The sequence below is a fragment of the Paenibacillus sp. J22R98 genome (genome assembly GCF_059383835.1).
The window spans coordinates 1-230686 of record NZ_JBXENW010000005.1; the positions used below are offsets into that span (position 1 = coordinate 1).

The following is a 230686-nucleotide window of genomic DNA, read 5'->3' on the forward strand; positions in this document are numbered from 1 at the left end:
GCAGGTTAACGTGGTTGGGCATATCGTCACTATTGGTATGTTATGTCACAGTTAGAGGAAATCGGAGCATTAAGTAACCGTGTATGAAGCAATAATTAAGAGTTTAATAAAAGGGTGAAAGTATTGCTTAAATGGATAAAATCACTTTGGATATTGTCCGCTTTAATAAATTTATCTGGAATTATTTGGTTTATTCTTGGATCAACAGCCAATTTTCAGCGCGGGATTGATCTAATTGCTACAGTAATTATGATTGGTCTTGGGACACCTTCCTTGTTACTAATTGTTTTGTCAGTCATTTTACTTGTTAGAAGGTGGTCTCCACAAAGAGGTGGAATTGTAGGGATTTTTGCTTTAATTGTCAGCATGCTTTTGTTCACTCCTCTATTTTATAAGAGTGTAGATACGAGTGGTTGGTTAACAGAGAGAGTTATGACAGATTCAATTCAAATAACAACAGACGGTCATTACGAATACAACATAGAAGTTATCAATATATTTCAAAGAAACAGCTATGCCCGTCTATATCTAAAAAACGTTTCTACATCAGAAGAAAAACTCATGCGTTTAGCACTGCCAATATATGAGATCCATGGGATAGGGGTTGAGAAAGTTAACTATTGGGTTAAGCTGGAGCCGACTTCGGAAGCAGACACATACATATTACACACGACGAAGGATTTCCCTTTATCAGGTGAACAGTTTGAAGTAGATGTAATTAATGGTCAGGCAATAAGAATTGAGTAATACATATTTATGGTCTGTTTTAATACATGATGCGGAGTTGTATAAACACAGAGAAGCTCCCATCAGCGACTTCAGGACGATTACCGTCGGTAGCCCTTCATTGTGTTAACGGGCAGATACGTCTTGTTCAGCGTAAAGTAACGTCCAGCATCGAACTTACCTGTATTTGAAAATGGGTATACATGATAAATTGAAAGGATTGAACGAGTATGGAGGAGTGTAGAATTGAAACGCTTTTATTTATCCAGTCATCGTATTTTTACTACTGGCGCTGTATGTTGGACAATTATTCTTACAGCACATCGAGATGAAAAGCCAAGAGTCGAAGATATACGCATCGGTTAAACGCACTGTGGAAGGAGCCCATGATGTGCTGCTTAATGCACCTCGCGAATGCCCTTATAGTTTTGCCAACGAAACCATCGGAAATCGACTCAAGAGCGGTTGAACAACAGGTAGCTCAACTTCATTCTGACTTTAGGAAAGTACATGAGCAAAAAATATAATTATTATAAGTAAGTCGATTTTGGATGATAGCGAAACGAAAGCCCCTGCGTAAATTGCAGTTTTTTTTGTTGTTAGTGCGGCAACTGCGGCGACGTTCGCTATAATGGCAGCATAATTCAATCACTTCGCGAATAAATCAAACATGGACAATCTGCGAAGTTCGCAGATCAGATGTTATACGACAATTCTGAAAAGTAGGTGAGGAGCTGACATAGATCTTCGATAATAATCGATGTTGAGGGAGGTACTACTCTATTGAAACAGCTGCTCAAGAGTCTTGCCGGCGGTTCGCACCACTTGTTTAAAGAAATCAAAAGTGCGTTAAGCCGCTTCATTACACTGCTTTATCCGCTTCGACAGGGCGGGAAGCGTATTCTCTATGCCGGGATTATTCTAGCTGTCGTATGGTACGGATTCATATATTTGACAGAATCGCCTACGAATGCCTCTTCAGCGCTCATCATGGTGTGGGCTTCCGCGGTAATATTGGTATTCGCATTCTTTCCGAATATTATTGATAAAATCAAGAGATTCAAATTCAAAGACGTCGAGATCGAGTTAAACGTTTCGGTAAGCAGGTCCTATTATGAATATTTGATTAAATTCGATATGGCGAGTCAAATCACTGGATATAAAGAGGGTTTCGAAACACTGATGAACCTCGTTGCTCAATCTCGTAGGGGCACTCACAAATCCGTGCTGCTCATCGTGAATGTGATTGATGATGAGCATATTTCGATACCTTTTATGTTCGTTTACTTGCATTATTTGATGAAGAATGGACCAGTTACCCTGGTATTCGTAAAAAGCATGGGGAGAATACCTGCGGATGCCATCCTTGGCATAGTTTCCGGCGCGAAATTCTATTCCAGGATCAAAGACAAATGGGACCATCTCAAAATCAAAGAAAGCATGGATCCGGATGTCAACGATACACATATCTATGCGGATAAATATTATTCGCTTCTTCAAGGGGTAGGAGATATTTTCCTTAAGAGAAAGATGCTAGAAGGCGATTTTGCCAACATCAACTCTTACTCCTTGGTCAACGAAACGGAAGGCAATCTGGATTTAATCCAACTGCACCGTTCCTTTCTCGATAATGAAGATTTTATTGGCGTGATGAAGCAGGGAGCCCTTGCCGGCGTCGTAGCTGCTAGCGAGTTTGCGATCAACATTACCAACAACATGCTTGCAGAATGGAAAAAAAACCAGACCTAGACGTCATCAACATGCTTGCAGAATGGAAAAAAAACCAGACCTAGACGTCATCAACATGCTTGCAGAATGGAAAAAATACCAGATCTAGACGTCATCAACATGCACTTACTTAAAAATTATTATAGTAGGAATTACTCCTTATTCTGACAAAATATCAAGCGATAACAAACCTAAAAATAGGCATTTAAGCATATTGGTAAAAATATACATTTAGTTGAATAATAGAGATGAGTTGAGCACTTTTCTCGTATAGATGCCCTGTGCCGTTTAGGTCTCTAACAGGATATTACCTCGTACAATTTGATACGAATTGTATCATGCGATGGGAGAGATCACGCATCGACAATGTTTTTCTAAACGTGCATGCTGGTTGACAAAATAGTGGCTAAGAAACTGTAACCTAACGTTTCTGAATGCATGATTGAGAATGCACGTATCGGAGGTTGAACACATTGTCTAAGTCGGAAAGTACAACAACTCCCAGCAAGGAAGACCAAATATTGAAAGCTCCAACCATCTCACTACCTAAGGGAGGGGGAGCGATCCGCGGAATGGGCGAAAAATTCGCCGCAAATCCCGTAACAGGAACAGGATCTATGAGTGTCCCAATTGCTACGAGCCCTGGGAGATCCGGATTTGGTCCGCAGCTTTCTTTATCGTATGACTCGGGCGCAGGCAATGGGCCTTTCGGTTTGGGATGGAATCTTTCTCTGCCCGCGATTACGCGAAAAACGGATAAAGGTCTGCCGCGCTATCTGGATGCTCAAGATTCAGATGTCTTTATCCTCTCAGGCGCCGAAGATCTGGTACCCATGCTCACGCAGGATGCGTCGGAAAACTGGATTCCCGAGGAACTACCGCCACGGACTGTAAGTGGTACGGAATATGATATTCGCCGGTATCGTCCTCGCGTTGAAGGTTTGTTTGCTCGCATCGAGCGATGGACGAACGTCTCTGATCCTAAAGAAATCTTTTGGCGTTCCATCTCGAAAGACAACATCACTACCTGGTACGGGAAAAGCGAAGATTCGAGAATCGCCTATCCTGAGCATCCCGAGCGTCCTGAGCGCATCTTCAGCTGGCTAATCTGCCAGAGCCACGACGACAAGGGCAATGTAATCAATTATCAATACAAAGCTGAGAATGCGATTAAGGTTGACTTCTCGAAAGCTCACGAAATGAACCGCGGGGATGGAGATGACAAACGGCGTACCGTCAACAAGTACCTCAAGCGTATTTTGTACGGTAATCATAAGCCTTACCTACCTGAAATAATGGAAAATGAGCCATGGCCGGAACCGCCTGGGGATTGGTATTTCGAAGCCGTACTCGATTATGGTGAACATGATGAAGCTATTCCTACTCCTGAGGAGACTGGCGAATGGAATCTTCGGAACGACCCGTTTTCTTCGTACCGTTCCACATTTGAAATTCGTACATATCGATTGTGCCAGCGTGTGTTGATGTTCCATCATATCCCAGACGATGACCCGCATAAACCGGACGCACAGAAAGGATATGACGGCCTTGTTCGCTCAACCGACTTCACCTACGAGTATGAGAAAGACGCTGCAAATTCACGTGCTCCCATCTATTCCAAACTAGTTGAGGTAGCGCAGCGCAGCTACAATCTAAGAGAAGACGGAAGCTATCTCACCGCACAGATGCCTCCATTGGCGTTCTTGTACAAAGATGCTGAAATTCAGTCCGAACTGAAGGAGCTGCAGGGTGAGAGCTTGGACAATATGCCAATCGGCATTGACTGCATCACCTATCAGTGGATCGATCTCGACGGTGACGGGTTGTCTGGCTTATTGACCGAGCATGCGAATGCATGGTATTACAAACGAAACCTGAGTCCGATGACCTTGGCGGCTGGACCGATTGAGGCGAAGTTCGGTCGGGCAGAACTTGTATCATTCAAGCCTGCGGTAGCATTGGCTGATCGATTCCAATTTCTCGATTTGGCAGGGGACGGTCGTCCGGATGTCGTACAATTTGACGGTCCGACCCCGGGATTTTATGAACGAACCCTGGACGGTCACTGGGATCCGTTCGTACCGTTCGCCTCTTTGCCTCATGTGAATTGGAACGATCCCAATCTCAAGTTCATCGACATCAACGGTGACGGTCACGCCGATATCCTGATCAGCGAACATGACGCATTTGTGTGGTATCCTTCACTGGGCGAAGATGGCTTTGATGCCGCGCAGCGGGTTAGCAAATCATGGGACGAGGAGAAGGGGCCGCATATCGTTTTTGCCGATGGGGAACAGTCGATCTATCTCTCGGATATGTCCGGCGATGGACTCAGCGATATCGTCCGTATTCGCAACAGCGAGATCTGCTATTGGCCGAATCTCGGTTATGGCCGATTCGGCGCGAAAGTCACGATGGATTACGATTCGGAAGATCTCGAATTCGTGTTCGACCACGTCGATCAATTCGATCCCCGCCGCATTCGACTGGCCGACATAGACGGTACGGGCACGACGGATTTGATCTATCTTCATCGCGATGGCGTACGCGTGTATTTTAACCAATCAGGCAATAGCTGGAGCGTTCCGACCATAATCCAAAGCTTCCCTGTGCTCGATAACGTCGCCTCCGTGCAAACCTTGGATCTTCTCGGCAACGGCACCGCCTGCTTGGTTTGGTCATCTCCGTTGCCCGGGGAAGCTCACCGTCCGCTTCGATATGTGGACCTGATGGGTGGGCGCAAGCCGCACCTGTTGGAGACGACGATCAACAACCTGGGCGCAGAGACTACGGTTAAGTATGCGCCTTCAACCAAGTTTTATCTGCAGGATCAACTAGACGGCAAACCGTGGATTACGAAGCTGCCGTTCCCGGTGCATTGCGTGGAGCGTGTCGAAACCTTCGATCACATCAGCCGCAACCGTTTCGTCACCCGTTATGCCTATCACCATGGCTACTTCGACGGCGAGGAGCGCGAGTTCCGTGGATTCGGCATGGTGGAGCAGTGGGACACGGAACAGTTCGCAACCCTTGCAGACGGGGAGACGCCGGCGGCCAACATCGACGGTGTCTCGCATGTGCCGCCGGTGCTGACCAGAACCTGGTTCCACACCGGGATCTACTGCAAGGCTGATCGTGTATCCAACTACTTTGCCGGCATGTTGGATCACTCGGACCGAGGTGAGTATTACCGCGAGCCAGCCTGGCTTGACAACGACGACGAGGCGAACAAGCATCTACTGCCCGATACGATGTTTCCGATGGAGCTTAGTTCGGAAGAGGAGCGTGAAGCGGTGCGCTCCCTCAAAGGCATGATGCTGCGTCAGGAGGTTTATGCGCTCGACGGCCACGGTGCGGACGACGCCTACCCCCATGGCCACCCCTACACCGTCGCCCAGCAGAACTTCACCATCCGCCAAGTGCAGCCGCGTGGCTTGAACCGCCATGCCGTCTTTTTTACCCATGCACGAGAGGCGATCAACTGCCACTACGAGCGCAATCTGGCCGATCCGCGCGTACAGCACGCACTGACGCTGGAGGTGGACGCTTTTGGCAATGTGCTCCGGTCACTGGCCGTAGGTTATGGGCGGCGCCAATCGACGCTGAACGACGTGTGGGACCGCGCAAGGCAGACCAGCACCCTGCTCAGTTACACCGAAAACGCTGTCACCTATCCGATCGGCGCGACGGGTGACCTTGAACTCGAGAAACATAACGATGTCTATCGTGCTCCCTTACCGGCTGAGTCGCTCACCTATGAGCTCCACGGCTTCAAACCGCCCGACGATCCCGGCCGCTTCACCTTCAAATATTGGGAGGAAGACGGCTTCCAAAAGCTGACTGACTTGCAGGAGATTCAATATGAAGACGCAGCACCGGACGGCGATAAGTACAAACGCCTGATCGAGCGCTTGCGCACGTTGTATCGGCCCGATGACTGCGGGGCTAGCAAGGGCGATGCCGGTGCGCTGCTTGCACTAAATAAGCTTGAGCCGCTTGCCCTATCCGGCGAAAGCTACAAGCTCGCCTTCACCCCTGGGCTGCTGGATCAGGTGTTCAAGCGCCCGCGCCAAGCGCAACCCGACGAATCCCTGCTGCCGCTGGCGGCCCAGGCAACGATTCTCGGCGGTAAGGCTGGCAATCAGGGCGGTTATGTCGACCTGGACGGCGACGGCCGCTGGTGGATCCCTTCGGGCCGTTCGTTCTGTAGCCCGGACGATGTGGCAGCCTCTGTTGAACTGGCCGAAGCACGCGGCCATTTCTTCCTACCGCGCCGCTACCGCGATCCTTTCGGCCAGAGTGCCGTGGTTGCCTTTGACGCCCACGACCTGCTGATGGCCGCAACCCGCGACGCGCTCGGCAACTGCGTCACGGTGGAAGCCAACGACTACCGCGTGCTCCAGCCGCGCTTGGTTAGCGACCCGAATCACAACCAGACCGAAGTGGCCTTCGACACGCTGGGCATGGTGGTAGGCACCGCTGTGATGGGCAAGCCCACGGACAATCCGCGCCAGGGCGACCTGCTCGATGGCCGGTTCTTGCCCGAGCCGCCGCAGGCATTGCTAGATGCCTTTATCGACAAGCCGGTTGAGGCATCGCCCGACCCGAAGGTCAGCGTTGCAACCCAGGCTGCGCACGAGTTGCTTGCCAACGCGACGACGCGCATCGTCTATGACTTGACTCGCTACATGCGGATGGGCGAGCCGCCATTCGCGGCCACCATCGGGCGCGAAACCCACGTTAGCGATCTTGGCCAGGGGGCCAAGAGCAAGCTGCAGATCAGCTTTAGCTACTCCGACGGCTTCGGTCGCGAAATCCAGAAGAAGATCCAGGCCGAACCCGGCTCGTTCGATGACAACGCCCCAGCTTCGCCCATCGTCAACCCGCGCTGGGTCGGCAGCGGCTGGACCATCTTCAACAACAAGGGCAAGCCGGTCCGCCAGTACGAGCCCTTCTTCAGCAAGCGGCAACGGCCGGATGGCAGTTTCTACAGCGATCACCGCTTCGAGTTCGGCGTGCAGGTCGGCGTCAGTCCGGTGCTGTTCTACGACCCGGCCGAGCGGGTCGTCGCCACGTTGCATCCCAACCACACCTGGGAGAAGGTGGTCTTCGATCCGTGGCAGCAAACGACCTATGACGTCAACGACACGTTGCTCTTGCCTGTGCGTGCCGACAACCCACTGCGCGATGCTGACATCGCCGGCTACTTCGGCCGCCTGCCGGATGCCGACTACCTACCCACTTGGCACGAGCTGAGAACTCTGCCTGCACACGCCGCAGCCTTTACGGAACGCTACCCGTCTGCCGAGGATCGCCGAAACGAAACCAAGGCCGCTGAGCGCGCCGCTGGCCACGCCGACACACCGACCATCGTCCATCTTGACGTCCTGGGTCGTCCTTTCCTGACCGTGGCGCGCAACCGGGTGATCTGCGAAGGCCATCTGCTTCATGATGAACAAGGCGAAGACTTCTGCACTCGTGTCGAACTGGACATCGAAGGCAACCAGCGCAAGGTGTTCGACGAGCGCAAGCTGCCCGACGCAGACAACTTACCCCTGGGGGCGCTGGAGCAGCGCATCGTCATGGAGTACGCCTACGACATGCTTGGCAATCGCGTCCACCAGTTCAGCATGGAAGCCGGAGAGCGCTGGATGCTCAACGACGTGGCCGGAAAGCCCATCCGCGCCTGGGACAGCCGGGGCCACAACTTCAAGACAAACTACGACTCGCTGCGCCGCCCGATCGAGCAGTACGTGCACGGCACCTTCAGCGATCCCGATCCGCTGAAGCCAAGCTCCGACCCGCACACACTGAATCCACCGAACGAGGCTGGTTTGCTGGTGGACCGGATCGAATACGGCGAACCGGCACCGGGTGCCACGCCGGCACAGGAAGAGGAGGCGCAGCGCCTCAACCTGCGAACCCGAATCTATCGGCATTCCGATTCCGCCGGCGTCGCCAGTAACGCAAGGCTCGACGCCGCGGGCAGGCCGATCGGGGCCTACGACTTCAAAGGCAACCTGCTGCACAGCACGCGGCAATTAGTCAGCGACTACAAAACCATCCCGGACTGGTCACGGAATCCCCAGCCGAATCTTGACGCCGAGAACTTCGAAGGCAGCACCCGCTACGATGCGCTTAATCGGCCCATCCAGTCCGTCGCGCCGCACAGCAGCCTTGGGCGCGGCAAATTCAACATCATCCAACCGGTGTTCAACGAAGCCAATTTGCTAGAACGGGTGAATGTGTGGCTGGAACGCCAGACGGAACCTGACATGCTGCTTGACCCTGGTATCGAGGCCTCGTCGCGGGTCGGCATCGCCAACATCGACTACGACGCCAAGGGTCAGCGCCAGCGCATCGACTACAAGAACGGAACCAGCACCTTCTACAGCTATGACCCTCATACATACCGCCTCACTCAACTGCTGACCAAACGCAAACCAGCGGACTTCCCCGGCGACGAGCCGCAGGCCGCTGACCCCAACTGGCCAGGCAAGCAGGTGCAGAACCTGTACTACACCTACGACCCTGCAGGCAACATTACGCACATCCGCGACGACGCGCAGCAGACCGTCTATTTCGCGAACCAGCGCGTCGAGCCAAGCAACGATTATACGTACGATGCACTCTATCGTCTGATTCAAGCCGCCGGCCGCGAGCACCTCGGCCAGGTCGGTGCGCCAATCTCGCACGCCTATAACGATGCCGGGCGCGTCGGTATCCTCAGCGCCAATCCAGCCGGCCGCTTCGCGCCCAACGACCGGAATGCGATGGGGCGTTACACCGAGCGCTACGTCTACGACGCGGTCGGCAACTTCCTGCAGATGCAGCATGCGCGAGACGACGCTGCCGTGCCGGGCTGGACGCGGGCCTACGCCTATGGCGAAGCCAGCCTGATCGAGCCTGCCAAGCAAAGCAACCGGCTGAGCAGCACCGCCGTCGGCAACGATGCGCAGCAACGGTACAGCCACGATGTCCACGGCAATATGCTTGGCATGCCGCAACTGCAGACGATGAGATGGGACTACCTAGACCAACTGCAGATGACACAGCGGCAGAAGGTAAATGACGAGGACGCGGATGGCGTCGAGCGGCACGGCGAGCGCACCTGGTACGTCTATGACGCCTCAGGGCAGCGCGTACGCAAAGTGACGGAGCTTGCCAACAACGGCGGCATCAAGGAAGAGCGCATCTACCTCGGTGGATTCGAAGTGTTCCGAAGTTACGAAGGCGCGGCCCAAGCACGAAGCTTGAAACTGGAGCGCGAGACTCTGCATGTGATGGACGACAAGCAACGCATCGCGCTGGTGGAGATGCGCACACTCGGCAACGAGCAGGACGTACTGCAGCGACTGATTCGCTACCAATTCGGCAACCACCTCGGATCAGCGAGTCTGGAGTTGGATGAGCAAGCGCAGATTATTTCCTACGAGGAGTACGCGCCTTACGGCAGTTCGACCTATCAGGCGGTGCGCAGCCAGACGGAGACGGCGAAGCGGTATCGGTATACGGGGAAGGAGCGGGATGAGGAGAGTGGGTTGAACTACCACGGGGCTAGGTACTTCACACAGTGGCTCGGTAGGTGGGTTAGCTGCGACCCGCTGTTCATCGTCGAGGGGAACAATCTGTATTGTTACTGCCGCTGTACTCCGACCCAGCGTGTAGATCCCCACGGCACCAATTCGAGCGGCTCGGCGTCGGAGGGCTCAGTGCTCACGGGCACGATAGATCCGATGCTCGATAAGAAGGGCTTCGGCTACAACACCGAGGCCAAGCTCGAGATCACGCTCACGGACGGAAGCAAGGTTATCCGGCGCGTCGATCGCTTTTTTCAAGACTCCAGAGGCGACTGGATAGCCATCGAAGCCAAAGGAGAAAAGCCGGACAACCTCACCGTCAACGAGCGGCTCGCCGACAAAAGGATCCAGGAAGAGGGGGCGCGCTTTCGAGTGCTCATCAGCGCTGGCACGCCACCACCTGGCCATGGTCAGTTCCGGATGGACATTCCATTCACCGAGGATTTCAACGGCGAGATCAAGAGAGGCAATTTCCAATACGTCCATGGGAACGCGAGCCACCAGGCCACAGATACCGACCCGGCGATGGCCTCGGCCGGTCTGTGGAAGAGCTTCATGGAGTCGACTTACAAGGACGCGCCTGGTCATGAAGGCATGATCCGCAAGATCAATCCGAACGCGGCACCGACCTGGATTACCTTCGAGCAGTTCCGGACGGAGTACAAGAAAAACACCGGTCGCGAATTTCCCACCAGCGCTTCGAACGCGACCGGGTACATGACGGTTGCTCCGAAGGCTGGCTTCCTTTCACAGAGCCAATTTCATCCGTCGTTGTGGAAGCAGATTGCAGTTGGAACCACCCTCGCAGGTGTGGTGATTACGTCACCGCTTTGGGGTCCGCCGCTGGCTCGTGTTGCGCCGGCAGCAGTACGCGCAAATTCGGTGCGCATCGCCATCGAAGAAGTCGGCGGCGAAAGTGTTCGTATCATCGAGGAACAAGCGCTCGAGTACGTCAACGAGATCGGTACAGAAGGCGCTGAGCAGGTTAGGCGAGCGGTTCTTGACCCCTACTAGCACGTGTAGATTGTGGTGACGAAGGACCCCAGCACACAAGGGCACGGGAACGGCGGAAACCGTTGGGGTTCGCAGGCTCACCCCAGCTTGCATCGGCTTGGACGAGGCTTGATGCGATGAACGACGGAAACGACGAACGATGCGGTATCGGCGGGCTGGACGTATCTCTTCGCCATCAACCTCGCCGTCCTGCTGGATCGCGGCGCGATCCTTCAGAACGACGAGGGCACCAAGCGGGAACTGTCCGCCGTTTTGGAGAGCGAACAATCCACCTAGACCTATGCCGAGCGACTCGTAAGCATATTCACCTCATTCAACCGAAGTCGGGCAACCCACATGCGGTGTTTCATGTCATCGAGAGCGAAGCAATTACCTTTTTCCTTAGGAAGTCATTAAAAAACGCCCCGCCACTAGAAGAATTTATTCGAGATATGAATTGACTGGCGCAAAACAAGCAAATTTGCCTTTAAATCATTCAGAAAATGAACGGAGGAATCTCCATGATTCCAATTATCTCCCCCCTAAATCGAGGGATGACAGGTTCAGAAGTAACCAATCTACAAGATGCGTTGTTATTCCTTTTTGAACGAGGAGACTTCTTGCTAGTTGGCTTTGAAGAACGGCTCAATGATATAATTATGAATTTCAAAGATGAACGCGAGAGGAAAAAATTTAGTGACTTTACTGCCATATTTGTTTCGCAGTTTCAAAAAAAGCATGAGCTTCCCCAGGATGAAGGCGTCGTAGATGAGAAAACCGCCGATGTATTAAATAAAATGCTTCGCCAGTGGGGTGTACTTTCTACGGAGAGTAACTCTGTTAGGCCTATGGATTCTCCTTATTTCATAATCTGCCAGGTTGTAGATACACGTGGTGTACCAATTGATGGATTGAAGCTCCACGCGTTCCACCGCAATGGGATATCGCCTCCTATTCCAATAAGTGTTGCAACGACGACCGATTCACTGGGAAAATCGACTTTCCAGTTTCGACGATCCGACTTCAGCGCGAACGGGGATGAATTACAGCCAAACTTGTGTTTCAATGTGTTCAGAGGTGATACACTGCTGGATTACGTGTTGCCGAGCAGCACTAGCGATCAAGATGTTATAGAAGGATTTAAGCCTCAGCAAGATCCAGTCGTAATCCGTGTGGAAAAGCACTATGTGATTAATGGCATTGTTGTTCAAGAGAACGGATTGCGTGCCCAAAACCTAACGATGTTCTTATATCAATTAGGGTTCGGCGGCAATAGCGTACTTTTAGACACTTCTTTGACGGATAACAGCGGAGGATACAAATTTCGCTATGATCCTGGCGCTAGCAAAGTCACGTTGGAAATTCGGATCACGGACCCTCAGAACCAGGAGAAAGAGCTTCCGTTATGTAAACCTAAATTCGATGCTGGTGCCATTGAAGAATGGAATCTAGCTGCGCCGTCAGTTTCTCTCTCCTCGGAATACGAGCGATTGACGGCAGATCTCGTTCCTCATGTCGGTGAAATGGCTAGACTTGCTAATGCGATCGAAAGCGATGATCGCCAAGACTTGACCATTCTAAATCGTACAACAGGTTGGGACCCACGCTTGATCGCCCGGGCGGTCATTACCGAACGGTTAAATGCTGATCAGGATGTTACTTTGCCCCAGGAGGTCATCTATGGCTTACTTCGTGCCGGACTTCCTTCAGAAAAATTATTGTTGGCGCAAGTGCCACCTGATGTAGCGGAGCAAGCGCTCAAGATAGTGCGTGAAGCAGGTATTATTAGCATTCAAGATGACCTGATGGGTCAGTTCAAGGAGCAATTCAGTAAATTTGCTAACAAAATCCGTCTGTCTATTCCAGCCCCAGGCTCAATAGTGACCTATAGTGAACTACTTCAATCTACAGGACTGGACGATGAGGCGATTGACAAATTTACACCTGTCTTCCTCAATCATGAGGGAGATGCGGATCAATTATGGCGCAATGTGCGGGCTGCCGGTTTGGACAGTATTCAAGTTAATAAGCTCCAGCTTCATGGTAAATTGGCTTTCCTAACTGGTAACAGCAGCTCCATGATATCCATGCTAATGAGACAGCAGGTCAGCGGTAGTCCTATTTACGATCCTGTAGACCTCGTTGACCTCGATTTTCATATTTCAGAAACATGGAAGGTTGAGGTCAACAAGTTGGCAGGGGAGACTGGACAGAACCTATCTAATTTGATCCCAGCCGCTTACCTTAATGAGAACATGGAAGACCGTTTGAACGATTATGCCGAAGATCTAGCGCGCAAAATTCGTTTTAGTTATCCAACGCATGTCATCGCTAGAATGCTTGAGAAGGACGATGAGGATTTATTCAAACTCGGCGATGCCCGAACGAATACAGCGAAACTTCTGAAGAATTCTGCTCGTCAGGGCTTCCGGTTAGGTAAAACACCGATAACTTCATTTCTCACTACTCATACCGGTGTCACCAAAGGGTTGCTAGATCATGAAATCCAAGTGGCGGGACAACACCTGAAAACAGTGCAGCGCTTATATCAGATTACCACTGGTAATGAAGGGATTCCTGTGCTTCGCAAGATGGGCATTAATTCTGCATCGGATGTAACCGCATATTCTGAAGCGGACTTTCTCTTCTCCTATAATGCTGAATATAAAGCTTTATTTAAGAGGGAGCCTGCGAAATTGGAGGGTCAGGCAGTCCATCGCAAAGCGAAGCAAGTTGACAGTGTGTTGTACAACATATTCACTGTAGCTCGAAAGTTCGATAGCGAGGTGCAACTTGCAGGCATGTCAACGACGGTTGATGTTCGCGAGAATGTCCGTAATGAGCTGATTAAGCAATTTCCAACGATGAATTCTCTCTTCGGTTCAATGGACTACTGTGATTGCGAGCATTGCCGATCAGTGCTTAGCCCAGCTGCTTATCTAGTAGATCTACTACAATTTATAGACGCTGAGCCTCCTGTATGGCAGTCATTCCTGAATAAATGGGGTGAAAGGCACGACAAGCCTTACTTGGATACGTTTATGAAACCATATGACGCACTCATCGAGCGCCGGCCCGATTTACCCTATTTGCCACTTTCATGCGAGAACACACTTACTGTACTTCCCTATATTGACATCGTGAACGAAATTTTAGAGTTCTACGTTGCAAATGGAGTCTTATCGGAAAATGCAGCACACGATACAGGTGATACGACATCAGCTGAACTACTTGCCGAGCCACAGAACGTGATTCACGATGCATACGACATTCTGCGCGAAAGCCATTACCCGCTAGACTTACCTTTCGATCTGTGGACGAATACCGTTCGCCAATTCTGTAATTATTTCGACACACCGCTGCATCAATTGCTGCAAGTTTTCCGTCCGACCAATGACCTTATAGCGAAAACACAATCCTATGACTATTCCGCGATCTTTATGGAATCACTGGGGTTATCGCCTTCGGAAACTTCTATTTTCATCGACCCGGTTCCTCTAGTCGACAATAAGTGGCACCAACTCTATGGATATCTTTCGGTCGAACCTGCCTCTGCAATGCTGAAATCCGCTAAGCTTCTATCGGACCGCCTAGGCGTATCCTATAAAGAGATGGTGGACATTTTAAAAGCCAAGTTTATCAATCCGAATTTGACGAGTTTAGGTATGTTGTTCCGACTTGGGGTCAGTATTCACGATGCTAGAGATTACTTACTTTACAAAGGACTGCTGCTAGAGGAGCTGAATACACTTGAGCCTGATAAGCAGCAGCGTCGCTTAGAAGTGGAAGCATTCGATAACCGCATGAAGGAGCTTGCCACCTCACTCCAAGTACCGATAGAGCATCTACAAAACGAACTGGATGCGATAGATTTCTCTAGCGTGCTCGTACTGGCAGATCCCTTTGCTGGGTGCAGCTTCGACTATACAACTTTGCAATATGCTAATGGAGATGAAGCGAACGACATAGACTTTTTGCGAATCAACCTGTTCGTACGATTGTGGCGCAAACTGGGCTGGTCAATCGAGGAGACCGACCGCGCCTTGAGTACGTTCATCCCTAGCCAAACCCCATTTGATTCGGATCATTTAGATCAGCAACCACTTTTCTCTGCACTCATTTACTTGTCACATTTCAAAGTGATGGATGGAATGCTTCACCTTGGTAAGGGGAGTCGATTAAAGTTGATTACATTGTGGTCAGATATTGCCACAATGGGCAGCAAATCTTTGTATTCAGAGCTATTCCTTGCATCCAGCATGTTGAAAAGTGAACCGGTATTTGATGATCCGCTCGGACACTACTTATCTGAACAGCGGATCGCAAACATGGCCATGTTGAGTACTTTTCAAGTTCGTTTGCCGCAAGTAACGCCTGCCAAACAGATCGATTCGGCTTTGTTTGCCGCTGAACCAAGGATTACAATGACATATGATCATTTGGAGGAAGTTCAGTATCTTACTTTCCAAGGTGTAATGAGTGATATGGAGAAGGCAGTCCTAGCGGACCTGTCCCCTTCACCCGAACTAGATGCGCTGTTGGAGAAGGTACAGACCAAGGCGAATGAGTTCTCGCTCATCAAAGGGCATTTGATTTCATTGCAAGGTATACTCGGTCTGACCAGCGACGACATCGAACGAATTCTGGTGGATGCCGACACATCGCTGAGTAAGGCAAGCCTGTCAATGCCTAATGTATCACTGCTCTATCGTTACGGTTTATTGGCTAAAGCATTGCACCTTTCCATTGCTGATTTCATCACCATCAAGCAACTGGCAGGACTTGATCCGTTTAAACCATTAGAATCTGATGGTTTACGCTTAATGGAAAATGATCATCCGTTCGAACAAACGCTCGGGTTTATAGAGGTTGTCAATGAAATTAAAGAGTGCGGCATATCGATTGCAGAACTGGATTATTTGCTGCGCCATAGAGACAATGTAGGAAATTATGCTCCAAACCGTGCGGAGGTTACGACCTTGATACGGGGATTAGTTGAGGGAATTCGCGGCATTCGTGCCGAGCATGCCATACCTAAAGATCCCGGTGTACTGACAGACGAGATGCTACGGCAAAAGTTAGGTCTTGTGCTGCCCAATGATGTAGCCCAGCAGTTCCTGTCGATGATGAACGGGACTGTCGAGTACACTGCTTTAATTAATGAGGTTGAAATTGAAAAGCGATTTGATAAAAAATATTTTGTCAAAGAAGCTACAATCCGCGAAGTTCGTTATAACGAGACACGTAAGGAGCAACGGCTTTCCTATCGCGGAGTGTTATTTGATGCTGATCAGCAAGCTATATTAGCTAGAATGCCTCAAAAGTATTCGATACTTTTGACAAGTTTATTAAATAACGTTCGCGAGCAAGCCCAAACTTTTTTTGCCATCAATCTTTTGAAGCAAGCACCAGATTACCATCCAGCGACTGGCTTTCTCGATGCAGCGGATTTCGAACTCTTGTTTGACCGCTATCGTCCGCTTGATGATGCAGAAGAAGAAGAGGTCCAACTCCGCAATAAGGAGGCGAGGGACTTAAACAGACGTAAGCGTCTTGCCGTTAGCTTCCTGCCATTCTTGCAAGAAAGACTTATCCAACAATTTATCAGCCAGACAATGAAAGCGTACATTAGTGGTGACTCGCTGCTTATAGAAAGCTTGCTTTCGGATGAGAAGCTGCTGGCAGCGCCTCACTCTCTTCTAGCAGCGTTAACTACTGTTTATGAGAACGGGATGACGGCTTCTTTCTACATGTCTGACAATTGTTCAGGTGATCGATTGCAGCCAGCAGCGTCTATATCGATAAACCCTATCCATATTCCGACAGGGGTGAATAGTGCTTTATTGGAAGGATACTTGGAGGTCCCACAATCAGGGGCATATCGCTTCACAGTTGAGCTGGATAAGAAAGACGCAGAGGCAGAACTTCGATTCAAACATCTCCCGGAGCCGCAGCTCTGGAACGAAGTCGCCAAGCAGGATCTCAGCATTCTTGGTGAAGGCTCTAAGCAATATTTGGAACTGAAGGCAGGACAGTTGTATCCGTTCACCTTGGTGCTGCGCAAGTTGAATGGTGGAGGGGCTCGATTGTTCGTCCAAGGAGAAACTTTACCTAAGGGCAGTCTAGATCAGCTTGTGCATTATCCACTGGGCAAGATCGATGAATCAGAACGGTCAATTATTCTGTTAACGAAGTCCAATATGCTCCTTCAACGGCTTGGACTAGGCGAGAGGGAAGCACGATACTTGCTTACGCATGACAAAGATTTCGATGGGCTGAACCTTGGATTGATGCCGACTGAAAGTGAGGGCAATTCATTAAAAGAAGCTCAAGCAATTTTCCGTTCATTCAGGCGACTAATGAGTTACACGCGGTTGAAACGAGACCTATCCATGACCAACGATCAAATTATCGATGTTTTTGAAGCGAATGATGCGGTCAAATCTAAAGGTGCTGTTGTCAACCTCTATCAAAATATTGCAAAGTTATTCCGCCGCAATCAGGATGTGATTATAGCTTGTGCGAATTCAATTTTCACTAAGCCTGAATTCTCCAACGAAAAGCCCTTGCAGCGGCTATGGGAAGCGATGAAAGTGTTGGAGCGGTTCGGAGTGACAACGTCGTCGCTTGTTGAATGGACACATATCGTCAGTCCGGCTACCTCACCCGAGCAACGTTACACGATCGCTCGCAATTTGAAAGAAACGATCAAAGCCCGGTTTGATATTGAGACATGGCAGCGGGTAGCTCAGCCTATATTCGACAAGCTACGCCAACTCCAGCGTGATGCCTTGGTCTCCTATATCAAGCATCGGCATGGCTTTGACAGTATGGAACAACTGTATGAATACTTCCTTATCGATCCCGGCATGGAACCGGTGGTTCAGACATCTCGAATACGTTTGGCCATTAGCTCTCTGCAGCTTTTCATTCAGCGTAGTCTGCTTAATTTGGAGCGCAAGGTGCATCCGTCCGTCATTAATTCCATGCAATGGGAATGGATGAAGCATTACCGAGTATGGGAGGCTAATCGAAAAATTTTCCTCTTCCCGGAAAACTGGTTGGAGCCTGAATTCCGTGATGATAAAACGCACTTGTTCAACGAATTGGAAGGCGCATTGTTGCAGGGTGATGTATCTGCCGATTTAGTCGAGGACGCCTTCTTTCAGTATCTTACGAAGTTGGACGAATTGGCTCGACTAGAGATCGTGGCGATGCATTTGGAAGAAAGCGATAACGATCCTTCTATACGTATCCTTCATGTCATCGGTCGATCATTTAATCAACCGAAGTACTTTTATCGTCGTCTCGATCAATCATGGACACCATGGGAGCCAATAAGTGCTGAAGTTGATAGCGATCACCTAGCTCCCGTCATATGGCGAGGACGATTATATTTGTTCTGGATCACGCTCGAGAATATGTCTACCAAGGAACCGAACGTTACTGGTAATGGAGTAGGTGGTTCGACAGATGTTTTTGGCCTGACCATGGATAAGCTACAAGCTATTTTAGGGGATAAGCAGGTGGTTATCCAATTGCATTGGAGTGAATATTTACGAGGCGAATGGAGCAGTAGGCAGACCAGTTCAACGAAGTTAACGGCGACATTCTCCTATTCCGCCGACCCGAAGAACATGGGCATCCATGTTTCCAAGGCTTATGAGAATGGTGTAGAGCAAGGGGTCTTTATTCATTTGTCAGGTTCGTTCACTAACACGGAATTTACCTCCTTTTACTTAGCAGGGAGGAATAGTACGCCTCAAATTGTAATTAAAAGTGAACGTCCACGTAATCCATACAGTGCAACCAACCTATCCGCCACTCGTTTTTTTGGAAAAGACAAGTTCTCCGTCAAGTTTAAGCACCGAATCACCAAGAACTTTCTCGTAGCCTCAGGGACAGAGGCAGAGACGTCTGAGGACATTCTACATCAAGGTACCACATTCACCGTACTACCTTGCAATAATGACATGGATACAGTATCGCCCGAAATTTCGTCACTCATGAAGCCGATCTTTTATCAGGACGACAATCGGATGAACACGTTCTTCATTACACCATATGTCGTTGAACAGACTATTGCAGAGTGGGGACCATGGGTCACACCTCCATCAAAGACGGTGCCGAGCGCTAAACTTCCCGATTGGTGGAAACATCAAGTTATCATTCCACAGAAACCTTACATTGGCCCTATCGATATATCGAGGATTGAGCTCGATCCGGAATCGCGCTTGAGTTTGAAGTCTGAAACCGATTGGCTTATTAACCAACACACGGGCCTGTTGTTTGATGATAGAATCATAGGTCCGCAGGATTCGAATGTCGTCGGAGAAGCGGGTCTTCATGCAGTGCTATCTCGGAATATTGCAGATCGAATCCTTTCCGCTCAAGAAACAGGCCGTATCGCCATTAGAGAAGGAGGGATCAACGCATGAATCCCAAGTATCAGACTATGAACTTCCACGGACATTTGGATATTGAACGCTTAATCAAACCGGAAGATCTGAAGTTGGTGGTGAAGTCGACCACTATTCAAGAGCGAGATGTTAGTTATCGATTCTATCTACACCAGCATCCCTATGTGCAGTCGCTCACTGAGCGGTTGCTCCGCAATGGCATATCTGGATTACAAGACGCAGACACGCAATACGACGAGAGTGGTACTACGCTTCCGGGTAGTATGCTAATTACTCTGGATGCGAACACAGTAGTGCAAGTACAAGCCGGTTCCCAAATTGCCGTCATTCAAACGGTACAGGCTGTGACTGAGAATGGTTCAATCGATCTTGAGCCAAACCTGACTTATAGGCTTGACGATGATGGTGGCCTTCTTCTAGTTGAGCTATCTAGCGAAACAAGAGCTACATTAATTGATGGCATGTCCGCGGCACCGTCCATCGGATCAGTTTTTACACTGTCAGATGAACGCAAGGCAATGACTATCAACGGGGTCAGAATCAAGTTCATAGTAGAAATGGCAATTCAACTTCACGATGGTAAGGTAGCAAAGATTCCCGCTAATACCGTTGTGTTACTTACAAGCGATACGCGGATCCTGCTGCCTCAAGGGACAGTTGCGACTCTGCTGAAGAGCAGTCCGACTCCCAAGTTGTACGAGGATTTTTTTGATAATTTGTATAAGCCGAACTCGGAACTGGTTCAATGGCCTTACCCAGTTAAAGATTTAGATTTTACCGCCAGCGGAGCATATTCGGTCTATAACTGGGAATTATTTTTTCATATACCAATGACAATAGCTAATCATCTTAGCAAAAATCAACATTATGCCGAGGCGCAGCGATGGCTTCATTATATATTTAACCCGACGGATGATAGCGAAGGCCATACACCTGACCGCTACTGGAAAGTGAAACCTTTCCAGTACTCTGACGTCAAGAAAATCGAGGAAATTCTTGGGTCAGATGAGGGATTGAGTGAAGAAACCATTCAAAGCATAAAGAAATGGGAAGAGAATCCCTTTAGGCCACATGTGATCGCACGGTATCGACAGCAGGCTTATATGTATAAAACAGTAATGACCTATCTGGATAATCTTATTGCCTGGGGTGACTCTTTGTTTATACAAGATACGGGCGAATCGATTAATGAAGCTGTGCTGTACTATATACTTGCAGCAGATATTCTAGGTCCTCGACCTCAAGCTGTGCCGAAGAAAGGGACGGTTCGTACCCAGACTTATGCAAGCCTAAGACAGGAGATCAAGAAGTTTGGCGTTGTAATGAGTGATTTAGCGGCAGATATGCCATTCGACTTAATGCCAATTCCATCAACAAGCAAGGGCAAAGATGATCGGATGGTAACCATTCGCAGCATGGGAAAGGCACTTTATTTCGCCGTTCCTCGCAACGAGAAACTGCTCAGCTACTGGGATACAATCGCTGACCGATTGTTTAAGATCCGAAATAGCCTCAACTTTCAAGGTACTTTCCGTCAGCTTGCATTATTTGAGCCTCCCATCGATCCGGCTCTGCTGGCGAAGGCCACCGCAGAGGGCCTAGACATCGCTACCATCGTAAACGGGTTAAATCAACCTCTGCCGATCGTGCGTTTTCAATATCTTTTACAGAAGGCGTTTGAAGTTATCCAGGAGGTGAAATCTCTGGGTAGTAACTTGCTTTCGGCTATTGAGAAGGAGGATGGTGAGGCACTGGCCATCAAGCGTAGCCAGCATGAAAAGACCATCTTGCAAATGATTGAACTTGTACGTCAGGGGCAGCTCCAAGAAGCGATCAAATCGAAGGAAGCCATCGGCATGTCTCTTGCATTGGCCGTGCAGCGGTACACTTTCTACGAGAAGCAATTGGGAAGGAAGCCAGAAGAAATCGAAAATGCGACCGCTACAGCAATGAGCAATTTCGGAGAGCTTCCTGGTAACTTTTGGAGTGCGACAACAAAGGAGGAGCTACTTGAGATGCGATCGATTGAGGTTGATATCGCATCAGATGTCTTTGCCCAAGCGGCGCAGTTCCTGAATGGAGGCAAGCTGCTCAGTTCACATGAGGTACGCGAGACGCTTCTGCTCGAAGGCGCCCAATTAGCGAGCGACGTAGCAGGTATTTTAAACCTCACCAGTTCAGCAGCTACAATAATGCCGGACTTCCATTTAATTGCTGCCCCATGGGGAGTTGGCACCGGCTATACTTATGGAGGTCAGCACATTTCCTCAGGAATCGAAAAGCTAGCAAATGCTTCGCGATCGCTGGCCGATCGACTGAATTTTGAAGCTAGACGTGCAAATCGTATTGATACGTTTGCCCGCCGCGAGAGAGAATGGGCATTCCAGAGTAATCTGGCTGCTGGTGAGATGAACCAGATTTTCAAGCAATTGCGGGCTGCACAAATTCGGACTGCTATTGCCGAGCAAGAATTGAATTCACATCGTAAGCAGATCGACCAAGCGAAAGATATTGAACTATTTTTGAATGAGGAAGGTACTTCAAAGGAAGGCAAAAAGTCTAATAAAGCACTCTATATCTGGTTGAAACGCGAGGTCAAGGGGTTATATTCGCAGTGTTTTCAATTTGCCTTTGATCTCGCTAAGAAAGCGGAGCGCGCCTTGCAGCACGAATTAGGAAATCAGAATTTGAACTATTTACAGTCAGGCTACCTGTCCGGCAAGGAAGGCCTGATGGCGGGGGAGAAACTCTACCTCGACGTTAAAAGGATGGAACTGGCCTATCACGAGCTTAATCAGCGAGAGTATGAACTTACGAAGCACGTTAGCTTACTCCAGATAGATCCACTGGCGCTAATTCAACTTCGAATGAACGGCCGTTGCACTGTACAACTGCCTGAAGCATTATTCGACATGGACGGTCCAGGACATTACTTCAGGCGAATCAAGACGGTGGCAGTAAGCATCCCATGTGTGGTTGGTCCTTATGTAAGTGTGAACTGCACTTTAACACTGCTGAAGAGTAGTATTCGCAAAACACAAATTATGAATGATCGCACCTATCCACGTGAAGGTGCGGAAGATGATCGATTCAGCGATTATTATGGAAGTTTGCAATCGATTGTCACCAGCTCCTCCCAGAATGACAGCGGATTGTTCGAAACCAATCTCCGAGACGAGCGCTATTTGCCTTTCGAGAATGCCGGTGCAATCAGCGAGTGGCAGTTGGAACTTCCAGGCGACCCGAGTAATAACGATCCGTGTACGTTCGACTACAACACGATCAGCGATGTGCTGCTGCATATGCGTTATACGGCACGTGAGGGTGGAGGCTTACTTCGCAAGGGAGCTATGAGTCATATGAAATCCTTGTTCAAAGAAGCGCAGGCACCGGGCACTGTACGTCTGTTCTCGGTACGCCATGAGTTCCCGACGGCATGGGCTAATTTTTTGAAAAGCGAATTAGTAGAAGACCGCCGGTTCGAATTGACACTCGATTTCCGTCCCGAGCATTATCCTATATGGAGCAAGGATCGTCTGAATGCCATTGATGGAGTAGAGGTACTGGCTAGATACTCGAAAAGGGAGATAGTTCCTAGCCTAGTTATTTTCGAAAATGTGAATACAGCTGATGTCGAGAACAAAATGGGGACATTAATAAAGCAAAATATGCTTTTACGTGGCGTACTAACGAAAGGGTTGCCCGCAAAGCCGGATGAAAAACTTACTCTCTATTTTGAGGATAGGAACTTATCCGATGTATGGATTGCATTGAAGTGGCGCGAGTAGGAATACTTTTACGTTATAATGAAGTCATTGAGCATTTCTTAAGGCATTAATCGAATCATAGGAAAAAAGCTCAGCCAAAAGGAGGCTGAGCTTTTTTATGAGCGACATACATGGTTGCTCACTCAAGAGTGCACATCCCGAATGGAGAAGGCAGTAGCACCCGGCAGCCTTCACACTAGTCGGCAGTTTTTTATTTTGTGTAGTATGCTTAGGATACAATATGATACAATATGTATCATATTGTATCGGAGGTCGTGAATTGTATAAATATTTTATAAGTTTAAATCCTTCTGTGCAGACTGCAATTGTGTCAGCTATCGTAGCCCTGATTACCACCATTTTAGGAAATTTTTTTAGTATTTCTTTGAAATCTTTCTTCGACAACAGATCCCTTACCTACAAACTAAAAAAAGAGTATAGCTATGAGCAAAAGAAGAAATTACGTGAATTAATCGGTAGTTATCATGGAAGGATTTTAGAAGCAGCTACTGATCTGCATAATCGTTTACTAAATTTATATATTAATGATGAAAAAGGTTGGTTGGTTAATGAAGGTTACTATCATAAGTCAACAATGTACCGCTTTCTTCGTGTTTTGACAATTGTTCGAATGTTTGAAAACGATGCGATATACATCGATTCACAGATCGGAAACAGAAAAGACATTGAGTTCTTAATGTTTCTAAAAGCCTTGCATTGGATTTGCACGGATGTCAGTTTATTTGACGGAGTACCCTACAATAGTGAGTATTATCAGTATGATCATTTTTTTAGTGATCATTTACGTAGTATGTGTGATAGATTCGTAGAAGATGGGAAAGTTATTACGATGAAAGATTTTGATGCCAGGTTGAAAGACTTCCAGTACCTTTCCGAATTTTTCAACGGCATGAATCGACTTGAAGACAGATTGCGGTGGGATCGTATTGTAGTACTTCATTTGATTTTAATGGCATTCATTAACACAATAGGGTATGATTTTCAGAAATGTGGATCGAGAAAGATATTGGAAGTGATTCAAAATATGCGTCATATTCGAATTTTAGAAAACTTACCTGAAGTGATCAAAACATTAGTGAAACAGAAGGAGACCAAGAAAATTATTCGATTAACTGTAAAAGTTTTAAAGAAAAATTCTATACCTCTAAACTCTAATGCTCCTCTTTCACGCTAGGTATAATAGAATTCCCGCTTAATCATCAGGAGCAAAGTAGCAACCTCTTGCCATGCAGAATTGATGTAAACTAATTAAAATAAAGCTGCCGACACATTTGCCGGCAGCTTTATTTTAATTGAAGAGAAGAAAACCAATCATGTTCTTGTCTTTTATCGATATTTATTCTTGTCCTCCGACAATAGAGAAGGCAAATGTAAGAGGACAAGAACATATATCCATTAGATGCCGCGTAAACAGCGGTTTTTTTATTTTATGGATACAACTTCTTGTCCTTTTCAAAAGACAAGAAGTTGTATTGTTTTCCAATCTTGGTCAGTAAGATGATACCTTCTCCGCAGTTACTAAACGATACAGATTGTTGGTCTATTTAACATTATTCAATGCATTTTCATGTCCCCAAATTCGGCTTTCGTTACATGTTAATATTCAATGAAAGAGAAGCAAAAAAAAGGCTCAAAATGACACCAAATTAAATATCCATAGATCGGCTGATTTTGTTCAACTAACGGGCGGCCAGGATAGTTAAAACACTTTGAGAATTGAGACTGGAAGGAGAAAGTTCAAAATAAACATAAAGCTAATGTGTGGATAGCAGCCTGTTGAGCTAACGAGGCAGTTGAGTTGAGTGATTAAATGTATAAATTAATACGCGTGATGAGTTATTATGTAAGTATTCTTAGCTATATAGATTGGTTAGCAACCGGTCGTGATGATAATGTTAATCATAATTGATGGCTATTTTCAACGAGTTCTCATTTCTGGCGCTAAGTGCAATAAACGGGAATTAAAGCAAAAGTATCTGCAAGCAAAGAGGTTGACTTCTGATATTAGAGATTTACCTGATGTCTTTCAAAGACTCCATAATTTTGATCATATACCTCTTGATAATAAAGTGGAAGTTGATTTCGTAATTGATACTGATACGGATAAAATATACAAACCGATTTTTTGAATTACCAGCGAACGTTATATTATACAAACCAAGGAGCAGTTTGCCGATCAAGCAGATGCTCCATTTTTCATTAAAGTAACGGGCAGGATAGTTCAATAACTTCGCGAATACCTTAGGCAAGGCGAATTTACGAAGTTCGCGAATAAGATGTTATCCGAAAGATCCGAAGACTTTTTGAAATACGAAAGTCGAAATGAGGAACATTATGGCGAACTTAGATTTCTATTCGACAAGAACTGATCAACTTAAACTATTAGATTTTATTTTTTCAGAACTCAACTTTCGAGTGTTTCAGTCATATTCAGATTTTGATTCTGAACTTGAAGAATATAAATCAACCATAGAAATTGATGATAAATATTGTGTTGGAATTGATAAACATGGCAACGGAACTCATTGCCTTTTTCAATTGTGGTCACCCACAATTATGGACAAACTTGAGATTAAAAAAATTAACTTAGATGAAAAAACTGGGCACACATATAGATACAATATTGAAGGGTTTGCTTTGGTGCAATTATATTTAGGTGGTATACATAATAACTATATTTCAAAATCTCATATAGGTTCTAATTCAGAAGCAAGAGCTAAAAGCTGGGGTTATATTAGTGGAGTCAATTGGGAAAATCATAAGAAAGAAATTAATAAATTGTTCAATTACATTAGAAGAGATTCAAAAGTGAAAATTAAAGGCAGAGTTGTAATGCAAGAAGCGCTTGACTTTACAAGAAATAACTATTTATTAAAGGATTATAAATCAGCACCTTGGCATTATAGGTTGAATAATGACCAAAACTTTGAATATGAAAGTGAAAGAGTCCAGAAATAATCGCGTATTCACAAGTGATAATTCATAGCATATTCGAGGATGTCGGATCCTTCGAATAACACCATATTCACGCATCGGGCTATTCGGCAAGATTCATTAAGCTAACGGTACCAAAGCTCATTAAACATCAAGAAACGGCAGCCGGCATAGGGCTGCCGTTTTCTACTAACAGGTACGATAGCACAATAAAAGAACATGCTGCCACTCAATCGGCGGTTGCACCAACGATTCAACTATGGAGGTCAAAAAATTGACGGAATCCTGGCCATTTGATGATACCGAAAATGTAGCTGTGATTACAACTCTTAAAATTAGTGAGAGAGTAAGCCCTATTTTATATGTATCCCATGACGAGGATGATGGGATGTGGCAGTTTCTTGATGGTGGAGAAGTCAGTAAAGAATATGCGTGTCTACTTGGGTTAAAGGAGATAATTGATTTTGACCCAAGTTTGGTTCAATTAGCTGACCTGCCTATTGGTTGGGTTGAATGGAGGGAAACAAAAGACAACCAATGGAATAGAGCTAAAAGGTATTCAAACACATCTTTAAGCTAAACGGGACACGATAGCGCGGTGCAACTTTACTTATTACTTGGTCGACGGAGGATTTAATGAAATTATTGCAATGGAGATTTGATGATGACCCAAAAGGTCCCTCAGAAGAGTGGAATTGGGTTGAGGTTACTATGACTTTTGAAGATGGAAGCAAACGATGGAGTATTTTATATACACCAGAACGGCTTAATAACAATCTCTCTCGAAATGATGTAAATCCACCGGGCTTGTTTATCCAACACATGATAATTGTGAGAAGCTACGATGAAGAAGATGTTGAGAGAACATTACGATATTTGGAAAGCGAAAATGAGTTGTTATCGGCATCAAAGCCATTGGACTAACGGCACCATAGCTCATTAAACATCAAGAAACGGCAACCGGCATAACGTTGCCGTTTTCGCAGATTACACTAACCGTTTTAAAGAATGAGCAATTCCTAAGAAACATCATTCTGTAACATGCTGTTTACTTTTTTTAATACATAAAGGAAGGGAGCAATTGCTCACTATGACTGTAAATAAGAAGACACCAGAAATAGCCGGCAAAAAATCAATTACGCTGACCGGTCATCAACAAGTGCTTGAATTTCTAAATCATCTAAAGCATCCCTTAAAAGAGGAAATCGAAGAAGTCCGGAACATCATATTGAGCGCCAATGATTCCATTACCGAACATATTAAGTGGAATGCACCGAGTTTTTGTTTCAACAATGAAGATCGAGTGACATTTAATTTACAAGGAAAAGGTTTTTTTCGTCTTATTTTTCATCATGGAGTCAAGGTAAAGAATCATTCAGGAAATACACCTCTGTTTGAAGACACTACAGGTTTATTGAATTGGGTAAGTACCGATCGGGCCATCATAAAGTTCACAGGAAAGAGCGACGTCGAGGCAAAAAAAGAAAAAGTCACTGAAATAGTTATTAAATGGATTGAAGCGACGAGCTCAAAGTAAGGCAGTTGTGTTTGAGCTAACGGAGAACAAACGTACGTACTCCTAGTGTGAAATTATTTTTTAGATTAAGGGGGGCGATAAAATGACTCAGATTATATTTATTAGACATGGTATCACCGATTGGAATTATCAGAGAAGAGCCCAAGGTCAAAGTGACATTCCCTTAAACGAAGAAGGGAGAAACCAAGCTCGCCAACTGGAATCCCGTCTGAGGGAAGATATGTGGGATCTAATCTTTTCTAGTGATCTTTCAAGAGCAAGCGAAACTGCGAGTATTGTTGCGAAATCAATAGGTTTAGTTGTCCAGACTGACAAGCGCTTAAGAGAGATGCAAAAAGGTGTAACGGAAGGTACTTCACTTGAGGAGCGCATTAGTAAATGGGGAGAACAATGGGAGAGCCTTTCTCTAGGGATAGAAGAAGACGAATCAATAATTCAAAGAGGGTCATCATTTGTTTTGGAATTACTAAGATATTATAGTGATAAAAGAATTTTAGTTGTAAGTCATGGGGCTCTGATTGGACTAACTATAAAGTATTTCATTCCTGATATTAATATTGATATTCATTTTGGAAATACCTCAATTACAGAACTAAATTACATAAACGATGAATGGGAGTGCAATCTTATAAATTGCACAAGTCACTTAGAAGATTAAGCTAACGGGGCACTATAGCTCAATACACACCTATGACGAAGCTGCCGGTACGAACGGCGGCTTCATTAAGTTAACGGGCAGGAGAACGGAGAAGTTTTTATGAATAAATAATCAGTAAGTATACAAGTATTCATCAACAGTATTCGGAGGTGATTATTATGGCAATTTGGGATTATCAATTTTATCTATTTCCAATTGGGAATACACCAATCTTGAGTGAAGATGGTATGGAGTTTGTAGGGCAAAACAATTTTGATTTTATCCGAGCAGTAGAAATACTCGAAAACTCAACTTATATAAAGAATGATCCCTCATTAAAATCATGACCTTCATTCAGTGATGAGTGTTACTTTCTCTATAATGATGGAGAGTACAAAATTGAAATTGAACTAAATACAGGTAGTAAGGCTGATAAGGCTGAAGAAATTTCTGTTCGAACTAATATTAATAAAGAAGAGGGTAGTGTAATTGAAGCATTACGTATATGTAAGCTGTTATGCGATTCCTTAAGTTTATGTTGTTGGAGCATGAAACGTCGAAAAATAATTGATCTGAATAATGTTCTAGATGTGCAATCTACAATAAATCATTTCAATGAATTGCGAAATGGGAATTAAATTTTGTTCAATTTGATTCTCTGAGAGATTGATAATGAATTCTAACTTTCGCATGTATTCAATAATCTATCTTTGCGTTGCTTTCGTTAGAAGGCCTGGTTAATGGGAAGTACATTTAAATACGGTCTAATAATTCTTCCCACTCCCATACCTGAAACAGTGTACAATAAGCAAGCTCAAGACGCTTTTTATTAAAGCGCTTGTTTCAACATGATTTCGACTCTTCAAACGAATCATTCCATGCTACAATAGTCTTATTAGGGATATTTTGGATGAATTGCCACTGGGGGATGATGGCATTTGAGTCAATATGAGATGATAACGTGCGTAAATTGCGGTAAAGAAAATCGCGTATTTAGTGCAAAACGATTCATATCCAGATGTGGAATATGCAAGGATTTGCTTGTGTCTGGTACGTTATATGACACTCTTGAACTCAGTCAAGATGCGACCCAGGAGCAAATTAAACAGGCGTATAGAAGATTAGCCATGAAATGGCATCCGGATAAAAATCAGGACCAGGTTCAAATGGCAACCGCACGGTTTAAACGAATCAGTTATGCGTATGAAGTATTATCGAATCCTTCTGCAAGAAGAGATTATAATTATACTTTACGGAAAAACGAAACAAATCAAGAGGAGAAACAAACGAAAACGGAGCATCAGGAGAGACATGACTATCAAGAAACGCGTTCGGAGGGTACCAGAAAACCAGAACCCGAAATGAATGAGGCTGAGGCGGCTAATTTATTTATCGATGAAATGCTTGTTTATGCTTACGAGCTGGCCTTCCAAAACAACAATTGGAACAAGATTTCGCCAATGCTCATTGAAAAAGGCTGTCCAAGGCACATTGCAGAAGCCATCGCCCGTGCTAGCGTCAACCGCCGGAAACAGCTCATCCGCTCGTCCGCGATGAAGCCTTTCTTGATTGGTTTAGCCGCCTGTGCTATTGGCGGCATCGTTACGGCCGTGACCTATAATGAAGCGTCGTCAGGAGGGACGTACATCGTTGCTTATGGTCCAATCTTGTACGGTGGGTATAAAATGCTTGTTGCACTAAGTTATTTGATATCTGGAAAAGTACCACAGTAACCATACCTATTTCCGGAGGCGTCCATGACAGCAGCCAATTATTATACCTTATTAGGCATTACTGAAAAAGCGACGACCGAAGAAATCCATGCTGCCTACAACAACAAAGCTAATGAATTGCGCAGCACATTTGGTGCGAAGTCCTTTGAAATGATAAAACTGGATTTGGCTTACGACATCTTATCGAATTCAAAGTCCCGCAAAGAGTACGATAAAATGATTGGCTTTAAGGAGTCGGCAGAAGCAAATAAAACGAAAACGTCAAACAAGACCGACAACGCTTCATCAGGAACAGTTCCCCAAAAGAGTGCTTCGGCCTCTGCTAATGAAGATAAAGAGCCAGGGGAATCTAATAAGCTTTTTCGAAATCCGTTTTTAAATGTTTTGTATGGTATTCTTGCAGGTGTCGTCTTGGTACTTCTCATAAGTGCGATAAAAGAACAGTACAATGCATCTTCGACAACTGGTGTGGTGGCAACTGCTTCTACGGGCTCTACGGAAACTGTAGTTACGTCTCAGGCCCAAAATAATGTTGAGACGAACGCAGGTGAAACTGAGAAAGATACTTCTTCAACCATAGGAAATGGGGCCGATGAGGAAAGTGGTTCAAAAACTGCTGCCAAACAGGAGCAGCTTAATAATACAACTCCCACAACCACAGACAGTACATCCGTAGCTCCTCCAGATGAGTCCGCGCTTGCAAATAGTATTAATCAAACGTTTGTAAATCAGTTTCCAGCGCTTGAGTTAGATTATAAACGTGTTTTTCCGAGTTTTTTTACTTACATATCGAAGGAAAACGGAGAAGACAATCTTATAGTAATTTGCATGGTAGGGAAGGATGATTTTGAATATCTCGTAAAGTCTGGACAACGTGAGTACGAGACCCGTATGGTCATGAATCAATTGAAGGAGACACTGGATGGAGTGGTGTATAGTGGTCATAAATATGTGATGCTCGCACTTTATGCCATTTTCGATACAACGCCCCATGAAGATTGGTTCGCAGACACGGAACTTGTGGTTGAAAATAATCAAAACGTTGGAAAACGTCTTTTAGCCGTTTGGGATAGCGAAGCAGCAGAGCCGGATTACTATTGGGTTGGATTGCCAAAGCCAACTTGGCCCTCTGTCGACCCAAAATTGATGGAGCCCCTAGCATTGCGAGATAAATCCACAAAAGAAATCGAAGCTGCTCTTAATAAAATAGCTGCCTCTCATGATGCTAAACCGCCACAAGTTTCGAAAACGAAAACAACTTCCGAACCGCCTAGTTCTTCATCCGAAGTATCAAAACCTATTTCTGATGATTCAAATGTAACAACGACTCCTACGTCAACAAAAGCTTCTTCTAAAGCAGTGCCTACTACCTCGACGACATTTACTCTTGGTTCATCTAAGGATGAAGTTAGAGCAGCGGCCGGTAAACCGAATGCTATTCATGAATATTCCGCGCTAGGTGACGAGTGGGATTATGGGTTTTCAAGTGTTCATTTCGCCACTAACGACACTGTTGATGGATGGACCAACAACCCTAATGGGAAAGCGTTTCTGGGTAATGCTAAACCGCACACGTCCTTTTCATTAGGTTCCTCTAAACAACAGGTTGTGAACGCTCTAGGAACACCAGAAAGTGTTCACGCATATTCCGCATTGGGTGATGAGTGGGAGTATGAGGGCTTATCAAGTGTTCATTTTTCAACCAATGACACCGTTGATGGATGGACGAACAATCCAAAAGGAAAAGCGAACTTAGGTTCGAAAAAAAATGGTGCGAAAGCGATTGACATAGGAGTCACCAAGCAAGACGTTATTAATTATCTAGGCACCCCTACTTCCGTTCATGCTTATTCTGCTTTAGGCGATGAATGGGAGTACGGTTTCTCTACGATCAGATTCGATTTAAGCGGGAAAGTATCCGATTTCTCTGGTTTTTAAATTTGACTTTGGAACTATTTTGAAAAGGATTGGCCAGGACCAGCTGGTTAATCGCAGATCATTCTTTCTTGATAACTCTAAATCACATATTGTCGGGAGATTTATGCCATCAGAATATAAGTTTCGTGGTGTAACAAATATGGAGGAGATGGGGCACGTATTACAGAGTTATGACGAAGCGGAATATCCGTTAGATAGTGGCTGGTACTATACCCGGTTCTACTTTCCGAAAACATTTGATACTGGCGGTAGGCTTGCCCATTTTGCCAGCAACTTGTTTCAATTGTTTCTAAAAAATAAAGTATTAGACTGCGGGTGGTAGAAGTGAGTCATAACAAAATTTGAAGGTAGGGAAACCTTTGCATTTGATCTTGACGATCTGGCATATACCCATTGACGCAAGTGGGCCACTCATTCGAGTGGTCTTTTTTGTTGTCCCTAGTAAACGCAATGCCCCAAAAGTCCTATTGTCTGGTATACTAGAATTATCCAATTTTTATTAAGGTGGTCCTCGATATGTCCGAAGATGAGTCGAAACTAGTCAAAATCGAAAACCAAAAGGCTCGAATGTTGAGTCAACTGGAGGAAAACGACTTTAGAACGCTCATCGCAAGGGTTGCGTTCATTTTAAATCATTATCCAGAAACAAGAGACTCCGACAGGAAACTGTCTCTTAAATACTGGGAGACATTCCAAAACGGTCTGTACAACAGCGGAAATATCACGGGCTTAGCATTCATGAAGCTGGAGCAACAAAGCGACATCACTCGTGCGAGAGCAAAGATTCAGAACGATTTCGGTTCCTTTCAGGCCAGCGATAAGATTCAGCATCGTCGCAGAGAAAGAGAAGAGGTCTATAGGGGGTCCCATGTCGAACTAAGCGAAGACGCATCTTCAACCACATACGTATACTGCGATGAATCCGGTAAAAGCGAAACATATGCTCTGATGGGTGGGCTTTGGATCAGCAAAATCGGGTCGGAGGTAAGGAGCGCTGTTACGAATTTTAAGGAGAGCAATGGATTGGATAAAAAGTACGAATTCCATTTCTCTGCAATAAATAAGGATAAAGTGCAAGCCTACCTTGATCTGATAGATCTGATAGCCGATTTTTCAGCAAATATCGGCTTTAAAGCACTTTGCACAAAGCGTGTCGGTTCGACGTTAAAGATAGACGATCTTTTCACCAAACTCTATACAGTGGGCATTTGCGACGGCTTAGATCATGAGATCGGCACAGGCCGAGCCGGACTGCCAGTGACCGTCAACGTGATCAAGGATCAGGAGGACGGGAAGGACAAGCTCGTCATGGCCTCTCAAACCCTGGAACTCGAAACGCATATCAAGGCCAGATTCGACGACAAGGTTCGTTTAGGAACATTTCAATCGGTCCCGTCAATCATTAGTCCCATGGTCCAGATTGCGGACGTTTTTACTGGATGTTTGAGTCGACTACTTAATTTTCCGGGTCAGAATGGAGTCAAGGACCAAGTCGCTCACTATTTCTTTGACAAATTCAATATCAACAAAGAAACTTTTAAGACGCCTGATTACGACTTTATCAATATTCAAATCTTAGAATAATGCCAAGTCCGATTTCATTAGCGAACAAAATCGGGTCGGATTTGTCGGGTGACAAGAACTTGATCTCATTCCCACGTTAAGCTTGGAGATCGCATAAATGAAGCTCCAAGCCAGAAATGTAAGACTGCACTTCGTTGAACGGGCACGATAGTTCAACTGACCAGGGAGCTTGAAAAGGAGTTGCGAAATGTCAGCAGAGAAGCCCATCGCTATAAACTCGGAAATGTATATGCAATTCCATTGCCGAATGGAAAGTTTGGTTTCGGGCTCCATATGAACGCAGAACCAAAAGAGCCATGCAACATGTGCTAAATTATTTTGAGGAAGCCGAAAAAGTGGATAGAAACCAAGCTGCTCCTGACTATTGGGTACATATGGAAACCAAGTCTGGGAATACATTTGACAAAGTTGTGTGGCTTAACGAAGGTACGACGGCTACCTTCGTTAACAGTCCCCTCGGAAAACCATTGACTATGCCGCAAGCCTACTCAATGCCTGACTACGAAAGAGATAATTTGCGTGAACTACTTGGTCGTTAAGCTAACCGGGAACTTTCGCTCAATATAACACGACGGCAGCTGGTTAATCCTCAGCTGCCGTTTTTCATTAAAAAACGGTTAGGATTGTTTAATTTATCGACGAAATACTTTCAAGTAAAAGATGGAGGGTATATTAATTGCAATACAACTTAATTCTTGCTGCCATTATTAGCCTAAACAAACGAAGTTTAAGAAGAGCCTCACCTTGTTTAAAGTGGAAGCGGCTCCGGGATGCGAGGACGCATGCTGCAAAAACGACTCCCAGCACGCTATTATCTCTTAATAAGAGCGTGGTTTTTAATACTCTTCAATAGGCTTAGTCTTATAGAAAAAATCTAAACCTAACCTAAAGAAATTACTTCTATGTAGTACTTCAGATCTACATTGAAAAGGAAAATCTAGGAATGTATAATTAGTAAAATGTAATGATTATCTAATATAGTAGTAAGAGAGGGGAAAGCAATGTCTGTTTCGTATATCCCATTGCCCGTAAAACAAAGATTATGGGGGAAGGCTGCCGGCCGTTGCCAATATGACGGTTGTAACCAACCTCTTTGGTACGACGCACTAACCAAGGCAGAATTCAATTCTTCTTATATCGCCCACATCGTAGCAGATAGACCAGATGGTCCTCGTGGAGATGCTATGAGATCAGAAGAATTAAAGCAGGACATAAGAAACTTGATGCTCATGTGCGATGTGCATCATAGAAGAATTGATATAGCGGATGTGGATGGTCATCCCGAAGCGTTGTTGCTCGAAATGAAAAAAAAGCATGAGGATAAAATGGAGTTACTTACCTCCTTAACCGATGACAAACAATCTCACGTCATTTTATACGGAGCGAACATCGGACAGCATCATGCGATGGTTAGTATTCAACAAGCAGTCCATGCAATGCTTCCCGACAATTACCCAGCAGAAAGAGATGGCATCCAGCTAAGTTTAGGCAATAGCGTTTTTAAAGATCATGAGCCACTTTATTGGGTGATGGAACGAGAGAATTTAAGACGATTGTTTAGTGATAGAGTTCAACCACGTTTGCAAACAGCGGTCAATCATTTTTCAATCTTCGCCGTTGCTCCTATGCCACTCCTGATTGAGCTAGGTAGATTAATATCCGACATCAGAGCTATAGAGGTTTATCAACTACATAGAGAGCCTGCCGATTGGGTATGGCAGGCCAACCCTGAAGGTTTTACATATAAAATTTCCCCACCCGATCATTTCACAGAGACCATCGCACTAAACCTTTCGCTGAGCGCCACGATTGACAATAGTAGAATTCGTGACGTTCTTGGCAACGATGTCTCTATCTGGACGATCACAATTGATACGCCATATAACGACTTCCTAAAAAGTAAGGAACAACTTAGTCAGTTTAGACAAGAGTTTAGAATGTTACTAGATATGATTAAAGCTACTCACGGTGAAAATAATACTATTCATCTTTTCCAAGCGGTACCCGTATCTATTGCTGTAGAAATCGGCAGATGCTGGATGCACAAAGCAGATTTGCCTCTCAAAATATACGATCAAAATAAAAATACAAATGGCTTCGCGTATATCTACGACATTGAATAACGCCGCCTGAAAGGGGAAAACAACATGGATACTAACCAACAAAAAGAACTCATTTTGTCCACACTTGCAGAAAATCTTGATTTGCCATCATCCGCTTACGAGAGAGCAAAGAAAAGATATGAGGATCTTGGAGAGTGGTTTAATCGTGACGAATGTTCACTCAAGGATAACGATGTGCATATATTTCCGCAAGGTTCTTTCATGCTTGGAACGTCGATTAGACCATTAGCTGAGGAAGAGGAGTACGATTTAGATTTAGCATGTAAATTGCGTGTTGGAATCAACAAATACTCGCATACGCAACAAGACGTTAAGGATCTTATTGGCCAAGAACTTGAATTGTATAGAAGAGCAAGGGGCATAAAAGAAGAACTCATGAGTAAACATCGTTGCTGGCGATTGGAATATCAAGATGATATCAGTTTTCATTTGGATATAGTCCCTGCAATTCCAGTCGATGATGTAAAGAAAGCGATGTTATTTGAATCGATGTATAAGACAGGAGCTGAAGAATTTGTAGCGAAAGGTGCATCCGATACTGCGATGTCTATTACCGACGACCGGGATCCTAATTTCAACCGACTGTCTGATAATTGGAATATCAGTAATCCTGAAGGATACAAGTTATGGTTCTTTAATAGGATGAAGACAACAGAAAGTCGTATCTTACTAGAGAAAGCCCAGGTAGATAGCGTTCCGGTGTTTAAAGAAAAAAAGCCCCTACAGAAAGTTGTTCAGTTGCTGAAGCGTCACAGAGATATGATGTTCGGTGATGATGAATCGAAACCGATTTCCATAATCATCACAACACTAGCGGCTCGAGCTTATAGCGGGGAGGGGGATGTTGTTAAAGCACTAAGCAACATTTTAGAAAGAATGTCCAATGAGCTAAAACCATCAACTCCACGTGTTCCGAATCCGGTTAACCCAGAGGAAGATTTTGCTGATCGTTGGGCAATGCTGGAATATGCCGACTTGCAGCTCGAGGAGAATTTCTTGATTTGGTTACAACAAGCAAAAATAGACTTTGAACACGTTACAACTTCAAACGATCCTGTTCTCCTTAGCGAAAGTTTTAATACTATGTTTTCCGTTAAAATGAACGCTGATGTTCTTGAGAAGAAATTAAACATAAGCCGGTTAGACACGAAACTATCACATCCTACGAAAGAACATCAGATAAATGATCCAATCAAACCTTGGGGAAGCTTATAATAGATGCCGAGTATGAAATTCTATGGTGCAGAGGACTTTTTACGGGATTATCCAGGAATGTCATTTGCTCCAATGAGAGCGTCGGGATTCACGCTTAGAGGAACCTTCTCCTTCACAGCGATTTACAACGGAGCCCCTAGCATCACCGACAGCTATTTATTGAAGATATTTATTCCTGAAAAATTCCCGTACGATCTGCCTCAAGTTACAGAGTTGAACAACAAAATCCCGAGGGACTATAAGCATCACATCAATCCCGATGACACGCTCTGTGTGGGGTCGCCATTCAGGGTACTGACGAAGATACACAAACAACCAACCTTAAATACGTACGCTGAGGAATGCCTGGTTCCGTACTTATATGCGATATCCCACAAGTTGCGGTACGGCGGAAAATTCATTTTCGGTGAATTAAGGCATGGAGACGAAGGAATTCTAGATGACTACTTAGACTTACTTGGCTTAGTTGAACCTAAGCAAGTCTTGTACGCACTAGAACTATTAGCGAAGAAGAAACGTGTGGCTAACAAAAAGTTGTGTCCCTGTAATTGTGGGAGAAGATTAGGAGTTTGTTCGCTTCATAACAAAATTAACGAACTGCGACGAGTATCACACAGATCATTCTTCAAGAATCAATTCGTTAGCTTGAAAAAACTAAAAATGTAGCCTTACAATTACCCGACCGCCAGCGAAGAAGACTTCGAGTAGGAGCGTGTGTTATTTTGTTGGTTCTTCTCTTTCAATCGAGATATATACCTGTCGGGTGACAAGAACATAATCTCATGAAATGTCGCGTATATCGCGGCATTCTTTTGTTATGGGACAGGCATTATTGGAACCTAATGTAATATTAGATGAACTTCCAAAATCATTAACTCAAGAAGAGATTGCACTTGCAGTTAATCAAGAAAGTTTGAAGGAACTGACGAAGACAGCTGTCGGTTGACAAGAACATTATCCGAATGAAATCCGCGTAAATCGCGGTTTTTTTAGTTATCGGATCAAGTTCTTGTCATTTGGCGATGACAAGAACATTGTCCGATTCCCGATAAGCAGCCGGATGGCCGGTAACTTGTTGAACAAAAGAGCAGGATTGCTGAATATAGGAAATCAAGAATTGGAATAGAAAACTCTAATAATCAGAAAAATGGAGTGCAATAATGAAACAATACGAAGTCGTTAGGATAACTAAAGATGACCTCATAATACAAACGGGCAGTATAGCGCAACTTAATGTTAGTTAGTTGCGTCAAAGACATGGGGATATTTGTAAAGTGTGGAGGTGACAAACTTGAAAAGGTACATCTCATTCGTGTTTCTTTGCATCGTATTGCTAATTCAATCTTCATGTACTTCCAATGATCGAGAGAAGATTTCTATGAATGATGTAGAACATATTAACTGGAACGATGTATTGCAGAAGATATCTCAGAAGTTTGATACTAATGCAGATAATCTCGTTTTACTCCAATTTCTAATTAGTTGGAATAGTTCTCTAGTAGAGAACATGAATATGTATTTAATTGATATGTCGAGTCATATTGGTTACACAATTAATTATCAAGTAAGATCAGACGAATACACTCATTTCATGGACCAAGGCAAGATTGATAATATAAACAACATCGATGCAGTTCTTTTTAAGGACATTGTCAATATTTTTGAAGTGAACAATATCAGCTCATTCAAAAAATACAGTAATGCAGATAAAGGTTTTATGATGTTTAGCATCGTACATGGAAACATTTCTTACAGTAGTAAATATAGTGCCAAACTATTCAAAGTGAATAAAGATTCAATTGTGCCTTTCCAGAAAAATGAAACACTTGAGCTACCTAATAAGACAGTATCATTTACAATTGGGAACAATGTATTTTTATTAACTGATCTATCAAACTGAGGATCATTAACATATCGAGGTATGAAAGCTCAATAAACCGCCTTTAATATTTTTATTAACGGGGGTAGGGTATGGGAATTATGATACGGGAAATTGCAGTACATGATTATAGCAAATTTGTTTATTTATGGAACGACGTACTTGGAGTACGTACGGTTACGCATGAGAACTTTCGCGTTATTTACTCATATATTTTTGTCCTATGTGTTGGTTTATTTATGTTCGGTCTTACAATTGCTGGATTTGATCAGGGTTACTTATTTAAGAGAGGAAAAAAATCACTAACTGCGGGGATAATCTTTATAGGTGATTCATGGACTCACGATGTCGCGGACATATGTATAAAATACGGGTTTTGTGAAGTAGTAGTACAGTCGAATACTGAACCATTCTGGCCTTGACCAATCAATTCGGCAATGATGTTTCCTTCTTTACTTTCCATAAATGAAGCTAAATTAGTCGCGTGGATCATAATATCTTCCATAACCGATCCGGTATCCGGTATAGGCATCTGACTTGCTGCAGCTTCGAAGAAACCGTCCGCAACGACAGCTGCTTTGTTCGGCCACCATTTATAGATGGTCGCTTTGCTTACGCCCGCCTTCTCAGCGATTTTCTCTATAGTCACGGCTTCATACCCGTTTTCGAACAATAGCTCATAGGAAACGGATAAGATTAAATGCTGCAGCTTTACATCTCGGGGGCGTCCTTTTTGAGCCATTTCAATCCCTCTTTCAGTCCTTTGACTTCAGTATATCGGAATTCAACGCATTTACAAAACGCTCCGTTCATTATATATTGATAACCACACATTAAGTAGACGATACGTTCACTTAATATAAATGATCATCTTGTAGAAGGGAACTTCAATTATCATGAGTAATAGCAAGGCTGCTTCAAAGCAACAAAACAATATCTCCACGGCCATGATGATCATTCTGGCTGTCGCATGTGGTCTAGTCGTAGCTAATCTATACTATTCCCAAACACTAGTTGGCCCCATTAGCAAGGCACTTGGACTACCTCCAGGTGTAGCCGGCTTAATCGTAACTTTAACGCAAATCGGCTATGTGGCAGGCCTGCTCTTCGTTGTACCGCTAAGCGATAAGCTCGAGAATCGACGGCTCATCGTGAGTACGCTTCTCGTTGTCGTCTTGGCATTGATTCTGGCTGCTGTTTCGCCCGGAGCTGTCCTATTCCTCACTGCAGCCTTATTAATCGGATCAGGTTCAGTTGTTGCGCAAATCCTAGTCCCGTTAGCCGCATCGATGTCAAGCGAACAACAGCGCGGCCGAGTGGTTGGAAATGTCATGAGCGGACTTCTACTTGGTATCATGCTGGCTAGGCCGATTTCCAGTCTTGTCGCCGGCCTTTGGGGATGGCGGACAATATTCGTCCTATCCGCGATTTTCATGGCATTATTGGCACTTATGCTGACACGCGTTTTACCAACGAGATACCCGGAAAGCAAATTAAGCTATAAACAACTCGTTGCTTCCTTAATTGGCTTATTGAAAATGTATCCCATCTTAAGGCGACGCGCTTTATATCAAGCCTGCCTGTTCGGATCTTTCAGTCTCTTCTGGACGACGGTTCCACTTCGGCTCGCCGATGAATATGGAATGTCTCAGAGCGGGATCGCCATATTCGCCTTGGTTGGGGTGGCTGGCGCGATCGCCGCACCTATTGGTGGAAGATGGGCTGACAAAGGCTTCACCAGAAGCATTACCATTACAGCCATCTTAACTGCAATCGCATCCTACGTACTCATTGCCATATTTCACGATAAGTCGCACTTATCGCTCGCGCTGCTTTTCCTCGTGGCAATCACGCTGGATATGGCGGTATCGGCTAATTTGGTCACCAGTCAGAGGATCATTTATTCACTTGGAAATGAAATTCGTGGAAGACTAAACGGTTTATTCATGGCAATCTTCTTCATTGGCGGAGCCGTTGGTTCATTCTTTGGCGGATTAACCTATGCGCATGGCGGCTGGATATGGAGCACCTGTGTAGGTGGAGCGCTGCCATCCTTAGCGTTCCTATATTTCTTAACCGAATCCAAGTCCAAATCATAGTGGGAAAAGACGCGAGGTTGCCAATCGGCACCCTCTTTTTCATGCATATTACCCTATAATAAGGAGAAGATGGAGTAAGACACTTCTACAAAGGTAGACGCTGCTCCACCTGAATAAAACCAAAAAACTCTCGCTCAAAAGCGCGGCAGCCGCTGCTTCGAACGAGAGTTTTTCATTTCCTCCAGCCGTTTAGTTTACTTAACAATAGTTATGTAAACTAAATCGATTCCGCTTATACCGAATTCAACAAATACCCGTAACCCTCTTGCTCCATGTCTTCTTTCGGAATGAATCGCAGCGCCGCAGAATTAATGCAATACCGCAGCTTAGTTGGCCCTGGACCATCATTAAAGACATGCCCTAAATGCGAATCCGCATTCGCGCTTCGCACTTCCGTACGAATCATACGGTGGCTCAAGTCCTGCTTTTCTTTCACATTGCCGCCTACGAGCGGTTTCGTGAAGCTGGGCCATCCGCAGTGCGCATCGAATTTATCCGCTGAACTGAACAGCGGTTCTCCGGACACGATATCTACGTAGATGCCTTCTCCGTTAAAATCCCAAAACTCATTCTCGAATGGCGCTTCCGTGCCGTTATTCTGAGTGACTTCAAATTGAAGCGGAGTCAGCTTCTCGCGTCTTGCTTCACGATCAGCCTTCGTATTCCAGTGAGTCTTAATGAACGAATCACGACCGGAACCTTCACGATACATCCGGTAACGAAGCGGATTCTTGTGATGATACCCTTGATGATAGTCCTCTGCCGGATAAAATGGCGTAGCTGCAACGATTTGGGTTGCAATCGGCTTATCGAAACGACCGCTTTGGCCCAATTCAACCTTGGAACGCTCGGCAATCACGCGCTGCTCTTCACTATGGTAGAAGATCGCAGTCCGGTACGAGTTTCCGCGATCATGGAATTGTCCGCCGGCATCTGTCGGGTCAATTTGTCTCCAGTAAACATCGAGCAGCTTCTCATAGGGATAAATCGAAGAATCGAATGTAATCTGAACCACTTCAGCATGTCCCGTCGTTTCCGAACACACTTCTTGGTAAGTGGGGTTCTCTGTATGACCGCCCATATAACCGGAAATCACACTGATAATACCGGGCTGCTCCTCGAAAGGAGTCACCATACACCAGAAACAACCCCCAGCGAAAGTTGCTTGTTCCACATGGCTTGAAGACTCGTTATTCGTATTATTCACTTGATCTGTCATGGACAAGAATCCCCTTTCATTTTGTCGATATCGCACTGTTTCTATCATATCAAAGCTGGGCCATCATTCCAAACGACGCCATTCTCATTTATCCGCCCCCGAACATGAGAAATTTCTCACTTAATTCTCATAAAGGCCGATATCGCTATAGAACACTCGCGATTGACTCCTAATGGTGCAAAAAGGGTGTTTTGGAAGTGTGTTATAGTGTGTAAAGACAAATGGCACCTTGAAGAGCTGGAGGGAATAAACAGATGGTAGCAACTAACAAACGTTTACTCAAGAGCGTCCTAAGTGTGAGCCTTTGCGCCACGGTTGGATTTACTGCACTTTCACTAAGCACGGCAACGCAAGCGAGCGCTGCAACGGAGAAATCGAAAGAGTTGATCACTTACGGTGAGAAATACATAGGCACTCCCTATCTATACGGTGCGGTCCCCTATATGACGAATGCTTTCGACTGCTCATCCTTCACACAATATGTATATGATAATTTTAACATTACACTTCCACGTTCGTCTTCCGATCAATCCGCTAAAGGCAAGAAAATCGCCAAAGGTTACCTAAGTGTAGGAGACCTTGTCTTCTTCAACACCAATGGTATCGGTATTAGCCATGTTGCGATCTATGCCGGCGACAATAAGATCTTGCATAGTGCAGGTAAAAGTGTGAAGATCTCCGATATGTCGACAGGCTATTGGAAGAATTCATTCGTAACGGCAAGACGCGTCCTTAGTTAATCAAGCAAGAGCCCGTTAAGATGGCATACGGATAGAGTCCGCATCTCCTCTTATCAGGCTCTTTTTTTCATACGCTGAATCAGCTTATACTCGGAACAACCCGTACCCGTCGAATTGCACGATCGGTTCTTTGTCTTCCTTCAAACCTTCGCCTTGACCATGCAGCGCAACATCGACCAACCACTTCGTAAATCCGGCCACATTCATCGATTCCATCTCTTGCAAGCTATAGAAGCCTGCTGCATCGACTTCAACACCGTCCGGCACCGGCTCGCCGGAAACATAATCCATCGCGAATGCAATATAGACGTTATGAATGTTTCTCGGATGATCGCGGACGGCAACAATGTTCCGAACCTCCGCTTCCACGCCGGCTTCTTCCATTACCTCGCGACGGATCGTGTCATGGATGAGCTCGTGCTGCTCAATATAGCCGCCCGGATTCGTCCAATATCCTTTACCCGGTTCTTGAGCCCGGCGAACGAGAAGTACCTTCTCGCTCCGCACAACTAATGCGCCAACACCGACACTGTAATTGCCCCAATGCACGAAATTGCAGCCATCAGCTGTGCAGGCTTTCCGAGGCGTACCATCTACATCTCTTACTTCCAGCGGAGCTCCACATGATAAACAATAATTAATTCCCATAAATGAACTCTCCCGAATTGTCCGATATAGAATTGCCATAATCAGAGCTGCCGGGGAACGACCATCTCCCCATTCAGCTTCGTTAATCATAGCTCCGGAAGGACTATAGTTCAATAGGTTCTATAAGTCCAATTCGAAAGCATCAAACCTTTATTGCTGCTTCACATTTACCGTAAACACTTTAACATCGCCAATGCCGTTATTGCTGATAAAAGCGGTCAAATTAACAGATACATCACCTTGACCATGAGCAGGACGATGCAGCACCGTTCCGTTGTCTGACAACACCGAGGTATTGCTTGAGTACCAGACAATCGTACTGCCATAGAAGCCCTTAGATGGCAGCCCAAGCGGTTGAGTTACATATCCGGCATTGTCATTATCTTTGTAACTAATCGCAAGATCGGCTTTATCAGCGGCGACCTTCTCTGAATTCGTATATTCTGCTTTCACGGTCAATGTAAACTGCTTCACATCGACTGCTGATCCGCCGGTGATAACAGCTGTCAAGACTACGAATGTATCTCCCGTACCGGCTGCCGGACGGTGAAGTGATTTGCCATCATCGGACAGCACGGCAGGTGAACTGGACATCCATTTAATCGAGGAGCCATTCACGCCATATGCAGGCAATACATCAAACGGACGAGTGACGCGACCTGCGGAGTCAGATCCGCCAAAATCGATCTGAAGCGCAGCCTTATCTGCTGCGACTCGTTGAGCATCCGGCAGCTGTTCTTTCACTTTCACGATAAATACCTTCGTCTCTCTATAACTGCCAGATCGGATCTCTGCTGTGAAAATAACAGTCGTGCTGCCATTACCGCTCGAAGGTCTGACTACCTTCTTACCGTCGTTGGAAATAACGGAAGGCAGCGTCGATGCCCAAGTCACTGTAGAGCCGTTCACGCCTCTACTCGGAAGCTCTTTAAACGGTTGTGTAACACTATCGATTGTGTCAGTACCGCCGAATACGATGTTTAATGCCTCATAATCTTTCTTCACCCGATCCATATCGGACATTGCCGGAGCAGTAGACTTCACAATGATACGGAACGTTTTTGTTGTTGCGGCGTTTCCGGAACGAATCGTGGCCGTCAAATCGATCGCAGCGTCATTGTTCTGCGGGCGATTAATAAGTAATCCGTTACCTGCGAGGACCGAAGTGTTGCTGGAAGTCCAAGTAATGGTGGAGCCGTTCTTACCTTTGGAGCTGAGAATGACAGGCAGCGTTACGGATTTAGCATTGTCATTGCCAAGGAATTGAATAGATAGCGCGTTCTTGTCGGCATTTACTTTCGCTAGGTCTTTCTGATACGTGCTGTCGCCATTAGCGCCTGACTCGCATTCCGCTTTGAAGCTGGCAATCATTCGCTTCAGGATCGCACGCGTACGTTCATTCTTCACTTTAATCAGTACCGCGTTCAGGCGATTCGTGGCGTCTCTACAAGACTGCAATTGCTGCTGGCGACTATCATCGTTGCCACCATTGTGGCTATTCCCATGTGCGAGTGCGGTGCTGCTGCCAAGTAGACACATGGAAAGGACAAGCATTAGTACTGTCCACTTCTTCATGAACCTCTCTCCCTACACCATAAATTAGTGAAAACGCTCACTACAGATACACTTCGTCGCCATGGGTGCGTATACGGGGGCCATTTAGGAATAAATTTCATTTACTGTCGTTAACTGTATGGAATTGGCGCATTAGCGACACCGCGTTTTTCATCTACACTTCAAACGATTGATTGGGTAAATTAGTTGCAGTTTATGAAGGATAATAAGGATAAAAAAAACCGCCCTCAAAGGAGCGGTTTTACATAAGCTAGATCGCGAAGACATGGCTTCCTATCTTCGTTGTTACTTTACGAGTGAGAATCCACTTCGATTTGGCAGTGATCGGATTATAATAATACAGCGCTTCTTTTGTCGGATCCCATCCGCGAACAGCGTCCTTTGCTGCTAGGAATGCGGTATTGTTCGGCAGCAGCCAATACTGACCATCGGCTACGGCGGTGAAGGCATAAGGCTGCATAATGACATCCGTTAAATTCTTCGGAAATAATGGCGATTTCAATCGGTTCATCACGACAGCTCCCACAGCGACCTGCCCTTTATACACTTCACCTCTCGATTCCGAGTAGATGATACGGGCGAGCTTTGACAGCTCAGGTTTGTTAACCGAAAGCTTCTTCAGCTTTGCCCATGTCTTAGGACCGGCGATACCGTCACTGGTAATCCCATTTGCACGTTGAAAGTTTGCAACTGCATTACGAGTCGACATGCCATATGTGGTCGTGATTTTGTCTTTGTAGAAGCCGAGTGTCTGCAATCGGAACTGTAGATCCGATACGTCTCCGCCCTGACTGCCTGCTTTAAGCGTTGGCGCTGCTGCAGCATGTGCTTCGGAGCTGTATAACGCGCCTCCTGATAGAAGTACGAAGAATACAAGCGCTGCTGCGATTCTTTTGTGACTTACCATGGTGTAGAAACCCCTCCATATCCTTTGGTATGAGGCTGATTGTAACACGAATCAACATCTGCCATGCCAATTAAGGGGATATTCTAATGAACTTAAAATTCTCTCATACTGTACGAAAAACAACCTTCGGCGTATTCACACAGTAGCTCTACGCAGCAGCAAGTAGGCTGCAAGAGATAGACAAATCGTAATCGGGAATAGCAATAGGGAAAGTTGAAAAGCTGTATGGTCACCGAAGAAGTCGAAGATAGCGGTCCACCAACCCAAATATTTAACCATGTAAAGAATTACGGTCAAGACAAGAACCGCAACAATCGAAAACACATACATCCCATTGCGGCCGTATCGACGATGAACGCTTGCACACAGGAACCCGATCATATAGAGATTCAGCATGACGGAGAAGAAGATCACGATTTGCAAGAAGGCATTCCCGTCTGAAATGTAGGGCAGATGGAAGAAATACAACCTGACTCCCCAGCCATCAATCACACTTCCTTCAATATAGGAAAGCACGCATAAGATGATGGAGATCCCTGCGCTAAGCAACGTAATCATAAGCATGGAGCCAAAGAAGAAATCGCGTCTCCTAACGCTTAACCCCAGTGCAAATGGGAATGTTTGCGACAATGAAACAATTCCGATTACCATCATATAGATGAAGATCGACATCAGACCGCCGGTAACAATTTTGTCGTCCACCGGAATGAAAGCGGCAATAAACAGGTTGACTATAAAGCTGGAAAACAGAATGACCCAAGGGAGAAAAAACCAGCCCCATTTGTCTCTTGCGTACATTTTAACTACATTTTGTACCATATTCATCGTAACGTCACCTCTTTACGTACTTGATCACTTGTCAGGTAAACAATCAACTGTTGAATGGTAACCGTCGTAATGTCCAATCCCAATGCTTCTGCCGTCTTCTGATCACTGGCAACCAAGCTGCCATAAATCGTTGCTGAGCGATAACCGCCCATTCCCTCACTGTGAATGACCTTCTTGTTTGCGATGTAGGATTCGATTTTGGCCACTGGCCCGGTTACCGTATAGGCGCGGCCACGCAGCGAATCTGCCTCTTCATTGAGCAGTAGTTTACCATCATTAATGACGATGATATGCTCCAGCAATCGGCTGACTTCATCTATGAGATGTGTCGATAGAATGATTGTACGAGGGTGAAGCGCGTAGTCCTCCATTAACCGATCATAGAAAATCGTCCGTGCCACCGCATCCAATCCCAAGTAAGGCTCATCAAAAATCGTAATCGGCGCGCGGCTGGCAAGGCCTACAATAATACCAACAGCAGACAGCATTCCTCGGGATAATTTCTTCACTCTGCGCTTCAAGGGAAGCTTGAATTCTGCTACTAGCTCACGCGCATATGCACCATCCCATTGGGGGAAAAATAAAGCAGCCGTCTCAAATACATCTACTACTTTGAAATTGTCCGGGTATTTCTGACTCTCTTTAATAAAACAAATTTGACGCAGCACGCGGTTATTCTCGTAAGGCTCTTCGCCGAACACGCTGAGCTCTCCGCTTGTTTTAAACAATTGCGCCGTTATCATATGCATAATCGTTGTTTTACCCGCACCATTCCGTCCAAGCAGCCCATAGATCTTATTCTCTTCGATTTGGAAGCTGATATCGTCGATGGCTTTGTAGTTCCCGAACACCTTCGTTAACCGCTTCGCTTCAATTACTGTTTTCATATGTCAGACTCATCCTTTCCTGCGGATCATATCCGTTAATTGTTCGATCGTAATGCCAAGCTTCTCTGCTTCTTGAATCATCGTTACCACATATTGTTCAAAAAATTGCTCTTTCCGCTTCTCCATCAGCTTCGCTTTAGCGCCGGTTGCGACAAACATGCCAATTCCCCGTTTCTTATATAGAATCTCTTCATCGACTAGCAGATTCACGCCTTTAGCTGCTGTGGCCGGATTAATACCGTAGAAAGCCGCAAACTGATTCGTCGAAGGAACCTGCGTTTCTTCCGGCATTCCGCCTCCAATAATGTCATCCTCAATTCGCTCGGCAATTTGGACGAATATGGGACGGCTGTCATCGATCTTGATACTCATCGCTACACCACCACATCGGTTAGTTACTCATGCAACTAACTATATAAGCAATGAACTGATTCGTCAAGAGCTCTTCTTTTATTTCCGCCAAAGCCCAGTGCGAACATTCGTTCCAATGTGCGGTTTACTTTGCCCTCCCACTGCTTTAAAATGAGAAATAATGGAGGTGGCTGCGCATGAATATTATCAAAATCAAAGATCGGCAGGAGCTTGACCGCAGAACGCCATCAATGCCCTGGTATATCGAGAAATTCATCAACTATAAGCTTCCTGATCTCTCGCCTTCTTCGCTGCTCGAATATGTGCGGGATTATGATACGTTTTTATCTTGGCTGCTCGCAGAAGGATTGGCCGTTGGACCGACACTTCGCGATGTAGAGTTGATTGAACTGGAACGACTGCATATGGACAGTATCGATCATTTCAAAATGTTTCTATCCACACGCCAGCTGCAAGCCAACAGCAGAACAACGATTTCCCGCAAACTATCCTCTCTTCGCTCGCTCTTTCATTATTTGAGCCAAATTGCCGAAGACGAGCAATTCTATCCGCTATTGAAACGTAATGTGATGGCGAAGGTGTCCATCAAACGAACGTCGAAGCCGAAGGATACGGCTGCTAAGCTCGAAGGCAAGCTGCTGCAGGAGCAAGAGATCGATGAGTTTATCCGCTACATAAACGAGGACTACGGTATGGAGATTGCTACTAACAAGCAAGCACTCTATTCGTATACGAACAACCGCACACGTGATACTTCTATTGTGAGTCTTATCCTCAACTCCGGACTGCGTGTATCCGAGGTGTTCAACATGAACGTTGACGACATCGACCTGAAGAAGCGCCTGCTCTACGTGTACCGCAAAGGTAAGAACGACGATACGTTTAAGACGCCGGTTTATTTCCGCCAGGAAGCCATGCGTGATCTTCAGCTGTATATCTCTCAGCGTGATTCGCAGTACAAAGCACCTAAACGGGAAAAAGCGCTCTTCCTCGCCATTCCAAACGGCAAGAAGGAAGGCTCGCGAATGACGAAACGAGCCATTCAAGAAATGGTCCTCAAGTATGCCAAACGATTCGGCAAGCCGTACCTCTCGGTTCATAAGCTGCGCCATTCCTTCGCGACCGACTACTATCTGCGTAATGACCTGTACAAGACGCAGGAGCAGCTTGGCCACGCCTCGCCGGAAACGACGCAAATCTACGCCCACCTAACGGACAAAACGATGGCCGAAGCCATCGATCGGCCGAAAGAGGCATAGGGAAAGCCCCATACCGGGTTTGGTATGGGGCTTTTGTTTTAGCGCATGCGATTCTTTGTTGTCTGGGGGCATCCACCGCGGCGCAGTCTGGCTGGTTTGTTTACAGAGAGTCGGATTGCCTCTAATGAATGGCGCAGTAAATTTCGGTCTCAAGCTTCGCTGGATCGTCCGACCAATGTCCATACACTTCGATAAGCGGTTTAGTCTGCGATTTCCCTTGTGCTGCAAGACCTTCGTGAATGGCATCATACGCCTCGCCCAAGCGATCATACGATCCGACATGCTTGTAATAGGCGTGCTCCTGCAGCGTTACGATTAATGACTCCAAACCGTGCTCGATCTCGGAAGCGGCTTCCTCAAGCTCCACTCCAGCAAATACGCGACCATCTTGCTCGTATACCATATGATTGATACCGCGATGTGGCAGTTTGAACTTCTGAATGACACCCCATAGTTTGTCCATCAGCTCCCGAACATCAGTGCTGTACGGTGTGCCTTCCACATGTACCTTCGAGAATCCGTGCAATACGAAGCTTTTCGGTTCATTCACGCTTACAACTTGTCCCGCCATCCACCAAAACCTCCATTCATCACGCTCATCCTAACCCGCCAACTCTACCGTTCGTTCAAGAAGTCCTAAGAATCGCAATTTAAACGCCAATCGTACTTTGAACAGTCGCAAGTACATCCGCAATTGCCAATCGATCCGCAGCGCCAGTCGCATTGCGCACCTTCCATTCAACCTGGCCTTCCGCGACGCCTTTACCAACGACGATCCGAATTGGAAGCCCGATCAGATCGCTGTCCTTGAGCTTTACACCAAGCCGCTCATCGCGGTCATCCAGCAGTACGTCAATTCCTGCCGCCTGTAGTTGCGCATACAGCTTTTCTGCCACTTCCATCTGAAGGCTATCCTGCGTTGAAACCGGGATAAGGTGAACATCATACGGAGCAACCGCGGCCGGCCACATCATGCCGTTCTCGTCATGATGCTGCTCAATGATGGCCGAGAGCAGCCGGGAAATGCCAATTCCGTAACAGCCCATAATGATCGGCTTTGTATCACCTGTGGAATCTACGAACTGCGCGCCTAGCTTCTCGCTATACTTCGTTCCGAGCTTGAACACATGACCGATTTCGATGCCGTGAATTGTCCGCAGCTCTCCTTGCTCGCAGCTTGGACAATGATCGCCTACCTCCACATTGCGGAAATCCCCGATCCGCTCTATAGAGAAGTCTCGCCCCGGCACGACATGACGAACATGATAGTCCGTTACATTAGCACCAGCGATGCCCGCCTTCATGAAACCTACTTCCAGATCAACCAGCAGCGGGATCGCAAGTCCGATTGGTCCAGCGAATCCGGTACCGGCTCCAGTTACGGTTCTGACCGTTTCGGTATCAGCAAGCGTAAGCGTGACAGCTTGAAGCGAATTGAGCACTTTCGTTTCGTTAATGCTGTGATCCCCTCGCACAAGTACGGCAACCGGTTCTCCATCAGCAAGATAGATCAGTGTCTTAATCAGTTCATCATGACCGATGCCAAGTCCTGCAGCCAACTCGTCAATCGTTCTCATACCAGGCGTGTGGAATTGTTCTGCCGCCGCTTGCAAACCATCTGCCGACTGATCTCTTGCTATACTTCTATTGCCAGCTTCGACCCTCGCCGCTTCAAGACTTATCGCTTTCTCCATATTCGCCGCATAATCGCAGGAGCTGCAGGTCACGACATCATCTTCACCGGACTCGGCAATCGCCATAAACTCATGGGTTCCGCCTTCTCCTCCGATGGCACCCGCATCTGCTTGAACAGCGCGGAACTCCAGCCCACAGCGCTCGAATATACGATGATAAGCCTCGTACATCGCCTGATATGTCCGATCCAGACCCTCCCATTCACTGTCAAAAGAATACGCATCCTTCATGACGAACTCTCTGCAACGGAGCAAACCAAAGCGCGGTCGACGTTCATCACGAAACTTAGTTTGCAGCTGGAACAACGTGACAGGGAGCTTGCGATAAGTGGAGATCTCCTGTCCGACAAGCTGCGTAATAACTTCTTCATGCGTCGGGCCTAGCACGAACTCACGTCCGTTTCGGTCCTGCAGCCGTACCAGCTCCGGACCATAGACATCGTATCGCCCTGATTGCTGCCATAGATCAGCAGGCTGGAATGCAGGAAGCAGTACCTCCTGCGCGCCGGTTTGCTCCATTTCATAACGAACAATAGCTTCTACCTTGCGCAGCACGCGGCGCCCCAAAGGCAGGAAGGAATAAACACCGGCGGAGAGCTGACGAATAAATCCGCCTTTAACAAGCCACTTATGACTTACGGCTTCTGCATCTGCAGGTACTTCCCTCATGGTTGGTAAGAATACAGATTTCTGTCTCATCGAAATACCACCTTTTCCATAGGCATCAAAATGCAAAAAACGCGCACCCATCCCTGGTTAAGGGACGAGTGCGCGCTCGTGGTACCACCCAAAATTCAGCCGCATAGAAGCAGCGGCTCTTTTGTACGGATAACGGGGTGATCCCGGCTGCAAATACGGAAAGCTGGGTTCCTTGCAGCGACTACAAGGCAGGGCGATTCATGGATCTGCGGGAAGCCTCTCAGCCGGGTGGGCTCCCTCTCTGGGCACAGAATGACAAGAACGCATATCCTTGATCATGGTCGTTCAATTTAATGTGATTCTAAAGGTACAACAAGTTTAGCGGCAAGTCAACCGGAAACCGCGAATAAGCTAGTACCAGAACGATTATGAAAGCAGGTGGTTCATTTTGCTGGATCTAGACCCCATCAAACGACATTTTCGCAACTTGGAACGGATGCCTGTTCAGCTCTCTATCGGTGCCTTACAGGTGGATGTGATCAAAATCAATTACGTCCCACCCGGTCCGGGCTGGCAAGTACCCGAGCATAAGCATTCCTCCTATGAATTCCATTTCATCACCTCCGGCAAAGGTTTTGTCCGTATGGAACAAACTCCTTTCCACGTCGAGTCGAATATGTTTTATTTGACCGGTCCTGAGATTGTCCATACGCAAGTATCGGATCAGCAAGACCCGATGGCTGAGCTTTGTCTGCAATGCCAATTCACTATTCCAGAGAACGCTGAACCTCATAACACCCAAGAAGCCAAGCAGCTGCTCCATATTTTCGATACTCCCGTTTGCAGCGGCCTCCCGGACTCCCTTGGCGCCATTCCGCTCTTCACCTCATGTGCCGAAGAAGCCAACCGCCAATTCGTCGGCTACTACTCGGCGGTTCAAAGTCGTCTTGCCGGCGTCATTCTGGCAACCGCCAGAATGTTGGCAGGAGAAAACAAACAGGCGACCTATTCCATACCCGTCAAAAGACAAGGTTATGAGGTCATCCTAGAAACGATTCTGTTTCTTGAGGATAACTATCAGCACCCGATAACGCTTGAGCAGGTAGCTGATCATGTACATTTCAGCCCGCGGCATCTAGGACGGATGTTCAAGCTCGTCACGGGCAAAACGATGAATCGCTACCTCACCGAAATCCGTTTAAACCGCGCCATTCATCTGCTCAGGCAGTCTGATTATTCCTTAGACCGCATTGCGCAAGAAATTGGATTTGCGAATGGCAGCTACCTAAGTCAACTCTTTCGCCGTGTCTATGGCTATCCGCCAAGTGATCAACGCTCGAATACCAACGCGCACTCCTAAGGCTGAATATTGTCCCGAAATTATAAGTAATCCTTAGCCAAGATCACGACATGTAAGCACTTAAAGCAACATCATCGCGTCTTACACATCACATTTAACCCATGAATATTCACTCGAATGAGGTCCGGATTGTAAAGGAGGGTTCCGATTTCAGCCCGCATACAATTAGAAGTGTAAACGATTTCAACTCCTAAGGAGGTATCGTGATGAAACGAGTTTCAACCTGGGCGGCCGCTATGATGATCGCCGCCTTTGTATTAACAGCATTCAGCTTCGTAGGCGTACGCGAAGCAGCAGCAGCCGGTCCACAAGGCATCCAATTCGGGCGTCCCATCGATGACTCCGGCAACATTCTCATTACTAATGCGGTTGCGCAGGCGCTAGCCGATAGTGGAGCAGGATTTGTACGGCTTAACTTTCGCCTCGGGCCGTACACTTCGGATACGGCGGCATTTTACAGCACCTACGATACGATTGTGAACAGACTGCGCAGTAAAGGTCTTCAAGTCATCGGACTGATATCGAATGAATCCTGGCCTGGCACACAATCGGATTGGACAGCTAACAATGCGGAAAATACGCCCGGTGGGGACGGCTACAACAACTTCATCGACCAATTCGGGTACTTAGCCGGACGGATGGCTGGCCATTACGATGGTGTCATCAAGTATTGGGAAGTATGGAATGAGCCGAATTGCTGGGGCTCGAATCCGTCACCGGGTGTTTACACCGGATGCTCGTTTATTTATCCTTCTAATTTCGCCGCTATGCTGGGCCACGTCTATACGCAGATGAAATACTATAACAACTACGATGTGGAGGTCATCAGCGGCGGCGTATTCGGTCACGATATTGCAGGCTACTCTTCCGGCGGTTCAGGTGCCGATTATATTAGCGATACGTACTATGAAGGCACAACGGTAGGGAGCTGGAATTGGATCCAGTCCAATGCAGGATCCTACCCTCTCGATCATGTTGGTCAGCATATCTATATTGATCAAGGCGGTTCCGTCTCCACTACACAGCTGAACAATTACATCAATTACGTACACAGCGCATATGCAGCCTATGAAGGTTCGGGTACGCCTAAGAAAATATTCATGACGGAGATTGGCTGGACAACAGATGCCGTCAGCGAGGCCGTGCAAGCCTCTAATATTACGGCTGCGTACAATGTCATGAAAGCCTCTCCTTATATCCAAAGCGGCGTATGGTTTTACCTCCAAGATGAGCCATCGCTCCGTTATGGAATCTTCAAATCCACTGGTTTGGGCACGTCAGATAAGAAAACCGGTTGGACGAATTTCCGCAATGCAACAGCGTACGAAGGTAAGCTATCAGGCGGAACTACGAATACGAACATCCTTAACTACTTCAACAGCCACGGTGGCATGGCAACGAACGGGTCTCCATATGACAATGGGGGCAGCGCATACGTGCACTATTGGGATTATGGTTATGTGCAGGATTTTGACGGGGGCAGCATCGGGGCCAGCGCTATCATGACATCGGGCAGCGGAACGTTTCAAGTTCGCAATGGCTTCTGGCAAACCTACCTGCAGAGTACAAACCATACCTACCTCCAATTCCCGACGAGTGATGAGTTTTCATATGGTGCCGGAACGAGGCAAAACTTCCAAGGCGGATACATGACGTGGGATCCAACGAATGGTGTTCAGGTGTTCTAGAAGATGACGAAAAGGAGAGACAGCAGCCTCTCCTTTCTCTTTTTGCTTTGCAGTGTTTCAGTTCGTTAAACATCTCAGGAATACATTTAGTTTACATAACTATATTTATGTCACTAAATTAAACACTAACAAACAAAGCAGTCACATACATAATGAGAATCCCCAGAAAGAGACTGCCCAGATTGCTCCAAGACACGACCGCCCTTCCGCTCTTCCCGGCCTCTCTGACAACCATCTTACTAATCACGTAAATGACCTGCATAATTGCACCAGCTCCAATACCAAAGAACAAGGCTGCAAAGGCTTCGTTGAAAATGAATCCGCCAGTCCACGTACCGATGATCGCCGGGCCTCCGCCAAGAAGCGCTAATCCTACAAAAGTCCGCCAAGTCGGGCGATCTTGCAGAAGCGGAGCAGCAATTCCGACACCTTCCGTAATGTTGTGAAGCGTAAACCCAATGATAAGGAAGGTTCCGAGAGCAGCTTCACCGGCTGCGAATGCTGCGCCGATGGCCAATCCTTCGCCTAGATTATGCAGACCGATGCCTCCGGCGATTTTGAAAGCCACCTGTTTGCCGCTAACCGTACCTTTTCGCTCATTTGCTTGATCTATGGCAACCAGGAACAAGAAACTGAGAAGTGCGCCGAACCAAACCAGACCATTGCCTTGGAAGATACCGGGTGCTTCAGCCCCTAATTCAAATCCTTCCTCAAACGTGTCAATAACGAGGAAGAACAGTAAACCCACTGTCAGAGCCAGAACAGCTTGCATCCCGCGCTGCGAGAATCGGTGTAAGAAGGGGAACCACAGTAATCCTAATCCTACGGGAACTACCCCTACATAGAAACCGATCAATGCATACTGGGCTACACGAGAAGCATCCGGCACCGGTGTCAACGCTGCAACAGGCACCTCTCCTGCGAAAATCAATCCGTTCGTCGTAATCAGCTTAATTTCGTAGGGATCTCCTTCGACCCAGCCATACGGAATCTTAATTTCGGTTTGCGCAAGTCGTCCAATAGAAGCACTGGGATGGAAATCCGCATTCCAGAAGGCATCGTTTACCAGTACCTGCGCGATCGTAACTTTCTCCGGCCCCGTGTTCAGTACATGCAGCGTAAAACCTTCATGGGTAAGCACAATTTTCTGGACATTAAGCGCTTCGATCGGCGCGACCGGCTCATCTTTAATACCAGTCCCTAGATTCGAAATGAAGTAAATGACCAGAATTAGTAGTATGAGAGGCGCGCCTCCCCATATCCAAAGCAGCTTACTTCCAGGTGGTTTCTGTTTCGCAGTATTCACGACTTTTATCTCCATGCAAACCCCTCCCTCCTACGCTTTGACCTCGAAGAATCCCATCCAGCCCAGCTCGGCAAATTCACTTTGATGAGCGTGGAACATATACTGGCCAGGTTCAGGAAATATCATCTCCAGAATGCCGCGCTGCCCTTGGCACTGCATAATGGTGTCGGTCAATACCGGTCTGGCATCCGGATCGGCGCCTACCTCGTAATACTTGAAGAAGTTCGCATGAAGATGGAAGGAATTGATGAGATCAAATTCCGTTAAATTGCTTAGATAAACCCGGACCAGCTCCCCGGCTTTCACAGGAATTGGCCAAGCCTGGAACGCGAACGCGTAGCCGTTCACGGTGTAGATTTCATTCTCTCCGTCTAAATCCAGATCGAAGCCATTCATGACCATATTGAACTCACGAGCTTTCTTCCTCGGCACCTTCGGATCAACGATAAAATTTCCGTAGAGTCCTTTGTGAATGTGCTTGGATAAAGGCGGAATATGGCAATGGTATACATGCATGCCGGCAGGTTTTGCTTCAAACTCATAGATAAATTCCGTTCCGGTCGGTACCGGTTCAATGCCGTCCATTCCAGTTGGATGAACGCCGTGAAAATGAATCGAGTGAGGATGCGAGGAGCCATTCCAGAACTTGACTCGCACAATATCGCCTTCCGTACAGCGGATCGTTGGCCCCGGAATGGTCCCATTATACGTCCAGCCCGGAAACGTGATGCCTTTCGCAATTTCGACATTCGAATCCGAAGCGACCATCGTGTATTCGCGTACTGTCCGTCCGTCAGCACGGGTACTCACCTTACCGTAATCAAACTCTGTTAACGATTTGATCGCGGCTTGCAGGCCATAAGTCTGATCTTTCCCCGGATCATAGCCATGTGCCATCGTCTGATGTTTATGCTGCTTTAATGCCGAATGCACCTCGTGTTTGGTCATCGCCTTGACCGGTTTCCCTAATAAGGAGCCTGGGCTGAATAAGCCTCCGCTGAATGCGCCTAAGACACCTGCAGCTCCCCATTTCAGAACATCCCGCCTGGAGACAGGGCGTTTCAGATTAAATGCCATGATGCCACCCCCTATTTTGCATGAAGTAAATTAAGTTTTCCGTGTGCAAAAAAATAATCAAAAAAATATTAATGTGGACAAGGGACAAAATGTTTCCCTAGAGCAAAACTTGAATGACTTAAATATATGCCGAACGCCTGCGTTTGTAAACCATAAATTTCTTCACCAAAAATAAAAAAAGTCCGCAAAGACGCGGACTTCTCATCTACAGCATGGATAAACCTGAAACATTCATGCCGTTAACTATTTATTTAATCACATAAACTATGTGATTAATTCTCCTTCATCACTCTCGCCACTGAAACATTCCAGGCCGGCCAACCACCACGTTGATTGGCATCGTCAAGCATGCTTTTCTTCACGCCTTCGATTGCATCCGCAAGTGCCGGCTCTTCTTTCTGCAGCTTTAACAGGGTAGGAAATGCATCCGTGGATAGTGAGCCAAGATACTGCATATCGATCTTCCCTGTATCTTGATAACGAATCATATTCTGCTTGGCGATGATCGCATCTACGTTCACATAATTGATGATCATGTAAGCTGTTACGGCAAGCCCTATGTACGCTTTCGCCAATGAGAAATGCTCACTCCAAATCCGTATGAAGGATGCGATTAAGATGACACCCAGAAACAGCATAAACCCTTGAACCAGTATTCGTGTTTGTGTGTAGCCGTAAGCCGATTCGTAGAGCGACAGCCTGCTGTAAGCCGATACCAGCATCACAACCGTACAACCGACAAGCATGCTCAGAGAGAGCTTTCGTACCCACTCCGCCGCTGCGCCCTCTCTAAGGATGAAATGAAGGCCACTCAATAGCAAGACGAGATTGATGAGAGCAACAACGACTAGTTGTGCGAAACCCTGTCTTGCATACTCGGCATAAGCAACACCATCCGGCAGCAAACCATTCGCAGCCCCGAACAAATACGAGAATTGGATGGCGGCGAAAATAATATAAACGATGTTAAAGCTGATCAGCAGCGTTCCGGCTGTAAGGGCGTCGAGCGAAAGCGGCGCTTGCTGCCTTACAGCAACCGCGGATGCTGCAGCGGAGAAAGCTTGAGCAGCTCCCGCATCACTGCCATCTCGCCATTGATCATCCGTTCTCCGGAATAGCAATGTCCATAAGTAGCTGAATGTAAAGACAGAGATGGCTACCGCAAGTACTGTTCTGGTAAACAAGGTACGAATCGAGTAGTCGCCGAACATCTCAGGCAATCGATTCAACAAGTCCATAAATATGCGATCTGCAGATGCCAGCAGCAGGATGACTACAATCAGAAGCGGCGACGCGAGCAGAAGCCCCAGCAAGATTCGGCGAACCTTGCCGCCGCCCGCAGTTCCCCCACTATTTTGCTGCGGAGAGATTCGATTAGCGAGCAGACCGAATGGGACTGTGAAGTAGGAAAACGGTTTAATCAAACTTAAGTAAAGCACATCCTGATAGTAAGCGGTTCGAAACCAAGGCTTCGTACTGCTTCGCGAGAGCAATACCGTTTGGGCCGCGACAAGTGCAGGTAGTACAGCAATATTAAGCAAACGGAACAACTCATTGTTAAAGAGCATGTAGCTGAACGACAGCAGTGCGACCGGCAGACACAGCAGCCAACCCGACTTCGATTGTCCGCGCCACTGATCGAATCCGCCAATTCTCCCTTTTATTGCATAGAAGAACAAACCATAAAAGGCGCAGGTAAACAGCGCTACGGATATACCTAAGCTATTACCGACAAATAAATATTGACTGAATACGCCAAACCCTAATGACCAAAGCGCCATTTTCTCATATCGTCTTTGCCATGGTGCTGGATCTCTCAAAAGACTCACTCCCGACATATATACTGCATTAGCAACGTTTGTGCTTTTCTCCTATTTATTGTAGCCTATAAAATAAGAAGAAAAAGTGTAAGATTTGAATAATAAATTTCATATTTTAAGTCGGGAGACGTGTTCGCGATGAAAATGAGGCAGCATTACATCGCTCTGCGGAGCGCTCTGCCACAGCTGCAGGAGCATGAACCGTACGAAGTGACAACGCAGGAACTGGCAGAAGCGCTGGATTGCACGCATCGCAATATGGTTCTCCTGCTGCAGCGGATGCAGCGTGAAGGCTGGCTAAGCTGGGAACCGCGTCGCGGACGCGGCAATCGCTCCGTCTTGCACTTTCTAGCTAGGAAAGAAGAGATCGTGCTGCTTGAAGCGCAGGAAATCGCACAGAAGCAAGACTTACAAATGGCCATTTCCTACTTGCAAACGATGGACAGTGAGGGCTCGCGGGGACTTCGCGCGCAGTTTCAGGATTGGCTCTCGAAACGGTTCGGCTTTCATTCCGAGGTGTTGGGCGAGCGTCGATTGGACATTTTACGATTTCCGTTGCCACAAACCATTCATTCCTTAGACCCTGCCTCCATCCACTATTCCGGTGAAGCGCATCTGGTCAATCAGCTCTTTGACGGACTTGTTCGCATGAGTCCATCAGGCGATACGATTCTTCCGCATCTTGCACATGCCTGGGATGTGGATGCTACACGCACTCGTTGGACCTTTTACCTTCGTAAAGGAGTCCACTTCCATCATGGCCGGGAGATGGTAGCCGCCGATGTCGTATTCACGTTCGAGCGGTTAAAGGCACTTGCTCCGCGGGGATTGTATAACTGGGTGTATGGGGACATGGTCTCCATCGCATTGTTGGACGATCGCACCGTTCAATTTGTTCTTGAGCAGCGAAATGAGGCTTTACTCCCCTTCTTAGCTACGAACCGGGCCTCGATCGTTCCGGCTCCGGAGGTCTCTTCCTCTTCCAAGGCGTTGAACCCTGCCTCCGACCGATTCTCCTACCCGGAGCTCGGACTTCAGCCGATCGGTACCGGACCTTTCCGCCTGATCGATCGGGAGCATGGCGTCTTAGTGCTGGAAGCATTCCCCGCTTATTTTCAAGGGCGCGGCTTTCTGGATCGCGTTGAGGTGTGGACACAGCCGCTGCAGCAAGAGCTGGACGGACAAGCGGAGCAGCCGGCCTTCCAGGTCATGCATAACGTGCGATTATCCGAGTCGGCTACGGAGCAATGGCAGCAGATTCGCCAATCCGGTACAACCTGCAAGTTTCTGACCGTTAATGAGCTCCGTGAAGGCCCTCTTGCAAATGCCACTGTGCGAGAGGCGTTCGATCAGGCACTGAATCGCGAAGAAATCATAGAGCGGCTCTCCGGCGACGTTATCGAACCTGCCGACAGCTTTTGGCCCCAACATACGGAGAATAGGCAACCATATGTTGCAGTAGGTCCGGATAAGGCGAAACAAAGACTTTCGGAAGCCGGCTACAATGGAGAGCCGATCGTTCTTGCGACCATCCCGCAATATGAATCCGATGCGCGGATCGTACAGCAGGTGTGCGCGCTTGGAGGCATTACACTAGAGATCAAGTTCATTCCCGCTGAACAATTCAAGGGCGAAGACCGCTTGCATGCGGATTTGCTACTGTTTGCCGTCATGCTGGACGAGCATCGTGAGCTGCGCCTCATCGATTTGTTCAAGAGCATGCAGCTGCACATGCGGCCAGCCATGCAAGTGACGCTGGAGCAGCAGCTGGCCGACTTGTTGTCTGAGTCCGATACCAAGCGCAGAGCGGATCGCTTCCGTCAGATCGAGCAACAGCTGACAGCAGTCCACAGCCTCATGTTCCTCTACCGCAAGCATCTCAAAACCGCCTTCCACCCTTCGATCCGCGGGATATCTTTGGAATCGCTCGGCTGGGTCCATTTCCGGGATCTCTGGTTCACCAAGCTGTCCGAATAGTTAGTCATTAAAGGTAACTGAACTCGAATATAAAAATCCGCGATTTCCGCGGATTTTTAAGCATTGCCTTTAGTTATCACTACTTGAATGACTTCTTGTAGATCGGATCGGACTATAAATCATGATTTCATTACGTTCATCATCCGTTTCACGCTTCGTATTCTCGTCATATCGCTCCATATAATACGATACATCATCATACTCATAGCCGTTGTCGGCAAGCCATCTGGATGTATAATCATAAGCAGTTACGAGCTTGCTAGCAGCCCCGCGATAAGAGGTAACTGCATACAATCTTGGTAAGAGATGAAGATGGACCATGCCGTGCGGTACATTAGCTAGCGGATCTACTTCATAGCAGCAATAAAAATCGAGCAGACCATCGTTCCCTTTGTAATTCGGAGGTGTAATTCCGTAGGTCACTTCACGGTTTCTGATGTTCTCAATTTCATGGCTTCTCTCTACCACTTCTTGAAGCGCCCGGCTTACAGCATTCCCCATATTAGACATGAGACTAACTGCCCGTACGCCAACGTAAGCCGTAATTGCAGTTGTTTGAACGATTTCAATTTTCATTCGAGCACCCCATTTCTACGATATTCGTCAACTATTCGGGATATGGATCACGTTTCCTGCACCTATGTTATCAATATTTTTCCAAATTCTCTGTCACGATTCCAAGCCTTTGCGGATATTCTATATAGTCAAATGACTATCCCAACATCATGGAGGTTACCGAAATGAATCGTGGCTTTTTCCCTGGAGGTGGATTTGGTGGAGGTTTTGGCCGTCGCCCGTTCTTCCGCCCTTTTCCCCATCCGTTCTTCCCAGGACGTTTCTTGTTTCCGTTCTTCTCCTTTTCACCGTTTTTCTTCCCATTCTTTCGAGACGGTCAATCCGATGACATGGTTTTCGCACAGCACCAAGTTCAAGCCGGGGATACATTCGCCTCTATCGGTCACAAATATAACATGCCCATGCCGATCTTAGAGGAAGCGAACCCCCAGCATAAGAATCCGAACCAATTGAAAGTAGGCGAAACGATCGTCATCCCACGTATATCCAATATGGTTTGTCATAAAACCTATTCGGAGATGGCGCATCAGCCGTCTGAAGTTCAGAAATAAAAGCATCTCCTATCCATAATCTAAGGAAAATGCAATAAGCCTTCCGAGACGCAGCGCACTGCGAATCAGAAGGCTTTTCTATTTTGACCCGAGTTAGTCCAGATTCATTTCGACTGCTTTCCTCGCATAGGCGGCAAAGTATCCGATCTGATCCGGACTCTTATCGATCGCCCACCTGAGTTTATCGAAAACTCGAAGCAACATTACTCGCTTCAAATCAGCGAGGTCTTCCACCTTCCGACCATACCCGTCGAGAAAAGCATGAAACTCCTCTTCGCTCGGCCCATCGCCAAGAATGATGCCTTGCATAACTTGAATAATGTCTCCATCCGGCACGATATGAACCTCTGCACTGCCCCAATCCAGCACTCGAACTTCTCCTGTCGGACTAACCATCATATTCTTCAAGGAGAGATCTCCATGATTTAAGCCGAATCGAAATGCTGTTCCCTTCACAAGCTCGAATATCTCTCTCACTCTCGCCGATTCTGCCTGCGAGATGACGCCAAGCTCAATTAACCGATCATTCTCTGTCAGACTGTTGATGTTATATTGCACATACCCTTGCCAGCTGCCATCAGACCCTGGATGAGGAGGTGAACGGAACTCACCTGTCCGAGGGTCGATCAGATCCTCTCCGAACCCTCTCGCATCGATCGCATGTATACGCTTGACATACGCGCCAAGCTGCCGCCAAATATCCACTTTGCTGGCTAAGCTGTCTAATCCGTTGTCGCCATCTACGAAAGTTTGAATCATATAGGCGACTTCTCCGGCAATCCCAGTGGACAATACTTCTGGACCAGGTACGCCAGCAGCAGCTGCTTGCTCCATGCACCATGCTTCTTTGAGATAGATGGGATACTCAGATGAATCGTTCATACGGACTACGACTTTATGAGTTGCTGTCTCGACTACGCAAACTTGATTTATGAAGCCCTTGCCTAGAATCTGGTATGAAGATTTCACTTGCTCTTGCAAATAATCGCCTGCTAATTGTTCCGCTTGTATTAAGGTTGGGTTCTCCATGGCAGCCTTCTGTAAATCCTCCTTCAGTCTTGTTAGGTCTCCTTCTTGGTGAATGTCTATTAAACGCATAGAAGTGGGAAAAGTTGCAAATGACTTCGTGCTTCGATGGCTAGATAAAAAAAACTGCCGGACGATCGTCCGGCAGCCGCTGTGATTCGAAAGTTATTTCGCAGTAGGATCAACAGAATGAGCTTTCAAGTAAGCCACAGCATTATGGATCGCTTCGGTTGCTTCACCATATGTAATCTCACTCTTTGGATTGAAGCTGCCGTCGCTGCTGAGTTTGACAATCCCATAGTTGATTGAGCGCTGGATAGCACCGGAATTGACGACATCGATTTGATCCGCATCCTTAATATCGGTAACGACAACATTGATCATCGGCAGCTTGCCGGCTTCTTCGACCGCTTTAACGAGCTGCGTGATAAAGGCTTCACGTGTAAATGCAGCGTTAGGGTCGGCACCCTCGCTCAGGGATGGCGTTACGCCGATAGCGTCTCCGATTAGCTCGTTACCTTGTGCAACAGATACTTTGCTGTTAGCATCGATTGGTGCCGCATGAGCTTTCATATAGGCAAGTGCATTATAGATTTCAACCGCCGCTTCCGAACGAGTAATGATCACCTTCGGATTCACTTTCCCGTCTTCGCCAAGTTTAATGACGCCGTAATTAAGTGCGCGTGTAATCGACCCGGAGTATTCGATGGTGATTTGGTCTTGATCCGCAATGTCCACGGCAACCGGTTTAATCATTGGCAATTTGCCAGTTACTTCGATCGCGTGGATAAGCTCATGCGTAAATTCTTCACGGTTCAATTGTTTGTTTGGATTCAGGTCTTTCGGCAGGTCAAGGCCGTTAACTGCCGCAATGATCAGCGCATCTGCGTACCAAGCTTTATCATTAGCGTTCACGAAATAATCGGTCGCTTTCGGTTCTTTAAAGAAGCGAACCAGATCCAAGTTCAAATTCAGTGCATTCACGATGAGCTGAACGCCTTGTGCCGCCGTCATTGTAGCATGCGGTGCAAATTGATCAGCCGAGATGCCCTTGATCAGACCGCGTTGCTGCAAAGAAAGGATCTCATTCTTCGCTGCATGGTTAGTCAAATCCGTGAAACCGGAGGATGCTGCGAAGCTTTGGCTCGCAAAAGTTAAAACCATAGTGGCTGCTGCAGTTAGTGTAATCATTTTGAATGTTTTTTTCATATTCGTTCACCTCGTGAAGTATTTTGGGCTTTCAGGTAAGGTAGACGAGCATGAATTGGAAAAGGTTACAGCAAGTTAACCGAATTCATTGTTAAGGTATTGTAAATCTAATTTCACCTAGCCACCCATACATTACAATGGCCTGATTTTGTTAGAATAATGCCGGTTTCAGTGTCCAAGTCTGAAGCTGAGATACGCGAATCAAATTAGGTACCTTCAGATCCGGAGGAAACGGACTCCAATGAGTACCCCAATTGACCTCTGTTTTGGCATGCTCTTTCGATTTCAACACGCCGGATACGATTGCAATGCGATCCTCATCCTGATACCCATTCGCGATAATGCTAGCCATCGTGCACGTTAGGTCAACGGGATTAACGCGGTACCCGGCGACGATGAAATAATCAGGCAGCTGCTTATAAGCAAATAATTTGGGATATTGACCGGCGATCGCCTGCTTGATGTCCGCAACGCGTACAGCATCGGTTGGATCGCTTTGGACCTCATTTTCGGGGCCGTAGATGAGTTCGGGAATGGCGTCTTGTCCAAGCAGATAGTTGCAAAAAACAGCATGCAATTCTGATGCGGACAACGAGTAATCACGATATACGGTATAGGTTAATTCATTCGAAACTTCGGCAGCCATGGCGCGGATATCCGAAGTTTGCATGGGATTCGGATTGGACTTCTCCATTTCGTATGCTTCCGTCGAAGTGATATAGCTCACATTAGATTTCGTGCGTGTATAATCAATGAATTTGCCCAGCATCTCGATATAGCGCTCCATCTCTCCTGTCGGTCTAAGCGGTGCCGGTCGCCACTGATCACGCGGTGTATTGTGACCTTCATTGAAATTCACACCGTCCCAGAAGCCCGTACATGCAAATTCACAAGGATGGTAATAGATGCTGATGAATCCATCCTCGTCTCCATGAGAGAGTTCGTGATGCAACCGGTCGAATATGGCCATCCCTTCCTCGAGACCGTCCTCCTTCAAATCCATTCGCATTATGCCCTTCATATCGGTCAAATTGAGCATACCGCCGTACCAGAACGGTCTGTGATCAAGTGTAATTTGATCATGTACATCCAGATAGACCGGAATTCCCCAGTGTCGAAGGACGGGGAACGTTTGTGGTGCCCATGAATAACCGGCTTGGCCATAACACTTACTCGGTTGCCCCGTTATTCGCATTACATCCTGAAGTCCCGCTCCCTCATGCAGATTATATTCCATAGCGCCATCAGCAAAACCGAAACTCTCCAAATACTCGCTTACCGTAGGATGAACGCTATGATAATCCGTGTGATAGCCGATTTCATGTTGAGCGAGCTGCTCGATTATATCCACCCGATTATTTCGCTCCAGTTTACGGGCTTTCTCCCCAACGATCTTGAATATTCCCTTTGTGTTTCGCTTGTTTAACATGTGCACGACTGCTAATAATGCCTCTTCGGACTCTTGGGTGATGTAGTCCTCCGTATCAAACCAAATCATGATATGAACGTTAGCCATCCCTAATCCCTCCCGAACTCATTACCTAAGTAACAAATGATTTTACGACACGTTTCGGAGCAACCAGGCTCCACGCCTTGAAGATCAAACTCTTCAATTCCTTCGGGTCCACGAGTTCGAGCTGAATGATGACATAATTCATAGTCGGGTATTTCGGCGGTACACGGTAAACATCTGGATCCATCGTCGTATAGGCTATTCGATCGTCTGCCGTTAGTTTCACAAGGAGCGATACACCGTCTGGCTGTATGACTGCGTAAATCTTATTTTTCACGCGAAAAGACGGCTTGCCCCAATGGTCCACCTCTTCGGTTTCCGGCAAGGACTGCGCATAACTTCGTATTTGATCAATGGTTATCATTGTGGTTTCCTCCTATTTCGCCTGCGTATTTGCGGAACACCTTCCGCTCCGCAGTACATTGTTGTCTAATTTCGCCAAATTGCTCGTTTCCCCTCTTGATAACAACAAAAAAAGACCCGCGAACTTCCTCGGATCTCCCTTATCTCTCACCATCTTCTACGCTTCTTGCAGCAGAATACCGCTCTCTTCAATAGGCAGAATCAGTTTAACCGTTGTGCCTATATCAATCTGGCTTTCGATATGGAGGGTGCCTCCATGTGCTTCAATAATTTTATGACATACCATGAGTCCGAGGCCTGTCCCCTTCTCCTTGGTCGTGTAGAAGGGCTCTCCTAACATCAGCATTCTCTCTTCCGAGATGCCGCATCCGTTGTCGATGAAGCGAACCATAATTTGATGATCGACGACTTTCATCTCAATAAGGATGTTTCCCCCGCTTGTCATCGACTCAATCGCATTTTTAAGAATATTGATAAAGACTTGTTTTAATTGATTTTGCTGGCAGTTAATCATGGGAATGTCATCTGCAATGTCAGCATGAATTTGTACATTACTGAGAATGGCTTGTGTTTCGAGCAGCGAAATCACTTCATAATAAATTTGCCGCACATCTCTTACTTCGAAGCACACCGCTTGAGGTTTGGCAATCACAAGGAACTCACTGACGATATCATTGATGCGGTCTAATTCCGATAACATGATTTTCAAATAGGCTTGATTCATGTCCTCTTTCGCTTGAAACAATTGAACGAAGCCGCGAAGCGAAGTTAACGGATTGCGGATTTCATGTGCAACCCCGGCTGCGAGCTGACCTACTACGGAGAGCTTCTCGGATTTAATCAATAATTCTTCTGTCCGCTTACGATTGGTGATGTCTTTGGCAATGCCATAAACACCTTGGATCTTATCGTGGATCACAATCGGAACCATCTTCAAATTCAAATCGATCGGAAGCCCGGACTTATGACGGATAGCAATTTCAACGCTGTTGGATTCACCGTCCAACGCTTCCTTAAATAAATCGCATGTCTTCTCACGATCTTCTTCCATAATGAGCTTCCCGAAAGGCTGGTAAAGAAGCTCTTCAAGCTTAAATCCCGTTATTTTGATGGTGGCCGGATTTGCACTCGACAAACAGCCCTTAACATCTACTGTGAAAATCGCATCCGGATTGTGATCAACAAGCGATCGATAAGCCTGTTCTTTCTCTTCCAGCATACGTTCGGCCCGTTTGCGCTCCGTTATATCCTTGCACAGGAGCTGTACAGCCGACTTACCCAGGTACTTGATGGGCACTGACCTTACCTCTACATCAATGACTTGCCCATCAAGACGAACGATTTTCTGCTCGACGGGTTCCGTTGACTTCCCCTCCACCATCACCTGTCGAATACGCTCTTGAACATGTTCAATGAAATCCGGATGTATCATGCTAATGATGGGCAGACCGATTACTTCTTCCGGAGACGATGCACCAACGATTCTGGCTCCGGCAGGGTTAATAAACACGATCTTCCCGTCACGGTGAACAGCTACAGGTTCAGGGGAAAGTTCTACGATGGCACGGTAACGTTCTTCGCTTTCCGTTAACGCCTTCTTCAGCCTTTTCACCCAGAAGTAAAGGATCACAGCTGTACTTAACACGTAAAACAGACCCTTTGATGCATTCACCGTAATCGCATCTGACAAATGCAATGAATCTATTAATTTATCGGATAGGATGATCCAGAGACTGCCGAGAAGCACATAGACGAATGAAATCTTAACAGCCGATTCTGATTTTTCCAACTTTGACCGCTTATTCATACCCTATTCATCCTTAGCTATGTAAAGTATAAAAGCACAATTCTATCGCTTGTTGATTATATCATTTAAATCTTTAAAAATTTACAGAACTTTTTTTCCAAATCCATTCATTTAAAGTAACATTCATTCCAAATCGTGTAAACGGGCCAGTTTACCAGAATCTGCATAGCTGCACATTGCTTTGCTCATAATATTCACCGAGTGTACTTTATCCACCGGGGGATCATCCATGGTTACCATTAGCAGCAGCGTCGAAGCGAATGAAGCTTACCTCAGAGAACAGTTCGAGCTATGCTCGGATATTGTTTTTCGTCAATTTACAATGCAAGATGATTCCTTGCTTTTACTCGCTTATTTGGATGGTATGGCTAATGTGCAAAGCATCGAAAATAATGTGCTGAAGCCACTTATCTTCAGCGGTTTGCCGCAAGGCATTGGACGGATTCATACACTGGCGGATATGTTCAAACGGGAATGGCTTCCTCTCGCGAAAATTAATACAGATGAATCCATGGAGGATCTCGTTCAACATATTTTGCACGGCAGCCTGGCCATCATGGTAGATGGCGAAGCATCCGCACTGCTTGCTCAGGTGCAAGAATTTGAGATGCGAGGGATTCAAGAGCCGCTGAAGGAGTCAACGCTTCGCGGTTCCAAGGAAGGCTTTGTTGAGAATATCCGTACAAATACTTCGTTAATTAGGCGCAGGATTATTCACCCTCAACTAAAGATGGAATCGTTCACAATTGGGAAATACACCCAAACCGAAGTCGTACTCACATATGTGCGAGGACTGGCGTCCGAGAAGGTATTAGCAGAAGTAAGAGAAAAACTTGCGAAGATCGAGATTAATGGCGTCATCGATTCTGCTTATATCGAAGAGTGGATCGAGAATAATTCCTTCTCCCTCTTCCCACAAATTCAAAATACGGAACGTCCGGATATCGTAACCGCAAGTTTATTGGATGGGAAAGTTGCCCTTCTCACGAACGGAACCCCCTTCGCCCTCATCTTTCCAATCTCATTCTGGTCAGGTCTTCAATCCGCGGATGACTATTTCGAGCGATTCATCTTTATCATCCTAAACCGACTGGTTAGATATATCATGACCTTCATCTCGTTTGCTTTACCTGCTATATATGTCTCGCTCTCGACTTTCCATCCGGAGATGATTCCAAGCAATCTTATGATAGGAATTGCGACAGCCCGGGAAACTTCTCCTTTCCCCACGGTTATCGAAGTCTTCATCATGATGTTCATTTTTGACGGTTTGCAAGAAGCCGGGGTACATCTTCCCAATCAGCTTGGCCCTGTAGTCAGCATCATCGGGGCACTGGTTATCGGACAAGCTGCGGTAGAAGCCGGCATCATCTCTACGCCGATTATCATCGTCATTTCATTAACCGGGATCGCTGCTTATACGATTCCCAGATATAGCACTACCCTTCCCTTTCGAATCATTCGGTACATGTTGATGTTTATTTCCGGTGCTCTTGGCTTCGTAGGTTTCGCTTTCGGCATTATTTTCCTGTTGATCCATCTGGTCATGCTGGAATCCTTTGGAACGCCATATTTAAGCCCTGTAGCTCCTTTTGATGGCAAACGAATTAAAGATCTGATCATTCGCTATCCTTTCTGGATGAAAAATGGCCGTAATAAGAAAGGAACACCGTGATGAGCCGTTTTCGGTTTACGCTGCTCTTGTGCGCCACCTCTATCCTGCTGCTGCCGCTTTCCGGCTGCACTGATTTCATCGAACCCAATCAACTAGCTTATATCTTAGGTACGGCAGTAGATCATGCAGAGAATGGGGAGATTGAGATTAGCAATCAAATCGTGATTCCCTCACAGTTAAACGGTACCGGTAAAGGCGGCGAATCGGGCAGTGAGGATAGTTATCTCGTCGTATCCGCTAAAGGGAAAGATGTATTTGATGCCAGTCAGAAGATTCAAAGTAAAATATCCCGAAAATTAATGTCGAGTCACCGGATCTTAATCGTATTAGGTGAGGAGTTCTGCCGAAAGCAAGATGTAACTAAGTTATTCGATAAACTGGGCAGGGACCCTGCGAATAATTTAAGGGATACTGTCATTCTCGTACGAGGAAGCAGCGCTAAGGCGTTTCTAATGGTGCGGCATCCTATGGAGTATAATTCCAGCGTCGCTGCCGGAAAAGAAATGCAGATCAATGGGCTGAGAGAGTTTACGTCGAGGCAGCTCGTGATTGAAAGTCTATCTGAAGGTACCAGTCCAATCTTACCCTATCTTCAGATTCGTGAAGTTAAATATAACAGCAAGGCAAAGAAGCAAATCGCTACAATCGGTGGCTTCGCCGTCATGGATAAGAAGCTTAAAATTAAAGGATTTCTAAACGCAGAAGAAAGCTCTCAAGCAATCTGGATGCTAGGGAAAGGGAATTTCGGAGGTATAACGATTCCTTGGCAGAAAGATGATGGTGTCCTATCGTTTAGGATGACCCATCAGAATCGGCTAATTCACGCCGGTAAAGACCCCACACATGTTGTTGTTACCGTTACAGGGCAAGCTTATTTGATTGAAAACACGACGTCACTAGACATGTCAGAGTCAGAAAACTTAATTGCGATCCAGAAACATCTGAATGAACAAATTCAGAAAGAACTGCAGCTTACGATGGATAAAGTCCAGCAATGGGGGCCTGACGTGTTCGGTATTGGGGAGTACCTGCATCGTAAACACCCTTATTGGTGGAAAACACAGAAAGCAAATTGGGACGAGAATTTCAAGCTCATCGACGTAAAAGTCAAAGCGAGCATACAGCTCCGTTCTACCGGAGTGACTGGGGCGCCGCTCAAATAACGGCGGAAAGGAGGCGGAATCAAGGATGAAGGTTAGCAACTATCAGTTGTTCTGGATAATCAGTATCTCCTCCATGATCATAGTTTCCTACCTTCCCATCAGGCTGGCCGCAGAGGAATCGCATCAAGACAGCTGGATCTCCATTCTGCTTGGCAGTATGATCATGATGTTCGCAACCTGGCTGATTCTCCGGATATGCAGCTGGCATAAAGATAAAACGTTAGTTACCTTTATTAAATATCTGCTCGGTACCTGGCTGGGTAAATTAATGGTTACCGTTTATTTTGCACACTGGTTCATGCAGATATCTACCCTCGCCGAAGGTACCGTGGAATTTCAAAACTTAGTCATGCTCCATAACACACCGATGATCGCAATCTCATTGTGTTTACTGTTTCTTGTTTTTTATGCGGTGTACAAAGGCGGAATTACCGCTATTAGTCGGTGTGCAGAGGCTATTGGCCCGATATTTGTGGTCTTCTTATTCGCGGTGCTTGTATTGAACACACAGGACATGGATATGAAGCGGATATTACCCATCTATGTCGACTCTGGATGGTATCAGATCCTGTTAGGTACGCTCCATTCGTATAATTATATGGTCGATCCATCGATTATCTTTATGTTATATTTCTTCGCGGAAAACAAACGAACGGCATCAAGGGCTATTCTGTTTGGCACTGCAATCGCCCTGTTATGGGGAGTGTTAACTACGCTCGTGCTGTTGTCTGTAACAGGACCTTATTTTGCCGCCCAGTTAGTTGTTCCCGTATACTCTCTCACAAAGTTTATCCACATCCTCAATTTCGTTCAAAATATAGATGCTTTCTATCTCCCGCTCTGGCTGTTAGGCGCCTTTATTAAGTTATCTGCCGGTCTGTTTATCCTCAGCTATGGTTTATCGGAGTGGACGGGCTTCAAGAACTGGAAGTTAATCTCTTGCGTTATGACCTTTATCCTTTTGATAAGCATAATCTATACCACGCATAATATTCAGCTTGCAAATACGCTTAAAAATCATTTTCTGATCTACTATTTCTACCCGGCCATCTTCCTTGTCATCCCTTTGTTACTCTGGATGATAGGCAGCATAAGACAAACCCGTCAAACGTAAAGCAGGACGTACCGATTTGGAATCGATACGTCCTGTTTGGTGTTTCTATATCGCGATATGCTGGAGTTTATCGGGGTTCCTAAGCACATATAAATTTCGGATAACGTCCTCTTCGACATGAAGCATCACCACCGTGTGAATGCCTTCAGTCGAACGCATAATAATCGCTGGCTGCCCATTTAGTTGAGCCACTTCAACGATCGAGCCTATAGCAGCCTTATGTAGAGGCTTACTGAGAAACTTACCGACAATCGTCCTTGATGCAATCGGTTTGAGGACTGCGGAAACCTTACCTCCCCCATCCGAGACAAGAACAACTTCCTTATCGAGCATCGATACGATTTCATTGAAGTTCCCTTGTTTCAGCGCCGCTATAAACCCATGTACCCACTTTTCGTTGGCAGCTTCGGGTTGAACAAGCTCTTCTGAGGATACGCCCATTTTTGCCCTTGCGCGGCTAAGCAGCTTACGGCAATTCACTTCGCTCTTCTCAATCAATTCCGCAATTTCAGGAAATTCAAAACCGAGTGCTTCGCGTAATACAAATACAATTCGCTCCGATGGAGCTAGTCGTTCAAGCATGACAATCGTGGCGTAGGACAAAAGCTCGTCACGTGCAACTGCTTCCATGCCATCGTCATAAGAACTGACTAACGGCTCCGGCAGCCATTCGCCAAAATATTGTTCACGCTTCTTGCGGGCGGACTTCTGTAAATCCCGACAGCGATTTGTGACCATTTTACAAAGATAAGCTTTGGGCTGGGTCAGTTTCTCCGGTGGAATTTCATAAGCCTTAATAAATACGTCCTGCACAACATCCTCTGCATCGGAAACGGAACCGGTCAGCTGATATGCGAGTTTAAACAATAGTCCCTTATATTGCTCATATAATTCCTGCATCCTACCACTTCCATTCTTAATCCTCATCCTCAGACACCTTAGAAAAAAAGGCCATTAAATATAACGAGTTACCGAGGCGTATTGTGACAAGTGATTTTCTCTGTTCGTTCATTTCATTTGGTACATAGCTTTTCCTGCTCATTTCTGAATATGCATGTCGATTCTTATCCTTGTCACAGAAATTCATGCAGCCTCGTTATATGGTCGAAGAGCGGTTGAGACATACCAAACCAATCTTACAAAACCAGTAAAGCGAGGAATAGACAACTATGGCACAACGTATAAATTACATGCAACAATCTCCGGAGTTTTTCAAACAATTGATGAATTTCAGCAATGCCGAGAAAGAAAGCGTAATTGAAGAGCAAATTATCGATCTCATTCATATTAGAGCTTCCCAAATGAACGGATGCGGCTTCTGCCTGGACATGCATGCGAAACAAGCGAAGATCAATGGTGAAAGAGAACTTCGTCTCTACCACCTGGCGATCTGGAGAGAATCCACATTGTTCTCCCCGCGTGAACGCGCAGCACTGGCATGGACTGAAATCCTGACTAAGCTGCCGGAGCATGGCGTATCAAACGAAGTGTATGACCGCGTTCGCGAGCAATTCTCGGAAAAAGAACTTTCTGACCTGACTTACTCCATCATGGCAATCAATGCTTGGAATCGCATCAACGTCGCTTTCCAAACCGTGCCGGGCTCGGCTGACGCTGCATTTGGTTTGACTAAAGCCGGCTTGAACTAATAACTAATTAGCCGAACCAATACAGAAAAAGCTCCTGAATGATTCCATTCAGGAGCTTTTTATTGCGATTGTAATCATCAAGGTTCGTTAAAGTAATTCGTTCTGGAACTTTCGCAGCAAATCATTAGAATCTACCTTCTCATTGTTCCAGAGCATAATAATGTTCGTACGCTGAGCAGGATATAGCATGACGTCTGATCGGAGCAGCATTCATTCTACCAACACCTTTAGCAGGGAATTTTAACCACCTGACTAAGGTAACACTCATTCTATGAGGTGTAAACTAGCGATTACCGCGCGTCCATTCCACTCGGATTGAAAGCCGGACGCCGAAGGACGGGCATAATAGATTCGATTAATCCCGCTCCACCGGATCGCATTCATACACATCGGACATGGCTCATCACTCGCATACATGTCGCAACCCGTCAGCTCAGTTATGTTTAAAGTTAGACAGGCTGCACGGATGGCTTGTATTTCAGCATGCGCGGTCGGATCACAATTCACGGCGACCTCGTTCGTACCGGTCGCGATTATGGTGCCATTCCTCATTAGTACTGCTCCGTAACGATCGCCTCGGCCGGACTGCCAATTCTCTTCGGCTATCTCCACAGCTAACTTAAGTGCTTCTTCAATGTACATGATCATCCTCCTTTGCCGTCTCATCAGCTTTAGAAACGTCTAGCCTCAACGAACATCTCTGCTTTCTTCACCCCATTCTTCCAAACCCCTAAACGTGGAGGCCGATCGATGATGACATCCTCAGCACGTTCAGCTTGAACCATCACAAGGTCTGCTCTCGCTCCCACAGCGATACCGTATTGTGTCAAACCCAGTGCCCGCGCAGCATTGCTCGTCGCCATCTCCATGATTTTCTCAAGTTCAAACGTTGTCCCGAACTGCGCAGTATTAGCCAATAATAAGGCGATATCGAGCGGATCGCCTGTTCCGTAAGGCGTAAAAGCATTGCGAATATTGTTCGTCCCCATTGTCACGTTAACGCCCGCTTCTTGCAGCAGCTTCACCGGCGTCAGCCCGCGGCGCGCGGCTTGTCTATCTTGCCTGCCGCCAAGATAGAGGTCTGTCGCAGGCAGACACATGATTTGCAAGTCCGCCGCAGCCAGCAGCCCCGCATATTGTCGTGCTTGATCACGTGTTACGGAGCCAAGCGATGTCACATGTCCGGCAGCAACTCTTCCTTGATAACCACGGTTGATCGTTTCTGTCGCTACCGTCAATATGTTCAGCTCGTTCGGATTGTCGGAGAAATCAATATGTAAATCCACGGGTTTTCCATATTTCTCTGCAAGCTCGAATACGAATGTCAAATGATCGCTTGCCGAATAATCGTTATAGGGGATACCCCCTACCACATCGGCTCCCATTCGAAGGGATTCCTCCATCAACTCCGCGGTTCCGGGCTGCTGCATGATCCCCTCCTGCGGAAAGACAACTAGCTGCATATCAATGGTATCTCGCCATTTCTCTTTCAGCGCTAGCGTTACCTCCATCGCCTGCAGCCCAATGATCGGATCCACCTCGACCTGGCAGCGCATCGAAGTCACGCCGAATTTCGCGCTTCGTTCAAGAACTCGCGATGCCCGGGTGTAAATATCCTCGTAGGTGTAATTGCTCTTAAGCGCTCTGGTTACAGCAATCGCTTCAGCCAGTCCACCGGCAGCGACCTGCGACTTCTCCGTTAGAAATGCTTTATCTAGGTGAATATGCGTTTCAACCAAACCTGGCAGCAGTATTCTGCCTTCCCCGGCGATAGTCTCTTTTGCCGGCGGATACACATTACGGGCAGGCTCGCAGAGGACAATCAAACCATCCTTCACGCCAATATGATACCGGCCATTGCCGGTGGAAATCCCAATGTTATGAAATAGTAGATCTAGCATAGCAGACACCCGCCTTCTCCCCGGAAACGACTATCCTCGCAGAAATAATGCCCCTAACGCAAGCGAGCCCAAGATGCCCCAAACCGGATTCCAATGTAAATACTGCACCATAACAAAGAACATGCACGCAATCATAAACGGTAGGAAACTTAAGCCAAGCGCGCTTGTGCCGGGCTGGAATGCATATTTCGCAAAGTCATATGCGAGAAGAGCCATCATCGTGAAAATAACAGGCTGGACGCCTTTGATCATGCCTTTGATGACCGGAACATGCTCCAGCTTCACCAATATTCCGGAGAGCACGACCATTAATAAGGCAGTTGGCAGAACTACCGCGCTCAGAGCTACAACAGCGCCGCCCCAACCGGCGACTTTAAACCCAATATAAGCCGCAAGCTTCGTTGCGATCGGACCCGGCAGTGCGTTCCCGAACGCAAGCGCGCTGCCGAACTCCGACGTATCCATCCAACCGTTACGATTTACAACCTGATCTTGATACAGCGGAATAATCGAAGGCCCTCCGCCATAGCCCAGCATCGTCGCTGAGCCGAACGCGATAAATAATTTCCATAATAGGCTCATTTGAATGCTTCCTTTCTTCTACGAGCTAATCGCGATCCCGTCGCCGCGCGGATCGGCAGCGCCGCTTCGAAGTCCTTTCGCATCGATGACGATGCCCTGCGCTTGCCCCATAATACGATCCCAACTGTCGAACAACTGTACTTGATGTCCCCAAGACGACAATTCGCGGGCGGCTTCTTCCGATTGCGGACCACGATTCTCCATTCGCAGGACATCGCTATCCGTCCCCCATGTCCGGCCATAGACCCACCGCGGCAGTTCAATCGCCTCTTCTATGGTAAGCCCATAATCGAGCAAGCCCGTCAATAGAGACAGCTGCGTCTGCGGCTGACCTTCTCCGCCTTGCGTACCCAGCAACGCGTAGAGCGCACCGTCCTTGCTTATCATCGCAGGCATTAAGGTGTGGAAACTTCTTTTCATAGGCTCAAGCGTGTTCACATGGCTCGCATCAAGCGAGAAATACGACCCTCTATTTTGCAAAATAATGCCTGTATCTCCCGCCATATAACAGGATCCGAAATCATAATATAAACTCTGAATAAACGAAACCCCGTTACCTTCAGCATCAACGATTGCGGCATAAGCCGTGTCCTGCCCTAATACGGGCGACAGGTGTGGTTTGACCTCAATTGGCGTATCTGGAGCTGTACTTATTTGTTCGAATAACTCCTTGGCATATGCTTTGGATAACAGCTTCTCCATCGGGATTTCCGCTGCGAATGCCGGATCTGTAAGATAACGATCTCGCTCAGTAAACGCCCGTTTGATGGTTTCCACAGCCAGATGATAAAAGGTCGCCGATTGCCGGGGGATCTTCCCCATCTCCACATTTTCCAATATGTTCATCATCATAAGCGCGGAGAATCCTTGCGAGTTAGGCGGCATTTCGTATAAATCATAACCTCGATAATTAACCGTTAGCGGTTCGACCCATTCCCCATGATGACTGCGAAAATCTTCTTCCCGTAGTAATCCGCCATCCTGCTCGATCGCCTCGGTTATCGCCTTCATCAATGAACCTCCATAGAAGGCATCTCGTCCTTCCAGCTGCAGCGCTTGCAAACTCGCCGCTAATGCCGGCTGAACCAAACGTTCTCCCAGCCCAAGCAGTTTTCCATCCTTCAGGTACACTCGTGACATGGACTCGCTTGCTCGAATAAGCGGTTCATCGGTTACCATCCAGTGATGTAAATCCCGAGATATCGGAAAACCACCTTCCGCATAATCGATCGCAGGCTGAAGTAATTCTGCCCAGGGCAGCCGGCCATAACGAGACCAAACCTCCCACCATGCATCGACCATACCCGGAACCGTAATCGCGCTCTCGACTCCCCGTCCTGGAATAGCGGGCAATCCCTTGTTCAAGTAATAATCTCTGTTTGCCAGCCGTCCTGATCTGCCGCTGCCATTAAACCCTGCTATCGTCCCCTTCTGATGAATCATGAAGAAAGCATCGCCGCCAATTCCCGTCATATGAGGATAGACAACCCCAAGTGCGGCGCTGACCGCGACCGATGCATCCATGGCATTGCCGCCGCGGTTTAAAATGTGATTCCCTACCTGCGAAGCCAAGTAATGCGGTGCTGCAACCATATTCTTATAAGACACTGGCATGATGTTTTTCACCGCGGTACCTCCGTTGTTTGGCATAAAGGGACCCCCAAGTGGATCCCCGTTCAGCACATGTTCCTTCTATTTCTCAGGCAGAAAATCATTCGTATAGAGCTCACTTGTCGGAATATCCTTCTTGATCATGCCGGCTTCCTTCATCTCATCAACAAGCGTCTGCCAGCGCTCCTCCGACATGTAGCCAAGTCCATGTGTCGCTGCGTCACCGCCAAAAACAAAATCCTTCGTTATTTCTTGCGAGCTCTTCAGATGATCGAGTGAATAGTCCTTGTTTGTTTCATTAATCAGTTTATTAACTTCATCGCCATGCGAGTAGTAATAATCCCATCCTTCAACCGTCGCTTTTAAGTATTTTTTTACGGTATCCGGATGATTCTTAATCATATCTTCCGTCGTGATGACGACATTCCCGTACGGGTTGTAGCCCAAATCCGCATTTAGGAACCAATCGACGTCGATGCCTTCTCCCTTGAGCACATACGGCTCATTGGTCGCAAAGCCTTGCGTGACGGAATCCTTATCCGCGGAGAAGCCCGCCAGTGAACCCGTGTAATTCTGAACCTGCACCTTATCCAATTTATATTTGTAGCTGAGGTACTGCCAGAACGGGAAACCGGTAGCCGTATACACTTTGCGTCCGTTCAAATCTTCAATTTTCGTAATGCCGGAGTCTTTGTGAAAGATCAGGTTTTGCGGATTGGTTTGGAGGTTGGCGAATATCGTCACGATCGGGATACCCTCGTTGCGGGCAAGCACGACTTCATCCGCATTGGCCATCGCAAATTGTACTTTGCCGGAAGCGAGCAGCTGAACGTTCGACACTTGTGGTCCGCCTTGCTGTAGCGTAACATCCAGTCCGGCATCCTCATAAATTTTGCCGGCTACCGCGGCATAATGTCCGCCCATCTCCGGCTGTGCGAACCAGCTCATCGTTTGTGTGATTTTTACAGGTTCGTCAGAAGACCCCGAATTTGAACTGCAAGCGGTTAGTAGTGCAGCCAAGATTGTCGTACTTGCTACCCATTTCGTTTTCTCCATCATCTTCATCTTCAATCTCCCCATCCATTTTCTATATTTGGTGAATCGTTGAAACCACCGGTACCCGTCAGTTCTCCGTTTGAGAAGCGGATTCATGCCAATTTCTAAGCACATAATGGGATAAAATCGAGATGGCTGCGAAGAAGATCATGCCGAGCACGGATGCCGTAATGGCGCAAGCAAATAAGTAAGGTGTCTGCATTTGCACGGCTGCCGATGTAATCGCGATGCCCAGCCCTCCTTTGGCACCGCCGATTCCGGCTACAAATTCGCCGATTATAGCTCCGATAACCGCGAGTCCGCAGGAAATTTTCATCCCGCCTAATATGTAGGGCATCGCATATGGAATACGAAGCTTCCACATCATTTTCCAGCCCGTTCCGTTGTACATGCGCATGAGATTCACCAGGTTGTGATCCGTCGCATTCAAGCCCAGATTGCTATTCGAGATGATGGGGAATACCGCTACGATAAACGAAATGATGATGATGGAATTCATGCCGGTCCCGAACCAAATAACGATCAAGGGGGCTACGGCTACGACAGGAATCGTCTGCAGGACAATCGCGTATGGAGACAAGCTTCGCTGTACCCATTTGGATGCCGTCATTAGCAGCGCGGTTAGATTACCGATGACGATGCTCAGAAGAAAACCGAAGAATGCGGATAAAGAAGTATTCCATGCGGAGCGGAGCAGGTCACTCCCTCTCTCCGAGGCTGCTTTCGCAATTGCCGTCGGCGAAGGAAGAATGTATCTGGGAAGATCAAAGATCACCGTGATGAGCTGCCACATTATCAGAATGGCCAGCATTAGAATGAGAGGTGGAGCAGCAATTGGAATGAGCTGCTTCGCTTTGCTTGGCTTGTGAGTGGCAGCTTGCTTCTTCTCTGCAGCAGGTGCTGCGCTTGCGCTTACTTCGATGTTCAAAATATCATTCATGTCTAGCCCCCCTTTAAAGCTTTCGATACTTGATCCACCAACTGACCGAATGTCGCCGAAGCTTGAAACTCGTCGTCCCTCGGATAGGGTGCAGGGATATCGATGGTGCTGCTAATCTGGCCCGGATACGACTTCATAATGACGACTTTGCTGGATAAGTAGACCGCCTCGAATACGTTATGGGTAACGAAAACAACGGTAAGCTTCGATTGCCGCCAAATCTCAAGCAGCTCCTGGTGAAGATGATGCCGCGTCATCTCGTCCAGCGCACCGAAGGGTTCATCCATGAACAAGATCTTGGGATTCGATACGAGTGAGCGGGCAATCGACACCCTCATTTTCATGCCCCCGGACAGTGCCTTGGGATAAGAATCGCGGAAGCTCTCTAATCTCACGAGTCTAAGCACGCGATCGACCTCTTCGCGCCGCTCCTTCTTACCTACTCCGCGAAGCTCTAACGGCAATTCCACATTTTCAACTACCGTCCGCCAGGGCATCAGGTTGGCTTCTTGGAATACGAATCCCAGCTGACCGCTTGTTTTCATTAATTGCTGTGAAGGCTGTCCGAGCACGGACACAACGCCTTCGGTTGCTTCGCCCAGACCGGCCATTATGCGCAGCAGAGTTGACTTGCCGCAGCCTGACGGACCTACGAGTGAAACAAACTCACCTTCTCCAATATCCAAATCCACTTCCCGCAGCGCCAGCGTACCGGTTCCATATCGCTTCGAGACGTTGCTGATATGTATGGCCTTCTCTGCAATCATCGCCATTCCCCTCTCGTCTCTCGTCTTCGCAATCGTTCATTTCCATGCACGTTCAAATTGCTTCCCCGCAACGACCCTCCCATGGACCGCAACAATTTCTCTCTCCGGCGCTGCGGCAATCGCGTGTTCGGGATTCAGCGCTTGCACGAGAATAAAATCTGCTGGAGCACCTTTGTACACTTCCAGTGGAACAGAGGTTAAATAGGGATACACTGCACGGAGTCGCTCATCGTCATTCCAAATGAATTTCTCCCCAAGCCTTCTGCCCCTTGCTAATAAATCCGGGCTTCCGAAAGGCGTCCAAGCATCCAGTCCCGTATGGTCTGTGCCCAGTTTAACGTTCACGCCAAGTGCTGTAAGCTGATCCGCTCTGGGCATTGCGGAATCTATCGGGACACTTGTAATAATCATAATGTTCTGCTCCGCAAGGCGACGGGCGATCTCTGCAGAGGAGCGTTCATCAATTTCTCCTAAGCAATAAGCGTGGCTTACGGCGACTCTACCTTGCTTACTCGTTTGCTCCGTATAGTCTGCTATGCGTTCAATGGTATAAAGGCCAAGATGACCCGGATCATGCAAATGAATGTCGACTCCCGCGCTAAATGCCACACTCATATCAAACACGGCATCCAAGCAAGCCTCGATATGGCGATCCACACCGGCTGGATCGACACATCCAACGATGGTGGCTCCTTCACGAAGAGCTTGCTTCAGAAGCGGGATCGAGGAGGAGCGAAGCAATCCTTGCTGCGGGAAAGCTGCAATTTCAATATCCACTAAACCTCTATAAGCCTCTTGCAGCTGAACAATCGTCTCCAAATGACGTAGCCCGATGTCGGGATCGATATCGACATGAACTCTTGCGCGCGTCGTGCCACACGCCAGCATTTGATCCAGCGTTTGTTTAGCGCGTTCCTTCAAGTTTGCTTGGTGTGGAATCAAGAGCTCCTTCTCCAGTTGAAACTGATCAAGAATCGCAGCGACTCTTCTTCGAGATATCCAGCGATCCGTTGGGAACTGTTTATCCAGATGCACATGATAATCTTCCAGCGTCGGAAGCATGAGCAGGTTATGGGCATCCCAACTAATCTCATGATCCGGAATCGGCTGTTTTTTAGGAATAATGTCAGCTATTCTTCCTTGATTGATGTAAATGTGGTGTATCCCCTCATTCACGGTTACATTGCTTAGCCATTGCCCCACTGTTTTCGCCTCCTGCCATGGTTCTTCGCCTGTTATAGGACAACAAAAAAAGCCCTCAAAATATCTGATCAGATATCTCCCGGGCTTTTATCCCTCCGTGTGCACGGCTGCTTGCCGTGTGACATCTCTTGGACCGAACCAATGCAAAGTGGACATTGTGGAACCCTAGATGTCATTCCTATTCAATTGATGAGGTCTATTTGTCGTTCGTGTTATGTTTATTAACATGCATATAACATAACAAACAAAAAGCATTTATGCAACAATAAAATGATCATACCGACGTGAAAATGACGTTTGAAAATTCTATTGGTTAGTATATGATGACTATATACTTACGTAACGCAATATAATTCGATATTATAACGCGATTTGTATATCAAACCCAGGAGGACGAGCATGGAAAATTACGAAAAGAATGAATGGGCGGAATACCCTCTCGATGAGATTGATCGTAAAATCATTCAATTCCTTCATGATAATGCGAGGATATCTTACACGGATATCGGAAAGGAGATTGGTTTATCACGAGTAGCCGTACAAGCACGGATCAGTGCTTTACTCGAGAATGGCGTAATCGAACGATTCACGGCCGTTATTAATCCGGCTAAGATCGGCATCCATGTGTCCGCTTTCTTCAACGTGGATGTTGAACCGTCTCATCTGCAGGAGATATCGGAGAAACTCGCAACCGTCGACGAGGTCACGAGTTTATATCACATGACCGGGCCGAGCAAGCTGCATATGCATGCGATCTTTCCCAATATTCAATTCATGGAATCCTTCCTGGTTGAGAAGCTGTATGCCATGAAAGGCGTCGTAAGCGTAGATTGCCAGTTGCTCATGAAACGTTATAAGAGCCGGTTTGGCATGAAATTATAGGAGAAACAAAAAGAAGCAAGCACCCTATTCAGGATGCTTGCTTCTTCTTGTTTCCGGATTCCCTTCTTAAATCGCCAGCCACTTCAATATCGGTACCATACAAGCACCGATCACAATAGCCGGGAGCATGTTTGCGACTTTGATTCGCATGATGTTTAAGATATTAATGCCAATGCCCATAATTAATATTCCGCCGATTGAGGTAATTTCCACTACGATAGCATCCAAAACTTGATCGCCCATCCATGCTGTGATCACCGACGAAAGCAGCGTCAGCGCTCCTTCATACAACAAGATGGGAACAGCTGAGAATAACACACCTACTCCCAGCGTTGATGCGAAGAGCAGCGCCAGAAACCCATCCAAGATCGATTTCGTGTATAGAATGTCATGATTATCATGCAAGCCACTCTCCAATGAGCCAAGCACAGCCATTGCACCTATACAAAACACGAGCGTCGTTGTGACAAACCCCTCCGCAACATTGCTTGGTTTGTTTCGCGCTACCAGCTTCTGCAGTTGATCTCCCGCCTTCTGCAGTCTGCCCTCTATGTCCAGCAGCTCGCCTAGAACAGCGCCGATTGCCAAGCTGAATGCCACGAGTACAAAATTGTCGGACTTCAGCGCCATCCCGATCCCCAGAACAAGCACGAGCATCCCCATGCCTGCCATGACCGTTTTCTTCATCTCTTCTTTGACGCGAGGCAGTACAATGCCAAGTGTACCTCCGCCAATAATAGCTGCCGCGTTTACGACCGCCCCCGTTAATACCACGCGATTCTACCCCTTTATCTTCAACTCCCTCCTATCGTACCATTTTTGAACTATGCTGGCATCGAGATTGTTATGGACTATATCGGCCGCATTCCTGACCTTCGCATCTTCAGCCACGTTAGTAAGAGGAGCACGATGGGAACGAGCACAACCGGCAGGATGATCGTGAACGGCAAAATGTTAACGTCATATGAAATTAAATCCGTCGGGAGTAGAAAGCTCTTTAGTGCGATTGCGAAGAACAGAGCTCCAACCGGCACAATGAAGAACTTTGGATTGTTGAGCTCGAACACTTTTTTTAATATGTTCACAAAAACATACTGAACAATGATAATCTCAAATAACGTGAAAATCGTCCAAATGCCGATAATTAGAATCTCAATCCGTTCGATGTACTCTCCGAATTTCACTAACTGAATCGCCGAGAAGAATGGGAACGAAGCCGTCTGGAACATCATTACACCTAAACAGCCGAATGCAATATACGTTGCCGTTAATAGATATAGGCAGGAGAACACGACGCCTACGCTGCAGCTTAACAGTACTTTCTTGGGATTGTTCACATCGGAGTAGAGAAAGGCCATCAAGCCCGATTTTCCAAAAGGAAATCCGAAGGAAACCATCGATCCGTATACATACATGGATAATGGATGTTGAAATTGAGGAAGAAAAGGATTGTATTCCACGTCCCGGTATATTAAGATGCAGATCACAATTATAGAAACGATGAAGAACGGAAGGATGACAAGAACGCTCCGAACGATGGTGCCTATCCCAAGAGAAACGGCATACACCGTTACTATAAGCACGATGAGGATAATCAAATTAGGTGAGGTATTGGGTAGAATTGCACTTGTATAGAAGAGTGCTATCGATCGAACCGATAATACACCAAGTCCAATCAAGTCGATTAGAAAAATCACCAGAATCAGCTTTCCAATCCACTTCCCTAACAGGAGGAGGATAATATCAGCCATGTTGAGCTGCGGGAATTGTTTCTGTATGTAGGAAGTCATGACTAACGTAAGAATGATTGAGATCGTAGCCAGCGTATTCGAGACCCATACATCCTGAGTAAGACATTTGGCTTCCAATAAATATAGCGTCGAAAATCCCGACATAAACGCAAAACAAAGGCAGCCCAGTTGGAAACTCGATATTTTCTCCTGCTTCACACTTAATCGACCCCCAATTGAACATTCATCACAGCTTTCACGTACACGGAAATAGGCTTATACAAATAGGTATTAATCGCTTCAGAGGTTGGCATCCAATCCTCAATCACCGGAATGAAGTAACAGGTAATAAACAGACTTAAGAGCAACAGCACGATGGCATCTTTTCTATTCCTTTGCTTCCACAGCTTAACGTAAACTGTAATCACGTAAACGAAAAAAAACAAAAGGATCGTAAAGATTAACATTTCATGGCCCTCCTAAGACTTGGCTCATTCCGAGATTCGGGATACTGGCGTAGACATTAATCGTTACAGGTAATGCGGGATACGCTTCTGTCCAATTCTGTTTCGTTCTCTTCCATACATTCGGGTGATATTGCCTAAGGTAATCGGAGAAGCCAAGCACATCCACTTTCATATCACGCTGAAAGTGGGTTAAGCTTATAGTGAGCTGCTTCTTAATTGTCGCCTCTGCGGCATGTTCCAGCTGTTCCAGCGCGTTGTTAGCCGTTAATTGCAGGCGACCGCTCGTATCGATTAAAGTGCCTTTTAATTTCACATCGATGCTTAATACAGGCTTTCCGTTAATGGCATGGTAATGTATTTTACTTTTTAGTATCTTCATCATCAGCGATACCTTCGTGTCTTTAAATGGAACGGATTGAACAAATTCAAGGTATCTCCATTTCTTCTTCGCCATCAGCATATGAACGCTCAGCACGTCATCGGCATTCATCCAGCCTACTAGCTTACCTTTGTTTACGACTGATCCGCCACTTAGAAATATAACCTCTCGATCACTGTTGATTGGCTTTGAAATATTCATTTTCCCTAAAACAAACCCTCGATACGGGTCTGTATAATAATTGACGATATCCTTAAGCTGAATGTTGATGCTCTTCCCCCATAGACGCTCGTTTTTAACCTTCCCTTCAATTTCATTCGTGACCAAATCCCCGGTTTCCGATTTCACTTTAAGCATGTCCGATGCCTTCCCTTTGCTGATGGCCAAATAGCCGGACATTCGAATTTCGCGGGAACGATTGAAATAATCAATAATCTCATAAAATTTATGTCTGGCTGCGTTCTCTCCCACTATGAAAAATTTGTCATGCTGCCAGATCAACTGTTTCCCGGCACGACTTCTTATATTCCGCGCAGCATCTAGTATTGAATCTCCGGATGAACTCGCTACCCACTCCAATGTTCTCTCCGGCCGATCCTTACTGGCTGATGGCGTGTGATTGCAATACAAGGTGATGATAAATTTCTTGGATTGCTCATCGTAATCGACTCCTGTAATCATAACGAGCGCGATACTGTTTATTTCTCGCACATCAGGTGAGCAGCCGGCAAGAAGGGTCAAGGGAATTAAAACCAGCAAGAGACGTTTAATGGTCCTCATGTTCCCTAACCCGCCCTTCCATGGCTGCAAATGAGGCATCATTCTTGGACTGCCTTCGGTGCTTGATCGGGAGCAGCAGATAATGTTCGGTTACGTCCTTCCAGCGATGGGAATTAAACGTAGGCATATACAGTTTCCCGAATGACCGCAAGGAACATAAATGCAGGACTATAGCAAACATCCCAAGTGCCAAGCCGAGTACACCTGTCCATGCCGCAATGAAAATCAGCGGAAAACGCAGCAATCGAAGTGTAATTGCGGTGTTGAATGCCGGAATTGTAAAGGAAGCTATGCCCGTCATCGCGACGACAATAACCATCGGCCTGGAGATGATACCGGATTGAACAGCAGCTTCACCGATAATCAGTGCACCGACGATGCTAACCGATTGACCAACCGTTCGAGGCAGTCTGATGCTTGCTTCTCTTAGAATCTCGAAAGCTACCTCCATAATGAGGGCCTCAAGAAATGTCGGGAACGGGATGCCCGCTTTAGTGGATAGAAACGTGAGCATTAGAGGAGTCGGAATCATCTCCAGATGGAATGTCGTCAGCGCAATATATAGCGAAGGTCCACAGAGAGAAACAAACAGGGTAAGCATGCGTAATGCACGCAGAAAATTGGCAAAATAAAATTTTTCGTAGAGATCCTCACTTGGGTGCAAAAAATCTGTAAACGTGGATGGTGCGATAAGTGCATTTGGGCTGCCATCTGTGAAAATAATTACTTTTCCAAGATTTAAAGCCGTGACGACACGGTCCGGCCGTTCCGTATTCATGATTTGGGGAAACGGAGAATAGGGACTGTCTTGAATCCATTCTTCAATTTGAGCGCTGTCTACAACGGTATTCAGCTTAACCGAGTTCATTCTCTCTTCTACCTCGCTCAGAACGGAAGCATCCACTTGATCGGCGAGATATAGGATCATAACTTTCGTCTGGCTTTCACGTCCGATAATAAAGAGCTTGGATTTCAATTTGGTGGTCTTCATTCTACGATAGACAAGCCCCATATTTACCCGCAGATCCTCCGTGAACGCTTCACGAGGCCCGCGCACATTGATTTCCGTTGTTGTTTGATCGACTGCGCGCGTCTCATACCCGGGTATCCCAATCCCATAACAAACCGTTAAACCTTCGATGAAAACAACGATTCCGGCGTCAGCGATCATCTCCGTAACATTGTCCATGACAGGAATTTCGGAAACGATGCCTAACGAACGAATCGATTCCAGAATCGTCTCGGCCGTAGGATTCTCATGAGCTTGGATATCCTCATTGATCTTCCTTACGAACTGCTTGTTCAAGGTTTGCTGATTGATAATCACACTTAAATAGGCAATAGCAGCCAGTCGTTTTCCTTGTTTCGAATCGAAGTTCTGGTAGCTGAAGTAGTTGTTATCTACGTACATTTGCTCCAATAGGAGCATGTTATGTTCAACGGAAGGATTGATTATCATTTCTGTTCTCCATGACCAGCAATAGAATAGGATCAAGGAAAGTATTCGCCTGAATACCCAGATTTATGCAAAATGCCGCATATAGCGGCCGTATCCTTCCTCCTCCAATTGTTCAACCGGTATAAAACGCATGGAAGCGGATTGGATGCGATATTGAGGTTTAGCGCTGGCTTGGACTAAGTGACCCAGATGTGATTTGGATAATCGACTGCGCAGCGCCGTACGGACTTGACCGTTACTCAGATCCGATTCTTTGCGGATCCAGCCTTCCTCTATGGGCTTGGAAAAGGTTGGCCACCCTGTTCCTGCATCGTATTTATCCCTGGAGCTGAACAGCGGATCCCCATTAATGACATCGACATATAGACCCTCTCGTTCGTTATCCCAAAATTCGTTCTGAAATGCGGGTTCTGACTCTCTATTCTGTGTAACCTGATATTGCAGCTCTGTTAACTCCCGGCGCAGTCGGTCTTTATCTTGCTTCGTGTTCCAGCTGCGTTCGGCGAATTCATCTCGCCCAGAGCTATCATGATACAAATTATAGTTTCGACGATGGGTATTGTAGTAATCCTGATGCTCATCCTCTGCAGGATAGAATTGTACTGCGGGTACAATCTCCGTCACAATCGGCTTCTTGAAGCGTTTGCTCTTCTGCAGGGCTTGTTTGGAGGCTTCCGCCTTCACCCGCTGCTCCTCATTATGTACGAATATCGCGCTTCGGTAAGATGACCCGCGATCACCGAATTGACCTCCGCGATCCGTGGGATCGATCAACTGCCAGTAGATGTCGAGCAGCCGCTCATAAGGAAACAAATCCGGTTGAAACGTAATCTGAACGGCTTCAGCATGGCCCGTCGTTTCCGTACCGACTTCTTGATAGGTTGGATTTATAGTATGACCGCCGGTATATCCGGAGATGACAGATTCGATTCCAGGGAGTGTGTCGAACGGCTGCACCATACACCAGAAGCAGCCCCCTGCAAAGGTCGCGAGCTCGGTCTTACGATTAGAATTTTCCATCATGTTCGCACCACCAATCATTTCATTGTTCCATTATTATCGAATATTTAATGCAATTACACCAGCACTCTCCCTCTGCCTTGTAAATGAAAACGACTGCTCCCCGGCACAATACCGAGAAGCAGCCGTAATAGTAGCTACAATGTTTAAATCGATCGACTAGTCTGCTTTATCTCCCTTTTGCCGCTGGTTATATATAACGATGAAAACTATAAACAGGATAACCGGAATCATAATTGCGACGGGTATGAGTAGAATGGGTGTCATGTGAGACTCCTTTGAATTGTTATTGATCATTGTTGGTTGACCTTATGCATTATCTCTCTTTTACGAGATGAAATCAATTGAATGAATGCCATAAAATAAAGGTGAACCGAGGGATCCATGATCCACTCGGTTCTGTGTTGGTTTAAGATTGGGCTGTCTTCGTCTTAGCAGGAAGAGCAGATGTCTCCTCCATTGGATACATCCATTTGGATATGACCGTCTGCAGGATGATGATCATCCCGCCGATGCACCAGTAAAGCGGCATCGCTGCCGGCGCAGAAAACGAGAATATGCCCATCATGACCGGGGAAAGATATACAATCCAGCCCATCCCTTTAGCGGCGTTCATTTGAGGTGCAGCGCTACGCGCAATCAGAGCTTGAACCAAGTAAACACCGGCCGCCAGGAACGGAAGGATAACATCCGGTTTCCCTAGTTGGAACCATAGAAACGTATGATGGGCAAGCTCTGGGTTTGACCGAATGGCGTAATACATGCCGGATAAGATGGGGATTTGGAGCAGCATCGGCAGACAGCCTATGTTCAGAGGGTTGTACCCATGTTTGCTGTAAACGGCCATCGTTTCTTCCGTTTGCTTACGCTGCTTCTCCGCATCTTTATTATTGGCGTATTTCTGTTTAATCGCATCAAGCTCAGGCTGCATGGCCGTCATCTTGCGTCTCATCTTCTGCTGCTGTTTATATTGATTAATCATGAACGGCATTAGCGCCAGCCTTACGATTACTGTGATCGCAATAACGGCCAGACCGAAGCTGCCCCCGAACCATCCTGCAAAGTGATCAATCATCCAAGAGAACGGCGAGACAAAATATTGATGAAAAAACCCGACTTGAGCGTACATGTTTAACATAATTAATAATCCTCCCTGTTGTTGTTATGCTGCAGCAATCAACAGGGTCGTGCACGGGGATGAATCATCATCAGGCGCTTCTTTGCGTTTCGTATGCCGCGTTAGCCGCTGTTTCCGCGTTAGGACGACACCCGGCGGTTTCTTCAGCAAGGATAACGGCATATCTGCTTGACGGATTCTCGTCCATCTCGCATCAACTGCGGCTGTCGGAATCCAGACGAAGCATAAGTAAGCCAATGAAACAAGTGTGCAAATGGACATCGCATACAGAAGCGCATCATGAAGCTCGAACAATGATATCCCCCCCTTTCCGTTCAAATCATATTCGTATAGTGTAATGGATTCCGGTGCGCAGCGAATCGGTCGTGAGACGGATGCAATTTGATATTTGTCATTACGTTGCTGTTATTACACTAATTGGTCAAAGGTGTAGTACATGCCCTTCCGTTCTAGCATATGATACGTTGATAGATTCATATTCTAATAGAGGAGGCAGATCTTTTGGGTATAACGCAAATTTACCTTGGACCATCCTTGCCAGATTCCGGATTGATGCAATACGACGTATTTCTCGATGGCGTATTTCCTTCCTATCTGCAATCATTAATGAATGATAATAATGATGTCGATTTATTAACCGTCCCCATGGATCAGTTCTCGGCAGTCTATGCTGCTGCCGGTACAACCGGCACACCTGAGAATGCCGCTTATATGCGGCTTTCGAAAAGCGTTACACCGCCTAGTGAAAGCGGAGACATGCTGAAAGCTGTTTATGACACCAATAACGACGGAACCGTAGATAAAGCTGCAAAGCTCCAAAATGCACGAATTATTGCGTTAACCGGCGATGTAACCGGTAGTGCCTCTTTCGACGGGTCTTCCAATATGTCAATCACTGCATCGGTTCCTTCTGTAACATCAACTGCGAAAGGACTCATGAGTGCAGCAGATAAGGGTAAATTAGACGGCGTCGAGGCCGGAGCAAATAACTATACACATCCGGCTTCCCACCCCGCATCCATGATTTCCGAGGATGCCGCTAATCGCTTCGTCTCGGATACGGATAAAGCAGTATGGAACGCCAAAGGAGACATGCTCTTGTCCGTGTTTGACAAAGATAGCGACGGTGTCGTTGATTTAGCAGAGAAACTTCAAACGGCTAGAACGATTGCACTCAATGGCGATGTATCGGGAACAACGACTTTTGACGGATCATCGAATGTCACCATCACTGCATCGGTTCCGTCTGCTTCCCAGAGTGCCAAAGGCTTCATGAGCGCTGCCGATAAAACGAAATTAGACGGCATCGCAGCTGGCGCGAACAATTACACCCATCCCGCAACCCATCCTGCCACGATGATTACGGAAGATAGTACGCATCGTTTTGTAACCGATGCAGAGAAAGCAGCATGGAATGCCGCAAATAGCGGCGGCAATGGCGGCGGCGACATGCTTAAATCCGTATACGACTCGAACAATAATGGCGTGGTGGATCAAGCGTCTAAGCTCCAAACAGCACGAACCATTTCCATGTCGGGGGATGTTACGGGTAGTGGAACATTCGACGGTTCCGCTAATCTGAACATCGTAACTACAGTAGCAGCCGGCGGCAATCAAGCACAGCAAAATAAAGCCATTCCGAAAGCATTCTTTGGCATTCATATTGGCAATGGGGCAGCCGGAGACTCGCCTCAGACACCTTTTCACAATTTCGGCTATGGCTCGATTCGTCTATGGGATACTCGTACGGCGTGGCGCAACCTTGAACCGAATACCAAGGGAACCTTTGTTTGGACGAGATTGGACGATTATGTAACAAAATCACTCGCGAATGGGTTAGAGATTACGTTGACGCTGGGACAACCGCCAAACTGGGCTACAGGTGGCACTTCCTCCTCGAAATACGGAACCGGATACAACAGTCTTCCTCCAACCAACATTCAAGATTGGCGTGACTATGTAAAAGCTGTAGTTACACGATACAAATCTAAAATTAAAGCGTATGAAATTTGGAACGAAGTCAATGATGCCGGCTTCTATTCAGGCACGACGGCTAAATTAGTTGAACTGGCGAAGGAAGCCTACGCCATCATCAAAGCAACTGATTCCGCTGCACTCGTCACTAGTCCCAATACGACAGGTTCCAACTTGACGTATATGGATAACTTCCTCTCCACAGGCGGGAAAAGTTATATGGATGTCCTCGCTGTCCACTTATATACCGACCTGCAAGCACAACCGGAGAATATTATTCTTCGCGCCAATCAATACCGCGACCTCCTCGATAAGAACGGGATTGGAAACTTGCCAATCTGGAATACCGAGATGGGCTACCATGATTACAAGGACGCATCCGGAACGGTGCAAACAGCCCCTACCGTGATGACTGATGATTTTGCAGTCTCTTACCTATTGCGGTTGTTTATGGCCACATGGGTTGCAGGTTATGACAGATGCTTCTACTATGGTATGGATTTTTCGTGGACTACGCTAAGATTAATCAACTTACAAACACCGACGACCGTTCTTGCGGCTGGAAATGCATTTAAAACTTTAACGGGCTGGTTGACCGGAGCTCGGGTCAATGAATTTGGCGTCACCGATGGCGGAGTCTATTATTCTGCTATGACGTTTGCCGATAACACAACCGGCTACATCGTCTGGTCAGGTGATACGGTTACACGTGCACAGCGTCTTCCCTCCTGGCTTCAAATCACCACCGCAGTTAGGGTCGATGGAACGGTTGTCGATGTTTCCAATTCGCATGACGGAACCGGAACAGCAACGTCAGGCTCAGGAGCAGCCAGCCCTTTTGTGATTTCCAAAATACCTGTCAAACTGACGACTTCTTCCAAACAAATCAATGAATTGAAGTTAGACAACAGCAATTCCTCCCGTTACGATATCCCGGTTACTACGATCACCGGCATGTCGGGAACTGTTTATTATTTGCAAAATAACTACCCTTACCCCGTTGATGCTGCAATAGCTGGAGGCACCAACGTTTCTATCAACTTCCAGCGTCCGCCGGTAGCGAACGTATGGACACCTACCGGTATGACACAGGGTATGATCAATCTCTCACCAGGAGATAAACTCCAAATCAACTATAATTCCGGAGGCGCTCCAACCGTCAGTGTCATCCCGAGGTAAGATGTAAATTCAAAAACGTGCAAACCCTTGTCGAACCCGAGGTTTGCACGTTTTTTATATTACTTGCTGATTCGGATTTCTTTTGTTTTGCTATCCCACTCCACTGTATACCCGATCAGTTCCGATATATTACGCAGTGGCAGCAGTACCTTATTCGCTACCAGCTTCGATGCGGTAATCGTTACGGGTTCTCCATTCACATCAACGGTTGTTGACCGAATCGTATGGGTGAGGGTGCGATCCCCGATGACGGCAGTTACCGTCTTCGTCGCTTCATCCCATTTCACCTCAGCGCCTAACAGTTCAAACACTTCTCGCATCGGGATAAATACGCGAGATTCGGCAAGGAACATAGCATTTTCCAATTCCTTCGTTTCTCCGTTTACGAACAGCTTCCCCTCATAATTCTTCAAAACCGGATAATCGTGGGCCTCGGCAATTTCAGTTAATGTATGGTCAGACGTCGTTATGATCACGAGCGTTCCGATTTGGATTTGTGGAAACAACCAGTGAATTTCATCGTTCTTCATCCGAATGCAGCCTGCGCTTACGTATTTGCCAATTGATTTACTATTATTATTGCCGTGAATCGCGTACGTCGTGCCTTCCGTTCCATCGACCTCCAAGCCTAACCAACGATCGCCAAGCGGATTCCGAGGGTCGCCTCCGGGAATCTTCTCTTTGTAATACGGTCTGTTCTTAATTTTATTGACAATTTTGAAGCTTCCTTCCGGCGTTAAGGTACTTGTTCTGCCTGTCGCAACAGAGAAGGTCTTAATAAGCTCACCATTATTAAAATACGCCAATTTATTGGTACTTTTATTTATGACAATCAATTGATGATTACTCGCTTCAGCACTTGCGCTGGCAAGTGGGAAAACATGCAGTAGCAGCAGCGAAACGAAGAAAGTTAGGACAACGATTCTCAACCTACTCCGACTCAAGACAGACACCCTCCCCATTCAACACTTGAATTCTCATTCAATATTGAATAGGAGTACTAGCCCCCTATTCAATTATTGATATACATATCAATGTATGAATGGGGATATCTTTGCACCACTACATTTTCTAAACTTTAGTGGATCTTTAGTATAGCTAAACCGTTTAGTATGAGATTGCGATTGGAAGCTACCTTGCTCAGCTCAAGCAACTCTTCTTGCAGCGGGAGCTCCAGCGGTAATAGTTCATGGTTGGAAGCTGCTAATTCAAGTACTTCCAATCGTAATAACCAATCGTTCGGGTAGGTTTGGATGAGCTCGTTATGGATCTCGGTCAGCGCCTGAAGAGATTCCGCTGTGAAGCTGTTCGTCTCTCTTATTAGGGCTACTTCTTGATAGAGAATCTCCAAATCAGTAAGTGAAGCAGGAGCATCATGGTTCGGTTTTATCTCTTGATTAATTGGATGAACCGGTGCATTGTAGTAGGCAGCTGGGTCAGCGGCACCGGGATACGCGGAAACGATACGAGATCCCACGGCCATATCGTAAGTGCCCCATTCTTTCTTAAATAGCGCCTTACCCTGAAAGGTGACCGAGCAGTCCTCGAAGGATAGGAGAATTACATGTTTATCGTTTTTGAGGATGCTCTTGATTCGACCGGAAACGCAAATCCCACTATCATATACCAGCTCCGTTTGACTTCCAAGGACAACGCCTATTCCATTCAGCGCTTGATCATCGCATTCTTCTAAGGCAATTCCGCCTTGCAATGTGCCGATTGGAGTACCGTATCCCTTGGCATGATAGTCCTTGCCATGACCGCTTAATTGCTGATGATTAACCGACAATGCTGTTTCTCCTGTCGTGTTTACATAGATGGCTTCGCCATTGGTGTCTTTCTCGATGCTATGGATCACCCCAGTGACACAGAGACCGGAATTAAACGCAATCGTGGCAACATGGCGCGAACGCAGCGCCTTCTCCAAGCTTTCCGTTCCACCGACGCGAAATGCCATGGTGCTGGCCAAGGATTCCACGCCTTCTAATAATTGCTCGAAGCTATGGCAAACGAAGAGGCGTGATTGCATCTCCGTTACGACTTTGGGGCTGGCGACGCAAGCGTCAACGGAGTAAGGCAATTTCTTTACCGCGTCTGTGAAGCAATGTTTGCTTTCACCAACGGAAGACAGCAGACCTGCGCCGTATATTTTCGGATCATCCAGATTCCCGATCAGGCCGTATTCGACGGTTGCCCAGAATAGACGGGACACTTTCTCCGCTTCCGTTAATTCAGTAATGGCCTTCTGTTTCTCCTCTACCTGCCTCTGCGCAGCAGCCTTCTCTTCTTCGGTTGATTTCGGATCCTCCATGACGATCGTTAGTAAGCGCAGCGCCTCGAAAGCCTCGCCTCTCTCTTTCATGGAAAAGGCTTTCGTACCGATAGAGCCAATCGTTTGCACGTAGGACCTGTATTCGGGATCAAACAAAATCGGCGCATGGCCAGCTGCCTCGTGGATAATATCAGGCGCTGGCGTGTATTCGATGTTCGTTAATTTCCGAATTTCCGCTGCAATCGGCAAAATCCCATTCGCCAGCAGCTCATAAAAGACAGCACCGGGAATGAGCCCATTCACGATTACGGCGCCCCATCCGATTTGGGCAAGACATGCGTTCATCTCGGATACGCGGGGGATGCTCTCCTTCTGAATACCGGACTGCAGCAGTCCACTTACAAATGCTGCATGAGCAGTATTCCGTAACGCATGGTGGTTCTGACGCATCACATATCGCCAAACTGCATGGTCAATAGGCGTGTATTGATCGTAGTTCTGCTCGGATATATAAGGGGACAAATGAGGCGGAATCATTCTCATGTCTTCCACTCCCTCTGCTATTTGCGTGTTCTGGTTGCCGGTAATACCTTCCCTGTTACTTCTCCGAAACCTACTTTATAGCCATCGCCCTGGCACCAGCCGGTCATCGTAATCCGATCGCCATCGGCAAGCCATGTTCGCTGCTCTTTGCCATTGTTCAGCTGAAGGGGTTCCGTCCCTCGCCAGGTTAGCTCTAACATGCAGCCCCGGGATTCCTTCGCGGAACCGCTGATTGTACCGGACGCGAGCAGATCGCCGGTTCGCAAATTGCACCCGCCAACCGTGTGATGCGCGAGCTGCTGCTCAATCGTCCAATAGAGATTGCTGTAATTGCTGGAGGTAATTCGTTCTTGCATATCCTGTGCTTCGCTTTGCCAATACACCTCTAACTTGATATCGATGGAAGTCATAGGGCTCTGCTGCAAATAAGGAAGCGGGTCAGGCTCTTGTCTACTAGCAGGTATATGAAATGGCGCGAGTGCTTCAAAAGGAACAACCCAAGGAGAAACGGAGGTCGCGAAGCTTTTACCGAGAAACGGACCAAGCGGTTGATACTCCCAGGCTTGGATGTCCCGTGCACTCCAATCGTTGACGAGCACAGCACCGAATAGATGTTCTTCCGCTTCTTCAAGGGGGATGGGCTCCCCAAGCGTATTGCCGGTTCCAATCAACCACCCCATCTCCAACTCAAAATCCAGCTGCCCGCTCGGGCCAAAGATTGGCGCGACGGAATCTGGCAGTTTTACCTGTCCGCAGGGTCGGCGAACATCCGTTCCGCTGACGACAATCGAGCTTGCCCGGCCATGATAACCGACGGGAAGGTGCAGCCAATTCGGCATCAAAGCATTCTCCTTGCCCCGAAATAACGTACCGACATTCGTGGCATGGGACCTCGAAGCATAGAAATCAGTATAATCGCCGATTTCTACGGGAAGCAGCATCTCGACATCGCATTGGCGGTGAAATGCCGTCGCTCGGAGCGGGAGGTGATCTCGAAGGGTCGGGTCTTCTGAATCGAGCAACCTAGAGATAACCGATCGAACCTCCCGCCACACTTGACGACCTGCGGCCATGAACGCATTAAGCGAAGGATGGGAGAAGAGTCCTTTCCCGGATGCTGGCGTGTTATTGAAACAACCGGCTTCATCTAACACCGCCAAATCCAGCACATCGTCACCAATGGCAACGCCAACCCGCGGGAGACCGCCACCGTGAAGCGGGCGGAACACGCCATAGGGCAAATTTTGTATCGGAAAATGCGAACTCGCATCAACGTCAATAAACGAATATGCCATAGGATGATCTCCTTTGCAGCACATGGTGATCAACCGCTGCCGCGCGGTGAATTCCCCTGCCCTCTTAATTTCCCTATTGCTTCTAACGATTCAGGATTTTCAAGTGCTGACAAGTCGCCCGGAGCAATCGATAAATAAGTAGATCGTATCACTCTGCGCATGACCTTCGCATTTCTTGTTTTGGGTAATGCGTCTACGATGTGAATGGCAGACGGCTTGAATGCTTTGCCAAGTCGATTGGCAACCCATACATATAGTTCAGAAGTCAACTCAGTCGTTTCTTGTTGGTTTACCAACTTATGGTCTACGACGACAAAACAAACCGCTGCTTCTCCTTTCAGATCATCAGGCACGCCAATCGCCGCAGCTTCGACCACACGAGGATGCTCGACGAGCAAAGATTCGAGTTCTGTGGGTCCGAGCCGTTTGCCAGCCAAGTTAAGCGTGTCATCGGAGCGTCCTGTAATCGTCCAATAACCATCTTCATCTAACTCCACCCAATCGCCATGCACCCAAATATCAGGCCAGCGCGACCAATATGTCGCCTCGTATCGCTGCGGTTCTTCCCAGAAACCGCTTGCCATTCCAAGCCATACGTTCTTGAGCACCAACTCCCCGACCTCGCCGAGAACCGGCTTTCCTTCCTGTGAGAACACATCTGCATGCATCCCAGGAATGGCGGAGTTAAAACCTGCCGGAGCAATCGCCTTAAGCAGCACGTTTCCCAGAATACCTCCTGATATTTCGGTGCCGCCTGAATAATTAACAATCGGTATCCTCTCCTGACCGACATCATGGAATAACCATTGCCACGGTTCCGGATTCCAAGGTTCGCCCGACGAACCGATGACCCGGAGCGAAGTCAGATCGCACCCCCTGTAACAATCATCGCCGTGCTTCATCAAGCTGCGAATTAGCGTTGGTGAAACGCCGAGATGCGTTACTTTATGTTTGTTAACGAGGTTAAACACCCGGTTCGGACCGGGATAATCCGGCGCCCCTTCGTACAACACCATCGTGCCGCCACTCAATAAGGTGCCATACACCATGAAAGGCCCCATCATCCAGCCCATATCGGTGAGCCATAACATCGTGTCACCGGGCCGGAAATCCATCACGTAACCGGCGTCGAATGCGGCTTTGAGCGGAAATCCGCTGTGCGTATGGACGATGCCTTTTGGCGCGCCGGTTGTCCCGGAGGTATATAAGAGCATTAATGGCTCTGTGCTGTCCATCGGTACTGCTGGGACTGGTTTCGGATCTTCACCGTCTATTGCGTGCATAAGCTCGGACCAGTCAACATCACGTCCCTGCCGAAGTGTGATCGGGATGTTTAGCCGCCGTACAACAACTATCCTCACGATAGAAGCTGCCGCATCAGCCGCTTTGTCGGCTTCTTCTTTCATGTGGATCTGCTTTCCGCGCCGATAATAGCCATCAGCTGTAATGAGATATTTACAGCCTGATCCTTCCATCCGTTTAGCTGCCGCTTCGGCGCTGTAGCCGGAATAGATCGGAACAGCTATCGCGCCTAATTTAGCCAAGGCAAGCATCGCGATTACAGTTTCAGGGATCATCGGCACATATAGGGCAACGCGTTCGCCCACGCTTAATCCCAATTGCCGCCGCAATCCCTGTGCAGCATGATCCACTTGCTGAGCAAGCTCGGTATAGGTGAGGCTTCGAGTTTGACCCTCCTCACCTTCCCAAATGATCGCCTTCCCGCCAGCTGCCACAGGGTCCAACAACCATTTGTCGACCGCATTCGAAACGATATTCATCCGCCCTTGTGTAAACCAAGAAGGCCAGCTCATGCCGGCTGTAAAATCAATAACCTGCTTATAGGGACTGGCCCATTCAATCCCCATGTCCCGCACGACCGCCTCCCAGAACCAGCTGATGTCCTCAATCGATTTGCGATAGAAAGCCTCATAATCGGTGATTCCATGTTTGGACATGAGCCGAAACAATCGTGTTTGCTCGATCTCCGATTGAATAGGGAACCACACCGGATTTTGCCGCATATTCAGCATCTCCTTCAGGTTCCGGCCGGATTATGCATCAGGACGAGAAACCCAGCTGTATACGTAATTCATATCTTCTACAGATTGCAGATGCTCAACGACATGAAGCGGACGGAAGGTATCGATCATAACCGCCAGTTCATTCGTCTCCTTCTTGCCAATGCTCTCTTCCACTTTGCCGGGATGAGGTCCATGCGGAATGCCGGAGGGATGAAGCGTCATGGAACCTTCTTCAATCCCTTTACGACTGCCGAAGTTCCCTTTCACATAATAAAGCACCTCATCGCTATCCACATTGCTGTGAAAATACGGCGCGGGGATTGATTCCGGATGATAATCGTACAGTCTAGGACAGAACGAACAGATTACAAATTGATTACCCTCGAACGTTTGATGAATCGGCGGCGGCATATGAATGCGGCCCGTAATCGGTTCGAAATCGCGAATATTCAATATCCACGGATAGAGATAGCCATCCCAGCCGACGACATCCAGAGGATGATGGGCGAAAATATGTGCGTGCATATAGCCGCCTTTTCGAGTACGTACTTCATATTCTCCCTTATCTGTAAACGTTTCCAATTGTTCGGGGAGCCGTATATCCCGTTCGCAGTACGGGCTGTGCTCCAGCAGCTGCCCCTGCTCATTGCGGTATCGTTTCGGCGTCGTAATCCAGCTGTTTGTTTCCACGATGAGAAGCTTTGTTTTGCCGGAATCCGGTACGACCCGGTAGATGGTTCCTATGGGAATCACGATGTAATCGCCGGGCCGGTATCGCAAGGTGCCGAACATGGTCTCGACCTTGCCAGACCCCTTGTGAACGAAAATCAATTCATCGCCATCCCCATTGCGGTAGTAGTAATCCATCGCCTCAGTAGGATGCGCGACGCCGATTAAGATGTCTTCGTTGCCGAACATATATTGCCTGCCGTAGATGGCATCCCCTTTTAAGATCAGACGGTTGGTGCGAAAATGGCGATGACGAAGCGCGCCTTGCGTCTCAAATTGCGGTTTGCCAGCTGAGAGCAATTGCGCTTTCGTGATCTCAGTCGGCGCATGATGATGATAGAGAATCGATTGGATGCCTGAGAAGCCTTTGGTTCCCATTACTTGTTCACGGTACAGCGTACCGTCAGGCTGACGAAATTGCGTATGTCGTTTCGGCGGAATCTCCCCCATCCGATGATAGAACGCCATGTTCCGCACCTCCCCTTCACTTCCCGGCTCTTACTTCCTTTCCAGTTCAAATGTGTCGGAAATCGCCCTCGTGTAGGTTTGACCCGCCATTCTGCCAATCGGTCTTAATAATTCGCTGTTGATTTTGCCGCCTTCGAATAAATCATCCTGTACATGGATGCATACGACCTGCCCGATCACTAGGCTGCCGGCGCCGGGAAGCTCGCCAAGCGTAACGATTTGATGTAACGTACATTCAAGCTGTACATCACTTTCTAGTACTCGCGGAGGCAGCACGCTGTGGCTCGGCACTTTCGTCAGACCCGTATAAGTGAATTCATCCACCTCAGGGGGGAATTCGATGGCGCAGTCATTCATTTGTGCGGCAATTTTCTCCCCGACAATGTTGATGACGAACTGCTTGGTCGCTTCAATATTGGCCAGCGTATCCTTCTTCTTCCCATCCGACCCTCGAATCATCGGCGCAAAACAGACCATCATCGGTTTCGCGCATATACCGGTAAAGAAGCTGAAGGGAGCTAAATTGCAATTACCTTGCAGATCAACAGTGGAGACAAAAGCAATAGGACGCGGCAGAACGGAGCCGATCAGCAGCTTGTAGGCATCCCTCCACGCAAGCGTGCCAGGATCTACTTTCATCGCACCCACTCCTCGAATTTGTCGTAATTTCTTATAAATTCCCTCTACGCGCTTGCTCTCGTTCAATCGATTCGAACAGCGCTTTAAAGTTGCCTTCTCCGAATCCGACAGCACCTTTACGTTGAATAATTTCGATGAATAACGTTGGACGATCTACGATTGGTTTGGTGAAAATTTGCAGCAAATACCCTTCATCGTCGCGGTCTACTAGGATATTTAATTCCTGGAGCTTCGCAATCTCCTCATCGATTGTACCGACTCGCTCTGTTAACATTTCATAATAGCTGTCCGGCGTGCTCAGGAACTCGATCCCATTAGCTTTTAATGCCATTACAGTTGATATGATGTCATTCGACAAAATAGCGATATGCTGGACGCCGGCGCCATGATAATAATCGAGGAATTCTTGAATCTGCGATTTCCGTTTCCCGGTCGCAGGCTCGTTGATCGGGAACTTAATCCGTCCGCCGCCAAACATAACCTTCGACATAAGCGCCGAATACTCAGTCGAGATGTCCTTGTCATCGAAATGGATCATCTGTTTAAAGCCCATGACCTTCTCGTAATACGACACCCATTCCTCCATCTGCTCCACATTGCCCACAACATGATCGATCCCGATTAACCCTGTCGATTGATGCGGAATGTTCAGTTCGCAAGCCTCATAATGAGGCAAAAACACACCTTTATAGTCACTCCGATTAATTAACGTATGGATGGTATCCCCATAAGTGCCGATGGCTGCCGTTGTTACGGTTCCTTTCGCATCCTTGTGCTCCCGAGGCTCCATAATCGGGATGCCTCCGCGTGCAACGGCTTCGTGGTATGCCTTCTCCACATCGTCGATTCGCATAGCGATGTCTTTCACGCCATCACCGTGTTTTTTGACAAACTCAGCAATCGGATGATCCGGCGATAACGAACCGCTGAGAACAAAACGCGCTTGATTCTGCTCCAGCAGATACGAGACCTTAGAGGATTCCCCTGTTTCTAAGCCCGCGTAAGCCGCCACCTTGAACCCGAACCCTTTGCTTAGATAATGCGCAGCTTGTTTTGCATTGCCGACATAAAGTTCGAGATAGTCGATGCCTCTGACCGGAAACAAATCCGATGGTTGATTGCTAACCCGTCGTTGTTTTTTCATGATGTCTCACCCTTTTTCTCACGGCAAGAGCCGCTTCCTCTTGCCGTTATCTTATTCAGCACCTGCGGACGTTGTCGAAGCAGCTATGTTAATATTTATTCAGCTAAAGGATGAACTATCCTAACCAATATGCATGGAACTGAAAAAGAGCTGCCTAAAGGCAGCTCTTGCGTGAATTATGATAAGTAGTTAGATCAGCACCGGAATGTTGATGGTCGACATGGCTTGTTTCTTCTGATCGTCGTTGACATGCGTATAAATCATGGTGGTTTCGATCGAGGAATGGCCAAGCAGTTCCTTAACAACCCGAATATCGATGCCATTTCGAAGCAGCATCGTCGCGAAGGTATGTCGTAATTTATGACAAGACAGCTTCATATCGGACAGCCCCGGTTTGTCCGCTTTGAAGGCGGCAAAGGTTTGCTCCGCAATCTTCTGAATTTGCCGGATGGACAACCGTTTCCCCTTCTGAGAGACGAAGAATGCTTCTTCTTTCTCGCGATAAGGAGCAATTCTTTCCTGTTCCACTTTATCCAGAATCGACATTAGCATATCGGGCACAGGAATCTCGTTCCACTTTCTCCCTTTACCGAAGACTTCGATTGTCCCCTTCGCTTTCTTGAAATCTTTGAGATTCAAGCGATGGACTTCGCCAACCCGCAAACCACAGTAGCTCATCAGTAAGAAAATCGCAAGATTGCGGTCACGGTACCGACCGTCAACAAAAGCTAAACTTTGAACAAGCTCCTCTTCCTCCAAGTAGACCGGTTTCTTGTTTTTCTCTGTCTTGGATTTCTTGACTTCCAGCGCGGGATTTCTTGTAGCCATCTCAAAATCGATCAAGGCTGCATAGAGAGAACGAATGGCGGATAACGTTCTGTTCCTCGTGCGATCACCTGTAGAATCTTGCTTAGAAACCAAATAACCGATCACATTCATCTTCCCGGCTTTCTGTGCCGAGAGCCCATCAAGCGATTGAAGATACGAGTATGCTTCTCTCTTATATTCTCTTTGCGTTGTTGGGGTATATCCTGCTTGTTTCATCCATATGTGAAAAGCGCGCAGCTCTTCCTCGTAATTTTCGTCGATTTCGTAGTTTTGGGGCATGGATTCACCTCTATGGTAGGCTGACTTTGATGAATATTGTCGATCTGAAACGAAAGTGCGCAAAATATGTGTTTTGCGCACTTATTATAGCATTGTTTTGGGTTAACATGCATGGATTTATCCGATTCTACTACCCCAAGCTAGAGGACTACGATCCGGCCTAGCTTCAGTGGTATATTTTTCTAATGATTGTACAGAATAACGTATGATCGTGGGTTCAATCTGCCTTAAAATTCCGTTACCTCGCCGATGATGGAGGGTTCAACAGTGTCTAATCTTTCCGTTACCCTGCCGATTCAGGAACAAATCCGAGATCGCATGAAGGGAGCCCCTGACTTCGTCATTCGACCATTCCCTCTCCGTGGATCTGCGGCTTTCACCTGCCTCTATCTATCCTCGATTGTGGAATCGGCTCTGGTGGATGAGTTTGTGGTCAAACCTATGCTTGCCGCCGTTCCTCTTGAAGAGGAACAGGAATTTGATATGGATGACCTAGACTGGTTTCATCGCCACATCCCCTTCGTCCAAAACAAGGAATGGACAGATGCCGATGAGGGCATCCGACTGCTGCTGGAAGGCCAGTGCCTCCTCATTCCAACGCACATAAACCGTTTCCTAAGCTTTGACGTCAAACGCAACGACTATCGCAGTGTAACCGAGCCACAGACGGAAGCCACCGTACGCGGACCACGGGAAGGTTTCGTCGAAGACATCGGTCGGAACGTGGCGCTCATTCGCAAACGACTCAAAAGTGAAAATTTGGTATTTGAACAGATGACAATCGGGACTAAGACGATGACCAAGGTGTATTTGACCTATTTACCTGACGTAGCCCCCGCAGGGGTCGTAGAAGAATTTCGTCGCAGGCTGCAGGCTATCCAAACTGACAGCATTCTGGAAAGCTCATATATGGAAGATTGGATCCAAGACAAGACGTGGTCACCGTTCCCGCAACTTATCGGGACAGAACGGCCGGACGCGGTAACGGGCAAATTGTTGGACGGGCAAGTAGCGCTTCTCACCGACGGCACCCCGATTGCCTTGATCGGTCCAGTGACTTTTTTTCAACTCTTCTCTTCACCGGAAGATTATTACCAGCGGCCGGATATCGCCACGCTTTCGCGATGGCTGCGCATGTTCGCTTTCATGCTCTCGGTCTTCATCCCTCCTTTATACATTGCTGTGGTCACCTTCCACCAGGAGCTGCTACCGACTTCGCTCTTGATTAATTTGGCCGCACAACGGGAAGCCGTTCCTTTCCCGGCGTTCCTGGAAGCCATGATCATGATGGTCACGTTCGAAATTTTGCGTGAAGCCGGTTTGCGAATGCCTCGGATTGCCGGTCAATCGATCTCCATCGTAGGCGCGCTCGTACTCGGCATGACGACGGTCGAAGCTGGACTTGTCTCGGCGGCCATGGTTATTGTCGTTTCGATCACGGCCATCTCCAATTTCGTGTCGCCTATTTATGGCTTTGGCGTAGCGCAGCGAATCCTCCAGTTCGTGTTCATGCTCCTGGCCGGTTTTATGGGATTATACGGTATTCTGTGCGGGACATTGTTTGTCTTGATCCATCTAGTCTCTTTGCGATCCTTCGGAGTGAAATACATGTCTCCCATCGCGCCTTTAGTTCTGTCAGACTTCAAAGACACGATCCTGCGCGTTCCTCGGTTCTGGATGAAACGTACACCTCAGATGTTCTCTAGAAAAAAATAGGGGGCCGAACATTGCGAAAATTATGGCTCTTGATCTTACTAGTCGCCTTACTTCTCTGTTCAGGCTGCTGGGACAAGAAGGAAATCAACGAACTGGCAATCGTCACCACTTTCGGCATCGACCGGGAACCAAAGACGGGTAAGTATATCGCTTATTACCAAGTCATTAATCCGCCGGCCCTTTCCTCCAGGCAAGGCGGCGGATCCAAGGCGTCGGTTTACACCTATCGTTTCAAGGAATATAGCTTGGGCAGGTTCATGCAGAAAACGTCCACGATGATGCCGCGTTTGCTTTTCACTTCACATTTGCAGTGCTATATTTTATCCGAAGAGGTAGCCCGTCAAGGTATCATTGATATCCTTAACTACTTGGAAACGACACCCGAATGGCGCATGAATGTTTATCTGTTTGTGACGGATTCCCCTCTAAAGGACGTTATGAACAGCTTTACGACACTCGAAAAGGTGCCCGGACGCCATGCCACTTCGCTTGTTCGCATTTTATCGCGGGGGTCCTTTACGGGAGGCGTAGAGCCGATCCGTGTCAAAGACATCGTGACAGGAATGGAATTCCAACTGCCGACACTCATACCGATGATCCACTACCGCGGCAAACCGGCGGATACTACGGAGAGAATGGAGCAGATTGACGTCAGCGAACAAGCCCCTTCCTTTTTTGCGGACAGCGCGGTTTTCTTCAAAGGACGCATGGTAGGACGCTTGGACAGTGAGAATAAATACTATTACCACATCCTGAACACTAAATATCGGAAATTCACAGAAACGGTTAAAGTAGGTGGAAGTTACGTCGACGTCGAGACGAGTAACGTCCAAGTGAAACGGAAATGGAACCGATCCGCCAACCGTCTCAACATCCACATTCATGCTGAACTCCGCATATTGAACAACACACAGAATACCAAGTTAACATTGGAAAACTTACACATGATCGAAAAGGCGTTTAATCGCGTCGTAGCAGAAAAAGCGAAGAAGATGGTTGTACTGGGAAAGCGAAATAACTGGGATCTGTTGGGCTTGCAGGATGAAGGGGCTACTGCGGCTACATGGCGGCAGACGTTCGTGAATTTCACGGTCACTTCTGACATTACGACGACCGGCAACAAGAGTGATCCCTATACCAAGGAAGGCAAGGAAGGATGAAAAGCATATGAATCCCATCCGGCTCAGCGCGTGGCAGTTTCATTTGATGACGCAAGTCTATGTCATCGGAACTGCATTTATTTTGCTGCCCGGCCCAATCATTTCAAGCGCAAAACAATATGGTTGGGTTGTCGTCATTTGGGCGACCTTGTATGGGCTGGTGCTTGCTTTCGGCTACTTGTACCTTGCCAAGCTGTATCCGGGAAAGACACTTGTCGAGATCGCTTTGCAGGCATTCGGCAAGTGGGCTGGCGGCTTCATCTCTTTACTGTATATCATCTTTTTCATCCAAATTGCATCGTGGGTTACCCGCGAACTTGGTGATTTCATGCATATTAACCTCATGCCACGCACACCTATTTCTTTTTTCCATATCATGATCTTGCTTGTCAGTGCGTACGCCGTGTCGAAGGGAATTGAATCAATCGCCTTGGTGAACGAACTTCTGGTGCCTTACCTCTATTTAGCGTTTTGGGTTCCGATAGTCATCATGATGCGGGAGTGGAACTGGCGTTATTTTCACGTCTCCTACCCTTTCCAGCTTAGCGATGTCATTATTCAAACCCGATTCGTGTTGGCGTTCCCCTTTATGGAGACAGTGGCGTTCTTGATGTTCATACCGTTTGTGCAAGGGAAAGTGAAAATCCCGTTTATTGCGGGAATCGCTTTCTCTGGCTTAATGTTGACGGGGTGCGTTTTTATTTCGATTGGGGTTCTTGGTGTGTATCGCGGGCAAAAATTGGTTTACCCCATCTTTTCGATCTTCCGAGAAATGAGATTTACCGGCTTCATCGAGCATTTGGAAGCGATTCTGGCCGTGAATATCGTGCTGGTAGTCTGTATGAAGCTGTGCATACTATTTTATTGCGCCGTTTCCGGCGTTTGTCAGTTGTTCAAAATTGAGAAGCGAAACATTGTGATTTATCCAATGGTGTGGATCATTTCCGCGTATTCGTTGCTGTTTATGAATATAGTCGAACTTCTCGATTGGGTAAAAAATTATTTGTTCGAATACTACTCCTTATTCGCCGTGGCGTTTCCCGCACTCTTCATCGTAGCGGCCAAATGGAGAAATAACGGTCGGCTTATGAAGAAGGACGGCTCGGCATGAGTATTCTGGCCGCCGTCTATGCCTTAACAATCGGAATCGGTTTCGCATTGCGAAAATTCGGCACGTATACGGGCAAAGAGACTGCCGTTTTCTTCTCAATCACAACGATCGGAGCCGGATTATGGCTCAGTATCGTTCTGCATCATCCGTTAGATTTGAATGATGCGATCGCCTTCATCATCGAACGAGTCCTGCATTAAATTCACATCAAAGAAGCCGATATCTCCATAGATACCGGCTTCTTATTGTTAAATAATATTGATCTTCATATTTCAGAGCTAAATTAACGCAGCGACCTGAGTCCATTGCGAAGTTCGTTCACAAAGAGCATCGGCTGCTCCCACGCCGCGAAGTGTCCGCCCTTGTCGAGCTTATTGTAGTAAATAAGATTCGGATACGCCTTCTGTGTCCAGCTCTTCGGCGCTTCATAGACCTCGTCAGGAAAAACGCTCACGGCAACGGGAAGTTTGACGCCATAGGTGCCAAAGAACGGGTATTTATTTTCCCAGTAGAGGCGAGCCGAAGAAATCGGCGTGTTGGTTAACCAGTAGAGCGTGATGTTGTCGAGCACATCGTCTCGGGAAAGGCCCTCCGGTTGTCCATTGAATGCCTTCGTAATCAAATCCAGACTCTTCGCATCATGGTCCAGCATAAAAGCGGCCATACCTACAGGCGAATCCGCAAGCCCCGTAAGCGTCTGCGGGCGAGTTCCCATCATCAGGGCGTATGCAACATGCTTGTAAAAGAAGTCCAGCTGCTCGCAAGCTCGTTTTTCTTCGCCAGTCAGACTAGGCGGGCAGCCCTTGCCGGATTGAATCGCCTTCTCAAGATCGGACGGAACTACAAAGGGCAAGTTGGTGTGAATGCCGATCAGTCCACTAGGCTGTTGGACAGCCATTACTTCTGCTATAATAGCGCCCCAGTCGCCGCCTTGCGCCACATACTTCTTGTAACCAAGTCGATTCATCAGCTCTCCGTAAGCACGAGCTATGCGGTCAGGACCCCAACCGGTCGCGGTCGGTTTTCCCGAAAAGCCAAAACCAGGCATCGACGGAATGACGACATCGAACGCGTCCGATGCCTTCCCGCCATAGGCCGTGGGATTGGTCAGTGGGTCGATTAACTTCAGCTTCTCGACAATCGAGCCCGGCCATCCGTGCATAATGATGATTGGCAGCGCGTTTTCATGCTTCGATCGGACGTGAATGAACTGAATGTCCTCCCCATCGATATTGGTGACGAACATCGGCAGAGTGTTCAACTTGTCCTCGAATTTGCGCCAGTCGTAATCGTTCGCCCAATAATGGGCCAAGTTCTTCATCGTTGCAAGCTGCGTACCTTGCGATTGATCCGACACCGTTTCTTTATCCGGCCATCTTGTCGCAAGAATACGCCTGCGCAAGTCGGTAAGTTCCGCCTCAGGAATATGCACTTGAAACGGTCGAATGGCTTTCGAATCCGCTTCGGATTCAAGCGGGGCTCCGTACGAGTTCGCACTAACCGTTAAGGATATCGAGTCGAGCGTCGTCAATACTAAGGATAAAGTCACAAGCATGGCTAATCGAAACCAGAACTTGCTGCTGTTTAAATTCAATTGTAGGCTTGCTCCTTTTAGAAAGTTAGTGGGGTTATCTTTATCATTAGCTTCCTAACAAAGCAGAACAATTATCCATGATTACAAAATAAAAAAAGCCGCGCGAACGCGGCCCGGCAATTCTACAACATGATCTGGCGGCACTTCAGACGATGAATGTACCGATATGCGCTAGCATAGCGTCCAACACCGCTTCGAGCGGATTCGTCTCTTTTCTAACCTGAGTAAGGAGAAGCCCTCCCTGAAGTGCAGTCAACAGCGCAAGCGCGAGATGGTTCGGGTCCGCATCGGCCCTTAGTTCTCCACGGTCATACATTGCGCGAATTCCTTTGCGAATAGCGAGCTCCCACTGCATAAATCCGGCTACGAGCTCGCTTCGAGCTTCCGGATCTGTATCCGCCAGGGCACTGGCAAGCGAGCCAATCGAACAGCCACCTTGGAATTGCCGTTCAATTTGTAGCTTCACAACTGCATCGCGCCACGCGCGAAGCGACTCCATGCTATCCAAATGGCTAAGCAGAGGCTCCTGGGCATCCAGCACCTGTTCGGTTTGATACACAATAACCGCCAATACGAGATCGCGCTTCTCCTTGAAGTAGTGGTACAGCTGGGAGGCGCTGACCTTAGCCTCCCGCTGTACGTCTTCCACGCTTGTACCCGCAACGCCGCGATCAAACATCAATTTGGCCGCGGCAGCGACGATACGTGCGCGTGTTTCTTTTCCTTTTTTCGTCAGCCGCTGCTCTGGTTTTTTAACATCCATTATATTTTCCATGCATGTAGTATAACAAAAATGGAATTTACAATCCATAAAAAAGCGGTGGTTCTTCAGATCGTCATGACTAAAAAAATTAAACTGCGGTTTGTCCACCGTCGACGGCAAGGTTTGTGCCATGAATGAAGCTAGCGCGATCCGTCGCGAGGAAGACGACAGCCTCTGCAATCTCATCCGCTGAAGCTGGACGGCCTGCCGGCGCTTGGGCAGCAAGTTGATCAAGACCTTCGCCCATGGCATCAGTTCCTTCGGTGCGCGTAGGTCCTGGACTAACGGTATTGACACGGACCCCGCTTGGGCCGTATTCGGCCGCCCACGCTTTGGTAAGCAGGTTGATAGCCGCTTTGCTCGAACCGTATAGACTCATACCCGACATTCCGTAATCGGCGAGCATCGTCGAGATGTTGACGATCGCCCCCTTGCCACTTTCCGCCATCAGCGGCGCCAATTCGGCGACTAGAAAATAAGGTGCTTTGACGTTCAGTGCATACACGCGTTCAAAATCATCCTCCGTCGTTTCATGCGTCGGTCCAAATGGGAAGACGCCTGCATTATTGACAAGAATGTCGATTCGTCCGTTACCTAGTTCGACTGCTCGCTTCGCCAGGCTTCTTGCGCTCGACGCGTCGCTAAGATCCGTCTGCACGAAATCTGCTTTTCCTCCCGCTGCGCGAATAGCCTTAATTGTCTGTTCGCCACGCTCTACATTGCGACCCGCAACCACGACATGGACGCCTTGTGCGGCGAGTTGATTCGCAACTGCCCGACCAATTCCGCTTGTTCCTCCTGTAATAAGTGCTGTTGTTTGTTTTGAATTCATATTATTCTATCCCCTTTTGTTTTTTTGGAGTGTTCAATCCATTCCACAGAGCTCATACTAACAAACCGTTTTTGGATTGTCAACTCCAAAAAAAGCATCGGTTCTTAAGTTCATATCGATAAAGCCAAGGAGTTGTTATCGTTTCTTTCGTTTCACCCCTATCAAAAAATAAAAGCTGCCGAATTAGACGGCAGCTTTTATTTCCGGGTTCAGTTCTTTCAATTGCTACAAATCGCAGACACTCGAGTTGTTATTTACCCGTTCTACCTGCTTCGCGAAAGTATACGGCTTTCTGGACAATAGAGATAATGGTGAGAACTATGATAGGCAACGGCGAAAATTCAAACAGGAAGGAATAAAGAACGAAGAACAAAATGCTGCTATAGAGCAGCAGATTAACAGCCTTGAAGGAACTATAAGAGGACCGATAAACATAGAATCGCTCAGCTTCATCCAGTTTATCGAACAACTCGCGTTGAGCGTTTCTTGAACGCATCGAGATCGAGCGATCCGGAAACAGCTTGTTATAATGACGAAGGATGATGGCTTGCAAAAGAACCGCAATTAAGATAAATACAACAGAACAAAACAAGTTCACAATCAGGAAGATCTCTTGATCATTGGCTTGAGCTTCCCTGCTGGCGAAATAGGCCATGCAAAGCGCGAACCACAAAAAGGCTGTCATATAATTGAAAGCGCCCATCTTCATGAGCGTGCCAACCGCATGCTCCCGTACAGTATATTCTTCCTCTAACCTATAAGGCTCGCTATTCGATTTTGACGATAACCGAAGAATTCCAATGATACTCCATATCGTGAATAAGAGACAAGCAATGGCTATAACCCCGAATATCATATCGTAGTCGTAAAATATCCCGGGGTTAAACGTTAAATCGTCCGGATGCGGAATTGAATCGCTGGTTAGAAGGAAGCCGCAAATCCCTCCAACGACCATCATGAATAGCAAATACAGCACGGTTATATTTTTCGATTTAGCTTTCATTCTTCTCCCCATCCCCCTCTAAGAAAAATATAGACTCCACTTGCTCTTGAAAAACAGCCGAGATCTTCAAGACCAATACGATCGAAGGCGCGTAATCCCCTCTTTCGATTAAGGCAATCGTTTGTCTGGATGCGCCGATTAATTGGGCAAGATCGCCTTGCGACAATCGATCGCGAGCCCTCAACTCTCGGACGCGGTTGCGTAATTCAGCCACCTCATCACCTCCATATTGGGATTATATATGATTATCGTCATTTTGTATATTATCATATACATTTTGACTATAAATGTTTACAAACCTATCATGTAGAAAGGCTGCCGGATTCAATCCGACAGCCTTGCTATCCCCATATTGAGCAAATTAGCGAATAGAAAACTTACTACTAACTCCCTTTTGTGCTCATTGTAAAGACCTGAATATCCCCAGGGGCAATTCGAACACGAAGACTTGAAGACGCGTCAACGCTTGACTCCAATGAAACGTCCCCATCTTCAAACCAACTCTCTACTATCGAATAGGACTTTGGCAGCCGGATGCTGACCTCGCTATCGGAATTGCTCCAATTGTATGCGAACACGAAACTACCGCTTCCCCCTTCCGATTCCCAGGAAAGCGCATCACCGCGAACGCCATCCTCACCATGAATCGTCACATAAGGCGTTAAACCGAATTTATGTTGAAGCAATTCTCTGAAAAACGTCCTCGTTCCGCCTTGGGGATTCCGCTGATAAGCTGCTGCCAGCAATGTACCAATCCAAACCGCCTTGCCGCGCCCGTAATCGGCACAGGTGATGGCTGCCATGCCATCTTCGGCAAATTCGGCCACTATCTCGACATCCTGCCGGACTGTAATGTCCGTTTTATAATAAGAGCCTTCCAATGTTACGTCCAAAGTACTCGCTTCGTCCGAGTTAACGGACGTAATAAGCCGGCTGCCGATCGGAATCGCACTTCGGGACTCCGCAACGACGTGATGATAACTGTGGTCCAGGTGCTCAACCGAGTGAATCCATGTCTCACGTACACCGAATATTTCATCGAAGCCGTAACCGGGAACGACAGAACTATGCGTTCCGTCTTCTGCTTGAAGCGCTCCGAAGGAATTCTCGGACAGAAGAATTCCGCCGTCTGCCACCCAATCACGGATCAACTTACTTAAGTCCCCGCTTAAATAAAGAGGATACGGCATCCATAAGCATCTGAACTGTTCCAGTGTTTCCCGATTCAACTTCCTGTCGTGGACAAATTCCACTTTGTAGTTGAGATCATGGAGCAGTTGATGTACACCTTGCACGGAATCGTTATACGTGTCTAAATGCGCATAGGCAGCGAAATTGGCGATTTGGTTCTCCGAGCTGAATAAGATTGCAATACCATCTGAAGGGCGGGTTGATAGAGTAAGTTTGTCGCCATGAAGTTGAATGGTCAAGTTCAATACCGCCATATCCCTCAGCCAAGGGGTTTCACTGCCATCCATATAGGTACTGCCCCAAGCCGGAGCCTCATGTCCCAGCGTTTCCGGACGATACTGCCAGAATAGATAGCCGAGAATCCCCCTGGAAAGCGGAATGAGAATATGTCGTTTCAACTCTGACCAACTGAGCTTCTGAGGTTTTAGCGCGGTATTGCCGGGGAGAGCATGTATTTCGGAATTGATGACGGGCTTCCCGCCTGCCGCGGACAACAGCAGGTCGGCGGACCATGCAGAGGAACCGAGGCTGTTGCCAAACAGGTCGCAAGGCTCGGCCAGCATGAAATCATCCGAACCCGCCGTTATCAAGTTGAAAATTGGCGAAGGCACAGTATGGACCATGACCGGATGATCCTGATCCATTCCCTTGACTACCTTGATTCTTCGCATTAAGTCCTCGGTGAGCGCATCGGACATGAACAGCCGCCAGTCCACCATGTCGTTAAAAATCGCTTGACCTCTCGGCGGTTCGACTTCGTTCCAATCGGTGTACCCGCGCAGCCATTTATGATTAAAGGCATCCAATGATTCGTATTTGTTTTGTAACCATACAGCGAATGCAGAGAGAGAATGATCGCAATAGCAAACCTGGTTCTCGAACGAAAGCTTTCGCTTAATACCCGTCGTCAATTCCGGCTCGTTCCATAGATCCCATACCCAGAGTGCCGAGTGGCGGCCCAGTCTCTTGACGGCTTCCGCAAGAAAACGATCCTTCTCTCGTTGTGCCGGCTCGTGATGATAACAGGGTCCCGGAGCCCCGCCGATTTGCCGGTAGCTAAGCGCCTGCGGTTTAAGCACGGTGCCATCTGCCGTTATCATCAGCGAATCCGGATATTTATTGTAAAACCATACCGGCGCGACGTCGAAGATGACGTTAAGTACGACTTTCAACCGATGGCTTTCCGCCAAATCCATTAGTTCCAAGATATCGTCGAACACAAAGGTGTTCTCAGATGGATGGCAATCCCTCCATTGCACCCAGAGCTTGACGCAATTAAAGCCGTTCAAGGAAATTATTTCCATGTCTTTCGCCCATTGATTGCGAAATGGTGTTGGCGAGCGGTAGTATTGAAAACCGAAAGGAATAAACGTTTTTTCTTTCATCCCGGGAACTCTCCTCATTTCATTTTTCAATTGAGGTGACTGATTCCATTTGAATATTCGATAGAGTAAGATAAACCCCTTCTAACGGAAGACAAAAAGCTTTCCAGTTTCTCTCTGTCTTTAACCTTTCTTTTTCCTCTACTATTTTTGTGGTAAAATATAAGTTCTGAATGATAGTAAGAGGAGAGATTCATAGCATGGAAACGAATGTCCCGACGTCGGCAAACCGATCTGTCGAGAGAGCTTCCCGTAAATCAAAGCCATCTGTCCCGATGTTTCTTGCAGCCTGGGCGCTGCTAATCAGCTGTGGCATCGCAGGCACAGTCTGGTATACCGGCCAAGTAAAGGATAAATTGACACAAGACATAAGCGCTCAAACGGCGCAGCAAATTACGCTAATGCAGCAAAATTACGATGCACAGCTAAAGCAGATGCAGACCGATTTTTCCGGTGAGCTGAATAAGGTGCAGGGCAAAGTCGACGCACTTAATGAGCTCTTAGAATTTACTAAAGATAATACAAATAACAAAACCGACAACAGCAATAAGCTGTTCTCGCAGTTGAACGAAGTGAAGAAAAAACTGGCCGAGCTGCAGAAAAGTTTGGACGTGTTGAAATGACGCTGAACATGAAACAAATCAACCGATTCTGCCTGATGGCATGCGCGCCGTTCATCGGACTAGTCATTTGGCTGATGGCTGCGGATCTGTCAATCACCCTTCCGGACAGTACTTTTCCGAAGCTGGCACTAACGCATGCCAATGTTCCGGAGGACACCGAGAAGCTGACAGCAGGTTTGGACCAAGCGAAGAAGACGGCGCTCGTCACTGCCAAATCACTCAAGAAATCCATCCAGCTTTATACGACAACGAACAAAAACATGGATGCCATCGTTTCGATCGCCGGCGCGCAGGCAAATCGTCCCTATCGGATCTATGACCGACGCATTACGCGGAAGATCGGTGCACCAATGCAGCAGATAGAGTCAGATAACGTCCGTGCACAGCTATTTGTGATTCATGCGCAGTACTTCAATGGGTATGCACTTAAGATTAAACTGAAATCGCCTGACGCCATGAAAATGGTCCTAGGTCAGGACAAAAACGGCGGAGCGGAGACAACGCTTGCGGCCGTTGGTCGTTACCATGCCATAGCCGGTGTGAACGCCGGCGGCTTCGCTGATGATGGCAACAAACGTTATCCGCTAGGTACCACTGTTATGAACGGCAATTATTTGAATGGCTTCTCTCCTTCCTTTAAAGATTTGTTCTTCGTAGGGCTGAACGATAAGTTAGAGCTGATCGGCGGCAAGTATGCGAGTAAATCGCATCTGGATAGCGAGAATCCGAAATTCGGGGCTTCTTTTGTTCCGGTCCTCTTGCAAAATGGTAGCGCACAGCCGATCCCGGACAAATGGCGGACTAGCCCATTGCGCGCGCCTCGGACAATTATTGCTAATTATAAGGACAACCAGCTGCTCTTTCTCGTCATCGATGGACGTAACGAGAATGGTAGTTCTGGCGCAACGCTTCAAGAAACGCAGTATCTGCTTCAGCGATACGGTGCGATCGATGGCTACAACCTGGACGGTGGAGGTTCGTCGACGCTCGTCTTCAATGGCCGCGTCGTCAATCATCCTTCGGACGGACGACCTCGCCCGGTTCCGACCCATTTTCTCTTTTTCAAGTAAGTACGCTCTTAGAAATCAAACAGACTGCCGATGGGCAGCCTGTTTGATTTTATGTGTGCTCAAATACTTGGCGTCGGTAGGAATAAACAAGCAAAGCTAAGGTTAAGTGCCGATATCCTCTAGCCGCAGGAAGTTTATTTTCACCGAATCCATCCTGTTTATCAACGTTGGGGAAATAGAATCGACCTACTTCAATCAGTGCAGACAGCTTTGATTTTTGATCTCTAAACAACTCTTGATTGACAGAAGAAGAACGCACTTCATTTCTTAATACAATCAGCACTTCTACTGTTTTCGAATACCAATCTAATAGTTCCTTCCGATAAGCGCTGGATAATTCATACTTCTTCGTATTTGTAATGTAAGTATAGTAGAACGCTCCTGCCGAGATCAGCAAAGAAACCAGAGTTGCATAATCATTATAGGTCAGATGAAACACTCCCTCGTGTCGTTACAAGATTAAGATATAAAATAAATCCAATTCCAATGTTCCATGACAGAAATCCGTTTCGGATTGTCCCATGCAGATCATTTTGATGGCTAATAAGTCTGCTACAACGGCTGTAAATGAAGAATTCGGTGCAACTTCAAAAGTTTCTGCTTGCCCATGATCCATGATCACGATCATATGCATGGTACATTGTTTGCTATTATTCACCAAGGTGATCGTGCCCGATGGAAGATGGTTGGAGTCTGGTAAAAAGCTAAAATAAGTTCGAGGCGTCATGCCATCGCATGCTTGCTTAATAGGCAGGCATTTAGCGATGCACACCAGTCTTCTTATCCTCATTGCTTTTTTGTGATGGCAACGTTTCTTGATCGGTCTGTACTTATGACACTTGGACATCTGTGCTGCCATCCCCTCCTACTAACCTCTCTTTCTCATAGTATGGATTCCCTAAACAATCTGCTTCGTGGCAAACAACCAATTTGATTGTATGTAGCAAAAGTTAGGATAATAACCATCCCTATATCGGCCATAGATTCATATGATGGAAAAGATAGAATGGAAGGGTTGGTGTGATCGAATATGTGTACGTCTTCCTCCGGCACAGCGGTTTTTAACTTTTGCAAAACCACGCCAGAAAAACAACTTGTCAATCTACAGCAATGTAATCCCATCTTCCAACCCTGCCCGAGCGATGAGATGATTTATTTTCGTAATTTAACAAGTATGATTACAAGAGGTTCATTTACGATTGTGAATACTAGTTTACATTGTACGATGACTTTAACTTATGTAGATCATGCTATTTCCAATGTCATAGTCGTTGCTCCCGGTCGTTCCATTACCTTCTTCTTCGAGAATTTGACAGGCATTACGATTGCATGTGCTGCAGCTGATCCTACACCTGAAGCAAACTGTACCGGTAATTTATTATTAGATTTGCATTATTGCATTGAATGTTCGAATTACTGATTCGGGCAACACAAATAGAGTGCAACCTGATCCGGCATCAGTTCGCACTCCATCTACATAGGGAAGACCTCAACTATAAGGCAAAGATTCGGACCGGAGCACCGGATAAATAGGCTTCAATATCTTCAACGATGTCCGAATAAAATTTCTCGTAACTGGCTTGTGATACATAGCCGATATGAGGAGTAGTTAGCAGATTCGGAAGCGATCGGTATAGATCGTCCTTCGGCAACGGCTCCACCTCGAACACATCTACTGCAGCGCCGGCGATCCACCCGCTCTGTAAGGCTTCCGCAAGTGCTGCTTGATCAACGATTGGAGCTCGGGAAGTATTGATTAGGAGTGCAGTAGGACGCATACGCTTAAGGTCCTCAGCACCAATTAATCCTCTTGTCCGCTCACTCAACACGAGATGGATCGAGACAAAATCACTGTTCTCCAGAAGCTCATCCTTGGAAGCTGCTAATTTCACCCCAATCTCGTCCGCTCGTTGTTGCGTTAAATTCTGGCTCCACGCCATGACATTCATGCCGAACACTTGTCCGAATTTGGCGATCTGGCTGCCTAATTTACCAAGTCCAAGTACACCAAGCGTCTTGCCGTGCAAATCTACGCCGATGGTGCTTTGCCATTGGCCGCTTCTTATAGCATTATGCTCCTGCACGATATTTCGGGATAAGGCGAGTAGTAATGCCCATGTGAGTTCGGCTGTTGCATTGCCGGCGCCACCGGTTCCGCATACGATTATACCTCTCGAAGCGGCTGCATTCAGATCAATCGAAGCATTGCGCATACCTGTCGTAATGAGCAGCTTCAATCGAGGAAGCTTAGCCAGAAGGGATTCGCGGAATGGCGTCCGCTCCCGCATAATGACGACAATCTCACAATCGGCAATCAGCTCGACCAGTTCATCCTGTTGATCGATATGCCGCGTAATGCTCTTTACCTCCACCCTGTTAAGAATCGGCGACCAATCCGCAGCAGTCAACGCCACTTCCTGATAATCGTCCAGTATCGCACAACGTAGCTTCATTATTGTAGTGCCTCCTTATGCTCGCCAAAAAGTTGAACAATCTGCTTTATCCATCCTATTAAATGTGATGATTTGCTCAAGTAATGCGTAATCCACCGGACTATTCCACTCGATTCGAAATAACAGCTTGGTTTGCGTATAGCCGGCTTCCTTAATTCTAGCAGTAAACTCATTCATCCCCGCTTTCTCAGGGGCAACGGCCAAATGCTGTTTGGATACACTAAAACCAATAATAAACGTGCCGTGGTCCGTATACATAGGCTGTTTCCAAGCGAATTTTGGCTCTAGATCGGGAAATGTGTCAGCTACCCATTCTAAAACTTCTTCCGTTCGAGCACGATGCTGCGGGTTTTCAATGTCCTCTAAATAATCTGCAAAAACTTCCATGCTGTTCCCTCCTATAATAACTGAATCTCAAAAAGAATCGCTGCCGCATACCGTTTGATTCCATTTGGCTATCGCTGTTATCGATCCGCGTTTTGTACCTAAAGGTGTCATGACGCAAGCCAACTCGTAAGACGATTTTCAAATCTTAATTCGTACCTCCCACACCAATCCGGATCTTCTCATTATTCACGGAAACCACGCTGCAAAACACTGTTCCTGCGAATTTAATTAGATCGTGTCCCACTCCACATCGAGCAGATAACGTGCCGCCGGCGAAAGGCGCTTATAGGTTTTGACGCGGATATACTCCTTGGCGTTCAAATGTCCGGGCGATTGTTGCTGATCCCTCGCCATATAGAAAGGATGCACGGCTCTGCGTGTTCCTGATGTTCGGTTTGTTGTTCCCCCATGCCACAGATGGCTAACCATCACAGCAACGGAACCTGCAGGCGCAAGCAATTGAATTTCATCCGGATGAGATTCAAGCGCCTTACCGCTTTCCCAATCTGTAACGGGGTTAACTCCCGAGCGATGCGTTCCCGGTACGACGCGGGTTGATCCGTTCTCAAGTGTAAAGTCATCCAACATCAACACACAGGTGACGGCATTGATAGGCCCTCCCGGCGCACATGGCCAATCGCTGTGCAAGGATTGATGTCCTTCCCCGGGTACGGCATCACGTCCGTTCAAGGTCACAAATTTGAAATCCCGTTGGATCAAATAGGCGACGGATGCAACTACCTTCGGCAACGTATATAGCCCGTCGAATACAGGTCCTTGATTTTCCAAATCAAACAGCCTTCTCGTTCCGGCTTCACGTTGATGTGCAATTGTACCCGCAGCTTTGGCCATGAGTTCCTCATACTTCTCTCTTAGTACTTCCAACCATGCTTCGTCAATCAATCGTTCGAAAACAATATAACCTTGTTCATCGAGCGTCTGCCTCTCCTCGGCACTTAGTGTACCTTCCGTAACGCCAAGCTCTTCTAGCATCTGGTGCATATCCATTCGGGCATGTCCTCCTTATGCTTCTTTGTTCATCACTATTAGTATAGGTGATCGGACATCGGTTTGCAGGATTTTATTGGAATATATCGGCTTCATGTTCTGAACTAGAAGTAGAAACATACGAATAGAAATGGACGCTTTCTGAAGGAGGACATTCATGTACGCCTTAGCTTGGCTGATTCTGACTGCCGCGCTCGTACTGATCGAGCTGCATACGGGGACGTTCTATTTTCTACTCCTTGCTGCCGCATCCGTCCTCACCATGATTACCGCACTTGCGGGACTCCCGATCTTGGTTCAATGCTTCACGTTCGTTGTTGCGATTGCCCTGATGTATGTCTTCCTGCTGCCTCTCCTTCGTAAACTAATCCCCTCTTCGTCAAAATCCATGATCCCACAGCTCTCCGATTATTTGGTGGGACAAGAAGCATTTGTCGTTCAGACGATTTCTCCGGACGAAGCCGGTTTGGTCAAACTCCATGGCGAGATATGGTCCGCTGTAGCTAACGAAAGAATTGAAGAAGGAAGCAAAGTAACTGTAGCAGAGGTTCGAGTAACCAAATTATTCGTGACAAAGGAGTAGATGCAGATTGGTTGGGATTATCGTTTTTATCGTTATTCTGGCAGTAGTGGTTGCCGTTGTAATCAAGGGGATTCGAATTATTCCCCAGCAAACCGTAGCGATTGTCGAGCGACTGGGAAAATACAATAAAACGCTCCACGCCGGGGTGAATTTGATCATTCCGGTTATAGATAATATCCGGCGTCGCCACGACCTTAGAATCCATCAGGAAACGGTCCCTTCGCAATCCGTCATTACGAAGGACAACGTCGCGATCGGCATAGAGCTTGCTACGTTCTTCACTGTCGTTGATGCCAAGCTCGCCACTTATGGCATTGCCAACTACGTTGGCGGCATACATAACATTGTGGCTTCGGCGCTTCGTGCGACGATCGGTAAGATGGAATTGGACGAAATCCTCTCCAACCGCGACCGCATCCAAACTGATTTGCGTCTGGTCCTTGATCAGGCATCCGAAAATTGGGGCGTTCGTATCGACCGCGTCGAAGTGCTGCAATTAGCCATTCCGGCCGATATTCAGAATTCAATGGAGAAACAAATGCGGGCTGAACGTGAGAAACGCGCCATCATCCTGCAGGCTGAAGGTGAGAAGCAATCAACCGTACTGCGCGCTGAGGCGCAGCAAGCTGCAGTCGTCCTTGCAGCCGAAGCAGAGAAGAAGCGGCAAATCTTGGATGCGGAAGCCAAGCAAAAGGCGCAAGAGCTGGAAGCGATCGGAAAAGCAGAAGCGATTAAACATGTCGCGAATGCGGAACGAGCGAGAATCGAGGCGATCAAGGTAGCCGGTCTGGACGCTCAGATTCTTGCCTATAAATCTTTCGAGGCTCTTGGCCAAATGGCGGAGGGCCGGGCAACCACCATCTTTATCCCAACTGACGCAGTGAATGCGCTGGGTTCAGCCGGTATGATTGGCAAAATATTCGATATTACCAATCCCAAATAAATGATGGGTACACAACTCTCCCCCATTCCATGTTTAAGGCTACCGATTACAAACGGTAGCCTTTTTCTATTGCTCCTTGTTAGTATAAAGGATCCATTTCCGTAGCATAATATGGAAAAATTGAGGGAGCTGTGACGTCTTGATCTCCTCTCGAAATCCGGTTTCCTACCCCCGGGAAATGATCAGCGCCGACTTAGGCGAGAATGAAGCGATGCTTCGGCAACTATTCCAGCATTGCTTTGACATCATCTTTCAACGGGTTGATTTGTCCGACAACTGTACGATTCTTATGGTCTACGTCGACGGCATGATCGACAAGAACGAAATCAAATCGCCTCTCTTTCAATCCTGGCTATTAGAGAAAAGCGGTACCCGCGTCGGCCAAGACACGGTCGACTTCCCAATCTTGAAAGAGCATTTTGCTATCGTACGGCCAATCCGGAACGAAAGCCGTTTGCAAGAAATCGTCGAATCGATCTTGCGTGCTTGCCTGGTTGTCTTCGTAGACGGTGAGCCGGAAGCGATAATTCTTGATATGTCCGGTTCCGAGCACCGGGGAGTCGAAGAGCCAGCCAACGAAGTAGCAGTCCGAGGGCCACGAGAAAGCTTTACCGAGACGCTTCAAACCAATACTAGTCTCCTGCGTCGAAGAATTCAATCGCCGACACTCAAGTTTGTCTCTGTCACTGTTGGAACGTATTCCAAGACTAGAATCATCATTGCCTACGTAGAGGGAAAAGCGCGTCCGGACTTAGTAGAGCTCGTCAAACAGCGAATGTCCGACATTCAAATGGATATTGTTCTGGAATCCGGATATATCGAAGAATTCATTGAAGATACATCATTCAGTCCTTTCCCCCAAGTCATGAATACCGAGCGTCCGGATATCGTGGCAGCCAGCCTAATGGAAGGGAGAGTCGCGATTCTAACCGATGGAACGCCTCTTGCCCTAATCGTGCCGATTACGTTCTGGACGGCCTTTCAAGCCGTCGAGGATTATTACGAGCGATTCATCTATGCCACGCTGGTGAGGTGGAGCCGGTTTATTCTGTTTACCATTTCCTTGTACCTGCCTTCGATGTACGTCGCAATTACGACGTTCCATCCGCAGCTGCTTCCGACGAACTTCTTGCTGAGCATCACGTCAGCTCGCGAAGGCGTACCGTTCCCCGGTGTCATCGAAGCCCTGCTGATGGAATTTCTGTTCGAAGGCTTACGCGAGGCGGGCGTACGCTTGCCCAAAGCCGTAGGCTCTGCCGTTAGCATCGTCGGTGCCCTGGTTATCGGGGAAGCCGCAGTCCAGGCGGGAATCGTGTCGGCACCGATGGTCATTATCGTCTCCTTAACCGGAATTGCGTCCTTCGCCATTCCGCGTTATAACATGAGCATCCCTTTCCGTATTCTACGGTTTCCGCTTCTGCTTATTTCCGGAGCGCTTGGCTTATATGGAATCGCTATGGGAACACTCATTATCTTAATCCACATGGCTAGATTGGAGTCGTTCGGAGTTCCCTATTTATCCCCTATCGCTCCTTATCAGCCGGATCAAATCAAAGATGTTCTCATACGCGTTCCCTGGTGGAAAAAGTTTTCACTCAAAGCCTCAATAATAAGAAAGCCTACGCGGAGGTAATATGCGGAGCAAACGACTTGGTTTGTTGGCGGCCATCATTTGCCTGCTTCTCTTAACCGGATGCTGGGATCGCCGTGAATTGAATGACCGTTTATTCGAGCTCGGTTCCGGTGTCGATCGGCTTGAGAATGGGAAGCTATTGTTAATCGGACAATTCATGGTTCCTTCGAAATCCGGGGAAGCCGGCGGTGGAGAGAAACAATCGTACATAATTGAAACGGGGATCGGATCGACTGTGTCTGACTGTCTCTTAGATTTGCAGTTAAAGCTGTCGCGAAGAATAACCCGGGGGCATCGCAATAATATCTACATTGGAGAAGAGATGGCAACGGCCGGCATCTCGAACCTGATGGACTCGGTAACTCGGGACCCCGACAGCCGGCTCAAATCGGATATTTGGGTCGTAAAGGGGGGAACTGCCCTTGCCTTTATGCAAATGTCCTATCCACTTGAAAAGATGCCTGCTATTGCCCTATCTAAATTAAGACATAGTCTTGGCAAGAGAACCGGCAATTCGTTACTGGAGCTGCTCATTGAACAAAACGTTGAAGGAAGCGGTCCGACCCTTCCGGCCGTAGAAATCATATACGATACGAAACTTCGCAAGAAAACGATACAATTATACGGCCGCGCGGTTTTTAACCGTAAGGAACAGTTAGCCGGTTATTACGATAGGCAGGAAGGTGCTTTTCGATTATGGGTGACTAATCAAACCGACAGCATTCCGATTACGATAGCATTGCCGAATGGAAAAGGAACGTTTAATGTGAGTGTCCGAAAACCGGAAAGTAAGCTGCAAACCACAGTTGACGGCAGCCGAGTGAAAATCGATATCGAACTGAAGGGCAACGGAGTCGTTCTAGAGAGCATTCCGGTATTAGATCTTCGAAATCCCGATAACCTTCGTCTATACGAAACCGTGCTGAATCATCATGTCGAGACGGCAGTATTAAATGTGGTTCATAAAGCGCAAAAGCAGTTCAAAGTCGATGTGTTCCATTTTGGAAAAGCAATCAATCGACAGCATCCAGAAGATTGGGCTGCATTAAACGCCAGATGGGAGCAATCGTTTTCCGATGCGAAAATTACCGTTCATTCGCACGTGAAGATCAGGCGAATTGGACTCCAAGGACCGCCTCCCAATATCGAATAATCGGCAAGGAGCTCTATGATGAAGCTGACGAAATATCAATTGTTTTGGCTGATGTTTACGATGGAGATCGGCATGACAATCATGCTAGTGCTCGGCCCAACGTTCCAGGAGGCCAAGCAAGGTGCACCGCTCGCCATGCTCTTGGCAGGCTTGGCGTCCTTGCTGGTTACCTATATCGCGATAAAGCTAAGCCTTCTCTATCCAGAGGACACATTCGTCGAATATGTCCCGAAAATAATAGGAAAATGGTTGGGTAAAACGATCATCTTCGTATATCTGCTTATATGGATTGCCGTAGCCGGCATCATTCTGCGCGAGTATGCGGACTTCGTTCATATGGCCTTGTTCGTGCTGACTCCTTTATGGGTCATCATCTTGTTTATCTTGTTGGTCATCCTATACGCGGTACACGGAGGCATCCATATCGTCGGACGCTGCAGCGAAGTCATCGGACCTATCATCATATTTAACATCTTATTGTTCAGGGTCCTATCTCTTAAAGATTTACACTTAGAGAGTCTTCTTCCGCTCAAGCCTACAGAGGGCTGGATGCCCGTGATAACGGGAAGCGCGCCTGCAGCTTCTTTCATGAGCGAATCGGTCATGATTGTGATGCTGGTCGCTTTTCTTGTGGAGAAAAGGAAAGCGGTATCCTCCGGTTTATGGAGTGTGGGAATCGCTGGGATCGTACTATTGAACGGTATCATCGACACGTTGATGATGATGGGCAACACCGTTCCAGGCAAGCTAGTCTATCCGGTATATTCCATAAGTCAATATATTTCCGTCATGGAGTTCGTACAAAACCTTGATATATTCTTAGTCGTCGGGATGAGCTTCACCGTTTTCATCAAAGTAAGCCTCTATGTATTTATGGCGAGCTACGGAACGGCTCAATTGTTCCAATTTCGCAAATGGCGGTATATGCTTTGGATCGTCGGCGTTCTCGTCTTCGTCGTCGCCCTGTTCCCTAGTAATGTGGACGAATCCCAGGTGATCTTTACCGCATTCTGGAAAAACATCGTTTTCCCCATATTCCTCATCGGAATCCCGCTGCTGTTATGGATGATTGGCAGTGTTAGAAAGCGTTTGTCCAAGATTTAGAGGCCTTCCATGCGATTAAAGCGCGATCACCTCTTCTGCCCCATCCCTCGCTATATCATTACCCTTTATTCAACCGCGTCCGTGCAAAGGCCTCCCGATAGGCAGTCGGTGTCACGCCGGATAGTCGCTTGAACCATTTTGCAAACTGCTTGTCATCCCCGATACCTACCTGTACCGCCACTTCTTTCACGTGAAGCTTCGAATCCGCAAGGATCTCCTTCGCCGTCTCCAGCTTGATGTGATGAATATAGTTGAGGAGACCGGAACCGAATTTCTGCTTGAACATGCGAGAGAGGTAATCTTTGTTATAGCCCAAATGGGCGGCGATCCGTTCTACGGAAATATCGCGATCGAGCGCGTGAAGCCGCGTCCATTCCAGCAATTGCGGCAGCCTTGGGTCCATCGCTTCCAGCTCATTCGAATGTTCGAGCTGCTCCGCCAATTCAATCAGCAGGCAGGTCAGAAAATAGTCCCCCGCTCGCGGAATTCGATAACCGCCGTTCGCTGCATGAAGCAATTGCCGAGCTAATATATGAACTCGGCTCTGATTTGAGCACTCCGCATATCGGGGTACGAGGCGCAGCGGCTCACTCCACAATGTTTCAGGCAGATGAAAATGAAACCAATAAAAAGAGACACCCGGCAATGAAAGCCGGTACCCGCGATGTCGCTCACCGGGCATCAGGAACAGGATATCGCCTGCTTTTACCTCGTACATAAGGCCATCCGCTTCCATGAATACAACACCGGAAACGCCAATAATGAGCTCGTAATCGTAAATCGTTCGATCCATATGCGACCATGTTTCATCGGACATAAACTGCCCGCCCATTTCCAGTCGATAAGGTTCATGTAAATATAGAGGAAGCAATTCGGCAGCAGCTCCTGTCATGGCGATTTCGTCGAAATGAAGTCAGTTTTTGACACCTAATCTACTAGTTCGTCTACCGACAGCCGAATCCCTCTTCCTATATGATAGATTTGCAAGTTCAGTTAAAGGAGCGAAACCGCATATATGAATACCGACAACAAACTAGCCCAATCCTCCCCACTCGATCTTCGTGCCGTCCAAATCCTAGATCACTATTGGTCCACATTTGTAAGCCTCATTCGAGATACAGTCATTCCTTATCAATGGGAAGCGATGAACGATCGAATTGAATCGGCGGAGCCTAGCCACGTTATCCGCAACTTTCGTATCGCAGCAGGATTGGAAGAAGGCCATTTCGGAGGATTCGTTTTCCAAGATACGGATATGTACAAATGGCTGGAAGCCGTCGGCTACTCATTAGCAGCCGCTCCGGACGCCGATCTGGAACGTATTGCCGACGAGGCGATTAACCTAATTGCCTCTGCTCAACAGGAAGACGGTTATTTGAACACCTACTTCGCGATTGCCGAGCCGGGAAATCGTTGGACGAACTTGATGGACTGCCATGAAATGTACACGGCCGGTCATCTGATCGAAGCAGCTGTAGCTTATTATCAAGGAACCGGCAAGTCAACCTTGCTGAGCGTAGCCAGGCGATTGGCCGATCATATCGATGCCCGGTTTGGGAATGAACCAGGCAAGCTGCGCGGATACGATGGACATCAGGAAATCGAATTGTCACTTGTCAAACTTTATGAAATCACTGATGAAGAAAAGTACTTGGAGCTGGCGAGCTTCCTCATTGAAGAGCGCGGTCAACAGCCGAATTACTTAGTTGAGGAATGGGAGAAACGCGGTCGAATCAGTTACTGGTCACCCGGGGTCGTTCAGAACAATCATCAGGATCTGCGCTATCTTCAAGCCCATAAGCCGGTACGCGAACAGGAAGTCGCAACCGGCCATGCCGTAAGAGCCGTCTATATGTACACCGCAATGGCTGACCTGGCTCTTCATCTGGGAGATGCAAGTTTATTGGAAGCATGCAAGAGGCTTTGGAGTAATGTGGTGCATAAGCAGATGTATGTCACCGGAAGTATCGGTTCAACGCATCACGGCGAAGCGTTCACGTTCGACTACGATTTGCCCAATGACACGAACTATTCCGAAACCTGCGCATCGATCGGACTGATCTTCTTCGCCAGACGAATGCTGCAATTGGAACCGAACGGCGAATACGGGGATGTGATGGAACGCGCGCTGTATAATACGGTAACGGCAGCACTGGCTAGCGATGGAAAAAGCTTCTTCTACGTCAATCCGCTCGAGGTGTGGCCCGCTGCCGGCAGAGGCAATCCAGGCAAGCATCACATCAAGTCCGTTCGTCAAAAATGGTTCGCATGCGCATGCTGCCCGCCGAATATATCGAGGCTGCTCTCCTCTCTCGGGCAGTACATCTTCACTTCAAGCACAGATGTGCTCTACACGCATCTGTATATCGGAACAGAATCTTCGCTTACGCTAGCTGAACGAAATGTAAGTCTTAAGCTCGAGAGCGGGTTACCTTGGAACGGCAATGTTCGTCTTCGAGTTACATCAGCGGCTGGTACCGGTCTATTCAATATTGCGATGCGCATCCCGTCCTGGTCGAACCAATCGCATTTCACCTTGAACGGTAATCCTGTAGAGCCTGAAATCCGCCAAGGTTACGCCTATTTCACGCGTGACTGGCAAGAAGGAGACGTCATCGCCCTCGAACTAGACATGGAACCTAAGCGTATCTACGCTCATCCGAACGTTCGCGCTAATGCAGGCCGCGTAGCTTTGCAGCGCGGACCGCTCGTGTACTGCTTTGAAGAAATGGACAATGGTGCTGCCCTTCCGAATCTCATTCTTCCTGCAGACGCTGAAATTCGTCTTGTGCATAATGGGAATTCAGTTGCGCTTCACGCCGAAGGGTATCGCCAAGAAGATTCGGACCCCGCGAATTCGTCGCTCTACCGAATCTCATCACCGAAGCTTGAGAAACAGAGCATCTATGCGGTTCCTTATACGCAGTGGGGTAATCGTAAGCCAGGGGAAATGCTGGTCTGGATTCGTGAATAAGCCGCGATTACGCGGCTTTTTTATTACCCTGACCTCTGATTAGGCTAACGAACAAGAAGAGGAGAGGTAAGCCGATAATAAATATGGGGAAAACATAAATGATCCAAACGTATTTTGCGTAATCCAGCATCCCGATAATGTTGGCAGGCACGAGTGAGATCGCGAAGATAAGAATGCCGGCAAACAGGATTACATTCCGCCAGTTCTTAATGCCAAGTAATTGTGCGGTACCATAACTATTAATGAATAAGTAAATGGCTAACTTTACGAAAACGCTGAAGATCCAGATGAACATAATCCAAACATCCATATTCTGAACAAACTCCAAATAATTAATAAATCGGACCATGCTGAAATACGGAAATATTAAGGTGGATCCGATATTTGGCCCGAACGTCATAATGACCATAATAGCCGTAAGCACGGCGATCACGGAAGGTACGCAAATCGCAAGCAACGTGGGTTTAACCATCTTTTTCGAGTTTGCGATAAAAGGAGTTAACATCATGATCATCATAGACTCCCCCAGAAATGACGCGTTCACAAAAGAGCCCTTCACGATAGGCTGTATCCCCGTATCTGCGTAGATGGGTAAAATAAGCGCTGGATGCAGATTGGTTACGTTTAATCCGAAGGTAATGATTATGCCGACCAGCAGCAGCGGTCCGGCCATTTCACTAAAACGAGCGATCGCTTCGATACTTCCGGCGTAATTGATGTAGACCATTGCTGCGACCATTAGCGATGCAATAACCCAAATCGGCGTATTGTGAAATAGAAATTGCTTAATAAACAATGAAAATATACGCAAGATATCGGACGAAACGGAAAACCACATTAAAATATACAAGACGGCTATTAGCTTACCGATCCACTTCCCAAACAGCTTCTGCGCAAACTCCACCAAGGTTTGCGTAGAATGCCTTTGCGAAACTCGAATACAAATCAGGGTCACGAATAGTCCAATGAACCCCGCCACGACTAGGGATATCCAGGCATCTTGTCTGGCAATCTCGATGGAAGGAGACACCGTGAGCCAGATACTCATTGAAATTTCCAATGTGGTGAACATCCAAAACAACTGCCAAGGAGAAATCTTCACTTTCTGTCTCCTATTCCTGGGATGCGTCTTCCTATTGCCCCCGTATTCTGAATTTTCAACTTCACTTTAACCGACACCTCAACTGTCGGAAATATCTGATCCCAGTTGTTCTTGATTGCTTTCCACTGGTAAGGATGTTCTCTGTGAACCTCTTCTCCGAATCCAAACACGTCTTGTCCGAACTGCTGCTGTATTTTCATAATCGTTGCCTCTACCTGCTTCGCTTTCATTTCATTTAGCTTACGTTCTAACGGAATACGTTCCGCGGTTACCGAGATGTCAATATTCGTGTTGTTTTCAAGGACCCTACCGGAGCCCTCCACCTTTACGAACACTTTGATTTTATTTCCTTCAAATTCGGTACGAACGGATTTCCTTAAGTTGGATTCAAATAAAGAAACGGTGCCTTCTCCTGTTTCCTCCGAAATAAATTGATTCTTTAATACACCTTTAACCCAGAACAACTCCAGCGATTCTCTTCCGGACACTTCGCCGACCATTTGCAAGTGTCGATTAAAGATGGCAACGGATTTTACTTCGATTATTTTTCCTTTCTCCAGCTCATTATTCGGCGATGTCTCCACCATCGGCATGGCAGGACGGATGCCGTCACGTCCTACGTCGAGCAAGACATCCCGTAAAGCAGAGTCCCCTAAACGACAGTACCGGTCTTGATCTACAGCTACAATTGCTGAAAACTGATTAAAGGGACTGTTGATTTTCAATACATCGCTCCCTTGTCCGTTATTCACAACAAATATATCCGTGCGCATACGCGTATCGGTATTTCGTGTAAATTGATCCATAATTTCAATTAAGCCTTTACGCGCAAGCTTCTCTCCGATGAAAATCGACCTGCGATGTCCAAGAAAAACCTTGCGGGGCAATTTATCTTGAATCTGTTGTTCCAAATCCACGATAGAAGAACCAGTCGTAGTTAGAACAATATTTGCCCGATGCTGACTGCCGCTCCCTCTCCCCTTGAATTCAGCGGGAACTGCGATCTGAGCGCTCTTTTGCAGGTTCCCTTCCTCCGATAAATCCAGAGCGGTTCCAATCCAAAACGCATATTCGTTAATTTCATTCCGATCCCAGCATCCGGAGATGAAGATGGTCATAATCAACCCGAACAATAAACCGATTTTCCTCATTATTTTCGCTGCGCCGGTACGAATCGTTTATTCAGTCGTATTAGCGTGTCCTTCCAAATAGTTTGTCCGATCGGAGATACGGGTTGTAAGTACGGGACCCCGAATGACTTCAGGGTGACAAGATGGATCATGATGAATATGACGCCGATGGCGACACCATACAGACCAAGGAATCCACCTACGATTAGAAGCGGAAAGCGCAGCAATCGAAATGGCAAAGCCAAGCTATAGCTGGGAAAAGCAAAGGAAGCGATACCGGTACCTGCTACGATCATAACAATAGGAGCCGATATAAAGCCCGCTTGAACAGCTGCTTCTCCGATAACCAATGCGCCTACAATACTCACTGCTGAACCGATTGCTTTAGGTAACCGCAGACCGGCTTCCCGCAAGCCTTCGAACATTAATTCCATTAACAAGGTTTCAATTACGGTTGGAAATGGAATTCCTTCTCTGGAGGCCGAAATACTCAGCATTACGGCAAGCGGAATCATCTGGGGATGGAACGTCGTGAGCGCAACGTATACGGAAGGAAGCAAACAAGATAACATGGCCAGCAAGAGTCGTAAAATTCTGACCGCCGAAACGTAGATGAAACGTTCATAATGGTCTTCCGCTGCTTGAAAGCCTGACCAAAATGTCATAGGCAGCAGTAATGCGTTCGGAGATCCGTCCACGATAATGGCTACTCTGCCAGCCAATAAACTCGAAGATACAGTGTCCGGACGTTCCGTATTTTGGATTTGCGGGAATAGGGATAAGGACTTGTCCTCGATAAATTCTTCAATATAACCGGAGTCCAACAACTGATTCGTGTGAAAAGCTTGAAGTCTGTTTCTGACCTCTTGAAGAAGTTCCGGTTTGGCTATCTCTTCGATATAAGCAATAACAAAATCGGTATGGGTTACCTCGCCGGCTTGATGCATTTCAAACTTTAATTTGGGGTGACTTATTTTTCTTCGAACCATGCTTAAATTGGTCATCAGGTCTTCGGTAAATCCTTCACGCGGACCGCGAATGGAGGCCTCGTTAGAGGGTTCATCAATTGCGCGTTGTTTGTAAGCGGTCAGCTCTGCCATATAGGCAAAAGGCTTGCCGTCTATAAATATGGCCGTGCTCCCTTTTAAGATTTTTGCTACAATTTCCGAGAAGTGAACAACGATTTTATATTGTGTCAGCCGGTCGTAATCACGGCTTATCATGCATGCCGAAATAATCTGTTCTAATCTAGTTGAATCTGTCAGCTCTTCGATATAAACGAGTAGAATTTCGGATTGATCTGTAAGCTTTAAGGGCCGAAATACGATATCCGCGCAGTTATCCAAAATATGGCGTAAAGCTTCATAATTGATTTGCATGCTTTCGTTCACATCGACCGGAAAGTTTGGCTCCATGTCATTTCCACCTCCTTCCAAAAGCTCCGTTTTATCATGTGAGCATTTGTATTTCCTTATTCAAGAAAAGAAAAGAAGCCCTGCGCGTAAGTTGCGACAGAGCTTCTTCGGCTTTAGTATCGTACAATTCATAGGACTGTCCTTAGACGATCCGCTTCGATTGCTGCATCCACCTCAGCTACTGCGCCGCTTTCAGACATTTCACGACTAGATTACCAAAGCCTTGAATGTCTTGCAGATAATCATAGCCCGTGGGATTCGACTCCAACTGATTTAACATTCGAACGGCTACCGCATTATACTCGGGTAGTACCAATACCGCATTGCCATAGAAACCGAGTGATTGGTAAGAACCGTTTGGAAGCTCGCTCCCTAGTTCCGATAAGGGACGGATCTTGTCCTTTACCCACCAGAAGAAACCATGTCGCGGTAATGTTTCATCGAGATGCCTCGGTGTAGCGATGGTGACGACTTGATCAAATATCGCAGCAGGCAGGATCTGCTTCCCCCTATACTTGCCTCTTCCCAGATGAATTTGTCCCCAATAACCAAGTTCTCTTGTACTCACGAATAGATTTGCCTCACCGCCTTGATCGCCTAAATATTCCTCATCAAGCCACACCAGTTTATCCTTCTTTTCACGTCTCCAGCCGGTCTCAATGAACCCACACGGTTTAAAAACGCGTTCGCTTAATACTTCAGCGAGTGTTTGATTAAAGACCTTGTGAACAATGCGAAGAAGCAAATTTACGCCGGCATTATTGTACTTCCAGTCCGTTCCCGGTGGAAACAGCCTCTTCATTGGGCCCTGAAGCCCGTGAGTATGCGTCAGCAGATGCCGAATGGTTGTATGACCGACAATGCTGTCGTCCAGATCCTCCAAATACTCGGAAACATAATCGTTAACACTATTAATCTTCCCTTCATAGAGAGCCAAACTTATTGCTAAGCCCAGATATGTTTTGCGAATGGAGGCTACATTGAATTGCGATTGCTCATCTATCATTCGACTGTTTGGCGAGTAATCATGATGACCTGAATAGTATTCATTAACGATCTGCTCATTTTGGATCACGACGACAGATGCTGCTGAAGCTGAAATTTGATTCTGAATAGCCCCTACATATTGATTGAGCTCATCGAAAGCGCTGCTTGTTTTCACCACATCCATTACCTTATTTCTCCTTTGCGGGAAGGCTGATCTTCATCTACACCATTCTACATCTTGGCTATAATCACCTTTCCGCAGCTACATAAATCTTCCAATTGCCTAATAAAGAAACCCGCAGCATCCGGCTGCGGGTCATTTAGCATCTATTCAAACGGCTGCTTATTCAATCGGCTCATAGTGCACATGAACTTCATAAACGTCGTTCGACGAATTTTTCAATTCCAGTTCCACTCTTGTTGCGACATCATGCGCTTCTTGAAATTCCATATCTGCCTTAATCAATAAGGTCACATCAACGACAGCGTTGCTGCCATAATTTCTAGCTCGAATATCCCGAACATCCTCTACGCCTTGTACATTCATCACGATCTCTTTAAACGAGAGGATCGTATCTTCGTTGAACCCATCTGACAGATGATGCGAAGCTTCCCGGAAGATTTCCCATGCCGTTTTACAAATGATTATACCTACGATGATAGCTGTAAGCGGGTCTAGCCAGGCCAGATGAAATTGAGATCCGATGATGCCTACGAATGTGCCGACACTTACAAAAGCATCCGAGAGATTATCTTTGGCTGCGGCCATAACAGCTTGACTGTTAATTTGCGTAGCCAGTTTCTTGTTATAGCGATATACGCCGTACATGACGACTGCCGAGAAGATGCCCACCCACGCCGCGAGAAGATCCGGGGACTTCTCCCCGCCTTGGAAGATCGAGGTTACCGATTGATATAGAACCTGCAAACCGACAGCCATCATAATAAAAGAAGCGAGCATGGATGAAATCGTTTCCGATTTCCAGTGCCCATAGGGATGGTCATCGTCTGCCGGTTTACGAGCAAGCCGCAATCCAATAAGTACGGCGATCGATGCCGCGATGTCTGTTGCATTGTTCAAACCATCAGCCTGCAGAGCTTCGGATCCGGTCAAATAACCGATACTTAGCTTTAAGCCGGATAAGATGATATAAGCGATAATACTAATGAGTGCACCGCGTTCTCCAATTTTCAATTGATCGTACTTCTGCTGTTCCATTGCGGCAAAAATTCCTTTCTCCAATGCTTTGTGGACTTATCGTAACAGCCAACTACGATGTGGGTCTAGAGAAACGTTTTGTCATTCGGCTCAAAAAGGTGGGACGAGTAAATAGAGTTGCCCGCGCGAAAAATGTTCGTCCAAAGGCAAAAAAAATAAATCCGCCGTGATCAGCGAATTTATTAACTACATGAATCAATTGCTTGCTCCCGCATGTGCAGGCTGCTGAGAACGTAATAATTGCTCAATGGCGTCGACTGCCTCTTCAGTGGATTGCGCTGTAATGACAGTTTTATTCTCTGAGCTATACCCCGACGCAGTGTGGGCATAACGTTGATCATAATAATAGACAAGCAGAAGCTCGACAGCGCGGTCATACCTCTCTTCTTTCAAGCACAATTCGATCTCAGCCGCAATCGGAGTATGAATGCGTGATTTGATTTGAAGGAAAGACTTCAAGCAAGCTTCTTGATGCTCCCACGGACGATAATCCTCTAGAATATGTTGAACCCGAGTATCGAGTGGGACATCCAACCAAATTTGATGCCCCTCTTCTTTCTTCTGCAGCAGCTGATTAGGGATGACGACTTTGCCAATTCGTTTACTCTCCGCCTCGAAGAGCAGATAGGGGGCTTGCTGCACCCCAACTAGTTCATCTACGAGAGATGCATCAAATTTCTTCTGATTATGCGCCTTAACGCCAATATTCCCGAACACGGAACCGCGATGCCCAGCCAGCTCTTCGAAATTCAATACCGGATAACCCCGTTCTTGTAAACGACGCAATATCGCTGTTTTTCCACTTCCAGTGTTGCCATGCAGAACATACGCAGGAGGTATCACTTCAAGCTCTTCAAGTACTTGCATGACGCCTTGGCGAAAAGCGCGATAGCCGCCTTCCAACCGGCTCACATGAATGTCCATGAGTGATAAGACAGTTGCAGTTGTTTTGCTGCGCATGCCCCCTCTCCAGCAGAAAACAGCCTTTTTGCCGGGGATCTGGGAGAATTGCTTGATGAATGACGGCAATTTGGCGGAGAAAATCTCAAGTCCGCGTTCTTTTGCCGCTTGGATGCTGACCTGCTTATAGATCGTGCCGATCTCTGCCCGCTCATGATCGTCGAAGAAAGGAATATTCAAGCTGCCGGGAATGGTAGCATCCTCAAATTCGGAAGGCGACCTTACATCAATCGTGACAATATTCTTCTGCTGTCGCAGCGTAAGCAAATCATGGAGCTTTAGGTCTTGAAACATATCGGCTACCCCTTCTAGTCTACAATTATATGTCCTGGTCTCTCATCCGTAATCTCACCGATCATACTCGCTTCTACCCCAGCTTGCAGTAATTCCTGTAAGAGGGACTCCGCTTTCTCACCAGCTACTGAAATAAGCATTCCGCCTGATGTAACCGCATCACATAGTATCCAGCGGCCGACCTGATCAAGTTCATCCGGGAACGTGACATCCTGCTGAACATGAGCGAAATTATTCTTCGTACCGCCCGGTACAAATCCAAGATCCGCCAGTTCTCGTACTCTCGGAAGCAGAGGAACATCCTTATGCTGAAGCCTAACCGTTGTTTTGCTGCCTTTAGCCATTTCAAGAGCATGTCCGATTAATCCGAATCCCGTCACGTCCGTACATGCATGTACCGGATAAGGCTCCATAATCTCAGCTGCTGTTTTATTCAACGTGGCCATAACTTGGGTCAGGCGTTTCGTCTCCTCAAGCGACAGTTGATCCTTCTTAATCGAAGTAGTTAAGATGCCAACTCCAATTGGTTTCGTTAGGATTAAGCGATCGCCAGGTTTTGCACCGGCATTGGTGCGCACCTTGTCCGGATGCACGAGACCTGTAACGGCAAGTCCGAATTTTGGCTCTTTATCATCAATGGAATGCCCGCCTACCAGCGTTGCACCGGCTTCCCGCACTTTATCTGCTGCTCCCCTCAATATTTCGGAGAGGATACGTTTGTCCAATGTCGAGATCGGAAATGCGACGATATTTAATACCGTTAATGGTTTGCCGCCCATCGCATAAATATCACTGATTGCGTTAGCTGCGGCAATTTGTCCGAAATCATAGGGATCATCCACGATCGGCGTGAAGAAATCGAGCGTTTGCACCAATGCCAACTCGTTGCTTAAGCGGTAAACGCCAGCATCGTCACTGGTATCTAATCCAACAATAAGATTGGGATTTGGCTCAGCGGCAGGAAGATTACGCAGTACCTCCGATAGATCGGCCGGTCCTATTTTGCAACCGCAGCCACCTTTACTGGATAGTGATGTTAACTTTATACTCTCGAAGTTATTCATAGTGTCGACACGTTCCTTTCTTCGCATAACTTAAATCGTACTCGTCATAGCACTAAATTGCAATAATAATGCGATGGTCAAAGATCACCACGGACATCGTTATCCCAATAGCAAAATAATATTCATTTTCGTATAATCTGTATAACGAATCTTTTGCATGCAATAATGAATAATTCGAATCCATGAGGTGTTGGCTGGACATATGGACCTATCACAATTAGAGGCATTTATTGCTGTCTATCAATCGCTGAATTTCACAAAAGCTGCCGAGTTCTTACATATCTCTCAGTCGGCCGTCACAGCCAGGATCAAAACATTAGAAGTTACGATTGGGAAAACGTTATTCTTGCGAGATAATCGCAATGTCAGTTTAACGCAAGCCGGAATGGCCTTCCTCCCTTATGCCGAACGCATGCTGCGCTTATTCGAAGAAAGTAAACTCACGGTGTCAGAGCAGTTCGAGCATTATATCGTCATAAGCGGTCCAGGTGCCGTGTGGCACTATCGCTACTTGGATCCTATTCTGGCATTCAGACGAAATCATCCGGATACGGCACTCAAACTATTCAGTTACATCGACTCCAGCTACATGGTTCGAGATCTGCTGCTTGACGGGACGGTTCACATCGCAGTCCGTTATGACCCGCCGGATCATCCGAAGGTTTCGAAAGTTCTACTGTTCGAAGATGAGCTTGTACTTGTTTCTTCGCAGAAGGATTTTCGAGTCAGCAGATCGGATTTCTTCACCCAGAAATACTGCCATGTTGGCTTCACCTTCCCGGAATGGTTCTCGGAGATGGTTGGGCCGGGATACATTCCCACGATGCAAATCGACCATTCAGGCATTATCATGACGCTGATTATGCGCGGAGAAGCTTTCGGATTTCTGACGAAATCAGCTGCGCAATCCTTTCTGGATGAGCAGAAGCTATTCCCGGTAGCGTGCGATTTCCCGATGCCGGAAATCCAAACGATCCAAGCCTATGCCAGCTTCCTTACCGAGAAGCAGGATCATCCCAGCGTGAAGCTTGGATTAGAGCTGCTCGGTGTAAAATAAAAGCAAGAGCGATCGCATCGCTCTTGCTTTTATTTTCGTCTATGACTCGTGATCTTGCTTGTACGTATAGGCTCGCATAGCGACGACTATCGCCATTTCGCGAGTGACCGAATCAGCAGGGTTAAAGCGGTTTTCCGATCCCTGCATGATCTGCAGAGCGCTGATGGTCTGAACATCAACTTGCGCCCATTTGGATACTTGATCCATATCCTTGAGCGGAACTGCTAATTTAGTTTGCTGAAGATGCAATGCCCGCACCACAATGGCTGCCATTTGCTCACGAGTAATCGTATCATATGGATGAAACCGATCCTCATACCCCGTAATAATTCCTGCAGTATAGGCGGTATTAATATAGGCTGCAAACCATTTGTTCTGCGGTACGTCGGTAAATTTACTCGTTGTACCTGCTGCCTTGTTCAAACCGAGTACCTCGACCATGAGCTTGGCGAACTCCGCTCTGGTAATCTTTGTTTTCGGATTTAACTTTCCTGAGTTGCCTTGAACGAAACCTTTACTCGTAGCCGTCCCGATCGCGCTTGCAGCCCAAGCAGAGATTTGCTTCGCATCTGTATATTGCTTGCTCACATCCACATCGCTGCCCGATTCTGCGTGCGCAGCGGTGTAAGTGACGAATGAGGTGAAATGGTTCGTCTTGATAACCAGATCATTGCCGGCAACGAAAGCATAGGTGAGCTTCTTATTATCTTTCGTCGCCTTAATGCCTTCTTCCTCGGAGCCGTACACAGCAATCGGCGTAAATGCACCCTTTTCGATATAGCCGGCGGATTGACCTTTACCATCCTTGATCGCAATCGTAACAGGACGATCGAAGACGAACGACTCATTCTCGCCGCCCATGCCGATTACATGACTCAGAGCCTCCAGCTCCTTGCTCTCACTTGCGAGATTACCTTTCACAAGCTTAAGCACGCCGGAATCTTCCGTAGCGTAGTTCGATAACAACTCGAACTTCGAATTTCCGGTTTGGATCGTCGTTCCTTTATCCATGGTGAATGTGATGTTCCCTCTCTCCGCTAAGATCGAAGGGCTGCCGCTTCGCACGTCGTTCAAGTCCAGATATACTTTGGAAGTGTTATCCGGCATATGAATGACGACTTTCCCTTTTGCTTTCATAGCCTGTGTAATGGCTAAGTTTTGATCTTGCTGACCATTCGCGGGGATATTGATAATCGTTGTGTTATCCGGCAATTCCGGCCATTGGCTGTCCGGTGCACCTAAGTCTTTACCGAGATTTGTCGTATAACGCCATTCGACTTTATCTCCGTCTTTCAACGTGTAGCTGCTGGAGCCATAACTCGGGTATTGGCCGTTCACGTTATACATCCAGCCGCTGTATGCGCCATGATCGAATTCCCCGTCACCATCGATCGATTGCACGTAGACGCTACCGAACGAAGCGTAATATTCTGATTTATAGCCGATTCCCTTAGCATCGAGCGATCGCTTCAGCACGCTCCATGCGGTATCACCCGGTTGCAATTCAACGCTTGTGTTCTGCAGGATATAACCCTTGTTGATTGTGAGCTTATCAACGGAAATCGTAGCATGAGGCGTTGGAATCGACGGAATGGTTACTGCTTTTGTCGTATAGGCAATGTAGTCCGTAAAATGTTTCGTCTTCACGATCAAATCATTGCCGCTGTCGTAGGCGTACTCGTCTTTCCCGCTAGCTAGTCCCTCGGCATCGCTTGCGTATCTCTGAATCACATGTGGTGTTCTGTTCTCGATATAGGCAGTTTGGTTGCCTTTCAAGCCTGCAAAGGTCAATGTCATGTACGAATCGAACTCGACTCTTCCGACTCCACCGCCAATCGTTATCGCTTCGTTCAGTCGATCTAGCGATGAGCCACTTGGAATTAAGGTTTGTACGCGGCTAACCAGCACGGAATCCGATTTGTTCTTAGAGGTTAACAGCTCCAAAGAAGATCCATCACCGCTAATGAATTGCGACCCTTGCGGTATGCTGAACGTTAAGTTCCCCTTCTTCGCCTCGATGGCAGGCAAATCAGTGGCGAGCGGCAAGTTTAACATCACTAACGACTGATTTTGTTCCGGAATCGTGATAGCAATCTGTTTCCGCGAATCCGAATCGGAGATGCCGATGATATAGGGACGATCATCAGATGGAATTGTAATGGATGCTTGATCTCCGCTTGGCAGAGGCAATTCAATCGGCGGTATTCCGCTTCTCACTTCCAGCGGTATTGTCGTATGTACGACTGCAGGTGCGCTGTCAGGTACGAATTTCGATACGGATACGGTATAGCTTCCTGCAGCCAACCCGTCAAATCGCGCCGTGCCTTCAGCACCGGTCGTTTGCGTGGTGATCGTTTCACCATCGCGGACGATTTCGACATTTACGCCTTCCGCCTGTACCGGGACTAGCTTAAACGTGCTGTAATCCATGCCTAACTTGTAAACTCGGATTTCGAATGTATGGTTTTCATAGAGCGATGTTCCTGATTCAGGCAGTACCTGGATCGTGTCTATCGGAACGGTATCGTAATTCTTGTAATAGAACAGAAGGTTATCCGAAGGTTTCAATTGAAGTTGATCGATTGCACCGTCCGACGATGTCAACCATTCATTGCCGCGATGGATCGCGAAATCCCAACTGCCGTAGTCGCCATTATAATGGTCGTACGCAATCTGTTCGATTTCTAGTGCGAGCATGCCCCAATTCGATGAGATCTTCAGTTCAAGTCCGCTCGCGTCCGACAATGATTTTAACGCCTCTAGAGGGGTAGCTGCAGTTACCGTCCCTTCGGAGAACGATTGATTTCGCTCCGGCCCTTCCACACGGATCTTCACAGGCGCAGCGGCAATGGGCTCAAGACCAGGCAGTGTGCCGCTGAAATCGTATAACCGCTCACCATGTCCTTCTAAGAATAGCTTATAAGCATCGAGCGCTTGCAGTGCTTGTTCCGTGGCCATTCCATTCGATACTGGCATATCTGCCGTATGCGTGAACGTACCATCTTCCATTCGGAATTGCATGAGCTTGTCGAGCAGCGTAATTCCATTCTTCATATAGTCTGGGCCGGTTGGATCGATGCCGTGGGCAGTCAAGCCGATAATCGCCTGCGATACACTCTCGCTGGAATCGACGGTGCTTTCCCAAGGCATACCTTTTCCATAAGTAACGACATACCCGCCTTGAGGCGATTGATTCGCGGAAAGCCAGTTTGTAAGATCTGCAAGCAAATCCATACTCACTACAGTTGCATTGTCTGCGTAGGGTGCAAGGCCGATTAATGCCATCGCTGTTAGATCCGGATCGCTATTGCTGCCGACGCTGAGCGAGAATCCCCCATCCTCATTTTGACGAGAGGCAATGACGTCGACTAGAGCTTCTCTGGTCCACTTCGCTGTTGTTGGTATCTGGTAGTGTCCAGTATCCAGCGCAATCAATCCGAATATTGGACCATTAATGCCTTGGTTTGTCATATTGTCACTATTATAAAGTTTCTCAATTAAATCAATGCCCGAGATATCTGTTGCATCTTGTCCAGCAGCCGTTAACACCATAATCGTGCGTTCTAATTCAGTAACGCGATCGAATTCACCTTGGCTATATTTAACGCGATTAACTAAAGATTGAACGAAGGTATCGGGTATCTTTTTACCCGCCTTTGTCAATCCGATCGCCCCCCAATCGGTACCGACTCCCGTTGCGTCACTCTGGAAATAACTCGATGCAGCTTCAATTGTGGCTTCGAGATCGAACGCTGCCGCAGCTCGCGCGGACTTTACCGGACCGAGGCCGGCAGTGATTGACAATACCAGCATCATGGATGTAACGATAATAGCTAATGACTTCAACAGTTTGGAACGCATGGTCTCGCCTACTTTCTTAGTCTCTATTAATCAATCAATCAATCGTTCTATCCTTCTATCTCTTTAAAGCAGTTTTGCAGCAATGAGCATGCGGTACAGCATTTCTGCGATATCAGCCCTTTTCACAGCAACGGTTGGTTCTATGGTGAGTACATTCTGAGACAGAATGTTTTCGCGGAAGCTGAATGCCAGCGCAGATCTCGCCCACTCCGCCACTTTCGGGTAATCGCCGAATTGGGCCAACATATCTCTCGTTTCCGAAACGCTAAGTGATATATCCATTCCGCATAACTTGGCCGCGTTCGCGATCATTACAGCAGCTTCCTGCTTGGATATTGTACGACTCGGCGAGAAGAGACCAATTGACGTTCCGTTCACAATGCCGTACTTGTAAGCTGTGCCTACAGCACCGGCATACCAGCTTGTAACCGGGACATCCTTGAAAACCTGCGTCGCTTTCGGTGCGAGACCCAGACCTTTTGTCACAAGTCCGGCGAATTCTGCTCGTGTCATCGTTTGATTCGGCGCAAATGCAGAATCATTAACGCCATTAACAATACCTCTGGAAGCAAGTGCTTCGATCGCAGTCTTGTTCGCGTGTGTACGGATATCGGAAAAGGTTTTTCCGGGATCAACGACTGGCATGGGTGTAATATCTTTATGTTTATTCGGCAACCCAACACCAGCCTGATGATCGGAGGACAGTAACGGAACAACATCACTCATTCTGTACAAACTTGGCTTACCCGCTGCTGCTCTCTGATAATTAACGAGTCCGTACAGTGCCTGTTCTGTCGACATCCCCGTTACTCCACTTCCGTCTGCTGTGTGCCCGAATCCTTGTCCCTTCGTATAGTAAGTCAACAATTGATCCAGAATGGTTTTACCGTTCTTGACGAATCGACTATCATCGATCGGAATCCCGAGTTCACATAGCGCCATGAGCACTTGCACGGTGCTCTCAGCATTTCTCACGCCTAGACTTGCATAACCGCCGTAGTCTTCTTGGATGCGGGAAAGGGTTTGAACCGCCATCTCCGTTGCAGCCTTTACGTCAGGTTGATTCAGATACTTAGCTAAAGCTTGGATGGCCATGCCCGTTATGTCAGGGTCAGCAGTCGTTCCGGTGAGCGCGAACCCCCCATCCTCCAATTGCCGCGACAGAATTTCATCAATATACATCCCTCTGGTCGCGTGCGTACTTGCTGCTTCGTTGAAGGGAATCTCGTAATTGCCGCTATCCAGCGCGAGAAGTGCAAATATCGGACCGTTAATCCCTTGCCAGATCGTCTTGTCAAAATCGCCTAAAGGCATGAGCAAATTGTAGCCGGCAACATTCGCAGGATCTGCGCCGATTGCCCTGAGTGCCAGAATGATACGAGAATACTCGGTATATTTCTTATCGCTAAGATTACCTTTGGTTGCCGTAACAGCTTGTACGACATGGCTATAATAATTGTCATAATAGCTTTGCGGTACTTTGTAGCCGGACCGTGCGAGCCCGATAATGGCCCACTCGCCGCCAACGGAGCCCACCTGTGGATCTTTTACCACAGTCAGCATGTATTCGGCCGTTTCCTCGACTACACGGTCTACATGCTTCAAGCTCGTTTCCTTGATGCTACTAGGAACGGCGCCGATCGGATCGTTAGCCGCATTCGCCGCCAGAGGCAAAGCAGCAAATAACAGCAATACCGTCAGGCAGATAGAGATAATACGATTACACATCTTGCCTTTCACACGCTCACTCCTCAACTTTTGGTCCACAGCAGCCTGCGAAATGCCAAACAAAAAAGCCCCAGATTCGTTAAGAATCAAGGGCAGCCGGCGTCATCTATAAATAAGGACAACAAAAAAAAGCACCGCCTCCATCTTCCGTAGAGTCTGTGAAATCAAATCAAGGCAGGTCTCCTGGCTATGCGTCAACGCTTCTCTATACCTTCCCGGCTTGTGGGCCAGTGGCAAATCCTAGATCGGCTCTTCATTTACAGTGGCGGGACCGCGCCGGATTTTCACCGGACTTCCCTATTAAGCAGCGCTTATCAACTAAGCGTGCACCTTGACTCGTTCTATTCGATTGCTATTCATACTATAGAATAATGATGCTTTTGTCTATCATCTATTGGATCGCTAGCGAACCGCCCCATAGTAAAAAGCTATACCCTGGCATAGTATTTAAGTGTTTTCCGATAGCGCACTCCCCGCTCTATAATGAGCTCATCACACAGTGCAGGGAGAGATTCACATTGCAAACATCACTTATTGGCTATCCTAGAGTCGGATCATTACGAGAACTTAAATTCGCATCCGAAAAATATTTCAAAGGCGATCTTACAATTCATGAGCTTCATCAGACAGGCGTCGAACTTAGAGCCAACCACTGGAAAAGACAGCAAGTGCACGGTATTGACTTCATTCCGTCTAACGACTTCTCTTTCTATGACGGCCTGCTCGATACGGCTTGCTTGTTCAACATCATTCCGGATTGCTACCAAGAACTGGGACTCAGCCCATTAGAAACTTATTTTGCTATGGCAAGAGGTTATCAAGGGGCACAAGGTGACGTTAAAGCGCTGGCCATGAAAAAATGGTTCAACACAAACTATCACTACATGGTTCCCATCGTCGATGATTCCACAAGTATTCAACTGGCGGGCACGAAGCTGTTCGATGAGTTCTTAGAGGCTAAACAGCTCCATATCGCAACGAAACCGGTATTGATCGGTGCCTTCACGTTGCTCAAGCTTGCCAAATATACCGGCGTCAAGCAAGCGAACGACTTCATTCAAGAAACAGCTGCGGCTTACGCTGACGTACTGAATAAGCTAAATGAGCTGGGGGCCGAGTGGGTTCAAGTGGATGAGCCTGCGCTTGTGACAGATCTGACGCAAGAGGATCTTGCTCTCTTCACAAAGCTGTATACCCAAATTCTATCCGCTAAAGGCAATGTTAAAGTTCTTGTTCAAACGTACTTCGGCGACGTGCGAGATTGTTATCAAGCACTTCAAGCTCTCCCATTCGATGGCATCGGAATCGATTTTGTCGAAGGGAAACAATCGCTCGAGCTCGTGCGCCAAAACGGATTCTCGGCTGATAAAGTCCTGTTCGCCGGTGTCGTTAACGGTAAGAATATTTGGAAAAACAACTACAAAAACACGCTGGCAATCGTGCAAGAGTTGAACGGGCTAGCGAAGCAGCTGGTGCTTAGCTCCTCTTGTTCGCTTCTACATGTCCCTTATTCCTTGCAGAACGAAACAAAGTTGTCAGTCAATAACAAACGCTACTTCTCATTCGCGGAGGAGAAGCTTCAGGAATTTGCGGACCTTAAAACGATCTTGAAACACGCGAATCCGTATGCCTCCGACCTTTACCTGCAAAACGAAGAGCTCTTCAACGACACCCGTTTCGCAAGTAACGAGGCTGTACAAGCAAGAACGTCAACGCTAACGGATGCAGACTTCACGAGACTGCCGGCCTTCACAGAACGCGAAGCGCTTCAGAATAGTAAGTTCAAGCTGCCGCCGCTTCCGACAACGACGATCGGATCGTTCCCGCAGACAGCCGAAGTTAGAGCAAACCGGTTCTCCTTCAAGAAAGGTGCCATTACCGAGGAGCAATACAAACAGTTCAATTTCGATAAAATTGCGGAATGCATTGCCCTTCAAGAAGAAATTGGCTTGGACGTACTGGTACATGGCGAATATGAGCGCAACGATATGGTCGAATACTTCGGCGAGAGCTTGGACGGCTTTATTTTCACAGAGAATGCTTGGGTGCAGTCCTACGGTACAAGATGCGTAAAACCTCCGATCGTCTGGGGAGATATTAGCCGCTCCAAACCAATGACTGTTGAGTACTCGGCTTATGCGAAGAGCTTAACCGTCAAACCGGTAAAAGGCATGCTGACCGGTCCGGTCACCATTCTCAACTGGTCCTTCCCTCGTGAAGATATTAGCTTGAAAGACAGTGCGCTCCAGATCGCGCTTGCAATCCGAGACGAAGTGCTGGACTTGGAAGCGAATCATATCGAGATTATCCAAATCGACGAAGCTGCATTGAGAGAAAAGCTGCCGCTGCGGAAATCCGATTGGCAAGCCGAATATCTGAGCTGGGCCATCCCTGCTTTCCGATTGGTGCACAGCGGCGTACAGGCCGACACGCAAATCCACACGCATATGTGCTACAGCCAATTCAGCGATATTATTCGTGATATCGATGCAATGGATGCCGATGTCATTACGTTCGAAGCATCCCGATCGGATCTTGCCATAATCGATGCCATCAACGATTGCGGCTTCCAAACAGAGGTCGGTCCAGGGGTTTATGATATCCACTCCCCTCGTATACCAAGCGTAGATGAACTCAAGCAAGGCTTGAGTCGCATGTTAGACAAAATCGATGCTGCCAAACTGTGGGTCAATCCTGATTGCGGATTGAAGACGCGCGGTGTGACCGAAACATGGGAAAGTCTGCGTCACTTGGTTCAAGCTGCGAAAGAAGTCAGAGCTACTTTATAATGCAGACAAGAAAAGGATGAACTCAATTGAGTTCATCCTTTTGACTTAGAATCGCGTATCCAAAATCCGTGATGATGCTTTCGAGCTTCCCAACATAATCGGTGGCTAATTGACTCAGATTGGCTTTCCTATTCGTAATATAGCCGATTTGCATCTTCTCTACTGTTCGCAGACGCACCGATTTAATATTTTCCCCGTTCAAATCCTCATTGAGAACACCGGAGCTGATCGTATAACCATTCAAACCAATAAGGAGATTAAATAATGTCGCGCGATCACTCACCATAATTTTCTTCTTGTATGACCTCGTGCTTAATATCTCTTCCGAGAAGTGGAACGAATTGTACTCCCCTTGCTCGAAGGCGAGACAAGGGAACTCGTCCAAATCCTCAATATCCAGCATCGTCTTATCGGCCAGCGGATGCTCGGAGCTAATAAAGACATGCGGTTCTGCTACGAACAACGGATGGAATCGGAGTCCGCTTTCTTTCAGGATTTTCTCAATGACCTTCCGGTTGAAGTCGCTCAGATACAGGATGCCGATCTCGCTGCGCATATTGCGTACGTCTTCGATAATTTCATAGGTCCTGGTTTCACGCAACGTACATTCATATTCGTTGGTATTCAGATCCTTCAAGAGGCTTACGAACGCTTGGACGGCAAAAGCATAATGCTGCGTGGAAATAGAGCATAGCTTCTTCGTTGGTTTCTTATCCATGTAGCGCTGCTCAAGCAGCTCTGCTTGCTCCACAACTTGCCGGGCGTAGGATAAAAATTCAGCACCTTCATTGGAAAGCGCAATTCCCTTGGATGTACGCAAGAAAATGTCTAAACCGATCTCCTGCTCCAATTCTTTAACTGCACTGGATAAGCTGGGCTGCGAGATAAACAGTTGTTTGGCCGCTTCACTAATGGAGCCGCAACTGACTATAGCCAGGATGTACTTTAATTGCTGCAACGTCATTCGTATCCGTCCTTAAAGTGATAGTTAAACACATAATATAGGTACCTCTTTGTTTTGTCTATTAAACTCTGCATTCAAATCCTAAATAGTTCCAGATGAAGTGACTTTCTCGAACAATTACAAAAGGCGTCCTCCCTGTGTAGATACATAGGGAAAGACGCCTTAAATCATTGGCGGGACCGCGCCGGTGTTGCACCAGTGGTTTACAATGCCTTCGTCATGAAAATACTGTAAGGGTCTAGTACATAATCAGCGAATGGCTCACATTCTTCAAAACCAAGACTTGCATATAGCTTCTTAGCAGGGTTGTAGGATTCCAACGATCCCGTCTCCAAACTTAGCCGTGTATACCCGCGTTTCTTGGCTTCTTCGATCATATGTTCTAGAAGACGTCTCGCTACTCCTTTTCTTAAATGCTGCAGCGAGGTTCGCATGGATTTGATCTCTCCATGTCCCGCATCCAGCTCTTTGATGGCGCCACAACCGAGTAACTCATCCTCTTCCCATGCGCTCCAGAACGTGATTTCCGGCTGCTTTAACCCTTCGAGGTCCAGCGCATGCATGCTTTCCTCGGGAGACTGCTCGGCCATATTCTGAACATGTTCTTCGATTAGGGCAATGATTTTGACTCCGGTAAGATCATCGATTCTGATTTCCATGTGTCTACACTCCACTGTCTGTAGGATTTTATCCATTCATTATACTAATCCAGCCGAGTGAAGTCGATATGTATTCCGGCTCGATCCCAGTAAAGACGGATGCTATCACGAATACATCCATTCATGTTCTAAAATCGAGTATTGAAAGGAATCATGCCACTTTCCTTTATGCCGCATATGTTCTCTGAGATGGCCTTCAAATTTCATCCCAATTCGTTGCATCACGGTAGCAGAACTCACATTATCCGGTCGACAGGTTGCGTACATGCGATGAAGTCCGTGCTCTCGAAAGCCAAACTGCAGCAAGGCAGCTGCGGCTTCAGTAGCATAGCCATTTCCCCAGAATTTGCGATTTAAGCAATAACCCAGTTCCGCTTGTAAAGGACTGCCGATGTGAATACCACAGCCGCCAATCAGCTCCCCGCTTTCCTTCAGAACAACCGCAAATTCATAATCCTGCCGCGGCTGCTGTTTCTGCATGTCAATAACGCTATCGAGATAGTTCTGGGTATCTTCAATTGTATTTGGCCCCCAAATGGTATGCGTACAGACCAATGGATCTGAGGCATACGCATGGACAGCATCCAAATCGGAAGCCATAAATTCTCTAATGATTAATCGATTCGTTTCCATCATCTCATTTTGCCTCCTGCGACTTCGGTATTTTGATAAATTTTCCAGTCTTCATCTTTCGATAGTTGGTTTACATAACTATTATTATGTAACTCAAATCCGTGATGAACTACAGTATACGAAACAATGTATAAACATACATCATTGCGATCCAAATCTCATGATCAGCGTACTTCCATCCATTTCCGAATTCAATCATACCAAAAGATGGGATAGTCGGAAATACCGTCTACCCCATCTCAACCTACACATTAGTCCTGTTTGCCCTTCTTCCGCCGACGGAAGGAAATCCCGCCAAAGCCGCAAATGACAGCGATATAAAATCCTGCGTCGTACCACCAGCCTACGTTATGCGTTTCATAGACTCTGATGTGAGGTTTGAAGATGCCAATGATTAGCGAAATCGGAGCTACCCAGCCGTGCCAGATTCCCCAGAAAAAACCAGCCGGATGGTTCACGGTATTCGTTCCATCTCCGGGCACACATCCCGATAACGAAACAACGGTAACAAGCATAACGACTGTAAGGAGTACATATTTTGCTTTCATGTCCTTTCCACCTTCCTGAATCAAGTGATCCAATCGTGAATATTCCTGTTATCTCATGGATTTTTATGCATATAAATGATCGTATGTACGTTCACAGCATCATAGCCCGATGGGAGTGTCGATCAATCTGAAACGGCTGATTCTTTCTTTGCTTGTTGTTATCATGCTGATTGGCTGTGACACGAATGCAAACCAAACCGTTGCGGACACAGAAGAACCGCAGAAGACCCTTGCTAAGAACATGACCGCGCATCAGAAGGACATTTTCCAAGAAATTCTTGCACGGGTAGTACGCAATCGCAACAATCTGACACCTGAAACACGTCGACAATTCTGGGAATTGGTAGATGAGGTTGGAGCAACGGAGGAAGAATTGGCAACAATGAAAGATTTGTTGGCAGGCCCTATAGTCATTTATATGAAGTATTTCTTCGAGGATGCCTTGATTTCGTTAGAACAAGGTACGCCGTACAAATCGAATGAACGAGAACAATATGAACAGCATCTGAAATCGCTTGAAGCAATAACGGACTCCCGAATCGAAGAAAACAATTTACTAATGGAACAAATCGCCTATAAACAGCCGATCCAGCAAGGGAGTCAGTCAGCCGTGATGGATGAGGCCATGATTAAACAGGCTTTAGTCAATGTCAATCTTGCAATGGACACGATCAATCAGTTATTTACGAGACCATGATTTCGTTCGAATCCAAGGAGAGTCAACCTGACTCTCCTTTCTTATTTCAAGTGATCACTTCCCAATGAAAGATCGTTCATACAAGCAACTTTTCCCAAGTAATCACGTCTAATTATTGAGATTATTTGGGTAGCATTGAGGAGTGGCTATATGAAACCACAAAGTCGAATGCTCATCATTATCACCTTCACCGCTCTTACCTTACTTACAATCGTATTCTTCTATTATCACGGAATAAAAGATAAGAATTTCCCTTCCACAAAAAGCATTCCTACTGTATCGAACGATAAAGCATCCCCACATCCAACAACGGCTTCCGCTGCTCCAACTACATCCCTGCCTACTTTAAAACCGGATCGCAAGCCACTTGAAGGCGAATTTATGGCGGATTCGAAGGAAGCGCGTGTGCTCTGGAAGAAGGAGCAAGCCATGATCTATGTGCAAGATCTACACCTCTACTACACTTCAGACGGCATCAATAAGCAGCGTATCTATGAATGGAAAACGCCTTTCCCACTGGAAGCATGGCTGAACGGCGATTACTTGCTCATTGGGGCTCAAGTCACCGAGAATAGCGCGCAAGATGCGATATCCAATGCAAGCGGAGCTTGGATTGCCATCCGTATTGAGCCTGCACCTGTCGTAATCGAGGATACGAATCTTTTCTTCGGACCTCATGAAGTATTGTCGATCCGACTTACGGAGGAACCGCGACTCTTCCTCCTCAAGGTACGGAATGGATCCGGATTCTCTGAGGAAGTATATGATCCTTCTCACGACGGCTGGGAAACGATCAATAGAGGAACGTTTGAGGCATCAGCACCGGAAACCTCTGCTAAGACTCCAGATGTACAGATATTAACGAACAATCGCGTTTTTCTGATGCCAGAAGGACCCACCGTATATTCGTTCTTTGATGAGGGAAGCAGTATCGTCTATTTCAAAGATCCCCATTATCTCGTACGACGATATACCGGATATGAGCTGCTTCAAGTCAAACAACTTTCATTCTTGGAAGGGTCTCCGCAGCTAATCGGCCGATTTCGGAATCAAGCGGGCGTGGAATTCATGTCATTCCTTAATGAAGAGCTCAGCCCGCTGCCGGTTGAATCAAGGCTGTGGCTGGAAGATTGGCAAGCATTCAACTTCCGTACCTTCATCCATGTAGCGCCTGACAAAATGGAGGTCCTTCAGTATTCAGATGAGGTACAAACCGAAGCCGAGGCCGGCACATTAGCCAGATCTGTAGCCGAAATCATAGCTGAATATCCGCCTAAATTCATACAGTTCCCAACAAAAGGGCTCACGTGGATCGCATCTCGCGGTTCGCTGGTTGATTATGAGGATCATGGCAAGATTGTCTCGATTTCTTGGCCTGATCTCATTCATTCCGAAGAAACAGAGCTTGACTCCATCCGGTCCTCCCCACTTCAGAATTTCACCGTGAAGAACGAGAATCGCAAGCCATTTACAACGTTTAGTCACCCGATTCTAGAATCGAAATTCGTGGAAGACAACACCAATGCCTCGATACCGCAGGACCTCCAAGATGCGATAGATAAGGTCTACCGAGAAGAAGATTACAGCTATGCCAAAACATTCCGTAAAATTGGTTCCGATTGGTACGTAGTGGTGGATCGTCATTTCTACGATTTCAAAGCCGGGGAACTGTCAGAAATCGGAGAACTGCCTGTAACGGTCACTGTTAAGATTGGAGAAGCGGCAGGCGGCGTCGGAGTCAGAGATTTTACGCGTTGGCAGGATAGTTGGATTGTGGCAGATACAGAAGCATCTCGGGTGTTGAAACTGAATGACAGGCTGGAAATTATAGCTGTGAGCTATATTCCTACCCCCTATAAGCTGACGATCAAAGGGACGCAATTACAGATCGCATCCACTGCGCTCACTTGGATCGTGGATCAAGATTTGAATCGGGTCAAGGTTAAATCACAGGCTTTTCAGTCATATGCTAAGCTGAGCAAAGTCGACTATCCCCATTTTCAAGATCAAGAATGGTATTACGATAAACTCAGTGGGATCACCTGGTACTACCTCTTCGGCTCCTTATATCAGGTCCATGAAAAGAAGCAGCAATATCGCTCCTTCTTCTTAAGTGAAAACGAGAATATGAGAGCCCATGTACGGATTATTCCCTATCATGAAGAGGTCCTTGTGCTGCTTGACCGGCGTTTAGAACGTTTCGACCGGCAAGGAAGACGTCTGAGTACCATTGAATTCCCGCGTTCCACGCCTGATGGCATTTACGATCGCACGACGCCGGGAGAAAATTCGTTCATCCTGGATAGTCAAGCTAATGTCCTTTATCTTGTGCAAGGATTCCGCATCTTGAAGATTGATTTGAAACGCCAATCGGTAAGCGAACTCTTTAGGCAAAATTACGCTGATATCGGGGAACTGATAAAATCCGATGGGCATCTGTATTTCTTGCTGCATAATAACCAAAATGACCGCTATTCGCATAATCAGGACTCTCAAGACGAGAGTAAGCTGTTTGTCACTGAAGTCATAAAGATCGATCTTCAATCACAGGCTGTTCAGCGATCGATAGCGGACGGTTATTATGAATCCATGACCATCGATGGCGATGCCGCTAACAAACCCACGTTCGTGCTGCGAAGCTACAACTGATCATGGCCCTTTTTACGCAGAAACAGCAAGCACAGGTGTGCTTGCTGTTTCTATATTTTGACTAGTTGCTGCTTTATTTCGCTTGAATGTATCCTTCTGCTTTCAGCAATTCAGCGATCAGAACCGCACCGCCGGCAGCTCCGCGCAGTGTATTGTGCGACAACCCTACGAATTTATAATCGTAAAGGGAATCCTCGCGCAATCTGCCAACGGAAACGCCCATACCGTTCTCAATATCGCGGTCCAGCTTCGTTTGCGGTCTGTTCTCTTCTTCGAAATACGTAATGAATTGCTTAGGGGCACTAGGAAGGCCCAGCTCCTGCGGACGTCCTTGGTATTCCTTCCAGCGCGCAAGAATTTCTTCTTTCGCCGGTTTATTCTCGAACGATGCAAACACAGTTGCCAAGTGTCCATCCGTAACCGGAACTCGAATACATTGGGTTGTGATAAGCGGTGCGCTTGCTTTCACGATTTCGCCATTCTCAACCGTTCCCCAGATTCGAAGCGGCTCTTGCTCGCTTTTCTCTTCTTCGCCGCCAATATACGGAATAACATTGTCTAACATATCCGGCCAATCCGTAAAGTTCTTGCCTGCACCGGAAATAGCCTGATAAGTCGAAGCCACAACTTGAGTAGGTTTGAAGTCAAGCAATGCGTGAAGTGCCGGTACATAGCTTTGGATCGAGCAGTTTGGCTTAACCGCAATGAAGCCCGTTTCAGTGCCCAAACGTTTTCTTTGAGCTGCAATAACTTCAAGATGGCTCGGGTTAATTTCCGGGATCACCATAGGAACGTCCGGCGTCCAGCGATGTGCCGAATTGTTGGAAACAACAGGCGTGCCTGTTTTGGCATATGCTTCTTCCAAGGCTTTAATTTCATCTTTCTTCATATCTACAGCGCAGAATACAAAATCAACTTGAGAAGAGACTTCTTCTACTTTAGATGCATCCTGAACGACGATTTGTTTCACTGCTTCCGGAATCGCGCCGGACAGCTTCCATCTGCCTTGCACCGCTTCTTCATATGTTTTGCCGGCAGAGCCGCTGCTAGCTGCAATCGCTGTAACTTCAAACCATGGATGCTCATCCAGCAGCTGTACAAAACGCTGGCCGACCATGCCTGTTCCTCCGACAATACCAACTCTTAGCTTGTTCGTCATTAGCAATTCAATCCCCTTCAGAATGGTTTCTCATGATCCGGTAAAGTTTGATTTGGTGTACCTTATGCGTGTATACGAGCGGTGTTTCCTCTGTAACAATAAAAAAAATCCCACCTCCAAGACTTTAATAAGTCTTGGAGACGAGATTGATCCGCTCGTGGTACCACTCCAAATTCGCTGACATGTCGCCATATCAGCCTCTTCGAGTACGACATGAGCATGTCATGTTTATACTCTAGCTCTATAACAGGAGCTCCTGTCACACCATCCCCTACAGTAGGTTGCCGATGTGCTGCTCAGAGTCTTTTTTCAATAATGTCGCCTTTACTCCTTTGCAGCTGCCGGAGCTCTCTGTGAAAGGTTCATTTATCTACTCGTCTCTTCATCGCATTTTAACATTTCGTTTATAGTATCAAATAACCGTTATAAGGTAAACTATATTTTCAAAAATAATTCAAAAATCGTCAACTATTCATAAGAACTTCGAGCTATGGTTACAGTGGTAGCTCCATGAGCCTTAGCGAATGCGTCGAGAGCGCCATAAACTTGGTCCCGAAGCTTCTTCGTAAAGTCAATTTCAGGGGCGATATGTAGGTACTCCACGGTCAAGTGGCCTTGTTTCTTATCCAATCTAGGGTCCATGCGACCAATTAATCGATCGCCTGCTAAGATCGGCATCGCATAATACCCATAGGTGCGTTTGACTGCTGGCGTATAAATCTCCCAACGATAGTCAAACTCGAATAGATCAGTCAACCGTTTGCGGCTCCACAATAAATTGTCGAGCGGCGGCAAGAAGTGTACGTTGAGATCCGAATCGTCGTAAATAGGCAGATCTCGAGATTCATCATCGTGCGCCAGAAGACGCTCACTATCTGCAGCCAGGATGTAATAGGGCTTGTCCAAACCCGCAACTTCGACCGGCGACACAATCCCTTCCCTAATGTGGGAGTCAATCGTTTCTCGTCTTTCGTTGGCTCGTAACTTCTGCCAGCCTAGACGCGGATCACTCGGTTCAAATACACGATAAGCTCTGAAATACTTCATCATCATCGCTTCGAGCGCTTCCTGTTCGTCTATTTCACCCGCCTGCTCGATTAGCGGGGCAGGGACACTTTGATTGGTGGTATGAAACCGGCGCTGATTGCCTTCACGGCTGACAATCCGAATTTGAGCAGCATCCGTCAATAAATTCAGTGCATGCGAGGTAGCTTTCGTCGTTGCATTAACGTTATCCCAATATCCATGAACACGCTCACTCGATTCGAATGATTTGGCAGCTAGCGGTCCTTCCTGTTCCAATCTCTGCAGGACTTGCTCAATGACAGGCGCAATTTGATCCAAATGAGGCTGAATGTTCTCCCGCAGTCGCTGCCTTGTTGGTTCAAAGATCGGATAATCGTTCATCGGAATAATACAGGCCGCGTTCGCCATATATTCGAAAATCTCATTGCTGCTCAGCAGTTCATTCAGCACACCAGGCTCATAACCGGGAATTCTGGCAGCCAGAACCAGATGCTGATTCGGACGTACCGCAGCGACAGGATCAATCTGCACACATTCCAACTGATTAATTACGTCAAGAACGCGCTCTCGCATTGAAACAGGTGACTGAGGCGATTCAAGTAAAAGCTGCTTCTCCAGCAAAAACCGCCTCAGTGCCCTTTTGGTGGTTTGGAATGGCGCCATTCTGATCCCTCCTTCTTAATAAAACCTCCAAATACGGTAATTTAACCGACATCGGGAGGTTGGATTGTTTATGACGCTGCTGCCGTTTTCATTCGTACAGTTCTCGCAGAAACACGATCGATTGTTGAATGAGCTCTCTGAGTACCTGAACATCAATATCGGCTACTTTATTGATGTAGACACAGCCTTTTCCCGTCGTATGTTTGCCGAATCGCTGAAGCAGTTCTTCCCGTTTGGTCTCGCCTGGCGCAAAATACAAGCTGATCTTGGCTTTACGAGGCGAGTACCCCACATACGGAGCATCCCCTTCATGGCCGGAAGCGTATTTATAATGATAGGAACCAAATCCGATGATGCTTGGCCCCCACATTTTCGCTTCGAATCCGGATGCTTCGGTGAATATATCCAACAATTTATAAGCATCTTCGCGCTTCTTATCGCTCTCCACATTCTCAATAAATTCTAGTACGCTGCTATCTGTTTCCTTGGTTTTGGTTTCATACATGAAGAGAGTCTCTCCTTTGCCATGTGCTTCGTCTATTTAGCCCTTCTTTCATTATAAACGAAGTGCTATACGGATAACCAAGAAATGTTACTCCAATCCCCAGCCCTTACGCGCTTCCGCCATCGACTTCTTATGGTCACTCGATGGATCGGGGTAGCGGTCTGTGTTATTGTCCAGCGATGCATGCATCGTATACATGCCGAAAATAATGATGTCACCGGCCTCGAAATCAGTCGTTCCCCAGCATCCCCCGAATTTATCCGCGATCTCTTACGGATCGCGGCTGAACAACGAATCCTTGACCGGCCCCGAATCAGAGTCTATCTGTCCATAGGTGATTGTTTGCCCGGACACTCGTATGGGCCAGCTATACGCGACCATTATTTGTTTGTCTTCGTGAAGCATGGTAAAGGCGTTTATCGAACGAATGATACGACCTACCAATTGAAAGCAAACGACAGCTTCCTCATGTTTCCGCAGCAATTAGGGTTCTATCAAGCGGACCAGAGTGATCCGTGGAGCTATATGTGGATCGGATTTAACATCAGCCAGAGTCATCCAACATCCCAGTTTGCTGGCATTACTCCGGAATCCCCAGTGATTTCACACTATTTCTCGTCTGCTTTCACTCGCTTGTTCAAGATTAACCCCTCCATCTATCGGAAGCAGCGAAAGAATCAAGATATGATCCGGAAATAAAATAAAGAGCGCCTCGTCATTTGCGAGGCGCTCTTCTTATAAGGACCCGGAAACCTCGGCTACGGCATTACTTCTTCGCCTTCCGTAGACGACGCGCGAGAGCAGTACACTAATTTCATAGAGAATGACGAGCGGAATGAATACCATCAAGTGCGAGATCAGCTCCGGAGGAGAGATCAGACTTGCAACGATGACGAGCACCAGATAGGCATATCTCCGCATCTTATGAAGCGCATGAGGCGTTAATACGCCAATCTTCGTCAAGAACATCACTACGACCGGGAGCTCGAAGGCTACTCCAAGGGGAATGACGATGTTGAACATAAATCCAAAATATTGCGCGACGCCGTAAGTCTCCACCAGCTCCATGCTAGTTGTGATTCTGGAAGTAAAGTCGAAGCTCATGGGGAATACGATCAAATATCCAAAAGCCAGCCCAATCAAGAAGCAGGCCACGCTGTAGGGAACATAGCGGAGTGCCGCCGAACGTTCTTCCGGATGCAGCCCCTTCCTCACGAAGCTCCACAGCTGGTACAGAATATACGGAAGAGATACCGCAAGCGCAAAAACAAACGCGATCGTCATGTACATCCGAATGCCGTCCCATGGCGAGAACACGTTCCAGGTGATGTCTGAGCCCGGCGGGACGCTTTTCAAATAGCGAAGCACTTTAGGGGATACATACAAACCGCCGCATAATGAAAGCAACACGACAGCGAGTATTCGCCATATTCGGCTTCGCAGCTCCGTGATATGCGAAATGATTGTCATCGTCTCTTCGCCGCTTCTCATTCCCCGCACGCCCTTCCGGCTTTTCTAAGCTCAAACGTGTGAAATCCATCCCTCAGCTTCAGGTTGATCTCCTTCACTTTTTCCACATCATCGAATGAATATTTGCGTGCCCCGCCTTTCGTCCGAATAGGGAAAATCAACTGCTTCTCCTCGTAATAGCGAATCTGTCTTTCCGTCAATCCTGTCAAGTCGCATACAGTACCAATGCTCATTACCTTGTCATTCATTGCTGGCAGCCTCCCTAGAACTTAATAGTAGTTGATCTTGGAAAGTGCTTCTGATGGATCTCGATGTTAGGAAACATTACATAAACCTTCTTGGGTCGAAATGTTATCACCATCTTTTAGATTGTTCAATGGGACGGATTACCCAGCATATCGGGATTAATGGTAAATACTACCTTCCTGTGTTTATCCGCAATTACAAGAACTCGCGTTATTACTGCATTTGTTGTAAGTTTTTTGTAATTTGATTCATTATTTCTATCACCCATATAAACTTTATTGATGTAAGACTATCTAACAAAATATTGGCGCTTCCGAAAAAATCCATGATACATTTCTCGCAGAGTCGAACAGACGATCTACCAAAGGAGCTGAAGCGCATGGAAACGAAAGAAACACCAAACGAAGTGTCGCGCAGACAATTTCTGACGACGGTCGGCAAGATCGGCGGTGCTGCTGCCGTATTCAGCGTCATGGGCACGATGGGCCTCTTTACGCCCCAAACGATGAAAGCGGCGGAGTATACACCTCCTTCCAGCTGGGATCTGAAGGGTACGAACCGCTCCGGCAAGAAAATCGTCATACTTGGAGCTGGTGTTGCCGGTTTAACCGCTGCTTACGAACTAGGCAAGGCCGGCTACGATTGTACGATTCTCGAAGCCCGTGCTCGTTCAGGCGGTCGAAACTGGTCGGTTCGCCGCGGTACTACCGTGACAGAAGTTGGCGGACAGAAACAAGTCGCACGCTTCGACGACGGCATGTATTTGAACGCTGGTCCGATGCGAATTCCGCAGTTCCATGTCACGATGGACTATTGCCGGGAATTCGGCATTCCGATGGAGCCTTTCAACAATGTGAACGAGAGTGCCTACTATTACAATGAGAATGTCGGTGCATTATCCGACACTCGAGTGCGTAAACGTGCCGCGAAAGCGGATGTGAAGGGCTACATCAGTGAGCTGCTTGCGAAAGCCGTCAATCAGCCGGGTTTGGATCTCCCTCTTACGCCGGAGGAGAAAGAAAAGGTTGTCGCTTACCTCCGCTCCGAGGGGAATCTGGATGCAGATTTGTTCTACAAAGGCTCCTCGCGCGGTGGTTATAAGGATGAACCTGGTTCGAGGCTTGATGCCGGCGTCATCCGAGATCCTTTCGATATGAAGGCGATCATTAATTCCGGTTTCGGAAACTTCTTCAGCAGCGAATACTCCTACGATCAGCAGATGATGATGTTCCATCCTGTCGGCGGGATTGATGCCATACCGCAAGCGTTTGAGAAAAGACTCGGCAACCGGATTAAGCATAATATGGAAGTCACCGAAATCAAGCATGTGGGTGAAAAAGTACAGGTTTCGTATACGGATCTGCTAAGCGGGGAAGCCAAGCAAATCGAAGGCGACTTCTGTATCTGTACGATTCCGCTATCCGTATTGAAGACGATTAAACATGATCTTTCCTATGAAATGACCAATGCGATCAACAATACCAAATACGCAAACGCAGGCAAGATTGGCCTGCAGTTCAAACGCAGATTCTGGGAGGAAGACGATCAAATCTACGGCGGCAACACGCTGACGAATATGGACATCTCTTCGATCTACTATCCGCCTACGAACTATTTTGCTAAGAAAGGGGTATTGCTTGGTTATTATGCTCAAGGCAGCAATGCCGATAAGATCGGGGCGTTGTCATTCCGGGACCGCGAAGCGTTGGCTTTGAAGCAAGGCGCTAAGATCCATCCGCAATATTACAGCGAGTTTGAATCCTCGTTCTCCGTAAACTGGAAAGCTATCAAATATAACATGGGCAGCTGGGTCTCCTACTCCGCCGATGATCGAAAAACCAATTATCCCGTGCTCTGCAAGCCTGATCGCCGCGTCTATCTCGCAGGGGAGCATATCAGTTACATTACGGCTTGGATGGCTGGAGGCATTGAGTCTGCTCGGGAAGTCGTTACCGATATTCATGAGCGCGTAATGAAAGAATAGATCACTTAACTCATTCGGGAGGGAAGAACCATGAAATTGAAACGCAAAGTCAAAATCGCCATCTTCGCAGTCGTTTTTTCTTCCTTGGCAGCTACCGCAAGTGTATATGCCGCCATTATACCGCACAAATATCCGCTCACTCCGATCTATGAGCCGGAATTCTATGGCAGTCCTCAGTCCTCCATCTCAAGCGCAGTTGCCATGCCAGCCGGAACGGCTACCTTCGAGACGAGCGGCACTACGCCGGCGGTCATCAATAAGGACGGTAAAACCATCTACGAGCGTTACGGAGACACCGAAGCCCAAGGAACCAGTATCCTTCAGAATATCGAGAAGCAATTGAAGGAACAAGGCTTGTCCATGAAGGATGTTACATATCTGCGCGTGTATATCGCCCCCGATGCTGCCAAGGAAGGTAAATTCGACTTTGACGGTTGGTTTAAGGCGTACGCCAAATATTTCAACACGACCACGAATCCGACCAAAACCGCGCGCTCCACTGTCGGAGTCGCAGGTCTCGTGAATGCCGATTGGCTGATTGAGATCGAAGCGGTCGCTGCCTATCCGAGCAACCATAACCAAGATTAATCCAATACCACTACTCGAATGGAGATGATTCGTATGTTGCAAAACGTAGGATTTCCGGGGCTTATGATGATCTTAGTAGTTGTTCTTATTATCTTCGGACCTTCCAAGCTTCCTGAGCTTGGCCGCGCGGTCGGCCGCACCTTACATGAGTTCAAGACATCCGCGAAAGAGCTCGTTTCTGATACCAGAGAAGACGTTACAGACCATAAATCGTAGTCAATCGTATACGATGGCAAAAGGCCGTCTTCGATTCTGCTCTTATGCAGCAGTCGAAGACGGCCTATCTTAAAGTTGCTCCCCCACCCTTCGACCCACTATACTCTAACTAATGCAGCTGAAGGGCTGTGAAAGTGATAGATAGAGAATGGGGATAAGAAACATGCTCTTAGCGATTCAACTCTTCGTGATCGCCGGCCTTGCCGAGATCGGCGGCGGTTATATGGTTTGGCTCTGGCTGCGGGAATCCAAGCCGCTCTGGTATGGCATAGTCGGCAGTGTCATCCTTATCGCGTACGGCATCATTCCGACACTGCAGAATTTTCCTTCTTTTGGACGCGTATATGCAGCATACGGAGGAGTATTCATCATCCTGGCCGTACTTTGGGGTTGGTTAGTTGACCGCAAATCGCCGGATATGTATGACTGGGTCGGAGCCGCGATTTGTCTCGTTGGCGTTTCAATCATGCTCTGGGCGCCTAGAGGCTAGGTTCATCCTTCTTCACCTTAGAGTTAAGCGAAATCCCAAAACCTCCACTAAAATTCCTTTTTCAGTAAGTTAACAGCGGACAACATTTAACCTCCGGCATTTGCCCATATGGTAATAAAGGCAGCCGAAAAAGGAGGTTATATCATGTCAGATAGCTTTGTCACGCAGTCTTTGGAAGAGATCCGCTTCTGGTCACGCATCATGAAGGAGCATTCTTTATTTCTCAAGCTTGGATTTCGATGCGAAGATACCCAGCTCATTCAGGAAGCGAACGGATTCTATTCAGTCTTCGAACAGATTGAGGCCAAAGCGAATGCCTTCCCTTTAACTACAGACCCGCAGCAGATCAGAGTGTTTAACACAGAGGTATGTACGGCTGTCTCTCACATTTGGGTGTACAAACGTAAAATATTAGGACTTATTCTGACCTGCAAACTGCCCGGCGGCAACAATTTCCCTCTCTTAGTGGACCATGTCAGCCGGGAAGCTAATTATTTTAGAAACCGTCTTCATGAGTTGAATAACGGTCAATTGGAGCCGCTCGCAGACTCGATCATCGATGAGAATGTCTTTTTTCTCAAGATCATGGCGGATCACGCCAAGTTTATAGGGCATCTGCTCGATCCGTCAGAGCGGAAGCTGGTGGACCAAGCGAGAGATTTCAGCCATGATTTTGATCAATTGCTGTTTCAAGCTCAGGATTTAAGTTCGATGCGTCCAGAGTCTCAAACGACGCCGCTCCTAACGCAGTTTCTGGATCAGAACCGGGTATCGGTTGCCGGTTTACGGGACTTCAAGAAAGCGGCACGCGATCTAATCGAAGCTTGCCGGATTAAAAGCATCATCCACCCCCTCCTTGCTGATCACGTGTACCGTGAGGCTGAGAGGTTCTTGCATTTGATCGACCTCTTCGAGCAACGACTTACAGGAGCGCCGGCTAGCTAAGCTTCACCTTCTTTCACTCGACTCTTAAAGCTCATAACGTAGTGATTTCGGGGTATCCTCCACTTTTTCCTTCATCATCCTTGAATGCCAATGCTTCCACATACAATAAAAGCTGCCGGATTCACTAATCCGGCAGCTCTTATTTGTCTTCGGTGGCCGCTAGCTTAGCAGCTCTTCCTTCTTGCTGCGCAACATTGCAGTGCGTGCCAGCTTAGCAGGCTTGTGGCCCAGCATAGAACGGCCAACGGTCATCGCAATGCCGAGCAGTACAAGCCCCATCATTGCGCTGAATCCGTACCGCTCCATCCAAGCTGGCATTGTCTTCAGTTGATGATAGATTTCACCGCCCAGAATCGGACCAATAAAACCGGTAAAGCCTGTCAGCATCGCGTAAACCGCGACATATATCGTGCGCTCCGCGCTCGGCGAATCCTCAATGGTAAAATTAAACGTCAGCTGGGTAAAGCCGCCTGTGCCAATCCCTAACAGGATATGAACGACGAACAGCACCGGAATCGCTGGCAACCACGCAATCCCTCCCCATAAGATGCAGGAAGCCGCAATAATCGGAAGCGTCCACATCAGCACTTTTTTCGTGCCGTACTTAGCATTCAAATTGCCCCACACATAATAGCTGACCATCATGACGATCATCTGAACCGTCGTGATGATTGAAACCCACTGAATACTTACTTTAATCACGTCCAGCATCGCATAAGAGAATAACGGTACCGCTACATTTTGGATAAAGATCCATGCAGCTAGAAATAGAGTTGCACGCATGAACGAACGATCCTGCAGCGGTTTGAGTAACAGCTTCAGCTTCTGCGACTCCTTCGATTTCTCAAACGGAATATTCGGATAGCGGAACAAGTGATACCCATTCCACACCATGCAAATTGCCGCCAAGGAGTAGAGGATGATGAAGCCTTGCTCCTGCGAATAATGCTCCAGTAACTGTCCGCCGAACAACACGGCTACTGCGGCAAGTCCGCCTACAATCGTATTTCGAATCCCCATATAACGTCCTCGAACCTGCGCCGGCACCATATCCCCGATCAAAGACGCCCATATCACACCGGCAATGTTCGAGCATAGATAAGAGAGCAAATACAAGACAATAAACGTATACACCCAATAACGCTGTGGCAGTACAAATGGAATAAGTCCCGTCAGCACCCACAATAATCGATACAATACACCATAAGCCAGTACGTACGCTCTGCGATTATCAACATTATGGGTAACAATCGCGGTGAAGATTTGAGCCAAGTTGGCAAATGCCGGTATGGCCAGCGCGAATCCGATCTGAGCGGAGGATGCACCTAGATGCAGCATGTATCCGGTGAGGAATGGCCCGCCAATCAAACTTGCCAGTAGTACGCCTGAGATGCCTTCGCTGGTTATGATTTTCAAGTACTTGCGTTGATCTGAATCTTTACGATTTCGAAAGAAAGGCAATTTCCAAGTCATATGTCGTCCCTCTGCAGCAGTCATTTCTATTTAGGTTAAACGATTCACCCGCTTTTGTATAGCTAATTTCGGCCTAACGAGAAATAAAAAGAATCCGCGAATGATCACGGATTCGATGCATACTTTTATCTGAAGTTACAGCAACCGCTCGCTTACACCTTCGAACGTAATTTGCACAGGCTCAATGCTGCCATCTTCGGTGAAGTGCATGCGATCAATACAGAGAACGCGATGATTCCGATCTGTTTCAGTCAAAGGTCTGCGGTGATACACGATATACCATTCGTCGGCACCCGGAACCTCGATAATGCCGTGATGACCCGCGCTTGTGGCGATTTCAGCATTTTGCTGCAATATTTTGCCGACGCGTTCGAACGGCCCCATTGGAGATTGCGAGACGGCATAGGCGACGGAATAATCCGGCTCTCCCCAGCCACCTTCAGCCCACATGAAATAATAGAGGCCGTTTCGTTTAATCATACAAGGACCTTCTACGAAATGATCCGGCGTTACTTCGACGAAAGTAGTGCCATCTTCAAATGAATCTAAACTCACCATATCTTCGTTCAGCTTCACGACATTGCAATGGCCCCAGCCGCCGTAATACAAATAAGCAGTCCCATCGTCGTCGATGAATATATGCGGATCAATGGGCTGCGCGCCATAATAGAACTTATCGATCAGCGGCTTACCGATCGCATCGCGGAAAGGACCTTCCGGACGATCCGAGACGGCTACGCCGATGCCGCCAAGCTCGTCATTGCTCTGAATATCGTTCGCTGCAAAATACAAATAGTACTTCCCGCCGCGCTCAATCGGAGATGGTGCCCACAGCGCGCGTTTCCCCCATGTAATATTGCTCATTTCGAGAATATGGGTCACTTTCGTCCACTCTACCAAATCGGAAGAATGAAAAGCGTCCAAATGGAGCTGATCATCGTACGGCGCTGAATAAGTCGGATAAATCCAATAACGGCCTTCAAAGATTCTAGCTTCCGGATCCGCATACCAGCCCGGCACGATGGGATTACCGGATAGCTTCTTGCCTTCATTCCCAGATGTGCTGCCTGTAGTCATTAGAATAAGTCCCTCCATAATTCATTAATAACGATATAGATGTGCAGTGTGTTTCTCGCGAATCCAGACCTGCATATAACCTGCGTCTCTGTTATCCCAAGCATAATACGGAATGAATCGAAGCGGCGGCCTGCCTCCTGCCTCTCGACTGCTGACAGTCAGTACCGTAATTCCGCCTAACAGCTCAGGTTCATGGTTGACGTAGATCGAATCCCGATCGGTAATCGTACTATCGTCAAAAGCTAGCATGGAATTATCTGCTTCTTCCAAACAGTATACAATCGGCCCTCGCTGCAAGGCAACACGGCCGCGGTTAGCTTCAACTTCACTTCTCGCTCGTACAATTTCAATCGGCATATCAAGCTCTAATGCAATGATGTCTCCGGCAGACCAGATCCTCTTTATCTCCAAATATCCCCGAACAGGCAGCGCAGCTACTTTCTCTCCACCTACAAGTAAGCTGTAGCCTCTGCACCAGTCAGGCAAACGAAGACGAATAACAAACTCGCCCGCTTGCTCCGGTTCCACCGTAATCGCAATGGATCCGTCCCATGGATAATTCGTTGTTTGTTGGAGCTTCACTTGCTGCCCACTGCCGTAGGTGATCACCGCATCGCCGCTAATATATTGATTCACGGCAATGCCATCCTCTGAGCTGGCATACGTATACTGCCCAATTGAAGGCAGGAAACGAACAAGGTTCGTCGGACAACAGGAGGTGTGGAACCACTCTACGCGGTGATGCTCGCCTTTGGAGGCTAATGGATTGACATAGAAAAATTTATCGCCGGATAACGATATCCCTGACAATGCTCCGTTATAAAGCTCTCTCTCTACCAAATCTGCGTATTTGGCATCTCCGAACAGTAGATTCATCCGGTTATTCCAAAAAGCCATCGCAATGGCAGCGCAGGTCTCGCAATAGGCAGATTCATTCGGTAGATCAAAGTCATGTGTAAAACCTTCATTGTGCACCGATGGCCCGATGCCGCCGGTTATATATAGGTTGCGCTCCACGGTATGAGACCAAACCCGGTGCAGCGCGTCTACATAAGCAGGATCGCCTGAGGCATGCACGACATCCGCCATTGCCGTGTACAAGTACATGGCACGAACAGCATGACCGGTTACCTTCTCAATCTCGCGAACCGGAACGTCATCTTGGCAATATGCGGGGCCCCAATCCTGCTTGTCCCATATTGCTCCAACCCCATGTCCATGTCCCCGCTCTTCCAACAACCAGAGCGCAAGCTTCCAATAACGCTCTTCTTGCGTAACGCGATATAACTTGACAAGAGCAAGCTCAATTTCCTCGTGGCCTTCAACCCAGTGCCGTTTACCGGGACCGAATAGGTTATCGTAATGATCCGCCATACGACAAGCAACATCAAGCAGCACTCGTTTGCCTGTCGACTCGTAATACGCAACTGCGGCTTCGATCAGATGTCCGCCGTTATACATTTCGTGTTTTTCCATATCGGACCATTTGAGCTCCGAAGAACGCAGCGTATAATAAGTCGTTAAGTAACCATCCGGCTCTTGCGCGGCTTGAATAAGATCGATAATACGATCAAGCTCAGCCTCCAAAGCCGGGTCACGCTCCAGCATCAAGGCGTAAGCCGCCCCTTCAATCACCTTATACAAATCCGAATCGTTGTAATACATACCCTCGTGATCGCCGTCCATGAGGCCGCCGGCTTTAGCGAAGTTAGAGATCCGCCCGGTTGCTTCGCATTGGTCTAAGCAGGTTCGAACGGTTACGTTCTTCAATACTTCCAAGCGAGGACGCCAGAAGGCATCATTAATCGCTACATTTGTAAAAGGAATGCTCCTCCACCTAGGTAAAGACGTTCCGATCGCTGTCACTCGATTCATCCTCTCTTTCCGTCGACCTTCGATTATTGCTGCCTTCTTCTAGTAGCCAAAATAGCGATAACCTGGCGAAGCCGGCGGCAGCAGTCGTTTCCGTTGTGCTTCCGGCAACGAATCCATGAAGTTCCGGTCGCGATTATGCTCGCTCCAAGAAATCATCTCCGGTGCAAACTTATACAGCAGCGATCGGCGTTCATGTTCCGCTTTCCATGCGAACGTCCCGTGCGTAAGCGCTTCCGTAAAGATCAGAACATCTCCGGCCTTTTGCGGAACATGCACCGTCGGCCCAATTTCCGAATAATCCAGATACTCCTTAGGTGTTCGGTAATTGGATTTATGACTTCCCGGGATACAGCTGAATCCTCCATCATCCTCGCCAATATCCGTCAACGCATAGGAAACAACGGTAAGACCACTGAACATTTGATTGTTTCGGAAGGTGTAATATTGGCCGGGATCATAGGGGGTTGCTCCGCCATGAAGCCCAAGCTGAGGTGCCCCTTTGCGATGAATAATGGCATACTCGTGATCAAGTCTGTAATTCTCGCCGAGGATTTCGTCTAGATGCGCGTTCAGCTTGGAATCATCGATCAATGCACGGAAATCCTCACCCCATTGCAATATGGAGTCCGGCTGCGAGATACGGTCATCTACAATTCGGTTCATTCGCTCGAGCTGCTCGGCTGACAATACGTTCTCCACGACCAGATATCCCTGTAGATCAAATAAGTAGCGTTCCTTATTATTCACAATATACGCCTCCAACTTGTAAATTCTACCTCTGAAATCCGATCATAAACCTGCGATGCGGTTTTGTAAAGATCAAGCCCTATACACAAGCTGCTTTCATTAATGTAGTTTCTCGAGGTAAGAAAAACAGCGGACCGCTATGGTCCGCTGTTTGATCAATACGGCGTTTTCAGCCTCGTCGGCGTTTATGTCCCGCAATAGGTACGGTAAGGCTGCGAAGATGCTGCAGGCAATGCGCAATAATCAGCGTGTTCGGACGATTGCTCGAACGGTTTGGTGATCGCTTCCAGTAATCGCTCCATGACGCTGTAATCACCTTGATTGACGGCCGCTTCCAGCGCTTCCTCGACTCGGTGGTTGCGCGGGATAATCACCGGGTTTCTTCCCCGCATCACCTGTTGCGACTCTTCTTTGGTTATCGACTGCCGCCCAAGTCTCGCTTTCCACTTCTCAAGCCACTCCGTAAATCCCGTAGTGTCAACCATCACGATCTCATCCGGCTTATCATCCGTTAAAGCCCGGAACGTGTTGGTATAATCCGCACGATGCATATGCATCATGGTCAACAACTCTTCAATTAGCGCATCGTCTTCCGGCTCTTCGTTAACGATTCCAAGCTTCGCTCTCATCCCCGATAGCCAGTGCGAATGGAATAACGATGCGAATTCCGCGATCGCATCCTCGGCCAGATTCACGGCTTCTGATTCCGTCTCATGCAGCAGCGGCAGCAAGGTTTCCGCGAACCGTGCAAGATTCCACGCCGCGATCTTCGGTTGATTGCCATAGGCATAACGCCCCTGCGAATCAATGGAGCTGAATACCGTCGAGGGATCATAGGCATCCATGAATGCACAAGGTCCATAATCGATGGTCTCTCCGCTTAAAGCCATATTGTCGGTGTTCATAACGCCGTGAATAAATCCAACGAGCTGCCATTTGGCAATAAGCTCAGCCTGCTTCCTAATTACAGCTTTCAGCAGAGCGAGATATTGGTTATCCGTATCGACGGCTGCTTCCGGATAATGACGCTCGAGCGTATAATCCGCAAGCGTACATAAATCATCCAGCGTGCACCAATTGGCTGCATATTGAAACGTGCCCACACGGATATGACTTGCAGCCACGCGGGTCAGAACGGCACCGGGCAGCTCCGTTTCACGGTATACCGGCTCACCGGTTGTGACAACAGCTAGGCTGCGTGTAGATGGAATCCCCAGCGCATGCATGGCTTCACTAATCATGTATTCGCGAAGCATTGGACCAAGCGCCGCCCTGCCATCGCCTCGGCGGGAATATGGCGTTCTGCCCGGTCCCTTCCATTGAATATCAACCCGATCGCCGGCAGGGGTGATCTGTTCGCCAAGCAGTATGGCCCGACCGTCACCGAGCACGGTGAAATGCCCGAATTGATGTCCGGCATAAGCTTGCGCCAGCGGCAAGGCGCCTTCCGGAATCTCATTGCCGCCAAACACGGCAATACTGTCATCCCCTTTCAGCGCGTCAACATCCAATCCAAGCGACGTTGCCAGTCGCTCGTTCAGAATGACCAGCTCCGGTGCATGTACCGGGCTAGGACTATGTCGCTTAAAGAACGATTCCGGCAAACGAGCATAGCTATTATCAAAATTCCATCCCACCTGCGGTGTTGCAGTATCTTTAGTCATCTGTTTTCCTCCATCGTAAGTTTGCCATCTCGATTACTTCGTTTCTAGGGAATGCAGCGAACGAATAGCCCGTGCAATCTGTTTTAATGCTTGCTCCAGCATCGATCGCGGACAAGCGATATTCATCCGCATGTAACCTTCACCTTCAATCCCGAACTGGTACCCCGAGCTCAGCACTACACCTGCTTTATTAGAGAACAAGTCATCTAGTTCCTTAACCGACAGGTGAAGCGCACGACAATCGAGCCAGATCAGATACGTACCTTCCGCTTCGTTCACACGGATCTCCGGGATATGCGCTTCCACATAATGAGTAAGAAACCGCGCATTCCCCTGCAAATAATGAAGCAATTGTGCCAGCCAGTCTTCTCCATACCGATAGGCACTTTCCAGCGCAACCAGACCTAGCGTGTTAGGGGAAGAGATTCCGCGAGCATTCATTTCCCGATTGAATTTTTCCCGCAGCTCCGGATTTGGAATAATAACGCTTGAAGCATGAAAGCTTAATAAATTGAATGTTTTGCTCGGCGAAATGCAAGTGAACGAATGATTGGCAAACTCCTCCGATAGGGAAGCGAATGGAATATGCCGGTGTCCCTCATAAATCAAGTCACAATGGATTTCATCGGTTACGACAAGAATTTGATGCTTCCTACAAATATTCCCTAAATGAATCAGTTCCTCTCGCTCCCATACCCGACCTACCGGATTATGCGGGCTGCAGAGAATGAGCATCTTCGCATGACCATCGATTTTGGCTTCCAGGTCCTCATAGTCCATCTCATATCGACCATTATGCAGCTTCAGCGGATTATAAACCACCTCACGCCCTTGCGCCTCGACCATCCTTGCAAAATTATAAACCGGAGACTGGACAATGATCTTATCCCCTGCTTCTGTAAATGTACTCATGATCAAAGATAACGCTGCAATCACATCCGGACTATGCGCGATCCACTCTTCTTTCACCGTCCATTGGTGCCTATTCTCCAGCCACAACACGATCGACTCCAGATAGGATTCCGATCGAAACGAGTACCCGAATACGCCGTGTTCCACCCGCTCCTTCAACGCATCAATCACTTCAGGCGGCGAAGCGAAATCCATATCAGCCACCCACATGGGGATGACTTCCTGCTGTTCAGAAGACCTGCCGACCGCATCCCACTTCAAGCTGGATTTGTTCCTGCGTGGTATCACCTGATCGAAATCATAGTTCATTAGATCGCCCTCCAATGGAATCGCCGGTGCCTTCACATAATTTTAACAATCATATGTAAACATTTACGCATCAATATGTTGGGATTTGTCGCATTTCGTCAAGTCTTGTAATTATTGCACAAGTAGCTATACTTTATAAAATGATCCCAAGTGGAAATCTATTAGAAAGGAAGCGATCACTGTATGTCAAAAGCAGTACAATTTTCTCTCGTTATTCCCGGTATCTTGCTGTTCGTTCTTCTCTTCGCCATGTTCCCTGCCGTGCTTGTGCCAGACCGCTTGGACAGTTCGCTTCAGTTCCACTGGGCGAAAGGTTTCTCCAGTATTCACAGCTATGTTGATGGCCTTTGGAGCGGATACTCCTTTCAATACTTTTCCGGCAAAACCGAACTCTCATTCTGGGAACAGATCGGCAGCAGCTTCTCCGTTACCTTCACGTACATGATTATCGGGGCTGTTATTGGCATGACGCTCGGCATTATCCTTGGCGTTTATTTCGCAGTCTCACGTGTGGTTTGGCTGAAACGCATCTTGGAGTTAACAAGTGTATTTCCGGATTTCGTCATCGTGCTCCTGCTTCAATTTCTCATTGTATTTATTGCTTCTGAGACTGGACTGGTCATCTTCCAAGTGGCAAGCTTCTCGACCGATGATCCGGCAGTCGCTCTTCCATTAATATCTACGATCATTATACCAGCCATTTATATGATCCGAAATGTCGCTTTGCATATGGGTCACACGCTGACAGAAGACTACATCAATTTTGCAAAAGCGCGCGGCCTTGGAAAAACCTACATTGTATTCTATCATGCCCTTCCGAATGTCCTTCCCTTCGTCAAAGCAGATTTACACAAGTTCATGGGCATCTTATTCGGCAATCTGTTCATCTTCGAATATTTATATAATTTGAATGGCGTAACGCTGCTTGTTTTCTCGAACGCATTCGCATACGGGGGCTACCAATATAGTCTTGTCGTGAACGGGATTTTCACGCTTCTGCTGCTCTATGCCATCATTTATGCGTTACTGAAACTTGTCGTATTCGGCTGGGAGAAGGTGTTTGTACGATGAATAAAACATTGCTGGCCGGCCTGCTCATCACTCTGATGATGATTGCAGCCTCGCTCTTCGGACAATATTTTGCTCCTCATGATCTTAACGATCATTTCGAGACCGACTATGTTGTCGATGCGAGTGGACACAGTACCCTATATGTGCCGCCTGCTGCGCCGAACGACAATTTTCTATTCGGAACCGATAAAGACGGCTACGATATGATGGCCAAATTGCTTGCGGGGGCGCAATATACAATCTTCGTATCGCTCGCAGTGGCTATCGCTCGCGTATTAATTGGCGGATTGATTGGATTGTTCCTGGGCTACCTTGGCAAAGAGAAGAGACCGGACAGCAAATCGTTTCCGATCTGGAACGTATTGAACGGGATTCCGATCTTCATCATCGTATGGATGATCATGATTGGCATTACCATGAACCCGGCGACTTCACCCTTCTATATGTCGTTAATCATTGCCGTTGTGTTAACCGTTGTAGGCATCCCTTCCGTTGCCTCGACAATGAAAGAGAAAACGATGATCGTAAGAGAACGTCAATTTGTGCTATCGGCCAAATCGATCGGTGCCAGTCACTTTACGATTATCCGTACGCACATTTTTCCGCACATGAAAGAAAGCTTCGTGATCTTGTTCGTACAAGAAGTCGTACTCATTCTGGGATTGTTCGGGCAATTGGCGATCTTCAATATTTTCGTTGGCGGCACGACCCAGTATTTCGATCCGGTCCAATATGTGAGTCGGACGAATGAATGGAGCGGGCTCATTGGGCAAGCCAGAAACAATTTATTTATTTACCAATGGATTCTCTTTATTCCGCTGGCCCTCTACATCATCTATATTCTCGGGTTCCATCTCATTTCCGTAGGCCTTGAGAAGCTGTATCGCAAGAAGTTCGCGAAATTCTCGCATATCTAACCAAACAAAACCAAGGCTGCCATGCCGGCAGCCTTGGTTTTCGCTATCATCGATTGGAGCCCATTTGCAGGAATCGACCGTCTTACGAGGAACTACTACAAGTGCGCTAACACTTAAAGCCGTTAATAAAGGAAGGTACATCATGCCGATCAATCTCGTTTACTTCGTGTTCTTCTACGTCTTCTTCTACATGGCCAATGCCGTGTATGGAACATTTATTCCGCTTTACTTTCAACACGTCGGATTCACGCAATCTCAGATTGGCACCTTGCTTGGACTCGGTCCGCTTGTTGCGATCCTCGCACAGCCGGTATGGGGGCTCTTCAGCGACCGCGCTAAGACGAAGAACAGCATTCTGCTATTCCTGATCGTGGGTACCGGTCTTACCGTACTGCTCTATCCGTTGTCCAATCATTTCGTATATTTGCTTGTCTTTATCTGCATCTTTACGTTCTTCCAATCTCCGATATTTGCGTTAACCGACGCGGTAACATTAGAGACACTGGATAAACGTGGTAAAGGGAACTTCAGCCTTATTCGCATGGGCGGAACGTTCGGTTTCGCTATTATGTCGATTGTATTTGGGCTCATTGCGGAGAAACGAATTGACTGGCTGTTCGGCGTCTATGCGATTATCCTGGCCTGTTGTTTCTTACTTGCATTGCAATTCCCGAAGATTGAAGGCCATCAAGCTCGAAATCGCAAAATGCCGGTATGGGTATTATTCCGAAACCGGAAATTAATGCTGTATCTAAGCGCCAATTTTGTTTTTCAAATTACGCTCGGCTACTATTATGCGTTCTTCCCGCTCTATTTCAAGGAAATGGGCGGAGACAGCGCTTGGCTTGGCTGGTCGATGGTTATCTCATCCTTAAGCGAAGTGCCGTTCCTGCTGATGTCCAAACGAATATTCAAGCGTGTTCAAACCTCACATATTCTGCTCGGGGCCGGTGTAGCAGCGGCACTCCGCTGGTATCTGTTCTCGGCGATTCATGATCCAGTCTGGCTGTTACCTACTCAAGCACTGCATGGGTTGATCTTTATCGTATTATCCGTCACGATGGCGAATGTCATCAACAAGGAAGTGCCGAACGAACTCAAAGCAAGCGGACAAACCTTAAACGGACTACTAACACTGGGTGTCGCCCGTATTATCGGAAGCTTGGCCGGCGGAATCGCGAGCGAAGCGGTAGGCATGCGTAAGATGTTTCTTTACAACTTCATGCTTACCTTCGTATGTATCGTTGTTTTCGCGATCGTGTTCTGGATTCAGCGAAACAAAGAAACAGCGGGTGCGATGGGCAGCCGTACGATTTATAAGGATCAATAAATGACGAAGTACGACTACATGATTCTTCTGCAGTATCGAAGCTCATGTAGTCGTTCCAACCCCGCCCTCGGATGGATTAGTCTTAGCGCAGCTGTAACAGTGACACGACTTTCTTCTTCAAGTCCGGGAAGGTAAAGGGCTTCGTAATGTATCCATCCGCGCCTAAAGCGATCGCTGTCTTTATGTTATGATGACTTTCATTGCCGGAAACCATCAGAAACTTCGTTCGCTTCGAAACATTCCCCTCTTGCCCCACTCGTCTCAGCATCGCCAAACCATCGAGATTCGGCATGTTGAAATCCAGAATACATAAATCAATTTCTTCGTTGGTCAACAGCTCATAGGCATCCAGTCCATTCGTAGCTTCCAGCACTAGTTCGGAGCAGCCCTTTACCAATTCCACGATCATTCTTCGAAGTACACGATCATCTTCCACGACCAGAATCTTCTTAGCAGCCGTCTTCCGTAAGGACGATTTGACGACTCGGTTCCTTCCTGTACGCTTCGCTTTATAGAGAGCAAAGTCGGCGTGGCGCGTCCAGACGGAGATGCTGCTCTGCGGCTTCCATTGCACGACGCCGGCAGAGAACGTAATACACGTGTTCCTCCTATTGTCGACATAAATAGGATGCTCTCGAAAATGCGCCAGAATCGCTTCAAGTATGGATACAGCCTCGGTATCCCGCGTCCCGGGCATAATGAGCATAAATTCTTCCCCCCCCCCATCTGGCTACCATATCGGTTTTGCGGAGCTTGCTCACCAGAAGATTACTTAAACGCTGCAGCACCATATCACCGATCTGATGGCCGAAATTATCGTTAATCGCTTTGAAATAATCAATATCCAGAATGGCCATTGTAATTGGGGAAGGATAGCGATTGACCCTGGCGAGCTCCAGTTGAATTTGTTTATCCATGTAACGCCGATTGAAGAGACCTGTAAGCGGATCATGAAAAGCCATAAAGTGAAATTCCTGGTTTCGCTCCATTAATCTTCGAACGCGAGCGCAAAGCTCTTCATAATGAAAAGGTTTAACGACATAATCATCCGCCCCCATTTGAAAACAGCGGACTTTATCCCGAATATCATCGCGGCCGGATAATACGATCATGGGAATCCACCGGAACATCATGTCATCTTTAAGAAGCTCAAAGATTTCGTAGCCGCTCTTCGGATACATCATTAAGTCGAGCGTAATGAGCTGATACTGATGATTGCGCAGCAGTGTTATCGCCTCTTCTACATTACAGGCTTCATCAACCTGATAGCCATCCAAGAAAAGTCTTCGAGCCAGGTAAGCGCGCAGGATATTGTCGTCTTCGATGATTAAGATGCGTTTACCAAGCTGCATATCAGTAGCATCGCTTAGACATTGATTTGGAGCATCACTTTGCTTTATATCGCGTGCACAGCGGTCCATCTCCTGCTCTAGAGCAGGCAGCAGCGTATCCATCGCTCGTGAGCTTGCATGGAATTGAAGCTGAAGGGCAGCATGGAGATTAGGCTCCTCCGCTTCCTCTTGCGTCCACTCCCAATCACCGATCATTTGTGCAGCCATACTGCCGATTTTATCGAAACCTAATATCGGAGCGCTTCCTTTAATCGAATGAACAATCCGGTAAATTTGTCTGGCTTTCTCGAAGGAAATCGAATCTTCTTCAATCTCGATCAAGTGCCTCAAGACAGACAGCCGCTCGCGCAGCTCACTCATGTACTGCTTCTGATTCTCTACTAATACTTCATCCGAACTGTTGTTTAGAAGCTCTGAGCTGGAATTAAGCACTCGAATGACACACCTTCTTGAGAAAAGTATTAGATTTGTGTTTGGTTTGCTTACATGTGAAAAAAAGATGTATCACGACGATACATCTTCCTTCGCTCATTCCACTCCACGTGCGACTATTTCTTATTTAACAGGAGGCTTTGCTCTAAGTAGCTGGATAAAGAAGCTAGCGCATTGCCAATTTCGGCATTCTGAATGCTTTCGGCATATCTCGCTGCAGGAACCATCGATAATTGCGCGGCTACAATTAGAGCATCTGGATGTTGTTCCGCGATTTGAATGAGACCTGAAGAAACCTCGCCAATGTATTCCTTCGTCTTCCCCTGCATAATTAGCTGGAAGGTGTTTGGAATCAATCGTGATTCAGCTTGAGCGTCTATTGCCTTGCCCTCCGCATACTGACGGAACTGACTCATCGTCCCCTCGATCGTATTCGGATTGGTAAACACGAAGATGATTGGCTTGTCCTGTCTTGTAAGATCCTGGAATAACGGCTCATCGATCTTGATGATCGGAATCGGAAATCGCTCAAGCTCATCCTGCATGATCGATGTAAAATAGGTGCATGTAATTAATATCGCATCCAAATGGCAGCCGGACATCCACTCGAGCGTATCATGCACTTTCTTCTCCGCCAGCTGCTTGGTGAAATGGGCATCGTTCTTGATTCGATCCAGCCCGGGATCAACGAAGTGGATCAACTCCGCGTCATAAGGTTCCAGCGCGCTTTCGATATGGGCGATATTGGAATAATGGGCATGATAGCATCCGATTTTCTTCAGTACGTTATCCTCCTGCCATTGTGAAATACGTTACTACGGTTATGTGTCAAGTTCTTATCAGTATAAGGGGTATGGGGATATGGATTCCAATACTTCTTATGATAAGAACAAAGTATTAAAAATGTTTTGGATTACATGTTTGATTTTTGTTTGTTTATATTCCTTGTTTGAACTCAAAAAAGCCGCGTTTCCGCGACTTTTTACCTTAGCGCTTATAGCGATTCGTTCGGATCAGCTTCATAATACTTCTATAAATTTGCGGATTTGGATGTTTTCTGAATATATGAGGATCCGGCGACGTATTTACTTCGAGCACCCATGGATTCAGTGACTGGTCCAGAGCGACGTCAAGTCCGATCATTCGAACGCCCGGAAACGAGCTCCCCATGACTTGCCCTGCAACGACGCCCATCTTAGACAGTAGCTCGAGCTTATCGTGTATCTTATTCGTGTGAGGATAGAGCAGCTTCTCAGCCGTTAGAATTTGGCCGCCGCTGTGATAATTCGTTACAATTTTGTGTTTCGCCGCGACTCTGCCGATGATCCCGGAGGTAATCCATCTCTTACCGGGTGTATATTGCGCCATCACACGCAGATCGAACCTTCTACCATTATGCTTTAGTAGATGGATTCCTTTCTGTACGAGGTAGCGGCCTCTTTTCTTAGCTGATGTAATGCCTTTATATAAGGAATCAAACTCCTTGTAGGTTTTGATGGTGTTGCCTAGCTGGTAGCGGTAACCTTGATCTACTTTCTCCACGCGCATAACGCCATTACCATGCATGCCAAACTCCGGTTTGACATAGACCATGCGATACTTGAGCAATTGTCTTCTAAGCGATAGTTTCGTCATTCGAGAGGTTTCTGGTACATAACGAGCGAGAAAGGGCTGTTTACGAATGGCAACTGTTTTGGTCCATTTGCTTCCTACATATCGTGACATATTCATCCCCTTAGCTTGTAAAATGATGTATTACAACCTATTCAATAAGGATGTGGAAAGCTTGGGTGTTTCTACAGTCAGGCTCTTTCCAATAATTTAGGATAGGTATTCTTGTTCCGATTGATTACGATAGAGGGATGCTGGAACACTCTATTACAATTGGAAAGTGAGTTTATAGATATGAAACATAGGAAGACCATCCTCTTAAGAGCGATGGTACTAAATATAGGTTTACTTTTGGCAATCTGCTGTACCGGTCTGTTTCCACTTTCACCTGCTGAGGCTGCGTCTCGTGTGCCTTACCATGATATTACGTTTAACTATGCCAGAGCATCGATTCTGAAAATGACGCAGCTTGGATTTATGACCGGAACCGGCGAAGGACGTTTCGAGCCGAATAAAGCGATCACACGTGCGGAATTCATGACTTTGATCGACCGTCTGCTTGGAATCAAGCCAGTGGTTAGTGAAATTCCTACGTTCAAAGATGTGCGGAAAGCAGCCTGGTATTATCAATGGGTGCAGCCTGCCGTACAGCTCGGAATCGCGCAAGGAAGCTCAAGCGATCTATTCGAACCGGCTCGTCCGGTGTCGCGCGAAGAAGCGGCCGTAATCATGAATCGCGCCTTAAATCAGGCGGAAAGCAATGTGATTCCAGAAGGATATGATGATCAGGATCTAATCAGTGGATGGGCGCTGTCTGCAGTCAGTCATTTATCCCAATTAGCCTTAATAACCGGTGATCAAGGCGAATTTCGGCCGAAGGAATCGATAACAAGGCAAGAAGCAGCCGTGCTGATGAACCGCGTATGGACGCACGGAGATTGGGCTAAGCAAATTACCACCACGTCTGCTGCGAAGATTCAACTAGGCTGGCAATATGGTCAAACAACGCTCCAATTCGAACAGCAAGTTGCACAATCATCCGTAAATACATTATCGCCGCGCTGGTTCTTTCTTGGGAAGAATGGCGCATTTGAAGACCAAATGGATGCCAGCTTGCTTAGCTGGGCGCATGATCATGGCAAGATGCTCTGGGCGATGGTAGGCAATCATTCCAATCAAGAAGTTACTCATACGATGCTGACGGATCTGACCCAGCGACAAGCTTTCATTCAACAATTGGCGAATCGTGTGCAGCAGTTCCACATCGATGGATTGAATATCGATTTTGAGAATATGATGCCGCAGGACCGCGACGCCTTCACTGCTTTTGTCAAAGCATTGCGTTTAGAAACAAAGGCGATACTCTCAGTAAATGTCTCCCCTGATTTTGGCTACGACTGGACGGAAGTGTTTGATTATGAAGCACTTGGTCAATCGGCCGATTATGTCCTTCTCATGGGTTATGACGAGCATTGGGGCGGTGCTCCTGTGGCCGGGTCTGTGTCTTCCCTGCCTTGGCTGAAAGATGGCCTAGAAGCATTACTAAAGAAGGTGCCGGCACATAAAGTTATCCTTGCGTTGCCACTCTATACAAGGGTATGGAAATCCGATATCAATGGCGGCGGAGTCGTATCCGAAGACATCACACTCACTCATCAGAATAACCTTGTACTGACCAGGAATGCAGCAGTAACATGGGATGCACGGCTTGGACAGTATGTTGCCGAATATACGGATTTCAATAAAGGAATCGTGCTGAATCGAATCTGGCTGGAGGATGGACGTTCTCTCTCCAACAAGATCGGCTTAGGCGAATCCCATTCCATAGCCGGGTACGGATACTGGTATATGGGCGGCGAGAGCCATGATAGTTGGATTAGTGTTCACAATGCGCTAAAGTATCATTCGTATTCGTTCTCTTAATCTATCACCATTTTACGTTGCATCTCATCTAATAGAGTAACGCTAGAATAGAAGTAGGTGATAATTATGGCTCGAATTAAAGCTACTCAACAGCCTGACTTAATTCTGATTAGTTGGTCGAGAAACCCTTTGGTAAGCGGATCCCCGCGTAGAATCCTTGCTTCTCGTGTCATCGGATCTGCTTATCCTTGTCGTGCCAACTTGCAAGAAGGTGCCCTGCTCATAAATGCCTTAAACTGCTTATTAGACAACGACATCGGCTTCAAGATCGTATTTCGCAAAAGCACTTCCAGTATCAGCGGTTATTTAGTGTTGCAGCGCTTCAGCTGAAGATCGAACAAGCCTGCCGGACACAGTCGGCAGGTTTGTTTGTTTTTGGCGTATTTCATATGCTTCAGGCGCAGTTCGACGTGATTTGCAACGGGATTATGGAATAATAGAATGACTTAGGTATGCTGAAAGGGGAAGCATATGGCAAAGAGCAAAGTTCAGCAGCTAGCCGAAAAAATGATTGCAGATCCAAATGCCAGACCTCGGATGGTCGAATGGTTTAATCCGAAACAGTTAATCGTAACGGGAATGAAGACCGTCCTTTCGACCATCTTCGGTCTCTATTCCGACTTTCGATTAATTGAGGCATTCAACCAGAAGGATGAGCAATTGACCGACTACTCCAAGCACTTCTTGCACGATGAATCGGGGAACTATAAAGTCGATCCAGACGGCTTCTATTTGACGGATCCTGACCGCCCTCGAGATGAAATATGGATTGATTACATCAGCGATTTAGGCGATGGGTTTGATTCCACCTATTCCATTGCCTATCATGCCACTCGTCCGGAGCTGTCACTCGTTGATCCTGAAACAGGTCTAACCATAACGACCAAACGCGGCGATGTGCTTATCTTTGGCGGTGATCAGGTCTACCCTACTGCAAACCGCGATGAATATATGAACAGGCTAATTACGCCTTATTATCTCGCTCAGGGATATACGGCCGATCCGCACCCACAGGTTTTCGCCGTACCCGGTAACCATGACTGGTATGACGGCCTGATTTCGTTCTCACGGATATTCACTTCGCGCAAATGGTTTAACGGCTGGCATGCACCGCAGCAGAAGAGTTATTTTGCCTTGAAGCTTCCTCAAGGATGGTGGCTCTTAGGAACCGATGTACAGCTGAATTCGGACATCGATGGGCAGCAGGTCCGTTATTTCGAGCATATTGCGGAGCAGATGCAAGCCGGTGATCGGGTAATCCTGTGTAACGCTGAACCGTATTGGGTTTCCGCTCACAAATACGGGAAGTTCGATCCCATTTACAATGAGAACAATCTGACTTTCCTTGAAAATATGCTGAACAAAAAGAACGTCGACATTCAAATCTTCCTAGCCGGCGATCTTCATCATTACCGCAGATTCGAACATATCCCAGCTAAGGCTGACGGTTCAGCGGATCATAGCCGCAAAGTCCAGAAAATCACTGCCGGCGGTGGCGGCGCCTTCCTCCACCCCACCCATGATCTCAAGGATCAAGCGATCTATGCGCGCAAGAATGAAGATGAGAAACCAATTGAATTCAAACGGAAAAAGGACTTCCCGGATGTAGCTGCGTCTAGGCGGCTGACCTGGGGCAATCTGCTGTTCGTATGGAAGAACCAGATGTTCGGGATCGTTACGGCCATTCTCTATCTGTTAGCGTGCAACTCCGTTCTTTCGGTCACCACCGCTCCTCCTGCTTCTGCGACGTACCTGGATCTTATTTCTTCCTCTCTCAGCAAGATTTCGCATACACCCAGCGCGTTTATTTGGATGTTTATCATTGTCGGGGGATTCTGGCTGTTTACGGATACGCATTCCCGCACGTACAAATGGATCGCTGGCTGTCTGCATGGTTTATGCCATGTTGCGGCTGCTTTCTTCATCGGCTGCGCGGCAGTCTATCTGGTCCGTACCGAATTTCACTTTCATTGGGGTCTTGGCGCGTTGGTGTTGACCGGTTTATTGATTGCCTATGGCGGATGGATCATAGGATCGGTGATCATGGGGCTGTATTTGCTCTTATCTTTGAACGGTTTTGGTCGTCACAGCGGCGAAGCGTTCTCTGCGATGCAAATCGATAATTGGAAAAACTTCATCCGTATTCATATCGATAAAGGCGGCAGCTTAACGATCTTTCCGATCGGAATGGAGCAAGTCGTGAAGAAGTGGAAACGAGCTCCACATGTGGAGCATGGACCGCTGTTAGAACCTGATTCACCTCCGAAGAAGCCATCAAAAGCAAAGCCGATCATGATTGAATCACCAATAGTCATTCCGGCTATAGATCGTAAAGCTAACTGAATAAAGGCGGCAGCGAAAACAGTTTTCCTGTTCACGCTGCCGCCTTTATTGATACTTCAACATTATTCGACTGCAGTATCAAGCTCGCAGTTTTCTAATTTCAATACCTTTGTTTTGTATTTCCATTTGTAACCGAGCCATAATACTAAGAAGAACGGAATGCCGATGTACGAAGCAATTAGGAATTTCCAATCGACCTGACCATCCGAGAATGCGCTGATGCTCTGACCTAAGATCACGATCATACACATCACGCCTGCCAGTATGGGTCCGAATGGGAACCACAACGAGCGGTATGGAAGGTCCGCGATCTTCCGACCTTGCACGGTGTAGGCTTTACGGAAGCGATAATGGCTGATGGCAATACCGAGCCAAGCGATAAAGCCAGACATCCCCGATGCGTTCAGCAGCCAGATGTACACCTGACCATCGCCGAAGAATGAGGCAAGGAATGCAAGCATGCCGACGACGGCTGTTGCGAGCAAGGCGAAGACGGGAATTCCGTTTTTATTTAACGTGGCGAATAATTTAGGTGCTTTACCTTCCTTCGCGAGTACCCAAAGCATCCTTGTGGAAGCATACATGCCCGAGTTGCCCGCCGAAAGAACAGAACTAAGAATGACCGCATTCATGACGGATGCTGCTACGCTTAAGCCTGCTTTCTCGAATATAATCGTGAACGGACTAGCACTTACACTATCACTTGCCAGCGATTCCGTCGTGTACGGAATCAACAGACCTACAACGAATATGGCTAAAATATAGAACAATAATATCCGCCAAAATACGCTTCGGATCGCCCGAGGCACGTTGACACGCGGATTCTCGGACTCCCCTGCAGCAATCCCGACTAGCTCGGTACCTTGGAACGAGAAACCTGCCGCCATGCAAACCCCGAGCACGGCGAGCATGCCTCCGGAGATTGGCGCATCTCCGGCAGTGAAATTACTAAAGCCGGTTGCCTTTCCGCTCCAAATGCCGACAATCATGAGAAGGCCGATTCCGATAAACACGATAACCGTTACGATCTTAATCATCGCGAACCAATATTCGGATTCGCCATAACCTTTCACAGATAATAAGTTTAGTCCGACCATTAAGGCGAGGAACAAAGCGCTCCATAAGAATGAAGGGCTGTCCGGCAGCCAAAACTTGATAATGATCGTTGCTGCGGACAGCTCAGCGGCAATCGTTATCGCCCAGTTGTACCAATAATTCCACCCGAGCGCGAAACCAAAGGATGGATCAACGAATCGGGTTGCATAGGTACTGAACGTACCAGACACCGGCATATAGGTTGCCATTTCACCCAGACTTGTGACTAAGAAATAAACCATGATGCCAATAATCAGGTAGGCAAGTAGCGCACCGCCCGGACCTGCGGAATGGATCGCTCCTCCGCTGGCTAGAAACAAGCCAGTTCCTATCGAACCGCCGAGTGAGATCATCGTCATATGACGCGATTTCAGGCCTCTGCGTAATTTGTTGTTGTTGTTTGGATTCTCGTTCACTTTCTGTACGCTCCCTCAGTTGTTTTCCTTATTTCATGGAAAAATAAGGCATAGAAACACAAAAAAGCCGCCTAACAAGGCAGCTTCCATACTCCCTCATCTCTCCTGTTTGAAGATAGCTCAACACAACGTACGCGGATGCGAATCGTGTGACAGTTCCGTCCCTTTCGGAAACGGCCCCAGCTCGAACGGTCAGTAAACCGTGCGGCTTCGGCGATGGTACCTTTCCTCCGGAATCCTCAGTCTTTACTGGACTTCCTCCGGCGTACTCATTAACATCGCGACCTCTACCCCATCAAGCTGATGAGGTGTAACGTATTTTTTTATGACGACAAGTCCCTATAATAAGTAGCCTACGAGAAAAAAGCAATGGATAATCATTCCACTCCCCTGATTAGGAGCATCAAAAAGAAGCTGGATCTGTGATCTCAGCTTCTTGAAACTGCGTATTTACAAAGTCGATTAAAGCCAAATTGCAGGCAATACTTCACTCCATGATTCAATTATCCGGTAAACATGTCTTTCATCTGACCGTATGAACGCAATAATAGCTAGTATGTCCTGACTTCGTATTCCCTATACCTCTTATACAAGCATTTCTTCAACTAATTTATTAATCGTGCGCAGCCGGCCTTGAAAAGCGTGATAGACGCCATCGGCTTGTTCCCGCATCGTGCGCTGTGAGCATGTATATTTGTTTATGCTGGCAGCGTAATCCACCTGCTGGATCAGGGATTCCGGCAAAGTAGCAGCACCGCTAAGTGCGCCTGCAAGTCCGCCTGCCAGCACCGCAACGCTCACGCTGTCTCGACCCATGTTTGCTCCGGCGATAATGGCATCATGCACATTTGCGTTGACCATTCTGACAATGCAAATGGCTTTGGTCACGACTTCGTTTGCGAAGCTGCTGCCGTATGGAACGCCGCAGCCGCGGTAGCTCTTATCGAAGGCTTCGCGTAACTCACGGAAATCCCGGCAGCCCGCTGTCAGCTTTAATCCGGATTCGAGCTCGTCAATCACGTTGTCTCTTAAGTAACCATACTTGTAGCCATCGATCTTGGCACCAACGTCGGAATAGTCGCAGTTACTGAACAAATCCTCAATTACGCTGTCGATCGTCGCGCCTGGTTTCGTAGCGGATGCAATCGCGGCAGCGGTTACGCCGGACCACTTCACGCCATAGCTTCTGGATGCATAATACAGCTGACCGAGCTCGAAGGCATCGCGAATCGCATTCTTTACATCGCCTGCATTGATCAATCCAACCGGTTGACAGTAGCCGGCGAAGCTGTTTAGTCCTGCATAATCGCAATATTTGCCCAGATCTCTTGCCGGAATCCCGCTGCCGGCAACCGCCAGCAAGCCGACGTCGAAAGGCTCCATCATCTTCTCTGCCGATTTCATTGGCATATCGGATACCCAGATCGCACGAACATCCTCAGCCGTTACCCGATCCTGACGCTCAGAAATGGCCGTGATGAGCAGCTTCTGCCTCTCGATTCCGCTTCCGGTTGTACCGGCTTCGCGAAACCAAACGTTCTCATAAGGCTGAAGCTGGTCAAGAACGCCAAATTCTGCTTCACTATCCTGCCACGATAGCCCTTGAGCAGGAGCGCCGAGTGCTGCCCCAACATGCGCACCTGCGATACATCCATAAAATTTATCTTTTAAGCTGACTAGCTCACTCATCTCGCTCGCTCCTCTTTGTTATCTGGTCAGATCTTCATTCCTTAATCTCTAGCAATCATCTACAATGCACCCATCAGCTCGGTATAAGCCTTCAGCTTGTGTAATCGGGAACGGTATGCTTGGTACAAACCATCCGCATGCTCTTTGATCGTGCGCTGGGAGTTTGTAACGACATGCAAGGTTGTTGCATAATCCGTTTGCTTGATCCAAGACTCCGGAATCGTAGTCGTGCCGGTTAACGCACCGGAGATCCCCGCTGCGACCGCTGTAACGCAGTCGGTATCGCGTCCCATATTGACAGCGGCAACCATCGCTTCTTTGACATTTCCTTTTGCTCTGTTGAAGATACAGACCGCTTTCGTCACCACTTCATTCGCATAACTAACCTCATAAGGGATGCCTCGAATGTTGTATGACTCATAGAGCGTCTTCCTAAATTCACGATAGTCCTCGATGTTCGATGTCCGTTTCAGCTCACGTTCTAGCTCTCTTACAACCACATCCGGATCGCAGTGATCGAATATTGCGCCTAGTACGCTATCAACCGTAGCCCCTGCTTTCGTTCCGGAAGCGATCGCAACCGCAGTAACTGTTGCCCATTTCAGGCCGCGCCCGTTCGTCGTTTGATAGAGCTGGCCTACTTCATTCACATCATTAATGGCATTAGGAATATCGCCTGCATTGATGAGCCCGATGGGGTGACAAGAACGTGAGAAACTGTTTAAACCGGCATAATCGCAATATTTTCCGATATCTCGGGCTGGAATGCCGCTCTTGGCCATGGCCAGAAGCACGGCCTCGAAAGGCTCTGAGATCATCCCCGCCGATTCCGGTTTGATTTTGGAAATCCACATATTACGGACATCCTCGGCGGTAACGCGGTCCTGCTTCTCCATGATCGCTGAAATCATCAGCTTCTGGCGTTCTACGCCATCTTCGGTAGTCCCTGCTTCGCGCACCCAACCGTTATGAAAATGCTCATAGGGCAGCAGATCTTCAAGTATGCCATACTGGGCATCGATTCGATCAAAGTCCCAGCCTTCTACCGGGGCTCCCATAGCCGAACCGATATGAACACCGGCGATGCATCCGTAAAATTTGTCAAATAAAGAAACCTGCTCACTCATGACTTGTTCTCTCCCCGAATTCAAAGTGTGTTCTGCAGCTAATTGGCATTTCCATGGTTTTATTGTAATGAAGGGTTATGTCCGTTTATATAAACAGTTCTCAACCGGCCACGCCCAATTATCGAACAAGATGTACAGAAATCTAACGTTCGCTCCTTTGATATATGAACATTTCGAAATCCGGATCGCTCCCCTATACTGAACTCGAAGCTTATAAACTACCGAATAGGAATTGAAAGAGGTGCGTCAAATGAGCAGTTGGGCAAATTATCAGCTCGATCACGCAGCGATGCTGCAGCGGCTTAACCATCCGACAGGCAAAGTGAGAATGATTCTGGATACGGATGCATTCAATGAAGTGGACGATCAATTTGCACTTGCATACGCGCTGCTATCCCCAGATAAGATCGAATTGCTGGCGGTAACGGCGGCTCCGTTCTTCAATTGGAATTCAACGAGTCCGGGAGAAGGCATGGAGAAAAGCTATAATGAAATCTTCAACATCTACAAGCTGATGGACCTACAGTCACCTCCTCCTGTTTACAGAGGATCCGCGCAATTCATGAGCAGCCGAGAAGAGCCGGTGCCCAGTGAGGCTGTAGATAAAATCATTGCATTGGCGCTTGAGGCAGACCAGGATGATCCGCTCTATGTCGTCGCAATTGGCGCGATTACGAATGTAGCTTCAGCTATCGTCAAATGCCCCGAGATCATTCGGAAAATTGTCGTTGTCTGGCTTGGGCCAAACTCCTACTGGTGGCCAACGCAAGATATATTCAACGTTTCGCAAGACTATCACGCTTCCAGCATTATCTATGACAGCGGTGTTCCGCTAGTCGTACTGCCCTGTCATAGCGTTGCCTCCCATCTGCTAACGTCTACTTACGAAATCGATGCCTGTTTGCGTGGCCGCAATAAGCTGGGTACCTATTTCAGCGATCTGTTCCATGGCAGGTTTGAGCGTTTTGGCCGCAACCGCCCTGGTTGGTCGAAAGTTCTCTGGGATGTCTCGGCTATTGCATGGCTGCTTAATGAGGAATGGGTGCCTTCTGTCGTGCGTAGAACGCCGATTCTTAATCCTAATTTCACGTATTCCACCGATGATGCCAGACACTTCTACAAAGAAGCGATCGACATCGACCGCAGCCTCGTCTATATCGATATGTTTAACAAACTGGCCAACCATTCCTAGTACATGCTATTGGGTACGGCTGATCGTGAGCGAAACTAGTATGTTATCAGTGCTGCTCGTATCAGCCGTTGCTTATTTAGATTTAGTTCAACTTGAATGCGCGAGACTGTTTTCTCGGAATTGTCCAGGCGTTATGCCCACACTGCGTTTGAAAGCGCGAATGAAGCTATGTACATTCGTGTAGCCGACTTCGCTGCTGATTTCGCATACCGTCTGAAGGTCGAGAGCCAGCAGATGTTTAGAATACTCGATTCTCTTCTGAGTCAGTAGATTATAAAACGTATTACCCGTGTACTGCTTAAGCAGCCGATTCAGATATGTCGAGGAACAGTGCATAATATCCGTCACTTGCTCTAGGCCGAAATCTTCATGAAAATGCTCATCGATGTAAGACAACGCCTCTTCCACCTTGCGCTGATTCCGATCCTTGCTATGCCAATAATTAAAGTCTGTTGGCTGCTTCGCTTCTTTGAGTGCACTCGTTATGGATTGATAGATGAAGTTGTAAAGCTCCTCTACTTCCACTCTGTAAGCTTGTTCCTGGGAAGAGAGTTTATTTGCATCTTGTAGTAGTTTGGGATTTGTAATCTGAAAGTAAGGTGACTTTATAGCCGGTGATGGTGTTGGTGAAGGGGATAATTTCAGTACGCTTTGCATGAACAGACCTCCCGCTTGTTATTCAGGTAGTTTAATCGCTGCTTCACGTTCAAGAATGGCTAATTTCTCAACTCTTCTGCGGAAATGTTCTTCCGTGCTGAATGTCGCGGATACATAGGAAGAGATCAGGTCTTTAACGAGCCATTCGCCTACAATCTGGGCACCTACGCACATCACATTAACGTCATCATGCTCGACACTTTGGTGCGCGGAATGATAATCATGACATACTGCAGCGCGAATACCCGGAATCTTATTCGCGGCAATACTCGCGCCAACGCCAGTTCCGCACACCATAATGCCTCGCTCCGCTTCGCCCTTAAGTACGGAATGACAGACCAAGCGAGCAATATCGGGAAAATCAACGGCATCGGCGGTGTAACAGCCATGATCAATCACTTCACAGCCAATGGATGCCAGATGTGCGGCTACCGCGGACTTCAGATGGAAACCGGCATGATCGCAACCTAATGAAATCTTCATTTGCACGCTCCCTGTGTTCACTCAACGAGTGATTTAGAATAATGTTAACGTTGCCATAATTGTTCATCCTTGGTATGACAGTAATAAATGCCAGCGATTCTCGAGATTTAATCCTTATTTTCTTGATAATTGATCTTCTAATTGGCAACGTTGCCAATTTAGTTGAAATAAAAAACTCACACTGCCTTCGCTTGTTGTTTTCGCGATCACGAAGGGATTGTAAGCCTTTTCGAGCCAATATTATCCTAGAATGCAGAGCACTGTCAATACTATAAATTGACTTATCACTTTCAGCTAGCATTTTTGTTCGCAACCATTTACAATCCTTATAGAATGGCATCGTTAACATTTCATGGGACTAGCTAGGAGGAACGTAATATCAAGAAGCCAACCATACTCGACGTCGCTGAGAAAGCGAAAGTGACGCCCTCCACCGTTTCCAGAGTTATGAACGGTTCAAGCCTCGTCAAGCCGATCACTAGGCAGCGAGTTCTTGATGCCGTTAAGAATTTAGGTTATATCCCTAGCAAAACCGCGCGTATGTTCAAATCCGGCAAGAGCGGCATACTCGGACTTGTTGTTAGCGCGCAGCATATTAGTGAATTGATCTTTAATGCAGGTTTCCAAGCCTTATTCAAAGCGTTAACCGAAAAAGCGCACACCGAAGGCTATAATATTCTGATTATTACTTCAAGCAATCCCGATTCTGAATCTTTCTTTAATGTCATTAAGAGTCAGGTGGCGGACGGATTTATTATATTAAGCCCTTCTAACAATGAATCCCTGGCCACTATGCTTGAGGAAGCCGGCATTCCTTATGTATTCAACATGAAATATTCGAATAATCCCGAGGATATTTACTATACATCTTCCGACGATCTTGAAGCCGGCTATATGGCAGCCAAATATCTGCTTGATTTGAATCATAAAGACATTCGCTTTATAGTCGGCAGCATCAAAGGCAATGTCATTTCTTTCAACAATGAGAGAATTAATGGCGTTAAGAAAGCCTACGACGAGTACGGGATCCCATTCATGGATGACTATGTCGTCCGCATACCCGGTCAAATGGAGGAAAGCTACAATGCGATCCATCAGCTCCTCCAAACCCAGAAGCCTACAGCGCTGATGATTTCGAACGAGGTTACGACGGTGGCGGCGCTTAACTATTTCTACGACTATGGCTATCGCGTGCCGCAGGACATCTCCGTGATCGGCTTTGGTCCTTCCGAATTGTATCGGAGTCTTCGGCCAAACTTAACGAGTGTCAGCTTTGATATTTCCCATTCCAGCGGCAAGATTGTCGACATGCTGCTGCAGCGGATCGAAGGTATCCCGATTAAACTCGAACCTCCCAAGAAACCTGAGCTTATTATCAGGGACAGTACCGCGCGATGCAATGAATAGGGAAAAAAGGTGGCGCAGAAGTTCAATTCTGCGCCACCTTTTCATTTAGCCTCTAATGCTTTCCTGAGCCGGGCGATAGATTTGCGGATTTTGGCGGCGGCACTCTTCCATGACAACCAGCTGCTGTCTGACCTGCTGCGGAGTAATCGCTAACTCCTCGGCATTAACAAGTGTTCCGTACAGCATGAGATATAATTGCTCCGTCATGTAATCGTATTCGCCTTGACCTTCCGCCAATTGAAGCTCCCAATTCTCTTTATACCAATTGAGCGTTTCGCGGCAATAGCTCGGCATTCCGTTCTTGTCCACCAGCGGTTCCGTAGTTAATTGCTGAACGGGTGCTTCCTCCGGTTTAAAGTAGCGCCATTCCAATCGGTCATTATTACCGCGCAATCCCCCATTTGTCCCCTGAATGACGAATGACTCCCCCGGGAAAACGCTGCACGAGGAGACTTCCAAATCGATGGTAGGGCGTCCTTGTCCGCGAAGCAGGATTTTCACATAATCCTCTGCATCCCCGTACGTATTGGCTTGATCCATGATGCAAGTGACTTCCGGTATCAGATCCGATCCGAACAGCTGCAGCGCCTGATCCACGGTATGTGAACCCAAATTCAGCAAGCTGCCGCCATTGTTGCTTTGCAATGTTTGCCAATCCCATCTGCGCGCGAACCGGCTGCTGGTGAAATCGACTTGCACGATGCGCCCCAATACACCGCTTTCGATCACTTCGCGAATACGCACATAAGCGGGCATGTAGCGGGACTGTTGGAATACAGCTAATCGTTTACCGGATCGATTGGAAGCTTCAATGAGTTGATCCACTTCTTGAGATGTTCTGGCCAGCGGCTTCTCGCACAAAACATGAAATCCACGGTTTAACAGCTCCAAGGAGATCGGAACATGCTGATGGCTTGGCGAAGCATTGACGACAAGATCAAGCTGCTCATTCTCCACCATTTCCTGCCATGTCGCATATGCATTGCAATTGAACTCTTGGCGCGCCAGCTGCTGTCGCTCCGGCATGGAATCCGCCACCGCAGCGATTTTGAAATACTGAGGCAGCTTAGCTAATAATTGCCCGTGAATATCGCGTCCGCTTCGGCCTTGCCCGATAATTCCGACATTTACGATTGTTTGTTCCATGCTAACAATCCCCTTTTCCCAATTTAGTTGGTTGAGTTAGTCGAACACGACATGCTTGCCTGTCGCTGAGCTTTCGTAGATCGCCTCGATGAGCGCCACGGCTTGTTTGCCGTCCTCGCCTTTCACATACGGTTCTGTTCCGGTTTCAATCGCATGTATAACATCTTGCAGCTGCATCTGATGGAAAATATGGCTTATGCTTCTCGGATCGGAAACACCGCCGTATGCCGCCTGAAGCTCGATATCCGGCTGATCGTTGTATCCGGGTACCGACCAATGTACGATCTGCGAGCCCTCTAGCTTTATCGTTCCTTCAGAACCATAGAAACGAGTGGCAGTAGGAAACCCGGGATTTATGCTGGTTGAAGCCATGATCGTACCCATCGCTCCGTTCTTGAACTGCACAATGCCCAAGCCAATATCTTCCGCTTCCATCACATGAGTTTGTGTAGCAACCCGGCCGAATACGGTATGGACCTCTCCGGCAAACCATAGAAGCAGGTCGATCGAGTGAATCGCTTGATTCATCAATGCGCCGCCGTCCTCCGCAATCGTGCCGCGCCAGCCGGCACTATCGTAATACTGCTGCGTCCGATAAAACGGCACTTCAACCTCCACAAGCAGCAGCCTGCCAAGTCGCCCCTCATCCAACACGCGCTTCACTTCTAGGTGCTGCGGTTCGAACCTGCGCTGCGAAATAACAGACAGCGTCCGACCTCGCTCCTGAGCCATTCGGATAAGTTCGGATGCTTCCGACGCACGCATGGCCATAGGCTTCTCGATTACCACATGCTTGCCTGCCGCAAGGGCATCTTTTCCAATTTGATAATGGCTCCCGCTTGAGGTAGTGACACATACGATATCGACATTATCTCGACTAAGAAGCTCGTGATAATCCGTTGTCCAGTCGCACTCCTCACGGACTGATGTCGCTTGCGCCTTCTCTGCATTTCGGCTGGTAACAACCGTTACTTCGGCGCCGATCAGCCCACGAATAGCTTCCAGATGATAGTCAGCAATGGTTCCGCAACCAATCACACCGAATCGCCAGGTCATCGCTCACTCACCCCGTCTTAGCTCGTAGATTGGCAAGCAGATTTCTTAATCCTTGGAGCGACTGGGCTGTGCCTTCCATCGCGGTTCCGCCTTCGGGAATGTAATGCGTTTCCAGCGTGAATAGACCAGCGTACCCATCTCGATCTAAACCTTCAAAATGCGCCTCATAAGGAACGATGCCTGACCCAATGGGAGTTGCTTTTGGATTACCGGTCTCATTGAACTGAACGTCTTTCAAATGAACATGGGCAATTAGATCACGAATGCTGGAATAACCTTCCGGATAGCTTGATCGGTTACCGTATTGTTCATTTCCCGGATCCCATAAGACGCGCAAAGCAGGGGAATTGACAGCTCCGACAAGCCTGGCGACTTCAGCGGCAAAACCGCCATTGCAGGATGGTTCATTCTCGAGCAACAGCAGCTTACTGCGGCTTAGGGCTAATGCGGCAGCGCGAATCAAATGCTGCACGATCTCGTCCGCATGTTGCTCCGGCTCTGTTTCACGCCAGAACGAGAATATTCGAATTCGGTTCGTTCCCAGCTGATCGGCAATGTCCATCGCACGTTCCAGCATCGCGAAATGCTCGGAAACGGTGCGTTCTTCCTGATTAAATCTGTCGCCTTCCGCTACCTGATTGCCAGTACCTAAGGCACATTTAAATATCGGAGAAGCGATGCAGGAAACGAAAAGTCCCCGTCGCTCTGTTTCTGAACGGATAATCGCAAGCTGTTGGTCATTGAACGAGAGAACATTTTGACCACTGATGGAACGGATCTCTACATGCTTCAACCCATATAACACTGCAAAATCCAACGCTTCAATGAAATCCGATGGCGAGACTTCATCTGTTATGACACCTAAACGATCCTCAATCGAACGTTGCACCGCCCCTTACCTCCTCATCACCTAGAGCCGTAATTTGATTCATTCGTTTACTGCCGAGTCAGACAGCGTTGCTTGGGTTGCCGATTGCTGATCCAAATAGAGCGTCCAATTGGGATGGGATCGCAGCATTGTAGCAGGGACAAGCGGTGTGATGTCGTTATCGAGCGTCCGTTTGATGGCTTCTGCTTTGACCGCATGCGGTACGCAGGAGAGAATCACCTTGCTCTTCATAATCTGACGAACACTCATTGTGATCGCCTGAGCAGGTACATCCTCCAAGCTGGCAAACCAACCTTCTCCGACTTGCTGACGTTTACACGCTTCGTCCAGCTCAACTACGATGTAGGGCTCCTCTGTTTCAAAATTCGCAGGTGGATCATTGAACGCAATATGAGCATTTTCGCCAATGCCAATCATCGCAAGATCGATCGGAGCCTCTTGAATGACTTCGTTCAACCGCTCGATGGTCTGCTGGATGTCGCCCTCTCCATGAACGAGGTGATACTTTGCCAGATTCACATATCGGATAAAACGTTCCTTTAGGTACGCTTGAAAGCTGGCGGGATGCTTATCTGAAATTCCTGCATATTCGTCCAAATGGAACATTTCCACCTTGCTCCACTCGACCGGTTGCTTGACGAATGCTTTGAAAAATTCAAATTGCGATGAGCCCGTCGAAAGCAGAAGTCTAGCTCTTCCTTGACGATCAATCGCTTCCTTCAGAATCTGTGCGGCGTGTTCGGCTGCCTCCTGTCCCAATTGCTGCGCATGCTCCAATACTTTAATGTTCATGTAGGGCCTCCTATGGAATTAGTTCGAATAGGTCTGATATACGTACCGCTGTTCCCTCACTGATCGAGCGATTCGCTGCGAAGCCGATGGCACAAGACATCGCGCCGTCTCGGCTAGTCGCCTGCCTGGAATCACTGGGATCCGATCCATTCATCAGTGCGCTCAGCAACCGTCCATCGCCTCCGCCATGATCGCCGGACTCCTCTTGCAGCGGAACGTCAATCCTCTCCTGCTCTCGGTTGAATAACTGGATACGCTGAACAGGTTTACCGGCATAAGGGCCGACTGCCCCGTCAAAATAATCCGCTTCCAGTCTCCCCTTCGTTCCCGTAAGCACAATCCGGAAACCTTCGTAAGGCGCATAGGCCGTGAGCGAGTAGCTCATCATCGCTCCTTTGGCATAATTGACGTTAACACTGAGTGTATCTTCAATGTCGATCTCATCGGCGAAAACGCACTGATCGCGGTAGTAGTGATCTATTCCCTCGCACTCTTGGTAAAGAGCTTTATAGTTGCCCTGATTCAGATCGATATAGAACTCACAGGTATCGGAATAGGAGCAGCCAGAGCATCTGGTGCCTCGCTCTTCTCGTGTCGGACCGTAGAATCGGGTAGCACCGAACGCATGTACGGTAACGGGTTCATCCTCAAGCAGCCAATTCACGATATCAAAATGATGGGTCGATTTGTGGACGAGCAGCCCGCCGGAATTCACTTTCTTCCGGTGCCACCTGCGAAAATAATCGGCGCCATGTTTCGTATCCAGAAACCATTCGAAATGGACATGCGTCAACGTACCCAGCGCATTTTCCAGGGAAATTTCTTTGAGCCGATTCATGAAAGGCATGTACCTGAGGTTGAAGGTAACCGTGACTTGTTTGCCGGTTTGGCGCTCTGTATGTAGGATTTGGTTGCATTTGTGCTCATCAATCGTAAGCGGCTTCTCGGTAATGACATCGCAACCTGCGAGCAGAGCTTGAGTGATATACAGGTGGTGCGTGCTATCGATAGAAGTGACGATGACCACATCCGGCTTCGCCTCGGCCAACATGGTATCGAAGCTCGTGTACACGGGAAAATGACCGCCCGTTCGCGATCGCAGCAGCTCTGAGCGCTTCATGTTCGTGTCATAGACACCGACGATTGTCGCTACATCGGCATAATCCCGTGCAATCGGAACCGCGAACATATAGGTGCCTCTGTTGCCTGCGCCTACGAGAGCGTAGCTTTTCACGAGTTGTTACGCCTCCTTTGCTTGAAGGATTGATAAGAGATTGATAAATTTCAAAAGCAGCTGCGCATGCGAAAACGTCCTCCGATCGCTGTTGTCCCCCTGAATTTCTGAACTTGGATTTCCCAATGGTAAAATTCGGGGTACAAAGGCGAACGCTTACGCTTCTTCAGACTGTTTTCGCCTGCTCCGCCAGGGCAGTGGATCAAGAACAAGCAATGTCTGGCGCCTAGAAAAAGTCCGTCATATACGCGGTGCGGCGGGGGATGGCGCGCTCCCATTTGGCAATTTCAGACGGGTTGCCGATCAGGCGGCCGTTCATGCTAAGCTGGGCGGGCCGCTGGCAGCCGATTAGCATGGTCGAGAGCGTTTGGATGTCGCAGCCGACTCCATCCGAACTGCTAGCTTCAAGCTGGGCAGCTTCAGCGCGGCCGTTGTCGCTGACTGTTAGCTCCCACACACCGCGGTTCCACTCGGCGTGATCGTCGGTGATGCGGACGACTAACTTCTCAGACTCGGCGGTGAATGGATAGAGCTTTATGAACGCTTCAATGTCGACGATGCGGAACATGAAGTTCGCGACTATCTCTTGCTGGAGCTTGGGCTCTGCCATTGCGAAGAGAAAGGGATCGTCGTTAGGTCCGGTAAACTTCAGCCGCGTAACAATAGAATCATGATTGCCGATGAACTGCCATAGGCCGTTCCTAGCCGAATGATCGAGATACACGAGTTCATGGATGTTCATGAATCGGTCTTTAATGTCATAAAGCATGTACCCGGCCGGCGCACCGTCCGTGTCGTAATAAACAGCCAAACTGCCCAGCTTACGGTTGAATACATGCTGCCGCCACCATTTCTCATCACGGCGCAGCATGCCGTTATAGTTTGAGCGGGCGTATCGATCGTAAACTTGATTTGCCGTTTGCCAGTCCTCAGCCGACAAGCGTTTGACCACTCCGGCCGCCGAACCAAACTTCGGAACAACCGACATATCGAGCGTGTTAACGCTTTGCGTCGAGAAATACTCCCAGCCATATTTGCGATAGAATGCATAGGAGAATGGGTTCAACATGGAGACCGTCTGGCCATTTTCCCGCATCATCTCCAAACTGCGGACGAGCAGTTTACTGACCATCCCCTGCCTGCGCAATTCCGGATAGGAGGCGACTTGGGCAATTCCTCCCATCGCCAGCGCTTCTCCTTGTACATAAATATAGAGCGGAAGTACTGCAAGCTGTGCTGCTAATTGATCCTCTACGAAGTAACCCAGAAAGTGCTCCATGTTCATTTTGGCAAGACGCTCTTGCATATCGGATTCCGAGAACCGAACGGCAAAAGCAGCCTGAGTAAGCGTAAGCGACTGTCTTGCTTCTTCTTGCTTGATGATCCTGATCATGCTGCTCCCCCTTTGCATGACGTGCTGGCGGTCGATCTGTCCTGACCAAACTATATCGAAACGATGCGATGCTCGAAACGATCAGTATTTGTAATCATTCATTTTATTTACATTACCTATAAATTCAGTGAAGTTATGAAAATAAGACCATTGTTCAAACCGCTTTCTTTCTTTAATATAAGAGAAACAGGCTTGAAAACAGACCATGACGGGAGAGGGTTGTTTTCATGAAAATAATCGCTAGGCTGCTGCGGTTCCCCTACACACGTATGAAGTCCCCTTCTCTGTTCTTCTGGCTGCTAATCAGCTACATGACGATTGTGATCCTACTAGTTTCTTTCATTCTTTATTCCGTTTTTTTCTACAGAGGTACGATTAAGGAAGAAGTCATCACCTATAATAATGTCAACTTGAACAACACCATGGAGAACTATGAGTCGAAAATCCAACTGATCGAGAACGCCGTTTTATCCTTCTCACTCAATGAACATATTGCTGCACTCGACAAACCAAACTTTGATTATGTTGCAGGCAGCAAGCTAATCGACGAAATCCAAATCTATCTCGCAAACCAATCGCTCTTCCTGGAAAACATGATTGTCTATTTCAAGAAAAGCAACGTCGCCATTGAGAAAACACGCGGGGCAGACGCTGACGTCATGTTCAAGCGTTATTATGTAAGCAAGACCTACGGTTACGAGTTCTGGCAATCTCAATTCGATAAACTCTACGTGACGAACATATTGCCAAACGACGTATTCTCTGAGCTTGAATACAATACCAAACGGGTCAGTGAACGCAAGCTGATTCCAATCATCATTAAGAATCAAACCAACCCCTCGGTTTATATCATCGCTTTAGCCGACGCACAGAAAATGTATAAAGCATTTCATCAATCCATTACCAACGATTTCTACATCCTAGACGACGCGCAGCGCTCATTCTTCACTACCGTCAATGATCAACAAAAACAGTTCCCCGTCTTAGAAGGCAGTCACGGTTATGTGAAGAAGGACTCCAACTATTACTTCTACAAAAAGGGCGAGATAACCGGACTTACCTACGTCAACGTAATCCCGGATGACAGCATCGTATCGCAGATGAAATGGAATATTACGTTCGTTATGCTGCTCGTACTCTCTATCTTATTTAGCATGCTGGTATCCTTCCTGTTCAGTATGCGATTCAACCGTCCGGTCAAGCAGCTCGTGCAATCGATCCAGCAGCTTACAACCGGATTTCCTTGGCAGAAGCACAGCGGTATTAAGGAATTCGCCTTCATCCAGGAGAGAGTCCGACATCTGCTCGATTCGAACTTTGACATCAGCCAGAATCTGGAGGAGAAGAACTCCCTTCTTCGCCATTATGCCTACATTAATCAACTGAAGAACATAAGGAACAACACCAGCTTCTTAAAGGATCTCATCAAAAACAACCAGCCTTACCGCGTCGTATTGTTCAAGCTGACCTTCAGGCCGCAGCTGCTTGAGGAAATCGACGATGACGAGGAACGTGCGACCTTATTTATACGCGCCTATATCGATAAAATCTTAACGGAACGCTATCCCGATTCCCTCACGCTGCAGCTCGAAAGCGATCAGCTATTATCTGTTATTTATTCCGACAATGCCGAGCACACACTCGCCGAGACACTGGATGGGTTTCGAATCGTGCTCGATCTGGACCGCGCTTACTGTTTCTCCACGATGGCCGTGAGTAAGCGTTATGAACACGCCGACGAATTCAATCTCTCTTTCGAACAGACCAAATCCCTGCTCCAGCATCGTAAATTCAATGATAGGAACCAAGTGCTGTGGGCGGAGACGGAGTCGAGGCTGGTGAACTATTTTCTAATGCCGGCCCAAGAGGAAGAGATCACCGCGAGCTTGAACAATGGCAACGAGTCTCAGCTCGTTCAGTTTATGAAGCGTGAACTTGCCGGACTGCGGAAGAAAGAAGCGACTGAGCATGAAGTGAAAGCTTTCATAAGCATTGTGGTGGACAGAACGAAACGGGCCTATATCGTTAATCATCTGGATACGGAGCTGCTTCAAACCTTGCAATCCCGTTTGCAGCACAGCCATACATTCGAAGAATTGGAGCAGTTGTTTGAGGAGTGGCTGCCTTCAATCACCAATCTGATCAAGAGCAAGAAGGAGAAGAAAGATCATATTACGAGCTTCGTGTTCGATTATTTGGAGAATCATTATGCGCATGATATTACGCTCGATATGATGGCGGATAAGCTCAACATCACAAGAAGCTATCTCTCCACCTATTTCAAGGAGAAAACCGGCACCTATTTCGTAGATTACGTCAACTTGATCCGAGTGAGCCGGGCAAAAGAGCTGCTGTCCCGTTCGGATGTCAAAATCCAGGATGCCGCCGCCCGGGTCGGCTACCAAAATATTAACTCGTTCAATCGGATGTTCAAGAAGTTCACAGGCGTCACGCCTAGTGAGTTTCGCAAGGTGGAACGCGTTTGATTCGCCGACTCCACCTCATACTCATTCAAACAAGTCCGTGCTTAAGTACTTTAAACCGGAGTCGTTGATCGTAAGCGCGATTCGTGCGCCGCGTTCCCTTTCTTGCAAAAGCTGCAAAGCAGCAGCGATGTTCGCACCGGAGGAGTAGCCTGCGAAGATCCCTTCCTTCTTAGCCAGCTCTCTGGCAGCGGCAATCGCATCCGCGTCTGTAACGGTCAAGTAATCGGTTATCTGTTCTCGATCCAGCAAAGGGAGTTGCATGCTGTATCCGCCGCCTTGGATACGGTGATTAGGATTCATAATTGCTCTTCCAGCTAGGTACGGTGCGTGATGAGGTTCAACCAAGTAACATCGGATCGACGGCTTATAACGTTTAAGCGCCTTTGCGCAGCCTGCGAATGTACCGCCGCTCCCGGCGAAATCGACGAACACATCGATTTCGCCGTTTGTTTGTTCCCACATTTCAGCAGCGGTGTGGAATTCGTGAGCATGTGTATTTCCCAGGCGTTCAAATTGATCCGCTCGGAAAGCACCTTTCTCGCTTACGATTCTTCGCGCTTCCGCCTCTACGAGGGCTAGGCTTTCTCCTGAAACCTGCCCCGGAGCAGAGCCCGGAGCCTGGTCAACTAATACAACCTCAGCGCCAAGCGCCATCATCATGCGAGCTCGTTCGTAGGAATTGCCTCGCGACATGACCGCGATAAACGGATACCCCTTCACCGCGCATACGATAGCAAGTCCCGTGCCCGTATTGCCGCTGGTTAGCTCGACGACGGTCTGCCCCGGCTGAAGGCTGCCGTCCCGCTCGGCTTCCTCGATGATTTGCAGCGCGATTCGGTCCTTCTTGCTGAAGCCGGGGTTCAAATACTCCAGCTTCGCATAGATCGCCCCTTCGAAGCCGGTTGTCAGCCGCGAAAGATGAACCATAGGCGTATTGCCGATCGCTTGATGGACGCCGCTCAACAATTGTCCTATCATCGCTTCGTCGTACCTCCATGGAGTGGATTTTTCATGGGGTCCTGCCAGCTCTCGACGACTATGAAGTCCCCCTGCTCCAGCACTTGCAGCAGATCGGGGATATCGAATGCGAGCAGCAGCCCCGGAACGATGATGCCGGATTCGTACCGGTGCGAATCCGCTTCCGCAAACGCCCGGAAGCTTTCCAGTAAGCCTGCCGCATGAAGCCCATGGCAATCGCCGCTCAGCACGGCAGCATATAGGGCCGTAAGCGCATGCTCTTCCTGCCCATAAAGCGTAATCTCCGCCCGTTCATAGCCGGGCGTTCGCTTCAAGCCGCTAATCGCGGCAAGTACATCCGCGACCCGCATCCCTTGCAGCGATCGGCCCAGCATTCTGGCATTATAGCCGCTCGCCTTCTCCGGCTCGAACATGCCGAAGGTGCATGCGGGCTCCATCGCGGCAGGTCCCGTACCCCGCGGATGGATCGCAAGCGCCGCATCGTATCCGGCCTCGCGGGCTTGCTCGAGTCCCTGCCCGCTGATGCCGCCTACAGCGAGGCAAACACGAGCGAGATCTCGCCGATCCGTGAAGAAGTGCACGGTTCCTGTAAGCGGCATGCCTTCTTCGGACTCGAATGCAACCGCCCCGGTCTCGTCGATGGCCAACGGCTCGGCTTTTATAGCGCTGTCAGCCGGCAGCTGCAGCAACTTTCTTAGCTGTTCGCGAACCTCCGGCAGCTGCAGCTGCCGCTCAATAGGAAGCTGAAGCAGCCGCTCCCTGATCATGCTCGGCAACGTCCCGCCGAACGAGGATCCAGCATCGCCGCCTTGCAAGCACAACAGATCCGCTTCCGCAGGCAGCCGCTCGTAATCAATCCCTTTCTCTGTCACGAAGTCGACTTCAAAGACGCGGCAGAAGAATCGGAGCACCTGTTCCCGCGTATCGTGCCAGAATCCGTGCCCTTTCATCGCGACGTGCAGCTCCAACTGCTCCTCGGCTTCGAGCAGCCGGTACAGCTTTTTCGATTCAATGAACGCATCGCGCACGCCGTCGATCGGGAAGAAATCGAACATGGCGGCGCCGATCAGATACGGCTTTGGCGCCGCAGCCGTCACGAGATCGCTATGGTCGAGTCCGCGCGCCATAAAGCCGGGCAAGCATTGCTCTGCATCCTGCGCCATGATCCGGTAGAGCAGCGAGCGCAGCTCCGTAATGTAGCAACAAGGCGCAACCGCCTTGATTCGGTCGTCGTAGGCGCCCATATAAGCGGACATCGTGCCGCCGCCGGAATTGCCGGTTACGCCGACGCGCTCCGCATCCACTTCCGGCCTGGATAGCAGGTACGTCAATGCGGCGATATTGTCGCGCATCATATACGCACCGAGATGCTCGCCTAGCAAGCTAAGCTTCTCGTCCAGAAAGCAGTGGGCGGCTACCGCGTCCATCCACTTCTCGCCGTCGTTTCCGTCCGCTTGCGGCACACGCCTCTCCCCCTGCCCGATCGGGTCAAACGTCAATACGCAGAAACCGTTCATGGCCGCTTCGACGCAGAACGAAACATAAGAACCGTACGCTTTTCCTTCGTTCGCATGGCCGTTAAACAGCAGCAGCGCAGGCAGCGGACCGCTTCTCTGCTTCGGATAATAGAAGCTTCCGGTTGCGAAGAGCCCCGGAACCGTTTCGATACAGACCTTGTCAATCAAGTAACTGCCTTGATCGAGTGATCCCGTTACCTTTGCGTTTTCGGCAGCTTGAGGCAGCGGACCGACGGACGCTTGAAAAGCTTCCCGGATCTGCTGCCGATACGCCAATGCCCCTTCTCTGTCGTTCACTTGCTTCAGCGCGGTCTTTCTATTGACCAAATAATCCGCGTTTAACCGGTCCAGATAACGCCGGAACGGATGGCTGTGAAACCGCTCGATATTCGGATAATCGTCGATATAGGACAGCTCCCGCCTACGATTCGCCTGTTCTTCCTGCAAAGAGTATGTACGCATAGTCATCTCCTTTCGCCTTTCGATTGTCGCCACCCGATGATAAAGAGGGAGAGAGTTTCCTCTCTCCCTCTCACCTGAGAAGTCTTATTTCCACTCGCCCGCGATACCGTTTTCTTCAAGCTGACGATTGACATCGTCGATGATTTCCTTACCGCCCGAGTTCAAATATTCCTGCACCATTTTATCCCAGTCGTTGATCGATTCTTGACCGACGATCATCTTCGTCGTATGTTCGGCTACGACTTGATCCAGCTCGGATACTTTCGCGTACAGCAAGTCGGAGTGAATGCGGTTGACCGGATCCAAATACGTCTTCGTCGTCTTCAGCAGATCGACCGCCGACTGCACGAACCCTTTCGTGAACGGATCCTGCAGCACCATCGCCGGCTGCGTATCTTCATCCGTCGGCGCCCAATAGCGAATGCCCAAATACGTAGAAGGCATTTCGCTGAACGCGCCGTCGATGTCGAGGGCAATGCCGTTCTCCATATTATAGCCTTTGCCTACGCCGCCGTTCTGCCAGTCAAACTCCGGATTTTGATCGTTGCGCTGATCGACCGGAATGAACGTCATGAAGTAATTGATCATTTCAAGAATGCGATCGATTTTCTCCGGATCGTCCGCCAGCTTCGCGTTCAAGCTGTGCAGCTCGTAATAGCCCGGCAAGCCCATGAACCCTTGTTGGCCGTCTTCCTGCGCAAACGGAGGAATGACCGCGAGCTCCGCTGTCGGGTTCGTATCCTTCAGCGTTTTGAAGCGAGTTTCGGAAATATCGTAAGGCTGTTCGTAGAAGATGCCGACTTTGCCGGCGAAGAAATCTTTACGGACGTCAGCCGACTTCGTAACGGCCCAGTCCTTGCTGATCGCGCCTTCTTTATAAAGATCGTTCAGGAGCGTAACCTGCTTCTTGAAGCCTTCGGAGATATTGCCCGGAATCAGCTGGCCATTCTCGTTCTTGTTATACCAGCCGCTGTCCCATTCCGCGCCCATCCAAGCGCCGTAAACAATGGACTTGGCGAGGCCCAAACCGAGCGTGTCGTTCTTGCCGTTCTTGTCCGGATCGTTCTTGGCGAAAGCGATCGCCACTTTCTTCAATTCATCGTAGGTGGTCGGCATCGACAGACCGAGGTTGTTCAGCCAGTCTTGGCGGATGATCGGCTTCTTGCCGTATTTGGCAGGGAAGTAATTCGGAATTCCGTAAATCTTGCCATCGACCGTCACGGCATCCCAGACGTTCTTAGGAATGTTCTTGATCGCATCGTATTTGTCGATATAATCGTTCAGCGGAAGGAATGCGCCTTGCTTCGCCCATTTGACGAAGTTGGCGTCAACGCCTTCCATGCCGATAACATCAGGCAGATCGCCGGCCGCCATGACGACTGGCAGCTTGTTCGCATACTCGTCATACGGTACGAATTGCGATTTCAGATCGATGTTGAACTTCTCGTTGATCATCTTGGCGCCATTGCCGTTCGGGTCCGGAAGCGGGCTGGCCCAGGTGCCTTGAATAGTGCTAATCTCGAAATTTTTCTTCTCGTCGGCAGCAGGCTGCTGGTTCGTTGATGCAGGCTCGTTCTCCGTTGTCGTCGTAGCCGGCGTGTTGCTGGAATCGGTCTGTTCAGCGGTGTTAGCAGGTTTGTTTGTATTGTCGTTCGAGCCGCCGCATCCGGTTAGCCCGGTCATGATACTTACGGCTGCCAACAGCGTCACGAGCTTTTTCGTTTTCATGTGTAGCCCCTCCCTAGTATCCCTCTTAATGGTATGCCGAATCTGGACGTAATTACAATCCTGCTTTTTAACCTTTTACCGAGCCCAGCATCACCCCCTTGGCAAAATGCTTTTGCAGAAACGGATACACAACCAGAATCGGAATCGTCGCCAAAATGATTGCGGCCATGCCGATCGTCTCCGGCGGCGGCAAGTGCGCGGATCTCGCGGCTTCGCGAGCGGCGCTCGCAAGGGTGTTGGCAGCATCGTCGAGTATGACGATTTGCCTCAAGATGACCTGCACGGTCCATTTTGCCGGATCGTTCAAATACAAGATGGCCGTGAAGTAGGTGTTCCATTGACCAACCGCGTAGAATAAGCCGAAGGCGGCGAGCGCCGGTTTGGACAGCGGGAGAATGATGCGCGAATAGATTTGCCAATCGTTCGCTCCGTCGATGACGGCGGCTTCGTTCAGCTCCTCCGGAATGCTTAAGAAGAATTGGCGCATAACGATCAAGTTAAAGGAGCTGATCGCGTCCGGGATGATGAGCGACCAGTAGGAATCAATGAGCCCTGTCGCTTTGACGATCAAATACGTCGGGATCATCCCTGCGCCGAAGATGAAGGTAAACAGGACAAGGAACAGATAGAACCGTTGTCCCCACAGCTTTCTGGTCAACGCGAAAGCCATCGTGGACGTGAGGAGCAGGCTCACGATCGAGCCGACGATCGTAATGTACACCGTTACGCCGATCGACCGGATAAATTCTTTGGAGTCGAAGATAAACCGGTACGCATCGAGCACCCAATGTTTCGGGAACAGCAGAAGCTCGGTATTCATAAACTCCTCGTAGGAAGAGAACGAAACCGCGGTAATGTAATAGAACGGAAATACCATCACGAACGACAGCACCACCAGCAGCAATAAATTGATGCCATCGGTAATGCGATCCGACAACGTTCGCTTGATCGGCATGGCTCGCCAGCTCCTCTCTTAGATTAAAATACGCCGTCTTCGCCGAACTTCTTGGCAATTTTATTGGCCGCTAGAATAAGTACCAGTCCGATAAGCCCTTTAAACAATCCAACCGCCGTACCGAAGCTGAAATCCGACTGCTGGATGCCCTTGAAGTATACGAACGTATCCAGTACGTTTCCGACGTCCATCGTGAACGGATTCAGCATGAGGAAGATTTGCGTAAAACCGGAATCCAGCACGCTGCCGAGCCTCAGAATCAACAGAATGATAATCGTGCCTCGAATGGCCGGAAGCGAAATATGCCATAGTTGACGCCACCTGTTCGCGCCATCCACAATCGCCGCTTCATATAAAGTCGGATTTACACCGGCTAGCGCAGCCAGGAAAATAATCGTGCCCCAGCCCGCTTCCTTCCAAATGACCTCGAGCACAATGAGCGGCATAAACCATCCCGGCTGCTGCAGAAACGGAATCGCCTCCATTCCGAAGGCCATGTTCAACCCCGTATTGACGATACCTTCCGTCTTCAGGAAAATCGTTACGATACCCACGACAACGACCCAAGACAGGAAGTGAGGCAAATAGACGACGGATTGAATAATCCGCTTTACCCTTTGGTTCTTAACCTCATTGAGCATCAATGCGAGCACGATCGGCACCGGGAAAGCAAAGGCGATTTGCAGAAAAGATAGCCAGAGCGTGTTCCACAGCACCCGGATCACTTCCGCATCTTCGAAAATGCGTTTAAAATGCTTCAGCCCTACCCATTCGCTCTCGATAAAGCCTTTAAACGGGCTGTAATCCTCGAATGCGATAATGTTGCCCAGCATCGGGACATACCGGAACCAAATGAAGTACAAGAGCCCCGGCAGCAAGAGAAGAAATCCATAGCGCTCTCGGTATAGACGGGAGGCAAGCGACTTGGCCGGCACCTTTTTACTCTTGATTATTGTTTTGCTGGCTTCCACGGATGTTGTTGCCATGCTGCTTCTCCTCCCTGCTTCGTTTTCGATCGTATCTATTGTTTGATATAACGGATGAATTGCGGGAACGCGATTTCCGGCTCTTCGATCTCCGGCACCCACCTTTTCTCCCACTCGAAGGACAGCCAGCCCTCGTACCCTTTCTCAGCAAGCAGCCTTACGCATTCGCGGATCGGTACGTCACCTTCTCCGGCGAGCGTAATTTGACTGTGCATGTCCGAGCCTTTCGTATCTTTGATATGCGTATGTTTGATGTAGCGTCCTAACCGTTCATAGGTGACGTCAAGCGGTTCTCCGTCTCCGTACTTATATGGATTGTTAATGTCCCAGAGCACGCCGAGTGCGCTGCTCTCTACTTGATCGATCACTGCCTGCAAGGTGCGGGAATCCGAGAAGTCGCCGTGCGTCTCCATTAATACGTAGACTCCCTTGCCTTCCGCATGGCGACAAACCGCCTGCCAGCCTTTGGCAACCTGCGCAATCGTTTCTTCGCGGGCGTCCATGTTCGGGATCGCATCTCCGAATACCCGGATGTAGGGCACGCCTAGCTTGACCGCCAAATCCACCGCTGCTTTTCCTTCTTCAATGGAAGCCTCGAGCTTCGCCGGGTCGTGAAAGACGCAGGACGTATCCAGGCAAATGATATCCAGGCCGTGTTCCTTTAGTTGGTTTATGGACTGCTCGATAGTTGCCGGCAGAAACGGCGTACATTTATGAAGCGCCATTTCCGCTTCGATGCCGCGGACTTCAATGCCGTCGAACCCAAGCTCGGATGCTTCTTTCAAAATTTTCTCCCAGCTCCAAGTCGGACAGCCCAGCGTGGAAAATGCCACTTTCATCGACTAGCCTCCCATTCGTTTCGCCATCGTCTCGCTTTCGCTGATTCCAATGTAACGGATGTCGGATAGCTATGAAAATTGCTGCTTTTTTCACTAGTTCATTTATTTTGTGCTGGCCGTAAAATTCGTGAAGAACTGAAAAAAGCGACTAGTAAAGATACGGTAAATTCGTGAACCATGCGAAATTCCTACAGTTTCCCTTTGCGATTCGAAGGCGCACAATTAGGATAGCGGTTATATAGAAGGAGTTGATCCGATATGAAGCTTTCGGTGTGGGCCGTGAATGACGGCGAGAAGGTGTTGAAGGAAGATTTGGCAAATCCGAATAAAAACGGAAACAGCGTATGGGATGGCAGCACGATTCGTTTGTTCGCGGCAAGGAACGAGACGGTCGCGTTCCAGGTTATCGTAGAAGCAGGCAGCACGGAGGTTACCGGCCTCTATGTCGAAATGTCCGGGTTTGTTCATGCGGAGTTCGGGGAATGCCGAATGGAAAATGCCGCCTTGCTCGATGAAGATCCCTCCAATTACGTTGGCCGGCGTATCGAAGTGTTCACGCAGCATTATTTATACGTCTCCCCCGATCTCGGAACGGCGCCTCAGTGGTTCTATGCGGAATCCGCTCCGCCGCTTCATCGCTCCGGCTGGATACCGGATGCGCTTATTCCCGCAGATGCCAAGCCGGGGCTTGGCGGTCAACCCGTGCACATGTCGCCCCGCTCCAACCAAGGCTTCTGGATCGACGTGTATGTTCCAAGCGATGCGTCGTTGAAGCCGGGGATCTATCAGGGGACAGTGACCGTGCGGTGCGGCGAGGAGCTGGTCGCGAAGCTGCCGGTCGAGCTGCAGCTCTATGATATTGCGCTGCCGGACGAGAATCACTCGGTCACCTTTGTGTATGCAAATGAAATCGAAGAATACTTCCCGGATACACCTGATATTCGGGATCGGCTTCGCAGAATGGCGCATCGCCATCGGTTCGATTTGGTTGGCTCGGATGTGCACAACAATCGTTTTGACGCTGCGATGATGGAACATTATGCGCCTTACCTCGATGGATCGTTTTTTACCAGAGAGAACGGCTACGAAGGCCCGGGCGAGCATGTAGGTGAAGGCGTATTTCCGGTCGGGATGTACGGAGGTAAAGTGCTCGGGAGTGAGCCGGCGGAAATTCAGCGCGAAGCGGACAAGTGGGTGGATTATTTTGAAAGTTTGAATTGGCCGGGCGTTTATTTCTGTTATTTAATAGATGAGCCGCTCCCGGCGAAGTACGAGTGGATTAATGCACAGGCAAAAATCATCCATGATTCCGCAGGCTCCGGCAGCAAACTCCCACTCTTAACGACACGTAGATTCACGCCTGAAATCGAGGATGCCATCGACATCTGGTGCGCTCATAAGATTGATCCTGTTTCCGTCCGGAAGTGCGAAGAAACCGGAGATAAGCTGTGGTTCTACAATGGCTACCGTCCCTATCATGGGTCGCTCATTCTGGAATCGGAAGCAGTCGATATGCGCGTGAATGCTTGGCTGCGCTGGCGATATGGCATTGAAGGGTATTTCATCTGGCATGGCACGCACTGGCGCCATAACCATCAAGGCCCCCGCGGTCGCTGGAATCAGAATGTGTTTCAATATCCGGTTACGTTCATGTATGTAGCCCAAAATGAGGCTGCATATTACGGCGATGACGGTGTCCACTTCGGCAATGGCGACGGAATATTATTCTATCCTGGTCGCGATCCGTTCTTCCGCGAACAGGATCGGGGCATTAACGGACCGATTAGCTCCATTCGGATGAAGAACCTCCGCAGAGGGATTCAGGATTATGAATATTTATGGCTTGCCTCGCAGCGCGGCAGCCGTGCTGCGGCGGATGCGATCGCCAAGGAAGCCGTTCCGACCGGGATGCATGAAACGATTGCGGATGGGCAAGCCTCTTGGTCGTCACGCGGGAGTGACTGGGACAGCTACCGGAGGAAGACGGCTGAGTTGATTGTTGCTTCGGCGATTGAGTTGAAATAGCAGCACTTCATACCTTTGCGAAACGGGGTCTTGCGCATGTCCGTTAATTCTAGGAAAGTTATCGTCATTGGTGAGTTGAATGTGGATTTGATCTTCGCCGATTCAGATATTCAGCCTGAACCGAATCGCGAGAAGCTGATTCGGGATTTTCGGCTTGCGTTAGGCTCTTCTTCTGCTATAACTGCGGCAGGCTTGGCTGGATTAGGCGTGGACGTTTCTTTTGTTTCCATTGTCGGCGCGGACGAGTTCGGCCGATTCTGCGTGAAGGAATTAGAGCGGCTTGGCGTTGATGTTACGCATGTTGTATTGGACAACAATGTGCGCACCGGAGTTACACTATCCCTCTCCGATGGCAGAGATCGTTCGCTTCTGACGTATATGGGGGCAATCGGAGCCGTTTCGCCTGCGATCATACCGGAGGGACTTTTTCTAGATGCTGCGCATGTTCATTTTGGCTCGTATTTCCTGCAAGAGCAGATGAGGCCGCATTGGGTTGAGCTATTCAAGAAGGCTAAGGCGCATGGCCTCACGACTTCCTTCGATTCCGGATGGGATCCATCTGAGAATTGGGATCGCGAGCGAGTTCGATCACTGCTTGCTTTAACCGATTGGTTCATCCCTAGCGAAGAGGAAGCAATGCGAATTTTTGAATCGGATACGATAGAAGATTTGCCGGATTGCTTGCCGAAAGTTCGTGGTACGGTCGTGGTGAAATGCGGAAGTAAAGGCGCCATGACTGTGTTCCCAGACGGGCTTGTTGAATTTGCTCCTTCCTTCTCTGTAAATCCTATCGATACGACAGGTGCAGGCGATTCGTTCAATGCCGGGTTTATTACAGCCAAACTCGAAGGCAAAACCGATTCTGAAGCGCTCGTGTTCGCCAATGCTTGCGGGGCACTATCTACCCTTGCGATTGGCGGAGCCGGTACGGTCTCGCGCGAGGGATTGGTGAAGCTGTGGCCGAAAGGGTTGCAGGCAATATGACGGAAGCTTCGAGTGGACTTCCGATTGTGTGTGCTTCTTTGAATACGGCGATTGATAAGCAGCTTGTCCTCCCCGCTCTGCATCTGGGTGAGGTGAATCGGGTAACGCATGTGGATGCCACTGCGGGAGGAAAAGGACTTAATGTTGCGCGAGTAACGGCGGCACTCGGCGCTCCAGTCTTGGCGACCGGATTCGCCGGAGGCAGCAACGGCTCTTGGATTATGAGCAAATTGATAGAGATTGGCCTTGAACAGCAGTTGATCCCTATTGAGCTAGAGTCTCGCATCTGCTTGAATATCATCGATGAAGGTGGTCGACGGTCGACCGAATTGCTAGAGCCTGGCCCAAGTATCTCCCACGAAGAAAAAGAGAGATTTATAGCTTTATGGCGGAGCTTATGCGTGCCGGGTCGGTGGCTAACGCTATCTGGTAGTTTACCGCGGGGGCTTGGTGATCGATTCTATGCGGAGCTTGTTACAGAAGCCAAGTTGGCGGGTGCTAATATTGTGCTAGATACGAGCGGCATACCGCTTGAGTTAGGCGCACGAAGCGGTCCGCATACGGTCAAACCGAACGAGGATGAATTTCGGCAATGGTCCGGCTCCGACCCTCGTGATTATGGAGCCGTCCGACGAATGGCAGCACAGCTCGGCGAGTATGGCGTACAAACCTTAATAGTTTCTCTAGGTCCTGACGGTTGCCTTGCCGCAACACCGGACGGACGGTTGTGGCTGGCGACTCCTCCGAGCATCCAACCTGTAAATACGGTTGGATCCGGCGATTCCTTTGTCGCCGGCTGGACCGTCGCATGCTCACGCGGCATGGACGTCTCGGCGGCACTGCGGTTTGCGGTCGCTGTCGGCACCGCAAATGCGATGACTCCCGGCACCGGGCAAGTAAACTTAGCCGATGTAGCGGAGCTGCTTCCGCAAGTGAAAGTCACAATCTTTTGAATTGTGGTCGCTAACCGACCGCAGCGCAATTATCATGTGAAAGAGTTGCTCCTGCAGCAACTCTTTCTTCATGTCCGAATCGAAATGCTAATTATGTAGCTCCCAGAGCTACTCATTCCACGAATCTGCCACTTTTCAACGAATGTGTTGCTCCTAGAGCTACTCTTTACTCGAATCCACCACTTTTCAGCGAATGTGTTGCTCCTAGAGCTACTCTTTAATCGAATCCATAACTTTCCAGCGAATGTGTCGCTCTAAGGGCTACTCTTCAACTGAATCCACCTCATTTCCACCAATGTAGATCCCTTTATGAGCTTCTTTAGCGATTTCCACCACTTTCCCACCAATGTAGATCCTTAGGCGAGTTATATTGGCATCTACCACCAGTTTTCCGCCAATGTAGATCTCTTGGTGAGCTTCCATTGAGATTTTCACCACTTTCTCTCCAAAGTAGATCCCCTGCGTGAGCTTCTTTTGCGATTATCCCAGAATATCCGCGTTGAGTTACCACAAAAGCAACAACGTCCGCTTCCAATAATGGAAGCGGACGTCTCTAGCGCAATACCAATCAATCGCGCCAGTCCAATAGGACCCCAAGCGCTGCATCCTTCCTGTTCAACAAAAGCTCGTACCCCTGTTTCGCTTGTGTACTCGGAAGCTTATGCGTGATGAAAGGTTCCACTACGAGTTCACCCGTTTCGATAAGCTGCAGCATCTCGCGATAGAGCGAGCCAGATGATGGAAGGCCGTCGATATCTTTGATCGAGGCATGTGCCCCGATTAAACTAACGCCTTTGCGGTGGATATGGTCGTACACGTTCATGGTGACCAGGCCACGCGTCGATCCCAGCAATATCACCTGTCCGTGCACTCTGCACAGCTCAAGCGCTGTATTCACAAGTGCCGGAACCCCTGTTGCCTCGACGACGATGTCAGGGTCTTTACCGCCTGTAATCTGATGAATGGCTTCCATCAAACCAATCCCCGATTGCACGACATGCTGCAAATTGGTATTACGGGCTAACGCCAGTCGTTCAGCTACCACATCGACTCCGATTGGGATGGCTCCCTCCCTCGCATACAGCTGTGCCGCTAAATTACCGACCAGCCCCATACCAAGCACAACTACATAATCCCCTTCTCGAACAAGCGCCTGTAGAACGGACGTCATCGAGATTTCGGCAATTCTGGCGAATAGAGCCTGCTGTGGTTCGACGCCGTCTGAGAGTTTGACAATCTCCTCATCCGATGCGCCAAACACGCCATAACTCGCATGATGCCCCACTGTAAATACGCGATCGCCCACCTCAAAATCAGTCCCGACACCGGCAGCGATCACTTCTCCAACAGCAGCATAACCCGGATAAAACGGGAATTTGGCGAATCGATTTCGTGGATTATCGATATCAATATGAGTGCCCGTATAGAGCGCAAGCTCCGTGCCCGGACTGATTAAGCTGTACGTGGTCTTGACCACTACTTGATCATCTTCCACAGAAGCGAGATCAAGAACCCCCGCTTCATAGGCAAGCTCAAAAGGGCCTGGAAACACCAGCTTCGTAACTTCCAACTGTGAATGTGTCATGTATTGCTTCCATTCCTTTCTCCCTGACGATACTGCTGCGCAAACGTAACGGCACCGATAAGTCCAGCGGAATCACCTAATTTCGCTTTCAGAATCGCCGGTTTCTTGGAATTGACGTATCGCTCATGGATTTTGTCGCGGATCGGTCCTAGCAGCAGATCGCCTGCTTCCGCAACCCCACCACCAATAATGACGGCATCCGGGTTTAGCAAACATACGGCGGTCAGCAATTTGGAGCCGAGCACCCCACCAACATATCGAAAAATCCCCTGTGCAACGATATCACCTGCCGTAGCCGCGGTGTAGACATCGAATGCAGTAGGTACCCGGTTCAATGAACGCAATGAGGTACACGCGCCATCACGTTCAACCGCCTCCCTCGCAAGTCGAGCAATACCGGTTGCGGATACTATGCTTTCCACGCAGCCCTGCTGCCCGCAAATGCAAACGCCGTCTGCCCCATCCACCGGATCATGTCCGATTTCCCCGGCAAAATAGTCCCCGCCCGTAACGATACGTCCGTCTGCAAAAATAGCCGCCGCGATGCCTGTACCTACTGTCAAACAAAGCACATTGCGATAACCCAATCCGGCACCTGCGATCACCTCGCCAAGCGCATAGATTCGCACGTCGTTGTCGATTCGTACTGGGATGCCCAAACGATTGCTCATCTGTTCTGCGAACGGTACGCCAAACCAGCCCAAATTCGATGCTGCTTCTGCCCTGCCACGAGACGGGTCCACGATGCCGGGAACGCCCATGCCGCATAATGCCAAGCCATCTGAACAATCGGCATCCTTCGCCAATAAGAAAATCTCTTCGGATAACGAATCGAAGAATGTACCGGGAAGGTCCGTCTTATTCGGCAAATGTGGAAGCAGCGTTGGGATCGACTTCTTCTTAAGCAGCTGCCGCGAGTGATTAAAAATACCGATTACGGTATTGGTACCCCCAATATCTACGCCCACATAAGCTTGTTTCAAAGCTAATGCTCCCACGTCTACCGCAGCTTCAGCCATCGCCCTCCCTCCGATAAACCGACTTCCCCCGAACGTAGGTAACGACCACTTCGAGTTCCGAATCTAGCAAGAGGAAATCCGCATCTTTTCCCACCTCAAGCGACCCCTTAGAAGCGTAGACTCCTACTTGACGCGCTGGCACCGAGGTCATAGACGGCAACAGCTTCTCTAGCGAATAACCCGTGAACCGGATCGCATTCCGCAGCGCATTTATCATCGTAAGCGAGCTTCCTGCAAGACTGGAGCCATCCTTCAAATAGATTTGCCCATTATGCATCGTGACCTCACCGTAATCCCCATCAGCGAGACCGGCGCAGGTGACGGCATCCGTAATCATGCAGACATGATCCGGACCTTTCCGATCGAACAACAACTTCACTACCGCCGGATGAACATGAATGCCATCGCAAATCAGCTCCGTCGTCAGCTCCTCCAGCATCAGTCCAGCACCGGCTAAGCCAGGCTCGCGGTGGTGTAGTGGACTCATCCCATTAAAGTGGTGCGTGGTATGACAAAGCCCGCTGCGAACGGCTTCGCATACCTCTTCGTAGGTTGCATTCGAATGTCCGGCAGAAACCGTAATCCCCAGACTCACCAACTGCCTCAACGCTTCTAGTCCCCCGCGCACTTCCGGGGCAAGCGTCACCAATCTAATCTGGTGCTCTGCTGCTTCGATCAACTGCTGAATCTCCGGGCCAACGGGCTCGCGGATATCGGCTTTGCTCTGTGCCCCTCGCCTCGTTTCATCAATATAAGGCCCTTCCAGATGAATGCCGATCAAGTCAGCCCCAGAGACGCCTTCGCGAATAGCGGCAGCAATTTTACCTAATGCAAATGAAATTCGCTCAAGCGGCGCTGTGGTCGTCGTCGCCAGAAACGAGGTTGTCCCGTTCGCCGCATGGAATCTACTAATGCCGTCCAAGTGCTCGTACTCACCAGTCATCACACTGTAGCCGTTGCCGCCATGAATATGTACATCTATGAAACCGGGGATGAGAAGCAAGCCGCTCACATCCTGCAAGACCACCTGAGATTCCACATTCAACTCAGAGCCGCCGATAGCGGCTATTTTGCCATGGTCGTCTACAATAACCTTCCCTTGCTCCACGATGCCATTAGGTGTATAAACAGAGGCGCCAACATAGCATATGGCTTGCGCTGCCATCGCTTCATCCCCTTTACTTATTCAACTGGGCCATATATTGCATAAATGCAGGAAAAGCAATCGTCGGATCTTCAATGGCAGGATGCCATCTCTTCTCCCACTCGAAGGACAAATCGCCGACGTAACCTTCGAATTCCTTAAATTTTGCTAAGCAGCCTGTTATGACGCTCTGTTGCAAACTTGACCAAACCAGCGACCTGCCGGTTAAACCGAAGCTCGCCCTCTTCCGCTGTTGCATCCGAATACAACATGGAACCTCCAATGCCAAGATGCTCGCGCGTATGCCCCAGATTGGCAGCCATGTTGACTCTGTCCTTGTTCAAATGCAGCATCATACTCGTTTCAATGCCTGCCGCATGATCGCTGGCACGGCGCGGATCATCCGCATCCATCAGCAAATAATCCATCGTAAAACTGACCGGTTCGACGCCTTCGGGTGATTTGCAATGGAAGCACACTTCATCTAGGACATTTTGCTGAATCGAAGGATTGTGACCGGATACGAGCACGACGAGCTTAAAGCCGCGATTTAAGTAGTTCCGGCATGCGTTAATGAGCAGCGCGGAGAAAAGTGCCGTATCCATGGCATAAAAAGAACCCGGAAGCTGGTAGCCTGCAGTCGCATCCATCCCATAGCCGATTCCAAAGCCTGCATCCCAATAAGCATCTGCCGCAAAATGAATCGTAGGCATCACAACGCCGCCCGCCTGCTTCGCCGCTTCCAAACATAAATGCTCGGCTTTGAGCGAATCGACGCCGAGCGGATTATGTCTCCCATGCCACTCCAACGTACCGAGCGGCTGAAATGCAACAGGGAACTGCTCTTGAATAGATAGCAGCTCCCCCGGGCGCAAGTGGGTAGCCCTGACTTCATCAGGAATCGGTTCATTAGGAATTTCGCTTCGTACTTTATCCGCTTCATAATAGGTTCTCATGATTCTTACCTCCGCCCCTTACACATGTTCCAAGTAACGATTCTTGATTAAGGAGAGCGACTCATCGCCATCTAACTCCCAGATCGCCTTGTTGAAAATCTCCACTTCGATCGGGCCGTTATAACCGGCTTCTTCAACGGCCTTACGAATGCGCCGAAGATCGATAACTCCATCCCCCATCATGCCTCGCCCCATAAGCAGGTCAGGAGTCGGAACTATCCAATCGGACACATGATATCCGACAATTCTACCGGCTGCTCTAGCAATCTGTTCATATAATGACGGATCCCACCACACATGAAACACATCGACAACGACGCCGACTTGATCCGGTCTATACCTCTCGGCGATATCATTTGCTTGCGACAATAAGTTGATCACCGAACGCTCGGCTGCATACATCGGATGAAGCGGTTCAATGCCAAGCTTAATCCCATGCGACTCCGCAAAGGGTACCAACTCGGCAATCCCTTCCTCCACCATAAGCCTGGCTGCGGCAATATCTTTATCCGGAGCTGGACCGCAGACAAGGACTAGAACATCCGTTCCGAGCTCAGCCGATTCTTCGACCGCCCGCCGATTATCATCCATCCGCTGACGGCGTTCTTCTGGGGTAGCTGCCGGAAACATGCCGCCGCGACATAAGCTCGATACCTGAAGTCCGGAATCACGAATCAATCGCTTGGCTTCGGTTAATCCTGTTTGCGCTAGTTTATGGCGCCACAGCGCAATCCACGGAATGTCAGCACGCAAGCATGCCTCAACGGCTTCCGGCAGCGACAATCGATCCGTCGTAATTTGATTCAAGCTAAGCCGTTTAAAGGTCGTCAATTCTTCCAAGCCGTTCACTCCCCTCTACTCTATGCCTGCCAGTGCGAGTACTTGCTTCATGCGGTGAACAGCCAGCTCCGGCTTTGCGAGCAGCCCGGCTTGATCGGCTAACGTAAACAGTTCCGCAAGATGAACGACAGACCTCGCGCCTTCCTCTCCGCCCAGCATTCGGAAATGCGATTGATGACCGTTCAAATAGGCCATAAATACAATGCCTGTCTTATATGCGTAAGTCGGACGCCTGAAAATATGCCGGGATAACGGAACTGTCGGATCGAACAACGCTTGATACCGTGCAAGATCACCTTGATCAAGCGCATGAATCGCTGCTGCGGCTACCGGAGCAATTGCATCGAATATGCCGAGCAAGGCATGACTGTACCCTTGCTCATCGCCAAGAATCAGATCGGGATAATTGAAATCATCACCCGTGTACATCCGAACACCGCTTGGCAGCTTACGCCGCATCTGCACTTCTTTATCCGCATCAAGCAGCGAAATCTTAATGCCGTCTACCTTGTCTTGATGCGCATGAATGATGCGAAGACACACGTCCATCGCCGCATCCGCATTACGCTCTCCCCAATATCCGGCGAGTGCGGGATCGAACATGTCGCCGAGCCAGTGTAGAATCACAGGACGGGAGACTTGACGCAGAATGCTGCCGTACACGCGTTCATAATCTTCCGGCGATTTCGCTGCGGCGGCCAATGCGCGGCTTGCCATCAGAATGACTTTCCCGCCTCGGCTCTCGATATATTCGCATTGTTCTTCATAGGCGCGAATGACCTCATCAATCGTTACTTGCGGTCCCGGCATGAGCTGGTCCGTTCCGGCGCCGCAAGCGATTTTCCCTTTCACCGACTCCGCTTCCTTCAACGAGAGACCAATCAGCTCTTTGGCGCGGAGCCAATCCAGCCCCATTCCCCGCTGTGCCGTGTCCATCGCTTCCGCCACACCAAGGCCAAGCGACCACAGATGATGGCGATACGCCATCGTGGTCTGCCAATCAATCGCTGCACCGAGCAATGGCTCTGCCTCTGCGAAAGGATCACAGACGACATGCACCGCGGAATAAGCGATCCGTCCCTGCAAAGGTCCGGAAGGTGCGGCAATCGGCGCAGTTTCAACGAGCTCATACCGATATAACTCGCCGCCGGCACGAGGTAATACTATATTTTTCCTTATCATCGCGGGTTACACCTCCTACAGTTCCAAAGCCGGTACGTCGACCCAGCGCTTCTCGGCCCAAGATTGCAATCCAAGCTCCGCCATCTGCGTCCCTTTCGCACCTTCAAGCAGATCCCATTGGAAGGGGTTCGCATCGTCAACTACATGCTTCAAGAAGAGCTCCCACTGCACCTTGAAGCCATTCTCGAACACCAGATTGTCCGGCACTTCCTGCCACTGCTGCGTGAACTGGAACGGATTTGGAATGTCCGGATTCCAGACCGGCTTCGGCGTATTCACGCGATGCTGCACTTTGCAATCCCGAAGACCGGCAACGGCACTGCCCTCGGTGCCATCCACCTGAATGGTAAGGAGATCATCGCGATCTACGCGCACCGCCCACGAGGAATTCGCTTGAACGACGATTCCGTTCTCGAGAAGGAACGTCGCATACGCCGCATCGTCTGCGGTACATGCATAACGTTCCCCCTGCTCATCCACCCGCTGCGGGATATGCGTCGCACCTAGGCATGATATCGCTTTCACTTCCCCGAATAGATTATCAAGCACATAACGCCAATGCGCGAACATATCGACGATAATGCCGCCGCCATCCTCTTTGCGATAATTCCAAGATGGACGCTGCCCTGCCTGCCAATCTCCCTCGAATACCCAATAGCCGAATTCCATCCGTAGCGACAGAATCCGGCCAAAATAGCCCGAATCCACAAGCCGTTTCAGCTTCAATAAGCCGGGTAGGAACAATTTATCCTGCACAACGCCGTTCTTGACGCCCGCTTCTCTCGCCAGTCGAGCAAGCGCAAGCGATTGTTCAAGGCTGACCGCCGTCGGTTTCTCGCAATAGATATGTTTGCCTGCTGCAATCGCCTGTTTAATGCTCTCCGCGCGTCGATTCGTAGTTTGCGCATCAAAATAAATCGAATAGCCGGAATCCGCCAAACAGGCTTCCAAGTCCGTGCTCCATTTTGCAACGCCGTGTTTCAACGCTAACGCCTGCAGCTTATGCGCTTGCCGACCGACCAGAATCGGATCAGGCATAATCGTATCTCCGTTTGCAAGCTGGATACCGCCTTGGTTCCGTATAGCCAGAATGGATCGGATCAAATGCTGGTTCGTACCCATTCGTCCTGTAACGCCGTTCATAATAATACCGATCGTATGCGTAGTCATTTGGTCGTACCTCCGTTAAGTAGAAGTTGGTATAGGGTAGGATAGGGCGCCGAAGATCGACGCCCCGCTTCAGTAAATCTCATTTGCTGTAACGATTAATTTCCGTTCTTCACATACTCGAAAGCACCAATATCGATTTTGCCTTTCTCCGGTCGTTTCTCGCTGTGCTGATGCAGCACATATTGTTTCTCGATCAAATCGTCATATTGCCCCGGCAATCCCGCACCGGCATCGATGAGGGCAGAACTGGCGCTGAGCTTGTAATTCTGTCCGCTCAGTGAACCATCGATCCATCCCGGATCCGTTCCTGTTAACGTGCCAATGTTCTTAGCCGGTACGCGGAGCGGCTCATTGAAGTCATAGTAATAACCTGCTGTGAACCAGTTGTTACGCAGCTCGATTGAACCGTCGTCATCCGTAATGACAAGCGGAGCCGGATTAGCGCCGGCTTTATGGAATACATTGTTGCGCGCATCCACATGTTTGCCCGGTGCATAGAACAGCACCGTCCGTTCGATCCGGCCCGGATCTTTCAAGCCAGGCACGCCGTCTTGTCCATATACACGCTGATGTCTGTACGTCACAACCGTGTTATTAAAGAAGTTCAGCGTACCGTGACGATCCGGAACCGTTACGTTATCGCCGCCGAAGTTAATAATCTCATCGTCGCCCCATGTATCGAACAGATGATCATGTTCGATCAGCACGTTAGCATAGACAAACGAGTCATTGTAGGTTGGATCAAGGACGATACGCGGTGAATCCTCGGCATCATCGAGCGCAATTTGCCTTCTGCCGCCTTCGATCCAGTTGTATCGCACAACGGTTCCGGCTCCGCGATCCTTTAAGCCATACCCTTGCGAGCCTGGCAGCAAATCGCCGTAATGGTTATTCTCGTAAACGGTGCCGATTGCCGCAATGTAGCTGTTATGCTCAAACATTCTGCCGACGTTTCCGTTGCCATAGATGGAATTACCTTGAATGAGCAGATTTTTCGACGTGTAATCAATCATCGCTCCTTCCCATACATACATCGAGGATGTCCCGAATATGCCGTTTCCGTTGTCATGAATCATATTGTTACGGAGTGTAATGTGATCGCCGTTGTCGACCCAGATCCCGGAAGCATTAAATCCATAGCTGGCCAGTGCACCGCTTGCGTTCACATATTTCTTCGTTGCATGGGCGTTAAACACTTCAAAATTCTCGAAGGTCACATACTTCGCCGGCTTGCTGTCTTTGCCGATACGTACAAGCGAGCGATTCGCATTAGGAACCGGATTTAGTGGTCTGAATACAGCCCCGTTTCCGTCAATCTTCGGAAGCTCGCCGTTTGGACCGGGAACACCATGAATAATGATCGGCTGCTCCTTCGTCCCTTCCGCAAAGATGCCTATCTTCTCTTTGTAGGGTGTTTCGCGGTAATACACATAGACGACATCGCCTGCTTTAAGCGTTTCCCATGCAAAATCATTGATGTTCTCGTACGTTTTGCCCGGGCCGATTTCGATTGTAGCCGGCGGTGCTTCGTTCACACCAAGCTGCTTCTTCGAGGAATCCGGCACCCAATTGTCGTATTTCACACGACTGAGGTCGAACTGGAACGACAGCTTGTCCGAGTCCGCTACGCTTGCCAGATCGATCGGCTCCTTGTAGATCATCCAAGAGGTGCCGGCATTCCCAGCAACAGAGAACGCAACGCATTTGGAATCATTGACCCCGCAGTCCTTCGCCTCAATTCCATTAATGGAATAGGTGTAGTATAGATCAGCTTCGTTGATGAAATTTTGAAAATAGAACGGTTTATCCGCTTGATTCGTATAGATGGACGTTTCTCCGAGGTTAATCTTATCCACGTAAACGACATCCTTGACTGCAGGCCACCCGCCCATCGGTTCACCATCGTCATTAAGCGCAGCATCTGCAGGTACAAAAGCAATACTGCCCAGCTTCCCATCTGCTACTAGCGTTTTCAATACCGAAACCGGAATCTTAATCGTTTGAAAGCCGTCCTTCTGATCCACCTCGAATGCGAAGCCTTTCTCGGCATCATAAGCTCCGCTTTCGGCATCGACATTAAATAACGCCTTCAGCTTCACCGGTGCAGCCGCTCCATTCGCTGAACTAACACTGCCGATCATGAGCAGTGAAATCAGCATGGAAGCGATAATCGTAATCATCAAAGCTCGTCTGGGTGATGGATTGACCATTCCTGCAAACCTCCCCGAAATCGATAGTTGAATTTCTTGTCTACTTGAACGTACCGCAGATTGCCCCCGTAAACTACAGTAGCCTTTTGCGAACCTTCATTCTTCTTCGACTAGTTTAAAATCTGACCTGAATCTTAAAAAAAGAGAAGAACCTCATGGCTCTCCTCTCCTGATCATGATGCGGATTTCTAATACTCGAATGCTCCGATATCAAGTGTTCCGTTTACGGCGCGAGCCACGGATAGTTGATGCTGCACATACTCGTTGCCTACCGGGAATGCGCTCGCGTTTGCATGCAGTGAGGTGCCGGCATTAATGAGTGCAGATCCCGCTGTAGGACGCAGGTTCAGCGTCGAGAAATTCGTGAAACCCGGCGATGTTCCCGTTATCGTGCCGGAATGGGTAACCGTTCCGCCTGAGCCGCTGGCGATGTTCGTGTACCCGGTGTTTATCCAGTTGTTGTATAGGTTGGCCGTACCTGTCTGGTCGATAATTCGCAGCGAGGAAGCCGAAACGCTCTTATAGTACACATTGTTGCGGACATCCGCTGTTTCGCTGCTCGTAGACAGCCGCAGCATGGTAGCGTTGGTGGTCCGATTCGAAATAATCGTATTGTTGTACAGATACAGCGTGCCTTTACGATAAAGCGACGTGGTGCCGTTATCTCCGCCATAGTGGATGAACTGTGGGTTACGGGTATCATTCGGCTTAATAAGTACGTTGCCATAGACGTAAGTCTTATTGTAATTGACATCGCTTGTTATGGCAGTCGCGTCATCGCCTTCCACCAAGTCGATCTGACGATTGCCGCCCTCGATCCAGTTGTAACGAACGACCGTACCGGATGAACGATCCTTCAGATTGTTCCCGGTGCAGCCGCTGCATAGATCGCCCAACCGATTGTACTGGAACGTGATGCCGATCGCAGCGGTGTAAATGTTATGCTCGTAGACGCTGCCACTGTTGCCGTTACCGTAGATGTAGTTCTTCTCGACAAGGATATTCCGCGAAACGCCGGCATCTGTGCTCGCGACGAACAGTCCGTTACCGCCATCCGTGATGATATTGTTGCGGAATGTGAGGTTCTCGCCGTACTCGACGAAGATCGGCGAGGCTGCTTTAACATAGGCTACAGAAGTGCCGGCATTGTTGGTATAGTTGTAGCCTAATTTGGCGCCGCGAATCTCCAAATTCTCGATCGTGATGTATTTCGGCAGGTTGCCTGTTGACGGATCAGATGCACTGCCTGCGAATCTGGCACCGCCGATCTTGATGACGGAACGATTATCGTTCCAGAAATCAAGCGCCGGACGGGTCGTTGCACCATTGCCGTCGATCACCGGACGTACGCCGCTGGCATTTGGAACGCCGGTTACCGTAATTGGCGCTGCAGCCGTACCCATTCTGGAGATGACGATTTTCTCTTTGTACGGCGTCGATCGCCAATAGATTTTGACCGTATCGCCTGCCACCAGGGATTCCCACGGAACATCCCCGATATTGGTGTAAGTTTTGCCTGGGCCAACCTCGTAGATCGTAGCTGCATAAGCTTTCTTGATCTGGGGTGTGAAGCTGAATACCCCCATTACGAGCGACAATGCAAAAAGCACAACCAACGATTTTCTTCTCATCCTCTTCCTCCTCGTTTCGATTATCCTCCGGGTCATGACTGCGCCTTGGATGCAAATCTGCTGCACTTCACCTCCGCGTGTATCAGAATGTCCCTACTATAGAAAAAAACCGACGAAATGCCTATCGTCGGTTTTTTAAGTCTCTCATCGTTTTCATGCTTTCGAACAAAGTGACTAATTGGAAGCCAAATTGGCCTCTCCGAGGATACGGATTGGTTCCGGGCTTTCAGCTTTCATCGCACCAGCACGATCGGGAACATGGGTTATGGCTCGCACCCAAATGTTCCCTGCTGCCGGATTGTCTACTGTGAGCCTGACGGCGGTAATCGTTTTGTCCGGATAGGGATTGGTGATCAGCCATTTATAGAAGGTTTCTTGACCAATCTGCACAGGTAAAGAGGTGAAAGCTGCTTCATACAGAATCGGATCTACATCATATTGCGCTGCCGTGTGGACACTGCCTTTGGTCAGCTTCCGATCCCAGAATCGATTCTTATTGGAGATATTGAAGCCGTACGTAATCGGTACGCTAACCCGCGAACCATCCTCATATTCAAGCACATACTCGCCTATCCGATATTCCTTATTGTCGAGGTAGATGCCGTCGATGAATTGATGGTACTCACGAATGTGATCCGTCGTATGAAGCACCTCCACGTACGAAGTGCCGGCACGGGATCCAGCTTCTCGCAGCGCTTCGCGATACCTGTATCGATATAGCGCTTCGAAAGCAAGACTCGCTGTTTCCTCGTGCAAGGTATCGTCGTATGAATTACGCCAGAATAGATACGCCGCATAAGCCATGGAGAACAGTACGCCATTACGCTGCAGATTCTCTTCCTTCAGGGCACTCCAGTTGGAAATAATACCGCCGAGCGGTCCATCGCTAAGTCGCGTGCTCCAATCTGCAAAAGACGGTCCATCGAAATTACCGAATACAACCGACATCCCTCGCTCGATAAAAGGTTGGTCAAAATGCCGTTCGACGCCCCAATACCAATGCATCATCATAATATCGTTCGGCACCAGATCAATCGCTTTGTACGTGGCCGGGATCGTTTCCCCCATATAGACGCCGGTGTCATAATCGACCATGCGTCTCTCGGAGCCGCCGTAGGTTTTCCCATCAGCGGTAATCGCATTAAGCAGCTTCTCGCTCCAAATCATCGTCTGTGCGCCGCGTTCTTGCAAATAGGAGTAGATTCGCTTGATGTCATCCGCATATAGCTGCTCAGCCGGTTTCGTTTTACACTTATCGCATAGCCCGATGGAGTAGAGCTCATCATGACCGATATGAACCGTCTTCGGCTCAAATACCTCCAGTACCTCGTCCAGTACATCAAACAATAGTTCATACGAGCGTTCGTCGGATGGACAATAGGTATCGGGATACGGGTCATTATGGCGTTCACGGATTTCGGGATGATTGATGAGCAAATAATCACAATGGCTGAGACAAGGCACTTCCGGTATGACATCTAAGTTGCGCTCTTTGCAATAATCGACGAGCTCCCGAACTTGTCGCTGCGATAGGGAACGGCCTCCGCCGTTCTCGGCATGGATCGAATTTTTGTACCAGGAGAAGGTTTTCTCCTGAATTACGATCGTCTTGCCACTGTATTCGTACATTTCCTCGCAATAACGAACCCAGCCTTCGTTAATCTCAGGATGTTTCTTATATTCCATCGCCCCGCCGACCTCAATGACAATGGTGTTGTATTTGAAGTGAACCAGCATATCGACGAACGATTTGAAATATGCGATGCCCTCCTCCGTCGGAAGATACACCTTCAGTCCTCTTACCGGACAAGTCGGAACGTTGTAAATGACGCCTTCATTTACGTAACCATGGCTCCGGTCCGCATACTTGGATAGGGTTACCGCTCCATACATCAACCCGCGTTCCTGTTCGGCATAAACCGTAATTTCATCCGCCGCGAGATGAATCACATAACCTTCCTCATGTTCCGCATACTCGCATTTCAGTTGTTCGCGGATTATTGCGCGTACAGCTGCCGTCACGCCGTAACGGAATGTAATCCGTTTATAATGCGCATCTTTCGCCTGCTTACTTGCGACGCTGCTCAGCATTTCCTTCATGAATGGCGTTTCGCAATCGATGGCCGTATCCTTCGTGATCCAATTCCCTATCTGCTCCCAAGTTGCATGAGCCGTCAAATAATCGTTCATCTCTCAACCTCCGGGTTCCGAGTTGAATTCCCTATACGATTGCCACTTCAAATTGGGCAGAAATTCCAGTCGCTGTATCTTTCGCCGTCACGGTCCAAATTCCTGTGCGCGCATTGTACGGAATTGCGACCTCATGCACGTAATTGGTTCGCTCTAATCGAATATTATCGCTGTACAGCCATTCTCTCGTACCGTCCGGCGCGCATATATGAATGCTAATCACGCTTTCGAAGCTAGGTTCGGCAAGCGGATCGGTTTCAAGCGCGAAGCTGATTTGTTCCGTTGCTCCGCGTTTCCATTCACGATTGGCTGTCACGCCTAAGTCGACCACTTGGCATGGCAGCAAGGAAAATAGCTTCGTATCCCCTTCGGCAAGCGCGAATTCCGCATGATCGGTGTAGCCTAAATAACGGCGTTCTCGGATATCGTAGACATGTGCAAAGTTGGCAAAATCGAACCGAAGCAGCGATGCCTCTTGCTCTTGCTTCTTCCCGGCACCGACCGCCAATCCATCATGACCCAACGCTTGCACATCGCCCAGTTTGCGGAGTACCGCCACATACGACGCATTCCCATTCGTATAATAGAAGCTTTCGCAGCCGGCATGAACTGACTTGCCATCGATGTTCATAAGCTCGGCTGGTTTACTCGCTTCTGAGAGCTTGATTACATGGCCGATTAACTCACGAAGTGCCGCGCCCCCGTTTGCTTGCCGACGAAGCTTCGTATACTCCGCCATTGCGAGATTCAAATATACAGCTTTTCCCTCACCATATTGGTGAATATTTACAGCCGCGATCTTCCGCATAAAGTCATCGCGGAAAGCAAGCTGTCCGGCCGCTGAACGGGTGCCAAATTCCGCAATCCGTACATCCTGGAACGATGCATCCGGTGCAAAATAGGCGAAGTCGGCATTCGGCACGAAGCCGTCATTGTTATAGAATGGCTCCGCTTCAGTCGACAGCCGCTCGATTCCAAACAGATTGTCAAGCTGTCCTTGCGTCAGCGGTGTGCAGTGCTTATCCATCAAACCCGTCTGAATATCCCCAATAATAACGCCGCCTTGCTGAACGAAGCGGGTAATCTCGGCCGTCTCCGCTGCGCTTAGCGCGATGGAATATGGCAGTACTAGCAGCTTAAACTTACTCCCTATCAGCTCGCCGGCTTCGATCTGCTGAGTAGCCACAAACGAGTATTGATACCCGCTGTCTTCCAGCATATCGATCCAGCCTTGACGGTTACTTTCGAAGCGTGCTTTGTCCGACGCAATCGTTGTGCCACGTATGGAAGCCATCGAGTAATGAATGGCGATGCCGCAATGATCCCGCTCAGCCACATGAAGCAGCAGCTTGCCGATTCCCTCTTCACGAATTTCTTTGAACGGGACGCTGAGATCCTTTGCACTTTTGCTTAGTGAATAATCCGGGTTCAGCATGCTAAACTCCCAGAAAATATTACATAATGTTAACCCGTGATAGACGCCATGCCATACACCGTGTTTGGCAGTTACGCCATCGACCCCATAACCGAACCAGCCCCCAATAATGGTGCCGGGTTTCGCGAAGGAACGATGGAACTCGTATTGGTTGCCGACGCCGTAGGCTTCGAAATAACCGACATGCTGATGAAGGCGGTAATAATCATAGCCGGAATATGCTGTGGACGCTTGGCAGCCGGACATACGAATGACGCCTCCATCGTCTACCCCCTTCACGATGGAAGCAATTCGCCGATAAGCTTCAATAAACGTGTTCTCCATAAAGCGGCGATGATCTGCCCAAGGTGCAAAGCTGGCTTTTCTTTTCGCTTCCTCGCGTGTGAGCGGATACGCCTCATTCCAGCTGCTATATGCAGTTCCCCATGACAGGTTGAGTGCTTCAATGTTGCCTGCATATTCTTGTTTAAGCCACTCTTGCATCTCGCCTATGCAGTGGGAACAGAAGCAAAGATCGAGCTCATCGGTATAACACGTGAGCGAGCCTTCATCATTGGCGAAATAGGCAATCGGCCCGAAGTGCTTGAATTGCGATACCTTGCCCGTGATTTTATGCTGCAGCTCCTGCCAGAACGCCGGATCATTCAGGCAAGGAATACGAACGAGATATTGTTTATCTTTCGTCCGATAATACTGTTCCTTCCGCTCCACATAAGACCCTCGATGGTACCAATACACACCGAGCCCTTCAGCCCCAGACATCGTGAGCGTCTTCGAGCTGCCGGGGAACAAGCCGGTAATGCCGATCTCCTGATAACGCTCACCGATGAGACCGAGAAAATCGCCATGGCCGCGATTTTGCGGAGCTGTGAACACTTCGAAATCCTCGATTCGTCGTACAGACGGCGTCACTACGATTTTCTCCGACGTCCAGCGCTGCACAAGATGATTGCCGATTATCACATCTGCTTGTACCGTAATATGCATGGATTTCATCGCTATTGTTCGGTATTCATGGGTTAACTGATCCATACCGCCTTTAAATGCCGTCACGGATTGCTTCAATACATGACCGAAATCATCGACGATCTGAACGCGCAGCTCACATGCTTCACCTTGTAGCTGGAACATCACTTGCAGCGTTTCATCCACTTTAAGCGATTGTTGGCTAAACGTAGCTTCAGCGATAAACGCCTTTAATGGCTGGGAGAGACCATAGGTAGCAAAGTCCACTAGCGATCCTGCAGCAAAAGCATGCAACGCAATGCGGAATTCGCCGCCGTTCGTCAACTCCACTGGTAATCGAAGCACACCGTCCACGCATTCACCTTCTGCAACAACCTCATCATAAGCATTCTTAATCGAATACCGGATACGTTCCGGGGTGACGGAACCCGAAGTGCGAATGATCCATGCCTGTTCCTTGCGAACAGGCGGCTCTATCAAGCAACCGGGTTCGCGTTGAGCAGCCCAAATCACACTTCGGTAGACAAGCTCATAGAACGTTTCCAAATAGTCAAAGGAACTGTTCCTCTTTGCGCCAGCCCATCTGTCAATTACCGCATCGTAGGTTGATTCCTTGCCGGTGAACTCTTTATGCTGAGGCAGGATATCGCGCGGGTAGTAACCGAACGCGACTACTCTGCCTTTGCCGCAGCTCTTTACTGCAACAATTGGCGAACCATCCTCAGCTTCGATCAACACATCGCCGGCAGCTTGATAAGGATAATAGGCCAGCTCCTCGCAAGGCAGCAGCTCAAGCGGAATGCCGCTTGTAATAAAGTGAGACTTCGAGGCCGCCCATCGGCCAGATTTCAGCAAATCATAACGCACCTTCGGGTAGCCCTCTCCGGCATTATTGTCGACAGCGAACCCTTCTTCGAACAGGTTCACAAGCGGCGACAGCGCTTCGAGCTCTGCTGACTTCGGCTTGTCCTCCCCATGGAAAGGACGCATTAACACTAAACCCGCGCCTGCCTCCACACGGCGAAGAATCGCTTCTCTGGATGCAGCCGTAAAATGCGACCAGCCATTTACCGCCGGAATAACCAGTACATCAAAGTGCTGCTCTGAGGTCAGCACCTTCTCTAAGTTGTCGAACATAATGTGCTGATCATCGACCGATGCCCGAATATCGTAATAATCGCCAAGTCCCCATTTGTTCAAATCCCAAGCTCTGTCGATCGTTACCGTCTCATACGCCACTCCGGTTCTGCGTATGAATTCGACGATCTCGCGTCCATGCTTCACGCTGGGTACAAAAAACAGCTTCAATTTCTCGCCTGCATACGATGTTAATCGGTCTGAATAATCGCCGCCAAAGCTCGTTTCGTAGGTGATATCATACATTTTCTCCACCTTCAAGTCGCCTCCTAAGCTTACTATCGCGTTGACTCCTACCACATCAGCCTTTAATAAGAATGGTTCTGAATGTAAAGTTCCTCCTTCACCTAGCTTGGATAACGGAATAGTTGATCACAAGGAAACGCTGTTTTGTACATCCTGCTTAGAGCATCTGCGCGACGATGAACGCCAATCCGATAGACTTCATCGACCTGGCTGATGTAATGCTTGAAGGCAAGCTCCACAACGCTCTCCGGATGGTGACGATAGCTGCGCTTCTCCAGTCTATGCGTTTGAATAAACGCTTCAATTCGCGCTTCCTCCTCCTTTGTCGCGATCCCACCATACGGCTTATCTTCTTGAAAATAAATGGCGGCCCGCGCCTTACTGCCAAGCTCGCTTGCCGTTCGCACCGCAGCTTCACGCACGATAAAGTGGTCGATATGCTCCTTGAAAGCGATCGGGAATACTAATGCCGTATCGGGAAGCATCGCCCACTGAGCTATACGCTCAAGCATTCTAGCGAATATTTCCTGATCCCGTTCATCAAAATCCTCGAACATGCCATGCGGAAACTCCATCTCGCTGCTTGCCAGCGCCTTGCCTCTAGTAAAGCACTCGTATTCGGCAAGCAGCTCGTAGCCGTAACTGTATGGGTTCAACAGCTCATCGATACAATTCAAGTCTTCCAACAACCGTTTGCCGGTTGCTAGTTTGATGCGATCCAGACTGTCGTCGAAGTTGCCGCTCCCGGTATGCGCTAGATAATTGCTGCGCGAAAACACGTTGATGATGCGGAAGTGTTTCGTATGTAGGAGATCTCGCTCCTTCAGCTCCAGCACATAACCGCCCAGAAAGAATAGGAAATCATCGTAATGCGGAGAGATGACGATAATGTTCGGCTCAGGAATGACGTCCTCAATCGGGAGAATCTTCTTTGGCATCGTCATCGTTAATCCTCCAGCAATCGGTAGATTTCGGTATAGACTTCTTGAAAATAAGGCAGCTGCTGCTGTGCCAGCTCTTCATGACTTGTATCCTGTTCAAGGAAAGCAAGCGCTTGATTAGCCGCTTCCAGGGATTCGAAGTCACATTCCCAGATCAGTGTGTTCCCTGCTTCCCTGCCGCTGTAAGGCAAATAACGTTTGCCTTTCGGAAAGGCGGGATTCTCGCGTTCGAGTCTGGCGAACTGACTTTCTAGCGCCAGAAACTGATCTCTGCTTGCTGCTTGGAACCGCTGCACAAGTCGTACTTTCACCTTCATCATGCTTCACTCTCCCTCCTATAATTGACTTACACCAAGCATGTGTCTGAATGCAGGTGTCATGGAAAGCTCGTTCTCTGTGGCGAAAGCTGCCAGCAGCTTCGTATTCAGTTCAAGATGAATGGAATGCGGTGAAGTAACGGTCAAAACGGCAATTAATGCGCCAAGCTCAACCGCGCTTTCGAGCGGAGTTTCGCCGAAATACGCATCGCTATGCGCCTTGGCAAACGGCAGACCGCAGCTTAAGCCACAGATGACGCCGCCCAGCAATGCATCGCCGGCACCGGCTGTGCTTACGGCCTTTACCGGCAGCGTTGGGGTATGCGTGATTCGGCCGTTCTCATAGCTGTAACAGCCGGAAGCGCCGTCTGTCATGATCATCTTTATCTCAGCATTGTGGCTGGCGAGGTAACTCGCACAGACGGCCGCTAGTTGTCTGCTATCAGGCTCAAGCGAGAGCTCTGCTTCCGTTTCCATTGCTTCTGCTGCTAATTCGGCGATACGGCGGGCTTCATCACGATTAACCGCTATCAGGTCCGTAAGCGCATATCCGCCAAGTGCACCGAACTCGGCGGCTTCGGAAGATAGTAAGGCTGCGACGTTGAAGCTCTTTCGAGACCGCCCTCCTTCGAGGAGCGCGATGCGAGCGGCGAGCGGCACTTCAGGTGCAGCAAGCACAATTTCCGCGATACCTTCCGAGGGAAGCTGCTCAAGTGCATGGTTGATATCTTGCGGAAGTACGCGCTCGCTTGCGCTATTGGAAGTCGTGATGTTGCCCCCTGCCAGATCGGGATATTGGAAGCAAACACTGAATAATGTCTTGGCATCTGACAAGCTGCTCACGTAATCGATAGACATCCCGGAACTAACTATCTGCTCTAGCAGTGCTTTTCCTTCGAGGTCGTTTCCCACCTTACCGATTGGATAAAGCTTGAATCTATCCGCTTCTTCAGTCCTCTGCTCGCTCAACAGAACAGCCGGATAATGGCAAATGATATGCAGCTTGCAGAAATCTTGATTGTTCGTCAGCACCCCGAGGCGGCTTTCGTTTCTTGCTAGGGTTTGATTTTCTTCAAGCTGAAACAAGATGCCTGAGCCGATCCCGCCTGTTCCGATCAGGCGGTGGAATCGATAATGCGTATCGGAAACGGGCCGCAATGTGCTCATGCCCGCACCCCGTCAAACGTCCATTCCGGATGTTCGGCAATGGGATGTTCGGCCGTTTCGAGTGTTGCTGTAATGAGCGCATCCGGGTGCGACTGCAGCAGGGTCATCGGATACTCGACCGTCTCGCCTGAGAATAGAGCTACTCGGAGAGCGGTCTGCTTCCAAGCGCCGGTATCGCTGTAAATCCTGATTTTCTTAGCGGACAGGCACTCTTTCATGCCAAGCGTGATCGACATCGGCGGTACGAATTGATAGGCACCACCGTAGGTGCGCTGGGCTAAAGCTATAATCGTATCGAGGTTATTATCCTGGACTCGGATCTCCGAATTGCGAAGCTGTTCCACCGTAATCGAGCTATACGGATGCCTTCGCGCTTGGTTGTAAGCCAGGTGACCATCCTGCCCCCAGCCGCCAAGCGTCAGATCAATCGGGGCTTCCGCAATACGCGACTTGATCGTCTCGATCGCAGATGGAATCGGGAAATATCGCTGCTCCAGAGGAACGGCAAGCTCAGGTCGAATCCCGCCATAGAAATACGTCTCCATGAAACTTCTGAAGTTATAAGGATCATTGCGGGAGAGCAGCTTTCCCTCCCAGTCTAAGCACTCATCCATATGAAACACCGTCATATTCGTAAGCGAGATGCTCTCTTCGTTAACGATTGTAACAAACGGTTCATACCACGCCTTCGGACCGCAAGGCACAATCGCTCGGAAAGGTCGGCCCTCTTCATTGGCGAGTCGAATGTCATCTGCGAACTCTCTGGCCATAATCATGCCCATTTCAGTGGAATCCTTGACCAGCCTTAACGGAATTCGGCGCGCCTTATGATCCATCAGCTCGTTAACCGGCACTTTGCACCACTCATACAGCTCTTGGTTCGATATCGGACACATGTTCATGCTCCTCCCTTCAACTGGTAACAGACAGGAACCCTAGACGTTCATAGAGGGTTCCTGCAGTTTTGTGTTTTGTGCATCCGGAATATCAACTGGAATGCCGAATTTGATTTCGTATCCTTTGCCTAAACCGCCGTTTTGCCAGTCAAAATCGGCATTATCCGCATTTCGCCGCTCCCAAGGAACGAACGTGCTCATATAGGAGGAATAAGTTTTGCAAGGCGTTTTCCCCTCACACTTAGCGTATAAGATGAGCGATGAGATGAAAATCGACTGTTCTTTGACTGCTTTAACGATTTATTCGTTCAGATGAAATAAAGTGAAGTAACAATAAAATCGACCAGGTTGATCCTCACCTGCTGACACAGCTTTTAGTTGGTCCAAAAGCGTGGCATTCGCGCTAACGAACCGTACAGCCCTCAACCTTTCTGCGACAACGCAAAAAGAACCGTCCCAAAAGTCGCCCTGCGCACTTTTGAGACAGCTCCATCGAGCAATCTTTTATTCCCATCCCGGTGAAATATGCTGCTCCTTAATGAGCCTGTTCACCTCGTCAATTATGGCTTGTCCGCCGTTCCCCAGATACTCCCGAACCGCGGCGTCCCAATCAGAGAGAGGTTCATCACCGACAATCATTCGCGTGACATGGTCCGTGAACGCTTGTTCAAGCTCCGATTCCTTCTCGTTACGCAGCGGAGAAGTGATGTAATCGACCGGGTTTCGGTAAAACTTGTACCCTTTCAACGTATTGACCGCGTCTTGTACGAACTGTTTCGCCAGCGGGTCCGAGAAGGAGTTTTGCGGCTGAACCGCTTCTTCGCTTGGTGCCCAATATCGGCCGATCAAGTAGTTTTTGGGACGCAAATCTTGAGCATTTGCTTTCTCGACCGGAATACCGTCTTTCATCTCATAGCCCTTATCTACTCCGCCGTACTGCCAGTCAAAATCCCCATTCCCCGGATTGCGATTCTCCCATGGAATCCAACTGCTCATATAATCGAGCATGCCCAGAATCAGGTTCACCTTCTCCGGCTGCTTCTCCAGCTCGGCATTCAGCATAATCATCTGATAAACGCCGTTACTGGAAGAAACATACCCGCGTTGACCGTCATCCTGCAGAAAAGGCGGAATCACGGCCAGTTTAGCCGAAGGCTCCAACTCTCTAAGGGCAGTAAAACGCTGTTCGTTGATATCATAGGGCTGCTCGAAATACATCCCGAATTTCCCGGAGAAGAAATCATTGCGCACATCGCTCATCTTGGAGACGGCCCAATCTTTCGCAATAGCACCTGCCGAATAAAGCTCGGATAGAAATTGGATCTGCACTTTGTTGCTCTCTGTAATGGTGCCGGGGATCAGCTGACCTGCTTCATTCCGGTCATACCAAGCGGCCGAGTCGTAACCAGCCCCCATCGCAGCGCCATACAACAGTCCGGTTCCCACCGAAGACAACCCTAAACCAAGGGTGTCATCCTTCCCGTTCATATCGGGATCATCATGGGTGAAGGCGATAAGCACATCTCGCAGCTCCTTATAATTCGTCGGCATCG

At 48.1% G+C, this 230686-nt stretch carries 182 protein-coding genes, 1 pseudogene, 3 riboswitches and 1 other annotated feature (1 of these 187 cut by a window edge); of the genes and pseudogenes, 65 read left to right on the forward strand and 118 right to left on the reverse strand.

The genetic code is table 11. The annotated features are described in order from the left end of the window. Window positions 1-114 precede the first annotated feature (114 nt). The 18 genes from AC50Y3_RS15615 (at window position 115) to AC50Y3_RS15700 (ending at window position 38836) form a co-directional block, all read left to right on the forward strand. Window positions 115-747, forward strand: a complete 633-nt coding sequence (locus AC50Y3_RS15615) for a hypothetical protein (protein WP_494819649.1) — start codon at window positions 115-117, stop codon at window positions 745-747. A gap of 762 nt (window positions 748-1509) precedes the next feature. Then, the gene (locus tag AC50Y3_RS15620; RefSeq protein ID WP_494819650.1) at window positions 1510-2475 is read left to right on the forward strand and encodes a hypothetical protein; all 966 of its coding nucleotides are present in this window, start codon (window positions 1510-1512) and stop codon (window positions 2473-2475) included. A 551-nt stretch (window positions 2476-3026) separates the two neighbouring features. Next, on the forward strand, window positions 3027-11048 hold the full coding sequence (locus tag AC50Y3_RS15625; RefSeq protein WP_494819651.1) for a SpvB/TcaC N-terminal domain-containing protein: 8022 nt from the start codon (window positions 3027-3029) through the stop codon (window positions 11046-11048). Window positions 11049-11548: 500 nt separating this feature from the next. Beyond that, a complete protein-coding gene (locus AC50Y3_RS15630) occupies window positions 11549-19465 on the forward strand; it encodes a neuraminidase-like domain-containing protein (protein WP_494819652.1) in 7917 nt (2638 codons plus the stop codon). After that, a complete protein-coding gene (locus tag AC50Y3_RS15635; protein ID WP_494819653.1) occupies window positions 19462-23235 on the forward strand; it encodes a Tc toxin subunit A-related protein in 3774 nt (1257 codons plus the stop codon). The genes AC50Y3_RS15630 and AC50Y3_RS15635 overlap by 4 nt, the downstream gene beginning before the upstream one ends. 259 nt (window positions 23236-23494) lie before the next feature. Further along, window positions 23495-24409, forward strand: a complete 915-nt coding sequence (locus tag AC50Y3_RS15640; protein ID WP_494819654.1) for a hypothetical protein — start codon at window positions 23495-23497, stop codon at window positions 24407-24409. Window positions 24410-25569: 1160 nt separating this feature from the next. Further along, complete coding sequence (locus AC50Y3_RS15645) at window positions 25570-26193, forward strand: hypothetical protein (protein WP_494819655.1); 624 nt, start codon at window positions 25570-25572, stop codon at window positions 26191-26193. Window positions 26194-26443: 250 nt separating this feature from the next. Then, window positions 26444-26749, forward strand: a complete 306-nt coding sequence (locus tag AC50Y3_RS15650; RefSeq protein WP_494819656.1) for a hypothetical protein — start codon at window positions 26444-26446, stop codon at window positions 26747-26749. 56 nt (window positions 26750-26805) lie between these two features. Then, on the forward strand, window positions 26806-27093 hold the full coding sequence (locus AC50Y3_RS15655; protein WP_494819657.1) for a hypothetical protein: 288 nt from the start codon (window positions 26806-26808) through the stop codon (window positions 27091-27093). Between the two features lie 166 nt (window positions 27094-27259). After that, window positions 27260-27706 (forward strand): DUF1801 domain-containing protein, encoded by a 447-nt coding sequence (locus tag AC50Y3_RS15660; protein ID WP_494819658.1) that lies wholly within the window; start codon window positions 27260-27262, stop codon window positions 27704-27706. A gap of 82 nt (window positions 27707-27788) precedes the next feature. After that, window positions 27789-28364: a histidine phosphatase family protein gene (locus tag AC50Y3_RS15665; protein WP_494819659.1), complete on the forward strand. Its 576-nt coding sequence runs from the start codon at window positions 27789-27791 to the stop codon at window positions 28362-28364. Window positions 28365-28522: 158 nt separating this feature from the next. Continuing rightward, entirely contained in the window at window positions 28523-28690 is a 168-nt protein-coding gene (locus AC50Y3_RS15670) for a hypothetical protein (RefSeq protein ID WP_494819660.1), read from the forward strand. A 696-nt stretch (window positions 28691-29386) separates the two neighbouring features. Then, window positions 29387-30076, forward strand: a complete 690-nt coding sequence (locus AC50Y3_RS15675) for a J domain-containing protein (RefSeq protein ID WP_494819661.1) — start codon at window positions 29387-29389, stop codon at window positions 30074-30076. Window positions 30077-30100: 24 nt separating this feature from the next. Further along, window positions 30101-32014 (forward strand): J domain-containing protein, encoded by a 1914-nt coding sequence (locus AC50Y3_RS15680; protein WP_494819662.1) that lies wholly within the window; start codon window positions 30101-30103, stop codon window positions 32012-32014. 516 nt (window positions 32015-32530) lie between these two features. After that, complete coding sequence (locus AC50Y3_RS15685) at window positions 32531-33598, forward strand: DUF3800 domain-containing protein (RefSeq protein WP_494819663.1); 1068 nt, start codon at window positions 32531-32533, stop codon at window positions 33596-33598. Window positions 33599-34599: 1001 nt separating this feature from the next. Then, entirely contained in the window at window positions 34600-35721 is a 1122-nt protein-coding gene (locus AC50Y3_RS15690; RefSeq protein WP_494819664.1) for an SAVED domain-containing protein, read from the forward strand. A 24-nt stretch (window positions 35722-35745) separates the two neighbouring features. Beyond that, window positions 35746-36936, forward strand: a complete 1191-nt coding sequence (locus AC50Y3_RS15695) for a nucleotidyltransferase domain-containing protein (RefSeq protein WP_494819665.1) — start codon at window positions 35746-35748, stop codon at window positions 36934-36936. A gap of 1378 nt (window positions 36937-38314) precedes the next feature. Continuing rightward, complete coding sequence (locus AC50Y3_RS15700) at window positions 38315-38836, forward strand: hypothetical protein (protein WP_494819666.1); 522 nt, start codon at window positions 38315-38317, stop codon at window positions 38834-38836. Window positions 38837-39227: 391 nt separating this feature from the next. Here the strand turns inward: AC50Y3_RS15700 and AC50Y3_RS15705 are convergent. Then, window positions 39228-39557: pseudogene (locus AC50Y3_RS15705) on the reverse strand (TetR/AcrR family transcriptional regulator); the annotation flags it as partial. Between the two features lie 154 nt (window positions 39558-39711). On the opposite strand from AC50Y3_RS15705, the gene AC50Y3_RS15710 reads away from it, so the two are divergent. Further along, window positions 39712-40914 carry an MFS transporter gene (locus AC50Y3_RS15710; protein ID WP_494819667.1) on the forward strand — a complete coding sequence of 401 codons (1203 nt, stop codon included), beginning with the start codon at window positions 39712-39714 and terminating at the stop codon, window positions 40912-40914. A gap of 232 nt (window positions 40915-41146) precedes the next feature. Here AC50Y3_RS15710 and msrA (AC50Y3_RS15715) read toward each other — a convergent pair whose 3' ends face one another. Beyond that, window positions 41147-42133 carry a peptide-methionine (S)-S-oxide reductase MsrA gene (msrA, locus tag AC50Y3_RS15715; RefSeq protein ID WP_494819668.1) on the reverse strand — a complete coding sequence of 329 codons (987 nt, stop codon included), beginning with the start codon at window positions 42131-42133 and terminating at the stop codon, window positions 41147-41149. A gap of 254 nt (window positions 42134-42387) precedes the next feature. Here msrA (AC50Y3_RS15715) and AC50Y3_RS15720 point away from each other — a divergent pair, with 254 nt between their 5' ends. Continuing rightward, on the forward strand, window positions 42388-42873 hold the full coding sequence (locus tag AC50Y3_RS15720) for a C40 family peptidase (RefSeq protein ID WP_494819669.1): 486 nt from the start codon (window positions 42388-42390) through the stop codon (window positions 42871-42873). Window positions 42874-42957: 84 nt separating this feature from the next. On the opposite strand, the gene AC50Y3_RS15725 is transcribed toward AC50Y3_RS15720, so the two are convergent. The 6 genes from AC50Y3_RS15725 to AC50Y3_RS15750 all read right to left on the reverse strand — a co-directional run bounded on the left by AC50Y3_RS15725 (window position 42958) and on the right by AC50Y3_RS15750 (window position 48090). Next, complete coding sequence (locus tag AC50Y3_RS15725) at window positions 42958-43521, reverse strand: NUDIX domain-containing protein (RefSeq protein WP_494819670.1); 564 nt, start codon at window positions 43519-43521, stop codon at window positions 42958-42960. 150 nt (window positions 43522-43671) lie between these two features. Next, a complete protein-coding gene (locus AC50Y3_RS15730; protein WP_494819671.1) occupies window positions 43672-45096 on the reverse strand; it encodes an immunoglobulin-like domain-containing protein in 1425 nt (474 codons plus the stop codon). Window positions 45097-45346: 250 nt separating this feature from the next. After that, the gene (locus tag AC50Y3_RS15735) at window positions 45347-46003 is read right to left on the reverse strand and encodes a cell wall hydrolase (protein WP_494819672.1); all 657 of its coding nucleotides are present in this window, start codon (window positions 46001-46003) and stop codon (window positions 45347-45349) included. Window positions 46004-46138: 135 nt separating this feature from the next. Beyond that, window positions 46139-46828: a hypothetical protein gene (locus tag AC50Y3_RS15740; protein ID WP_494819673.1), complete on the reverse strand. Its 690-nt coding sequence runs from the start codon at window positions 46826-46828 to the stop codon at window positions 46139-46141. Further along, the gene (locus AC50Y3_RS15745; RefSeq protein ID WP_494819674.1) at window positions 46825-47718 is read right to left on the reverse strand and encodes an ABC transporter ATP-binding protein; all 894 of its coding nucleotides are present in this window, start codon (window positions 47716-47718) and stop codon (window positions 46825-46827) included. The genes AC50Y3_RS15740 and AC50Y3_RS15745 overlap by 4 nt, the downstream gene beginning before the upstream one ends. 9 nt (window positions 47719-47727) lie before the next feature. Further along, a complete protein-coding gene (locus tag AC50Y3_RS15750; protein WP_494819675.1) occupies window positions 47728-48090 on the reverse strand; it encodes a GntR family transcriptional regulator in 363 nt (120 codons plus the stop codon). A 176-nt stretch (window positions 48091-48266) separates the two neighbouring features. Here AC50Y3_RS15750 and xerS point away from each other — a divergent pair, with 176 nt between their 5' ends. Beyond that, the gene (xerS, locus tag AC50Y3_RS15755; RefSeq protein ID WP_494819676.1) at window positions 48267-49349 is read left to right on the forward strand and encodes a tyrosine recombinase XerS; all 1083 of its coding nucleotides are present in this window, start codon (window positions 48267-48269) and stop codon (window positions 49347-49349) included. A gap of 121 nt (window positions 49350-49470) precedes the next feature. Here the strand turns inward: xerS and AC50Y3_RS15760 are convergent, their stop codons facing one another. Then, window positions 49471-49920 carry a GyrI-like domain-containing protein gene (locus AC50Y3_RS15760; protein ID WP_494819677.1) on the reverse strand — a complete coding sequence of 150 codons (450 nt, stop codon included), beginning with the start codon at window positions 49918-49920 and terminating at the stop codon, window positions 49471-49473. A gap of 79 nt (window positions 49921-49999) precedes the next feature. Beyond that, complete coding sequence (locus tag AC50Y3_RS15765) at window positions 50000-51742, reverse strand: proline--tRNA ligase (protein ID WP_494819678.1); 1743 nt, start codon at window positions 51740-51742, stop codon at window positions 50000-50002. Between the two features lie 388 nt (window positions 51743-52130). On the opposite strand from AC50Y3_RS15765, the gene AC50Y3_RS15770 reads away from it, so the two are divergent. Together AC50Y3_RS15770 and AC50Y3_RS15775 are read left to right on the forward strand one after the other, a co-directional pair. Beyond that, on the forward strand, window positions 52131-53042 hold the full coding sequence (locus AC50Y3_RS15770; RefSeq protein WP_494819679.1) for a helix-turn-helix domain-containing protein: 912 nt from the start codon (window positions 52131-52133) through the stop codon (window positions 53040-53042). A gap of 206 nt (window positions 53043-53248) precedes the next feature. Further along, entirely contained in the window at window positions 53249-54730 is a 1482-nt protein-coding gene (locus AC50Y3_RS15775; RefSeq protein ID WP_494819680.1) for an LGFP repeat-containing protein, read from the forward strand. A gap of 118 nt (window positions 54731-54848) precedes the next feature. On the opposite strand, the gene AC50Y3_RS15780 is transcribed toward AC50Y3_RS15775, so the two are convergent. From AC50Y3_RS15780 to AC50Y3_RS15790, 3 genes are all read right to left on the reverse strand, one after another. After that, a complete protein-coding gene (locus AC50Y3_RS15780) occupies window positions 54849-56051 on the reverse strand; it encodes a ZIP family metal transporter (protein ID WP_494819681.1) in 1203 nt (400 codons plus the stop codon). Window positions 56052-56066: 15 nt separating this feature from the next. Beyond that, window positions 56067-57113: a multicopper oxidase domain-containing protein gene (locus AC50Y3_RS15785; protein WP_494819682.1), complete on the reverse strand. Its 1047-nt coding sequence runs from the start codon at window positions 57111-57113 to the stop codon at window positions 56067-56069. Window positions 57114-57385: 272 nt separating this feature from the next. Further along, window positions 57386-58933 (reverse strand): DUF4153 domain-containing protein, encoded by a 1548-nt coding sequence (locus tag AC50Y3_RS15790; RefSeq protein ID WP_494819683.1) that lies wholly within the window; start codon window positions 58931-58933, stop codon window positions 57386-57388. A 138-nt stretch (window positions 58934-59071) separates the two neighbouring features. Here AC50Y3_RS15790 and AC50Y3_RS15795 point away from each other — a divergent pair, with 138 nt between their 5' ends. After that, a complete protein-coding gene (locus AC50Y3_RS15795) occupies window positions 59072-60910 on the forward strand; it encodes an ABC transporter substrate-binding protein (protein WP_494819684.1) in 1839 nt (612 codons plus the stop codon). 69 nt (window positions 60911-60979) lie between these two features. On the opposite strand, the gene AC50Y3_RS15800 is transcribed toward AC50Y3_RS15795, so the two are convergent. Next, window positions 60980-61486 carry a GyrI-like domain-containing protein gene (locus AC50Y3_RS15800; protein WP_494819685.1) on the reverse strand — a complete coding sequence of 169 codons (507 nt, stop codon included), beginning with the start codon at window positions 61484-61486 and terminating at the stop codon, window positions 60980-60982. Between the two features lie 164 nt (window positions 61487-61650). Between AC50Y3_RS15800 and AC50Y3_RS15805 the strand changes: the two genes are divergently transcribed. Next, entirely contained in the window at window positions 61651-62037 is a 387-nt protein-coding gene (locus tag AC50Y3_RS15805) for a LysM peptidoglycan-binding domain-containing protein (RefSeq protein WP_494819686.1), read from the forward strand. A 93-nt stretch (window positions 62038-62130) separates the two neighbouring features. Here AC50Y3_RS15805 and AC50Y3_RS15810 read toward each other — a convergent pair whose 3' ends face one another. The 5 genes from AC50Y3_RS15810 to AC50Y3_RS15830 form a co-directional block, all read right to left on the reverse strand. Continuing rightward, complete coding sequence (locus AC50Y3_RS15810; protein ID WP_494819687.1) at window positions 62131-63066, reverse strand: phosphotransferase family protein; 936 nt, start codon at window positions 63064-63066, stop codon at window positions 62131-62133. Window positions 63067-63228: 162 nt separating this feature from the next. After that, a complete protein-coding gene (locus AC50Y3_RS15815; protein WP_494819688.1) occupies window positions 63229-64272 on the reverse strand; it encodes an S-layer homology domain-containing protein in 1044 nt (347 codons plus the stop codon). 151 nt (window positions 64273-64423) lie between these two features. Continuing rightward, window positions 64424-65788, reverse strand: coding sequence for a hypothetical protein (locus AC50Y3_RS15820; protein WP_494819689.1), 1365 nt, complete (start codon window positions 65786-65788; stop codon window positions 64424-64426). Window positions 65789-65813: 25 nt separating this feature from the next. Continuing rightward, window positions 65814-66149, reverse strand: a complete 336-nt coding sequence (locus AC50Y3_RS15825; protein WP_494819690.1) for an MmcQ/YjbR family DNA-binding protein — start codon at window positions 66147-66149, stop codon at window positions 65814-65816. Between the two features lie 156 nt (window positions 66150-66305). Beyond that, complete coding sequence (locus tag AC50Y3_RS15830) at window positions 66306-67955, reverse strand: PAS domain-containing sensor histidine kinase (protein WP_494819691.1); 1650 nt, start codon at window positions 67953-67955, stop codon at window positions 66306-66308. A gap of 229 nt (window positions 67956-68184) precedes the next feature. Between AC50Y3_RS15830 and AC50Y3_RS15835 the strand changes: the two genes are divergently transcribed. The 3 genes from AC50Y3_RS15835 to AC50Y3_RS15845 are packed head-to-tail and all read left to right on the forward strand — an operon-like array spanning window position 68185 to window position 71907. Further along, window positions 68185-69630, forward strand: coding sequence for a spore germination protein (locus AC50Y3_RS15835; protein WP_494819692.1), 1446 nt, complete (start codon window positions 68185-68187; stop codon window positions 69628-69630). Then, complete coding sequence (locus tag AC50Y3_RS15840) at window positions 69630-70793, forward strand: Ger(x)C family spore germination protein (RefSeq protein WP_494819693.1); 1164 nt, start codon at window positions 69630-69632, stop codon at window positions 70791-70793. The genes AC50Y3_RS15835 and AC50Y3_RS15840 overlap by 1 nt, the downstream gene beginning before the upstream one ends. Window positions 70794-70818: 25 nt before the next feature. Next, the gene (locus AC50Y3_RS15845) at window positions 70819-71907 is read left to right on the forward strand and encodes a GerAB/ArcD/ProY family transporter (RefSeq protein WP_494819694.1); all 1089 of its coding nucleotides are present in this window, start codon (window positions 70819-70821) and stop codon (window positions 71905-71907) included. A 45-nt stretch (window positions 71908-71952) separates the two neighbouring features. On the opposite strand, the gene sigJ is transcribed toward AC50Y3_RS15845, so the two are convergent. Next, window positions 71953-72807 carry an RNA polymerase sigma factor SigJ gene (gene sigJ, locus AC50Y3_RS15850; protein WP_494819695.1) on the reverse strand — a complete coding sequence of 285 codons (855 nt, stop codon included), beginning with the start codon at window positions 72805-72807 and terminating at the stop codon, window positions 71953-71955. A 269-nt stretch (window positions 72808-73076) separates the two neighbouring features. Here sigJ and AC50Y3_RS15855 point away from each other — a divergent pair, with 269 nt between their 5' ends. After that, on the forward strand, window positions 73077-73556 hold the full coding sequence (locus tag AC50Y3_RS15855; protein ID WP_494819696.1) for a carboxymuconolactone decarboxylase family protein: 480 nt from the start codon (window positions 73077-73079) through the stop codon (window positions 73554-73556). A gap of 264 nt (window positions 73557-73820) precedes the next feature. Here the strand turns inward: AC50Y3_RS15855 and AC50Y3_RS15860 are convergent, their stop codons facing one another. From AC50Y3_RS15860 to AC50Y3_RS15895, 8 genes are all read right to left on the reverse strand, one after another. Then, the gene (locus AC50Y3_RS15860) at window positions 73821-74198 is read right to left on the reverse strand and encodes a nucleoside deaminase (protein ID WP_494819697.1); all 378 of its coding nucleotides are present in this window, start codon (window positions 74196-74198) and stop codon (window positions 73821-73823) included. Window positions 74199-74227: 29 nt separating this feature from the next. Next, window positions 74228-75457, reverse strand: a complete 1230-nt coding sequence (locus AC50Y3_RS15865; RefSeq protein WP_494819698.1) for an amidohydrolase family protein — start codon at window positions 75455-75457, stop codon at window positions 74228-74230. Between the two features lie 30 nt (window positions 75458-75487). Further along, entirely contained in the window at window positions 75488-76039 is a 552-nt protein-coding gene (locus tag AC50Y3_RS15870) for a chromate transporter (RefSeq protein WP_494819699.1), read from the reverse strand. Window positions 76040-76057: 18 nt separating this feature from the next. Beyond that, entirely contained in the window at window positions 76058-77653 is a 1596-nt protein-coding gene (ggt, locus tag AC50Y3_RS15875) for a gamma-glutamyltransferase (RefSeq protein ID WP_494820030.1), read from the reverse strand. A gap of 78 nt (window positions 77654-77731) precedes the next feature. Then, a complete protein-coding gene (locus tag AC50Y3_RS15880) occupies window positions 77732-78715 on the reverse strand; it encodes an ABC transporter substrate-binding protein (protein WP_494819700.1) in 984 nt (327 codons plus the stop codon). Between the two features lie 58 nt (window positions 78716-78773). Next, the gene (locus AC50Y3_RS15885) at window positions 78774-79646 is read right to left on the reverse strand and encodes an ABC transporter permease (RefSeq protein WP_494819701.1); all 873 of its coding nucleotides are present in this window, start codon (window positions 79644-79646) and stop codon (window positions 78774-78776) included. A gap of 2 nt (window positions 79647-79648) precedes the next feature. After that, the gene (locus AC50Y3_RS15890; protein ID WP_494819702.1) at window positions 79649-80413 is read right to left on the reverse strand and encodes an ABC transporter ATP-binding protein; all 765 of its coding nucleotides are present in this window, start codon (window positions 80411-80413) and stop codon (window positions 79649-79651) included. A 36-nt stretch (window positions 80414-80449) separates the two neighbouring features. After that, entirely contained in the window at window positions 80450-81616 is a 1167-nt protein-coding gene (locus AC50Y3_RS15895) for an amidohydrolase family protein (RefSeq protein ID WP_494819703.1), read from the reverse strand. Between the two features lie 74 nt (window positions 81617-81690). Next, a riboswitch (guanidine-I (ykkC/yxkD leader) is annotated at window positions 81691-81796 on the reverse strand. A gap of 219 nt (window positions 81797-82015) precedes the next feature. Here AC50Y3_RS15895 and chrS point away from each other — a divergent pair. After that, window positions 82016-82498, forward strand: coding sequence for a chromate efflux transcriptional regulator ChrS (gene chrS, locus AC50Y3_RS15900; protein ID WP_494819704.1), 483 nt, complete (start codon window positions 82016-82018; stop codon window positions 82496-82498). A 66-nt stretch (window positions 82499-82564) separates the two neighbouring features. On the opposite strand, the gene AC50Y3_RS15905 is transcribed toward chrS, so the two are convergent. The 8 genes from AC50Y3_RS15905 to AC50Y3_RS15940 form a co-directional block, all read right to left on the reverse strand. After that, window positions 82565-83272, reverse strand: coding sequence for a DUF554 domain-containing protein (locus tag AC50Y3_RS15905; RefSeq protein ID WP_494819705.1), 708 nt, complete (start codon window positions 83270-83272; stop codon window positions 82565-82567). Window positions 83273-83349: 77 nt separating this feature from the next. Further along, window positions 83350-84447, reverse strand: a complete 1098-nt coding sequence (locus AC50Y3_RS15910) for a GerAB/ArcD/ProY family transporter (protein WP_494819706.1) — start codon at window positions 84445-84447, stop codon at window positions 83350-83352. A 2-nt stretch (window positions 84448-84449) separates the two neighbouring features. Further along, window positions 84450-84695, reverse strand: a complete 246-nt coding sequence (locus tag AC50Y3_RS15915) for a hypothetical protein (protein ID WP_494819707.1) — start codon at window positions 84693-84695, stop codon at window positions 84450-84452. Between the two features lies 1 nt (window position 84696). Next, window positions 84697-85854 (reverse strand): Ger(x)C family spore germination protein, encoded by a 1158-nt coding sequence (locus tag AC50Y3_RS15920; RefSeq protein ID WP_494819708.1) that lies wholly within the window; start codon window positions 85852-85854, stop codon window positions 84697-84699. After that, window positions 85841-87313 (reverse strand): spore germination protein, encoded by a 1473-nt coding sequence (locus AC50Y3_RS15925; RefSeq protein WP_494819709.1) that lies wholly within the window; start codon window positions 87311-87313, stop codon window positions 85841-85843. Before AC50Y3_RS15925 ends, AC50Y3_RS15920 begins: the two co-directional genes overlap by 14 nt. A 63-nt stretch (window positions 87314-87376) precedes the next feature. After that, the gene (gene msrA / locus AC50Y3_RS15930) at window positions 87377-88333 is read right to left on the reverse strand and encodes a peptide-methionine (S)-S-oxide reductase MsrA (RefSeq protein ID WP_494820031.1); all 957 of its coding nucleotides are present in this window, start codon (window positions 88331-88333) and stop codon (window positions 87377-87379) included. 409 nt (window positions 88334-88742) lie between these two features. Then, complete coding sequence (gene yidC, locus AC50Y3_RS15935) at window positions 88743-89471, reverse strand: membrane protein insertase YidC (RefSeq protein ID WP_494819710.1); 729 nt, start codon at window positions 89469-89471, stop codon at window positions 88743-88745. 24 nt (window positions 89472-89495) lie between these two features. Next, the gene (locus AC50Y3_RS15940) at window positions 89496-89765 is read right to left on the reverse strand and encodes a hypothetical protein (protein WP_494819711.1); all 270 of its coding nucleotides are present in this window, start codon (window positions 89763-89765) and stop codon (window positions 89496-89498) included. A 207-nt stretch (window positions 89766-89972) separates the two neighbouring features. On the opposite strand from AC50Y3_RS15940, the gene AC50Y3_RS15945 reads away from it, so the two are divergent. Then, entirely contained in the window at window positions 89973-92624 is a 2652-nt protein-coding gene (locus tag AC50Y3_RS15945; protein WP_494819712.1) for a cellulase family glycosylhydrolase, read from the forward strand. 59 nt (window positions 92625-92683) lie between these two features. Here the strand turns inward: AC50Y3_RS15945 and AC50Y3_RS15950 are convergent, their stop codons facing one another. The 8 genes from AC50Y3_RS15950 to AC50Y3_RS15985 form a co-directional block, all read right to left on the reverse strand. Continuing rightward, entirely contained in the window at window positions 92684-93568 is an 885-nt protein-coding gene (locus AC50Y3_RS15950) for a L,D-transpeptidase family protein (protein WP_494819713.1), read from the reverse strand. A 134-nt stretch (window positions 93569-93702) separates the two neighbouring features. Then, complete coding sequence (locus AC50Y3_RS15955; protein WP_494819714.1) at window positions 93703-95439, reverse strand: aromatic amino acid hydroxylase; 1737 nt, start codon at window positions 95437-95439, stop codon at window positions 93703-93705. A gap of 17 nt (window positions 95440-95456) precedes the next feature. Beyond that, entirely contained in the window at window positions 95457-96734 is a 1278-nt protein-coding gene (gene fahA, locus AC50Y3_RS15960; RefSeq protein WP_494819715.1) for a fumarylacetoacetase, read from the reverse strand. Window positions 96735-96763: 29 nt separating this feature from the next. Then, window positions 96764-98758: an AMP-binding protein gene (locus AC50Y3_RS15965; protein WP_494819716.1), complete on the reverse strand. Its 1995-nt coding sequence runs from the start codon at window positions 98756-98758 to the stop codon at window positions 96764-96766. A 30-nt stretch (window positions 98759-98788) separates the two neighbouring features. After that, entirely contained in the window at window positions 98789-99955 is a 1167-nt protein-coding gene (locus AC50Y3_RS15970; protein WP_494819717.1) for a homogentisate 1,2-dioxygenase, read from the reverse strand. Between the two features lie 30 nt (window positions 99956-99985). Beyond that, window positions 99986-100594, reverse strand: a complete 609-nt coding sequence (locus tag AC50Y3_RS15975) for a flavin reductase family protein (RefSeq protein WP_494819718.1) — start codon at window positions 100592-100594, stop codon at window positions 99986-99988. 31 nt (window positions 100595-100625) lie between these two features. Further along, entirely contained in the window at window positions 100626-101738 is a 1113-nt protein-coding gene (gene hppD / locus AC50Y3_RS15980; RefSeq protein WP_494819719.1) for a 4-hydroxyphenylpyruvate dioxygenase, read from the reverse strand. Window positions 101739-101927: 189 nt separating this feature from the next. Next, window positions 101928-102845, reverse strand: coding sequence for a tyrosine-type recombinase/integrase (locus AC50Y3_RS15985; RefSeq protein WP_494819720.1), 918 nt, complete (start codon window positions 102843-102845; stop codon window positions 101928-101930). Between the two features lie 267 nt (window positions 102846-103112). Here AC50Y3_RS15985 and AC50Y3_RS15990 point away from each other — a divergent pair, with 267 nt between their 5' ends. Genes AC50Y3_RS15990 through AC50Y3_RS16005 form a run of 4 tightly spaced genes read left to right on the forward strand, consistent with a single transcriptional unit; the run spans window position 103113 to window position 107032 of the window. Continuing rightward, window positions 103113-104561 (forward strand): spore germination protein, encoded by a 1449-nt coding sequence (locus AC50Y3_RS15990; protein WP_494819721.1) that lies wholly within the window; start codon window positions 103113-103115, stop codon window positions 104559-104561. An 11-nt stretch (window positions 104562-104572) separates the two neighbouring features. Continuing rightward, entirely contained in the window at window positions 104573-105721 is a 1149-nt protein-coding gene (locus AC50Y3_RS15995) for a Ger(x)C family spore germination protein (protein ID WP_494819722.1), read from the forward strand. Between the two features lie 7 nt (window positions 105722-105728). Then, window positions 105729-106832 carry a GerAB/ArcD/ProY family transporter gene (locus AC50Y3_RS16000; RefSeq protein ID WP_494819723.1) on the forward strand — a complete coding sequence of 368 codons (1104 nt, stop codon included), beginning with the start codon at window positions 105729-105731 and terminating at the stop codon, window positions 106830-106832. Further along, window positions 106829-107032, forward strand: coding sequence for a hypothetical protein (locus tag AC50Y3_RS16005; RefSeq protein ID WP_494819724.1), 204 nt, complete (start codon window positions 106829-106831; stop codon window positions 107030-107032). The genes AC50Y3_RS16000 and AC50Y3_RS16005 overlap by 4 nt, the downstream gene beginning before the upstream one ends. Before the next feature lie 83 nt (window positions 107033-107115). Here the strand turns inward: AC50Y3_RS16005 and AC50Y3_RS16010 are convergent, their stop codons facing one another. The 6 genes from AC50Y3_RS16010 to AC50Y3_RS16035 all read right to left on the reverse strand — a co-directional run bounded on the left by AC50Y3_RS16010 (window position 107116) and on the right by AC50Y3_RS16035 (window position 113600). Then, window positions 107116-108426 carry an epoxide hydrolase family protein gene (locus AC50Y3_RS16010; protein WP_494819725.1) on the reverse strand — a complete coding sequence of 437 codons (1311 nt, stop codon included), beginning with the start codon at window positions 108424-108426 and terminating at the stop codon, window positions 107116-107118. A gap of 145 nt (window positions 108427-108571) precedes the next feature. Beyond that, a complete protein-coding gene (locus AC50Y3_RS16015) occupies window positions 108572-109189 on the reverse strand; it encodes a TetR/AcrR family transcriptional regulator (protein WP_494819726.1) in 618 nt (205 codons plus the stop codon). 88 nt (window positions 109190-109277) lie between these two features. Then, entirely contained in the window at window positions 109278-110021 is a 744-nt protein-coding gene (locus AC50Y3_RS16020) for an SDR family NAD(P)-dependent oxidoreductase (RefSeq protein WP_494819727.1), read from the reverse strand. 250 nt (window positions 110022-110271) lie between these two features. Continuing rightward, entirely contained in the window at window positions 110272-111024 is a 753-nt protein-coding gene (locus tag AC50Y3_RS16025; RefSeq protein WP_494819728.1) for a DUF3169 family protein, read from the reverse strand. Beyond that, on the reverse strand, window positions 111014-111238 hold the full coding sequence (locus tag AC50Y3_RS16030; protein ID WP_494819729.1) for a helix-turn-helix transcriptional regulator: 225 nt from the start codon (window positions 111236-111238) through the stop codon (window positions 111014-111016). Before AC50Y3_RS16030 ends, AC50Y3_RS16025 begins: the two co-directional genes overlap by 11 nt. A gap of 169 nt (window positions 111239-111407) precedes the next feature. Continuing rightward, a complete protein-coding gene (locus tag AC50Y3_RS16035; RefSeq protein ID WP_494819730.1) occupies window positions 111408-113600 on the reverse strand; it encodes a beta-galactosidase in 2193 nt (730 codons plus the stop codon). 197 nt (window positions 113601-113797) lie between these two features. Between AC50Y3_RS16035 and AC50Y3_RS16040 the strand changes: the two genes are divergently transcribed. Both AC50Y3_RS16040 and AC50Y3_RS16045 read left to right on the forward strand, forming a co-directional pair. After that, window positions 113798-114220, forward strand: a complete 423-nt coding sequence (locus AC50Y3_RS16040; RefSeq protein WP_494819731.1) for a hypothetical protein — start codon at window positions 113798-113800, stop codon at window positions 114218-114220. Continuing rightward, entirely contained in the window at window positions 114217-115290 is a 1074-nt protein-coding gene (locus AC50Y3_RS16045; protein WP_494819732.1) for a phosphodiester glycosidase family protein, read from the forward strand. The genes AC50Y3_RS16040 and AC50Y3_RS16045 overlap by 4 nt, the downstream gene beginning before the upstream one ends. 49 nt (window positions 115291-115339) lie before the next feature. Here the strand turns inward: AC50Y3_RS16045 and AC50Y3_RS16050 are convergent, their stop codons facing one another. Beyond that, window positions 115340-115729: a hypothetical protein gene (locus AC50Y3_RS16050; RefSeq protein WP_494819733.1), complete on the reverse strand. Its 390-nt coding sequence runs from the start codon at window positions 115727-115729 to the stop codon at window positions 115340-115342. A gap of 12 nt (window positions 115730-115741) precedes the next feature. Further along, window positions 115742-116149, reverse strand: coding sequence for an S-Ena type endospore appendage (locus AC50Y3_RS16055; protein WP_494819734.1), 408 nt, complete (start codon window positions 116147-116149; stop codon window positions 115742-115744). Between the two features lie 171 nt (window positions 116150-116320). On the opposite strand from AC50Y3_RS16055, the gene AC50Y3_RS16060 reads away from it, so the two are divergent. Then, window positions 116321-116710, forward strand: a complete 390-nt coding sequence (locus AC50Y3_RS16060; protein ID WP_494819735.1) for an S-Ena type endospore appendage — start codon at window positions 116321-116323, stop codon at window positions 116708-116710. A 73-nt stretch (window positions 116711-116783) separates the two neighbouring features. Here the strand turns inward: AC50Y3_RS16060 and AC50Y3_RS16065 are convergent, their stop codons facing one another. The 3 genes from AC50Y3_RS16065 to AC50Y3_RS16075 form a co-directional block, all read right to left on the reverse strand. Further along, complete coding sequence (locus AC50Y3_RS16065; protein ID WP_494819736.1) at window positions 116784-117743, reverse strand: D-2-hydroxyacid dehydrogenase family protein; 960 nt, start codon at window positions 117741-117743, stop codon at window positions 116784-116786. A gap of 15 nt (window positions 117744-117758) precedes the next feature. Next, complete coding sequence (locus AC50Y3_RS16070) at window positions 117759-118130, reverse strand: iron chaperone (RefSeq protein WP_494819737.1); 372 nt, start codon at window positions 118128-118130, stop codon at window positions 117759-117761. A 228-nt stretch (window positions 118131-118358) separates the two neighbouring features. Continuing rightward, entirely contained in the window at window positions 118359-119138 is a 780-nt protein-coding gene (locus tag AC50Y3_RS16075; RefSeq protein ID WP_494819738.1) for a phytanoyl-CoA dioxygenase family protein, read from the reverse strand. Between the two features lie 157 nt (window positions 119139-119295). Between AC50Y3_RS16075 and AC50Y3_RS16080 the strand changes: the two genes are divergently transcribed. The 5 genes from AC50Y3_RS16080 to AC50Y3_RS16100 all read left to right on the forward strand — a co-directional run bounded on the left by AC50Y3_RS16080 (window position 119296) and on the right by AC50Y3_RS16100 (window position 124554). Next, a complete protein-coding gene (locus tag AC50Y3_RS16080) occupies window positions 119296-119721 on the forward strand; it encodes an NfeD family protein (RefSeq protein WP_494819739.1) in 426 nt (141 codons plus the stop codon). A 7-nt stretch (window positions 119722-119728) separates the two neighbouring features. Beyond that, window positions 119729-120664 (forward strand): SPFH domain-containing protein, encoded by a 936-nt coding sequence (locus AC50Y3_RS16085; protein ID WP_494819740.1) that lies wholly within the window; start codon window positions 119729-119731, stop codon window positions 120662-120664. 139 nt (window positions 120665-120803) lie between these two features. Beyond that, on the forward strand, window positions 120804-122297 hold the full coding sequence (locus AC50Y3_RS16090) for a spore germination protein (RefSeq protein WP_494819741.1): 1494 nt from the start codon (window positions 120804-120806) through the stop codon (window positions 122295-122297). Between the two features lies 1 nt (window position 122298). After that, window positions 122299-123450 (forward strand): Ger(x)C family spore germination protein, encoded by a 1152-nt coding sequence (locus tag AC50Y3_RS16095; protein ID WP_494819742.1) that lies wholly within the window; start codon window positions 122299-122301, stop codon window positions 123448-123450. Window positions 123451-123468: 18 nt separating this feature from the next. Further along, window positions 123469-124554 (forward strand): GerAB/ArcD/ProY family transporter, encoded by a 1086-nt coding sequence (locus AC50Y3_RS16100; RefSeq protein WP_494819743.1) that lies wholly within the window; start codon window positions 123469-123471, stop codon window positions 124552-124554. Window positions 124555-124612: 58 nt separating this feature from the next. Here AC50Y3_RS16100 and AC50Y3_RS16105 read toward each other — a convergent pair whose 3' ends face one another. Then, window positions 124613-125371, reverse strand: a complete 759-nt coding sequence (locus AC50Y3_RS16105) for a helix-turn-helix domain-containing protein (RefSeq protein WP_494819744.1) — start codon at window positions 125369-125371, stop codon at window positions 124613-124615. Window positions 125372-125569: 198 nt separating this feature from the next. Between AC50Y3_RS16105 and AC50Y3_RS16110 the strand changes: the two genes are divergently transcribed. Further along, window positions 125570-127528 carry a glycoside hydrolase family 127 protein gene (locus AC50Y3_RS16110; protein WP_494819745.1) on the forward strand — a complete coding sequence of 653 codons (1959 nt, stop codon included), beginning with the start codon at window positions 125570-125572 and terminating at the stop codon, window positions 127526-127528. Window positions 127529-127535: 7 nt separating this feature from the next. Here the strand turns inward: AC50Y3_RS16110 and AC50Y3_RS16115 are convergent, their stop codons facing one another. The 7 genes from AC50Y3_RS16115 to selD all read right to left on the reverse strand — a co-directional run bounded on the left by AC50Y3_RS16115 (window position 127536) and on the right by selD (window position 135699). Then, the gene (locus tag AC50Y3_RS16115) at window positions 127536-128630 is read right to left on the reverse strand and encodes a GerAB/ArcD/ProY family transporter (protein ID WP_494819746.1); all 1095 of its coding nucleotides are present in this window, start codon (window positions 128628-128630) and stop codon (window positions 127536-127538) included. After that, window positions 128627-129781, reverse strand: coding sequence for a Ger(x)C family spore germination protein (locus tag AC50Y3_RS16120; RefSeq protein ID WP_494819747.1), 1155 nt, complete (start codon window positions 129779-129781; stop codon window positions 128627-128629). Before AC50Y3_RS16120 ends, AC50Y3_RS16115 begins: the two co-directional genes overlap by 4 nt. Continuing rightward, window positions 129781-131175, reverse strand: a complete 1395-nt coding sequence (locus AC50Y3_RS16125) for a spore germination protein (RefSeq protein ID WP_494819748.1) — start codon at window positions 131173-131175, stop codon at window positions 129781-129783. Before AC50Y3_RS16125 ends, AC50Y3_RS16120 begins: the two co-directional genes overlap by 1 nt. Window positions 131176-131353: 178 nt before the next feature. Further along, window positions 131354-132346 (reverse strand): serine hydrolase domain-containing protein, encoded by a 993-nt coding sequence (locus AC50Y3_RS16130; RefSeq protein ID WP_494819749.1) that lies wholly within the window; start codon window positions 132344-132346, stop codon window positions 131354-131356. A gap of 159 nt (window positions 132347-132505) precedes the next feature. Further along, on the reverse strand, window positions 132506-133381 hold the full coding sequence (locus tag AC50Y3_RS16135) for a cation diffusion facilitator family transporter (protein WP_494819750.1): 876 nt from the start codon (window positions 133379-133381) through the stop codon (window positions 132506-132508). Window positions 133382-133576: 195 nt separating this feature from the next. After that, window positions 133577-134635: a tRNA 2-selenouridine(34) synthase MnmH gene (gene mnmH, locus AC50Y3_RS16140; protein WP_494819751.1), complete on the reverse strand. Its 1059-nt coding sequence runs from the start codon at window positions 134633-134635 to the stop codon at window positions 133577-133579. Window positions 134636-134649: 14 nt separating this feature from the next. Beyond that, window positions 134650-135699 (reverse strand): selenide, water dikinase SelD, encoded by a 1050-nt coding sequence (gene selD / locus AC50Y3_RS16145; RefSeq protein ID WP_494819752.1) that lies wholly within the window; start codon window positions 135697-135699, stop codon window positions 134650-134652. Between the two features lie 202 nt (window positions 135700-135901). Between selD and AC50Y3_RS16150 the strand changes: the two genes are divergently transcribed. Beyond that, the gene (locus AC50Y3_RS16150) at window positions 135902-136756 is read left to right on the forward strand and encodes a LysR family transcriptional regulator (RefSeq protein WP_494819753.1); all 855 of its coding nucleotides are present in this window, start codon (window positions 135902-135904) and stop codon (window positions 136754-136756) included. A gap of 39 nt (window positions 136757-136795) precedes the next feature. On the opposite strand, the gene AC50Y3_RS16155 is transcribed toward AC50Y3_RS16150, so the two are convergent. Further along, window positions 136796-140617, reverse strand: coding sequence for an S-layer homology domain-containing protein (locus tag AC50Y3_RS16155; protein ID WP_494819754.1), 3822 nt, complete (start codon window positions 140615-140617; stop codon window positions 136796-136798). Window positions 140618-140680: 63 nt separating this feature from the next. Continuing rightward, on the reverse strand, window positions 140681-142357 hold the full coding sequence (locus AC50Y3_RS16160; protein ID WP_494819755.1) for an S-layer homology domain-containing protein: 1677 nt from the start codon (window positions 142355-142357) through the stop codon (window positions 140681-140683). 144 nt (window positions 142358-142501) lie between these two features. Further along, window positions 142502-142694: riboswitch (cobalamin riboswitch) on the reverse strand. Between the two features lie 169 nt (window positions 142695-142863). On the opposite strand from AC50Y3_RS16160, the gene metE reads away from it, so the two are divergent. Further along, window positions 142864-145134, forward strand: a complete 2271-nt coding sequence (metE, locus tag AC50Y3_RS16165; RefSeq protein WP_494819756.1) for a 5-methyltetrahydropteroyltriglutamate--homocysteine S-methyltransferase — start codon at window positions 142864-142866, stop codon at window positions 145132-145134. Between the two features lie 22 nt (window positions 145135-145156). On the opposite strand, the gene AC50Y3_RS16170 is transcribed toward metE, so the two are convergent. The 4 genes from AC50Y3_RS16170 to AC50Y3_RS16185 form a co-directional block, all read right to left on the reverse strand. Beyond that, entirely contained in the window at window positions 145157-146098 is a 942-nt protein-coding gene (locus tag AC50Y3_RS16170; RefSeq protein ID WP_494819757.1) for a LysR family transcriptional regulator, read from the reverse strand. A 203-nt stretch (window positions 146099-146301) separates the two neighbouring features. After that, complete coding sequence (locus AC50Y3_RS16175) at window positions 146302-146757, reverse strand: GNAT family N-acetyltransferase (protein ID WP_494819758.1); 456 nt, start codon at window positions 146755-146757, stop codon at window positions 146302-146304. 105 nt (window positions 146758-146862) lie between these two features. Next, window positions 146863-147393: a GNAT family N-acetyltransferase gene (locus tag AC50Y3_RS16180; protein WP_494819759.1), complete on the reverse strand. Its 531-nt coding sequence runs from the start codon at window positions 147391-147393 to the stop codon at window positions 146863-146865. A 248-nt stretch (window positions 147394-147641) separates the two neighbouring features. Continuing rightward, on the reverse strand, window positions 147642-147938 hold the full coding sequence (locus AC50Y3_RS16185) for a hypothetical protein (RefSeq protein WP_494819760.1): 297 nt from the start codon (window positions 147936-147938) through the stop codon (window positions 147642-147644). Between the two features lie 109 nt (window positions 147939-148047). On the opposite strand from AC50Y3_RS16185, the gene AC50Y3_RS16190 reads away from it, so the two are divergent. Together AC50Y3_RS16190 and AC50Y3_RS16195 are read left to right on the forward strand one after the other, a co-directional pair. After that, on the forward strand, window positions 148048-148635 hold the full coding sequence (locus AC50Y3_RS16190) for a hypothetical protein (RefSeq protein WP_494819761.1): 588 nt from the start codon (window positions 148048-148050) through the stop codon (window positions 148633-148635). 150 nt (window positions 148636-148785) lie between these two features. After that, window positions 148786-151284 (forward strand): hypothetical protein, encoded by a 2499-nt coding sequence (locus tag AC50Y3_RS16195; protein WP_494819762.1) that lies wholly within the window; start codon window positions 148786-148788, stop codon window positions 151282-151284. A 73-nt stretch (window positions 151285-151357) separates the two neighbouring features. Here the strand turns inward: AC50Y3_RS16195 and asd are convergent, their stop codons facing one another. From asd to AC50Y3_RS16210, 3 genes are all read right to left on the reverse strand, one after another. Beyond that, a complete protein-coding gene (asd, locus tag AC50Y3_RS16200) occupies window positions 151358-152443 on the reverse strand; it encodes an aspartate-semialdehyde dehydrogenase (RefSeq protein ID WP_494819763.1) in 1086 nt (361 codons plus the stop codon). A 133-nt stretch (window positions 152444-152576) separates the two neighbouring features. Next, window positions 152577-152838: a binding site (T-box leader), on the reverse strand. Between the two features lie 73 nt (window positions 152839-152911). Next, on the reverse strand, window positions 152912-154132 hold the full coding sequence (locus AC50Y3_RS16205; RefSeq protein ID WP_494819764.1) for a winged helix-turn-helix domain-containing protein: 1221 nt from the start codon (window positions 154130-154132) through the stop codon (window positions 152912-152914). An 88-nt stretch (window positions 154133-154220) separates the two neighbouring features. Further along, window positions 154221-154637, reverse strand: coding sequence for a DUF1801 domain-containing protein (locus AC50Y3_RS16210; protein WP_494819765.1), 417 nt, complete (start codon window positions 154635-154637; stop codon window positions 154221-154223). A 342-nt stretch (window positions 154638-154979) separates the two neighbouring features. Between AC50Y3_RS16210 and AC50Y3_RS16215 the strand changes: the two genes are divergently transcribed. Beyond that, complete coding sequence (locus AC50Y3_RS16215) at window positions 154980-155336, forward strand: AraC family ligand binding domain-containing protein (protein WP_494819766.1); 357 nt, start codon at window positions 154980-154982, stop codon at window positions 155334-155336. A 36-nt stretch (window positions 155337-155372) separates the two neighbouring features. On the opposite strand, the gene tatC is transcribed toward AC50Y3_RS16215, so the two are convergent. Further along, window positions 155373-156128 (reverse strand): twin-arginine translocase subunit TatC, encoded by a 756-nt coding sequence (tatC, locus tag AC50Y3_RS16220; protein WP_494819767.1) that lies wholly within the window; start codon window positions 156126-156128, stop codon window positions 155373-155375. Beyond that, entirely contained in the window at window positions 156125-156355 is a 231-nt protein-coding gene (locus AC50Y3_RS16225) for a MerR family transcriptional regulator (protein WP_494819768.1), read from the reverse strand. The genes tatC and AC50Y3_RS16225 overlap by 4 nt, the downstream gene beginning before the upstream one ends. Window positions 156356-156732: 377 nt before the next feature. Between AC50Y3_RS16225 and AC50Y3_RS16230 the strand changes: the two genes are divergently transcribed. The 5 genes from AC50Y3_RS16230 to AC50Y3_RS16250 all read left to right on the forward strand — a co-directional run bounded on the left by AC50Y3_RS16230 (window position 156733) and on the right by AC50Y3_RS16250 (window position 160576). Further along, entirely contained in the window at window positions 156733-158337 is a 1605-nt protein-coding gene (locus AC50Y3_RS16230) for a flavin monoamine oxidase family protein (RefSeq protein WP_494819769.1), read from the forward strand. 30 nt (window positions 158338-158367) lie between these two features. Further along, a complete protein-coding gene (locus AC50Y3_RS16235) occupies window positions 158368-158925 on the forward strand; it encodes a RidA family protein (protein ID WP_494819770.1) in 558 nt (185 codons plus the stop codon). A 33-nt stretch (window positions 158926-158958) separates the two neighbouring features. Then, window positions 158959-159141, forward strand: a complete 183-nt coding sequence (locus tag AC50Y3_RS16240) for a twin-arginine translocase TatA/TatE family subunit (protein WP_494819771.1) — start codon at window positions 158959-158961, stop codon at window positions 159139-159141. A gap of 163 nt (window positions 159142-159304) precedes the next feature. Then, complete coding sequence (locus AC50Y3_RS16245; RefSeq protein WP_494819772.1) at window positions 159305-159631, forward strand: YnfA family protein; 327 nt, start codon at window positions 159305-159307, stop codon at window positions 159629-159631. Between the two features lie 144 nt (window positions 159632-159775). Continuing rightward, the gene (locus tag AC50Y3_RS16250; RefSeq protein ID WP_494819773.1) at window positions 159776-160576 is read left to right on the forward strand and encodes a DUF2935 domain-containing protein; all 801 of its coding nucleotides are present in this window, start codon (window positions 159776-159778) and stop codon (window positions 160574-160576) included. Between the two features lie 159 nt (window positions 160577-160735). Here the strand turns inward: AC50Y3_RS16250 and AC50Y3_RS16255 are convergent, their stop codons facing one another. The 6 genes from AC50Y3_RS16255 to AC50Y3_RS16280 form a co-directional block, all read right to left on the reverse strand. Then, the gene (locus AC50Y3_RS16255) at window positions 160736-162049 is read right to left on the reverse strand and encodes an MFS transporter (RefSeq protein WP_494819774.1); all 1314 of its coding nucleotides are present in this window, start codon (window positions 162047-162049) and stop codon (window positions 160736-160738) included. A 135-nt stretch (window positions 162050-162184) separates the two neighbouring features. Next, complete coding sequence (locus AC50Y3_RS16260) at window positions 162185-163126, reverse strand: glycoside hydrolase family 43 protein (RefSeq protein ID WP_494819775.1); 942 nt, start codon at window positions 163124-163126, stop codon at window positions 162185-162187. A 24-nt stretch (window positions 163127-163150) separates the two neighbouring features. Beyond that, window positions 163151-164992 (reverse strand): glycoside hydrolase family 127 protein, encoded by a 1842-nt coding sequence (locus tag AC50Y3_RS16265; RefSeq protein ID WP_494819776.1) that lies wholly within the window; start codon window positions 164990-164992, stop codon window positions 163151-163153. A gap of 48 nt (window positions 164993-165040) precedes the next feature. After that, window positions 165041-165748, reverse strand: a complete 708-nt coding sequence (locus AC50Y3_RS16270) for a phytanoyl-CoA dioxygenase family protein (RefSeq protein WP_494819777.1) — start codon at window positions 165746-165748, stop codon at window positions 165041-165043. 185 nt (window positions 165749-165933) lie between these two features. Further along, entirely contained in the window at window positions 165934-167412 is a 1479-nt protein-coding gene (locus tag AC50Y3_RS16275; protein WP_494819778.1) for a protein adenylyltransferase SelO, read from the reverse strand. Window positions 167413-167445: 33 nt separating this feature from the next. Continuing rightward, window positions 167446-168633 (reverse strand): MalY/PatB family protein, encoded by a 1188-nt coding sequence (locus tag AC50Y3_RS16280; RefSeq protein WP_494819779.1) that lies wholly within the window; start codon window positions 168631-168633, stop codon window positions 167446-167448. 183 nt (window positions 168634-168816) lie between these two features. On the opposite strand from AC50Y3_RS16280, the gene AC50Y3_RS16285 reads away from it, so the two are divergent. The 3 genes from AC50Y3_RS16285 (at window position 168817) to AC50Y3_RS16295 (ending at window position 171951) form a co-directional block, all read left to right on the forward strand. Then, entirely contained in the window at window positions 168817-169704 is an 888-nt protein-coding gene (locus AC50Y3_RS16285) for an ABC transporter permease subunit (protein WP_494819780.1), read from the forward strand. Next, window positions 169701-170621, forward strand: a complete 921-nt coding sequence (locus tag AC50Y3_RS16290) for an ABC transporter permease (protein ID WP_494819781.1) — start codon at window positions 169701-169703, stop codon at window positions 170619-170621. The genes AC50Y3_RS16285 and AC50Y3_RS16290 overlap by 4 nt, the downstream gene beginning before the upstream one ends. A 142-nt stretch (window positions 170622-170763) precedes the next feature. Continuing rightward, window positions 170764-171951 (forward strand): MFS transporter, encoded by a 1188-nt coding sequence (locus AC50Y3_RS16295; protein WP_494819782.1) that lies wholly within the window; start codon window positions 170764-170766, stop codon window positions 171949-171951. A gap of 82 nt (window positions 171952-172033) precedes the next feature. Here the strand turns inward: AC50Y3_RS16295 and AC50Y3_RS16300 are convergent, their stop codons facing one another. The 4 genes from AC50Y3_RS16300 to AC50Y3_RS16315 all read right to left on the reverse strand — a co-directional run bounded on the left by AC50Y3_RS16300 (window position 172034) and on the right by AC50Y3_RS16315 (window position 175460). Further along, window positions 172034-172657: a response regulator gene (locus tag AC50Y3_RS16300; RefSeq protein WP_494819783.1), complete on the reverse strand. Its 624-nt coding sequence runs from the start codon at window positions 172655-172657 to the stop codon at window positions 172034-172036. Further along, window positions 172608-173735, reverse strand: coding sequence for a GGDEF domain-containing response regulator (locus AC50Y3_RS16305; protein WP_494819784.1), 1128 nt, complete (start codon window positions 173733-173735; stop codon window positions 172608-172610). Before AC50Y3_RS16305 ends, AC50Y3_RS16300 begins: the two co-directional genes overlap by 50 nt. 116 nt (window positions 173736-173851) lie before the next feature. Beyond that, a complete protein-coding gene (locus tag AC50Y3_RS16310) occupies window positions 173852-174436 on the reverse strand; it encodes a hypothetical protein (protein ID WP_494819785.1) in 585 nt (194 codons plus the stop codon). A gap of 286 nt (window positions 174437-174722) precedes the next feature. After that, window positions 174723-175460, reverse strand: coding sequence for a YheC/YheD family protein (locus AC50Y3_RS16315; protein ID WP_494819786.1), 738 nt, complete (start codon window positions 175458-175460; stop codon window positions 174723-174725). 294 nt (window positions 175461-175754) lie between these two features. Between AC50Y3_RS16315 and AC50Y3_RS16320 the strand changes: the two genes are divergently transcribed. Together AC50Y3_RS16320 and AC50Y3_RS16325 are read left to right on the forward strand one after the other, a co-directional pair. Next, a complete protein-coding gene (locus tag AC50Y3_RS16320) occupies window positions 175755-177269 on the forward strand; it encodes an S-layer homology domain-containing protein (protein WP_494819787.1) in 1515 nt (504 codons plus the stop codon). A gap of 471 nt (window positions 177270-177740) precedes the next feature. After that, on the forward strand, window positions 177741-179612 hold the full coding sequence (locus tag AC50Y3_RS16325) for a metallophosphoesterase (protein ID WP_494819788.1): 1872 nt from the start codon (window positions 177741-177743) through the stop codon (window positions 179610-179612). A gap of 62 nt (window positions 179613-179674) precedes the next feature. Here AC50Y3_RS16325 and AC50Y3_RS16330 read toward each other — a convergent pair whose 3' ends face one another. The 3 genes from AC50Y3_RS16330 to AC50Y3_RS16340 form a co-directional block, all read right to left on the reverse strand. Continuing rightward, window positions 179675-181066 carry an amino acid permease gene (locus AC50Y3_RS16330; protein ID WP_494820032.1) on the reverse strand — a complete coding sequence of 464 codons (1392 nt, stop codon included), beginning with the start codon at window positions 181064-181066 and terminating at the stop codon, window positions 179675-179677. Between the two features lie 165 nt (window positions 181067-181231). Next, window positions 181232-181421, reverse strand: a riboswitch (Lysine riboswitch). 287 nt (window positions 181422-181708) lie between these two features. After that, window positions 181709-182812 (reverse strand): ADP-ribosylglycohydrolase family protein, encoded by a 1104-nt coding sequence (locus tag AC50Y3_RS16335; RefSeq protein ID WP_494819789.1) that lies wholly within the window; start codon window positions 182810-182812, stop codon window positions 181709-181711. 59 nt (window positions 182813-182871) lie between these two features. Next, window positions 182872-183939 (reverse strand): ADP-ribosylglycohydrolase family protein, encoded by a 1068-nt coding sequence (locus tag AC50Y3_RS16340; RefSeq protein WP_494819790.1) that lies wholly within the window; start codon window positions 183937-183939, stop codon window positions 182872-182874. Between the two features lie 250 nt (window positions 183940-184189). Between AC50Y3_RS16340 and AC50Y3_RS16345 the strand changes: the two genes are divergently transcribed. Then, entirely contained in the window at window positions 184190-185131 is a 942-nt protein-coding gene (locus AC50Y3_RS16345; protein WP_494819791.1) for a nucleoside hydrolase, read from the forward strand. Between the two features lie 87 nt (window positions 185132-185218). On the opposite strand, the gene AC50Y3_RS16350 is transcribed toward AC50Y3_RS16345, so the two are convergent. Then, window positions 185219-185788, reverse strand: coding sequence for a helix-turn-helix domain-containing protein (locus AC50Y3_RS16350; protein ID WP_494819792.1), 570 nt, complete (start codon window positions 185786-185788; stop codon window positions 185219-185221). An 18-nt stretch (window positions 185789-185806) separates the two neighbouring features. After that, window positions 185807-186271 (reverse strand): ribose 5-phosphate isomerase B, encoded by a 465-nt coding sequence (rpiB, locus tag AC50Y3_RS16355; protein WP_494819793.1) that lies wholly within the window; start codon window positions 186269-186271, stop codon window positions 185807-185809. Between the two features lie 393 nt (window positions 186272-186664). Between rpiB and AC50Y3_RS16360 the strand changes: the two genes are divergently transcribed. Continuing rightward, a complete protein-coding gene (locus AC50Y3_RS16360) occupies window positions 186665-187678 on the forward strand; it encodes a LacI family DNA-binding transcriptional regulator (RefSeq protein ID WP_494820033.1) in 1014 nt (337 codons plus the stop codon). Between the two features lie 45 nt (window positions 187679-187723). On the opposite strand, the gene AC50Y3_RS16365 is transcribed toward AC50Y3_RS16360, so the two are convergent. From AC50Y3_RS16365 to AC50Y3_RS16390, 6 genes are all read right to left on the reverse strand, one after another. Beyond that, the gene (locus tag AC50Y3_RS16365; RefSeq protein ID WP_494819794.1) at window positions 187724-188824 is read right to left on the reverse strand and encodes a Gfo/Idh/MocA family protein; all 1101 of its coding nucleotides are present in this window, start codon (window positions 188822-188824) and stop codon (window positions 187724-187726) included. Window positions 188825-188860: 36 nt separating this feature from the next. Continuing rightward, on the reverse strand, window positions 188861-189880 hold the full coding sequence (locus tag AC50Y3_RS16370; RefSeq protein WP_494819795.1) for a Gfo/Idh/MocA family protein: 1020 nt from the start codon (window positions 189878-189880) through the stop codon (window positions 188861-188863). Between the two features lie 7 nt (window positions 189881-189887). Further along, window positions 189888-190769 (reverse strand): sugar phosphate isomerase/epimerase family protein, encoded by an 882-nt coding sequence (locus AC50Y3_RS16375; RefSeq protein WP_494819796.1) that lies wholly within the window; start codon window positions 190767-190769, stop codon window positions 189888-189890. 39 nt (window positions 190770-190808) lie between these two features. Continuing rightward, window positions 190809-191561: a glucosamine-6-phosphate deaminase gene (locus AC50Y3_RS16380; protein ID WP_494819797.1), complete on the reverse strand. Its 753-nt coding sequence runs from the start codon at window positions 191559-191561 to the stop codon at window positions 190809-190811. A 10-nt stretch (window positions 191562-191571) separates the two neighbouring features. Further along, a complete protein-coding gene (locus AC50Y3_RS16385; RefSeq protein ID WP_494819798.1) occupies window positions 191572-192795 on the reverse strand; it encodes a Gfo/Idh/MocA family protein in 1224 nt (407 codons plus the stop codon). Window positions 192796-193021: 226 nt separating this feature from the next. Continuing rightward, on the reverse strand, window positions 193022-194188 hold the full coding sequence (locus AC50Y3_RS16390; protein ID WP_494819799.1) for a GNAT family N-acetyltransferase: 1167 nt from the start codon (window positions 194186-194188) through the stop codon (window positions 193022-193024). Between the two features lie 227 nt (window positions 194189-194415). Between AC50Y3_RS16390 and AC50Y3_RS16395 the strand changes: the two genes are divergently transcribed. Then, window positions 194416-196674 (forward strand): helix-turn-helix domain-containing protein, encoded by a 2259-nt coding sequence (locus tag AC50Y3_RS16395; RefSeq protein WP_494819800.1) that lies wholly within the window; start codon window positions 194416-194418, stop codon window positions 196672-196674. A gap of 21 nt (window positions 196675-196695) precedes the next feature. On the opposite strand, the gene AC50Y3_RS16400 is transcribed toward AC50Y3_RS16395, so the two are convergent. The 6 genes from AC50Y3_RS16400 to AC50Y3_RS16425 all read right to left on the reverse strand — a co-directional run bounded on the left by AC50Y3_RS16400 (window position 196696) and on the right by AC50Y3_RS16425 (window position 204139). Beyond that, the gene (locus tag AC50Y3_RS16400; RefSeq protein WP_494819801.1) at window positions 196696-197652 is read right to left on the reverse strand and encodes a PLP-dependent cysteine synthase family protein; all 957 of its coding nucleotides are present in this window, start codon (window positions 197650-197652) and stop codon (window positions 196696-196698) included. Then, the gene (locus AC50Y3_RS16405; protein ID WP_494819802.1) at window positions 197649-199637 is read right to left on the reverse strand and encodes an alpha/beta hydrolase family protein; all 1989 of its coding nucleotides are present in this window, start codon (window positions 199635-199637) and stop codon (window positions 197649-197651) included. Before AC50Y3_RS16405 ends, AC50Y3_RS16400 begins: the two co-directional genes overlap by 4 nt. A 78-nt stretch (window positions 199638-199715) precedes the next feature. Beyond that, window positions 199716-201359: an extracellular solute-binding protein gene (locus tag AC50Y3_RS16410; RefSeq protein ID WP_494819803.1), complete on the reverse strand. Its 1644-nt coding sequence runs from the start codon at window positions 201357-201359 to the stop codon at window positions 199716-199718. A gap of 67 nt (window positions 201360-201426) precedes the next feature. Continuing rightward, the gene (locus tag AC50Y3_RS16415) at window positions 201427-202314 is read right to left on the reverse strand and encodes a carbohydrate ABC transporter permease (protein ID WP_494819804.1); all 888 of its coding nucleotides are present in this window, start codon (window positions 202312-202314) and stop codon (window positions 201427-201429) included. Window positions 202315-202337: 23 nt separating this feature from the next. Then, the gene (locus AC50Y3_RS16420; protein ID WP_494819805.1) at window positions 202338-203300 is read right to left on the reverse strand and encodes an ABC transporter permease; all 963 of its coding nucleotides are present in this window, start codon (window positions 203298-203300) and stop codon (window positions 202338-202340) included. 35 nt (window positions 203301-203335) lie between these two features. After that, the gene (locus tag AC50Y3_RS16425) at window positions 203336-204139 is read right to left on the reverse strand and encodes a sugar phosphate isomerase/epimerase family protein (protein ID WP_494819806.1); all 804 of its coding nucleotides are present in this window, start codon (window positions 204137-204139) and stop codon (window positions 203336-203338) included. Between the two features lie 258 nt (window positions 204140-204397). Between AC50Y3_RS16425 and AC50Y3_RS16430 the strand changes: the two genes are divergently transcribed. From AC50Y3_RS16430 to AC50Y3_RS16440, 3 genes are read left to right on the forward strand one after another with little or no spacing between them, the layout of a single operon-like run. After that, window positions 204398-206164, forward strand: a complete 1767-nt coding sequence (locus AC50Y3_RS16430; protein WP_494819807.1) for a DUF4091 domain-containing protein — start codon at window positions 204398-204400, stop codon at window positions 206162-206164. 36 nt (window positions 206165-206200) lie between these two features. Then, the gene (locus AC50Y3_RS16435; RefSeq protein WP_494819808.1) at window positions 206201-207148 is read left to right on the forward strand and encodes a carbohydrate kinase family protein; all 948 of its coding nucleotides are present in this window, start codon (window positions 206201-206203) and stop codon (window positions 207146-207148) included. Next, complete coding sequence (locus AC50Y3_RS16440; RefSeq protein ID WP_494819809.1) at window positions 207121-208101, forward strand: 1-phosphofructokinase family hexose kinase; 981 nt, start codon at window positions 207121-207123, stop codon at window positions 208099-208101. The genes AC50Y3_RS16435 and AC50Y3_RS16440 overlap by 28 nt, the downstream gene beginning before the upstream one ends. Before the next feature lie 261 nt (window positions 208102-208362). On the opposite strand, the gene AC50Y3_RS16445 is transcribed toward AC50Y3_RS16440, so the two are convergent. The 17 genes from AC50Y3_RS16445 to AC50Y3_RS16525 form a co-directional block, all read right to left on the reverse strand. After that, window positions 208363-208536, reverse strand: a complete 174-nt coding sequence (locus AC50Y3_RS16445; RefSeq protein ID WP_494819810.1) for a hypothetical protein — start codon at window positions 208534-208536, stop codon at window positions 208363-208365. A 133-nt stretch (window positions 208537-208669) separates the two neighbouring features. Next, entirely contained in the window at window positions 208670-209686 is a 1017-nt protein-coding gene (locus tag AC50Y3_RS16450) for a zinc-dependent alcohol dehydrogenase (RefSeq protein WP_494819811.1), read from the reverse strand. Then, entirely contained in the window at window positions 209683-210705 is a 1023-nt protein-coding gene (locus AC50Y3_RS16455) for an ROK family protein (protein ID WP_494819812.1), read from the reverse strand. The genes AC50Y3_RS16450 and AC50Y3_RS16455 overlap by 4 nt, the downstream gene beginning before the upstream one ends. After that, entirely contained in the window at window positions 210698-211870 is a 1173-nt protein-coding gene (gene nagA, locus AC50Y3_RS16460; protein WP_494819813.1) for an N-acetylglucosamine-6-phosphate deacetylase, read from the reverse strand. The genes AC50Y3_RS16455 and nagA overlap by 8 nt, the downstream gene beginning before the upstream one ends. A 137-nt stretch (window positions 211871-212007) precedes the next feature. Further along, entirely contained in the window at window positions 212008-212805 is a 798-nt protein-coding gene (locus tag AC50Y3_RS16465; protein WP_494819814.1) for a creatininase family protein, read from the reverse strand. An 18-nt stretch (window positions 212806-212823) separates the two neighbouring features. After that, the gene (locus AC50Y3_RS16470; RefSeq protein WP_494819815.1) at window positions 212824-213645 is read right to left on the reverse strand and encodes a sugar phosphate isomerase/epimerase family protein; all 822 of its coding nucleotides are present in this window, start codon (window positions 213643-213645) and stop codon (window positions 212824-212826) included. Between the two features lie 15 nt (window positions 213646-213660). After that, window positions 213661-214827, reverse strand: a complete 1167-nt coding sequence (locus AC50Y3_RS16475) for a dihydrodipicolinate synthase family protein (protein WP_494819816.1) — start codon at window positions 214825-214827, stop codon at window positions 213661-213663. 15 nt (window positions 214828-214842) lie between these two features. After that, on the reverse strand, window positions 214843-215997 hold the full coding sequence (locus AC50Y3_RS16480; RefSeq protein WP_494819817.1) for a Gfo/Idh/MocA family protein: 1155 nt from the start codon (window positions 215995-215997) through the stop codon (window positions 214843-214845). Between the two features lie 95 nt (window positions 215998-216092). Continuing rightward, window positions 216093-218207 (reverse strand): right-handed parallel beta-helix repeat-containing protein, encoded by a 2115-nt coding sequence (locus AC50Y3_RS16485; RefSeq protein WP_494819818.1) that lies wholly within the window; start codon window positions 218205-218207, stop codon window positions 216093-216095. Window positions 218208-218395: 188 nt separating this feature from the next. Further along, window positions 218396-219838, reverse strand: a complete 1443-nt coding sequence (locus tag AC50Y3_RS16490) for a hypothetical protein (RefSeq protein ID WP_494819819.1) — start codon at window positions 219836-219838, stop codon at window positions 218396-218398. Window positions 219839-220012: 174 nt separating this feature from the next. After that, window positions 220013-222028 carry a family 20 glycosylhydrolase gene (locus AC50Y3_RS16495; protein WP_494819820.1) on the reverse strand — a complete coding sequence of 672 codons (2016 nt, stop codon included), beginning with the start codon at window positions 222026-222028 and terminating at the stop codon, window positions 220013-220015. A gap of 31 nt (window positions 222029-222059) precedes the next feature. Continuing rightward, window positions 222060-225812: a beta-galactosidase trimerization domain-containing protein gene (locus tag AC50Y3_RS16500; RefSeq protein ID WP_494820034.1), complete on the reverse strand. Its 3753-nt coding sequence runs from the start codon at window positions 225810-225812 to the stop codon at window positions 222060-222062. Window positions 225813-225913: 101 nt separating this feature from the next. Beyond that, complete coding sequence (locus AC50Y3_RS16505) at window positions 225914-226756, reverse strand: hypothetical protein (RefSeq protein ID WP_494819821.1); 843 nt, start codon at window positions 226754-226756, stop codon at window positions 225914-225916. Window positions 226757-226758: 2 nt separating this feature from the next. Beyond that, window positions 226759-227073: a hypothetical protein gene (locus AC50Y3_RS16510; protein WP_494819822.1), complete on the reverse strand. Its 315-nt coding sequence runs from the start codon at window positions 227071-227073 to the stop codon at window positions 226759-226761. A gap of 15 nt (window positions 227074-227088) precedes the next feature. Then, entirely contained in the window at window positions 227089-228237 is a 1149-nt protein-coding gene (locus tag AC50Y3_RS16515) for a carbohydrate kinase family protein (RefSeq protein ID WP_494819823.1), read from the reverse strand. After that, entirely contained in the window at window positions 228234-229133 is a 900-nt protein-coding gene (locus AC50Y3_RS16520) for a sugar phosphate isomerase family (protein ID WP_494819824.1), read from the reverse strand. The genes AC50Y3_RS16515 and AC50Y3_RS16520 overlap by 4 nt, the downstream gene beginning before the upstream one ends. A 504-nt stretch (window positions 229134-229637) precedes the next feature. Beyond that, a protein-coding gene (locus tag AC50Y3_RS16525) for an extracellular solute-binding protein (protein WP_494819825.1) crosses the window boundary here: on the reverse strand, window positions 229638-230686 show its 3' portion. It continues 577 nt past the right edge of the window; 1049 of the gene's 1626 nt are visible here — the last part of the coding sequence; the start codon falls outside the window, past its right edge; its stop codon occupies window positions 229638-229640.

Excerpts from the sequence above, each read along its gene's own strand:
- AC50Y3_RS15655 (WP_494819657.1), top strand. The coding sequence starts at position 26,806 with ATGAAATTATTGCAATGGAGATTTGATGATGACCCAAAAGGTCCCTCA.
- AC50Y3_RS16095 (WP_494819742.1), top strand. The coding sequence starts at position 122,299 with ATGCGGAGCAAACGACTTGGTTTGTTGGCGGCCATCATTTGCCTGCTT.
- AC50Y3_RS16420 (WP_494819805.1), bottom strand. The coding sequence starts at position 203,300 with ATGGCAACAACATCCGTGGAAGCCAGCAAAACAATAATCAAGAGTAAA.
- AC50Y3_RS15820 (WP_494819689.1), bottom strand. The coding sequence starts at position 65,788 with ATGGCTAACGTTCATATCATGATTTGGTTTGATACGGAGGACTACATC.
- AC50Y3_RS15745 (WP_494819674.1), bottom strand. The coding sequence starts at position 47,718 with ATGAAAACAGTAATTGAAGCGAAGCGGTTAACGAAGGTGTTCGGGAAC.
- AC50Y3_RS16365 (WP_494819794.1), bottom strand. The coding sequence starts at position 188,824 with ATGGAACAAACAATCGTAAATGTCGGAATTATCGGGCAAGGCCGAAGC.
- AC50Y3_RS16070 (WP_494819737.1), bottom strand. The coding sequence starts at position 118,130 with ATGGAAGTTTTTGCAGATTATTTAGAGGACATTGAAAACCCGCAGCAT.
- AC50Y3_RS15795 (WP_494819684.1), top strand. The coding sequence starts at position 59,072 with ATGAAAATGAGGCAGCATTACATCGCTCTGCGGAGCGCTCTGCCACAG.
- AC50Y3_RS16295 (WP_494819782.1), top strand. The coding sequence starts at position 170,764 with ATGCCGATCAATCTCGTTTACTTCGTGTTCTTCTACGTCTTCTTCTAC.
- AC50Y3_RS16325 (WP_494819788.1), top strand. The coding sequence starts at position 177,741 with ATGGCAAAGAGCAAAGTTCAGCAGCTAGCCGAAAAAATGATTGCAGAT.
- AC50Y3_RS15885 (WP_494819701.1), bottom strand. The coding sequence starts at position 79,646 with ATGAATGATATTTTGAACATCGAAGTAAGCGCAAGCGCAGCACCTGCT.
- AC50Y3_RS16005 (WP_494819724.1), top strand. The coding sequence starts at position 106,829 with ATGAGTATTCTGGCCGCCGTCTATGCCTTAACAATCGGAATCGGTTTC.
- AC50Y3_RS16170 (WP_494819757.1), bottom strand. The coding sequence starts at position 146,098 with ATGACGTTGCAGCAATTAAAGTACATCCTGGCTATAGTCAGTTGCGGC.
- AC50Y3_RS16400 (WP_494819801.1), bottom strand. The coding sequence starts at position 197,652 with ATGATAGGACAATTGTTGAGCGGCGTCCATCAAGCGATCGGCAATACG.
- AC50Y3_RS16435 (WP_494819808.1), top strand. The coding sequence starts at position 206,201 with ATGTCCGTTAATTCTAGGAAAGTTATCGTCATTGGTGAGTTGAATGTG.
- AC50Y3_RS16515 (WP_494819823.1), bottom strand. The coding sequence starts at position 228,237 with ATGAGCACATTGCGGCCCGTTTCCGATACGCATTATCGATTCCACCGC.
- asd (WP_494819763.1), bottom strand. The coding sequence starts at position 152,443 with ATGACGAACAAGCTAAGAGTTGGTATTGTCGGAGGAACAGGCATGGTC.
- rpiB (WP_494819793.1), bottom strand. The coding sequence starts at position 186,271 with ATGAAGATTTCATTAGGTTGCGATCATGCCGGTTTCCATCTGAAGTCC.
- AC50Y3_RS15815 (WP_494819688.1), bottom strand. The coding sequence starts at position 64,272 with ATGAAAAAAACATTCAAAATGATTACACTAACTGCAGCAGCCACTATG.
- nagA (WP_494819813.1), bottom strand. The coding sequence starts at position 211,870 with ATGGCAGCGCAAGCCATATGCTATGTTGGCGCCTCTGTTTATACACCT.
- AC50Y3_RS15700 (WP_494819666.1), top strand. The coding sequence starts at position 38,315 with ATGAATGATGTAGAACATATTAACTGGAACGATGTATTGCAGAAGATA.
- AC50Y3_RS16345 (WP_494819791.1), top strand. The coding sequence starts at position 184,190 with ATGAGCAGTTGGGCAAATTATCAGCTCGATCACGCAGCGATGCTGCAG.
- AC50Y3_RS16110 (WP_494819745.1), top strand. The coding sequence starts at position 125,570 with ATGAATACCGACAACAAACTAGCCCAATCCTCCCCACTCGATCTTCGT.
- AC50Y3_RS16260 (WP_494819775.1), bottom strand. The coding sequence starts at position 163,126 with ATGACTACAGGCAGCACATCTGGGAATGAAGGCAAGAAGCTATCCGGT.
- chrS (WP_494819704.1), top strand. The coding sequence starts at position 82,016 with ATGGAAAATTACGAAAAGAATGAATGGGCGGAATACCCTCTCGATGAG.
- tatC (WP_494819767.1), bottom strand. The coding sequence starts at position 156,128 with ATGAGAAGCGGCGAAGAGACGATGACAATCATTTCGCATATCACGGAG.
- AC50Y3_RS15660 (WP_494819658.1), top strand. The coding sequence starts at position 27,260 with ATGACTGTAAATAAGAAGACACCAGAAATAGCCGGCAAAAAATCAATT.
- AC50Y3_RS15665 (WP_494819659.1), top strand. The coding sequence starts at position 27,789 with ATGACTCAGATTATATTTATTAGACATGGTATCACCGATTGGAATTAT.
- AC50Y3_RS16485 (WP_494819818.1), bottom strand. The coding sequence starts at position 218,207 with ATGGTCAATCCATCACCCAGACGAGCTTTGATGATTACGATTATCGCT.
- AC50Y3_RS15730 (WP_494819671.1), bottom strand. The coding sequence starts at position 45,096 with ATGAAGAAGTGGACAGTACTAATGCTTGTCCTTTCCATGTGTCTACTT.
- AC50Y3_RS16505 (WP_494819821.1), bottom strand. The coding sequence starts at position 226,756 with ATGACGATGCCAAAGAAGATTCTCCCGATTGAGGACGTCATTCCTGAG.
- AC50Y3_RS15630 (WP_494819652.1), top strand. The coding sequence starts at position 11,549 with ATGATTCCAATTATCTCCCCCCTAAATCGAGGGATGACAGGTTCAGAA.
- AC50Y3_RS15720 (WP_494819669.1), top strand. The coding sequence starts at position 42,388 with ATGGTAGCAACTAACAAACGTTTACTCAAGAGCGTCCTAAGTGTGAGC.
- AC50Y3_RS16150 (WP_494819753.1), top strand. The coding sequence starts at position 135,902 with ATGGACCTATCACAATTAGAGGCATTTATTGCTGTCTATCAATCGCTG.
- AC50Y3_RS16290 (WP_494819781.1), top strand. The coding sequence starts at position 169,701 with ATGAATAAAACATTGCTGGCCGGCCTGCTCATCACTCTGATGATGATT.
- AC50Y3_RS16105 (WP_494819744.1), bottom strand. The coding sequence starts at position 125,371 with ATGTCCGATGAAACATGGTCGCATATGGATCGAACGATTTACGATTAC.
- AC50Y3_RS15840 (WP_494819693.1), top strand. The coding sequence starts at position 69,630 with ATGAGCCGTTTTCGGTTTACGCTGCTCTTGTGCGCCACCTCTATCCTG.
- AC50Y3_RS15635 (WP_494819653.1), top strand. The coding sequence starts at position 19,462 with ATGAATCCCAAGTATCAGACTATGAACTTCCACGGACATTTGGATATT.
- AC50Y3_RS15920 (WP_494819708.1), bottom strand. The coding sequence starts at position 85,854 with ATGAGGACCATTAAACGTCTCTTGCTGGTTTTAATTCCCTTGACCCTT.
- AC50Y3_RS15865 (WP_494819698.1), bottom strand. The coding sequence starts at position 75,457 with ATGCTAGATCTACTATTTCATAACATTGGGATTTCCACCGGCAATGGC.
- AC50Y3_RS15975 (WP_494819718.1), bottom strand. The coding sequence starts at position 100,594 with ATGAAAGTAGATCCTGGCACGCTTGCGTGGAGGGATGCCTACAAGCTG.
- AC50Y3_RS16225 (WP_494819768.1), bottom strand. The coding sequence starts at position 156,355 with ATGAATGACAAGGTAATGAGCATTGGTACTGTATGCGACTTGACAGGA.
- AC50Y3_RS16025 (WP_494819728.1), bottom strand. The coding sequence starts at position 111,024 with ATGAAAGCTAAATCGAAAAATATAACCGTGCTGTATTTGCTATTCATG.
- AC50Y3_RS15780 (WP_494819681.1), bottom strand. The coding sequence starts at position 56,051 with ATGGAGATAAAAGTCGTGAATACTGCGAAACAGAAACCACCTGGAAGT.
- AC50Y3_RS16495 (WP_494819820.1), bottom strand. The coding sequence starts at position 222,028 with ATGAACGATTATTTGACGGCTCATGCAACTTGGGAGCAGATAGGGAAT.
- msrA (WP_494820031.1), bottom strand. The coding sequence starts at position 88,333 with ATGGAAAATTCTAATCGTAAGACCGAGCTCGCGACCTTTGCAGGGGGC.
- AC50Y3_RS15805 (WP_494819686.1), top strand. The coding sequence starts at position 61,651 with ATGAATCGTGGCTTTTTCCCTGGAGGTGGATTTGGTGGAGGTTTTGGC.
- AC50Y3_RS16000 (WP_494819723.1), top strand. The coding sequence starts at position 105,729 with ATGAATCCCATCCGGCTCAGCGCGTGGCAGTTTCATTTGATGACGCAA.
- AC50Y3_RS15680 (WP_494819662.1), top strand. The coding sequence starts at position 30,101 with ATGACAGCAGCCAATTATTATACCTTATTAGGCATTACTGAAAAAGCG.
- AC50Y3_RS16280 (WP_494819779.1), bottom strand. The coding sequence starts at position 168,633 with ATGAACTATGATTTCGATCAGGTGATACCACGCAGGAACAAATCCAGC.
- AC50Y3_RS15860 (WP_494819697.1), bottom strand. The coding sequence starts at position 74,198 with ATGTACATTGAAGAAGCACTTAAGTTAGCTGTGGAGATAGCCGAAGAG.
- AC50Y3_RS16510 (WP_494819822.1), bottom strand. The coding sequence starts at position 227,073 with ATGATGAAGGTGAAAGTACGACTTGTGCAGCGGTTCCAAGCAGCAAGC.
- msrA (WP_494819668.1), bottom strand. The coding sequence starts at position 42,133 with ATGACAGATCAAGTGAATAATACGAATAACGAGTCTTCAAGCCATGTG.
- AC50Y3_RS15855 (WP_494819696.1), top strand. The coding sequence starts at position 73,077 with ATGGCACAACGTATAAATTACATGCAACAATCTCCGGAGTTTTTCAAA.
- AC50Y3_RS15800 (WP_494819685.1), bottom strand. The coding sequence starts at position 61,486 with ATGAAAATTGAAATCGTTCAAACAACTGCAATTACGGCTTACGTTGGC.
- AC50Y3_RS15965 (WP_494819716.1), bottom strand. The coding sequence starts at position 98,758 with ATGCGGCAAAATCCGGTGTGGTTCCCTATTCAATCGGAGATCGAGCAA.
- AC50Y3_RS16240 (WP_494819771.1), top strand. The coding sequence starts at position 158,959 with ATGTTGCAAAACGTAGGATTTCCGGGGCTTATGATGATCTTAGTAGTT.
- selD (WP_494819752.1), bottom strand. The coding sequence starts at position 135,699 with ATGAATAACTTCGAGAGTATAAAGTTAACATCACTATCCAGTAAAGGT.
- AC50Y3_RS15765 (WP_494819678.1), bottom strand. The coding sequence starts at position 51,742 with ATGAGACAGAAATCTGTATTCTTACCAACCATGAGGGAAGTACCTGCA.
- AC50Y3_RS16340 (WP_494819790.1), bottom strand. The coding sequence starts at position 183,939 with ATGAGTGAGCAGGTTTCTTTATTTGACAAATTTTACGGATGCATCGCC.
- AC50Y3_RS16390 (WP_494819799.1), bottom strand. The coding sequence starts at position 194,188 with ATGATCAGGATCATCAAGCAAGAAGAAGCAAGACAGTCGCTTACGCTT.
- AC50Y3_RS16520 (WP_494819824.1), bottom strand. The coding sequence starts at position 229,133 with ATGTGTCCGATATCGAACCAAGAGCTGTATGAGTGGTGCAAAGTGCCG.
- AC50Y3_RS16465 (WP_494819814.1), bottom strand. The coding sequence starts at position 212,805 with ATGAGAACCTATTATGAAGCGGATAAAGTACGAAGCGAAATTCCTAAT.
- AC50Y3_RS16490 (WP_494819819.1), bottom strand. The coding sequence starts at position 219,838 with ATGAGAAGAAAATCGTTGGTTGTGCTTTTTGCATTGTCGCTCGTAATG.
- AC50Y3_RS16315 (WP_494819786.1), bottom strand. The coding sequence starts at position 175,460 with ATGTCACGATATGTAGGAAGCAAATGGACCAAAACAGTTGCCATTCGT.
- AC50Y3_RS15830 (WP_494819691.1), bottom strand. The coding sequence starts at position 67,955 with ATGAATAAGCGGTCAAAGTTGGAAAAATCAGAATCGGCTGTTAAGATT.
- AC50Y3_RS15625 (WP_494819651.1), top strand. The coding sequence starts at position 3,027 with ATGGGCGAAAAATTCGCCGCAAATCCCGTAACAGGAACAGGATCTATG.
- AC50Y3_RS16100 (WP_494819743.1), top strand. The coding sequence starts at position 123,469 with ATGAAGCTGACGAAATATCAATTGTTTTGGCTGATGTTTACGATGGAG.
- AC50Y3_RS16155 (WP_494819754.1), bottom strand. The coding sequence starts at position 140,617 with ATGCGTTCCAAACTGTTGAAGTCATTAGCTATTATCGTTACATCCATG.
- AC50Y3_RS16235 (WP_494819770.1), top strand. The coding sequence starts at position 158,368 with ATGAAATTGAAACGCAAAGTCAAAATCGCCATCTTCGCAGTCGTTTTT.
- sigJ (WP_494819695.1), bottom strand. The coding sequence starts at position 72,807 with ATGCAGGAATTATATGAGCAATATAAGGGACTATTGTTTAAACTCGCA.
- AC50Y3_RS16300 (WP_494819783.1), bottom strand. The coding sequence starts at position 172,657 with ATGCTCATTATGCCCGGGACGCGGGATACCGAGGCTGTATCCATACTT.
- AC50Y3_RS16065 (WP_494819736.1), bottom strand. The coding sequence starts at position 117,743 with ATGAAGCTACGTTGTGCGATACTGGACGATTATCAGGAAGTGGCGTTG.
- fahA (WP_494819715.1), bottom strand. The coding sequence starts at position 96,734 with ATGGCATATTCGTTTATTGACGTTGATGCGAGTTCGCATTTTCCGATA.
- AC50Y3_RS15645 (WP_494819655.1), top strand. The coding sequence starts at position 25,570 with ATGGCGAACTTAGATTTCTATTCGACAAGAACTGATCAACTTAAACTA.
- AC50Y3_RS15760 (WP_494819677.1), bottom strand. The coding sequence starts at position 49,920 with ATGGCGGGACAAGTTGTAAGCGTGAATGAACCGAAAAGCTTCGTATTG.
- AC50Y3_RS16370 (WP_494819795.1), bottom strand. The coding sequence starts at position 189,880 with ATGACCTGGCGATTCGGTGTGATTGGTTGCGGAACCATTGCTGACTAT.
- AC50Y3_RS15735 (WP_494819672.1), bottom strand. The coding sequence starts at position 46,003 with ATGGTAAGTCACAAAAGAATCGCAGCAGCGCTTGTATTCTTCGTACTT.
- AC50Y3_RS16285 (WP_494819780.1), top strand. The coding sequence starts at position 168,817 with ATGTCAAAAGCAGTACAATTTTCTCTCGTTATTCCCGGTATCTTGCTG.
- AC50Y3_RS15845 (WP_494819694.1), top strand. The coding sequence starts at position 70,819 with ATGAAGGTTAGCAACTATCAGTTGTTCTGGATAATCAGTATCTCCTCC.
- AC50Y3_RS16020 (WP_494819727.1), bottom strand. The coding sequence starts at position 110,021 with ATGAATTCAAAACAAACAACAGCACTTATTACAGGAGGAACAAGCGGA.
- AC50Y3_RS16350 (WP_494819792.1), bottom strand. The coding sequence starts at position 185,788 with ATGCAAAGCGTACTGAAATTATCCCCTTCACCAACACCATCACCGGCT.
- AC50Y3_RS16075 (WP_494819738.1), bottom strand. The coding sequence starts at position 119,138 with ATGGATATGCACCAGATGCTAGAAGAGCTTGGCGTTACGGAAGGTACA.
- AC50Y3_RS15670 (WP_494819660.1), top strand. The coding sequence starts at position 28,523 with ATGGCAATTTGGGATTATCAATTTTATCTATTTCCAATTGGGAATACA.
- AC50Y3_RS15775 (WP_494819680.1), top strand. The coding sequence starts at position 53,249 with ATGAAACGAGTTTCAACCTGGGCGGCCGCTATGATGATCGCCGCCTTT.
- AC50Y3_RS15835 (WP_494819692.1), top strand. The coding sequence starts at position 68,185 with ATGGTTACCATTAGCAGCAGCGTCGAAGCGAATGAAGCTTACCTCAGA.
- AC50Y3_RS16480 (WP_494819817.1), bottom strand. The coding sequence starts at position 215,997 with ATGACTACGCATACGATCGGTATTATTATGAACGGCGTTACAGGACGA.
- AC50Y3_RS15810 (WP_494819687.1), bottom strand. The coding sequence starts at position 63,066 with ATGGAGAACCCAACCTTAATACAAGCGGAACAATTAGCAGGCGATTAT.
- yidC (WP_494819710.1), bottom strand. The coding sequence starts at position 89,471 with ATGTTAAACATGTACGCTCAAGTCGGGTTTTTTCATCAATATTTTGTC.
- AC50Y3_RS16205 (WP_494819764.1), bottom strand. The coding sequence starts at position 154,132 with ATGGCGCCATTCCAAACCACCAAAAGGGCACTGAGGCGGTTTTTGCTG.
- AC50Y3_RS16500 (WP_494820034.1), bottom strand. The coding sequence starts at position 225,812 with ATGTATGATATCACCTACGAAACGAGCTTTGGCGGCGATTATTCAGAC.
- AC50Y3_RS16395 (WP_494819800.1), top strand. The coding sequence starts at position 194,416 with ATGAAAATAATCGCTAGGCTGCTGCGGTTCCCCTACACACGTATGAAG.
- AC50Y3_RS16455 (WP_494819812.1), bottom strand. The coding sequence starts at position 210,705 with ATGGCTGAAGCTGCGGTAGACGTGGGAGCATTAGCTTTGAAACAAGCT.
- AC50Y3_RS15880 (WP_494819700.1), bottom strand. The coding sequence starts at position 78,715 with ATGAAGATGATGGAGAAAACGAAATGGGTAGCAAGTACGACAATCTTG.
- AC50Y3_RS15740 (WP_494819673.1), bottom strand. The coding sequence starts at position 46,828 with ATGAATATGGTACAAAATGTAGTTAAAATGTACGCAAGAGACAAATGG.
- AC50Y3_RS16415 (WP_494819804.1), bottom strand. The coding sequence starts at position 202,314 with ATGCCGATCAAGCGAACGTTGTCGGATCGCATTACCGATGGCATCAAT.
- AC50Y3_RS15695 (WP_494819665.1), top strand. The coding sequence starts at position 35,746 with ATGGATACTAACCAACAAAAAGAACTCATTTTGTCCACACTTGCAGAA.
- AC50Y3_RS16015 (WP_494819726.1), bottom strand. The coding sequence starts at position 109,189 with ATGGATGTTAAAAAACCAGAGCAGCGGCTGACGAAAAAAGGAAAAGAA.
- AC50Y3_RS15785 (WP_494819682.1), bottom strand. The coding sequence starts at position 57,113 with ATGGCATTTAATCTGAAACGCCCTGTCTCCAGGCGGGATGTTCTGAAA.
- AC50Y3_RS15685 (WP_494819663.1), top strand. The coding sequence starts at position 32,531 with ATGTCCGAAGATGAGTCGAAACTAGTCAAAATCGAAAACCAAAAGGCT.
- AC50Y3_RS16130 (WP_494819749.1), bottom strand. The coding sequence starts at position 132,346 with ATGGATGTGGTGAAAACAAGCAGCGCTTTCGATGAGCTCAATCAATAT.
- AC50Y3_RS16450 (WP_494819811.1), bottom strand. The coding sequence starts at position 209,686 with ATGACACATTCACAGTTGGAAGTTACGAAGCTGGTGTTTCCAGGCCCT.
- AC50Y3_RS16190 (WP_494819761.1), top strand. The coding sequence starts at position 148,048 with ATGGGAGTGTCGATCAATCTGAAACGGCTGATTCTTTCTTTGCTTGTT.
- AC50Y3_RS15955 (WP_494819714.1), bottom strand. The coding sequence starts at position 95,439 with ATGAGAATGATTCCGCCTCATTTGTCCCCTTATATATCCGAGCAGAAC.
- AC50Y3_RS15925 (WP_494819709.1), bottom strand. The coding sequence starts at position 87,313 with ATGATAATCAATCCTTCCGTTGAACATAACATGCTCCTATTGGAGCAA.
- ggt (WP_494820030.1), bottom strand. The coding sequence starts at position 77,653 with ATGCCAGTGTCTTATAAGAATATGGTTGCAGCACCGCATTACTTGGCT.
- AC50Y3_RS16185 (WP_494819760.1), bottom strand. The coding sequence starts at position 147,938 with ATGAAAGCAAAATATGTACTCCTTACAGTCGTTATGCTTGTTACCGTT.
- AC50Y3_RS15710 (WP_494819667.1), top strand. The coding sequence starts at position 39,712 with ATGAGTAATAGCAAGGCTGCTTCAAAGCAACAAAACAATATCTCCACG.
- AC50Y3_RS16045 (WP_494819732.1), top strand. The coding sequence starts at position 114,217 with ATGACGCTGAACATGAAACAAATCAACCGATTCTGCCTGATGGCATGC.
- AC50Y3_RS15890 (WP_494819702.1), bottom strand. The coding sequence starts at position 80,413 with ATGATTGCAGAGAAGGCCATACATATCAGCAACGTCTCGAAGCGATAT.
- AC50Y3_RS16175 (WP_494819758.1), bottom strand. The coding sequence starts at position 146,757 with ATGGAAATCAGAATCGATGATCTTACCGGAGTCAAAATCATTGCCCTA.
- AC50Y3_RS15825 (WP_494819690.1), bottom strand. The coding sequence starts at position 66,149 with ATGATAACCATTGATCAAATACGAAGTTATGCGCAGTCCTTGCCGGAA.
- hppD (WP_494819719.1), bottom strand. The coding sequence starts at position 101,738 with ATGAAAAAACAACGACGGGTTAGCAATCAACCATCGGATTTGTTTCCG.
- AC50Y3_RS16055 (WP_494819734.1), bottom strand. The coding sequence starts at position 116,149 with ATGGCAGCACAGATGTCCAAGTGTCATAAGTACAGACCGATCAAGAAA.
- AC50Y3_RS16060 (WP_494819735.1), top strand. The coding sequence starts at position 116,321 with ATGTGTACGTCTTCCTCCGGCACAGCGGTTTTTAACTTTTGCAAAACC.
- AC50Y3_RS15725 (WP_494819670.1), bottom strand. The coding sequence starts at position 43,521 with ATGGGAATTAATTATTGTTTATCATGTGGAGCTCCGCTGGAAGTAAGA.
- AC50Y3_RS16080 (WP_494819739.1), top strand. The coding sequence starts at position 119,296 with ATGTACGCCTTAGCTTGGCTGATTCTGACTGCCGCGCTCGTACTGATC.
- AC50Y3_RS16330 (WP_494820032.1), bottom strand. The coding sequence starts at position 181,066 with ATGACGATGATCTCACTCGGCGGTTCGATAGGAACTGGCTTGTTTCTA.
- AC50Y3_RS16275 (WP_494819778.1), bottom strand. The coding sequence starts at position 167,412 with ATGACTAAAGATACTGCAACACCGCAGGTGGGATGGAATTTTGATAAT.
- AC50Y3_RS16380 (WP_494819797.1), bottom strand. The coding sequence starts at position 191,561 with ATGAACATTAAAGTATTGGAGCATGCGCAGCAATTGGGACAGGAGGCA.
- AC50Y3_RS15915 (WP_494819707.1), bottom strand. The coding sequence starts at position 84,695 with ATGTTAATCTTTACGATCCTTTTGTTTTTTTTCGTTTACGTGATTACA.
- AC50Y3_RS15970 (WP_494819717.1), bottom strand. The coding sequence starts at position 99,955 with ATGGCGTTCTATCATCGGATGGGGGAGATTCCGCCGAAACGACATACG.
- AC50Y3_RS16035 (WP_494819730.1), bottom strand. The coding sequence starts at position 113,600 with ATGAAAGAAAAAACGTTTATTCCTTTCGGTTTTCAATACTACCGCTCG.
- AC50Y3_RS16210 (WP_494819765.1), bottom strand. The coding sequence starts at position 154,637 with ATGTATGAAACCAAAACCAAGGAAACAGATAGCAGCGTACTAGAATTT.
- AC50Y3_RS16195 (WP_494819762.1), top strand. The coding sequence starts at position 148,786 with ATGAAACCACAAAGTCGAATGCTCATCATTATCACCTTCACCGCTCTT.
- AC50Y3_RS16250 (WP_494819773.1), top strand. The coding sequence starts at position 159,776 with ATGTCAGATAGCTTTGTCACGCAGTCTTTGGAAGAGATCCGCTTCTGG.
- AC50Y3_RS16180 (WP_494819759.1), bottom strand. The coding sequence starts at position 147,393 with ATGATGGAAACGAATCGATTAATCATTAGAGAATTTATGGCTTCCGAT.
- AC50Y3_RS16335 (WP_494819789.1), bottom strand. The coding sequence starts at position 182,812 with ATGAGTGAGCTAGTCAGCTTAAAAGATAAATTTTATGGATGTATCGCA.
- AC50Y3_RS16040 (WP_494819731.1), top strand. The coding sequence starts at position 113,798 with ATGGAAACGAATGTCCCGACGTCGGCAAACCGATCTGTCGAGAGAGCT.
- AC50Y3_RS16245 (WP_494819772.1), top strand. The coding sequence starts at position 159,305 with ATGCTCTTAGCGATTCAACTCTTCGTGATCGCCGGCCTTGCCGAGATC.
- AC50Y3_RS15750 (WP_494819675.1), bottom strand. The coding sequence starts at position 48,090 with ATGAGTATCAAGATCGATGACAGCCGTCCCATATTCGTCCAAATTGCC.
- AC50Y3_RS16430 (WP_494819807.1), top strand. The coding sequence starts at position 204,398 with ATGAAGCTTTCGGTGTGGGCCGTGAATGACGGCGAGAAGGTGTTGAAG.
- AC50Y3_RS16405 (WP_494819802.1), bottom strand. The coding sequence starts at position 199,637 with ATGACTATGCGTACATACTCTTTGCAGGAAGAACAGGCGAATCGTAGG.
- AC50Y3_RS16255 (WP_494819774.1), bottom strand. The coding sequence starts at position 162,049 with ATGACTTGGAAATTGCCTTTCTTTCGAAATCGTAAAGATTCAGATCAA.
- xerS (WP_494819676.1), top strand. The coding sequence starts at position 48,267 with ATGAATATTATCAAAATCAAAGATCGGCAGGAGCTTGACCGCAGAACG.
- AC50Y3_RS16425 (WP_494819806.1), bottom strand. The coding sequence starts at position 204,139 with ATGAAAGTGGCATTTTCCACGCTGGGCTGTCCGACTTGGAGCTGGGAG.
- AC50Y3_RS16120 (WP_494819747.1), bottom strand. The coding sequence starts at position 129,781 with ATGAGGAAAATCGGTTTATTGTTCGGGTTGATTATGACCATCTTCATC.
- AC50Y3_RS16125 (WP_494819748.1), bottom strand. The coding sequence starts at position 131,175 with ATGGAGCCAAACTTTCCGGTCGATGTGAACGAAAGCATGCAAATCAAT.
- mnmH (WP_494819751.1), bottom strand. The coding sequence starts at position 134,635 with ATGTTTCAAGACCTAAAGCTCCATGATTTGCTTACGCTGCGACAGCAG.
- AC50Y3_RS16135 (WP_494819750.1), bottom strand. The coding sequence starts at position 133,381 with ATGGAACAGCAGAAGTACGATCAATTGAAAATTGGAGAACGCGGTGCA.
- AC50Y3_RS15690 (WP_494819664.1), top strand. The coding sequence starts at position 34,600 with ATGTCTGTTTCGTATATCCCATTGCCCGTAAAACAAAGATTATGGGGG.
- AC50Y3_RS15870 (WP_494819699.1), bottom strand. The coding sequence starts at position 76,039 with ATGAGCCTATTATGGAAATTATTTATCGCGTTCGGCTCAGCGACGATG.
- AC50Y3_RS16410 (WP_494819803.1), bottom strand. The coding sequence starts at position 201,359 with ATGAAAACGAAAAAGCTCGTGACGCTGTTGGCAGCCGTAAGTATCATG.
- AC50Y3_RS16230 (WP_494819769.1), top strand. The coding sequence starts at position 156,733 with ATGGAAACGAAAGAAACACCAAACGAAGTGTCGCGCAGACAATTTCTG.
- AC50Y3_RS16475 (WP_494819816.1), bottom strand. The coding sequence starts at position 214,827 with ATGATAAGGAAAAATATAGTATTACCTCGTGCCGGCGGCGAGTTATAT.
- AC50Y3_RS15985 (WP_494819720.1), bottom strand. The coding sequence starts at position 102,845 with ATGCCCCAAAACTACGAAATCGACGAAAATTACGAGGAAGAGCTGCGC.